At 66.8% G+C, this 226,148-nt stretch carries 199 protein-coding genes, 4 tRNA genes and 2 pseudogenes (1 of these 205 only partly in view); 110 read left to right on the top strand and 95 right to left on the bottom strand.

Going from position 1 to position 226,148, the window contains the following annotated elements; genetic code table 11:
* Positions 1 to 37: 37 nt before the first annotated feature.
* The 6 genes from ACTJI2_RS02530 to ACTJI2_RS02555 all read right to left on the bottom strand — a co-directional run bounded on the left by ACTJI2_RS02530 (position 38) and on the right by ACTJI2_RS02555 (position 6,003).
* Positions 38 to 1,291, bottom strand: a complete 1,254-nt coding sequence (locus tag ACTJI2_RS02530; protein WP_192197393.1) for a cysteine desulfurase — start codon at positions 1,289 to 1,291, stop codon at positions 38 to 40.
* Complete coding sequence (sufD, locus tag ACTJI2_RS02535; protein ID WP_440840983.1) at positions 1,288 to 2,550, bottom strand: Fe-S cluster assembly protein SufD; 1,263 nt, start codon at positions 2,548 to 2,550, stop codon at positions 1,288 to 1,290. The genes ACTJI2_RS02530 and sufD overlap by 4 nt, the downstream gene beginning before the upstream one ends.
* Positions 2,547 to 3,314 carry a Fe-S cluster assembly ATPase SufC gene (gene sufC, locus ACTJI2_RS02540; protein WP_141453729.1) on the bottom strand — a complete coding sequence of 256 codons (768 nt, stop codon included), beginning with the start codon at positions 3,312 to 3,314 and terminating at the stop codon, positions 2,547 to 2,549. The genes sufD and sufC overlap by 4 nt, the downstream gene beginning before the upstream one ends.
* A 110-nt stretch (positions 3,315 to 3,424) precedes the next feature.
* Complete coding sequence (sufB, locus tag ACTJI2_RS02545; protein WP_192197395.1) at positions 3,425 to 4,864, bottom strand: Fe-S cluster assembly protein SufB; 1,440 nt, start codon at positions 4,862 to 4,864, stop codon at positions 3,425 to 3,427.
* Between the two features lie 16 nt (positions 4,865 to 4,880).
* A complete protein-coding gene (locus ACTJI2_RS02550; RefSeq protein WP_183643652.1) occupies positions 4,881 to 5,339 on the bottom strand; it encodes an SUF system Fe-S cluster assembly regulator in 459 nt (152 codons plus the stop codon).
* 73 nt (positions 5,340 to 5,412) lie between these two features.
* Entirely contained in the window at positions 5,413 to 6,003 is a 591-nt protein-coding gene (locus tag ACTJI2_RS02555) for a cytochrome C (protein ID WP_440840985.1), read from the bottom strand.
* 223 nt (positions 6,004 to 6,226) lie between these two features.
* Here ACTJI2_RS02555 and ACTJI2_RS02560 point away from each other — a divergent pair, with 223 nt between their 5' ends.
* Positions 6,227 to 6,694, top strand: a complete 468-nt coding sequence (locus ACTJI2_RS02560; protein ID WP_183643644.1) for an SET domain-containing protein — start codon at positions 6,227 to 6,229, stop codon at positions 6,692 to 6,694.
* A 138-nt stretch (positions 6,695 to 6,832) separates the two neighbouring features.
* A complete protein-coding gene (locus tag ACTJI2_RS02565) occupies positions 6,833 to 9,058 on the top strand; it encodes a DUF5916 domain-containing protein (protein WP_440840986.1) in 2,226 nt (741 codons plus the stop codon).
* An 18-nt stretch (positions 9,059 to 9,076) separates the two neighbouring features.
* On the opposite strand, the gene ACTJI2_RS02570 is transcribed toward ACTJI2_RS02565, so the two are convergent.
* The 7 genes from ACTJI2_RS02570 to fusA all read right to left on the bottom strand — a co-directional run bounded on the left by ACTJI2_RS02570 (position 9,077) and on the right by fusA (position 14,858).
* Positions 9,077 to 9,682: a DUF1439 domain-containing protein gene (locus tag ACTJI2_RS02570; RefSeq protein WP_440840987.1), complete on the bottom strand. Its 606-nt coding sequence runs from the start codon at positions 9,680 to 9,682 to the stop codon at positions 9,077 to 9,079.
* Positions 9,672 to 10,247 (bottom strand): DUF1439 domain-containing protein, encoded by a 576-nt coding sequence (locus ACTJI2_RS02575; protein ID WP_203322626.1) that lies wholly within the window; start codon positions 10,245 to 10,247, stop codon positions 9,672 to 9,674. The genes ACTJI2_RS02570 and ACTJI2_RS02575 overlap by 11 nt, the downstream gene beginning before the upstream one ends.
* Positions 10,248 to 10,334: 87 nt before the next feature.
* Positions 10,335 to 10,640, bottom strand: a complete 306-nt coding sequence (locus ACTJI2_RS02580) for a DUF3861 domain-containing protein (protein WP_183643632.1) — start codon at positions 10,638 to 10,640, stop codon at positions 10,335 to 10,337.
* A 97-nt stretch (positions 10,641 to 10,737) separates the two neighbouring features.
* Positions 10,738 to 11,316 (bottom strand): M23 family metallopeptidase, encoded by a 579-nt coding sequence (locus tag ACTJI2_RS02585; RefSeq protein ID WP_440840988.1) that lies wholly within the window; start codon positions 11,314 to 11,316, stop codon positions 10,738 to 10,740.
* 1 nt (position 11,317) lies between these two features.
* Positions 11,318 to 11,944 (bottom strand): tellurite resistance TerB family protein, encoded by a 627-nt coding sequence (locus ACTJI2_RS02590; RefSeq protein WP_440840989.1) that lies wholly within the window; start codon positions 11,942 to 11,944, stop codon positions 11,318 to 11,320.
* 200 nt (positions 11,945 to 12,144) lie between these two features.
* Entirely contained in the window at positions 12,145 to 12,543 is a 399-nt protein-coding gene (locus tag ACTJI2_RS02595; protein WP_141453719.1) for an HU family DNA-binding protein, read from the bottom strand.
* Between the two features lie 254 nt (positions 12,544 to 12,797).
* Complete coding sequence (gene fusA / locus ACTJI2_RS02600) at positions 12,798 to 14,858, bottom strand: elongation factor G (RefSeq protein ID WP_183643623.1); 2,061 nt, start codon at positions 14,856 to 14,858, stop codon at positions 12,798 to 12,800.
* 204 nt (positions 14,859 to 15,062) lie between these two features.
* Here fusA and ACTJI2_RS02605 point away from each other — a divergent pair, with 204 nt between their 5' ends.
* From ACTJI2_RS02605 to ACTJI2_RS02620, 4 genes are all read left to right on the top strand, one after another.
* A complete protein-coding gene (locus tag ACTJI2_RS02605; protein ID WP_181444101.1) occupies positions 15,063 to 15,500 on the top strand; it encodes an OsmC family protein in 438 nt (145 codons plus the stop codon).
* Positions 15,493 to 16,197, top strand: a complete 705-nt coding sequence (locus tag ACTJI2_RS02610; RefSeq protein ID WP_203322629.1) for an alpha/beta fold hydrolase — start codon at positions 15,493 to 15,495, stop codon at positions 16,195 to 16,197. The genes ACTJI2_RS02605 and ACTJI2_RS02610 overlap by 8 nt, the downstream gene beginning before the upstream one ends.
* Before the next feature lie 67 nt (positions 16,198 to 16,264).
* Positions 16,265 to 16,939, top strand: a complete 675-nt coding sequence (locus ACTJI2_RS02615; protein WP_440840992.1) for a glycine zipper 2TM domain-containing protein — start codon at positions 16,265 to 16,267, stop codon at positions 16,937 to 16,939.
* 111 nt (positions 16,940 to 17,050) lie between these two features.
* Complete coding sequence (locus tag ACTJI2_RS02620) at positions 17,051 to 18,715, top strand: amidohydrolase (protein WP_440840994.1); 1,665 nt, start codon at positions 17,051 to 17,053, stop codon at positions 18,713 to 18,715.
* A gap of 93 nt (positions 18,716 to 18,808) precedes the next feature.
* Here the strand turns inward: ACTJI2_RS02620 and ACTJI2_RS02625 are convergent, their stop codons facing one another.
* Both ACTJI2_RS02625 and ACTJI2_RS02630 read right to left on the bottom strand, forming a co-directional pair.
* Entirely contained in the window at positions 18,809 to 19,690 is an 882-nt protein-coding gene (locus tag ACTJI2_RS02625) for a PhzF family phenazine biosynthesis protein (RefSeq protein WP_203322632.1), read from the bottom strand.
* 28 nt (positions 19,691 to 19,718) lie between these two features.
* Entirely contained in the window at positions 19,719 to 20,609 is an 891-nt protein-coding gene (locus tag ACTJI2_RS02630; RefSeq protein WP_318288668.1) for a PhzF family phenazine biosynthesis protein, read from the bottom strand.
* A gap of 106 nt (positions 20,610 to 20,715) precedes the next feature.
* On the opposite strand from ACTJI2_RS02630, the pseudogene ACTJI2_RS02635 reads away from it, so the two are divergent.
* From ACTJI2_RS02635 to ACTJI2_RS02655, 5 genes and pseudogenes are all read left to right on the top strand, one after another.
* Positions 20,716 to 23,339: pseudogene (locus ACTJI2_RS02635) on the top strand (bifunctional aspartate kinase/diaminopimelate decarboxylase).
* A complete protein-coding gene (locus tag ACTJI2_RS02640; protein ID WP_440840996.1) occupies positions 23,323 to 23,820 on the top strand; it encodes a hypothetical protein in 498 nt (165 codons plus the stop codon). Before ACTJI2_RS02635 ends, ACTJI2_RS02640 begins: the two are co-directional and overlap by 17 nt.
* Positions 23,817 to 25,175, top strand: a complete 1,359-nt coding sequence (gene murL / locus ACTJI2_RS02645) for a UDP-N-acetyl-alpha-D-muramoyl-L-alanyl-L-glutamate epimerase (protein ID WP_440840997.1) — start codon at positions 23,817 to 23,819, stop codon at positions 25,173 to 25,175. Before ACTJI2_RS02640 ends, murL begins: the two co-directional genes overlap by 4 nt.
* Positions 25,156 to 26,559: a UDP-N-acetylmuramoyl-L-alanine--D-glutamate ligase gene (gene murD / locus ACTJI2_RS02650; protein WP_318288671.1), complete on the top strand. Its 1,404-nt coding sequence runs from the start codon at positions 25,156 to 25,158 to the stop codon at positions 26,557 to 26,559. The genes murL and murD overlap by 20 nt, the downstream gene beginning before the upstream one ends.
* Positions 26,560 to 26,639: 80 nt before the next feature.
* Positions 26,640 to 27,425, top strand: coding sequence for a dienelactone hydrolase family protein (locus ACTJI2_RS02655; RefSeq protein WP_192197410.1), 786 nt, complete (start codon positions 26,640 to 26,642; stop codon positions 27,423 to 27,425).
* On the opposite strand, the gene ACTJI2_RS02660 is transcribed toward ACTJI2_RS02655, so the two are convergent.
* Complete coding sequence (locus ACTJI2_RS02660; RefSeq protein ID WP_440840998.1) at positions 27,380 to 27,652, bottom strand: helix-hairpin-helix domain-containing protein; 273 nt, start codon at positions 27,650 to 27,652, stop codon at positions 27,380 to 27,382. The two genes, ACTJI2_RS02655 and ACTJI2_RS02660, sit on opposite strands and share 46 nt — an antisense overlap.
* Positions 27,652 to 28,650 carry a polyprenyl synthetase family protein gene (locus ACTJI2_RS02665; RefSeq protein WP_440840999.1) on the bottom strand — a complete coding sequence of 333 codons (999 nt, stop codon included), beginning with the start codon at positions 28,648 to 28,650 and terminating at the stop codon, positions 27,652 to 27,654. Before ACTJI2_RS02665 ends, ACTJI2_RS02660 begins: the two co-directional genes overlap by 1 nt.
* Before the next feature lie 156 nt (positions 28,651 to 28,806).
* On the opposite strand from ACTJI2_RS02665, the gene ACTJI2_RS02670 reads away from it, so the two are divergent.
* From ACTJI2_RS02670 to ACTJI2_RS02695, 6 genes are all read left to right on the top strand, one after another.
* Positions 28,807 to 29,286, top strand: a complete 480-nt coding sequence (locus ACTJI2_RS02670; protein ID WP_192197413.1) for a single-stranded DNA-binding protein — start codon at positions 28,807 to 28,809, stop codon at positions 29,284 to 29,286.
* Between the two features lie 251 nt (positions 29,287 to 29,537).
* Positions 29,538 to 30,593 carry a dTDP-glucose 4,6-dehydratase gene (rfbB, locus tag ACTJI2_RS02675; protein WP_440841000.1) on the top strand — a complete coding sequence of 352 codons (1,056 nt, stop codon included), beginning with the start codon at positions 29,538 to 29,540 and terminating at the stop codon, positions 30,591 to 30,593.
* 13 nt (positions 30,594 to 30,606) lie between these two features.
* Entirely contained in the window at positions 30,607 to 31,494 is an 888-nt protein-coding gene (gene rfbA, locus ACTJI2_RS02680; protein ID WP_440841001.1) for a glucose-1-phosphate thymidylyltransferase RfbA, read from the top strand.
* The gene (gene rfbC, locus ACTJI2_RS02685) at positions 31,491 to 32,048 is read left to right on the top strand and encodes a dTDP-4-dehydrorhamnose 3,5-epimerase (protein WP_440841002.1); all 558 of its coding nucleotides are present in this window, start codon (positions 31,491 to 31,493) and stop codon (positions 32,046 to 32,048) included. The genes rfbA and rfbC overlap by 4 nt, the downstream gene beginning before the upstream one ends.
* A complete protein-coding gene (gene rfbD, locus ACTJI2_RS02690) occupies positions 32,045 to 32,965 on the top strand; it encodes a dTDP-4-dehydrorhamnose reductase (RefSeq protein WP_440841003.1) in 921 nt (306 codons plus the stop codon). Before rfbC ends, rfbD begins: the two co-directional genes overlap by 4 nt.
* Before the next feature lie 40 nt (positions 32,966 to 33,005).
* The gene (locus ACTJI2_RS02695; protein ID WP_440841004.1) at positions 33,006 to 34,988 is read left to right on the top strand and encodes a prolyl oligopeptidase family serine peptidase; all 1,983 of its coding nucleotides are present in this window, start codon (positions 33,006 to 33,008) and stop codon (positions 34,986 to 34,988) included.
* A 55-nt stretch (positions 34,989 to 35,043) separates the two neighbouring features.
* On the opposite strand, the gene ACTJI2_RS02700 is transcribed toward ACTJI2_RS02695, so the two are convergent.
* A complete protein-coding gene (locus tag ACTJI2_RS02700) occupies positions 35,044 to 36,864 on the bottom strand; it encodes a peptide MFS transporter (RefSeq protein ID WP_440841005.1) in 1,821 nt (606 codons plus the stop codon).
* A gap of 113 nt (positions 36,865 to 36,977) precedes the next feature.
* On the opposite strand from ACTJI2_RS02700, the gene ACTJI2_RS02705 reads away from it, so the two are divergent.
* The 3 genes from ACTJI2_RS02705 (at position 36,978) to ACTJI2_RS02715 (ending at position 42,481) form a co-directional block, all read left to right on the top strand.
* Positions 36,978 to 38,948 carry an OPT family oligopeptide transporter gene (locus ACTJI2_RS02705; protein WP_183643565.1) on the top strand — a complete coding sequence of 657 codons (1,971 nt, stop codon included), beginning with the start codon at positions 36,978 to 36,980 and terminating at the stop codon, positions 38,946 to 38,948.
* A gap of 110 nt (positions 38,949 to 39,058) precedes the next feature.
* Positions 39,059 to 41,125, top strand: a complete 2,067-nt coding sequence (locus ACTJI2_RS02710) for a prolyl oligopeptidase family serine peptidase (protein ID WP_440841006.1) — start codon at positions 39,059 to 39,061, stop codon at positions 41,123 to 41,125.
* 99 nt (positions 41,126 to 41,224) lie between these two features.
* On the top strand, positions 41,225 to 42,481 hold the full coding sequence (locus tag ACTJI2_RS02715; RefSeq protein ID WP_203322642.1) for a DUF819 family protein: 1,257 nt from the start codon (positions 41,225 to 41,227) through the stop codon (positions 42,479 to 42,481).
* A gap of 88 nt (positions 42,482 to 42,569) precedes the next feature.
* Here the strand turns inward: ACTJI2_RS02715 and ACTJI2_RS02720 are convergent, their stop codons facing one another.
* The 10 genes from ACTJI2_RS02720 to ACTJI2_RS02765 form a co-directional block, all read right to left on the bottom strand.
* Positions 42,570 to 43,436, bottom strand: coding sequence for a hypothetical protein (locus ACTJI2_RS02720; protein WP_203322643.1), 867 nt, complete (start codon positions 43,434 to 43,436; stop codon positions 42,570 to 42,572).
* Between the two features lie 182 nt (positions 43,437 to 43,618).
* Positions 43,619 to 43,843, bottom strand: coding sequence for a YbdD/YjiX family protein (locus ACTJI2_RS02725; RefSeq protein WP_141453696.1), 225 nt, complete (start codon positions 43,841 to 43,843; stop codon positions 43,619 to 43,621).
* On the bottom strand, positions 43,843 to 45,915 hold the full coding sequence (locus tag ACTJI2_RS02730; RefSeq protein ID WP_183643552.1) for a carbon starvation CstA family protein: 2,073 nt from the start codon (positions 45,913 to 45,915) through the stop codon (positions 43,843 to 43,845). The genes ACTJI2_RS02725 and ACTJI2_RS02730 overlap by 1 nt, the downstream gene beginning before the upstream one ends.
* Positions 45,916 to 46,032: 117 nt before the next feature.
* Complete coding sequence (locus ACTJI2_RS02735) at positions 46,033 to 47,049, bottom strand: magnesium and cobalt transport protein CorA (protein WP_183643549.1); 1,017 nt, start codon at positions 47,047 to 47,049, stop codon at positions 46,033 to 46,035.
* A 175-nt stretch (positions 47,050 to 47,224) separates the two neighbouring features.
* The gene (locus ACTJI2_RS02740) at positions 47,225 to 49,246 is read right to left on the bottom strand and encodes a glycoside hydrolase family 97 protein (RefSeq protein WP_440841007.1); all 2,022 of its coding nucleotides are present in this window, start codon (positions 49,244 to 49,246) and stop codon (positions 47,225 to 47,227) included.
* 40 nt (positions 49,247 to 49,286) lie between these two features.
* On the bottom strand, positions 49,287 to 50,462 hold the full coding sequence (locus tag ACTJI2_RS02745; RefSeq protein ID WP_440841219.1) for a lipoprotein N-acyltransferase Lnb domain-containing protein: 1,176 nt from the start codon (positions 50,460 to 50,462) through the stop codon (positions 49,287 to 49,289).
* A 1-nt stretch (position 50,463) separates the two neighbouring features.
* Positions 50,464 to 51,327 carry an HlyC/CorC family transporter gene (locus tag ACTJI2_RS02750; protein WP_183643540.1) on the bottom strand — a complete coding sequence of 288 codons (864 nt, stop codon included), beginning with the start codon at positions 51,325 to 51,327 and terminating at the stop codon, positions 50,464 to 50,466.
* A gap of 63 nt (positions 51,328 to 51,390) precedes the next feature.
* The gene (locus ACTJI2_RS02755; RefSeq protein ID WP_440841008.1) at positions 51,391 to 51,969 is read right to left on the bottom strand and encodes a hypothetical protein; all 579 of its coding nucleotides are present in this window, start codon (positions 51,967 to 51,969) and stop codon (positions 51,391 to 51,393) included.
* Positions 51,970 to 52,026: 57 nt separating this feature from the next.
* Positions 52,027 to 52,515 carry an rRNA maturation RNase YbeY gene (gene ybeY / locus ACTJI2_RS02760; RefSeq protein ID WP_183643534.1) on the bottom strand — a complete coding sequence of 163 codons (489 nt, stop codon included), beginning with the start codon at positions 52,513 to 52,515 and terminating at the stop codon, positions 52,027 to 52,029.
* On the bottom strand, positions 52,512 to 53,495 hold the full coding sequence (locus ACTJI2_RS02765; protein ID WP_440841010.1) for a PhoH family protein: 984 nt from the start codon (positions 53,493 to 53,495) through the stop codon (positions 52,512 to 52,514). Before ACTJI2_RS02765 ends, ybeY begins: the two co-directional genes overlap by 4 nt.
* A gap of 294 nt (positions 53,496 to 53,789) precedes the next feature.
* On the opposite strand from ACTJI2_RS02765, the gene ACTJI2_RS02770 reads away from it, so the two are divergent.
* The 4 genes from ACTJI2_RS02770 to ACTJI2_RS02785 are packed head-to-tail and all read left to right on the top strand — an operon-like array spanning position 53,790 to position 57,492.
* Positions 53,790 to 54,500 (top strand): TetR/AcrR family transcriptional regulator, encoded by a 711-nt coding sequence (locus ACTJI2_RS02770; RefSeq protein ID WP_440841011.1) that lies wholly within the window; start codon positions 53,790 to 53,792, stop codon positions 54,498 to 54,500.
* Positions 54,490 to 55,452: an HlyD family secretion protein gene (locus ACTJI2_RS02775; RefSeq protein WP_183644789.1), complete on the top strand. Its 963-nt coding sequence runs from the start codon at positions 54,490 to 54,492 to the stop codon at positions 55,450 to 55,452. The genes ACTJI2_RS02770 and ACTJI2_RS02775 overlap by 11 nt, the downstream gene beginning before the upstream one ends.
* A 16-nt stretch (positions 55,453 to 55,468) precedes the next feature.
* Complete coding sequence (locus tag ACTJI2_RS02780; RefSeq protein WP_440841220.1) at positions 55,469 to 56,404, top strand: ABC transporter ATP-binding protein; 936 nt, start codon at positions 55,469 to 55,471, stop codon at positions 56,402 to 56,404.
* A complete protein-coding gene (locus ACTJI2_RS02785) occupies positions 56,401 to 57,492 on the top strand; it encodes an ABC transporter permease (protein WP_440841012.1) in 1,092 nt (363 codons plus the stop codon). The genes ACTJI2_RS02780 and ACTJI2_RS02785 overlap by 4 nt, the downstream gene beginning before the upstream one ends.
* 75 nt (positions 57,493 to 57,567) lie before the next feature.
* Here the strand turns inward: ACTJI2_RS02785 and miaB are convergent, their stop codons facing one another.
* Complete coding sequence (miaB, locus tag ACTJI2_RS02790) at positions 57,568 to 58,992, bottom strand: tRNA (N6-isopentenyl adenosine(37)-C2)-methylthiotransferase MiaB (RefSeq protein WP_440841013.1); 1,425 nt, start codon at positions 58,990 to 58,992, stop codon at positions 57,568 to 57,570.
* A 226-nt stretch (positions 58,993 to 59,218) separates the two neighbouring features.
* On the opposite strand from miaB, the gene ACTJI2_RS02795 reads away from it, so the two are divergent.
* The 6 genes from ACTJI2_RS02795 to ACTJI2_RS02820 all read left to right on the top strand — a co-directional run bounded on the left by ACTJI2_RS02795 (position 59,219) and on the right by ACTJI2_RS02820 (position 64,368).
* Positions 59,219 to 60,178, top strand: coding sequence for a lytic transglycosylase domain-containing protein (locus ACTJI2_RS02795; protein ID WP_440841014.1), 960 nt, complete (start codon positions 59,219 to 59,221; stop codon positions 60,176 to 60,178).
* A gap of 175 nt (positions 60,179 to 60,353) precedes the next feature.
* A complete protein-coding gene (gene petA / locus ACTJI2_RS02800) occupies positions 60,354 to 60,965 on the top strand; it encodes a ubiquinol-cytochrome c reductase iron-sulfur subunit (RefSeq protein WP_141453682.1) in 612 nt (203 codons plus the stop codon).
* Between the two features lie 3 nt (positions 60,966 to 60,968).
* On the top strand, positions 60,969 to 62,231 hold the full coding sequence (locus ACTJI2_RS02805) for a cytochrome b (RefSeq protein WP_440841015.1): 1,263 nt from the start codon (positions 60,969 to 60,971) through the stop codon (positions 62,229 to 62,231).
* Positions 62,224 to 62,970 carry a cytochrome c1 gene (locus ACTJI2_RS02810; protein WP_440841016.1) on the top strand — a complete coding sequence of 249 codons (747 nt, stop codon included), beginning with the start codon at positions 62,224 to 62,226 and terminating at the stop codon, positions 62,968 to 62,970. Before ACTJI2_RS02805 ends, ACTJI2_RS02810 begins: the two co-directional genes overlap by 8 nt.
* A gap of 181 nt (positions 62,971 to 63,151) precedes the next feature.
* Complete coding sequence (locus ACTJI2_RS02815; protein WP_141453679.1) at positions 63,152 to 63,787, top strand: glutathione S-transferase N-terminal domain-containing protein; 636 nt, start codon at positions 63,152 to 63,154, stop codon at positions 63,785 to 63,787.
* A gap of 137 nt (positions 63,788 to 63,924) precedes the next feature.
* On the top strand, positions 63,925 to 64,368 hold the full coding sequence (locus ACTJI2_RS02820) for a ClpXP protease specificity-enhancing factor (RefSeq protein WP_183643511.1): 444 nt from the start codon (positions 63,925 to 63,927) through the stop codon (positions 64,366 to 64,368).
* 79 nt (positions 64,369 to 64,447) lie between these two features.
* On the opposite strand, the gene ACTJI2_RS02825 is transcribed toward ACTJI2_RS02820, so the two are convergent.
* From ACTJI2_RS02825 to ACTJI2_RS02835, 3 genes are read right to left on the bottom strand one after another with little or no spacing between them, the layout of a single operon-like run.
* Entirely contained in the window at positions 64,448 to 64,774 is a 327-nt protein-coding gene (locus ACTJI2_RS02825) for a DUF3301 domain-containing protein (protein ID WP_192197425.1), read from the bottom strand.
* A 23-nt stretch (positions 64,775 to 64,797) separates the two neighbouring features.
* A complete protein-coding gene (gene nadC / locus ACTJI2_RS02830) occupies positions 64,798 to 65,658 on the bottom strand; it encodes a carboxylating nicotinate-nucleotide diphosphorylase (RefSeq protein WP_440841018.1) in 861 nt (286 codons plus the stop codon).
* Positions 65,655 to 65,924 (bottom strand): Trm112 family protein, encoded by a 270-nt coding sequence (locus ACTJI2_RS02835; RefSeq protein WP_192197426.1) that lies wholly within the window; start codon positions 65,922 to 65,924, stop codon positions 65,655 to 65,657. The genes nadC and ACTJI2_RS02835 overlap by 4 nt, the downstream gene beginning before the upstream one ends.
* A gap of 57 nt (positions 65,925 to 65,981) precedes the next feature.
* Here ACTJI2_RS02835 and purE point away from each other — a divergent pair, with 57 nt between their 5' ends.
* Both purE and ACTJI2_RS02845 read left to right on the top strand, forming a co-directional pair.
* A complete protein-coding gene (gene purE, locus ACTJI2_RS02840; RefSeq protein WP_183643499.1) occupies positions 65,982 to 66,491 on the top strand; it encodes a 5-(carboxyamino)imidazole ribonucleotide mutase in 510 nt (169 codons plus the stop codon).
* Positions 66,488 to 67,630 carry a 5-(carboxyamino)imidazole ribonucleotide synthase gene (locus tag ACTJI2_RS02845; protein ID WP_318288692.1) on the top strand — a complete coding sequence of 381 codons (1,143 nt, stop codon included), beginning with the start codon at positions 66,488 to 66,490 and terminating at the stop codon, positions 67,628 to 67,630. Before purE ends, ACTJI2_RS02845 begins: the two co-directional genes overlap by 4 nt.
* Before the next feature lie 79 nt (positions 67,631 to 67,709).
* On the opposite strand, the gene sodB is transcribed toward ACTJI2_RS02845, so the two are convergent.
* Complete coding sequence (gene sodB, locus ACTJI2_RS02850; protein ID WP_141453672.1) at positions 67,710 to 68,288, bottom strand: superoxide dismutase [Fe]; 579 nt, start codon at positions 68,286 to 68,288, stop codon at positions 67,710 to 67,712.
* A 153-nt stretch (positions 68,289 to 68,441) separates the two neighbouring features.
* Between sodB and grxD the strand changes: the two genes are divergently transcribed.
* The 5 genes from grxD (at position 68,442) to ppnN (ending at position 75,109) form a co-directional block, all read left to right on the top strand.
* The gene (grxD, locus tag ACTJI2_RS02855; RefSeq protein WP_183643493.1) at positions 68,442 to 68,762 is read left to right on the top strand and encodes a Grx4 family monothiol glutaredoxin; all 321 of its coding nucleotides are present in this window, start codon (positions 68,442 to 68,444) and stop codon (positions 68,760 to 68,762) included.
* Positions 68,763 to 68,772: 10 nt separating this feature from the next.
* On the top strand, positions 68,773 to 69,519 hold the full coding sequence (locus ACTJI2_RS02860) for an SDR family NAD(P)-dependent oxidoreductase (protein WP_440841020.1): 747 nt from the start codon (positions 68,773 to 68,775) through the stop codon (positions 69,517 to 69,519).
* The gene (locus ACTJI2_RS02865; RefSeq protein WP_183643487.1) at positions 69,516 to 70,115 is read left to right on the top strand and encodes a YhgN family NAAT transporter; all 600 of its coding nucleotides are present in this window, start codon (positions 69,516 to 69,518) and stop codon (positions 70,113 to 70,115) included. The genes ACTJI2_RS02860 and ACTJI2_RS02865 overlap by 4 nt, the downstream gene beginning before the upstream one ends.
* A 246-nt stretch (positions 70,116 to 70,361) precedes the next feature.
* The gene (locus tag ACTJI2_RS02870; protein ID WP_440841022.1) at positions 70,362 to 73,598 is read left to right on the top strand and encodes a TonB-dependent receptor; all 3,237 of its coding nucleotides are present in this window, start codon (positions 70,362 to 70,364) and stop codon (positions 73,596 to 73,598) included.
* Between the two features lie 128 nt (positions 73,599 to 73,726).
* On the top strand, positions 73,727 to 75,109 hold the full coding sequence (ppnN, locus tag ACTJI2_RS02875; protein WP_183643480.1) for a nucleotide 5'-monophosphate nucleosidase PpnN: 1,383 nt from the start codon (positions 73,727 to 73,729) through the stop codon (positions 75,107 to 75,109).
* Here ppnN and ACTJI2_RS02880 read toward each other — a convergent pair.
* Complete coding sequence (locus ACTJI2_RS02880) at positions 75,091 to 76,176, bottom strand: sensor histidine kinase (RefSeq protein WP_203322655.1); 1,086 nt, start codon at positions 76,174 to 76,176, stop codon at positions 75,091 to 75,093. The two genes, ppnN and ACTJI2_RS02880, sit on opposite strands and share 19 nt — an antisense overlap.
* Before the next feature lie 161 nt (positions 76,177 to 76,337).
* On the opposite strand from ACTJI2_RS02880, the gene ACTJI2_RS02885 reads away from it, so the two are divergent.
* From ACTJI2_RS02885 to ACTJI2_RS02915, 7 genes are all read left to right on the top strand, one after another.
* Positions 76,338 to 76,895, top strand: a complete 558-nt coding sequence (locus tag ACTJI2_RS02885) for a GspH/FimT family pseudopilin (protein WP_183643473.1) — start codon at positions 76,338 to 76,340, stop codon at positions 76,893 to 76,895.
* A 4-nt stretch (positions 76,896 to 76,899) separates the two neighbouring features.
* Positions 76,900 to 77,376, top strand: a complete 477-nt coding sequence (pilV, locus tag ACTJI2_RS02890; protein ID WP_440841025.1) for a type IV pilus modification protein PilV — start codon at positions 76,900 to 76,902, stop codon at positions 77,374 to 77,376.
* Between the two features lie 56 nt (positions 77,377 to 77,432).
* The gene (locus tag ACTJI2_RS02895) at positions 77,433 to 78,380 is read left to right on the top strand and encodes a PilW family protein (protein ID WP_440841026.1); all 948 of its coding nucleotides are present in this window, start codon (positions 77,433 to 77,435) and stop codon (positions 78,378 to 78,380) included.
* Positions 78,377 to 78,919, top strand: a complete 543-nt coding sequence (locus ACTJI2_RS02900) for a pilus assembly PilX family protein (protein WP_203322657.1) — start codon at positions 78,377 to 78,379, stop codon at positions 78,917 to 78,919. The genes ACTJI2_RS02895 and ACTJI2_RS02900 overlap by 4 nt, the downstream gene beginning before the upstream one ends.
* An 11-nt stretch (positions 78,920 to 78,930) precedes the next feature.
* Positions 78,931 to 82,287, top strand: coding sequence for a pilus assembly protein (locus ACTJI2_RS02905; RefSeq protein WP_440841027.1), 3,357 nt, complete (start codon positions 78,931 to 78,933; stop codon positions 82,285 to 82,287).
* A 26-nt stretch (positions 82,288 to 82,313) separates the two neighbouring features.
* A complete protein-coding gene (locus ACTJI2_RS02910; protein ID WP_318288696.1) occupies positions 82,314 to 82,709 on the top strand; it encodes a type IV pilin protein in 396 nt (131 codons plus the stop codon).
* A gap of 156 nt (positions 82,710 to 82,865) precedes the next feature.
* The gene (locus ACTJI2_RS02915) at positions 82,866 to 83,117 is read left to right on the top strand and encodes a DUF1272 domain-containing protein (RefSeq protein WP_440841030.1); all 252 of its coding nucleotides are present in this window, start codon (positions 82,866 to 82,868) and stop codon (positions 83,115 to 83,117) included.
* An 83-nt stretch (positions 83,118 to 83,200) separates the two neighbouring features.
* Here ACTJI2_RS02915 and ACTJI2_RS02920 read toward each other — a convergent pair.
* Both ACTJI2_RS02920 and ACTJI2_RS02925 read right to left on the bottom strand, forming a co-directional pair.
* Positions 83,201 to 83,277, bottom strand: a tRNA-Asn gene (locus ACTJI2_RS02920).
* A 60-nt stretch (positions 83,278 to 83,337) separates the two neighbouring features.
* The gene (locus ACTJI2_RS02925; protein ID WP_440841032.1) at positions 83,338 to 83,907 is read right to left on the bottom strand and encodes a GspH/FimT family pseudopilin; all 570 of its coding nucleotides are present in this window, start codon (positions 83,905 to 83,907) and stop codon (positions 83,338 to 83,340) included.
* A 153-nt stretch (positions 83,908 to 84,060) separates the two neighbouring features.
* On the opposite strand from ACTJI2_RS02925, the gene uvrB reads away from it, so the two are divergent.
* The 4 genes from uvrB (at position 84,061) to infC (ending at position 89,061) form a co-directional block, all read left to right on the top strand.
* Positions 84,061 to 86,076 carry an excinuclease ABC subunit UvrB gene (gene uvrB / locus ACTJI2_RS02930; RefSeq protein WP_318288699.1) on the top strand — a complete coding sequence of 672 codons (2,016 nt, stop codon included), beginning with the start codon at positions 84,061 to 84,063 and terminating at the stop codon, positions 86,074 to 86,076.
* A 160-nt stretch (positions 86,077 to 86,236) separates the two neighbouring features.
* A tRNA-Val gene (locus ACTJI2_RS02935) sits at positions 86,237 to 86,311 on the top strand.
* A gap of 276 nt (positions 86,312 to 86,587) precedes the next feature.
* Positions 86,588 to 88,486 (top strand): threonine--tRNA ligase, encoded by a 1,899-nt coding sequence (gene thrS / locus ACTJI2_RS02940; protein WP_440841033.1) that lies wholly within the window; start codon positions 86,588 to 86,590, stop codon positions 88,484 to 88,486.
* 26 nt (positions 88,487 to 88,512) lie between these two features.
* Positions 88,513 to 89,061 (top strand): translation initiation factor IF-3, encoded by a 549-nt coding sequence (gene infC, locus ACTJI2_RS02945; protein WP_183643448.1) that lies wholly within the window; start codon positions 88,513 to 88,515, stop codon positions 89,059 to 89,061.
* 125 nt (positions 89,062 to 89,186) lie between these two features.
* On the opposite strand, the gene lepB is transcribed toward infC, so the two are convergent.
* On the bottom strand, positions 89,187 to 89,810 hold the full coding sequence (gene lepB / locus ACTJI2_RS02950) for a signal peptidase I (RefSeq protein ID WP_440841035.1): 624 nt from the start codon (positions 89,808 to 89,810) through the stop codon (positions 89,187 to 89,189).
* 288 nt (positions 89,811 to 90,098) lie between these two features.
* Between lepB and rpmI the strand changes: the two genes are divergently transcribed.
* The 9 genes from rpmI to ACTJI2_RS02995 all read left to right on the top strand — a co-directional run bounded on the left by rpmI (position 90,099) and on the right by ACTJI2_RS02995 (position 96,853).
* On the top strand, positions 90,099 to 90,296 hold the full coding sequence (rpmI, locus tag ACTJI2_RS02955) for a 50S ribosomal protein L35 (RefSeq protein WP_141453658.1): 198 nt from the start codon (positions 90,099 to 90,101) through the stop codon (positions 90,294 to 90,296).
* Positions 90,297 to 90,306: 10 nt separating this feature from the next.
* A complete protein-coding gene (gene rplT, locus ACTJI2_RS02960) occupies positions 90,307 to 90,666 on the top strand; it encodes a 50S ribosomal protein L20 (protein WP_183643442.1) in 360 nt (119 codons plus the stop codon).
* Between the two features lie 141 nt (positions 90,667 to 90,807).
* Positions 90,808 to 91,818 (top strand): phenylalanine--tRNA ligase subunit alpha, encoded by a 1,011-nt coding sequence (gene pheS, locus ACTJI2_RS02965; RefSeq protein ID WP_440841037.1) that lies wholly within the window; start codon positions 90,808 to 90,810, stop codon positions 91,816 to 91,818.
* A gap of 112 nt (positions 91,819 to 91,930) precedes the next feature.
* Complete coding sequence (gene pheT / locus ACTJI2_RS02970) at positions 91,931 to 94,324, top strand: phenylalanine--tRNA ligase subunit beta (protein WP_440841039.1); 2,394 nt, start codon at positions 91,931 to 91,933, stop codon at positions 94,322 to 94,324.
* A gap of 52 nt (positions 94,325 to 94,376) precedes the next feature.
* Positions 94,377 to 94,676 (top strand): integration host factor subunit alpha, encoded by a 300-nt coding sequence (locus ACTJI2_RS02975; RefSeq protein ID WP_097121753.1) that lies wholly within the window; start codon positions 94,377 to 94,379, stop codon positions 94,674 to 94,676.
* A complete protein-coding gene (locus ACTJI2_RS02980; protein WP_079723142.1) occupies positions 94,657 to 95,013 on the top strand; it encodes a MerR family transcriptional regulator in 357 nt (118 codons plus the stop codon). The genes ACTJI2_RS02975 and ACTJI2_RS02980 overlap by 20 nt, the downstream gene beginning before the upstream one ends.
* 85 nt (positions 95,014 to 95,098) lie before the next feature.
* Positions 95,099 to 95,175, top strand: a tRNA-Pro gene (locus ACTJI2_RS02985).
* A gap of 102 nt (positions 95,176 to 95,277) precedes the next feature.
* On the top strand, positions 95,278 to 95,748 hold the full coding sequence (locus ACTJI2_RS02990) for a cupin domain-containing protein (RefSeq protein ID WP_141453654.1): 471 nt from the start codon (positions 95,278 to 95,280) through the stop codon (positions 95,746 to 95,748).
* Between the two features lie 43 nt (positions 95,749 to 95,791).
* Complete coding sequence (locus ACTJI2_RS02995) at positions 95,792 to 96,853, top strand: TraB/GumN family protein (protein WP_440841042.1); 1,062 nt, start codon at positions 95,792 to 95,794, stop codon at positions 96,851 to 96,853.
* A gap of 107 nt (positions 96,854 to 96,960) precedes the next feature.
* Here the strand turns inward: ACTJI2_RS02995 and dxs are convergent, their stop codons facing one another.
* The 4 genes from dxs to ACTJI2_RS03015 form a co-directional block, all read right to left on the bottom strand.
* Positions 96,961 to 98,865 carry a 1-deoxy-D-xylulose-5-phosphate synthase gene (dxs, locus tag ACTJI2_RS03000; protein ID WP_440841043.1) on the bottom strand — a complete coding sequence of 635 codons (1,905 nt, stop codon included), beginning with the start codon at positions 98,863 to 98,865 and terminating at the stop codon, positions 96,961 to 96,963.
* A gap of 182 nt (positions 98,866 to 99,047) precedes the next feature.
* Entirely contained in the window at positions 99,048 to 99,698 is a 651-nt protein-coding gene (locus tag ACTJI2_RS03005) for an HNH endonuclease (protein WP_141453650.1), read from the bottom strand.
* 146 nt (positions 99,699 to 99,844) lie between these two features.
* Positions 99,845 to 101,635 carry an acyl-CoA dehydrogenase C-terminal domain-containing protein gene (locus ACTJI2_RS03010; RefSeq protein ID WP_203322664.1) on the bottom strand — a complete coding sequence of 597 codons (1,791 nt, stop codon included), beginning with the start codon at positions 101,633 to 101,635 and terminating at the stop codon, positions 99,845 to 99,847.
* A 159-nt stretch (positions 101,636 to 101,794) separates the two neighbouring features.
* A complete protein-coding gene (locus ACTJI2_RS03015; protein WP_141453648.1) occupies positions 101,795 to 102,271 on the bottom strand; it encodes an LEA type 2 family protein in 477 nt (158 codons plus the stop codon).
* A gap of 357 nt (positions 102,272 to 102,628) precedes the next feature.
* Here ACTJI2_RS03015 and ACTJI2_RS03020 point away from each other — a divergent pair, with 357 nt between their 5' ends.
* The 3 genes from ACTJI2_RS03020 to ACTJI2_RS03030 all read left to right on the top strand — a co-directional run bounded on the left by ACTJI2_RS03020 (position 102,629) and on the right by ACTJI2_RS03030 (position 108,064).
* Complete coding sequence (locus tag ACTJI2_RS03020; RefSeq protein ID WP_440841045.1) at positions 102,629 to 106,966, top strand: RHS repeat-associated core domain-containing protein; 4,338 nt, start codon at positions 102,629 to 102,631, stop codon at positions 106,964 to 106,966.
* On the top strand, positions 106,963 to 107,310 hold the full coding sequence (locus ACTJI2_RS03025; protein WP_440841047.1) for a hypothetical protein: 348 nt from the start codon (positions 106,963 to 106,965) through the stop codon (positions 107,308 to 107,310). Before ACTJI2_RS03020 ends, ACTJI2_RS03025 begins: the two co-directional genes overlap by 4 nt.
* A 184-nt stretch (positions 107,311 to 107,494) precedes the next feature.
* Complete coding sequence (locus ACTJI2_RS03030; protein ID WP_440841049.1) at positions 107,495 to 108,064, top strand: RHS repeat-associated core domain-containing protein; 570 nt, start codon at positions 107,495 to 107,497, stop codon at positions 108,062 to 108,064.
* A gap of 514 nt (positions 108,065 to 108,578) precedes the next feature.
* Here the strand turns inward: ACTJI2_RS03030 and ACTJI2_RS03035 are convergent.
* Positions 108,579 to 109,583, bottom strand: a complete 1,005-nt coding sequence (locus tag ACTJI2_RS03035; RefSeq protein WP_440841050.1) for a serine hydrolase domain-containing protein — start codon at positions 109,581 to 109,583, stop codon at positions 108,579 to 108,581.
* Between the two features lie 610 nt (positions 109,584 to 110,193).
* On the opposite strand from ACTJI2_RS03035, the gene ACTJI2_RS03040 reads away from it, so the two are divergent.
* From ACTJI2_RS03040 to ACTJI2_RS03050, 3 genes are all read left to right on the top strand, one after another.
* A complete protein-coding gene (locus ACTJI2_RS03040) occupies positions 110,194 to 110,862 on the top strand; it encodes a hypothetical protein (protein WP_318288709.1) in 669 nt (222 codons plus the stop codon).
* Between the two features lie 368 nt (positions 110,863 to 111,230).
* Positions 111,231 to 111,971: a hypothetical protein gene (locus ACTJI2_RS03045; protein ID WP_440841052.1), complete on the top strand. Its 741-nt coding sequence runs from the start codon at positions 111,231 to 111,233 to the stop codon at positions 111,969 to 111,971.
* A 180-nt stretch (positions 111,972 to 112,151) separates the two neighbouring features.
* Positions 112,152 to 112,640 carry a hypothetical protein gene (locus ACTJI2_RS03050; protein WP_318288711.1) on the top strand — a complete coding sequence of 163 codons (489 nt, stop codon included), beginning with the start codon at positions 112,152 to 112,154 and terminating at the stop codon, positions 112,638 to 112,640.
* 206 nt (positions 112,641 to 112,846) lie between these two features.
* On the opposite strand, the gene ACTJI2_RS03055 is transcribed toward ACTJI2_RS03050, so the two are convergent.
* A tRNA-Phe gene (locus ACTJI2_RS03055) sits at positions 112,847 to 112,922 on the bottom strand.
* 182 nt (positions 112,923 to 113,104) lie between these two features.
* Here ACTJI2_RS03055 and ACTJI2_RS03060 point away from each other — a divergent pair.
* Entirely contained in the window at positions 113,105 to 113,554 is a 450-nt protein-coding gene (locus ACTJI2_RS03060; protein ID WP_183643396.1) for a DUF6491 family protein, read from the top strand.
* Between the two features lie 50 nt (positions 113,555 to 113,604).
* Here the strand turns inward: ACTJI2_RS03060 and ACTJI2_RS03065 are convergent, their stop codons facing one another.
* The 4 genes from ACTJI2_RS03065 to ftsY all read right to left on the bottom strand — a co-directional run bounded on the left by ACTJI2_RS03065 (position 113,605) and on the right by ftsY (position 117,548).
* Positions 113,605 to 113,874, bottom strand: coding sequence for an oxidative damage protection protein (locus ACTJI2_RS03065; RefSeq protein ID WP_183643393.1), 270 nt, complete (start codon positions 113,872 to 113,874; stop codon positions 113,605 to 113,607).
* Positions 113,875 to 113,953: 79 nt separating this feature from the next.
* Complete coding sequence (gene mutY, locus ACTJI2_RS03070; protein ID WP_440841055.1) at positions 113,954 to 115,006, bottom strand: A/G-specific adenine glycosylase; 1,053 nt, start codon at positions 115,004 to 115,006, stop codon at positions 113,954 to 113,956.
* Positions 115,003 to 116,253: a hypothetical protein gene (locus ACTJI2_RS03075; protein WP_440841056.1), complete on the bottom strand. Its 1,251-nt coding sequence runs from the start codon at positions 116,251 to 116,253 to the stop codon at positions 115,003 to 115,005. The genes mutY and ACTJI2_RS03075 overlap by 4 nt, the downstream gene beginning before the upstream one ends.
* Positions 116,250 to 117,548 (bottom strand): signal recognition particle-docking protein FtsY, encoded by a 1,299-nt coding sequence (gene ftsY, locus ACTJI2_RS03080; protein ID WP_440841058.1) that lies wholly within the window; start codon positions 117,546 to 117,548, stop codon positions 116,250 to 116,252. Before ftsY ends, ACTJI2_RS03075 begins: the two co-directional genes overlap by 4 nt.
* Here ftsY and rsmD point away from each other — a divergent pair.
* The 7 genes from rsmD to ACTJI2_RS03115 all read left to right on the top strand — a co-directional run bounded on the left by rsmD (position 117,478) and on the right by ACTJI2_RS03115 (position 122,949).
* On the top strand, positions 117,478 to 118,128 hold the full coding sequence (gene rsmD, locus ACTJI2_RS03085; protein WP_440841059.1) for a 16S rRNA (guanine(966)-N(2))-methyltransferase RsmD: 651 nt from the start codon (positions 117,478 to 117,480) through the stop codon (positions 118,126 to 118,128). The genes ftsY and rsmD overlap by 71 nt on opposite strands.
* Positions 118,125 to 118,622 (top strand): pantetheine-phosphate adenylyltransferase, encoded by a 498-nt coding sequence (coaD, locus tag ACTJI2_RS03090; protein ID WP_183643378.1) that lies wholly within the window; start codon positions 118,125 to 118,127, stop codon positions 118,620 to 118,622. The genes rsmD and coaD overlap by 4 nt, the downstream gene beginning before the upstream one ends.
* A gap of 57 nt (positions 118,623 to 118,679) precedes the next feature.
* Positions 118,680 to 119,174 (top strand): hypothetical protein, encoded by a 495-nt coding sequence (locus ACTJI2_RS03095; RefSeq protein WP_183643375.1) that lies wholly within the window; start codon positions 118,680 to 118,682, stop codon positions 119,172 to 119,174.
* 84 nt (positions 119,175 to 119,258) lie between these two features.
* A complete protein-coding gene (locus tag ACTJI2_RS03100; protein WP_141453636.1) occupies positions 119,259 to 119,507 on the top strand; it encodes a YfhL family 4Fe-4S dicluster ferredoxin in 249 nt (82 codons plus the stop codon).
* 39 nt (positions 119,508 to 119,546) lie between these two features.
* Entirely contained in the window at positions 119,547 to 121,313 is a 1,767-nt protein-coding gene (ggt, locus tag ACTJI2_RS03105; protein ID WP_440841060.1) for a gamma-glutamyltransferase, read from the top strand.
* Positions 121,314 to 121,420: 107 nt separating this feature from the next.
* Entirely contained in the window at positions 121,421 to 122,311 is an 891-nt protein-coding gene (locus ACTJI2_RS03110; protein WP_440841062.1) for an MBL fold metallo-hydrolase, read from the top strand.
* A 41-nt stretch (positions 122,312 to 122,352) separates the two neighbouring features.
* Entirely contained in the window at positions 122,353 to 122,949 is a 597-nt protein-coding gene (locus ACTJI2_RS03115) for an REP-associated tyrosine transposase (protein WP_440841063.1), read from the top strand.
* Between the two features lie 460 nt (positions 122,950 to 123,409).
* On the opposite strand, the gene upp is transcribed toward ACTJI2_RS03115, so the two are convergent.
* Together upp and ACTJI2_RS03125 are read right to left on the bottom strand one after the other, a co-directional pair.
* Positions 123,410 to 124,042 (bottom strand): uracil phosphoribosyltransferase, encoded by a 633-nt coding sequence (upp, locus tag ACTJI2_RS03120; protein ID WP_183643367.1) that lies wholly within the window; start codon positions 124,040 to 124,042, stop codon positions 123,410 to 123,412.
* A gap of 108 nt (positions 124,043 to 124,150) precedes the next feature.
* Positions 124,151 to 126,493 (bottom strand): TonB-dependent receptor plug domain-containing protein, encoded by a 2,343-nt coding sequence (locus ACTJI2_RS03125; RefSeq protein WP_440841066.1) that lies wholly within the window; start codon positions 126,491 to 126,493, stop codon positions 124,151 to 124,153.
* Positions 126,494 to 126,665: 172 nt separating this feature from the next.
* Between ACTJI2_RS03125 and ACTJI2_RS03130 the strand changes: the two genes are divergently transcribed.
* A complete protein-coding gene (locus ACTJI2_RS03130; protein ID WP_440841067.1) occupies positions 126,666 to 127,796 on the top strand; it encodes a phytase in 1,131 nt (376 codons plus the stop codon).
* Positions 127,793 to 128,401 (top strand): inorganic diphosphatase, encoded by a 609-nt coding sequence (locus ACTJI2_RS03135; protein WP_183643361.1) that lies wholly within the window; start codon positions 127,793 to 127,795, stop codon positions 128,399 to 128,401. The genes ACTJI2_RS03130 and ACTJI2_RS03135 overlap by 4 nt, the downstream gene beginning before the upstream one ends.
* Before the next feature lie 133 nt (positions 128,402 to 128,534).
* On the opposite strand, the gene ACTJI2_RS03140 is transcribed toward ACTJI2_RS03135, so the two are convergent.
* Positions 128,535 to 130,031, bottom strand: a complete 1,497-nt coding sequence (locus tag ACTJI2_RS03140) for an aminotransferase class III-fold pyridoxal phosphate-dependent enzyme (protein ID WP_440841068.1) — start codon at positions 130,029 to 130,031, stop codon at positions 128,535 to 128,537.
* 118 nt (positions 130,032 to 130,149) lie between these two features.
* On the opposite strand from ACTJI2_RS03140, the gene ACTJI2_RS03145 reads away from it, so the two are divergent.
* The 6 genes from ACTJI2_RS03145 (at position 130,150) to secF (ending at position 136,580) form a co-directional block, all read left to right on the top strand.
* The gene (locus tag ACTJI2_RS03145) at positions 130,150 to 130,581 is read left to right on the top strand and encodes an Lrp/AsnC family transcriptional regulator (protein ID WP_141453627.1); all 432 of its coding nucleotides are present in this window, start codon (positions 130,150 to 130,152) and stop codon (positions 130,579 to 130,581) included.
* Positions 130,582 to 130,665: 84 nt separating this feature from the next.
* Positions 130,666 to 131,694, top strand: a complete 1,029-nt coding sequence (gene queA, locus ACTJI2_RS03150) for a tRNA preQ1(34) S-adenosylmethionine ribosyltransferase-isomerase QueA (protein WP_440841069.1) — start codon at positions 130,666 to 130,668, stop codon at positions 131,692 to 131,694.
* A gap of 123 nt (positions 131,695 to 131,817) precedes the next feature.
* The gene (gene tgt, locus ACTJI2_RS03155; protein WP_440841070.1) at positions 131,818 to 132,939 is read left to right on the top strand and encodes a tRNA guanosine(34) transglycosylase Tgt; all 1,122 of its coding nucleotides are present in this window, start codon (positions 131,818 to 131,820) and stop codon (positions 132,937 to 132,939) included.
* 353 nt (positions 132,940 to 133,292) lie between these two features.
* Positions 133,293 to 133,634, top strand: coding sequence for a preprotein translocase subunit YajC (gene yajC / locus ACTJI2_RS03160; RefSeq protein WP_183643346.1), 342 nt, complete (start codon positions 133,293 to 133,295; stop codon positions 133,632 to 133,634).
* Positions 133,635 to 133,693: 59 nt separating this feature from the next.
* Complete coding sequence (gene secD, locus ACTJI2_RS03165; RefSeq protein ID WP_192197501.1) at positions 133,694 to 135,598, top strand: protein translocase subunit SecD; 1,905 nt, start codon at positions 133,694 to 133,696, stop codon at positions 135,596 to 135,598.
* A gap of 16 nt (positions 135,599 to 135,614) precedes the next feature.
* Complete coding sequence (gene secF / locus ACTJI2_RS03170; protein ID WP_183643340.1) at positions 135,615 to 136,580, top strand: protein translocase subunit SecF; 966 nt, start codon at positions 135,615 to 135,617, stop codon at positions 136,578 to 136,580.
* Positions 136,581 to 136,742: 162 nt separating this feature from the next.
* Here secF and ACTJI2_RS03175 read toward each other — a convergent pair whose 3' ends face one another.
* Positions 136,743 to 137,573, bottom strand: a complete 831-nt coding sequence (locus tag ACTJI2_RS03175; RefSeq protein WP_183643337.1) for an inositol monophosphatase family protein — start codon at positions 137,571 to 137,573, stop codon at positions 136,743 to 136,745.
* Between the two features lie 95 nt (positions 137,574 to 137,668).
* On the opposite strand from ACTJI2_RS03175, the gene ACTJI2_RS03180 reads away from it, so the two are divergent.
* The 3 genes from ACTJI2_RS03180 to ACTJI2_RS03190 all read left to right on the top strand — a co-directional run bounded on the left by ACTJI2_RS03180 (position 137,669) and on the right by ACTJI2_RS03190 (position 141,558).
* Positions 137,669 to 138,442: an RNA methyltransferase gene (locus ACTJI2_RS03180; RefSeq protein ID WP_440841071.1), complete on the top strand. Its 774-nt coding sequence runs from the start codon at positions 137,669 to 137,671 to the stop codon at positions 138,440 to 138,442.
* A 63-nt stretch (positions 138,443 to 138,505) separates the two neighbouring features.
* Positions 138,506 to 139,438 carry a phosphate/phosphite/phosphonate ABC transporter substrate-binding protein gene (locus tag ACTJI2_RS03185; RefSeq protein WP_425504619.1) on the top strand — a complete coding sequence of 311 codons (933 nt, stop codon included), beginning with the start codon at positions 138,506 to 138,508 and terminating at the stop codon, positions 139,436 to 139,438.
* Positions 139,435 to 141,558: a putative bifunctional diguanylate cyclase/phosphodiesterase gene (locus ACTJI2_RS03190; protein ID WP_440841072.1), complete on the top strand. Its 2,124-nt coding sequence runs from the start codon at positions 139,435 to 139,437 to the stop codon at positions 141,556 to 141,558. The genes ACTJI2_RS03185 and ACTJI2_RS03190 overlap by 4 nt, the downstream gene beginning before the upstream one ends.
* 145 nt (positions 141,559 to 141,703) lie before the next feature.
* Here the strand turns inward: ACTJI2_RS03190 and ACTJI2_RS03195 are convergent, their stop codons facing one another.
* Positions 141,704 to 142,336, bottom strand: coding sequence for an exopolysaccharide biosynthesis protein (locus ACTJI2_RS03195; protein ID WP_183643327.1), 633 nt, complete (start codon positions 142,334 to 142,336; stop codon positions 141,704 to 141,706).
* Between the two features lie 3 nt (positions 142,337 to 142,339).
* Positions 142,340 to 143,644 (bottom strand): hemolysin family protein, encoded by a 1,305-nt coding sequence (locus ACTJI2_RS03200; protein ID WP_183643324.1) that lies wholly within the window; start codon positions 143,642 to 143,644, stop codon positions 142,340 to 142,342.
* Positions 143,645 to 143,897: 253 nt separating this feature from the next.
* Here ACTJI2_RS03200 and ACTJI2_RS03205 point away from each other — a divergent pair, with 253 nt between their 5' ends.
* Together ACTJI2_RS03205 and ACTJI2_RS03210 are read left to right on the top strand one after the other, a co-directional pair.
* Entirely contained in the window at positions 143,898 to 144,524 is a 627-nt protein-coding gene (locus ACTJI2_RS03205) for a DUF47 domain-containing protein (protein WP_183643321.1), read from the top strand.
* A 10-nt stretch (positions 144,525 to 144,534) separates the two neighbouring features.
* Positions 144,535 to 145,656, top strand: coding sequence for an inorganic phosphate transporter (locus ACTJI2_RS03210; protein ID WP_183643318.1), 1,122 nt, complete (start codon positions 144,535 to 144,537; stop codon positions 145,654 to 145,656).
* A gap of 97 nt (positions 145,657 to 145,753) precedes the next feature.
* On the opposite strand, the gene ACTJI2_RS03215 is transcribed toward ACTJI2_RS03210, so the two are convergent.
* On the bottom strand, positions 145,754 to 146,164 hold the full coding sequence (locus ACTJI2_RS03215; RefSeq protein ID WP_141453614.1) for a hypothetical protein: 411 nt from the start codon (positions 146,162 to 146,164) through the stop codon (positions 145,754 to 145,756).
* 118 nt (positions 146,165 to 146,282) lie between these two features.
* Between ACTJI2_RS03215 and ACTJI2_RS03220 the strand changes: the two genes are divergently transcribed.
* Together ACTJI2_RS03220 and ACTJI2_RS03225 are read left to right on the top strand one after the other, a co-directional pair.
* Positions 146,283 to 146,621: an MGMT family protein gene (locus tag ACTJI2_RS03220; RefSeq protein WP_183643315.1), complete on the top strand. Its 339-nt coding sequence runs from the start codon at positions 146,283 to 146,285 to the stop codon at positions 146,619 to 146,621.
* Positions 146,622 to 146,664: 43 nt separating this feature from the next.
* Complete coding sequence (locus tag ACTJI2_RS03225; RefSeq protein WP_440841076.1) at positions 146,665 to 147,333, top strand: rhomboid family intramembrane serine protease; 669 nt, start codon at positions 146,665 to 146,667, stop codon at positions 147,331 to 147,333.
* 101 nt (positions 147,334 to 147,434) lie between these two features.
* On the opposite strand, the gene ACTJI2_RS03230 is transcribed toward ACTJI2_RS03225, so the two are convergent.
* Together ACTJI2_RS03230 and ACTJI2_RS03235 are read right to left on the bottom strand one after the other, a co-directional pair.
* Positions 147,435 to 149,441 (bottom strand): M13 family metallopeptidase, encoded by a 2,007-nt coding sequence (locus tag ACTJI2_RS03230; protein WP_440841078.1) that lies wholly within the window; start codon positions 149,439 to 149,441, stop codon positions 147,435 to 147,437.
* A gap of 148 nt (positions 149,442 to 149,589) precedes the next feature.
* Positions 149,590 to 151,677, bottom strand: coding sequence for a M13 family metallopeptidase (locus tag ACTJI2_RS03235; RefSeq protein WP_183643307.1), 2,088 nt, complete (start codon positions 151,675 to 151,677; stop codon positions 149,590 to 149,592).
* 204 nt (positions 151,678 to 151,881) lie between these two features.
* Here ACTJI2_RS03235 and ACTJI2_RS03240 point away from each other — a divergent pair, with 204 nt between their 5' ends.
* Entirely contained in the window at positions 151,882 to 153,255 is a 1,374-nt protein-coding gene (locus ACTJI2_RS03240; RefSeq protein ID WP_318288724.1) for an MBL fold metallo-hydrolase RNA specificity domain-containing protein, read from the top strand.
* Between the two features lie 27 nt (positions 153,256 to 153,282).
* Here ACTJI2_RS03240 and ACTJI2_RS03245 read toward each other — a convergent pair whose 3' ends face one another.
* Together ACTJI2_RS03245 and ACTJI2_RS03250 are read right to left on the bottom strand one after the other, a co-directional pair.
* Positions 153,283 to 154,953 (bottom strand): CHASE2 domain-containing protein, encoded by a 1,671-nt coding sequence (locus ACTJI2_RS03245; RefSeq protein WP_192197511.1) that lies wholly within the window; start codon positions 154,951 to 154,953, stop codon positions 153,283 to 153,285.
* Positions 154,950 to 156,605: a FecR domain-containing protein gene (locus ACTJI2_RS03250; RefSeq protein WP_440841081.1), complete on the bottom strand. Its 1,656-nt coding sequence runs from the start codon at positions 156,603 to 156,605 to the stop codon at positions 154,950 to 154,952. The genes ACTJI2_RS03245 and ACTJI2_RS03250 overlap by 4 nt, the downstream gene beginning before the upstream one ends.
* A 117-nt stretch (positions 156,606 to 156,722) precedes the next feature.
* On the opposite strand from ACTJI2_RS03250, the gene ACTJI2_RS03255 reads away from it, so the two are divergent.
* Positions 156,723 to 158,318 (top strand): phytoene desaturase family protein, encoded by a 1,596-nt coding sequence (locus tag ACTJI2_RS03255; protein WP_192197513.1) that lies wholly within the window; start codon positions 156,723 to 156,725, stop codon positions 158,316 to 158,318.
* Positions 158,319 to 158,321: 3 nt separating this feature from the next.
* Here the strand turns inward: ACTJI2_RS03255 and ACTJI2_RS03260 are convergent, their stop codons facing one another.
* The 3 genes from ACTJI2_RS03260 to ACTJI2_RS03270 form a co-directional block, all read right to left on the bottom strand.
* Positions 158,322 to 159,353 (bottom strand): serine hydrolase domain-containing protein, encoded by a 1,032-nt coding sequence (locus tag ACTJI2_RS03260; RefSeq protein ID WP_192197850.1) that lies wholly within the window; start codon positions 159,351 to 159,353, stop codon positions 158,322 to 158,324.
* Positions 159,354 to 159,584: 231 nt separating this feature from the next.
* Positions 159,585 to 160,358 carry a queuosine precursor transporter gene (locus tag ACTJI2_RS03265; RefSeq protein ID WP_440841083.1) on the bottom strand — a complete coding sequence of 258 codons (774 nt, stop codon included), beginning with the start codon at positions 160,356 to 160,358 and terminating at the stop codon, positions 159,585 to 159,587.
* A 12-nt stretch (positions 160,359 to 160,370) separates the two neighbouring features.
* Positions 160,371 to 161,039 (bottom strand): DUF502 domain-containing protein, encoded by a 669-nt coding sequence (locus ACTJI2_RS03270; protein WP_141453604.1) that lies wholly within the window; start codon positions 161,037 to 161,039, stop codon positions 160,371 to 160,373.
* A 77-nt stretch (positions 161,040 to 161,116) separates the two neighbouring features.
* Between ACTJI2_RS03270 and ACTJI2_RS03275 the strand changes: the two genes are divergently transcribed.
* Positions 161,117 to 162,484 (top strand): hypothetical protein, encoded by a 1,368-nt coding sequence (locus ACTJI2_RS03275; RefSeq protein ID WP_440841085.1) that lies wholly within the window; start codon positions 161,117 to 161,119, stop codon positions 162,482 to 162,484.
* A 59-nt stretch (positions 162,485 to 162,543) separates the two neighbouring features.
* On the opposite strand, the gene ACTJI2_RS03280 is transcribed toward ACTJI2_RS03275, so the two are convergent.
* Positions 162,544 to 162,843, bottom strand: coding sequence for a chorismate mutase (locus ACTJI2_RS03280; RefSeq protein ID WP_249889963.1), 300 nt, complete (start codon positions 162,841 to 162,843; stop codon positions 162,544 to 162,546).
* Between the two features lie 153 nt (positions 162,844 to 162,996).
* Positions 162,997 to 163,452 carry a DUF4442 domain-containing protein gene (locus ACTJI2_RS03285; RefSeq protein WP_440841087.1) on the bottom strand — a complete coding sequence of 152 codons (456 nt, stop codon included), beginning with the start codon at positions 163,450 to 163,452 and terminating at the stop codon, positions 162,997 to 162,999.
* Between the two features lie 406 nt (positions 163,453 to 163,858).
* Between ACTJI2_RS03285 and ACTJI2_RS03290 the strand changes: the two genes are divergently transcribed.
* The 3 genes from ACTJI2_RS03290 to ACTJI2_RS03300 all read left to right on the top strand — a co-directional run bounded on the left by ACTJI2_RS03290 (position 163,859) and on the right by ACTJI2_RS03300 (position 170,862).
* Positions 163,859 to 166,018, top strand: a complete 2,160-nt coding sequence (locus tag ACTJI2_RS03290) for a TonB-dependent receptor (protein WP_440841089.1) — start codon at positions 163,859 to 163,861, stop codon at positions 166,016 to 166,018.
* Between the two features lie 513 nt (positions 166,019 to 166,531).
* Positions 166,532 to 169,621: a TonB-dependent receptor gene (locus ACTJI2_RS03295; RefSeq protein WP_440841090.1), complete on the top strand. Its 3,090-nt coding sequence runs from the start codon at positions 166,532 to 166,534 to the stop codon at positions 169,619 to 169,621.
* A gap of 173 nt (positions 169,622 to 169,794) precedes the next feature.
* Positions 169,795 to 170,862 (top strand): helix-turn-helix transcriptional regulator, encoded by a 1,068-nt coding sequence (locus tag ACTJI2_RS03300; protein WP_440841092.1) that lies wholly within the window; start codon positions 169,795 to 169,797, stop codon positions 170,860 to 170,862.
* Positions 170,863 to 171,102: 240 nt separating this feature from the next.
* Here the strand turns inward: ACTJI2_RS03300 and trxA are convergent, their stop codons facing one another.
* Entirely contained in the window at positions 171,103 to 171,960 is an 858-nt protein-coding gene (gene trxA, locus ACTJI2_RS03305; RefSeq protein ID WP_440841094.1) for a thioredoxin, read from the bottom strand.
* 115 nt (positions 171,961 to 172,075) lie between these two features.
* Between trxA and ACTJI2_RS03310 the strand changes: the two genes are divergently transcribed.
* The 4 genes from ACTJI2_RS03310 (at position 172,076) to ACTJI2_RS03325 (ending at position 174,213) form a co-directional block, all read left to right on the top strand.
* The gene (locus ACTJI2_RS03310; RefSeq protein ID WP_440841096.1) at positions 172,076 to 172,663 is read left to right on the top strand and encodes a hypothetical protein; all 588 of its coding nucleotides are present in this window, start codon (positions 172,076 to 172,078) and stop codon (positions 172,661 to 172,663) included.
* Between the two features lie 94 nt (positions 172,664 to 172,757).
* Entirely contained in the window at positions 172,758 to 173,396 is a 639-nt protein-coding gene (locus ACTJI2_RS03315; RefSeq protein ID WP_440841097.1) for a hypothetical protein, read from the top strand.
* Positions 173,393 to 173,608, top strand: a complete 216-nt coding sequence (locus tag ACTJI2_RS03320; protein ID WP_141453595.1) for a helix-turn-helix transcriptional regulator — start codon at positions 173,393 to 173,395, stop codon at positions 173,606 to 173,608. Before ACTJI2_RS03315 ends, ACTJI2_RS03320 begins: the two co-directional genes overlap by 4 nt.
* Positions 173,605 to 174,213: a DUF998 domain-containing protein gene (locus tag ACTJI2_RS03325; RefSeq protein ID WP_440841099.1), complete on the top strand. Its 609-nt coding sequence runs from the start codon at positions 173,605 to 173,607 to the stop codon at positions 174,211 to 174,213. Before ACTJI2_RS03320 ends, ACTJI2_RS03325 begins: the two co-directional genes overlap by 4 nt.
* A gap of 4 nt (positions 174,214 to 174,217) precedes the next feature.
* Here ACTJI2_RS03325 and ACTJI2_RS03330 read toward each other — a convergent pair whose 3' ends face one another.
* Entirely contained in the window at positions 174,218 to 175,507 is a 1,290-nt protein-coding gene (locus ACTJI2_RS03330) for an amidohydrolase family protein (protein ID WP_440841101.1), read from the bottom strand.
* 148 nt (positions 175,508 to 175,655) lie between these two features.
* Here ACTJI2_RS03330 and leuS point away from each other — a divergent pair, with 148 nt between their 5' ends.
* The 5 genes from leuS (at position 175,656) to rsfS (ending at position 181,416) form a co-directional block, all read left to right on the top strand.
* Positions 175,656 to 178,286: a leucine--tRNA ligase gene (gene leuS, locus ACTJI2_RS03335; protein ID WP_440841103.1), complete on the top strand. Its 2,631-nt coding sequence runs from the start codon at positions 175,656 to 175,658 to the stop codon at positions 178,284 to 178,286.
* A gap of 333 nt (positions 178,287 to 178,619) precedes the next feature.
* Positions 178,620 to 179,195 carry an LPS-assembly lipoprotein LptE gene (locus ACTJI2_RS03340; protein ID WP_183643253.1) on the top strand — a complete coding sequence of 192 codons (576 nt, stop codon included), beginning with the start codon at positions 178,620 to 178,622 and terminating at the stop codon, positions 179,193 to 179,195.
* Complete coding sequence (gene holA, locus ACTJI2_RS03345; RefSeq protein WP_440841106.1) at positions 179,185 to 180,216, top strand: DNA polymerase III subunit delta; 1,032 nt, start codon at positions 179,185 to 179,187, stop codon at positions 180,214 to 180,216. The genes ACTJI2_RS03340 and holA overlap by 11 nt, the downstream gene beginning before the upstream one ends.
* Before the next feature lie 68 nt (positions 180,217 to 180,284).
* On the top strand, positions 180,285 to 180,962 hold the full coding sequence (gene nadD, locus ACTJI2_RS03350) for a nicotinate-nucleotide adenylyltransferase (RefSeq protein ID WP_440841108.1): 678 nt from the start codon (positions 180,285 to 180,287) through the stop codon (positions 180,960 to 180,962).
* A gap of 31 nt (positions 180,963 to 180,993) precedes the next feature.
* A complete protein-coding gene (gene rsfS / locus ACTJI2_RS03355; protein WP_183643244.1) occupies positions 180,994 to 181,416 on the top strand; it encodes a ribosome silencing factor in 423 nt (140 codons plus the stop codon).
* 73 nt (positions 181,417 to 181,489) lie between these two features.
* On the opposite strand, the gene ACTJI2_RS03360 is transcribed toward rsfS, so the two are convergent.
* A complete protein-coding gene (locus ACTJI2_RS03360; protein ID WP_203321571.1) occupies positions 181,490 to 183,040 on the bottom strand; it encodes an alkaline phosphatase PhoX in 1,551 nt (516 codons plus the stop codon).
* Positions 183,041 to 183,159: 119 nt separating this feature from the next.
* Between ACTJI2_RS03360 and rlmH the strand changes: the two genes are divergently transcribed.
* The gene (gene rlmH / locus ACTJI2_RS03365; protein WP_440841111.1) at positions 183,160 to 183,630 is read left to right on the top strand and encodes a 23S rRNA (pseudouridine(1915)-N(3))-methyltransferase RlmH; all 471 of its coding nucleotides are present in this window, start codon (positions 183,160 to 183,162) and stop codon (positions 183,628 to 183,630) included.
* Between the two features lie 28 nt (positions 183,631 to 183,658).
* Here the strand turns inward: rlmH and ACTJI2_RS03370 are convergent, their stop codons facing one another.
* The 3 genes from ACTJI2_RS03370 to ACTJI2_RS03380 all read right to left on the bottom strand — a co-directional run bounded on the left by ACTJI2_RS03370 (position 183,659) and on the right by ACTJI2_RS03380 (position 186,235).
* Positions 183,659 to 184,435 carry a hypothetical protein gene (locus tag ACTJI2_RS03370; RefSeq protein ID WP_440841113.1) on the bottom strand — a complete coding sequence of 259 codons (777 nt, stop codon included), beginning with the start codon at positions 184,433 to 184,435 and terminating at the stop codon, positions 183,659 to 183,661.
* A gap of 188 nt (positions 184,436 to 184,623) precedes the next feature.
* Entirely contained in the window at positions 184,624 to 185,292 is a 669-nt protein-coding gene (locus ACTJI2_RS03375; RefSeq protein ID WP_440841114.1) for a TonB family protein, read from the bottom strand.
* Between the two features lie 202 nt (positions 185,293 to 185,494).
* Positions 185,495 to 186,235 carry an SIMPL domain-containing protein gene (locus ACTJI2_RS03380; protein ID WP_183643231.1) on the bottom strand — a complete coding sequence of 247 codons (741 nt, stop codon included), beginning with the start codon at positions 186,233 to 186,235 and terminating at the stop codon, positions 185,495 to 185,497.
* Between the two features lie 151 nt (positions 186,236 to 186,386).
* Between ACTJI2_RS03380 and ACTJI2_RS03385 the strand changes: the two genes are divergently transcribed.
* From ACTJI2_RS03385 to tldD, 4 genes are all read left to right on the top strand, one after another.
* Positions 186,387 to 186,956 (top strand): Maf family protein, encoded by a 570-nt coding sequence (locus tag ACTJI2_RS03385; RefSeq protein WP_183643229.1) that lies wholly within the window; start codon positions 186,387 to 186,389, stop codon positions 186,954 to 186,956.
* Between the two features lie 64 nt (positions 186,957 to 187,020).
* Positions 187,021 to 188,508: a ribonuclease G gene (gene rng, locus ACTJI2_RS03390; protein ID WP_183643226.1), complete on the top strand. Its 1,488-nt coding sequence runs from the start codon at positions 187,021 to 187,023 to the stop codon at positions 188,506 to 188,508.
* 144 nt (positions 188,509 to 188,652) lie between these two features.
* Positions 188,653 to 192,534 (top strand): YhdP family protein, encoded by a 3,882-nt coding sequence (locus ACTJI2_RS03395; protein WP_440841117.1) that lies wholly within the window; start codon positions 188,653 to 188,655, stop codon positions 192,532 to 192,534.
* A 55-nt stretch (positions 192,535 to 192,589) separates the two neighbouring features.
* A complete protein-coding gene (gene tldD, locus ACTJI2_RS03400) occupies positions 192,590 to 194,032 on the top strand; it encodes a metalloprotease TldD (protein ID WP_440841118.1) in 1,443 nt (480 codons plus the stop codon).
* A 44-nt stretch (positions 194,033 to 194,076) separates the two neighbouring features.
* Here the strand turns inward: tldD and yjgA are convergent, their stop codons facing one another.
* A complete protein-coding gene (gene yjgA / locus ACTJI2_RS03405; RefSeq protein WP_440841120.1) occupies positions 194,077 to 194,634 on the bottom strand; it encodes a ribosome biogenesis factor YjgA in 558 nt (185 codons plus the stop codon).
* Positions 194,635 to 194,743: 109 nt separating this feature from the next.
* Between yjgA and pmbA the strand changes: the two genes are divergently transcribed.
* Both pmbA and ACTJI2_RS03415 read left to right on the top strand, forming a co-directional pair.
* On the top strand, positions 194,744 to 196,102 hold the full coding sequence (gene pmbA, locus ACTJI2_RS03410) for a metalloprotease PmbA (RefSeq protein ID WP_440841121.1): 1,359 nt from the start codon (positions 194,744 to 194,746) through the stop codon (positions 196,100 to 196,102).
* A gap of 89 nt (positions 196,103 to 196,191) precedes the next feature.
* A complete protein-coding gene (locus ACTJI2_RS03415) occupies positions 196,192 to 196,620 on the top strand; it encodes a DUF4870 domain-containing protein (RefSeq protein WP_183643213.1) in 429 nt (142 codons plus the stop codon).
* A gap of 69 nt (positions 196,621 to 196,689) precedes the next feature.
* Here ACTJI2_RS03415 and ACTJI2_RS03420 read toward each other — a convergent pair whose 3' ends face one another.
* The 25 genes and pseudogenes from ACTJI2_RS03420 to rpsB all read right to left on the bottom strand — a co-directional run bounded on the left by ACTJI2_RS03420 (position 196,690) and on the right by rpsB (position 223,153).
* The gene (locus ACTJI2_RS03420; RefSeq protein ID WP_440841123.1) at positions 196,690 to 197,568 is read right to left on the bottom strand and encodes a polyprenyl synthetase family protein; all 879 of its coding nucleotides are present in this window, start codon (positions 197,566 to 197,568) and stop codon (positions 196,690 to 196,692) included.
* The gene (locus ACTJI2_RS03425) at positions 197,558 to 197,818 is read right to left on the bottom strand and encodes an exodeoxyribonuclease VII small subunit (RefSeq protein ID WP_183643207.1); all 261 of its coding nucleotides are present in this window, start codon (positions 197,816 to 197,818) and stop codon (positions 197,558 to 197,560) included. Before ACTJI2_RS03425 ends, ACTJI2_RS03420 begins: the two co-directional genes overlap by 11 nt.
* Before the next feature lie 32 nt (positions 197,819 to 197,850).
* A complete protein-coding gene (tilS, locus tag ACTJI2_RS03430) occupies positions 197,851 to 199,149 on the bottom strand; it encodes a tRNA lysidine(34) synthetase TilS (protein WP_440841125.1) in 1,299 nt (432 codons plus the stop codon).
* A 30-nt stretch (positions 199,150 to 199,179) separates the two neighbouring features.
* Positions 199,180 to 199,365, bottom strand: a complete 186-nt coding sequence (locus ACTJI2_RS03435) for a hypothetical protein (RefSeq protein WP_183643201.1) — start codon at positions 199,363 to 199,365, stop codon at positions 199,180 to 199,182.
* Positions 199,366 to 199,521: 156 nt separating this feature from the next.
* A complete protein-coding gene (locus ACTJI2_RS03440; RefSeq protein ID WP_183643198.1) occupies positions 199,522 to 199,665 on the bottom strand; it encodes a hypothetical protein in 144 nt (47 codons plus the stop codon).
* A gap of 164 nt (positions 199,666 to 199,829) precedes the next feature.
* The gene (locus ACTJI2_RS03445) at positions 199,830 to 200,582 is read right to left on the bottom strand and encodes a tetratricopeptide repeat protein (RefSeq protein ID WP_440841128.1); all 753 of its coding nucleotides are present in this window, start codon (positions 200,580 to 200,582) and stop codon (positions 199,830 to 199,832) included.
* 157 nt (positions 200,583 to 200,739) lie between these two features.
* Positions 200,740 to 201,699: an acetyl-CoA carboxylase carboxyltransferase subunit alpha gene (locus ACTJI2_RS03450; protein WP_141453570.1), complete on the bottom strand. Its 960-nt coding sequence runs from the start codon at positions 201,697 to 201,699 to the stop codon at positions 200,740 to 200,742.
* A gap of 93 nt (positions 201,700 to 201,792) precedes the next feature.
* Complete coding sequence (gene dnaE / locus ACTJI2_RS03455) at positions 201,793 to 205,356, bottom strand: DNA polymerase III subunit alpha (RefSeq protein WP_192197530.1); 3,564 nt, start codon at positions 205,354 to 205,356, stop codon at positions 201,793 to 201,795.
* A 131-nt stretch (positions 205,357 to 205,487) separates the two neighbouring features.
* Positions 205,488 to 206,003 (bottom strand): hypothetical protein, encoded by a 516-nt coding sequence (locus ACTJI2_RS03460; protein WP_440841130.1) that lies wholly within the window; start codon positions 206,001 to 206,003, stop codon positions 205,488 to 205,490.
* 194 nt (positions 206,004 to 206,197) lie between these two features.
* Positions 206,198 to 206,815 carry a ribonuclease HII gene (gene rnhB, locus ACTJI2_RS03465; RefSeq protein WP_183643185.1) on the bottom strand — a complete coding sequence of 206 codons (618 nt, stop codon included), beginning with the start codon at positions 206,813 to 206,815 and terminating at the stop codon, positions 206,198 to 206,200.
* A gap of 9 nt (positions 206,816 to 206,824) precedes the next feature.
* Positions 206,825 to 207,997, bottom strand: a pseudogene (lpxB, locus tag ACTJI2_RS03470) (lipid-A-disaccharide synthase); the annotation flags it as partial.
* Between the two features lie 8 nt (positions 207,998 to 208,005).
* A complete protein-coding gene (lpxA, locus tag ACTJI2_RS03475; RefSeq protein ID WP_192197533.1) occupies positions 208,006 to 208,788 on the bottom strand; it encodes an acyl-ACP--UDP-N-acetylglucosamine O-acyltransferase in 783 nt (260 codons plus the stop codon).
* Positions 208,785 to 209,243 carry a 3-hydroxyacyl-ACP dehydratase FabZ gene (fabZ, locus tag ACTJI2_RS03480; RefSeq protein ID WP_183643174.1) on the bottom strand — a complete coding sequence of 153 codons (459 nt, stop codon included), beginning with the start codon at positions 209,241 to 209,243 and terminating at the stop codon, positions 208,785 to 208,787. The genes lpxA and fabZ overlap by 4 nt, the downstream gene beginning before the upstream one ends.
* A 2-nt stretch (positions 209,244 to 209,245) precedes the next feature.
* Positions 209,246 to 210,262 (bottom strand): UDP-3-O-(3-hydroxymyristoyl)glucosamine N-acyltransferase, encoded by a 1,017-nt coding sequence (gene lpxD / locus ACTJI2_RS03485; RefSeq protein WP_183643171.1) that lies wholly within the window; start codon positions 210,260 to 210,262, stop codon positions 209,246 to 209,248.
* A 113-nt stretch (positions 210,263 to 210,375) separates the two neighbouring features.
* The gene (bamA, locus tag ACTJI2_RS03490) at positions 210,376 to 212,853 is read right to left on the bottom strand and encodes an outer membrane protein assembly factor BamA (protein ID WP_440841133.1); all 2,478 of its coding nucleotides are present in this window, start codon (positions 212,851 to 212,853) and stop codon (positions 210,376 to 210,378) included.
* 107 nt (positions 212,854 to 212,960) lie between these two features.
* Positions 212,961 to 214,322 carry an RIP metalloprotease RseP gene (rseP, locus tag ACTJI2_RS03495; RefSeq protein WP_203321582.1) on the bottom strand — a complete coding sequence of 454 codons (1,362 nt, stop codon included), beginning with the start codon at positions 214,320 to 214,322 and terminating at the stop codon, positions 212,961 to 212,963.
* 30 nt (positions 214,323 to 214,352) lie between these two features.
* Positions 214,353 to 215,546 carry a 1-deoxy-D-xylulose-5-phosphate reductoisomerase gene (locus tag ACTJI2_RS03500; RefSeq protein WP_440841136.1) on the bottom strand — a complete coding sequence of 398 codons (1,194 nt, stop codon included), beginning with the start codon at positions 215,544 to 215,546 and terminating at the stop codon, positions 214,353 to 214,355.
* A 1-nt stretch (position 215,547) separates the two neighbouring features.
* Complete coding sequence (locus ACTJI2_RS03505; RefSeq protein WP_183643159.1) at positions 215,548 to 216,405, bottom strand: phosphatidate cytidylyltransferase; 858 nt, start codon at positions 216,403 to 216,405, stop codon at positions 215,548 to 215,550.
* Positions 216,402 to 217,157, bottom strand: coding sequence for a polyprenyl diphosphate synthase (uppS, locus tag ACTJI2_RS03510; RefSeq protein ID WP_183643156.1), 756 nt, complete (start codon positions 217,155 to 217,157; stop codon positions 216,402 to 216,404). The genes ACTJI2_RS03505 and uppS overlap by 4 nt, the downstream gene beginning before the upstream one ends.
* An 8-nt stretch (positions 217,158 to 217,165) precedes the next feature.
* Positions 217,166 to 217,723: a ribosome recycling factor gene (frr, locus tag ACTJI2_RS03515; protein WP_183643153.1), complete on the bottom strand. Its 558-nt coding sequence runs from the start codon at positions 217,721 to 217,723 to the stop codon at positions 217,166 to 217,168.
* Positions 217,724 to 217,810: 87 nt separating this feature from the next.
* Positions 217,811 to 218,728 carry a cation diffusion facilitator family transporter gene (locus ACTJI2_RS03520; RefSeq protein ID WP_183643150.1) on the bottom strand — a complete coding sequence of 306 codons (918 nt, stop codon included), beginning with the start codon at positions 218,726 to 218,728 and terminating at the stop codon, positions 217,811 to 217,813.
* A 77-nt stretch (positions 218,729 to 218,805) separates the two neighbouring features.
* Positions 218,806 to 219,531, bottom strand: coding sequence for a UMP kinase (gene pyrH / locus ACTJI2_RS03525; protein WP_183643147.1), 726 nt, complete (start codon positions 219,529 to 219,531; stop codon positions 218,806 to 218,808).
* Positions 219,532 to 219,641: 110 nt separating this feature from the next.
* A complete protein-coding gene (locus ACTJI2_RS03530) occupies positions 219,642 to 221,132 on the bottom strand; it encodes a sensor domain-containing diguanylate cyclase (RefSeq protein ID WP_440841221.1) in 1,491 nt (496 codons plus the stop codon).
* Positions 221,133 to 221,338: 206 nt separating this feature from the next.
* Complete coding sequence (gene tsf, locus ACTJI2_RS03535; RefSeq protein ID WP_440841138.1) at positions 221,339 to 222,217, bottom strand: translation elongation factor Ts; 879 nt, start codon at positions 222,215 to 222,217, stop codon at positions 221,339 to 221,341.
* 132 nt (positions 222,218 to 222,349) lie between these two features.
* Entirely contained in the window at positions 222,350 to 223,153 is an 804-nt protein-coding gene (gene rpsB / locus ACTJI2_RS03540) for a 30S ribosomal protein S2 (protein WP_183643140.1), read from the bottom strand.
* Between the two features lie 318 nt (positions 223,154 to 223,471).
* Here rpsB and map point away from each other — a divergent pair, with 318 nt between their 5' ends.
* Together map and glnD are read left to right on the top strand one after the other, a co-directional pair.
* Positions 223,472 to 224,266, top strand: coding sequence for a type I methionyl aminopeptidase (gene map / locus ACTJI2_RS03545; protein ID WP_141453551.1), 795 nt, complete (start codon positions 223,472 to 223,474; stop codon positions 224,264 to 224,266).
* On the top strand, positions 224,188 to 226,148 hold the 5' portion of the coding sequence (gene glnD, locus ACTJI2_RS03550) for a [protein-PII] uridylyltransferase (protein ID WP_440841139.1). Its footprint extends 751 nt past the window's final position; the window shows 1,961 of its 2,712 coding nt (coding positions 1–1,961); its start codon is at positions 224,188 to 224,190; the stop codon falls past the right edge of the window. The genes map and glnD overlap by 79 nt, the downstream gene beginning before the upstream one ends.

Consider the following 226,148-nt stretch of genomic DNA (forward strand, 5'->3'; position numbering starts at 1 on the left):
GACTGACGTCGCTCCTGCAGGGGGATGCGCGCCGCAATCAGGCCAGCAGGCTGCGGGCTTTCTTCAGCGCGGCGGCGAAGGCTTCGATTTCGGCGTGGGTGTTGTAGAAGGCCAGCGAGGCCCGGCAGGTCGCGGCGACCCCGAAGAACTGCAGCAGCGGATGCGCGCAGTGCTGGCCGGAACGGATCGCCACGCCTTCCAGGTCCAGCAGGGTCGCCAGATCGTGCGCATGGGCGCCTTCGACCAGGAAGGAGATGACCGCGGCTTTCTCCGGCGCGGTGCCGAAGATGCGCAGGCCGTCGATCTTGCGCAGCTCTTCGGTCGCGTGGGCCAGCAGTTCGGTTTCGCGCGCCTCGATGTTGGCCATGCCGACCGACTCGAGGTAGTCCACCGCCGCGCCCAGGCCGATGAAACCGGCGATGTTGGGCGTGCCGGCCTCGAACTTGTGCGGCGGGTCGTTGAACACAGTGCCGTCGAAGCTGACCTCCTTGATCATCTCGCCGCCACCGATGAAGGGCGGCATGGCCTGCAGATGCTCGCGCCGGGCCCACAGCGCGCCGGTGCCGGTGGGCCCGCACATCTTGTGGCCGGTCAGGGCATAGAAATCGCAGCCGATCGCGGCCACGTCCACCGGGCGGTGCGGCGTGGCCTGCGAACCGTCCACCATCGTGACGATGCCGTGCTTGCGCGCTTCCCGGCAGATCTCGCGGACCGGATTGACCGTGCCCAGCACGTTGGACACGTGGGTAATCGCCAGCAGCTTCACATCCGGCGTCATCGCCGCGTACAGGCCGGGCAGGTCCAGCGAACCGTCCGGAAGAATCTCGGCCACGCGAAGGGTGGCGCCGGTGCGTTGGGCGACCAGCTGCCACGGCACGATGTTGGCGTGATGCTCCATCCGCGAAACCAGGATGACATCGCCCTTGCCCAGGCGCGGCAGCGCCCAGGAGTAGGCGACCAGGTTGATCGCGAAGGTGGTGCCGCTGCACAGCACCAGTTCGTCGGCGCGCACGTTGAGGAAGCGGGCCAGCTTGCGGCGCGCGCCTTCGTAAGCGTCGGTGGCCTCGGTGCCGAGCGTGTGCACCGCGCGGCTGACGTTGGCGTTGTGGCGGCGGTAGAACGCGTCCGTGGCGGCGATTACCGATGCCGGTTTCTGGCCGGTGTTGGCGCTGTCGAAATAGATCAGCGGCTTGCCGTGGACCTGGCGCTCCAGCAGCGGGAAGTCGGCGCGCACGCGCGCCCAGTCGGGCGTGCCGGCCGGATCGCGATGTGGCGCGGGACCGGCGTTCACGGCGCACCCAGCCCGGCCAGGGCCTGGTCGATGCGCTGCGACAACTGCTCACGCACCGCCGGGTTGGTGATGATGGACATCGGCTCGCGGCAGAACGCGGCGGTCAGCAACTGCTGCGCTTCCGTTTCCGGAAGGCCGCGCGAACGCAGGTAGAACAGCGCGTTGGCGTCCAGTCGGCCGACGGTCGCGCCGTGCGCGGCCTTCACTTCGTCGGCATGGATTTCCAGCACCGGCTGGGTGTCGATCTCGGCGTTGTCGGACAGCAGCAGGTTCTTGTTCGACAGCGCCGCGTCGGTACCGTCGGCACCCTCGCGGATCAAGATGCCGCCATGGAACACCGCGCGGCCGCGCCCGGCGCCCAGTCCGCGCCAAGTCAGTTCGCAGGTGGTGTCGCGGGCGATGTGGTCGATGCCCAGCCGGGTATCCAGGTGGCGGCGGCCGTCGGCGAGCAGCACGCCGTTGGCAATCAGGCGGGCCCGATCGCCTTCCAGCCGCACGTTGAACTCGTGCCGCGACAGCGCCGCGCCCAGTTCCAGATCGATGCGGCGGTATTCGGCATCGCTGGCCAGCACGGCATCCGTGCGCAACAGGTGGGTGGCTCGATCGCCGTCTTCCTGCACGCGCGCGTGGGCCAGGCGCGCACCGCGCCCGACATGGACATGGACCAGCGTGTTGGCCAGATGGGCGTGCGAGCCGGTGCCGAAATGATGTTCGAACACCTTGAGCGAGGCACCCGCGCGCAGTTCGACGAGATTGCGCAGATGCCAGGCATGGTCGGTGTCGTCGGGCGCGCCGATGAACACCAGGTGCAGCGGCGCCTCGACTTCGACGGACTCGGCTACCCGCAGCAGCACGCCTTCATTGGCGAGGGCCGCGTTGAGGCGGGCGAACACTTCATCGCTCCGTTCGAAACGGCGTTGCAGGAAGCGGGCGGATTCGCCGCCCTCGGCCAGCGCCTCGGACAACAGCTGCAGGCTGACGCCTTCCGGCAAGTCGCTGGTCAGCGAAAGCGCGACCGAATAGCGTCCATTGACGAACACCGCGCGCGGGCCCGGGATGTCGGCCAGCAGCATCGGATCCAGCGCGGGCAGGGCTTCGACTGGGGCGAAGCTGCGGCGTTCGAGCTGGCGCAGCGAGGTGTACTTCCACGCCTCGGCGCGCGGACCGGGCAGGCCGTCGCGCAGCGCCTCGTCCAGCACCGCGCGGCGCGCGGCGTCGCCGCTGAAGCCGGTGGCGAGGGAATCCAGCAGGGCGCTCATCCGGCGACCTTTTCGGGGGCCACCCGATCCTTGATCCAGGCGTAGCCGTGCTGCTCCAGTTCCAGCGCCAGTTCCGGACCGCCGGTTTCGACGATGCGGCCATCGGCCAGCACGTGCACCACGTCCGGCTTGATGTAATCGAGCAGGCGCTGGTAGTGGGTGATGACCAGGAAGGCGCGATCCGGTGAACGCAGTGCGTTGACGCCGTCGGCGACGTTCTTCAGCGCATCGATGTCCAGGCCGCTGTCGGTCTCGTCGAGGATCGCCAGCCGGGGTTCCAGCACGGCCAACTGGAAGATCTCGTTGCGCTTCTTCTCGCCGCCGGAGAAACCCTCGTTGACGCCCCGGTGCAGCAGGTCGTCGCGCAAGTGCAGCACGGCCAGCTTCTCGCGCACCAGCTTGAGGAACTGCATGGAATCCAGTTCGTCCTCGCCGCGCGCCTTGCGCTGGGCGTTGAGCGCCGCGCGCAGGAAGTAGGTGTTGTTCACGCCCGGGATTTCGACCGGGTACTGGAAGGCCAGGAACACGCCGGCGGCGGCGCGTTCTTCCGGCTCCAGCTCCAGCAGCGCCTTGCCGTCGAATTCGACCGAACCGGCGGTGACCTCATAGCCCTCGCGGCCGGCCAGGATGTTGCCCAGCGTGGACTTGCCGGCGCCGTTGGGGCCCATGATGGCGTGGACCTGGCCGGGCTTCACTTCCAGGGACAGGCCCTTGAGGATTTCCTTGCCGGCGACGCTGGCGTGGAGGTTTTCGATCTTGAGCATGGGATTGGGGATTCGAAATAGGGATTCGTTGAATGCAGGAGGGAAGCGGGGGAGCGGGTTTCGCTCTTGCGAACCCCCAATCTCCAATCCCGAATCCCGGGAAGAAAGCGTCAGCCGACGCTGCCTTCCAGCGACACTTCCAGCAGCTTCTTGGCTTCCACCGCGAACTCCATCGGCAGCTCGCGGAAGACCTGCTTGCAGAAGCCGTCGACGATCATCGACACCGCGTCCTCCTCGCTGATGCCGCGGGCGCGACAGTAGAACAGCTGGTCGTCGGAGATCTTGGAGGTGGTGGCCTCGTGCTCCAGGGTGGCGCTCGGATTCTTCACCTCGATGTAGGGGAAGGTGTGGGCGCCGCACTGCTTGCCGATCAGCAGGCTGTCGCACTGGGTGTAGTTGCGTGCGTTGGCGGCGTTGCGGTCCACCTTGACCAGGCCGCGGTAGGTGTTCTGGCCGCGGCCGGCGCTGATGCCCTTGCTGATGATCTTCGACTTGGTGTTCCTGCCGATGTGGATCATCTTGGTGCCGGTGTCGGCCTGCTGGCGGTGATGGGTCAGCGCCACCGAGTGGAATTCGCCGACCGAGTCGTCGCCCAGCAGCACGCAGGACGGGTACTTCCAGGTGATGGCCGAGCCGGTCTCCACCTGGGTCCAGGAAATCTTGCTGCGCGCACCGCGGCATTCGCCGCGCTTGGTCACGAAGTTGTAGATGCCGCCGCGGCCTTCCTCGTCGCCCGGGTACCAGTTCTGCACCGTGCTGTACTTGATCTCGGCGTCTTCCAGCGCCACCAGCTCGACCACCGCCGCATGCAGCTGGTTCTCGTCGCGCATCGGCGCCGTGCAGCCTTCCAGGTAGGACACGTAGCTCTTGTCCTCGGCGATGATCAGGGTGCGTTCGAACTGGCCCGTGTGGCCGGCGTTGATGCGGAAGTAGGTGCTCAGCTCCATCGGGCAGCGCACGCCCCTGGGGATGAACACGAAGCTGCCGTCGGAGAACACCGCCGAGTTCAGCGCGGCGAAGTAGTTGTCGCCGGTCGGCACCACGCTGCCCAGGTACTGGCGGACCAGTTCGGGGTGCTCGCGGATGGCCTCGCTCATCGAGCAGAAGATGATGCCCTTCTCGGCCAGTTCCTTGCGGAAGGTGGTGCCCACCGAGACCGAGTCGAACACCGCGTCGACCGCGACGCCGGCCAGCTTGGCGCGCTCGTGCAGCGGCACGCCCAGCTTGTCATAGGTGTCGAGCAGTTCCTGCGGCACCTCGTCCAGCGACTTGTACTTGGCCTTGGGCGCGCTGTAATAGCTGATGGCCTGGAAGTCGATGGGGGCGATCTTCAGCTTGGCCCAGTGCGGCACCGGCATGGTCAGCCAGTGGCGGTAGGCGGCCAGCCGCCATTCGGTCATCCACTCCGGTTCGTCCTTCTTGGCGGACAGCGCCCGCACCACGTCCTCGTTGAGGCCGGGCGGCAGCGAATCGGATTCGATGTCGGTGATGAAGCCGGCGTCATAGCGACGTCCCAGCTGTTCCAGGATTTCTGCGTTCTCGGTGGCCATTGGGCTGCCTGTGTACTCAACTGCTGGCGACGCGCACGGCGATCGGGCGCCGGCGGACGTCGTCGGGGGAAGCGGGAGGGTGGAGCATCTGCGCCAGGGTCACGCCGCGCAGGGCGTCGGCGACCACGTCGTTGATCAGGCGCCAGTTGGCGCGGGCGCCGCACTGGTGCGCGATCCCGCAGTGGCTGTCGGCCTGGCTGCATTCGGTCATCGCCAGCGGCCCTTCCATGGCCTCGACGATCTCGATCAGGCTGATGTCGGCGGCGGCCCGGCTCAGCCGGTAGCCGCCATGCACGCCGCGCAGGCCCTCGACCAGGCCGGCCTGGGCCAGCGGCTTGAGGACCTTGCTGACGGTGGGCGATTCCAGCCCGGAGTGATCGGCCAGATCGGTGGCGCTCAGCACCTCGCCCGGCCGTGCGGCGAGCACGGTCAGCACCACGGTGGCGTAGTCGGTGAGCTTGGTGACGCGGAGCATGGCGGGACGGGGGAATTAAAAACGTACCGAAATTGTACGCTTTAACCCGGCGCCCCGCCAAGCGTGAACTTGTTCAGTTTCGCGCCGGGGCCGTGGCGGTGGCTGGCGCGGCCGGAGCGCCCTGGGCCGGGGCTTCCGGCAGGACCAGGGAGAAGTAGGGAGCGGGCGGGGTCTGGCCGGGCGGCAGGTAGGCCGGCGCGGTTTCTCCGGCCGGGCCCAACGAGTGCACGAACCGGTAGATCGCGCGGCGGTCGGCTTCGCTCATGGCCCGCAGGGTGAAGTCCGGCATGATCGGCCGGGTACGCAGGTTGCCGCTGTAGGCCAACCACTGGGCTTCGCTCATCTCCTGCATGCGCAGGCGCAGGTTGCTGGCGTAGGTCGTGCCCCACGGGCCGTGGTAGCCCAGCGGCGAGCCGGTCAGCCACTGCGCGGTCGGCACCTCGCCCTGGCGCTCGGCGTAGCCCACCGTATGGCAATCGTTGCACCCGCCGATCCGGACCAGGTATTCGCCACGCGCCATGACGTCAGCGGCCGCGTCCGCCACGTGCGGGAGCGCGGCGGGGGAGGTTCCCGGCTTGCCGGCCTGCGCCTGGCAGCCTCCGAGCAGCACGATCGATGACAGCAGGCAGGACCGCAGTCCTGGCGAGGAAACGGGGTTGGGCATGGCGGCGGCTCGTGGTGGTTGCGGAGAAGGGTGGTTGGGAAGCAGGCGGTTTAACGCGCGGTTCCGGGGCGACCGGACAAGCGGTGCGCGCGGGATTCATGCGCCGGCCATGGACGTGCCGGCCCCGGTTTGCGGTTGGCGGGGATTCGCCGGAATCGCGGATGCTTGGGATCCCCGGCGGTCTGAGCGAGAATCCTCCTTCCCGCCCTCCACCGGAACCCGCATGCCCCGCAAGATTGAAGCCCGCAAGTCCGACATCCATGGCAATGGCGTATTCGCCATCGCGCCCCTCGAGAAGGGCGAACGCGTCGTCGAGTACAAGGGCAAGCGGCGCACCCACGAGGAAGTGGACGAGGACGACAGCGGCGACGTGGAATCCGGCCACACCTTCCTGTTCACCCTCAACGACGAATACGTCATCGACGCCAACCACAAGGGCAACAAGGCGCGCTGGATCAACCACAGCTGCGATCCCAACTGCGAAGCGGTCATCGAGGAACACGACGGCAAGAACCGCAAGAAGGACAAGGTGTTCATCGAGGCCATCCGTGACATCAAGCCCGGCGAGGAACTGACCTACAACTACGGCATCGTCCTGGACGAGCCGCACACCGCCCGCCTGAAGAAGGTCTGGGCCTGCCGGTGCGGCAGCAAGAAGTGCACGGGCACGATGCTGCAACCCAAATCGTAATCGCCGCTACACCGGGTGCCGCCTGTGACGGGATGCAGGCGGCGGCCAAATGGTTGACATGACCTACGCCAGTCGGTGACCGGTCACCGGAACGCTAGGGTGGCGTCCAACGGGCACGAGCCCAACGGAATTCCCGACATGCGCGCGGCAATCCTGAGTCTCTCCATCCTGATGGCGTTGTCCGCGCCGGCCCTGGCCATCGACGTGGACGGCCGCATCGATCCGGCCGAATGGCAGGGCGCGCGGCACATCACCGATTTCCGCAAGGTGCAGCCGCTGACCGGCACGCCGGCGACCCACCCGACCGAGGCGTGGGTGCTGGCCACGCCCGATGGGCTTGCCATCGGCTTCCGCAATATCCAGCCGGCCGCCAGTCGTACCCGCCAGCGCGTGCAGCGGGATTTCGAGGACCAGGTGGACCGGGTCAACCTGATGATCGATTTCGACGGTGACGGCCGCACCGGCTACAACTTCACCATTTCCTCGACCGATGGCGTCGCCGACGCGGTGATCACCAACGAGTCCGATTTCAACGACGACTGGGACGGCAACTGGAAGCACGCGGTCAGCGAGGATGCCGACGGCTGGTCGGCGGAAATGCTGATTCCCTGGTACATCGCACCGATGCGCGGTGGCGAGGGCGATGTCCGCCGGATGAAGATCTATCTGGATCGCGTGGTCGGCTCCACCGGGGAACGCGTGGCCTGGCCGGTGGCGAGCTTCGAGCGGTCACGGTTCCTGTCCGAGTTCACGCCTGTCGAGGTGCCGCGATACAGCCAGTCGCTGCTGGCGGTCACGCCGTACGCGTCGGGCCTGTACGACAACATCCGCGGCGACAGCGATTTCGATGGCGGCGTGGATCTGTTCTGGAAGCCGAACGGCCAGTTCCAGATGACCGCCACGCTGAATCCTGATTTCGGCCAGGTGGAAAGCGATGACCTGGTCGTCAACTTCAGCGCCACCGAAACCTTCATCAGCGACAAGCGGCCGTTCTTCACCGAGAACCAGGGCCTGTTCGAATACACCACGCCGTCGGATTTCAGCCAGTTGCTGTATACCCGCCGGGTCGGCGGGCCGGCCGACGATGGGCGTGGCGCGGGCGACATCACCGCCGCGGTCAAGCTAAACGGCTCGTTCGGGCAGACCAAGTACGGCGTGTTTGCCGCCGACGAGGCGGACGAGGTGGGGCGCTCGTTCTACGCGCTGCGGCTGGTGCGGGATTTCAAGGACCAGAACCTGGGCATGATGATGACCCGCGTGGATCGCCCGTACTTCGATCGCGAGGCGACCGTGTTCGGCATCGACCACAACTGGCGTCCGACCGCGCGCTGGAACGTGCGCACGCGCGTGTTCGGCAGCCAGATCGACGAGCATGGCGACACCACCCGCGATCTGGGCGCCACGGTCTGGGCCGACTACGAGATGGATCATGGCTGGCGCCAGCAGTGGATCGCCATGCATTTCGGCAACGACCTGCAGATCAACGACGCCGGCTACCTGTCGCGCAACAGCATGAACTACCTGCACTGGGAGGTGAAGCGGCGCTTCGCCGACCAGCCCGAAAGCTCGCGTTACTCATCGAAGGAATGGCGCTGGCGGGTCAGTTCGGTCTACAACAACCACGGCGAGCGGTTGAACAACCAGTTCCGGATGAGCCGGCAGGGACAACTGCGCAACGGTGCCAGCGAGTACGCCCAGATCAATATCAACACCTCGGGCGTCGAGGACCTGCTGACCCGCGGCCATGGTTCGGTGAACGTGCCGGCCCGCTTCAATGCGCACTACGAGTACGAACGTCCGCGCAAGGGACACTGGGCGCACGACGTCTATGCGGATCTGGTCAGCGGCGGCCTCGCCGGCAACGACGAGATCGGCTACGCCTTCGAATACCAGGCCACCTATTTCATCAACGACGCCTTCAGCCTGTACGGCGGCTTCTATGCCGATCGCACCCCGGACTGGCTGGTCTGGCAGTACGACAACCTGATCGGCAGCTTCGAGGGGCGCGAGTGGCATGTGAATGCCGGCCTCAACTGGACCATCAGCGACCGCCAGGAACTGCGCGTCAAGCTGCAGTCGATCGCGCTCGACGCCCGTGCCCGCCAGGCCTACCGGGTGATGGCCGGCGGCGATGCGCTGCGCAGCGACGACGAGATCAACGATTTCAGCCTGAGCAATCTGGGTTTCCAGATCCGCTATCGCTACGAGCTGGCGCCGCTGTCCTACCTGTATGTCGTCTACGGCCGTGGCGGACGCGAGAACAACCGCTTCGGGGATAGCGCAGGCGCGTTGCTGGGCGATGCGTTCGGGTTGCGCGACGACGAACAACTGCTGGTCAAGCTGAGCTATCGCTTCGAGCTGTGACCTTTTGGCCGGTCGCGTTCACTGGCCCAGACGCAGGTGGACCTGCCCGTCCTGGATGCGGATGGCGTCGGACGAGAGGGTGCCGGGGATTTGCGCCAGCGCCTCGGCGTCGAGCCGATAAATCGGTTCGTCCTGCGCGTATTGTTCCAGCAGGCCGTTGATCATCTCGCGGGTCTGCGCGTCCATCGGCTTGCCTTGGCCATCCGCCTGCAGATCCAGCAGTTCCGGGCGCTCCAGGTGCAGGCCCTGGGTGGCCGGGTCATAGCGCAGTCCGCTGGCGACCCGGAAGCGTCCCTGCCGGTTGCCGCTGCCGGCCAGTGAGGCGTCGTAGTCGAGATCCATCTGGATGCGATCCCCGCCGGCCGGAATGGCGATCACCGGCCGGCTGAGGGTCAGGCGCGCCAGTCCGCCCAGCCAGGTCTCCTTGCGTGGAAATGCCGGTTCGGCCGCGCTTTGCAACTGCGCGGGCGTGAGGGTCAGGCTGTCCGCCGCGACGGCGGCGGCCGGTTCGGCATGCGCGAGCCACGCGGGGAAGGGCAGTGCGGCCGTGCTGGCGGCGAGCGCGGCGGCCAGCAGGCGACGGGAGCGCCGCAGTCGGCGCAGGGTGCGGGTATCAGTTTCCATCCAGTTTCACCACGATTTTTCCGTTTTCGATGAGGGTCGCACCGATGTGCTTGCCGCGCGGCAAGCGATCCAGCACGTCGCTGTCGATGCGGTATATCGGTTCCTGGCGCGCGTATTCGGCCAGTACCGCGTTGATGAGTTCGCGCGTGCCGCCCTTCATGACGCTGCCGGAGCCGGGCAGATCCACGCTCAGCAGTTCCGGGTTGTCCAGATGCAGGCCCTGGGTGGCCGGGTCGTAACGCAGGCGGCTGGCGACGGCGAAGCGCCCGCGGGCGACGTCGCCCGCGCCAATCGCGCTGACGCCGATGTCGAAATCCAGCCGCAGGCGATCGTCGCCACCGGCCAGCGACAGGCGGGGATGGCTCAGCGTGGCCGACACCAGTCCGCCGAGCTTGTCGAACTCGCGCGGGAAGCTGCGGTCGAGCCGTTTTTGCAACTGGGGTTCGGTGAAGCTGATCTGATCGCCGAAGAAACCGGTGACGGCGTTCATGGTGCCGCAGCCGGCCAGCAGCAACAGCAGGCCGAGCAGGGCGGTCGACGCCAGCGGGCGGAAGCGTGGAGTCATGCGTTGCCGGGATCCATGAAAAAGGGAGTCATCGCACGATAACGCGGGGATTCTGTCCGCCGGCTAACCGGTGGCGGCAATCTTCAGTCAACCGGGCGCGCGCTGCTTCAGGTCCTGCAGGAACACCTCGACATGCGGCCGCAGGGAAGCGAACAGATCGTCCTGATCGTTGCGGTGGTCGGCCATCAGGCCACCGAGCAGCTTGGCGCCGATCACCAGCGCGGTGCGCTCGTCGCCGGTGAAGCCGCGGAGCCGCTGCACGTTCTCCAGCACCCGCATCCAGTCGTCGTGGCAGTGATGCTCGAATTCAATGGTGCACCGGCTGGTGCAGGGCAGCCCGTCCGCCTCCACGGGCGTGACGGTGATGCGATAGCGTTGGGGACGATTGGCCATGGAAGGGGCACCGCGGGGAGACAGGGGCAAGATAGGCGCGCCCCGGTGCCGGCACGAGGCCCGCCGCCGCGATGGAGTGTTCCGCCGGGCCGCGGATTCAGCGTCGTCCCGATACCGCGCCGGCGCGCAGCCTGGGCAGCGGATCCCGTGCGCCGTCGCGGGCATAGATGCCGAAATGCAGGTGTGGTGGCGTGCCCTTCGCGTTGCCGGTGGTGCCCACCGTGCCCAGCGGCGTCCCGGCCGCCACCACGTCGCCGCTGGCCAGGCCGGGGGCCCAGTCGTCCAGGTGGGCGTAGTAGTAGCGTTCCATTCCCGGCCCCAGCACCCAGACCTGGCGACCGCCCAGGCCGCCGTCGCGGATGGTAGTGATCACGCCGCGGGTGCTGCTGAGCACCGGCGTTCCGCGGCGCGCGAAGATGTCCACGCCGGCATGCTGGCGATCGTTGCCGCGCGGAGCGCCAAACGTGGCCGCGATGTCGCGCGCGGACACGCCATGCACCGGCACCGGCAACGAGGTGGACGCGGGCAGGCGCGACAGTTCCCACAGGGTGCGCAGCGGCAACAGGAAGGGTTGCCGCCATGACCACGCCGCCAGCCAGGCCAGCAGTGCCGCCACCGCCAGCACGACCAGGACGCGACGCGCGCGATGGCGGTGGGGCGAGGGCGGCATGTGCATGTCAGGCGCGTGCGGCCTGTTCCGTCAGTTGGCGCTCCAGGCGGGTCTTCAGGTCGGCATCCAGCTTCAGTTGCCGCGCCAGTTCGTCCAGGTAGGCGCGTTCCATGAAGTTCTGTTCGTCGACCACCATCAGGCTGGCCAGGTACATCTCCGACGCCACTTCCGGGGTCTCGCCGGCCTGCGCGACCTCGGCCGGATCCAGCGGCTTCTGCAGTTCCGCCTGCAGCCAGCGTTGCAGGTCGGCATCGTCGCCGATACGGCGGAACTCGCCTTCGATCACGGCGCGCTCGCGATCATCGACGTGGCCGTCGGCCTTGGCGGCGGCAATCAGCGCCCGCAGGATGGCCTGGCTGTGCTGCTCGGCCTGCGGCGGCGGCAGGCGATCGACGGTGCGTGGTTCGGTGGCGGTGGCCGCGGTCTGCTGCTGGTGGTCGCGGTAGGCCTGGTAGGCCATCACGCCGATCGCGGCCAGGCCGCCATAGGTGGCCAGCTTGCGGGTCTTGCGGTTCTTGCCGAGCAGCAGGCCCAACGCGCCGCCGGCCACCGCGCCCTTGCCGAAGTCGGCATTGAGCAGGCTGCCGCCGGTCTGGGATTTGAGCAACTGCTCCAGGAAGCCTTGAATCTTCATGCGGGTCGATCCTCGGTTGTGCGGAAAGGGAATGACTCCCCTGCAATGGGGATGATCGGCGCGCGGCGCAAGCATGACCGATGGCAGGGCGGAGCCGGCGTCAGCCCATCGCATGGGGGTGGCGACAATGGGACGCCACCGGGCAAAAAAAAACGGGACGGCTGGGCCGTCCCGTTTTCGATGCGGGTGTCGCGCCTGGATCAGGCCGCGGCGTCCTTCAGCTTCTTGAGCGGACGGACCTTCACCTTCACCGAGGCGGGCTTGGCGGCGAACCACTGCTCTTCCTTGGTGAACGGGTTGATGCCCTTGCGCTTCGGCTTGGCCGGCACGTTGATGGCGCTGATCTTCAGCAGGCCCGGCAGGGTGAAGGAGCCAGCGCCCTTCTTGCTGATGGAGGCGTGCACGGCGCTTTCCAGCGAAGCCAGCACGGCGCGCACGTCCTTCGCAGCCACGGCGGTGGCTTCAGCGATGTGGGCGACCAGGCCGGACTTGCTCAGCGCTTCCTTGATCGGCTTCGGGGCTGCCGGCTTGGCAGCGGCCTTCGGTGCGGCTTTCTTGGCGGCCTTTTTCGGCGCTGCCTTCTTGGTGCTCTTTGCCATAAGTGTCCTGTTTTTACAGTCTGTAGGTGGGTAATCGGGCCGACCGCGTCGGCAGGCGCAATGTAGGACAAAGAAAACGCGTCGCACAAGTAGCAAAGTGCAAATTCACCGCTTTTTTTTGCGGTTTCCGGCGGATGGCGCGATGGGAAGCGTGGAATCCGCCCTGGAAACAGCCAACGAACGTGGCGGTGGCGGTGCGGATGCGGGTGGACGGGCGGGCGGATCGTCGTTGGCGATCCGCCCCGCTGCGGCACTCAGTCGTCCTCGGGTTTGGGCTTGTAGGCCTCGGCCAGCTTCTGCTGGACGTTGGCCGGCACCGGTTCGTAGTGGCTGAAATCCAGGTTGTAGCGACCCCTGCCGGCGGTCACCGATTTCAGTTCCGCTGCGTAGCCGTCCAGTTCGGAGAGCGGCACCTGCGCCCGTACGACGATTTCCCCGCGCACCGTATCGGTGCCATTGATCCGCGCGCGCTTGCTGGAAAGCCCGCCGGTGATGTCGCCGACCTGGGCTTCCGGCGCGGCGACCTCCAGGTCCACCACCGGCTCCAGCACCTGCGGACGCGCCTTGCCGATGGCATCCAGGAAGGCCTTCTTGCCGGCGGCGACGAACGCGACCTCCTTGCTGTCCACCGGATGGTGCTTGCCATCCAGGATCACCACGCGCAGGTCCTGCAGGGGATAGCCGGCCACGGCGCCGCTGGCGAGCACCTGGCGCACGCCCTTTTCCACCGCGGGCATGAACTGGCCGGGGATGGTGCCGCCCTTGACCTCGTCCACGAACTCGAAGCCCTGGCCGCGCGCCAGCGGTTCAACCCGCAGAGACACCTCGCCGAACTGGCCGGCGCCACCGGTCTGCTTCTTGTGCCGGTAGTGGCCATCCGCCTTCGCGGAAATGGTTTCGCGGTAGGCGATGCGCGGCGGCCGGGTCTTCACCTCGACGCCATGGCGATCCTTGAGCCGCTCCAGCATCACCCGCAGATGCAGATCCGACAGGCCGCGGATGACCGTCTCGTTGAGCTCGGCCGAATGCTCGACCACGAAGGCCGGATCCTCCTCGGCCAGCTTCTGCAGGGCGGTGGACAGTTTCTGCTCCTGGCCCTTGCTGGCCGCTTCGATGGCCAGGCCGAACATCGGCCGGGGGAAATCCACCGGCGCCAGGTGGATGTGGTCCTCGTCGTGGCTGTCGTGGAGCACGGCGTCGAAATGCAGTTCCTCGATCTTGGGAACGGCGGCGATGTCGCCGGGAACGGCCTGGTCGATTTCGGCGTGGTCCTTGCCCTTGAGCTTGAACAGGTGCGCGACCTTGAACGCCTTCTTGCCGTCGTCGACGAACAGCGAGCCCTCTTTCTTCACCGTGCCCTGGTAGACCCGGAAGATGCCCAGCTTGCCGACGAAGGGATCGTTGACGATCTTGAACACGTCGGCGATGACATGCGCCTGCGGATCCGGCTGCGCCCGCACCGCTTCGGTGCCGGCGCCGTTGGTGCGCTGGAACGGCGGCGGATTGCCCTCGCCCGGATGCGGGAACAGGCGCTCGGCCACATCCAGCAGTTCGGGCACGCCGACCCCGGTGCGCGCGGACACGAAGCAGACCGGCACCAGATGCCCCTCGCGCAGGCACTGCTCGAACGCGTCGTGCAGTTCCGCGCCGGACAGACCGCCTTCGCCGGCATCCAGGAAGTGTTCCATCACGGTTTCGTTGATCTCCACCACCTGGTCGATGATCTTCTGGTGCCAGTCGGCCACCGGACCCAGATCGGAATCGCCCTGGGCATGGCCAAAGCAGTCCACCACCTTTTGGCCGGCGTCGGCCGGCAGATTGAGCGGCAGCACTTCCGGGCCGAAGGATTCGCGCAAATCGGCCAGCACGCGCGCGCAGTCGGCGCCTTCGTGGTCGATCTTGTTCACCACGATGGCCCGGCACAGATTGCGCTGGCGGGCGCGTTCCATCAGGCGGCGGGTGCCGTGGGCCACGCCGGTGTCGGCATCGACGACGATCAGCGCGGTTTCCACCGCCGACAGCGCCGACAGCGCCGGGCCGCGGAATTCCGGATAGCCGGGCGTGTCGATCAGGTTGAGATGGATGCGTTCGCCGGAGGCCGCGAGATGGTCGGTGCTGGCGATGGCGGTGTCGATGGAGTGGCCGCGGGCCTTTTCGATGGGATCGTGATCGGACACGGTGGTGCCGCGCTCGATGGTGCCTGCCGTCTGGAGGGTGCCGCCGGCATGCAGCAGGGCTTCGAAAAGCGTTGTTTTGCCGGCGCCAGGGTGGCCTGCCAGGGCCACGTTGCGGATTTGGGGTGTGCTGTACGACATGAGGCCGTTCCTCCCGGGAGTTGGGTCGAAGGGCCGTCATGGCTGTCCGGGCCGGCGCGACCCGTGAGCGTGCGCTCGGCGGGCGGTCATGGCGGGGAGCCAGCATCGGACGCACCGGCGGCGGGGTCAAGTCGCAACGCGCAACCGGCGCTACACGCGCGCGGGTGTAAGCTCCGGGCTCCCCCTGGACGAGGAGCGACAGCCATGGCTTTGAAACGTTACGCGGACGCGGTGTGGAAGGGCGACCTGCAGGCCGGCAAGGGCAACATCAGCACGCCGCAGAGCGGGCTTTTCGACGCCCAGAACTATTCGTTCAAGACCCGCTTCGGCGACGAGAAGGGCACCAATCCGGAAGAACTCCTGGCGGCGGCGCACGCGGGCTGTTTCAGCATGGCGCTGTCGGCGGTGCTGGGGAAGGCCGGATTCACCCCGGAGATCATCCAGACCCGCGCCGAGGCGACGATGGAGCCGGGCATGGATCCGGGACCGACCATCACCGGCATCAAGCTGATCGTGTCGGCCCGCGTACCCGGCATCAGCGGCGCCCAGTTCGATGACATCGCGAACCAGGCCAAGGCGGGTTGCCTGATCTCGCGCGCGCTGGCGGTGCCGGTGTCGATGGAAGCGACCCTGCTTGCCTGAGCGGGGCGCGTCGGCCTGGAGCGCGTTGTTCCTGCACGGCGCGGGCGGCGGTGGCTGGGAATGGAACCTCTGGAGCGGCATCTGGCGCGCGCAGGGCATCGCCGTGAACGCGCCGGATCTGCAGCCGGCGGATGCCGGACTCGAGGCGACGGAATGGGAAGACTATCGACGGCAGGCCGCGGCATGGCTGGCGGCATTGCCGCGCCCGCGCGTGCTGGTCGGGGCGAGCATGGGCGGCCTGCTCGCGTTGCAGGCGGCGGCGGAGGCCGACGCGCTTGTCGCGATCAATCCGTTGCCGCCGGCACCGTTGCACACGGCGTTGCCGGCCCGCGAATGGCCCGCGCGTGTGGCCTGGCGGCGGCACGCGCGGCTGGCTTCCACGCGTCGGGCGATGCCCGAATCCGATCCCGCCTCGATCCTGTACGCGCTGCGACGCTGGCGCGACGAATCCGGCGCGGTGCTGCGCGCGGCCCAGTCCGGCATCGAGATTCCGATGCCGGACTGCCCGGCGCTGTTCATGGCCTCGCGGCGGGACGGGGACGTTCCCGCGCAGGCGGTACGGCGATTGGCCGGGCAGGCCGGCGGCGCGTTCGTCGAACTGGCCGGCGACCATCTGGCGCCGCTGATGGGCCGGGACGCGCCGCGGGCCGCGCGGCAAGCTGTCGAATGGCTAAACGCCGCCGCCGCGACCGTTTGAGTTCAGTCTGTTTTCACCCGTCCGAATCGACGATGCGCGCACGCCATCCCGGCGTGGGGAGCTCCACATGAACCGCCTTTCCACATCCCTGCTGGCGTTCGGCCTGCTGGCTTCCGGCACCGCCTCGGCGCAGTCCTATTCCGGCGGCTACGGGGATCGCTATTCCACCGCCGAGTATGACTACGCCAGGGTCGTCCGGGTGGATCCGATCATCGAAGGCGATCGCTACGGCGGCCGCACCGTCAGCACCTCGCAGCGTTGCTATTACCGCGACGCGGACGACCAGTATGTCTATGACGACGGCGGCTACCGGAACGATGGTTACTACGGCGACGATGATCGTTATCGCGATGACCGCTATGGCGACGATCGCTACCGCGGCACCGACACCGGCCGCACCGTGGCCACCGTGATCGGCGGCATCGCCGGTGCCGTGCTCGGCAGCAAGATCGGCGACGGCAGCGGCCGCTACGTGGGTACCGCAGTGGGCTCGATGGTCGGCGGGATGGCCGGGCGTTCGATCTACGACAACACCCAGCGCAACCGCCAGGCACGGCGCGGCACGGTCCGGGTCTGCGATCCCGAGCCGGTCAATGGTGGTTACAACGGCGGCTACAGCGGCGATGGCCGGGTCACCGGTTACGACGTGACTTACGAATACGCCAATCGCACTTATCACACCCGCACCAGCTACCACCCCGGTGATCGGATCCGGGTCAGGGTGGACGTGCGGCCGGAGTAAGCCGGCGCATCACGCGAAGGGGCCCCGCGGGGCCCTTTCCGTTTTCCGGCGCTTGAACGCACCGGCCATCGAACGCATAGTCGCCCGGGTTCAAACACACGGGAGCGGGGAATGCGCAGATGCTTGCTGGCGATGGTGTTGGGTGCGATGTCCGGAGCGGGACTGGCGGCGGAGGTCACCGTGCTGACCGCCGATCGCATCCATACCTCCGATCCGCGGCGGCCGGAGGTCCAGGCCATGGCCTGGGATTCGGCGGGGCGGTTGCTGGCGTTGGGTGATGCGGCGGAACTGCGCGCGAAGTATCCACAGGCCGAGCGCGTCGAGGCCGCCGGCAAGACGGTGATTCCGGGACTCATCGATGCGCATGGCCACCTGATGGGGCTGGGCTTCGCGCTCATGCGCGCGGACCTGACCGGTACCCGCAGCAAGCAGGAAATCGTGGAACGCCTGCGCGCCTACGCGTCGCAATTGCCGAAGGACGCCTGGTTGCTGGGCGGTGGCTGGGATCAGAACGACTGGCCCGAGAAGCGGTTCCCGACCGCCGCGGATCTGGATGCCGCGTTCCCGGATCGCCCGGTTTGGCTGGAACGCGTGGACGGGCATGCCGGCTGGGCGAATTCGGCGGCATTGCGCGCGGTGGCGGCGAAATCCGCCAGGTCGCTGGAAGGGGATTGGCAACCGGATGGCGGCCGCATCGAGCGCGCCGGCGGCAAGCCGGACGGCGTATTCGTCGATGGCGCGATGGGACTGGTGTACGCGGTGATTCCTCCCGCCGATGACGCGACCCGCGAGCAGGCGGCCGCCAAGGCGTTCGATGCGGCGGTGCGGCATGGCCTGACTGGCGTGCACGACATGGGCGTGTCGCGCGAGGATCTGGCCCTGTTCAAGCGCTTCGCCGATCAGGGCCGCCTCCCGCTGAGGGTGGACGCCTATGCCGACGGTGACGGAAACGCGCTGGCGGATCTGTGCGCCAACGGACTCTACCGCCACTCCGGCGGACGTCTGGAAATGCGTGGAGTGAAGCTGTACATCGACGGTGCGCTGGGCAGCCGGGGCGCGGCCATGCTGGAGGAATACAGCGATGATCACGGCAATCGCGGCCTGCTGGTCACCGATCCCGCGAGCTACGAAACCGCGGTGCGCAAGGCGCGCGGATGCGACGTGCAGGTGGCGACCCACGCGATCGGCGATCGCGGCAACCGGATCGTGCTGGACACCTACCAGAAGGTGCTGGGAGATGGCGCCGGCTCGGATCACCGCTGGCGCATCGAACACTCGCAGATCGTCGCGCCGGAGGACATCCCGCGGTTCGCCAGGCTGGGCGTGATCGCCTCGATGCAGCCGACCCATGCGACCTCCGACATGCCCTGGGCGGAGGACCGGGTCGGCCCGCAGCGCATCCTCGGCGCCTACGCCTGGCAGCGATTCCTGCATAGCGGCGCGCGGCTCGCGCTGGGTTCGGATTTCCCGGTGGAATCGGTGGATCCGCGGCTGGGCCTGTATGCGGCGGTGACCCGCCAGGATCGCGACGGCCAGCCGCCCGGTGGATGGCAGCCGGATCAGCGGCTCAGCGCCGCCGAGGCGGTGCGTGGGTTCACCGCCGATGCCGCCTGGGCGGGACGCGACGAGAAGGAAGTGGGCCAATTGGCGCCGGGGTTGCGCGCGGATTTCGTGATCCTCGACGAGGATCCGCTGGCGGTGCCGGCCGCGCAGCTGGACGAGTTGCATATCCGTTCCACCTGGGTGGACGGCAAACCGGTTTACGAGGCGCGCTGAAACCGGCGGCAGCACGCGAGTGGCGCGTGCTGCCGTCTTTACTTTGCCGGACTCATCCCGTTTGCCGGAACGATGCGGTGCAGGGGGCTCCGATCACCAGTCCAGCGTGCCGCTGACCACCGTGCGGACGTGACCGCCGGACCAGACGTCGCCATGCTCGTCCACGTGCAGCTGCAGGCGGGCATCGTGGCCGACCTCGCGGCCCTGGCTGACGGTATAGCGGGTGCGTCCGGCGGGCAGCGCGCCACGTTCGGCCAGCCAGGCGGCCAGGGTCGCATTGGCGGCGCCGGACGCGGCGTCCTCGAACACCGCCGGCGCGCCGACGAAGGCGCGCACCACCAGGTCGTAGTCCTGGCCTGCGTCGGCGCGCGCGTAGGCGCACACGCCCATGCTGTCGGTGGCCTTGGCCAGCGTGGCGATCGCGTTCCAGTCGGGCGCGGCCGTGCGCAGCGTCTGTTCGTCGCGAACCTCGGCCAGCCACCAGCGGCGGCCGCCGTCGACCAGCGCGGGAGGCAAGGCACCGGCGGGCAAACTGGCGAGCGCCGCCTGCAATAACGGATCGTTGGCCGGTTCGCCGGTTTTCAGCACGCTGGCGCGCGGAGTGCGCACGGCGATGCTGCGCCCGTGGCCCTCGCCATCCACCCGCAGCGGCAGGCGGCCAGCGATGCCTTCCTGCACCAGCACGCCCTCGCGCGGCTCCGCCAGGCCCGCTTCCAGCACCACGTGTGCGGTACCCACGCTGGGGTGGCCGGCGAACGGCACCTCGCGGCGCGGACTGAAGATGCGCAGGCCGTAGCTGGCTTCCGCCGACGGGGCGGGAAACACGAAGGTGGTTTCCGGCAGGCGGGTCCAGCGGGCGATCGCCTGCATGGCGTCGTCGTCCAGGCCCTCGGCGTCCAGGACCACGGCGAGCGGATTGCCGGCGCCGGGGCGGTCGGCGAAAACGTCCAGTTGGACGTAGCGGCGAAGGGTCATCGGGGGAATCTCGGTGGGGGCGCGCAGCTTACCAAGTCGCGCTGCCGGCGATGACCGCCTGCACCTGCCCGCCGATCCAGATGTCGCCGGTGGCGTCGAGCTCCACCGTGACCCGCCCGTCGCGTCCCAGTTCGCGGCCCTGGCTGGCGATGTAGCGGCCGTGCAGGCCCGGAAAGCGGCCCGCGGCGTGCAGCAACGCGCCGATGGCGGCGTTCGCGCTGCCGGTCACCGGATCCTCCGGTATGTCGTCGGCCGGACAGAACGCACGCACGGCGAGCGCGTGCTTCTGATCCATTGGGGCCTGATTCGTCGCAGCCTGGCCGAACACTGCCAGGCCGATCGCGCCGCTGGCCCGGCTCAGTGCGTCGATGGCGGAAAGGTCGGGCACCAGCGCGCGGACCGCGGCGGCATCCTCCAGTTCCACCAGCCACCATGCCGGACCGTTGTTCCAGAGCGCGGCGGGCAGCGGGCCGAGCGGGAGCGGCGCGAGCACCGCGGCAAGCAGGTTGCGCGCCGGTGCGGATACCGGCTGCGGACGCGCCGCCGGCGCACGCAACCGCACCAGCCGGTCGGCGCCACGGCCTTCCACCGACACCGGCAGCAGGCCGGCCTCGCATTCCTGCACCAGCGCACCGGTTTCCGGCGCCAGCCCGGTCTCCAGCGCCGCCCAGGCCGCGCCGATGCTGGGATGGCCGGCGAACGGCAGTTCCCGGCGCGGGGTGAAGATGCGGATGCGGTAGTCGGCCTCGGCCGAGGTCGGCGGCAGGAAGAAGATGGTTTCGGACAGCCGGGTCCAGGCCGCGAACGCCTGCATGGCCGCGGTGTCCAGATCGGCCGCGTCCAGCACCACCCCCAGCGGATTGCCGGCGCCGGGGCGGTCGGCGAAGACGTCGAGCTGCAGGTAGCGGCGAGGGCGCATGGGTCGCTGTCCTTCGGTGCCGGTCCGGGCCAAATTCGGCGGGGCGTTCGGCTAGAATCGAGGGTTCACGCCCGAATGTTTCGGGCATTTCCCCGCCATTCTATCCATGCCCTCCGCCCCTATCGCGCCTGATCCCTGGATCGTCCTCAAGTTCGGTGGCACTTCGGTGTCCCGTCGTCATCGTTGGGACACGATTGGCCGGCTGGCGAAAAAACGGGCGGACGAGCAGGGCGCGCGCGTGCTGGTGGTGGTGTCGGCGCTGTCCGGCGTCACCAACGAGCTGACCGCGATTGCCGATGGCGCGGCCGACAGCGCCGAGCGTGTCGCGAAACTGGAGCAGCGCCACCGCGAATTCGCCGTCGAACTGGAACTGGACGCCGACGCGGTGCTCGGTACCCGGCTGGCGGCGTTGCGCGATTTGCTGGCCGATTCGCGCGTCGCGGCCCGCAGCCTCGACTGGCAGGCCGAGGTGATGGCGCAGGGCGAATTGCTGTCCTCCACGCTGGGCGCGGCCTACCTGAAATCGCAGGGACTGGACTTCGGCTGGATGGACGCACGCCACTGGTTGCAGGCCAGCATCCTGCCCAACCAGAGCGCGTGGGCGCAGCGCCTGTCGGTGTCCTGCGCGACCGCGCCGGACCAGGACTGGCGGCGCGCCTTTGCCGCCCAGGACTGCGCGATGCTGCTGACCCAGGGCTTCATCGCCCGTCACGGCGATGGCGGCACCGCGATCCTGGGCCGCGGCGGCTCGGATACCTCGGCGGCCTACTTCGGCGCGCTGCTGGGCGCGCGCCGGGTGGAAATCTGGACCGACGTGCCCGGCATGTTCAGCGCCAACCCGCGCGAAGTGCCGGATGCGCGCCTGCTGACCCGGCTGGATTATTACGAAGCGCAGGAAATCGCCACCACCGGCGCCAAGGTCCTGCATCCGCGCTCGATCAAGCCGTGCCGCAACGCCGGCGTGCCGATGGCGATCCTGGATACCGAGCGTCCGGATCTGCCGGGTACCAGCATCGACGACAAGGCCGCGACGGTTCCCGGCGTGAAGGCGGTGAGCCGGCGCAACGGCATCGTGCTGGTGTCGATGGAAGGCATCGGCATGTGGCAGCAGGTCGGCTTCCTGGCCGACGTGTTCGCGCGCTTCAAGAAGCATGGCCTGTCGGTGGACCTGATCGGTTCGTCGGAAACCAACGTCACCGTGTCGCTGGATCCCAGCGAGAACCTGGTCAGCACCGACGTGCTGGCGGCGCTGTCGGCGGATCTGGCCGAAGTGTGCCGGGTCAAGGTGATCGCGCCGTGCACCGCGATCACCCTGGTCGGCCGCGGCATGCGCTCGCTGCTGCACAAGCTGTCGGATGTGTGGGCGATGTTCGGCCGCGAACGCGTGCACCTGATTTCGCAGTCGTCCAACGACCTCAACCTGACCTTCGTCATCGACGAGGCCACCGCCGACGGCATGTTGCCGGTGCTGCACGCGGCGCTGATCGACAGCGGCGCGATGCCGACCGACGAGACCAGTGTGTTCGGTCCGAGCTGGCGCGAGATCAACGGCGCGATCCGCCGCCGCGGCATGCCGTGGTGGCAGGCGCCGAAGGAACGCGAACGCCTGCTGTCGCTCGCCGGCGTCGGCACCCCGCGCTACGTCTACCACCTGCCGACCGTGCGGGNCGCGCGCTGGCCGGCATCGCCGCCATCGATCGCCGCTTCTATGCGATCAAGGCCAACTCGCATCCGGCCGTACTGCGCGCGATCGCCGGCGAGGGCTTCGGCCTGGAATGCGTGTCGCAGGGCGAACTGGAGCGCGTGTTCGCGGAAGTGCCTTCGCTGGCGCCGCAGAACGTGCTGTTCACCCCCAGCTTCGCGCCGCGGGGAGAGTACGAATTCGCGCTGTCGCGCGGCGTCATCGTCACCCTCGACAACGTCGAGGCGCTGCGGAACTGGCCCGAGGTGTTCCGTGGTCGCAAGCTGTGGGTGCGCATTGATCTGGGACGTGGCGATGGCCATCACGACAAGGTCAAGACGGGCGGCAAGACCTCCAAGTTCGGCTTGCCGCTGGCGCGCCTGGACGAGTTCCTCGCCGCCGCGCGCGCGCTCGACATCCGCATCGTCGGCCTGCATGCGCACCTGGGCAGCGGAGTGGAGACGCCGTTGCACTGGAAGCAGGTCAGCGACGAGCTGGGCGGGCTGGCCGATCAGATCGGCACCATCGAAAGCATCGACATCGGCGGCGGATTGCCGATTCCTTACGCGGCCGAGGACGAGCCCTTCGATCTGGAGTCCTGGGCGACCGGGCTGGCCGAAATCAAGGCCGCGTATCCCGCCTATCAGCTGATCATCGAACCGGGCCGCTACCTGGTGGCCGAATCGGGGGCGCTGCTGACCCATGTCACCCAGGTGGTGGAGAAGCAGGGCATCCGCAGGGTTGGCGCGGACGCAGGCATGAACGCGCTGATCCGCCCGGCGCTGTACGACGCCTGGCACGACGTGGCCAATCTGAGCCGGCTGGGCGACACGCTGGAGGACAGCTTCGACGTGGTCGGCCCGATCTGCGAATCCAGCGACGTGTTCGGCAAGCGCCGGCGCCTGCCGGCGGCGACCGCCGAGGGCGACGTGCTGGTGTTCGCCGATGCCGGCGCCTACGGCTTCTCGATGGCCAACACCTACAACCTCCGCGATCTGCCGGCGGAGGAAGTGCTTGACGAGGCCGTGGGCGATGAAACCGCGCGCTGAGTTCGTGCTGACCACGGCGGTCATCGCGCTGGCGCTGGCGATCATCGCCTTCGTGGCGATGCTTCACCAGTGGAATGTCTCGCAATGGCCGGCCGGAGCACTGGAGGCGCTGAAATGGGCGCCAGCGGCGTTCTTCGCCGCGTTGCTGGGGGCGTTGGGCACCACGGCCTGGCATCGCCGCGCACTGGCGCGCCAGCGGCGCTGGTCGGCTGGGGGCATGACCCTGCGCACGCTGCTGTTGTCCTATCTGGCGTTCCCGCTTTTGCTGGGTGCGTGGGTCGCCGCCGTATCCGCCGGCGACCAGCTCTGGGCGGCCAGCCCGGCACCGGTGGAAGACAGCCTGTCCTGGCTGCCGCTGACCATGCTGCTGTTCACCGTGTTCGCCATCGTGCTGGGCGCGGTGCCCGCTTTCATCCTCGAATACTTCGTCAGCCGCCGTTACCTGCGCCGGCAGGCGGCCGTCACCACAGGTTCCGCATGAGCAATTTCGATCGTTCCTCCATCCGCTGTTTCCGGTTCGTCCGCTGTTCCCTCGATCCGGAAACCGGCGTCGCGCGCCTGGTCTACGCTTTCGACGACGGTCCCGAACTGATCGAGACCGTCACTTTCCCCGGCGCCCCCTTCACGTTGGACACGCAACGGGCGCAGGCCGCGCAGCAGGCGCTGCGGCTGCTGCACCTGCTGACCGGCGTGAGTTACTACAAGGCCGCGGTGCCGCCGGAAATCCGCATCGACGACTACGCCATCGACGCCGATACCGCGGCGATGATGGAAGAGATCTACGTCAATGGGCTGGGCGAGTTCGCCTACCGCAACGGCCTGGACCTGCATGGTCGGGTGCGCTTTCCGATCGGCAAGACCGAGCCGGATGCGCCCGCACCGGCGCTGGGCCTGCGCCGGCACGCGCTGGTCGCGATCGGCGGCGGCAAGGATTCGCTGGTCAGCATCGAGGCGTTGCGCGGCGCGGGCGTCGGGCAGACCGTCACCTGGGTGGGTGGTTCGCAGCTGATCGCCGCCTGCGCGGCGCGCACCGGTCTGCCGACCTTCAACCTGGGGCGCGCGCTGGCGCCGGAACTGTTCGAGTACAACCGGCAGGGCGCCTGGAACGGCCATATCCCGGTCACCGCGATCAATTCGGCGATCATGGTGCTGGCGGCGCTGCTGCAGGACGCCGACCAGGTGGTGTTCTCCAATGAGCGCTCGGCCAGCTACGGCAGCGTCATCCCCGGCACCGGCGAAGTGAACCACCAGTGGTCCAAGGGCTGGCGCTGCGAGCAGTTGCTGGGCGACTACGTGCAGCGGCACGTGGCCGCGGACCTGCACTACTACTCGCTGTTGCGGCCGCTGTCCGAACTGGCGGTGGCGCGGCAGTTCGCCCGCACCGATCATTACGACGCGCATTTCTCCAGTTGCAACCGCAACTTCCACATCCTCGGCGAGCGCCCGGTGAACCGCTGGTGCGGCGTCTGCCCGAAGTGCCACTTCGTGTTCCTGGCGCTGGCACCGTTCATGCCCAAGCCGCGCCTGGTCGGCATCTTCGGCCGCAACCTGCTGGATGACCCGGGCCAGATCGGCGGCTTCGACGCGCTGCTGGAATACCAGGACCACAAGCCGTTCGAATGCGTCGGCGAAGGCCAGGAATCGCGCGCGGCGATGGCCGCGCTGGGCGAACGCCCGGAATGGCGCGAGGACGCGCTGGTGGCGCGTTTCAACCGCGAAATCCGGCCGCAGCTGGATCCGGCCGAACTGGCGATCGCGCCGCTGCTGGAAGTGGGGGGCGAACACCGCATCCCCGCCGCGCTGTGGGAGCGACTGCGTGCGAATTTCGCAGCTTGAGGGACGCCGGGTCGCGTTGTGGGGCTGGGGCCGGGAAGGCCGCGCCGCGCATGACGCGATTCGCGCGCGACTGCCCGCGCTGCCACTGACGCTGTTCTGCGGCACGGGCGAGGCCGATGACGCCGCCGCGCTCGGCGACGGGCAACTGCGCATCGTCACCACGATCGATGCGGACGCGCTGTCCGCCTTCGAGATCGTGGTGAAGTCGCCGGGCATCAGCCCCAACAAGCCCGAGGCACTCGCCGCCGCCGCGCGAGGTACCCGCTTCATCGGCGGCACCGCGCTGTGGTTCGCCGAACATGCCGGCGCCGACGGTGTCGCCGCGCATACCCTCTGTGTGACCGGCACCAAGGGCAAGAGCACCACCACGTCATTGCTGGCCCACCTGTTGCGCGCGGCCGGACATCGCACCGCGCTGGCCGGCAACATCGGCTTGCCGCTGCTGGAAGTGCTGGAACCGCGGCCGGCGCCGGAGTACTGGGCCATCGAACTGTCCAGCTACCAGACCGGCGATGTCGCCGCCAGCGGCGCGCGCCCGGACGTGGCGGTGGTGCTGAACCTGTTTCCGGAGCATCTGGACTGGCATGGTAGCCAGGCGCGCTATGTCGAGGACAAGCTGGCCCTGGTGACCCGCGCGCATCCGCGCGTGGCTGTGCTCAACGCGACCGATCCGCAACTGGCCACGTTGTCGCTGCCGCACAGCGAGATCCACTGGTTCAACACGCCGCGGGGCTGGCACCTGCGCGGCGACGATCTGTACCGCGGCGAGCAGCGGGTGATGGATACCACCTCGGTGCCGGTGCCCGGCCGGCACAACCGCAGCAACCTGTGCGCGGTGCTGACCGCGCTGGAAGCGGTGGGCATCGATGGCGCCGGGGTCGCCGCGGCGGCGCGGGATTTCCGGCCGTTGCCCAATCGCCTGCAGACCCTGGGCGAACGGGATGGCTACACCTATGTCAACGACTCGATCAGCACCACGCCGCACGCGAGCCTGGCGGCGCTGGAATGCTTCGCCGGCAAGCCGATCGCGCTGTTGGTCGGTGGCCATGATCGCGGCCTGGAGTGGGAAGGATTCGCCGCCCGCATGGAGCACGACGCGCCACGGGTGATCGTCACCATGGGTGCCAACGGGCCACGCATCCACGCGTTGCTGGCGCCGCTCGCGGCGGCGGGCCGCTTCGTTCTGCTGGCGGCGGAAAGCCTGCCGGATGCGATGGCGCAGGCACGCGCGCATCTGTCCGCGCCCGGCGTCATCCTGCTGTCGCCGGGCGCCCCCAGCTACGGTCCGTATCGCGACTACGTGGCGCGCGGGCGTCATTTCGCCGAGCTGGCGGGGTTCGACCCGGCGCTGATTTCGGCGATTCCCGGCATCGGCATCGCCTGAGTACAACAGGTCCGCCACTGCACACTCGCGGCGCCCGGACCGGCGTACACTCCGCCGGTCTTTCCTTGCAAGGAACTGTCATGCGTCCGTTGTCCGTACTGGCGGCCCTGCTGGCCGCGTTGTGGGTATTCCCGCTGCTTGCCGCGCCGCAGGCCAAACCGCTGGAATGGAAAGTCGGCAAGCAGACCTTTTCCGGTTTCCTGGTCTACGACGACGCCAGCAAGGAACAGCGTCCTGGCCTGCTGATGGTGCCGGATTGGCTGGGCGTGACCGACGATGCGGTGGCCAAGGCCAAGCAGGTCGCCGGCGACGACTACGTGGTGCTGGTAGTCGACATGTACGGCAAGGGTGTGCGGCCGCAGAACCCGGACCAGGCATTGGCCCAGGTCAAGCCGCTGTACGCGGATCCGGCGACGATGCGCGCGCGCATGGACGCGGCGCTCGCGGCGCTGAAGGGGCAGGCCGGCAAGGCACCCGTGGATGCCGCGAAAATCGGTGCGTTCGGTTTCTGCTTCGGTGGCTCGTCGGTGCTGGAACTGGCTCGCGGTGGCGCCGCGGTCTCCGGCGTGGTGAGCTTCCACGGCGGCCTGGACACGCAATCGCCGGCAAAGGCGGGTATGGTGAAGTCGCCGATCCTGGTCCTGAATGGCGCCGAGGATCGTGGCACCGCACCGCACATCGCGGCGTTCGAGAAGGAAATGAACGAGGCGGGCGCCGACTGGCAGTTCGTCAACTTCAGCGGCGCGGTGCACTGCTTCGCGCTGGAGAATGCCAACCGGCCGCCGGGCTGTGTCTACAACGCGCGCGCGGCCAAGCGCGCCTACCGGATGATGGATGACTTCTTCGAGGAAGTGTTCGGCGACTGATCCTGTGCCACCGCGATCGCGTTGGCGATCGCGGTGCGCGCCTGCGGGCTGTTGCGCCAGCAGGTGGTGCCCAGCATCGCCGCAATCTGCGCGTTGATGTCCGCGGGCGTGGCCTGGGCCAGATCGGCGAGGGTGTGGTAGCCGATCTGTTCCAGTCGCGCGATCACGGTGGGACCCACGCCGTGCGCGGCCAGCAACCGTTCCCGCTCGTGCGTGGCGAACGGCATCAGTGGCTGCGTTCGACCGCGTAGCGGGCCAGTCCGCGCAATGCGGCGACGGCTTCGTTTTCGGCCAGGCCGTCCAGGCAGCGCTCGGCGGCATCGGCGTATTCGCGTGCGCGCCGCTGGCTGTATTCCAGCCCGCCGGTCGCGTGGATGGCCGCCAGCACTTCCGGCATCGCCGCGGCGTCGCCTTCCTGCACGATCATGCGCAGGCGGGCGGTGGTCGCGGCATCCGAATGACGGATGGCGTGGATCAGCGGCAGGGTCGCCTTGCCTTCGGCCAGATCGTCGCCCAGGTTCTTGCCCAGGTCGGTGGCGTCGGCGGTGTAGTCCAGCACGTCGTCGGCGATCTGGAAGGCATAGCCGAGGTTCATGCCGTAGTCGTAGAGACGCTGCTGGGTCGCGGCGTCGACCCGCGACGCCAGCGCGCCCAACTGGGTACCGGCGGCGAACAGCACCGCCGTCTTGCGCTCGATGACGCGCAGGTAGGCGGCTTCGTCGGTATCGGGGTTGTGCACATGCAGCAACTGCAGCACTTCGCCTTCGGCGATGCGGTTGGTGGTGTCGGCCAGGATCCGCATCACGTCCATGCGGTCCAGTTCCACCATCAGCTGGAAGCTGCGCGAATACAGGAAGTCGCCGACCAGCACGCTGGGCGCGTTGCCCCACAGCGCGTTGGCGGTACTGCGGCCACGGCGCAGGTCCGACTCGTCCACCACGTCGTCGTGGAGCAGGGTGGAGGTATGGATGAACTCGATGATGGCGGCCAACTGGTGGTGATCCGGCCCGATCGCGCCGGTGGCCCGTCCGGCCAGCGCCACCAGCATCGGGCGCAGGCGCTTGCCGCCGGCCGAGACGATGTGGTCCGCGATCTGGTTGATCAGCACGACGTCCGAGGCCAGCCGGCGCCGGATCAGGGCGTCGATGGCGGCCATGTCCGCCGCGGCGAGGGACTGGATCTGGGGCAGGGCCAGGGCGGAACGCGGGGATTCGACGACGGACATGGGAAATCGGGCAGGGAAGTGCCTGAATTATAAGGCGGGCGGGACGGGGAATTCCTACAGGACGTCACGGAGCCACCTGATGGTCAGGCCGGCATGGGTATACTTCACTGGTCCATGCCCGCGTCCGGCGGGCGATCACTAACGGAAATCAGCGCTATGGCCCGCGGCATCAACAAAGTCATCCTGGTCGGCAATCTCGGCAACGACCCCGAAACCAAGTACACCCAGGGAGGCATGGCCATCACCCGGATCAGCCTGGCCACCACCAGCGTCCGCAAGGACCGCGACGGCAACCAGCAGGAACGCACCGAATGGCACCGCGTGGTGTTCTTCGGCAAGCTGGGCGAAATCGCCGGCGAGTACCTGCGCAAGGGCAGCCAGGTGTATGTGGAAGGCTCGCTCCGCTATGACAAGTACACCGGCCAGGACGGCGTGGAGAAGTACTCCACCGACATCATCGCCGATGAAATGCAGATGCTGGGTGGACGCGGCGAAGGCGGCGGTGGCGGTGGCGGCATGGACCGCCCGCAGCGCCCGCAGCGGCAGGAATATTCCCAGCAGGCCCCGCGCCGGCAGGCCCCGGCCCAGCAGCCCGCGCCGATGGACGACTTCGCCGACGACGATATTCCGTTCTGAGACGGCCCCGGCGTTCAGGCGATGCTTCGGGAAACCCGCCAGCTGGCGGGTTTTCTATTTTCGGCGCTTCCCGGGCTACGTTTCCTCGTGATGCCCTTTTGGCGGCCCCGATCACTACAATCTTCATGTGTGCGCCAGGATGGCGTGCCGGCAGGGCTTTTTTTGCTGCGGCAGGGCCGTCGGAAAGGCATGCGAAGAAGATGCCGCCCGACCGATGTCCCGCGGAACAACAGAACTGGACGAGGTGAGAGATGACGACATGGCTGGTAACCGGCGGGGCCGGTTTCATCGGGGGCAACTTCGTGCTTCGTGCCGTTGCCGATGGCATCCGGGTGGTCAATCTCGATGCACTGACCTACGCCGGCAACCTGGACACGCTTTCCTCGCTGGCAGGCAATGCCAACCATGTCTTCGTCAAGGGCGACATCGGCGATTCGAGACTCGTTGCGTCCCTGCTGGCGGAACATCGGCCGGAAGCCGTCCTGAACTTTGCCGCCGAGAGCCACGTGGATCGTTCGATAGACGGACCCGGCGCCTTCATCCAGACCAACGTGGTCGGCACCCTGGGCCTGCTGGAAGCCGTCCGTGATCATTGGCGTTCGCTGCCCGACGGGGAGCGGGAGCGTTTCCGCTTCCTGCATGTGTCCACCGACGAGGTCTACGGTTCGCTGGGTGAAACGGGAAGGTTCACGGAAATCACGCCATATGCGCCGAATTCACCCTATTCGGCCTCGAAGGCCGCATCGGATCACCTGGTGCGCGCATTCCATCACACCTATGGATTGCCGACCCTCACCACCCACTGCTCCAACAACTATGGCCCTTACCATTTCCCCGAAAAACTGATCCCCCTGATCATCCAGCGTGCACTGGCGGGTGAACCCCTGCCGGTCTACGGTGATGGCCAGCATGTCCGGGATTGGCTGTTCGTCGGCGACCATTGCTCGGCCATCCGCGATGTCCTGTTGAGGGGACGGGCGGGCGAGGCCTACAACGTTGGCGGGAACGCGGAGCGCCGGAATCTCGACGTGGTGGAAACCATCTGCCGCCTGCTCGACGAGCGTCATCCACGGGCCGATGGCAAGCCGCGCAGCAGCCAGATCAGATTCGTGGCGGATCGCCCCGGGCACGACCGCCGCTACGCCATCGACGCATCCAAATTGCGCGACGAGCTGGGGTGGGAACCGCAGCACACCTTCGAACAGGGCATCGCCGAAACCGTGGACTGGTACCTGGCGAACCAGGATTGGGTGAATCGCGTGCTGGACGGGAGTTATCGTCTGGAACGCATCGGCACCGCAGCTTGAGCAGGAAACCCGCATGAGCACACGCAAGGGCATCATCCTGGCCGGTGGGACCGGCACGCGCCTGTATCCCATCACCCAGGCCATCAGCAAGCAGTTGTTGCCCGTCTATGACAAACCAATGATCTACTACCCGCTCAGCGTGCTGATGCTGGCGGGAATCCGCGAAGTCCTGATCATCAACACGCCGCACGAACAGATCCTGTTCCGCAACCTGATCGGGGATGGCTCGCAGTGGGGGATGCGGATCGAGTATGCCGTGCAGCCCAGTCCGGATGGATTGGCGCAGGCATTCCTCATCGGCAGTGATTTTCTCGCCGGCGGGCCCAGTTGCCTTGTCTTGGGCGACAACATTTTCCACGGGCACGGTTTCAGCCAGATTCTCAAGCGCGCCGACGCGAGGACGGAAGGCGCGACCGTGTTCGGTTACTGGGTGCGGGATCCGGAACGCTATGGCGTGGCGGAATTCAATGCCGATGGAACCGTTGTTGGAATCGAGGAAAAACCTACGAAACCCCGTTCGAATTATGCGGTCACCGGCCTTTACTTCTATGACGGCCGTGCCAGCGAATATTCCGCTTCATTGCGGCCGTCACCGCGTGGCGAACTGGAGATCACCGATCTCAACCGACGTTATCTGGAAGACGGCAGCTTGCACCTCGAACCGCTGGGACGCGGATACGCGTGGTTGGATACAGGTACCCACCAATCGCTGCTCGAAGCTTCCACGTTCATCGAAACCATCGAGGCCAGGCAGGGTCTGCGTGTGTGCTGTCCGGAGGAGATCGCCTACCGCAACGGCTGGATTGACGGCGAGCAATTGCGCCGCCTGGCGGCGCCGCTGGCGAAGAACGGTTACGGCGAATACCTGCTGGCGCTGCTGGAACGGGGGATTGTCCCTTGAAGATTGTCGAGACTCCGTTGCCGGGCTGCGTCGTGATCGAGCCCACCGTTTTCGGTGACGATCGCGGCTTCTTCTACGAAGCATGGAATGCCGAGCGGTTCGGCAAGCATGGCCTGCCCGCCAGATTCGTGCAGAGCAACATATCCTCGTCTTCCCGGGGCGTGCTGCGTGGCCTGCACTATCAATGGCCGAATCCGCAAGGGAAGTTGGTCAGCGTGCTGGAGGGCGAGGTATATGACGTCGCGGTGGACATCCGCAGGGGCTCGCCGCATTTCGGGCGTTGGACGGCAGTGATGCTGAGTGCGGAGAACAAGCGTGAATTCTGGATTCCGGAAGGATTTGCGCATGGCTTCGCCGTTCTTTCCGAGCGGGCGATCTTCAGCTACCTGTGCACGGCTACGTACGACAAGGCCAGCGACGCGGGCATCCGCTGGGACGATGCCAGCATCGGCATCGACTGGCCGATCCATGATCCCGTGCTTTCAGACAAGGATGCGCGCATGCCTTTCCTGGATGAGATGAAGCCTGAACAGCTGCCTCCGTTTGCTGCATGACGAGGATCCTGTTGCTAGGCGCCAACGGGCAGGTTGGCCATGAGCTGAAGCGCAGCTTGGCGCGGCTGGGAACGATCATTCCGACCACCCGCACGGGCGTGCTGCCGGGAGGCATGCCTTGCGAAGCTGTCGACTTTGATCGGCCAGCCTCTCTGCCTGGGCTGCTTGGGCGGCTGCGTCCCGGACTGGTTGTGAACGCGGCCGCCTATACGGCGGTGGACCGTGCCGAGGATGATGTCGACGCCGCCTGGCGCGCCAATGCGGAAGCGCCGGCGATGTTGGCGAGCTATTGCGCGAAGCATGGCGTTCCGCTGGTCCACTACTCCACGGATTATGTGTTCGACGGCACGCGTGAACGAGCGTATCGAGAAGAGGATCCAACGGCGCCGCTGGGCGTGTATGGCGCGTCCAAGCGTGCGGGGGAGGAAGCGATTCTCAGGTCCGGAGCACCGCACTTGATTTTCCGGACCGCATGGGTCTACGGGGAACGTGGTAGCAACTTCCTGTTGACGATGTTGCGGCTGGCCAGGGAGCACGACGAACTGCGGGTCGTGTCTGATCAGCGGGGCACACCCACGCCGGCAGGGATGATCGCCGACGTGACTTCCGAAGTCATCGCCAATCATCCACAGGAACGTGGACTGATACACCTGACCGCCGCCGGCGAAACCAGCTGGCACGGATTCGCCGAGGCCATCATGGCCGGTGCGCATCGCCGCGGACTGATTCCGCGCCTGCCGCGGGTGCTGCCGATTCCTTCTTCCGCCTATCCCACGCGGGCTTCGCGCCCGGCCTATTCGCGGCTGGATACCGGAAAACTGGAAGCGCTGCTGGGCCGGCCGATGCCCGCCTGGGAAACCGGATTGGAAGCGGTACTGGATCACATTTCCCCCGATTTGCCGTTAGACTCCCTGTAATCCGGCTTCTGCCGGATTCAACCATGGGGGAACAATGAAAATGGGGAAATGGAAGTGGGCCGGCGTCGCGGCCGCGATGGGGATGTCGTGCGCCGCGCAGGCGGTTGAATTGATCCCGGTGCAGGATTTCGTCAAGCATCCGACCTACAGCAGCGTGAAGATTTCGCCCAATGGCGAATATCTGGCGATGACCGTCGACCGGGGCGACCAGGATGTCCTGACCGTGCTGCGGACCAAGGACCTGAGCATCGTCAAGATCAACCAGCTGCCCGAAGAAAAGAGCGTCGGCAGTTTCTACTGGACATCGCCGGATCGCCTGCTGTTCAACTCGATCAAGAAGATCGGCAGCTATGCGCGGCCGTTCGGCACCGGTGAATGGTATGCCGTCAATGCCGACGGTTCGCAGCCGCGGCCGCTGATTTTCTACGGCACCCGCGATGCCACACAGCGCGGCAAGCAGGTAGGCAACGAAAGCTTCGACCTGCTGGACACGCTGAAGGATGATCCGGACAACGTCATGATGACCGCGATGTATGCAAGGTCCTCCACCGGCGCCGGAACCGAAATCGTGCTGATGGACACGTTGAGCGGACGTCGCAAGTCGCTGGCGCGCGCGCCGCGCGACGACTGCGGTATCGCGTTGGACGAGAAGAAGGAGCCGCGCTTCGCGGTCTGCTACGACCGCTATGACGAGGAAGGCAATTTCTCCGACGCGCACAACGAACTGTATCGGCGCGACGCAAGTGGCAAGTGGACGCTGATCAACAGTTCCAAGGCCAGTGGCAAGCGCATCGAAATCCTCGGCACCGCAGCGGACGGCACCGTCTACGCGACCCAGGGCGACGGCAAGAAACCGTCGGCGTTCGGCACCCTCAACACCAGCGATGGCAGCTTCACGGTGCTGCACCAGGATCCGGTGTCGGAAATCTCCACGCTGATCCAGGCCGCCGACGGCGACACCGTGATCGCGACGGTCACCGAGGCCGGCGCGCCGCAGGTCAAGCTGATCAACGAGGACCATCCGGACGCGGAGCTGTACGCCTCCCTGGCGGCGGCGTTCCCGGGCCAGTTCGTCGACTTCGCCAGCGCCACCCAGGATGGCAAGAAGATCGTCGTCTCGGTTCGCAGCGATGCCAACCCGGGCGAGCTCTACCTGTATGACCGCGACACCGGCAAAGCCCGGTTCCTGATGAAGAACCGCCAGTGGCTCGACGCCAGCAAGATGGCCTCGGTCAAACCGGTCAGCTTCAAGTCCCGCGATGGCCTGACCATCCATGGCTACCTGACCATCCCCAATGGGTCCGACGGCAAGAACCTGCCGATGATCGTCAACGTCCACGGTGGTCCGATGGGCCCGCGTGACGACTGGGGCTTCCAGTTCGAGAACCAGATGTTCGCCAACCGCGGCTACGCGGTGCTGCAGGTGAACTACCGCGGTTCCGGCGGCTTCGGCAAGGCGTTCGAGGAAATGGCCTACGGGCAGTGGGCCGAGGGCATCATGAACGATATCCTCGACGGCACCCACTGGGCCATCCAGCAGGGCTATGCCAACAAGGATCGCATCTGCATCTACGGCGGCAGCTTCGGCGGCTATGCCTCGATGATGGCGCCGGCACGCGAGCCGGGGCTGTACAAGTGCGCGTTCGGCTACGTGGGCAATTACAGCGCCGCGATCCAGATGAAGCTCAGCGACACCAGCAAGCGCGAGGACGGCATGAAGTACCTGATCCGCGCCTACGGCAGCACCAAGGCCGAGCAGGACGCGATGTCGCCGATCAACCACGTCGACAAGCTGAAGCTGCCGATCTACCTGGCCGCCGGTGCGCGCGACGCGCGCTGCCCGCCGGAACACACCGAGGCGATGGCCAAGGCGCTGACCGCGGCCGGCAATGCGCCGCAGGGCGTGATCATCCAGTCGGGCGAAGGACATGGCTTCTACAAGGAAGAGAACAACCTCAACCTGTACAGCAAGATGCTGGATTTCTTCGCCCAGCACATCGGAGGCAAGGGCGCGAGCCAGTAAGGTCGTTCGACTCGCGAGCAATACCAGGACGGCGCCTCGCGGCGCCGTTCTTTTTTCAGTGCACCCCGTGCATCATCCGCCGAAGCAGCGGCGAGAACAGGAGGGCGATCAGGCCGCAACCCACGCCGATTGCGGTCATCAGCCAGAACAGGTCGGCATAGCGTCCGGCCGCGTCGGCGACAACCAGGCTGCCGCCCTCGGGGACCTCGATCGCGGCGAGTTTGCCGAACTGTGCCGCCAAGGCTTCGGAGAAGGCGGTGGCGAGGAACCAGGTGCCCATCATCAGGCTGACCACGCGCGGGACCGACAACTGGGTCACCGCCGACAGGCTCACCGGCGACAGGCACATCTCGCCGATCTCCAGCACCAGGTAGGCCAGCACCAGCCACCATACGCTGGCCATCTGCCCGCTCTCGCCAACCAGATGGGCGGCCCAGGCCAGCGGAATGAAGGACAGCCCGGCGATGATCAGGCCCAGCGACAACTTGAACGGTTTCGACGGATCCCGCCCGCGTTGGCCCAGCCAGGCCCAGAGCGCGGCGAACATCGGCGCCAGCAGCACCAGGAACAGCGCGCCGAGATAGGTCAGCGAGCCGGCGGTCTGCGGCAGCACCACGCAATCGCGCAACAGGAAAACCAGCATCAACACCACCACCGCGATGAACACGGCACGCGGCGCGGAGGAGCCGGGATCGCGATCGGACAGCCGCGCGGCAATCACGAAACCCAGCGGCGCCAGCAGCAGCGACCAGGTCGACCAGGGCGCGCGCGCCAACAACGTGATCGCATCCGTACCCCAGTGTCCGCTCCAGTTCACCGCCAGGGGGGCCTGCACCAGTGCGGGGACGACATCCTTGGTCAACAGGCGATCCGTGAAGGTCACCCATGAACCGTAGGTCTGCTCGTAGAGGGTGAAGAAGATCAGCGCCATGAAGATCAGCGCCATCAGCGCGAGCATCTGTTGCCGCTGCACCGGCGTGCACTGGGTCGACAGGAACCAGCCGAACCACGCCAGCACGCAAGCCAGCACCGCCAGCATCAACAGCAGCGCCAGCGAGATTTCGCCGCCCAGCGAGAACGCGCCGTTGGCGGCGGCCCACATCAGCCATGCCACCGGTAGCACGCCCAGCAGCGCGCCGAGGTAGATCAACCACTCGCGCGGGATGCCGGCGACGCGCTCGCGCAGTCGTTCGGGTGCGGCTGGTTCGGCATGGCCGTGCAGGTACTTCTGGCCCCACAGGAACATGCACAGGCCCAGCAGCATGCCGATGCCGGCGGCGCCGAAGCCGTAGCGCCAGCCCAGGGTTTCGCCCAGGTAGCCGCAGACCAGCGAGGCGAACAGCGCGCCCAGGTTGATGCCGGCATAGAACAGGCTGAAGCCTGCGTCGCGGCGCGGATCGTTCTGCGTGTAGAGCCGGCCGACGATGGTAGAGATGTTGGGCTTGAGGAAGCCCACGCCCATGATGATCAGCGCCAGCGACAGATAGGTGATGCGCAGCGAGCCCTCGTCGCGAACGACGCCGCCGTCCACGTAGGTGGCGGCATGGCCCTCGAACGCCATGCCGACATGGCCGGCAACCAGCAGCAGGCCGCCGAACACCACTGCCTTGCGCATGCCCAGCCAGCGATCCGCCAGCACGCCGCCGATGACCGGGATGCAGTACACCAGTCCCCCGTAGGCACCCAGGAGATCCAGGCCGGCCTTGTCGCCGAACAGGTGGTACTTGGTCAGGTAGAGCAGCAGCAACGCCTTCATCCCGTAGAAGGAAAAGCGCTCCCACATCTCGGTGAAGAAGCAGATATAGACGCCCTTGGGATGGCCGAGGAAGTCCTCGCGGGCGGGCAGGGGCGTGGCGGAAACGGAGGCTTGGGCCATGGGCGGACGGGCGATGCGGAACCGGCCGAGTATAGCCACGCGGACCTTTCCGGCTGGACTTGCCGGGGCGTAGCCGATAGTTTGTCGGGCTTCTGTATCCCCGGAACCGCGTCATGAACCAGGCTGCGACGCCTCAACTTACCTTCCGTGCCGTGCTGCTGGCCGTCGTGCTGGCGGTCGTCCTGTCCGCCGCCAACGCCTACCTGGGCCTGTTCGCCGGCCTGACCATCGCCACCGCCATCCCGGCCGCGGTGGTGTCCATGGGCGTGCTGCGGGTGCTGGGAGGCGGCTCCATCCTGGAGAACAACATCGTCCAGACCGGCGCCTCGGCCGGCTCGTCGATCGCCGCCGGCGTCATCTTCACCATCCCGGCGCTGGTCATCATGGGCTACTGGCCGGACTTCAAGTACTGGTGGGTGCTGGGCATCGCCGGGCTGGGCGGATTGCTGGGCGTGCTGTTCTCGGTGCCGCTGCGCCGTTCGATGATCGTCGAGGATCCGCTGCCGTTCCCGGAAGGCAAGGCCGCTGCGGAAGTGCTCAAGGCCGGTGACAACCCCGGTCCGGGCCTGAAGATCCTGGCCCTGTCCGGCGTGATCGGCGCGGTGGTCAAGCTGGCCGCGGCCAGCGGCCTGCGGATGATTCCGGATACCTGGACCCAGTCGGCCTACGTCGGCAGCTCCAAGGTCACCGCCTTCCTTGGCACCAACCTGTCGCCGGCGCTGCTGGGTGTGGGCTACATCGTCGGCTTGAACGTCGGCATCGTGGTGCTGTCCGGCGCGGTGCTGTCCTGGCATATCGCCATCCCGCTGTACCAGGCGTTCTTCATCGGTTCGGATCCGGATCTGGCGGCCTCGATCGCCAACGCCGCCTCGGCCGATGCGGCGTTCGCCATCTGGGGCGCCAAGGTCCGATACCTGGGCGTGGGCGCGATGCTGGTCGGCGGCGTGTGGACGCTGTTCTCGCTGCGCAAGTCGCTGCTCAAGGGCATCAAGAGCGGCTTTGCCGCGGCGCGTAGCAGCGGTGCCGGTGGCCAGGCGCTGCTGGAGACCGAACGCGATCTGCCGATGAAGTGGATGCTGGTGGCCCTGGTGGTGTTCACCCTGCCGCTGCTGGGCCTGTACCAGGCCATCGTCGGCCAGTGGCACGTCAGCGTGCCGATGACCTTGATCATGATCGCGGCCGGCTTCCTGTTCGTGAGTGTGTCGGCTTACCTGGCCGGCTTGATCGGTTCCTCCAACAACCCGGTTTCGGGCATCACCATCTCCACCATCCTGTTCGCCTCGGCGGTACTGGTGCTGTTGCTGGGCAAGAGCGGCATGTCGCCGGTCGGAGCCGGCGGCGCCCCGCTGGGCGCGGTCGCGGCGATCATGATTGGCGCGGTGGTGTGCTGCGCCGCGGCAGTGGGCGGTGACAACCTGCAGGATCTCAAGGCCGGCTACCTGGTCGGCGCGACTCCGTGGAAGCAGCAGTTGATGCTGGGCATCGGCGCGTTCTCCTGCGCGCTTATCATGGCGCCGGTGCTGAACCTGCTGGCGCAGGCCTACGGCATCGGCGCGCCGACCCCGGAGCATCCCAATTCGCTGGCCGCGCCGCAGGCCAACCTGATGGCGTCGGTGGCGCGCGGCCTGTTCGGTGGCGAACTGCCGTGGGCAATGATCGGCATCGGTGCGGTGGTCGGTGCGCTGGTGATTGCGTTCGACGAATGGCTGAAGTCGCGCAAGGCCCGCTTCCGCGTGCCGGTGCTGGCCGCGGCGATCGGCATCTACCTGCCGCTGGAATTGATGGTGCCGATCTTCCTCGGTGGCCTGCTGGCGCACCTGGTGGAGCGTTTCCACAAGGTCCGCGCCGACGACGAGGAAGGGCGCGATCGCGTGCATCGCCCGGGCGTGCTGTTCTCGGCCGGCCTGATCACCGGCGAAGCGCTGATGGGCATCGCCATCGCGATTCCGATCGTCGCCTCGGCCCGCGCCGACGTGCTGGCGCTGCCGGAAGCCTGGCACTTCAGCCAGTGGATCGGCCTGGCCGTGCTGGCGGTGGTCGGCTGGCTGCTGTACCGGACCGGCCAGCGCGGCGAAAAGGCCTGAAACCGGCGCCTGGCCGCGCCACGGCGGCGCAGGGGCATGACCTCATGCCTTTGCGCCGGGCCGCCGTATCGGCCTAACATCGGGGTTTTCCTGTTTGCCCGGAGCCCCGGATGAAATTGCGTCTCGCCGTACTGCCCCTCTGCCTGCTGGCGACCCTGCCGGCACTTGCCGCCCAGCGGGGCCTGGACATCCGCGATCTGGCCGCGCTGGATCGCGTCTCCTCGCCGACGCTGTCGCCGGATGGCCGCGCGGTGGTGTTCGCCAAGCGCCAGATCGACAAGGAACTGACCAAGGCCGGCAGCGCGCTGTACGTGCGCAACCTGCTCACCCGCGACATGGCGCCGCCGAAGCGGCTGACCCCGGAAGGCTGGAACGTCAATTCCCCATCCTTCTCGGCCGATGGCCAGACGGTCTACTTCCTCAGCGGCAAGTCCGGCAGCCAGCAGCTGTACGCCATCCCGACCAGCGGCGGCGAGCCGCGCCAGCTGACCGGGTTCGCGCTGGACGTGGGCAGCTACAAGATCTCCCCGGACGGCGGCCGCGTCGCCTTCAGCGCAGACACCTTCGCCGACTGCAAGGCCGACTTCGCCTGCACCCAGAAGAAGCTTGAAGCCACTTCCGCGAAAAAGAACACCGGCGTGCTGTTCGACAACATGTTCGTGCGCCATTGGGATACCTGGGCCGATGGCCGTCGCAGCCGCCTGTTCGTGGCCGCCTTGCCGGCCACCGGCGCCCAGCCGGTCGCCAGCGCGACCTCGCTGACCGACAGCCTGGATGGCGACGTGCCTTCCAAACCCTTCGGCGGCGCCGATGAATACGCCTGGGCGCCGGATGGCAAGTCGCTGGTCGCCAGCCTGCGCGTGCAGTCCAAAGGCGAGCCGTGGTCGACCAACTTCGATCTGTATCGCTTGTCCGCCGACGGCCAGGGCATGCCGGCCAACCTGACCGCCGCCAACCCGGCCTGGGATACCGGCCCGGCATTCAGCGCCGATGGCAAGACTCTCTACTACCGCGCGATGAAGCGCCCCGGCTTCGAAGCCGATCGCTTCGCGCTGATGGCGATGGATGCCGCCGGCGGCGCGGCGCGCGAAATCGCCGCGGACTGGGATCGTTCCGCCGACGGCATCACCCTCTCGGCCGACGGCAAGCGGATCTACACCACCGCGCAGGACATGGGCGAGCATCCGCTGTTCGTCGTCGACATCGCCAGCGGCAAGGCGGAGAAGGTGATCGGCAACGGCAGCATCTCCGCGTTCGAGATCGCCGGCGACACCCTGGCCTTCACGCGCAATTCGCTCAAGAGCGGCGACCAGCTGTTCACCACTTCGCTGGCCGGCGCGCCGGAACGCGCGATCACGTCCAGCGCGCAGGACATGCTGAAGGACGTGTCGTTCGGCGACTTCGAGCAGTTCAGCTTTAAGGGCTGGAACGACGAGACCGTGCACGGTTACGTGGTCAAGCCGTACAACTACCAGGAAGGCAGGAAGTATCCGGTCGCGTTCCTGATCCACGGCGGCCCGCAGGGCAGCTTCGGCAACGGCTGGAGTTATCGCTGGAACCCGCAGACCTACGCCGGCCAGGGCTACGCGGTGGTGATGATCGACTTCCACGGCTCCACCGGTTACGGCCAGGCCTTCACCGACGCGATCAGCCAGCATTGGGGCGATCGCCCGCTGGAGGATCTGCAGAAGGGCTGGGCCGCGGCGCAACAGAAGTATTCCTTCCTCGACGGCAACAAGGCCTGTGCGCTGGGCGCCAGCTACGGCGGCTTCATGGTCAATTGGATAGCCGGCAACTGGAACCAGCCGTGGAAGTGCCTGGTCAACCACGACGGCGTGTTCGACCAGCGCATGATGGGCTACTCCACCGAGGAGCTGTGGTTCACCGAGTGGGAGCAGGGCGGCACGCCGTACGCGGTGCCGGCCAACTACGAGAAGTTCAATCCGGTCAACCACGTCAAGGACTGGAAGGTGCCGATGCTGGTCGTGCACGGCCAGCTCGATTACCGCATTCCGGTCGAGCAGGGCCTGGCGGCGTTCACCGCGCTGCAGCGCCAGGGCATCAAGTCGCAGTTCCTGTACTTCCCGGACGAGAACCACTGGGTGCTGAAGCCGCAGAACAGCGTGCAGTGGCATGACACCGTCAACGCCTGGCTGAAGCAGCACATCGGCCAGTGACGCACGCAGGGCGCGCCGCGATCGCGGCGTGCCCTTTTTTCGTGCCAGGGAAACGGCTGGGCCGGGGGCACGCTTTCATCACCAGGGGAGACATACCGGATGGCGGCAGCAGGCACCGGCGGCGCACTCATCACCAACGACATCATCGTGTTCGGCCTGATCGCGGCCACCCTCGGCGCGATCTTCTGGACCTCGAGCAGCGAGAACCGCTTCCTGCGCAAGTTCTACGGCTTCGTGCCGGCGCTGCTGCTGTGCTACTTCATTCCCGGCGTCTACAACACCATCGGCCTGATCGATGGCGAGAACACCAAGCTCTACAACCCGGTGGCGCGCGACGTGTTCCTGCCGGCCGCGCTGGTGCTGCTGACCCTGAGCATCGACCTGAAGGGCATCCTCGGCCTGGGCTGGAAGATGCTGGTGATGTACGTCGCCGCGGTGCTGAGCATCATGCTGGGCGCGGTGGTGGCCTTCAAGCTGATGGGCTGGTTCCATCCCGAAACCGTCGCCGGCGACACTTGGGCCGGCATGGCGGCGCTGGCCGGCAGCTGGATTGGCGGCGGTGCGAACATGCTGGCGATGAAGGAGATCTTCGAGGTCAACGCGACCACTTTCGGCCAGTTCGCCGTGGTCGATGTCGGCGTCGGCTACGTGTGGATGGCAGTGCTGATCTTCTTCGCCGCCCGTGCGCCCGCGCTGGATCGCCATAGCGGAGCAGACACATCGGCCATTGACGAGCTGCGCGAGCGCATCGCCAGCTACCAGGCACAGCATGCACGCATTCCCACGCTCACGGATCTGATGGTGCTGGGCGGCGTTGCCTTCGGCACCGTGGGCCTGGCACATGCGGTCGCCGCGCCGCTGGCGGACTGGTTCGCTGCCAACGTCGCATGGTCACCGATGGTGAGCCTGGACAAACCGTTCGTGTGGGTGGTGCTGCTGGCGACCTTCGCCGGTCTGCTATTGAGTTTCACCCGCATGCGCACGCTGGAAGGCGTGGGCGCGTCCAAGTGGGGCTCGCTGTTCCTGTATTTCCTGATCGCCTGCATCGGCATGCAGATGGATCTGCTGGCGCTACTGGAACGTCCGTGGCTTTTCCTGCTCGGCGTGATGTGGATCGCAGTGCATATCGTGCTGCTGTGGGGCGTTGGCAAGCTGCTGCGCACGCCGTTCTTCTATTTCGCGATCGCCTCGCAGAGCAATATCGGCGGTCCGGCTTCGGCACCGGTGCTGGCCACCGCGTTCCATCCGGCGCTGGCGCCCGTGGGCGTGCTGCTCGGCACGCTGGGCTACGCCACCGGTACCGGCGCGGCCTATCTGGTCGGCATCATCCTGCGCGCGATGGCGGGGCAGGGATAGCCGGAGGCCGCCGGCCATGCGGATACTGGACCCATGAAAAAACACGGCGGCCATCAGGCCGCCGTGTTTTTTTCAGGGGTATCGCGTTTCAGTTCAGCGGGCAACCCTGGTTGTTGTAGGCATCCAGGGTGGCGGACAGCGAGATCATCACGTCGCGATCGCCACTGTCCAGCGCGAAGGTGACCTGCTGGATCACCTGGGCGGTGGTCAGCGGGAAGTCCACGCCCGACGATGCCGCGTTCAACAACGATGCCACCGCCTGCTTCAGCAGGATGCGCTCGCCGCCATCCACGCCCGGGCCGCCCTGGAAATTGAGCGCGGTCAAGAAGGTCACGTCGGGCGCACTGCTGCCGAAGTAGCTCTGCAGTGACGTGTTGATGGTGAACGGTGCCGGCCAGGAATCGTGGTGCTTCTTGACCTTCCAGTAGCCCAGCGTGCAACCCTCGAAGCCGGTCTGATCCGGCGTGGAGTAGCAGAAGCTGGCGCGGCTGATGTGCGGATACGGATTGTTGGTGAGGATGGTGAATCCCGGCGCGGCGGGCAGGTGCAGTCCGGCGTCGCTGGTGACCGGCGGATCGTAGCTGTAGAGAACGCCGCCGTTGTCGTCGCTGATCGACACGCTGTGGATGGATTGCCCGGTGCTCAGCTGCTCCCAGTACAGCAGCCAGCCGCTGGTGGATTCGAAATGGATGGTATCCACGGTCAGGACACCGTCGGTGTGCGCCTGCACGCCGTCCGGCAGCGGATTGATGACCAGTTCGCTGAGGATGCCGGCGGTATCGAAGTCCTTGCAGCTCAGGCCGACGTCGACCGGCGTCGGCGTGCCGATGGTACCGGTGGCGTGGGCGGGCATTGACAGCACCAGGCCGAGCGCGGCGGTGGCGGTGACGGTGGACAGGAACCTGCGGAAGGATGTGAGCGTGCGCGCCGGTTTGCGGCGGGACGGTGCATTCATGGCGAACCCCTTTGGCGTCGAGTGAAACGGCGGCTACGCGGCGCGCAGTTCCGTTGGTGACTGGGGAAACGCCGGGCCGTCGGCGATACGGCCAGCGCATGTCGGTTCAGCCGATGAGCGGTCGATGGAAACAGAAAGGGCGGGACCTGATGGTCCCGCCCCGGCCGGGAACGGAAATGGCCTCAGCAGCAGCGGAAGCCGCTCCTGCCGCCGTAGCGCGCCTCCTGGCGCTCGCGGAAGAACGTCCGGTAATCCATGATCTCGCGATCCGGATGCTTCTCCAGCATGTGCCGGACATAGTTGTCGTAGTCCGGCACGCCACAGCACAGTCGCGCCGTCTGCACCAGCCGGCGCCACACCCGGCGGTGCATCTGGTAGTGGCTGACGGGAACGAGCGCGGTACCCATCACAGGTTCGCCAGTTGCTGCGGATCGACCTGCACGTAGGGCGTCTCGCGATCGGTGCGGACCGTGCTGCGGCGCGCGGCGAGGATGGTCTTGATCGAGTAGATCAGGATCGCCGCGACCACGAACAGGAACAGCGCGGTCAGGCCGGTGTTGACGTAGGCGTTGACCACGATCTTGTGCATCTCGCCCATGTTCTGCGCCGGCGCGGTGACAGTGTTGGTCGCGATGGCGGCCTGATACTTGTGCGCCTGCGCCAGGAAGCCCTGCGCCGGATTGCTGTCGAAGATCTTCAGCAGGCCGGCGGTGGTCGTGCACAGCAGCAGCCACACCGCCGGAACCGCGGTGACCCAGGCGTAGCGATCGCGCTTCATCTTGAACAGGACCACCGTGCCCAGCATCAGCGCGATGCCCGCCAGCATCTGGTTGGAGATGCCGAACAGCGGCCACAGGGTCTTGATGCCGCCGAACGGATCGGTGACGCCGGTGTACAGCAGGTAGCCCCACAACGCCACGCAGCCGCCGGTGGCGATGATGTTCGCGGTCCAGGACTCGGTGCGGCGCATCGCCGGGACGAAGTTGCCGAGCAGATCCTGCAGCATGAAGCGCCCGGCGCGGGTGCCGGCGTCGACCGCGGTCAGGATGAACAACGCCTCGAACAGGATCGCGAAGTGGTACCAGAACGCCATCGTGTCTTCGCCGGGAAGCACGCTGTGCAGGATCTGGGCAATGCCCACCGCCAGGGTCGGCGCGCCACCGGCACGGTTGAGGATGGTGCTTTCGCCGATGTCCCTGGCCGTGGCCGTGAGCACGTCCGGGCTGATCGCGAAGCCCCATTCGCTGACCTTGGCGGCCACCGCTATCACGTCCTTGCCGACCGCGGCCGGCGGCGCATTCATCGCGAAGTACACGCCCGGCTCGATGATCGAGGCCGCGACCAGCGCCATCACCGCGACGAAGGACTCCATCAGCATGCCGCCGTAGCCGATGTAGGGCATGTGGCGCTCGCTGGCCAGCAGCTTGGGCGTGGTGCCGGAGGAAATCAGCGCATGGAAGCCGGACACCGCGCCGCAGGCGATAGTGATGAACAGGAACGGGAACAGGCCGCCGGTCCAGACCGGGCCCATGCCGGTGCGGGCGTACTCGGTCACCGCCGGCATCTTCAGATCCGGCATCACGATCAGGATGCCGATCGCCAGCGCGACGATGGTGCCGATCTTGAGGAAGGTGGACAGATAGTCGCGCGGTGCCAGCAGCAGCCACACCGGCAGCACCGAGGCGATGAAGCCGTAGGCGACCATCATCCAGGTGATGGATTCCTTGGAGAAGGTGAACGCCGGCCCCCAGGTGGGATCCGCGGCGACCTTGCCGCCCAGCCAGATCGCGCCCAGCAGCAGGAGCAGGCCAACCACCGAAATCTCGCCGATCCGGCCGGGCCGGATGTAGCGCATGTAGATGCCCATCAGGATCGCGATCGGCATGGTCGCGGCGACGGTGAACATGCCCCACGGACTTTCGGCCAGTGCATTGACCACCACCATCGCCAGCACCGCCAGGATGATGATCATGATCAGGAAGGCGCCGAACAACGCGATGGTGCCGGGAATCGGCCCCATTTCCTCGCGCACCAGGTCACCCAGCGAGCGCGCGTCGCGGCGGCTGGAAATGAACAGCACCATGAAGTCCTGCACCGCGCCGGCCAGCACCACGCCGACCACCAGCCACAACAGGCCGGGCAGGTAGCCCATCTGCGCGGCCAGCACCGGGCCGACCAGCGGGCCGGCACCGGCGATGGCGGCGAAATGGTGGCCGAACAGCACGTGCTTGTTGGTGGGCACGTAATCCAGGCCGTCGTTGCGCAGCACCGCCGGCGTGGCCCGGGTGGGATCCAGTTGCATGACCCGGCTGGCGATGAACTGCGCGTAGAAGCGGTACGCGATCAGATAGATCGAGACCGCCGCGGTGACGATCCAGATCGCGTTGATGTGCTCGCCCCGGCGCAGCGCGACCGTGCCCAGCGCGAATGCACCGAGTACGGCCAGCGCCGCCCAGCCGAGTTTCGACAGACCTTTCATGAATCCACCCTCCACGGAGACTGCCGCTAGAGTCCTCCGATGCCGGGGGAGGGTCAATCCGTAAGCCGGATTCCCGCCTTCGACTTTGGTCGAAACCGGCCGGCGGTCACCGGATCGTCACAACCAGCGCACGCGCTTGAACAGGCGATACAGGCCGATGCAGACCGCCGCCACGCCGATCATCAGCAGCGGATAGGAGAACCGGCCCGCCAGTTCGGGCATGTGCTCGAAGTTCATGCCGTACCAACTGGTGATCAGGGTGGGCGCGGCGAGCAGCGCCGCCCAGGCGCCCAGGCGCTTGACCGTCTCGCCCTGGGCCAGGGTTACCAGCGACAGGTTGACGCTCAACGCGGTGGTCAGCATCTCGCGCAGGGTGTCGGTGGATTCGTTGACCCGCAGCACGTGGTCGTGGACATCGCGGAAATACAGCCGTACCTCTTCCGGGATCAGCGCGCTTTGCGTGCGCGACAGTTGCGCCAGCACATCCTGCAGCGGCGCCACCGCCAGCCGCATCTTGGTCAACTCGCGCTTGAGTTCGTACAGCTTGACCACGGTCACCCGCCGGTAGGTGTCGGCGAAGATGTCCTTCTCCAGCGTGTCCAGGGTCTGGCGGAACTCGTCGACGATCGGACGGTAGTTGTCGACGATGAAGTCGAGCACCGCGTACAACCCGTACGAAGGACCCAGTCCCAGCAGGTCCGGTTCGCGCTGCACGCGCTCGCGCACCGGCGCATACGACAGCGAGGCGCCATGGCGCACGGTGACCAGGTAGCGCGGCCCGAGGAAGGCGTGGGTTTCGCCGTAGCGAATCCGGTCGTCCACCACCTGCGCGGTCTGCATGACGATGAACAGGGAATTGCCATAGGCTTCCAGCTTGGGCCGCTGGTGCGCGTTCTGCGCATCCTCGACCGCCAGGTCGTGCAGGCAGAATTCCTCCTGCAGCTTCTCCAGCACCGAATCGGCCGGTTCGTACAGGCCTACCCAGATGAACGTGCCGTCGTCCACCGCCAGCACATCGCTGATTTCATCCAGGCCGATGTCCCGGCGCTTGCCGTGCTGGTCATAGACCACGCAGTTGATGACGCAGGAGGGCAGGGCGTTCTGGACGGGGTTCAGCGAAGGCGATTGGTTCATGTGCCGGATCGTGCGCCAGTTGACCTTGAGCGGCAAGCGGGCCGGGCACGCCGTGTAGGAGCGACGTGAGTCGCGACCGCCATCCCACCGTACAGGGGTTCACGGCCGCGCTGGCAACGTCTGGCGGTGGGAACCGCGGGTCGCGACTCACGTCGCTCCTACAGGGAGGCTGGCTTTACCGGGCCACGAAGCGGATCGCCTGGCCGCCGCCGGGTGCCAGTTTCAGTTCCAGTGTGTCGGTCGAGCCGATCTCGCGCTCCTCGATGACGATGTCCTCGCGCCGGTCCTTCCAGCCGGCCTTCGGGCCATCCCGGTAGATCTGCGCGGTGTAGCGGCGGCCGGGATCCAGGAACGACAGCGGCGCCTTCAGCGTGCGCGGCTCCTCGTCGGTGATGGCGCCCAGGTACCAGTTGTCGCCCCCGCGTTCCCTGCGCACGAGGGTCACGTAGTCGCCGACTTCGCCATTGAGCACGCGGGTCTCTTCCCAATCGACCGGCACGTCCTTGATGAACTGGAATGGGCCTGGATTGGCCTCGTAGTTTTCCAGCAGATCCGCGGCCATCTGGATCGGGCTGTAGATGACCACGTAGAGGGCGAGTTGCTTGGCCCAGGTGGTTGCCACGCCGTCCGGCGCGCGGGTCTTCATGCCGAAGACGCCGGGGGTGAAATCCATCGGCCCGGCCAGCAGGCGGGTGAACACCAGCATGGCTTCATGCTCGGGCGGATTGCCGGGGTTGCCCCAGGCGTTGTACTCCATGCCGCGCGCGCCCTCGCGCGAGATCCAGTTGGGATAGGTGCGGCGCAGGCCGGTGTCCTTGATCGGCTCGTGGGCGTTGATCGCGATGTGGCGCCTGGCCGCCTCGGTCACCACCTTCAGGTGATGGCGGGCCAGGTCCTGGCCTTCATGCCAGGCGTAGTGGACCTTGCCATCGGCACCGATCACCTTGGCCTGACCGGCGTCGGACACGTAGCCGGTCTTGACCGCCGGAACGCCGACCCGCTGGTACAGATCGAACGCGGCGCCCATCTGCGATTCGTAGTGGGCGGCGTTGGCGGAGGTCTCGTGATGGCCGATCAGTACGACACCCTTTGATTTCGCGTAGGCGCCCAGCTTCTCCAGATCGAAGTCGGGATACGAGCGGGTGAAGCTGAAATCCTCGCCGTTGCCGAACCAGTCGCCGTCCCAGCCGACGTTCCACCCCTCGACCAGCACGCCGCCGAAGCCGTGCTTCGCGGCGAAGTCGATGTGCTTCATCACGTTCTCGTTGGTCGCGCCGTGGCGCGGGCCGGAGGCCCAGGTCTTGGTGTCCAAGTGCATTTCCCACCACACGCCGACGTACTTCATCGGCCTGACCCACGACACGTCGCCCAGCACGTTCGGTTCGTTGAGGTTGAGGATAAGGCTGGAGGTCACCAGTCCACCCGCGTCATCGGCGATCTGCACGGTGCGCCAGGGCGTGTTGAACGGTGCCTCGCGCGTGACCTTGGCGCCGTCGATGCCGGGTGTCAGCGATGCCTTCAATCGCCGGCCTTCGACGCGGATGAGGTTCATGCCGGAATAGTCGACCAGCGCGGCTTCATGAATCGACAGATGGGTGCCGTCGGCCAGCCGGAAGGTAATCGGCGTCTGCGCGTCGCCGACGGCTTCCACCGGCGTGCGGTGGTACAGGTACTCCTCGCGGTTCCATTCGCCGGCCGGAATCCACCACGCGGTGGCATCGCCGGCGAGGGTGAACTCGGTGAGCTCCTCGCGGATCCTCACCGTCGACAAGCCCTCCTGGCGCGGGAACTCGTAACGGAAGCCGAGGCCATCGTCGTACACGCGGAACACCAGATCCAGGTGCCGGCGGGGCTTGGCGTTCTCGGCCAGGGTCACCCGCAGTTCGTTGTAATGATTGCGGATGCGGCGGCGCTCGCCCCAGGGCTGTTCCCAGGTCTCGTCGAAGCTGCGCGTGCGCGGCGCGGTCACCGCGATGGCGCGATCCAGCTTGGGCGTGTCGACCAGCAGGAAGCCCAGCCGCGATGGCGCCAGCAGCGGCTTGCCGTCGCGTTGCACCGCATAGGTCGGGCGGCCATCGGGATCGGAATCCAGTTCCACCACGATGCGGCCATCGGGCGAGCTGACGCGTACCGGCGGCGCGGCCAGCGCGGTGAGCGGAAGCGACAGGACGGTCAGGGCGAACAGTCGAATCAGCATGCGGACCCTGCGGATGCGGCGGGAAAGGCCGCATCCTGCGTCAGCCGGCGTGAGGCGACCGTCTGAATACGTATGCGAGCGCGAGGTGGACGGGCAGCAGCAACGCAATCCACGGCTGGTTGAACTGGTAGCCGAACGCGAAAGGCAGCCACTGCACGAACCACGCGAACAGCGCGCACAACGCGACCATCAGCAGGGTGGAACGGAACAGCCGGCCCGGATTGCGGCGGCGCAGCACGGCGATTGCGCCGGGCAGCAGCAACAGGCACAGCGGATTGAGCAGCAGCAGGTTGTGGTTGCGCCAGGCGGCCCAGTGCTCGCTGAAACCCCACAGGTACACCAGCAGGCCACCGGCGATCATGCACAGCAGCCAGAACGGCAGCGCGGCCGCGGCCACCGCGCGCGGATGCCGGCGACCTGCCAGGACCAGCAAGGCCGCGAGGGCCAGGCCGGCGATCAGCCATGGCCACCAGCGCCGCGGAGCCTCGGCCGGTTCCGGCGCGATCCGGTGCGGCAGCAGTTCTTCCTCGGCCTGTACCAGCGGACGGCCGGCGGCGTTCTTCGCCTCGCGCAGGCTGTCGGCCAGGCGCATCGGAATGAAGGCTTCCTCCCAGCGCGACATCGGCTGGTCCGCCGAAGGCCCCAGGCCCAGATCGAAGCCCAGCCACATCCAGGTCGCCGGCGAGGCCAGCCGCACGCTTTCGCTGCGGTAGGTATTGCCGCGCGAGCGGCCGGCCAGCTGCGGCTTCAGGGCGCCGCCCATCGCCGCGTCCAGCGCGTCGCGCACCTGGGTGGAGCAGTTGGCGGTGAAATAGTCGTAGCGGTAGCGCGCGTTCTCCGGCCGTGCCCGTACGGCCAGCGCCGCGGCCAGTGCCTGCGCCTGTTCCGGCGGCAGGTCCAGCCATTGCAGGCGCACCCCGCGGCCGCTGTCGCGGTACTGGGCCAGATCCTCGCCCAGCGGCAGATCGACCAGGTAGTACTGCATCACCCCGCGCGCGAAGTTGCCGACGAAGTCGGATTCGCCCGGATCGAAATAGCCGAAGTTGTAGGAAGTGGCCGCGCCGGTGGCGGGATCCACCACCACGATGGCGTTGTGGCCGAAGCGTTCGAAGAACACCTCGCCCGGCTGCATGGTCGCCACGCCGATGCGCGGCGCGGCGAAGGCCGACGCCGCCAGCAGCCAGAGCGCGGCGACGAGGATCAGGCGGCGCAGCATGTCAGGCGTCGGCCAGGATGCCGACATGGAACGCATGCACGCGGCGCGCATCGGCCTTGGCGACACGGAAGGCGAAACGGCCCAGTGTGAGTTCCTCGCCGGTTTCCGGCAGGTGACCGATGGCGGCGGTGACCAGGCCGCCGATGGTGTCGTATTCGTCATCCAGGAAATCCGCGCCGAAGCGTTCGTTGAAATCGGCGATGGGCGTCAGCGCATCCACCACGTACTGCCCGTCGGCCTGCACCGCGATCAGCGAGGCGCCGTCCTCGGCTTCGTCGTGCTCGTCGTCGATCTCGCCGACGATCTGCTCCAGCACGTCCTCGATGGTGACCACGCCGGCGACGCCGCCGTACTCGTCCACCACGATCGCCATGTGGTTGCGCGACAGCCGGAATTCCTTGAGCAGCAGGTTGAGCTTCTTGGACTCGGGGATCAGCACCGCCGGGCGCAGCAGTTCGCGGATGCTGCCCGGGCCGTTGTCGGCGACCACGCCGCGCAGCAGATCCTTGGCCAGCAGGATGCCGAGGATCTCGTCCTTGTTGTCGCCGTGCACCGGGAAGCGCGAATGGCCGGATTCGACCACCAGCTTCATCAGGTCCAGGAAGCGGCCGTCCACCGGCAGCGAGATCATCTGTGCGCGCGGCACCATCACGTCGCCCACGGTCAGCTCGGCGACCGTCAGCGCGCCTTCCATCATCCGCAGGGTGTCGCCGCCGATCAGGCCGTCGCTCTGCGCATCGCGCAGGATCGCGACCAGGTCTTCGCGGGAGGTGGGTTCGCCGGAAAACGCCGAACTCAGGCGTTCCAGCCAGCTGCGCCGTTTTTCGTGGTGCTCCGGCGCGGGGGTACTGTCGTCTTCTGACATCTCTCGGAAAGGGGCGCCCGCGGTGCGGGCGACGGGGCAGAGTCTAGCAGGCGCGGCGGACGCTCAGCCGGCGGCGGGCGCCTCGGCCGGCTCTTCCTCAAGCGGATCAATGCTGTAGGTGCAGCCGACCAGGGTCTTGCCGGGGTGGGAGGTGACGTTGGAGACGTTGAGTACCGCCGAGCGGACCAGGGCCGCGCCGGTGGCCGGATCGCGGACCTCCTCGCTGACCAGTTCCTTGCCGAACATGGCCTTGTCGGGTGTATCGACCGCCGTTTCCAGTTCCAGTTGCCGGGCCAGCGGGCGCGGGTCCGGCAGGTCCAGCACCGCCATCACGCTGGAACCGGCGAAGGCGATGCGACGGGTGGGATGGCCGAACACCGTCAGCGGCGCGGCCAGTTCGTATTCGCTGAGGAACATGTTGGCCTGGGGCAGCGGCCGCCAGCCCAGCGCGACCGCCTTCAGCGGATCCTGCTGCGCGACCGCCAGCGCCATGAATTCCTCCGGCTGGCCCTGGCAGGCGATCAGCCGGGCAAGGTCGACCTTGGCGGGATCCGGCCCCGCCGCCTGTTCCGATGCCTGCGCAGGCGCGCCGCCGGCCGCGGCCAGCAGCAGGAGGGCGAGAGCGGAACGGGCAGGACGCATGTGACGGATCCGGAACATCGGGAAAGCGCGAAGCGTAGCGGCTGCGCGCGGCCGGGACTACTGCTCGGCGTAGGGATCGTCGATGCCCAGTTCGGCCAGGATCTCGCGTTCCAACTGCTCCATGCACTCGGCTTCCTTGTCGTCCTCGTGATCCCAGCCCAGCAGGTGCAGGGTGCCATGCACGGTGAGATGGGCGTAGTGGGCGGCGAGGGGTTTCTTCTGCTCGCGCGCCTCGCGCGCCACCACTGGCGCACAGATCACCAAGTCGCCCAGCAAGGGCATCTTCACGCCCTTGGGCAGCTTGACGCCCTCGGCGACGTCGGCCGGGAAACTCAGCACGTTGGTGGCGTAGTCGCGGCCACGGTAGTGCCGGTTGAGCGCGCGGCCTTCCTTGCTGTCGACGATGCGGATGGCCAGGTCGGCCTCGCGGATGCGCCCGTGCAGCGCCGCCGCCACCCACTTGCGGAAGCTGACCGCCGCGGGCAGGCCCGCGCGCGGCAGCGCGTAGCTGACCGAAACCTCCAGCCGTGTCGGACCCTGCGTCATGCTGGACCTGTCTCCGAATCCTTGCCCTCGCGCGCATCGTAAGCCTGGACGATGCGCGCGACCAGCGGATGCCGGACCACGTCGCGGCTGCTGAAGAAGGTGAAGGAGATGCCGTCCACGTTGCGCAGCACGTCCAGCGCGTCCTTCAGGCCGGACTTCTGGTGGCGGGGCAGGTCGATCTGGGTCAGGTCGCCGGTGACCACGGCGGTGCTGCCGTAGCCGATACGGGTCAGGAACATTTTCATCTGCTCGATGCTGGTGTTCTGCGCCTCGTCGAGGATGACAAACGCGTCGTTAAGCGTCCGTCCGCGCATGTAGGCCAGCGGCGCGATCTCGATCACGTTCTTCTCGAGCAGCTTGACCACCTTTTCCACCCCGAGCATCTCGTACAGGGCGTCGTACAGCGGGCGCAGGTAGGGATCGACCTTCTGGGTGAGATCGCCGGGCAGGAAGCCCAGCTTCTCGCCGGCTTCCACCGCCGGGCGCACCAGGATCAGCCGCTGCACCCGCGATTCGTTCAGCGCCTCGACCGCGCTGGCCACGGCCAGGAAGGTCTTGCCGGTACCGGCTGGGCCGATGCCGAAGTTGATGTCGTGGGTGGCGATGGCGTGCAGGTAGTTGGCCTGGTTGGCACCGCGTCCGCGGACGGTGCCGCGCTTGACCTTGATCGCCACTTCCTGCGGTTCGAAGCCACCAGCGGCGACGTGGTCGACGTTGGCGTCGTTGAGGCGCAGGTGGATGGCCTCGCTGTCGAAGGTCTCGCTGGCGGTCTCCGCATAGAGGGAGCGCAGCAGTTTCTCGGCAGCGGCGACCGCCTTTTCCGGGCCGGTGACCCGGAAGATCGCGCCGCGGTTGGCGATCTCCACGCCAAGGCGCAGTTCGATCTGGCGCAGGTGGGCATCGAACGGGCCGGCCAGGTTGGCCAGGCGTTCGGCGGTTTCGGGTTCCAGGGTGAATTCGCGTTTGCTGGGTGCAGTCATGGGTAGCGGAGGAAATGGCCTTGCCGCGGCGGACGGACCGAAGGCGGCCGGCGGTGCCGGACGGGCAGGGCGGAATTGGAAATGGGGAACGGCCGCTTCGATGTGGAGCGGGCACGGCGGATTTGCAAGCGGCAGATCAGCGGAAGTGCGGGATCACGGCGGCGTTCCTCGACCGAGGTGTCTGGAGCGAAAGGTTAAACCGGCGCCCCCCTCCGCGCCACATGGAAGGCCGGACGGCGACCGTCCGTCGGCCCGGCCTTGCATTAATTAAACGATGAATTAAATAATGCGCGCATGCCGAAATCACCCACTCCCTCCCGTTCCCGCACGCCTGCCGCCGAAAGCGCGCGCGGCGCCGCCGGACGCCGCAAGCGCGCCCCCGGCCGGCCCGGTGCCGATCAGGCCGATCAACGCGAACGCCTGCTCGACGCCGCGCTGGCCTGCTTCGTCCGGCAGGGCATCGCCGCGACCTCGCTGCGCGACATCGCCGGCGAGGCGGGGGTGACCCCGGCGCTGGTGCATTACTACTTCGGCGACAAGCCGCAGTTGCAGCAGGCGGTGGTGGCCGAGCGGCTGTTGCCGGTGGTGGCGCAACTGCGCGAGCCGGTCAGCCAGGCGGGTGACGACGTGGCCGCCCTGATCGCCGCGTTCGTGCAAGGCGTTGGCGGGCTGGTCGCGCGCCATCCCTGGTTGCCCACGTTGTGGGTGCGCGAAGTGTTGTGCGAGGGCGGCGCGCTGCGCGACCTGCTGATCGAACAGGTGGGGCCGATGCTGCCGCGGATGATGTCAGGGCGCTTCGCCGAAGCGCAGCGGCAGGGGCGGTTGAACGCCGAGCTCGATCCCCGCCTGCTGATGGTCTCGCTGGTCGGCCTGACCTTCTTCCCGCTGGCCAGCGCGCCGATCTGGCGCGCGCTGTTCGGTGCCGGCGATGTCGATTTCGATGACCTGCGCCGGCACACGCTGGTGCTGCTGGATCGTGGACTGGAGCTTGATGATGCGAAGTGAGCGCAACCTGATCGCCGCCTGCGCGCTGCTGGCGCTGGCGGCCTGCAAGCCGGCCACGCCGCAGGCGCTGGGAACGCTGGAATGGGACCGGGTGACCCTGCCCGCGCCGGTGGCCGAGAGAATCGTGCGCATCGACGTGCGCGAAGGCCAGCAGGTCGCGGCCGGCGCGCCCCTGCTGCAGCTCGAACTGACCCGCACGCAGTCGCAACTGGAAGCGGCGCGCGCGCAGGCCAGGCAGAGTCGCGACGTGCTGTCGGAGCTGCAGGCGGGACCACGGGTCGAAGCCATCGCGCAGGCGCGCGCCGCGCTGGCCGCCGCGCAGGCGCAGGCCAGTGACACCCGCGCCTACTTCAACCGGCTGCAACCGCTGGGCAGGCAGCAACTGGTCGCGGCTTCCGAAGTGGATCGCGCCCGCGCCGCCGCCGACAACGCCGCCGCGCAGGTGCGTTCGGCGCAGGCGGCATTGCTGGAACTGGAGCGCGGCACCCGCCGCGAGCAGGTCGCGCAGGGCGAAGCGGCGCTTGCCGCCGCCGAGGCGCAGGCGGCGGTGCAGGCCGTCACCCTGGACAAGCTCAACGTGGTGGCGCCGCGCGCCGGGCGCGTGGACAGCTTGCCGTATCGCCTGGGCGATCAGGCGCCGATCGGCGCGCCACTGGCGGTGATGCTGGTCGGCGAGGCGCCGTATGCGCGCATCTACGTGCCGGAACCGCTGCGCGCGCGGGTCAAGGTCGGCGACGCGGTGCGCGTGCACGTGGACGGCCGCGAACAGGTGTATGCCGGCAAGGTCAGGATGATTCGCAGCGAGCCGGTGTTCACCCCGTACTACGCGCTGACCGGCAAGGACGCCGCGCGTCTGAGTTACCTGGCGGAAGTCAGCCTGGGCAAGGACGCGGCGGAACTGCCGGCGGGTTTCCCGGTGCGCGTGGAGTTCGGCGATGGCCACGGCAAGTGACGCCGACGGCCTGGCGATCCAGGCGCGCGGGCTGACCAAGCGCTTCGGCCCACTGGTCGCGGTGAACGCGGTGGACCTGAGCGTGCCGCGACGCCACGTGTATGGATTCCTCGGGCCCAACGGTTCCGGCAAATCGACCACCATCCGCATGCTGTGCGGCCTGCTGACGCCCAGCGCGGGCGACATCGAGGTGCTGGGCCTGCGGATTCCCGAACAGGCCGAGCAACTGCGCACCCGCATCGGCTACATGACCCAGAAGTTCTCGCTGTTCGAGGACCTGAGCGTGCGCGAGAACCTGGAATTCCTCGCCGCCGTGCAGAACCTGTCGAAAGCCGAGGCACGCAAGCGCATCGACGAACTGGTCGAGCAATACCACTTCCAGGATCGGCAGAAGCAACTGGCCGGCACCATGAGTGGCGGCCAGAAGCAGCGCCTGGCGCTGGCCGGCGCGGTGATCCACCAGCCGGAACTGCTGTTCCTGGACGAGCCCACCAGCGCGGTGGATCCGGAATCGCGCCGCGATTTCTGGGAGAAGCTGTTCGAACTGGCCGACGCCGGCACCACGATCCTCGTGTCCACCCACTACATGGACGAGGCCGAGCGCTGCCACCGCATCGCCATCCTCGATCGCGGCGTGCTGGTGGCCGATGGCACCCCGGCGGACCTGACCGGCGAACTGGCCGGACGCACGCTGGCGGTGGACGCGGAACAGCCGCGCCAGGCGCAGAAGGTCCTGCTGGGCCTGCCCGGCGTGATCAGCGTGGCCCAGATCGGCAATACCCTGCGCGTGCTGATGGCGGGCAATGGTGATGCCGCCGGGCGGGTCGCCGCGGGACTGCGCCAGGCGGGCATGGCGGCGGAAGTCACGCCTTCGCAGGCCAACCTGGAAGACGTGTTCGTCGCCGCGACCCGCGGCCGCCCCGATCAGGACGGGCAGGAGCGTGCGGCATGATCTGGCGCAGGCTGTCGGCGGTGATGCTGAAGGAAGTGCGGCAGATGCGCCGCGATCGGATCACCCTGGCGATGATTGTCGCCATCCCGGTCATGCAGTTGCTGCTGTTCGGCTACGCCATCAACACCAACCTGCGCGACCTGAAGGCGGGCGTGGCCGACCAGGCGAACACCACGGCCTCGCGCGCGATGGTCATGGATATCGTCGCAACCACGGTGATCAAGCCGACCCTGGCCGCAAGCACGCCGCAGGAACTGATGGAAGCCATCCGGCGCGGCGAGATCAGCCTGGGCATCGTGGTGCCGCCGGATTTCGAGCGCCGTCGCGCCGAGGGCCGCGAACAGGTGCAGATCCTGGTCGACGGCAGCGACAACGCGGTGCAGAGCGCGGCCGCCCAGTTGGCCCAGATGCCCGCCGATACCGCGGTCCGCGCGGTGGTTCCGGTCGAGCGCCCGATCAGCGTGGTGGCGTTCTACAACCCGGAACGACGCTCCGCGGTGAATATCGTGCCGGGCCTGATCGGCGTGATCCTGACCATGACCATGGTGCTGTTCACCGGAGTGGCCATCGTGCGCGAACGCGAACGCGGCAACATGGAACTGTTGATCGCCACGCCGGTGAGCAGCGCCGAGCTGATGATCGGCAAGGTGCTGCCCTACATCGCCATCGGCCTGATCCAGACCACGGTGGTGCTGGCGCTGGGCATGTGGCTGTTCGACGTGCCGCTCAACGGCAGCGTCTGGCACGTCTACGTGGCGGCGATCCTGCTGATCGCGGCCAACCTGACCCTGGGCCTGTTGATTTCGACCCGGGCGCAGTCGCAGTTCCAGGCGATGCAGATGACCTTCTTCGTGTTCCTGCCGTCGATCCTGCTGTCGGGCTTCATGTTCCCGTTCTCGGGCATGCCGCGGCCGGTGCAGTGGCTGGCGGAAGCACTGCCGCTGACCCATTTCCTGCGCCTGATCCGCGGCATCATGCTGCGTGGCGCCAGCCTGTGGGAGCTGTGGCCCGACGTGCTGGCCCTGCTGGCCTTCACCACGGTGATGATGTCCGCCGCCATCCTGCGCTTCCGCAAGCGGCTGGATTGAAGACGTGGCCCCTTGTAGGAGCGACGTAAGNTGTTTCCGGTCGCGACTTACGTCGCTCCTACAGGGGGAGTGGCATCAAGCCGCGTTCTCGTCCACCGTGGCCACCCGGCCGCGCAGCGAATTGGTCAGCGCCTCGGTGATCACCACGTCGACGAACTGGCCGATCATCCGCGCGTGGCCCGGGAAGTTCACCGAGCGCATGTTCTCGGTCTTGCCGGTCAGTTCGTTCGGATTCTTGCGCGAGGGACCTTCCACCAGCACCGACTGCACGCTGCCGACCATCCGTTGCGAGATGCCGGCGGCGTAGGCGTTGATATGCGCCTGCAACTGCTCCAGGCGGGCGTGCTTGGTCGACTCGGCGGTGTCGTCTTCCAGATCCGCCGCGGGCGTGCCGGGCCGGCGCGAGTAGATGAAGGAGAACGACTGGTCGAAGCCGACGTCCTCGATCAACTTCATGGTCTTCTCGAAATCCGCATCGGTCTCGCCGGGAAAGCCGACGATGAAGTCAGAGGAGATCGAGATGTCCGGCCGCACCGCGCGCAACTTGCGGATCTTCTGCTTGAACTCCAGCGTGGTGTAGCCGCGCTTCATCGCCGCCAGGATGCGATCGCTGCCGGCCTGCACCGGCAGGTGCAGGTAGTTCGCCAGTTGCGGAACGTCGCGGTAGGCCTCCACCAGCGAATCGCTGAACTCCAGCGGGTGCGAGGTGGTGAAGCGGATCCGGCCGACGCCCTCGATCTCGGCGATGGCGCGGATCAGCAGGCCCAGGTCGGCCACTTCGCCGTCGCCGTAGGGGCCGCGGTAGGCGTTGACGTTCTGGCCCAGCAGGTTGATCTCGCGCACGCCCTGGGCGGCCAGTTGCGCCACTTCCACCAGCACGTCCTCGAACGGCCGGCTGACTTCCTCGCCGCGGGTGTAGGGCACCACGCAGAACGAGCAATACTTGGAGCAGCCTTCCATGATCGAGACGAACGCGCTCGGGCCTTCGGCGCGCGGCTCGGGCAGGCGATCGAACTTCTCGATTTCCGGAAAGCTGATGTCCACCTGCGGCCGGCCTGACTGGCGGCGCTCGCGGATCAGCTCGGGCAGGCGATGCAGGGTCTGCGGACCGAACACCAGATCCACGTAGGGCGCGCGCTTGACGATGGCTTCGCCCTCCTGCGAGGCCACACAGCCGCCGACGCCGATCAGGACCGGCTTGCCGTCCTTCTTCAGCGACTTCCAGCGGCCGAGCTGGCTGAACACCTTTTCCTGCGCCTTCTCGCGGATGGAACAGGTGTTGACCAGCACCACGTCGGCTTCTTCGGGATTGTCGGTCAGTTCCAGGCCTTCGGCGGCGGCCAGCACGTCGGCCATCTTCGCCGAGTCGTACTCGTTCATCTGGCAACCGTGAGTCTTGATGAACAGCTTGCCGCGGGCCGGCGCGACGGCCGGACGGGCGGGGGAGGCGACGGGCGGATCGCCCGTCAGGGCGGTATCGGGGGCTTGCGTCCCGGTCATGGCGCTTATTCCAGTCGGGTGGGCGGGCGGAAACCGCATAGTTTACGCGGGGCGGTCCGGTTCGGCGCCGATTCGGCGTTGAAGGTGAGGAACACGCCCGTCGGGGCGGACGCACGGGCGGGATGCGGAGCGGATATCCGGATCCCGGACCCACTGCACAGATTCGAGGATTCCTTTCTTGGACAAGGACTTGGCAATCACTCCCGGATCCGGGACACTGCCCCGCATGAGGGGGACGCTACTGCCATTGGGGATGCTGGCCGCGCTTGCCTGCGCGGTGCCGGCCGCGAGTGCCGGCACGCTGTACAAGTGCACCGGCGCCGATGGTGTTCCCGCCTATGTCAGCAAGCGCGTCAGCGGTGCCCGCTGCGAGGTGATCAGCCAGTACACGCCCGAGCGTGGCGGCCGCCGGGTTTCGTCCGTGTCCCGCCCGGCCGATGCTTCCACCCTGTCCGCGCCGGCGGCCCCGCCGACCCGGCCCGGAACCGCGATGGGCGGCACGACCAGCGCGGCCGCTCCGGTCACGACCGCGGCATCGGCGGCGCCGACGGCGATCACCCCGGCACCGCTGCAGGCCGCCAATCCCGCGGGCGGAACCCGCCGGGTGGTCAGCGGACAGGTCTACTCCTACATCAAGGATGGCGTGCGCCATTACACCAGTGCCCGTCCGCGCGGCGGTGCCGGTGCGGTCGCCAGCCTGCGCACCATCAAGTACAGCTTCATCGAAACCTGCTTCGCCTGCGGCAACCCGGGACTCAACTTCGGGACCCTGCGCCTGAACACCGCGGCCTACCAGGCCGAGATCGCCGCGGCGTCCCGCGAATTCGGGGTCGACGAGGCGGTGATCCGCGCGATCATGCACGCCGAATCCTCGTACAACCCGATGGCTCTTTCCCACGCCGGAGCCCAGGGCCTGATGCAGCTGATGCCGGCCACCGCGCGCCGGTTCGGTGTCAGCGACGCCTTCAACGCCGGCCAGAACATCCGCGGCGGCGTGCAGTACCTGTCCTGGTTGCTCAAGCGCTTCAACGGCGACCTGCGCCTGGCCGCGGCCGGCTACAACGCCGGCGAGGGCGCGGTGGACCGCCACGGCGGGGTGCCGCCATACCGGGAAACCCAGCGCTACGTCGAGCGGGTGGCGGTCCTGGCGGATCGCTATCGCGGCAACATCGCTGCCGCGCGTTGACGCGGAATCCCGCCGCGCAGCGGGTTCGGACCGTCGCAAACCCTTGATCCACGGCAAAACGTTGTCGGTCGGTTAAGGCTTCCGCTACACTTTGCTGTCTTTGCGGCCCGCCCCGAGCTTCGGGCGCGGGTGCTGGCAGCCTTTTAGCTACCTGATTGTTTTGCGGAGTGCCGGAATGGCCAACGATGGGGTCAATGGGCCTGTGAATACAGGCCGACGCCGGTTTCTGACTGCGACCACGGCTGTGGTTGGTGCGGTCGGAGCCGGTTTCGCAGCAGTACCGTTTATCAAGTCGTGGAACCCGAGTGCGAGGGCCAAGCTGGCCGGCGCCCCGGTGACCGCCGACCTCACCGGCCTGCAGGAAGGGCAACGCCTGATCCTGGAATGGCGCGGCCAGCCGATCTGGATCGTCAAGCGCTCCAAGGCGATCCTGGACGCGCTGCCGACCTTGGACAGCCGCCTGCGGGATCCGGAGTCCAAGAACACGGACCAGCAGCCGGCCTACATCAAGGGCGAGACCCGCTCCCTGAAGCCGGAAATCTCCGTGCTGGTCGGCCTGTGCACCCACCTGGGCTGCTCGCCGGAAATGGTCGCGGAAATCCGTCCCGAGCCGTACGACCCGGACTGGAAGGGCGGCTACTTCTGCCCCTGCCACAAGTCGCGTTTCGACATGGCCGGCCGCGTGTTCCAGGGCGTTCCCGCCCCGACCAATCTGGTGGTGCCGCCGCACTACTACGAGAACGACACGACGATCGTGATCGGCGTCGATCCGAAGGGAGCTGCGTAAGCCATGTCGAACATCATTACCCGTACCGCCGATGGCGTGATGGATTGGTTCACTGCGCGTGCGCCGAGTTTCATGCCGTTCTACCGGAAGCACATGTCGGAGTACTACGCTCCGAAGAACTTCAACATCTGGTACATCTTCGGCGTCCTGTCCTCGATCGTGCTGGTCAACCAGATCCTGACCGGCATCTTCCTGACGATGCACTTCAAGCCGAGCGCCGCGGAAGCGTTCGCCTCGGTCGAGTACATCATGCGCGACGTGGAGTGGGGCTGGCTGATCCGGTACATGCACAGCACCGGCGCCTCGCTGTTCTTCATCGTCGTCTACCTGCACATGTTCCGCGGGTTGATGTACGGCAGCTACCAGAAGCCGCGCGAACTGGTGTGGATCCTGGGCATGCTGATCTACCTGGTGCTGATGGCCGAAGCCTTCATGGGCTACGTGTTGCCGTGGGGCCAGATGTCGTTCTGGGGCGCCAAGGTGATCATCTCGCTGTTCGGTGCCATCCCGGTGATCGGCAACGGCCTGACCGAGTGGATCATGGGCGACTACCTGCCCGGCGACGCCACCCTCAACCGCTTCTTCGCCCTGCACGTCATCGCGCTGCCGCTGGTACTGTTGCTGCTGGTGGTGCTGCACATCTTCGCCCTGCACGAAGTCGGCTCCAACAACCCCGACGGCGTGGAAATCAAGAAGGGCCCGAAGGGCAACCGCTGGTCGCCGACCGCGCCGGCCGACGGCATTCCGTTCCACCCGTACTACACGGTTGGCAAGGACCTGTTCTACGTGTGCATGCTGGTGATGGTCGCCGCGTTCATCATCTTCTTCGCGCCGGCCTTCGGTGGCTGGTTCCTGGAACATGACAACTTCACCGAGGCCAACCGCCTGGTGACGCCGGAACACATCAAGCCGGTGTGGTACTACACCCCGTACTACGCGATGCTGCGCGTGGTCCCGCACAAGCTGAGCGGCGTGCTGGTGATGTTCGGCGCCATCGCGATCCTGTTCCTGGTGCCGTGGCTGGACCGCGCCAAGGTCAAGTCCTACCGCTATCGCGGCAAGCTGTCGTGGGCCCTGCTGCTGGCCTTCGCCGTCAGCTTCCTGTGGCTGGGCAAGATCGGCGCCGGCCCGGGTACCGACATGGTCGAGACCTATATCGGCCGCGTGCTGACCGTTTACTACTTCCTTTTCTTCCTGACCATGCCGCTGTGGACCAAGTTCGACAAGACCAAGCCGGTGCCGGAACGGGTGACGACGCATGACTAAGACCTTGACTTCCCGGCTAGCCGTATTCGCCAGCGGGTTGCTGATCTCGTTCTCCGCGCTGGCCGCCGAGGGCGGCGACAAGCTCCAGGCCGGCAACGACCTGAGCGACCGCGCCTCGCTGCAGCGTGGCGCCCAGTTGTACATGAACTACTGCTCGGGCTGCCATTCGCTCAAGTACCTGCGCTACTCGCGCATGGCCGAGGATCTGGGCCTGACCGAAGAAGAGGTGATGAACAACCTCAACTTCACCGGCGCCAAGTTCGGCGAGCAGATCCAGGTGTCGATGCCGCACGACCCGGCAGGCAAGTGGTTCGGCAAGATGCCGCCGGATCTGAGCACCATCGCGCGTGTCCGCGGCAGCGACTGGATCTACACCTACCTCAAGTCGTTCTACCTGGACGAGTCGCGTCCGCTGGGTTGGAACAACAAGCTGTTCCCGAATGCCTCGATGCCGAACCCGTTCTGGGAACTGCAGGGCCTGCAGCACGCCGAATACGGCAAGCCCGACGCGGCCACCGGCGAACGCCACGTCGAATCGCTGAAGCTGACCCAGCCGGGTCGCCTGAGCACGCAGGAATTCGATCAGGTCGCGCGCGACGTGACCAACTTCCTCGAGTACGCCGGCGAGCCGGCGGCCCTCAAGCGCCAGAGCCTGGGCGTGTGGGTCGTGCTGTTCCTGGCGGCGCTGTCGTTCCTGGCCTATCTGCTCAAGCAGGAGTACTGGAAGGACGTGCACTGACACGTCCGGCGCTCCCTGGTGCCGTCCGGCCGCATACGCCGGGCGGCGGGGCAATGCCCGGTGGCATGGTAGCCGCTTGGCATTTTCCTGAAGGGATTGCACACTCGGGGACCGTGGCGACCGCCGGCAAGGGGCTGGCGGCGTCGGTGCGATCGGCGGATTCCGATCGTCGGAGAGCCTGATGGCTGCGAGTCCACGTATGCGCAATACACTGACTTTGTTTTCCTCCATCGATGACGTGCTGTGCCATCGGGTACGGCTGGTGCTGGCCGCCAAGGGCGTCAGCTACGACTTCGTGCCGGTGGATCCGCAGAACCCGCCCGAAGATCTCATCGATCTGAATCCCTACCATTCCGTGCCCACGCTGGTGGAACGGGATCTGGTGCTGTACGCCGCCTCGGTGGTCAGCGAATACCTGGACGAACGCTATCCGCATCCTCCGCTGATGCCGGTGGATCCGCTTTCGCGCGCGCGCTTGCGCCTGGCGATGCTGCGCATCGAGCACGACTGGGTGCCGCAGGTGCAGGCCATCCAGCTGGGCAACAAGCAGCAGGCCGAGGCCGGCCGCAAGCGCCTGAAGGAACTGCTGACCGCGTCGGTGCCGCTGTTCAAGGCGAGCAAGTTCTTCCTCAACCCCGAAATGAGCCTGGCCGATTGCGCCATGGCGCCGATCATCTGGCGGCTGCCGTCGCTGGACATCCCGCTGCCCAAGGATGGCAAGGCCATCGAGGACTACGGCAACCGCATCTTCCGCAACCCCGGCTTCATCCGCAGTCTCACCGATGCGGAGAAGAAGCTGCGCGACATCCCGAACTGAATCCGGGACGACGCGAGTGAAGTCGCTGCCGCGGCGCTGGCATGGAACCGCGGGACGGTCGTGACTTATCCTAGGTCGGTGGCGCATGCCGCCGGCTCCGACGTCCGTGCAGCGGACGACTTCACCAGGCAGTACCGATGAATGATGAAACCCCCCGCATGACCAGCCACCGCCCGTACCTGTTGCGGGCACTGGTGGAGTGGATCGCCGACAACGGCATGACCCCGCACCTGCTGGTCGACGCGACCCAGGCGGGCGTGCAGGTGCCGGCCAGCGCGGTGAAGGAAGGCAAGGTGGTGCTCAACATCGCCGAGCGCGCGGTCGTGCAGCTGCACATCGACAATCATTCGGTCAGCTTCACGGCGCGTTTCGGTGGCGTGAGTTTCCCGGTGATGGTGCCGATTTCCGCCGTGCTGGCGATCTATGCGCGCGAGACCGGACAGGGCATGGCCCTGCCCGACGATGGTCATTCGCCCGGACCGGACGATGACGGTGGCGATGACGGTGCCGGTCCCGACAGCCCGGGCGACGACGACACCCCCGCGCCGCCGAAGCGTCCGCACCTGCGGGTGGTCAAGTAGGCCAAGGCCACCACGCGGTAACGACTGTAGGAGCGACGTGNNNCACGTCGCTCCTACAGGAAGGGAGCCCGACCGGGACTCAGTGCTCGAACGGCACCACGCTGGGCCGCGCCGGGCCGACGAACGAGACCAGCGTTTCGCCGCGCAGCACCAGCCGGCCGGTATGCCGGTCCATGCCGTCGTAGGAGTACTCGAAGCGGAACGTGCGTTCCCAGCCCAGCCGGCCGTCCTCGTTGCGCCGCAGGCGCAGGCCGGCGGCGTGCACGGTCTGGTCCAGCCAGATGACGCCCGCGGCGGAACAGGCATTGCGGCCGAGCGCTTCGGCGCGCTCGGCGGCCGCGCGCGCGGCGTTCCAGTACGCGAAGGCGGCGGCGCCGGCGATCATCAGCAGGATCAGGCTGGGCATGGGATGGCGGAACCGGGCGGGGACTAGCCGCGCTCGCCCGGCGGCGGACCGAGCTTGAGTGACAGGTCGATGGCGTGGACGTGCTTGGTCAGCCCGCCGATGGAAATGCAGTCGACGCCATCCTCGGCGATGCCGCGCAGCGTGCCCATGTCCACGCCGCCGGAAACCTCCAGCGGAACGCGGCCGGCGGCGATGCGTACCGCTTCCCGTCGCGTCGGCGCGTCGAAATCGTCGATCAGGATGCGATCGCAACCTTCGCGCAGCGCTTCTTCCAGTTGCGCCAGCGTTTCCACTTCCACGATCAACGGCAGGCCGGGCCGGGCTTCCCGCGCCGCGCGGATGGCGCCGCCGAGCGAGCCGTAGGCACGGATGTGGTTCTCCTTCAGCATCACCGCGTCGTACAGGCCGATCCGGTGATTGTGTCCGCCCCCGCAGCGCACCGCGTACTTCTGCGCCAGGCGCAGGCCGGGCAGGGTCTTGCGGGTATCGAGGATCTTCGCGCGGGTTCCCGCCACCGCCTCGACATGGCGCGCGGTCGCGGTGGCGGTGCCGGACAGGGTCTGCAGGAAGTTCAGCGAGGTCCGCTCCGCGGTGACGAGCGCACGCGAATGACCCTGCAGGGTGGCGAGCACGGTGCCGGCGGTGATGCGATCGCCTTCGGCCACGCGCCAATCGATCCGCACCTGCGGGTCGAGCATCCGATGGGTCGCGTCGAACCACGGGCGTCCGGCGATGACGCCATCCTCCTTGCACAGCAGGTAGGCGCTGTCGGGACGGTCGGGCAGCAGCGCGGCGGTGACGTCGCCGTCGCCGATGTCCTCGGCCAATGCGCGGCGCACGTCGCCTTCGACGATCTCGGAGGGAGGCGGCTGCAACCCGCTCATCGCGCGGGGAAATCTGCCAACTGCGAAGTGGCGATGGCCTCCTCGGCCAGCAATACCGGAATGCCGTCGTCGACCCGGTAGAGCGTCCGTCGATCCTGGGTGACCAGCGCTTCGCGCAGCGCCTCGGCTTGGGGCGAACCGTCCGCGCGGGTCACCCCGCCCGCCGCGATCGCGCGGTTGGCCGCGTCCAGCCCACGGCCGTCGAGCAGCGACAGGGACTGGCGGGTGGTGGGGCAGCAGAGGATGTCCAGCAGTTTGCGGTCCATGGGTCCAACGTCGTTCGGCAAGGAGGGTAGAATACGTCTTTGCGACAGAGGACGGCCATGACCGCCACCGTTGACAGCCCCGTCGTGGGCATCGTGATGGGTTCCCGTTCGGATTGGGAAACCATGCAGAACGCCGCCCAGAAGCTCGACGCGCTGGGCGTGCCCTACGAGGTGAAGGTGGTGTCCGCGCACCGGACCCCGGACGTGCTGTTCTCCTATGCCGAGACCGCCGGTCCGCGCGGCCTGCGCGCGATCATCGCCGGAGCCGGCGGCGCCGCCCACCTGCCGGGCATGCTGGCATCCAAGACGGCGGTGCCGGTGCTCGGCGTGCCGGTGCAGTCCAAGGCGCTGAACGGCATGGATTCATTGCTGTCGATCGTGCAGATGCCGGCCGGCATCCCGGTCGCCACGTTCGCGATCGGCAATGCCGGCGCCGCCAACGCGGCGCTGTTCGCCGCGGCCCTGCTGTCTCCCGAATACCCCGCGATCGGCGCCGCGCTGGCGACGTTTCGCGCGCGCCAGACCGACGACGTGATGGCGCACGACGATCCGCGCCTGCCGGCATGACCACGGTCGGCATCCTCGGCGGCGGGCAACTGGCCCGCATGCTCGCCCTTTCCGGCGCTCCCCTGGGCCTGCGTTTCCTGGTGATGGACACCGAGGCCGACGCCTGCGCCGGCCAGTTCGCGCCGCTGCTGGTGGGCGACTACCGCGACGAGGCCGCACTGGCCGAGTTCGCCGGCAAGGTCGATGTCACCACCTTCGATTTCGAGAACGTGCCGGCCGAAAGTGCCGAATGGCTGTCCGCGCGGGTGCCGGTGTTCCCCAACCCGCGCGCGCTGGCGACCGCGCAGGATCGCCTGGCGGAGAAGACGCTGTTTCGCGAACTGGATATCCCGGTACCCGATTTCGCGCCGGTATCCAACCGCGCGGAACTGGACGCGGCGCTGGCCAGCGTCGGCGTGCCGTGCATCCTCAAGACCCGCCGCCTGGGTTACGACGGCAAGGGCCAGTTCCGCATCCGTGCACTGGCCGATGCCGACGCGGCATGGGACGCGCTGGGCGCGCAGGCGGCCAAGGTCGGCCTGATCGTGGAGGCCTTCGTGCCGTTCGAGCGCGAGCTTTCCGTGGTCGCCGTGCGGGGGCGCGACGGCGAGTTCCGCACCTGGCCGCTGACCGAGAACTGGCACGTCGACGGCGTGCTGTCGGCGAGCCTGGCGCCGGCGCGGGCCGATGACGCGGTCGCCAGGACCGCGATCGATTACGCGCGCCGCCTGGCCGAGCGCACCGACTACGTGGGCGTGTTCGCGCTGGAGCTGTTCTACCGCGACGGCCAACTGCTCGCCAACGAGATGGCGCCGCGCGTGCACAACTCCGGGCACTGGACCATCGAGGGCGCGGAAACCTCGCAGTTCCAGAACCACCTGCGCGCGGTGCTCGGCCTGCCGCTGGGCGATACGCGCGTGCTCGGGCATGCGTGCATGCTCAACTGGATCGGCCAGATGCCGGATGCGCTGGCACTGCTGGGCGAAGCGGGCGGACATTGGCACGATTACGGCAAGCTGCCGCGCGCGGGTCGCAAGGTCGGGCACGCCACCGTGCGCGCCGACGACGTGGCGGAACTGGCGCAGGCACTGGAACGCGCCGGCCGCGCGCTGGGCCGCGAGGCGCAGGTGGCGCCGGTCATCGAACGCCTGCGCGGCTGAGCGCGGGCGGGTTGCGTGAAAAGCAGAAGGCCGGGGCATGCCCCGGCCTTCCCTGGTTTGCGGCGTTGAAACTCTGGACTCAGCGCAGGTTGCCGGCCACGAAGTCCCAGTTCACCAGCGCCCAGAACGATTCCACGTACTTCGGACGCGCGTTGCGGTAGTCGATGTAGTAGGCGTGTTCCCACACGTCGATGGTCAGCAGCGGCTTGTCCTCGCCGGTCAGCGGTGTGGCGGCGTTGGAGGTGCTGGCCAGCGCCAGCGAACCGTCCGGACGCTGTACCAGCCAGCCCCAGCCGGAACCGAAGGTGCCGATGGCGGTCTTGGTGAACTCTTCCTTGAACTTGGCGAAATCGCCGAACGCCTTGTTGATCAGCTCGGCCAGCTTGCCGGTCGGCTCGCCGCCGCCATTGGGCTTCAGGCAGTTCCAGTAGAAGGTGTGGTTCCAGATCTGGGCCGCGTTGTTGAACATGCCGCCCTGGGACTTGCGCACGATCTCTTCCAGCGAAAGATCGGCGAACTCGGTGCCTTCGATCAGCTTGTTGAGGTTGTCCACATAGGTCTTGTGATGCTTGCCGTAGTGGTAGTCGATGGTTTCGCCGGAAATGTGCGGCTCGAGCGCCGTACGGTCGTAGGGCAGGGGGGGCAGTTCGATGGCCATGGCTGGGATCCTTGCGCTAGGCGGTGGAAGGGGGGCGTCGGCAGGGCGGCGCACGGGGGCTTACAATGGCGTTCCCGGCGGACGCGGTCCGTCGGGACGGGCGGAAGTGTACCCGACACCGGTTGGGTTACCGTAAAAGCAGGAGAAAACAGCATGCCGGTGATGGAACGCATCCAGGCCGAAGTCGAAAGCCATCCGATCGTCCTCTTCATGAAGGGCACGCCGGAATTTCCCATGTGCGGCTTTTCCAGCCGCGCCGTGCAGGCGTTGCGCGATGCCGGCGCCGAACAGCTGTACACCATCAACGTGCTGGAGGAGCCGGAAATCCGCGCCAACCTCCCGCGCTTTTCCAACTGGCCGACGTTCCCGCAACTGTTCATCCAGGGTGAACTGATCGGTGGCTGCGACATCACGCTGGAACTGCACGAGTCCGGCGAACTGCGGCGCATCGTCGCCGAAGCCCTGTCGCCGTGAGGCAAGGTCCGTGAGCCTCATCGATCTGCCTACCCGCGCGGCGCGCGCGCTGGACAACCGCGTGGTGCTGATCAGCGGCGCGCATGGTGGCCTTGGCGCCGCCGCCGCGCTGGCATGCGCCGAAGCGGGCGCGACCCTGGTGCTGCTGGGACGCAAGGTGCCCAAGTTGAACCGCATCTACGACGCGGTGGCGCAGGCGGGACAGGAGCCCCTGTTGTATCCGCTGGATCTGGAAGGCGCTTCGCCCGACGACTATGCCGAACTGGTCGACCGCCTGTACGCGGAACTGGGGAGGTTGGACGGCGTGCTGCACTGCGCCGCCGAGTTCCGTGGCCTGACCCCGTTGGAGCACACGGATCCGGCGGCGTTCGCGCGCGCGCTCCACGTCAACCTGACCGCGCCGTGGTGGCTGTCGCAGGCCTGCCTGCCGTTGCTCAAGCAGTCCGATGACGCCGCGCTGGTATTCGCCATGGACGACCTGTCCCGGGTGGGGCAGGCCTACTGGGGCGGTTACGGCGTGGCCCAGCATGGGCTGGCCGGCCTGGTGGACATGCTTGCGGCCGAACTGGCCGGTGGACCGGTCAGGGTCTCGGGCCTGCAGCCCGGGCCGATGAGCACCGGCCTGCGCTCGCGCGCCTATGCCGACGACAGCGACGGCCAGGCCTGTGATCCGGCCCGGTACGGGGCCGCCTGTGTCACATTGCTGTCATCCGCGGGCGCCGAACACCGGGGCCGCGTCTGGACCGTCCGGGCATGACCATCCTTTCGGCCGCACTGCTGTTGTTCCTGATCCTGGACCCGCTGGGCAACATCCCGGTGTTCCTGAGCGTGCTCAAACCACTGACGCCGCAGCGCCAGCGGGTCGTGCTGGCCCGCGAACTGCTGATCGCGCTGGCCGTGCTGATGATGTTCCTGTGGGGCGGCAAGTATTTCCTGGAAATGATGCACCTGCGGCAGGAGTCGGTGGCGATCGCCGGCGGCATCGTGCTGTTCCTGATCGGCATCCGCATGATCTTCCCGCGGCCGGAAGGCCTGATGGGGGAAATCCCCGGCGGCGAGCCCTTCATCGTGCCGCTGGCCATCCCGCTGGTGGCCGGCCCGTCCGGCATGGCGGCGGTGATGCTGATGGGCAGCAACGAGCCGGCCCGGCTGGCGGACTGGAGCCTGGCCCTCATCCTGGCCTGGGGCGCGACCTCGGCGATCCTTTTCTCCGCCACACTGCTCTACAAATGGCTTGGCCGGCGCGTCCTGACCGCGGTCGAACGCCTGATGGGCATGCTGCTGGTGGCCCTTTCCGTGCAGATGTTCCTGGACGGCATCGGGACCTACCTCAAGCTGCCGCCGAGCATCTGAGCCGGCGCCGGGAAAAAGTGCTGCAGCGCGGAATTTTTGTCACGCGGCGGTCACAAAATGGTCCTATCGTGTTAACCTGTTATTAACCAACGCGGCCGTTCCGCGTAGGCTCAGGGAACCCTAGAAATGCCCCCCACGACCCGCCGAGAGGTGGGCCGCCTGCGCGTCCGCATTCAGCCAGCCAGTTTCGCAACGCCAATTCCCGTACCGAGGCTCATACCCATGAATCAATCCCGTTGTCTCCGGATGTCCAAGCTCACCCTTGGCCTCGTCGCCGCGCTCGCGGCCGCCCCGGTCTTCGCCCAGAGCACCTCCGCCGGCGTCGGCGGCGTGGTCACCGGTGCCGATGGCCAGCCCGTCACCGGTGCCGAGGTGGTCATCACCCACGTCGAATCCGGCACGACCAGCCGCGTTACCACCGACGCCAGCGGCCGTTACAGCGCCCGCGGCCTGCGCGTGGGCGGCCCGTACCAGATCACCGTGACCAAGTCCGGCTCCGGTACCAAGACCGAAGACAACGTCTACCTGAACCTCAACCAGGTCAACACGGTCAATGCCGCGCTGACCGGCGATGCCACCACCACCCTCGAGACCGTCACCGCGGTCGGCGTGGCGGGCGGCTCGGAAGTGTTCAGCGCCACCAAGATGGGCACCGGTTCCAACATCAACCGCGAGAGCATCGAAGCGCTGCCGTCGGCGAACCGCAACATCCAGGACTACATCCGCCTGGATCCGCGCATCTCGCAGGTCAGCAAGGCGGACGGCGCGATCTCCGCCGGCGGCCAGAACACCCGCTACAACGCCATCCGCATCGACGGCGTCAGCGTCGCCGACCCGTTCGGCCTGGAATCCAACAACCTGCCGACCGAACGCCAGCCGGTCTCGATGGACGCCATCGAGGAAATCAACATCGATCTGGCCAACTACGACGTGACCATCGTCGGCGGCACCGGCGCGGTGATCAACGCGGTCACCAAGTCGGGTACCAATGAATTCCACGGCACCGTCTACGGCACCTATCGCGACAAGAGTTGGGTGCGCGAGGAACTGGAAGGCGTCAAGTTCAACGGCTTCGACGACGAAATGACCTACGGTGCCACCTTCGGCGGCCCGATCGTCAAGGACAAGCTGTTCTTCTTCGCCAACTACGAGAAGTACGAGCGCAGCGCGCCGGGCACCAGCCTGACCAACACCCCCTACGGCACCGGCAACATCACCGACGCCGACATCGCCGACCTCGTTTCGGCGGCCAACGGCCACGGCATCAGCGCGGGCGGCTTCTCGCTGCCGGGCACCAACAAGACCGAGATCGAAGAGTACGCGCTGAAGCTGGACTGGAACATCAACGAAAGCCATCGCGCCGCCCTGCGCTACAGCAAGCTGGAGCAGAGCGTCCTGCGCTTCCCGGAAATCGACAACAACAGCGTCTCGCTGAGCAGCTTCTGGTACGCGTTGCCGAAGACCTTCGAAAGCTACGTCGGTGAACTGTTCAGCGATTGGAACGAGAATTTCTCCACCGAGTTCAAGGTCGGCTACAAGGACTACTCGGCGGTGCGCAGCACGTTCTCGAACCTGCCGCAGATCGAAGTCCGCGGTTTTGGCTCCAACGGCCAGTCGTCGGTGTTCCTGGGCACCGAGATCAACAGCCACGTCAACATCATCGAGACCAAGGAAACGACCGCTTTCGGTGCGGCCAACTGGTACATCGGTGACCACACCGTGAAGTTCGGCTTCGACTACTCGAAGAACGACATCCTGAACTTCTACGGCCGCGCGGTGAATGGCGTCTACACCTTCGCCGATATCGATGCCTTCCGTGCCGGCACGCCGAACAACTACCAGATCCGCGCCCCGCGTCCGGGCGGCAGCATCAACGACATCCCGGCCGAGTACACCCTGAAGAACGTCGGCCTGTTCGCGCAGGACACCTGGGCGGTCAACTACAACCTGACCCTGACCTTCGGCCTGCGCGTCGACATCCCGGACTTCAGCGACCAGCGCCTGTACAACCCGCTGATCGAGCAGACCTACGGCTACGACAACACCCAGACCGTCGACGACAAGCTGGTGCAGCCGCGCTTCGGCTTCAACTACACCTTCGACAGCGACCGTCCGACCCAGCTGCGCGGTGGCGTGGGCCTGTTCGGTGGCGCCGCCCCGAACGTGTGGCTGGCCGGCACCTACCAGAACACCGGCCTGAACTACGTCGAATACAGCTGCTCCGGCGCCCAGGCCCCGGTGTTCTCGCCGAGCCCGGCGCCGAACATCCCCGACAACTGCCTGGCCGGCAACGCGCGCGCCAACGTCGACATCGTCGAGCCCGGCCTGAAGCTGCCGTCGGTGTGGAAGGCGAACATCGCCCTGGATCACGAACTGCCGTGGTACGGCATCGTCGCCTCGGCCGAGCTGCTGTTCACCAAGGTCAATGACGGTATCGTGGTGGACCGCCTGGACATGTACAACGCCGCCGGCCAGGGCCCGACCGCCTACGGTCAGGATGGTCGCCCGATTTTCTGGGACGCCAACGGTCTGAACCCGGCCAATGCCCATGCCACCCGCGGCATCGTGTACGGCACCAACAACGTCAACCCGAAGGCCAACCGCCCGGCCGGCATCGGCGACGTGATGCTCCTGCGCAATACCGACGAGGGCAAGAGCCGCCAGTACACCTTCGGCCTGAACAAGCCGATGCTCAACGACTGGTCCTGGTCGCTGGCGTACACCTACACCAAGGCGACCGAAGTCAGCCCGCTGACCAGCTCGCAGAACACCTCGAACTGGGGCAGCACCCTGATCGGTGCGGTCAACGGCGATACCGCGTGGGACTCGCGCTATGCCATCCGCGATCGCATCACCGGTACCGTGGAGTGGAAGCACCAGTTCTTCGGTGACTACGACACCCGCATCGGCCTGTTCTACGAAGGCCGCACCGGCCGTCCGTACAGCTACATCTACTACAACGATCTGAACGGCGACAGCAACCCGACCACCAGCACCAGCAACGCCGGTCTGTTCAACGACCTGTTCTACGTGCCGGCGGCCCCGGGCGACGTGCTGTTCACCGGCGGCGCCCAGATGGAGCAGGCGTTCTTCGACTGGTTGAGCCAGAACCCGGAACTGCAGAAGTATCGCGGCCAGATCGCGCCGGCCAATGCGTTCCGCGCCAAGTGGGTCAACAGCTTCGACGTGCGCTTCAGCCAGGAACTGCCGGGCTTCATGAAGGGCCACAAGACCGAGCTGTCGCTGGACATCATGAACATCGGCAACCTGCTGAACAAGAAGTGGGGCCTGATCGACGACTACGGTTTCAACTCGACCCGCCGCGTGGCCAGCTACGCCGGTATCGATCCGGCCACCGGCAAGTACGTCTACCACTTCAGCGGCAGCACCGACAGCTCGCAGATCCAGGAAAACAACAACGACAAGGGCAACACCGGCGTGTCGCGCTGGTCGGTCATGTTGGGCCTGAAGTACAAGTTCTAAGCCGCAAGGCCAGGGAACACCAGAAACGGCCGGGGCAACCCGGCCGTTTTTTTATGGGAATGCCTTGAGCGCGGGACTGCGCTAAAGTCATCGGGTCATGACACGAAAAAACGACGGGAAACAAACATATGAGTGAAGCGCCATCGAGGGCGTTGCCGGTACAGAACGCGCAGATCCACCCCCGCGGGGCGCTGGATGTGCTGTCCCGGGCCGAAGTGGCCCGCCTGCGTGACGCTTCGGCGGGCGGCATGCACGACCTGCTGCGCCGCTGCGCGCTGGCCGTCCTGACCAGCGGCAGCGCGTCGGACGACCCGCGCGCCGCCCGCGACCTGTACCCGGATTTCGACATCCAGGTGCTGCAGCAGGACCGCGGCGTCCGCATCGATCTGTTCAATGCGCCGGCGATGGCCTTCGTCGACGGCGAGATCATCCGGGGCGTGGCCGAACTGCTGTTCGCGGTGGTTCGCGACCTGGCCTACACCGCCATCGAGTTGGGGCCGGATTGCAAGGACGACCTGGATACCTCCTCGGGCATCACCAACGCGGTGTTCGGACTGCTGCGCAATGCGCGCATCCTGCGCCCGGCCGACCCGAACCTGGTGGTGTGCTGGGGCGGCCACTCGATCTCGCGCGACGAGTACCTGTACACCAAGCAGGTCGGCTACGAGCTGGGCCTGCGCGGGCTGGACATCTGCACCGGCTGCGGTCCGGGCGCGATGAAGGGGCCGATGAAGGGCGCCACCATCGCCCACGCCAAGCAGCGCCGCCGCACCACGCGCTACATCGGCATCACCGAGCCGGGCATCATCGCCGCGGAATCGCCGAATCCGATCGTCAACCACCTGGTGATCATGCCGGACATCGAGAAGCGCCTGGAGGCGTTCGTGCGCATCGGCCACGGCATCATCGTGTTCCCCGGCGGCGTCGGTACGGCGGAGGAAATCCTCTATCTGCTGGGCATCCTGCTGCGCGAGGAAAACGCCGAACTGCCGTTCCCGCTGATCCTGACCGGACCGACCATCGCCGCGCCGTACTTCGAGCAGATCGATCAATTCATCCGCCTGACCCTCGGCGAGGAAGCGACCCGGCGCTACGAGATCATCATCGGTGACCCGGTCGCGGTGGCGAAGAAGATGGGCGCCGGCATCCGCAAGGTGCGCGAGTACCGAATCCAGCAGAAGGACTCGTTCTTCTTCAACTGGGCGGTGGATATCCCGGGCGATTTCCAGCAGCCGTTCGTGCCCAGCCACGAAGCGATGGCCGCGCTGGATCTGCACCATGGCCGTCCCGCGCACGCGCTGGCGGCGGACCTGCGCCGCGCGTTCTCCGGCATCGTCGCCGGCAACGTCAAGGAAGACGGCATGCGCCGGATCGAGGAGTTCGGTCCGTTCGAGATCCATGGCGACGCCGATATGATGCAGGCGCTGGACGCGCTCCTGCGCGCCTTCGTCGAGCAGCGGCGCATGAAGATCGCCGGCGAGTACAAGCCCTGCTACCGGGTGCTGACCTGATCAGGCCCATCCGGGAAAGCGGAAAGCGCCGCTTTCCCGGCTTCATTCCCGTCGTCGCGCGGTAGGGTGATGACGGCCAGGTAATGGCCGTCTTCCTGGCGGGTTTCCAGTTGCCCCAGGCCCTGGGTCAGCGCATGGATGCGGGCGCGCACCGAGCTCTGGCCGACCTGGTGCCCGCGGGTCGGCATCGCCCGTTCCGGGATCGGATTGCGGATGGTGATGACGATGTCGCGCACCGATGCCGCCACGCCGATGTCGAGCGTGCCGCCGGACGGACTGGGTTCGATGCCGTGGCGGATGGCGTTCTCCACCAGCGGCTGGATGGACAGGGTAGGAACCCTCACCTCCGGCACGGTGTCGGGCAGGTCCCAGCGTGCGTGCAGGCGTTCGCCGAAGCGCAGGCCCTCGATCTCCAGGTAGCGCCGGGTCAGCGCCAACTCCTCGGCCAGCGGGATCTCGCGGGGACCGGCCAGGGCCGCGCGAAACAGATCCGACAGATCCAGCAGCATCCGTTCGGCATCCTGCGGTCGTTGATGGACCAGCGCGGTGGCGGTGTTGAGCGTGTTGAACAGGAAGTGCGGCCGTATCCGCGCCTGCAGCGCCTCGAGCTCCGCCTGCTTGGCCTTCACCGCCATCTGGCGCGCGCGCCAATGATTCTGGAAGGCGGCCAGACCGAGCAGGCCGACGGTGATGGCCACGCCGGTGAAGCGCAGGAACATGTCTTTCCAGTCGTCCTTCAGGCTTGACCACAGATCGCCCAGCAACAACCAGGTGGCTGCGCAGAACAGCCAGGTGGTCAGTACCAGCAGGCACAGCGCGGTATATGCGACATAGGGCGGACGCAGCCTGCCCAACGGGCGCCGCAGCAGATACAAGGCACCCAGGGTGGTCAGCGAGATCCATTGGACGACCAGCGAGGTGAGCCCGAAATAGACCCAGGGACTGACGCCTCCGCCCGGTGCCAGGGTCAGTACCGCTGCGACGCCTTCGCCCGCAAGCACGACCCAGATGATGGCCGGGGCCTGCCAGAGGGCATCGAGTGGCGCGTTCTGCTGGACTGCCTTCATGGACCGGCGAAAAAGGGGAGACCCGGCCGCATGATGCCCGAAGGACCGGCGATTGGCAGCGTCCGCCCGTTGATGCCTTCAACGCCGCCGCCCATCGGCTCCCGACTGGCGGTCGCGGCGCACCGGGTCTACGGTGCGCCTGCTCACCGGGGAAGCAACCTATGTCATCTGGATGCAAGCGTGAGGCCCGGAGATGGGCTGGCAGGGGTGCCGGCCAAGCGGGTTTCAGCCTGATTGAACTGCTCGTGACCGCGGCCGTGCTGGCCATCCTGGCGGCGGTGGCATCGCCGTACCTGCTGGCCGTGGTCAACAACAACCGGCTGGCCAGCGGGACCAACGAGATCATCGCGGCGTTCCAGCAGGCGCGCATGGAGGCCATCCGGCGCAATGGCAGCGTCTCGGTCTGCCGGACCACCGACGGCGCCACCTGCGCCAACGATGCCGGCAATTGGGGACGCTGGCTGGTGGTGGTGGCCAGCGACGGCGAGGTGCTTCGCTCGGGAACCGCGACCGCTCCGCTGCGCCTGAGCGGCGGGCAGGGAACGATCACCTTCCGTGCCGATGGTCTTGCCCGCACGGGGGGCGCCCTGGTTTCCGCCGACATCGTCACCGTCTGCATTCCCACCACGCAACCCGCGGAAAACCGTCGCGTCATCAACATGGGAAGCGGCAGCCGCATTTCCACCTCGTCGAACAATGGCAACGGAGTTTGTCCCTGAAACCATGGGCATTTCCATGAATCGATTGCGTCATGCTTTTCCCGCCAGAACGCAGCAGATCGGCGCGGGCCTGCTGGAAGTGCTGATCGCCGTGTTGATTCTCGGGGTCGGCCTGCTTGGCATCGCCGCGATGCAGGCAACCGCCCTGCGCAACAGCCAGAGTTCGCTCGAGCGCAGTCAGGCGATCATCCAGACCTACGCCATCCTGGATGCGATGCGGGCCAACATCGACATCGCGCGGATTGGGGGATACAACCTCACCGCGATGACCTGCAATGCCCCCGATGCGGGCGCGTCGCTGGCCGCCACCGACCTGCATAACTGGATCGAGTCCCTGCACGCCACGATCGGTGACAACACCTGCGGGCAGATCAACTGCGGTGGCGTGAGCTGCGAGATCACGGTGCAATGGGATGAATCGCGCAGTGCCCGCGGACAGGAAGAGACCACCCAGCAGGTCACCACGAGGACCCGGCTATGAGGCGCGTGCAACCCCAACGCCGGTTTTCCATCCGCGGACTTTCGCTGGTGGAGTTGATGATCTCCATGCTGCTGGGCATGCTGGTCGCGGGCGCGGCCATCACCATCTTCATGAGCAACCGCGAGACCTATCGCGCGACCGACAACCTGGGACGCGTCCAGGAGAATCTTCGCACCTCGTTCGAGCTGATGGCACGCGACGTGCGCGAAGCCGGCGGCAACCCATGCGCCAACGACCTGCCCATAGCCAATGTGCTGAACGACCCGGCGGCGTCGTGGTGGTCCAACTGGAACGGCGGGCTGATCGGTTACGACGGCGGAACCGCGGCCCAGGGACTGAATACCGGTGGTGGCACCGCAGAGCGCGTCGCGGGCACGGATGCGATTGAAATCAAGGCCAGCGTCGATAGCAGCATCCGGGTGGTGGTCAAGATGCCCGAACCCTCGGCGGACATCGAGGTCAACGCGACCACGGGCCTGCAGAACAACGACGTCATCATGATCTGCGATTTCAACCAGGCCTCGATCGTCCAGGTCACCCAGACCCCGGCCGGCCTCAAGATCCAGCACAACAGCGGTGCGGGCACACCGGGTAACTGCACCAAGCACCTGGGTTATCCGGTGGTCTGCACCAATGGTGCGGGCAACAGCCCCTACCTGTATGACCAGAACGCGGTCATCGCCGTGTATCGCGCCATGCAATGGTACGTCGGCAACAATGCGCGCGGGGGAAGATCGCTGTATCGCCGCACGCTGCGCTTCAACGGGGCCGCGCCCGAGGCCCAGGCCGAGGAAATCGCCGATGGCGTCACCGACATGCAACTGGAATACCTGGTGCGGGGGGACGATGAATATGTCGATGCGGACCCCAGTCCCGACTGGCCCAATGTGGTCGCGGTCAAGATCGTCCTGACCCTGCGAACCAACGAGAACGTCGGCACGGATGGCAACCCGATCAACCGCCGGCTCGAGCATACCGTGGCATTGAGGAACCGCGCGCCATGAATCGACAACATTCCACTCGAGGCCCGGGTGCCGGACGCCAGCGCGGCGCCACCCTGATCGTCGTGCTCATCCTGTTGCTGGTGATGACGTTGCTGGCGTTGGCGAGCATGCGCGGTACGCTGCTGGAGGAGCGCATGAGCGCCAACCAGCGCGATCGCAGCCTGTCTTTCCAGGCCGTCGAAGCCGCCCTGCGCGAAGGTGAGGCCATCGCCGCGCAGAAGCAGATATATGCGGCCGGATGCGCCAACGGACGCTGCGGCATCCCGGATCCCCAGGCAGCGCCGGTGTGGACCAGCGAGGACGTCTGGGCCGCGGCGCCGGTAGCGCAGACACAACTGGGCGACCAGACCGCGCAGCCGAAGTACATCATCGAGCTGCTGGCCACCAACGTGCCTCCCAAGGGCACCTGCACCACCACCGGCGACGTGTCGCTGACCAGCGGCTGCACGGGCACCGAGTACCGCTACCGCATCACCGCGCGCAGCCAGGCCAACGATCGTGCCGAAGTGCTGCTGCAATCCACCTACGCCGTGCCGTGACGGACATTCCTATGAACATCCCCAACAACAAACCGCGTGGAAACAGGAAGGGGAGCCATGGTGGCCGCCTGTTGCCGATGCTGCTGGCCTGCGCGGCCACGCTTGTTTCGCTGCCAGGCGGGGCGATCACGGTTCCGGACGTGCCTTTGCAGTCCGGCCGGCCGTACCCTCCGCCGAACATGATGTTCATCCTGGACGACTCCGGTTCGATGAATTTCATCGCCATGCCGCATGACGTGGCGGACCCCTGGGACCCGCAGCGCGACGATTACGGTGTGCGGATAGGGCTGCGCGACAACCTTGCCGACAAGTCCTATATCAACAACAGCATCTACTACAACCCGGCGGTGACGTACAACGCGTGGATGGGCGCCAATCGGTCCCGCTACACCGGCGGCACCACCTACGGTTCGGCCTACTGGAATCCCAGCGCGCTGACCGATGCCATCGACCTGGGGGAGCAGGTACAGACCTTCTTCGTGCCGAAGAATCCCGCCACGGCGACGACGGCCACCGGTCTCGGCGACTACTACCGTTTCCAGATCCTGACGGACGGGCGCATCATCCGCAGCGCCGTGGGCAATCGCAACGATGCGAACGGCGTGGCGGATTCGGGCTGCGGCAACAACCGGAATGGCGGCTACGACAGTACCAATGATGTCTATTGGCGAGCCTGCACGGTTGCGAACCCGACCACGGGGCGCGATGCGGCGGCCGAGAAGAGCAATTATGCGACGTGGTATTCCTATCACCGCACCCGCATGAAGGTCGCCAAGGCCGGCGCCAGCGAGGCATTTGCGCAGCTTGAAAGCAACATCCGCGTGGGCCTGGATACGCTCAACCGCAACATCAGCGGACTGCCGTACTACATTCCCGTCGATTCCAGCGGCGGCCGGTTCGAAGGCGCCAACAAGACGACCTGGTTCACCTATCTGCAGTCGGCGACGGGCGGTGGCAATACGCCATTGCGGCGCGCATTGCACCGGGCCGGACAGTATTTTTCGGGCCTGGCCACGGATGCGCCCGATCCGATGGGACCGGTGGTCGAGGGTTCCATGCTGAGCTGCCGCCAGAACTTCACCATTCTCACCACCGATGGCTACTGGAACAGCGATTCTGGCTTCAATGCCGTGGGCGATGCGGATGGCACAGCTGGGCCCACCGTCACCGGTCCCAACGACAAGAGCTATACCTACGCGGTGGCCTCGCCCTACCGGGACAATTACGCGACCTCGCCCAGCAGCCGGGCCAACACCCTGGCCGATATCGCCATGTACTACTGGAAGCGCGACTTGCGCGACCTGGAAAACGACGTCCCCGATTCGGACGACGATCCGGCGTTCTGGCAGCACATGGTCACCTTCGGCGTCTCCATCGGGCAGAAGGGCACCCTGAATCCCACCCAGGCCACCCTGGATGCGATCGCCAACGGCAGCACGCGCTGGCCGGATCCGATCAGCAACAGCGGCGCCCAGCGCATTGATGATCTCTGGCATGCGGCGGTCAACGGGCGTGGCGATTTCATCGTGGCCAACAATACCCAGAACTTCGTCCAGGGCCTGCAGGATGCCATCAACACCATGGCCAAGCGCCAGGGGTCGGCATCCAACGTGACCGCCAACAGCACCTCGTTCGTATCGGACACGCGCGTCTACCAGGCCAAGTACATGTCGGGCAGTTGGACCGGCGAGTTGTCCGCCTATGACGCCACCGCGGCGGGCGTGGCGCGAAACCCGGCCTGGGAGGCCTCGCGGCAGTTCCCGGTGTGGAGTTCCCGCAGCATCTTCACCTGGAACGGGACCCAGGGGGCGACCTTCCCGACCAGCGATCAGGTCACCCTGCTCAACCAGAGTTCGCGCCTGGTCGCTCCGGTCAATGGCACGGACAATGCCAACTACATCAAGGGCGACGCGTCGCGCGAGCGCAAGAACACCAATGGCACCCTGCGCAACCGGGATGTGCTGCTGGGCGACATCGTCAACTCGTCGCCGATGTACGTGAAGGACAGCGAGACGATCTTCGTGGGCGCCAACGACGGCATGCTGCACGCTTTCTCGGCCATCAGCGTGGGTAGCGGCAACAACGCGATTCCGGGAGGGCGGGAGCTGTTTGCCTACGTCCCGGCCGGGGTGAACTTCACCGACCTGGCTTCGCTGAGCAACCCGAACTACCAGCACAAGTACTTCGTGGATGGCCCGATCGTGGTATCCACCCGCGCGCAGACCGGCGGCCGCAACTACCTGGTTGGCGCGCTCGGGCGCGGCGGCAAGGGCCTGTTCGGGCTGGACGTCACCGATCCCGCGCGCTTCCGCGCGACCGACGTGAAGTGGGAACTCACCAGCGGTACCCATATGGGCAACGTCCTGGGCGAGCCGCTCATCGTCACGCTGAACGATACCAACCACACCAAGGCCATCGTGGTCGGCAATGGCATCAACAGCACCAGCGGCAATGCGGTCCTGTTCGTGATCAACATCGCTACCGGCGCCGTGATCCAGACCATCGATACCGGCGTGAGCGGCGACAACGGCATGGCCGCACCGCGTGGCTGGGACGAGAACGGCGACGGCACGGTCGACTACATCTATGCCGGCGACATGCGCGGCAACCTGTGGAAGTTCGACTTCACCGGTGCGACCGCTTCGATCGCCTTCAGCGGCCAACCGATGTTCACCACCGCTTCCGGCCAGCCGATCACGACGGGTCTCGCGCTCGCCCGCGAGCCGCAGTCGGGACGGCGCTGGGTATTCGTCGGCACCGGCAGCTTCATCAGCGAAGACGACGTGGACAACACGACGACCCAGTCCGTGTACGCGCTCATCGACAGTTCGAGCGAGCCGATTGGGCGTGACGACCTGATCAGCCGGGACATCGTGGTGACCGGCACGATGAATGGCTCCGTGGTGCGCGGCTTCGAAACCCATGGTGGCCTGGTGGACACCGCGAAGGGCTGGTACCTCAACCTGGGCACGCCGACCGCGGGCGAGCGGGTGGTGAGTCGACCCGCGATCCTGGGCAAGGTGCTGATCTTCAGCAGCATCATCCCGCCACAGGATGACAACCCCTGCGCCGCCGGCGGTTCCGGCTTCCTGAACGCGATCGATGCGTTCACCGGTACCAGTACCAGCAAGACGTTCTTCGATGCCAACAATGACGGCACCGTCAACAGCTCAGATCAGATCGCGAATGGCAATACACGCTTGCCGGTGGGATCGTTCGACCCGGGCGTTGGCATGCCGACACTGCCGACGGTGATCGACAAGCTGATGGTGGTCGGCGGCTCGAAGGGCACGCTGAACGATACCGCGATCGATCCCGACATGGGCGCACCCAGACGGGTCTCGTGGCGCGAGATTGTCCGTGACTAGCCAAGTTCGAACCTGAGGAAACCGGAATGAAGCAACGAGGATTCTCCCTGCTCGAACTGCTGATCGTGCTGGCTATCACCGCCATCCTGGCGACGATTGCCTACGCCAGTTATCGGGATCAGGTCATCAAGTCACGGCGATCGGCGGGCGCCGCCTGCCTGCAGGAACGGGCCCAGTACCTGGAGCGCTACTACACCACCAACATGAGCTATGTGGACGGCGAAGACGCCTTGGGGCAATGCGATGCGGAAGTGCAGCCGTTCTACACGATTAGCGAGGTAGCCGCGTTCGACGCCACGAGCTATGCCATCCAGGCGGAGCCCACGGAAGACCAGCCGGATCCCAAATGCGGCACGCTCACGCTGAACTCCAGAGGAGAAAAGGGCGAGAGCGGAACCGGGACGGTGGCGGATTGCTGGTGATGCGCGCTGCGGGGCACTGGCCCACCGTTGCGTCAAAGGGATGAAGCACGGACAGGATGTGGTCGCCGCGCTTTGCCGACAGGAGTCGACACGCGACCACCCATCCGTGCGCGGGCGGGATACGATTTCCCGGAGCGCCCGACCTCGGTACGAGCCATGCTTGAACTGCGCCCTTTTTGCGAATGCTGCGGAAAAGCGCTGCCGCCGGAATCGCCGGAAGCGGTCATCTGCACCTTCGAATGCACGTTCTGCAGGGAGTGCGCCCGCGAGGTGTTGAACGGGACATGCCCCAACTGTGGCGGCAACTTCAGCGCGCGTCCCATCCGGCCGGCGCACCTGCTTGACAGGTATCCGCCGTCGGAAAAACGCGTCGTCAAGGCAGGTGGTTGCCGGTCACGGCCGGAATAGGGCGGCGACTCCGCGGATGCGCCGCTTTGCGGCATATGCCGGCCCAACAAAAAAGCCCCGCATCGCTGCGAGGCTTTCGAATCTGGCGCCCGAAGTTGGACTCGAACCAACGACCCCCTGATTAACAGTCAAGTGCTCTAACCGGCTGAGCTATTCGGGCGGGGTCCGCTATTGTAATCAGGCCCGCGGGAGCGGGGCAAGTCTCCGGGGCCTGGCGGGCTCAGGGCGGGCAGGTCTCGCCACCGCCGTTGCGGCGGCTGCGCGCGCGGCCCGCGTTGTTGACGATCACTTCCGTCATCAGGCGTTCCTGCAGGCAGATCCGGACGGTCAGGTTGCTGCCGGTGCTCATGCCGTTCGCCAGGTAGCGCAGCTGCGGCCGCCCGGAAGAGGAGCGGATCCTGAAAGCGTCCGGAAGCGACACCGCCTCGTGACGCAGCAGGTCTTCCGGCAGGTTGGGCTGGCGGTCGCCATCCGGGTCGAAAAACATCAGCCAGCCGTGGCTCCAGTCGCCGTCCTGGCGGCAGCCACTGTCGGGACCATTCGAAGGACAGACGGCGGTGATCCTGCGGTGGCTGATGGCGGTCAGGCGGGCGCTGGCGAAGTGCGACAGCAGCAGGTCGCGGGTGGCATCGGCGCGCCATTGCTGGGTCATCTGCAGGTACGAGGGCAGGCCCAGGCCAAGGAGCAGGCAGGCGATGGCCATGGTGGTCGCCAGTTCCAGCAGGGTCACTCCTCGTTGCGAACGGCCGGTGTCGGGCGGGAAGGTGATATCGGCGCGCGTCCGGCGCATTGGGGTCTCCTGACATCCGTGCAAGGGTTGTTCAGGTTTGTCCAGGCACGGATCTCGTGCCATCGGACGGCGCCGTGGGGCCGGGTAGGAAATCTACCCGGCGTCGGTCATCGTCGGATGGCTATACTCAGCGATCGCTTTCGGGACGCCCCCATGACCGACCGCTTCCAGCTCGTTTCACCTTACTCTCCGGCCGGCGATCAGCCGCAGGCCATCCGGAAACTCGTGGAGAATTTCGAATCCGGCCTCGCCAAGCAGACCCTGCTGGGCGTGACCGGTTCCGGCAAGACCTACACCGTCGCCAACGTGGTCCAGGCGGTACAGAAACCGACCCTGGTGATGGCGCCGAACAAGACCCTGGCGGCGCAGTTGTACGGCGAGTTCAAGTCGTTCTTCCCGCACAACGCGGTGGAATACTTCGTCAGCTACTACGACTACTACCAGCCCGAAGCCTACGTGCCGTCGTCGGATACCTTCATCGAGAAGGACAGCTCGATCAACGAGCACATCGAACAGATGCGGCTGTCGGCGACCAAGGCGTTGCTGTCCCGTCCCGACGCGCTGGTGGTGGCCACGGTCTCGGCGATCTACGGCCTCGGCGCGCCCGAGGACTATTTGTCGCTGCGCCTGATCCTGTCGCTGGGCGAGCACATGGACCAGCGCCAGCTGATCAAGCACCTGACCGAGCTGCAATACACCCGCAACGAGTACGAACTGCAACGCGGCACCTTCCGGGTGCGGGGCGAGGTCATCGACGTGCATCCGGCCGAAAGCGACAGCGAGGCGCTGCGCATCGAATTGTTCGACGGCGACGTGGAGAACCTGACCCTGTTCGACCCGCTGACCGGCGAGACCCTGCGCAAGCTGCAACGCTATACGGTCTACCCGAAGACCCACTACGCGACCACCCGCGACCGCGTGCTGACCGCCATCGACACCATCAAGATCGAGTTGAAGGAGCGGCTGGAGCTCTTGTACGCGCAGAACAAGCTGGTCGAGGCGCAGCGCCTGGCCCAGCGCACCCAGTTCGACCTGGAGATGATGGCCGAGGTCGGCTACTGCTCGGGCATCGAAAACTACTCCCGCCACCTGACCGGCAAGGCGCCCGGCGAGCCGCCGCCGACGCTGTTCGACTACCTGCCGGCCGACGCGCTGCTGGTCATCGACGAATCGCACGTGACCATTCCCCAGATCGGCGCCATGTACAAGGGCGATCGCTCGCGCAAGGAGACCCTGGTCGAGTTCGGTTTCCGCCTGCCGTCGGCACTGGACAACCGGCCGCTGCGGTTCGAGGAGTGGGAAGAGCGCTCGCCGCGCAGCATCTACGTGTCGGCCACCCCGGGCCCCTACGAACTGCGCGAGTCCAATGGCGAAATCGTCGAACTGGTGGTCCGGCCGACCGGCCTGGTCGATCCGGAAGTGGAAATCCGCCCGGTCGGCACCCAGGTCGACGACCTGCTGTCGGAGATCAACCTGCGCGTCTCCTGGGGTGACCGGGTGCTGGTCACCACCCTGACCAAGCGCATGGCCGAGAACCTCACCGAATATCTCGGCGAGCATGGCGTGAAGGTGCGCTACCTGCACTCGGACGTGGACACGGTGGAGCGGGTGGAAATCATCCGCGACCTGCGCCTGGGCAAGTTCGACGTGCTGGTTGGCATCAACCTGCTGCGCGAGGGCCTGGACATGCCCGAGGTGTCGCTGGTGGCGATCCTGGATGCCGACAAGGAGGGCTTCCTGCGCTCGACCGGCTCGCTGATCCAGACCATCGGCCGCGCCGCCCGCAACCTGCGCGGCAAGGCCATCCTGTACGCGGACAAGATGACCCGTTCGATGCAGGCGGCGATCGACGAAACCAGCCGCCGCCGGGAAAAGCAGCTGGAGTACAACGTCGAGCACGGCATCACCCCCAAATCGGTGGCCAAGCCGATCGTCGACATCCTGGAGGGTGCGCGCAGCGACGCGGGCGAGGCCAAAGCCGGACGCGGCAAGCGCAAGGTCGCCGAGGAGCGCGCCGAGTACGCCGTCCTGGACCCGGCCCAGGCAGTGGCCCGGATCAAGACGCTGGAGCAGCAGATGTACCAGCACGCCCGCGATCTGGAGTTCGAGGACGCCGCCCGCCTGCGCGACGAGATCCGCAAGCTCAAGGAGGCCAGCCTGGCCGGGTGAGCGGGGTTTTGTGCCCGCGAGCCGCGCATTGCCGCCGGCCTGCCCCCGTCGCCACCGGGCCGCGCCGAAGCGGGGCGGGCGTTTCGCGCGCCCCGTGAAGACATGGTTGTCGGCGCACCGGTTTCCGGGCTAGAATTCGCGCCCCTGCAAAGGGCAGACCGGGCGGTTAGCTCAGCGGTAGAGCACTACCTTGACATGGTAGGGGTCACAGGTTCGAACCCTGTACCGCCCACCACGCTTCCAGAGCGTGGATTCGAAGTCCTCCTTTGTACGCCACTCCGATATCACGAGGTGGCCCGCGGAAACGCTGGCCGAGCGTGCGACATGAGCACTACCACCGCCTGAATCCGGTACTGCCCGAGGCACTGCATCCCGTAGGCGCCCTCGTGGCGCTTTTTTGTTGGCCGCGAAGCGGCCACGGGATTCGGGAATCGAGATTGGGGATTCGCTGTGTCAGTTCCCGCTCGCTTCTGCGAATCCCGATTCCCCATTCCCGAATCCCGGCCTTCCAATGATCACGATCACGCTTCCCGACGGCAGCAGCCGCCAGTTCGAACAACCCGTTTCCGTCATGCAGGTGGCCCAGTCCATCGGCGCGGGCCTGGCCAAGGCCACCCTGGCCGGCGCGGTCGATGGCCGCCTGGTCGATGCCAGCGACGTCATCGATCACGATGCCAGCCTGCGCATCATCACGCCCAAGGACGAGGAGGGCCTGGAAATCATCCGCCACTCCTGCGCGCACCTGGTCGGCCACGCGGTCAAGCAGCTGTATCCGGAAGTGAAGATGGTCATCGGCCCGGTCATCGCCGAGGGTTTCTACTACGACATCTACAGCGAGCGCCCGTTCACGCCGGAGGACATGGCCGCGATCGAGCAGCGCATGCAGGAGCTGATCGCGCAGGACTACGACGTCATCAAGAAGATGACGCCGCGCGAGGACGTCATCCAGGTCTTCAAGTCCCGCGGCGAGGACTACAAGCTGCGCCTGATCGACGACATGCCGGAAGAAAAGGCGATGGGCCTGTACTACCACCAGGAGTACGTGGACATGTGCCGCGGCCCGCACGTGCCCAACACGCGCTTCCTGAAGGCGTTCAAGTTGACGCGCATTTCCGGCGCCTACTGGCGCGGCGACGCCAAGAACGAGCAGTTGCAGCGCATCTACGGCACGGCCTGGGCCGACAAGAAGCAGCTCGACGCCTACATCACCCGGATGGAGGAAGCCGAGAAGCGCGATCATCGCCGCATCGGCAAGCAGCAGAACCTGTTCCACCTGCAGGAAGAGGCGCCCGGCCTGGTGTTCTGGCACCCGAAGGGCTGGGCCATCTGGCAGGTGGTCGAGCAGTACATGCGCAAGGTCTACCGCGACAGCGGCTACGGCGAAGTGCGCTGCCCGCAGATCCTGGACGTGTCGCTGTGGCAGAAGTCCGGCCACTGGGACAACTACCAGGAAAACATGTTCTTCACCGAGTCGGAGAAGCGCACGTACGCGGTCAAGCCGATGAACTGCCCGGGCCATGTCCAGGTGTTCAACCAGGGCCTGCACAGCTACCGCGACCTGCCGATCCGCTATGGCGAGTTCGGCTCCTGCCACCGCAACGAGCCATCCGGCGCCCTGCACGGCATCCTGCGCGTGCGCGGCTTCACCCAGGACGATGGCCACGTCTTCTGCACGGAAGAGCAGATCGAGTCCGAAGTGACCGCCTTCCACCAGCAGGCGCTGGCGGTCTACCGGCATTTCGGCTTCGACGAGATCCAGATCAAGATCGCCCTGCGGCCGGAGAAGCGCCTGGGCGACGACGCCACCTGGGACAAGGCCGAGGACGCCTTGCGGGCGGCCCTGCGCAATTGCGGGGTGGAGTGGAAGGAACTGCCCGGCGAGGGCGCCTTCTATGGCCCCAAGATCGAGTACCACCTGAAGGACGCCATCGGCCGGACCTGGCAGCTGGGCACGATGCAGGTGGATTTCATGATGCCGGGCAGGCTGGGCGCCGAGTACGTGGACGAGAGCAGCCAGCGCCGCCATCCGGTCATGCTGCACCGCGCCATCGTGGGGTCCATGGAGCGCTTCATCGGCATCCTGATCGAGCACCATGCCGGGGCCTTCCCGGCCTGGCTGTCCCCCCAGCAGGCCGTCGTAATGAACATTACCGACGCCCAGGCCGATTATGTGGACGAGGTCCGGAAAACCCTTGCAAATCAAGGCTTCCGGGTGACGGCCGATTTGCGGAACGAAAAGATCGGCTTTAAGATCCGCGAGCACACGCTGCAGCGGGTCCCGTACCTGCTCGTGGTCGGAGACCGCGAGAAGGAAAATGGCGCCGTTGCCGTGCGCACGCGTTCAGGTGAGGATTTGGGCACAATGTCCGTGGCCGACTTCGCCGAGCGCCTGCGCAGCGAGGGCGCGTAAAGGGTCCGGCCCCGGTTGGGGCCGGCATGATTCTCTCTGGAGACCGCAACATCAGCACCCCTGACAACAAGCAAAACCGCAAGAACCACGAAATCCGCGTGCCGCGCGTACGCGTGATCGGTTCCGATGGCGAAATGATCGGCGTGCTCACGCGCGACGAGGCATTGTCGATGGCCGAGGACGAAGGCCTGGATCTGGTCGAGATCCAGCCCAACGCCGAACCGCCGGTCTGCAAGATCATGGACTTCGGCAAGTTCAAGTTCGAGCAGCAGAAGAAGGCGAACGAGGCCAAGAAGAAGCAGAAGCAGGTCGAGATCAAGGAACTCAAGTTCCGGCCGGTCACCGACGAAGGCGACTACCAGATCAAGATGCGCAACATCCGCCGCTTCCTGGAAGAAGGCGACAAGGTCAAGGTCAACATCCGCTTCCGTGGCCGTGAGATGAGCCATCAGGAACTGGGTCGCGAAATGGCCGCACGCATCGAGGCCGAACTGGGCGACGAGATCGTCATCGAATCGCGTCCGCGCCTGGAAGGCCGGCAGATGGTGATGATGATCGCTCCCAAGAAGAAGTGACCTTCCGCGCCATGGGCGCGAAGGCCATGTCGTTGTTTCCTTCTACCCTCCGGGAAGAAGGGGAAAAGAGCGCCGCAAGGCGCTCTTCTCGTTTCGGTGGCGGGAGTGCGGCGGAGGCGCGTTGCTTACAGCCGCTGCCAGCCGAATCCGTCACCGCGGCGGTAATACACCGCCACCGCGCGGCCATAGACCTTGTCGGCGTCGACGAAGCCGAAGAAGCGGCCATCGAAACTGTTGCCGCGGTGATCGCCAAGCACCAGCAGCTTGCCGGCCGGCACCACCATGCCGCGGATGTCGGGGCCGCCGCCAAGATCGAGATCGAGGCGGGCGGCGCGGGTGCCGAAATCCTCGCGGGGCATGGCGCCGTCGAGCCGCAGCGGGCGGCCGTTGATGCTCAGATGGCCATCCCGCAGGTCCACGCGGTCGCCGGCCACCGCCGCCACGCGCTTGATCAGGCGCGTGCCGTCCGCCGGGGAGTCGAACACGGCCACGTCGCCGCGCTGCGGGGCACCCGCGGCCAGCAGGGTGTGCGAGGTGAACGGCAGGCGCAGGCCATAGGCGCGCATGTCCACCACCACCCGGTCGCCTGGTTGCAGGGTCGGCTGCATCGACCCGCTGGGTACGCGGTAGTGGTTGGCCAGGGTGTCGCGGGCGGCAAGGAGCAGGCCGAGCATGGCCAGCAGGGGCAGGGCTTCTTTCTTCAGCCAGGCCAGGGCGCGCGGCCCCGGCGTTCGGGATACGGTCTGCAAGCTTGCAGCTCCATGGGACGAGGCCGGCTTGGACCGGTCGCCGGGCGGCGAGTTCCTGTACGCCGGCGCGGGGCCGAAGGCGCGGCCGAACCCGCTGATTTGCAAGGGAAACCAAGTCCCGGCATAATGTGCGGCCCGGTTCTCCGGGATTGGCTGCTCGCAGCCCAGGACCCGCTGTTTATTCCATTTGGAATCAATGGCTTACAAGCCGACTGGGGCATGGATGGAAAGCGTGGCACGAAGTGCCGCCGCCCAGGTCAGTGACATAAACCCATCAAGGACATCGCAATGCCCAAGATCAAGACCCACCGGGCGGCGGCCAAGCGTTTCCGCAAGACCGCCTCCGGCAAGTACAAGGCTGGCCACGCCAACCGCAGCCACATCCTCACCAAGAAAGCGACCAAGCGTAAGCGCGGCCTGCGTGCGACGAACATTGTTCGCGCCGAGGACAGCAGCCGTCTGGACCGCATGCTTCCCTACCTCTGAGGACTGAACCATGGCACGAGTTAAGCGTGGCGTGACGGCGCGTCGCCGTCACAAGAAAGTTCTCCACCTGGCCAAGGGCTACTACAACGCCCGTCGCAAGGTTTTCCGCGTCGCCAAGCAGGCGGTCATCAAGGCGCAGCAGTACGCCTACATCGGTCGCAAGCAGAAGAAGCGCAACTTCCGTTCGCTGTGGATCACCCGTATCAACGCGGCGGCCCGCATCAACGGCCTGAGCTACAGCCGCTTCATGAACGGCCTGCAGAAGGCCGGCATCACCCTGGACCGCAAGGTGCTGGCGGACATCGCCGTGCATGATGCGACGGGTTTTGCGGCCCTGGCTGAAAAGGCGAAGGGCGCACTCGCAGCCTAAGCTGCGATCTCCACCGTAAACGCAGTACCGGCAGTTCACCGCCGAACACGTGGGGAAGGGCGCGAGTCCTTCCCCATTGTTTTTTGTGGTCCCGGATTCGATTCCGGGCCACGGACAAGCCGAACCTCATCTGGACGATCCATGAGCGACATCGAATCCCTGTCCACCCAGGCGCTGGCCGACATTGCCGCCGCGCAGACGCCGGACGCGCTGGAACACCTGCGTGTCGCGCTGCTGGGCAAGAGCGGCAGCGTCACCGCGCAACTGAAGCAACTGGGCACCCTGCCGGCCGAACAGCGCAAGAGCGCCGGTGAAGCCATCAACCGCGTCCGCGACGCCATCGGCGATGCCCTGGCGGCCCGCAAGGCGGTACTGGAAGACGCGGTACTGGATGCGCGCCTGTCCAGCGAAACCATCGACGTCAGCCTGCCGGGCCGCAACGGTTTCCGCGGTGGCCTGCATCCGATCAGCCGGACGCTGGAACGCATCGCCGAGATCTTCGGGCGGCTGGGCTATGAGCTGGCCGACGGTCCGGAGATCGAGGACGACTGGCACAACTTCGAGGCGCTCAACTTCCCGCCGCACCACCCGGCGCGCGCCATGCACGACACCTTCTATTTCGGTGACGGTCGCCTGTTGCGCACCCATACCTCGGGCGTGCAGGTCCGCTACATGGACAACCTGCTGAAAGCAGGCCACCAGCCGCCGCTGCGCATGATCGCCGCCGGCAAGGTCTATCGCAGCGACAGCGACCAGACCCACTCGCCGATGTTCCACCAGGTGGAAGGCCTGCTGGTGGACGAGCATTCGACCTTCGCCGATCTGAAGGGCACCCTGGCCGAATTCGTGCGCGCATTCTTCGAGCGCGATTTCCAGATGCGCTTCCGTCCGAGCTACTTCCCGTTCGTGGAACCGGGCGCGGAGGTCGACATCGCGTGGCAGCAGCCCGACGGCAGTGTCCGCTGGCTGGAAGTGCTGGGCTGCGGCATGGTGCATCCGAACGTGCTGCGCAACTGCGGCATCGATCCTGAGCGCTATACCGGCTTTGCCTTCGGCATGGGCGTGGAGCGTTTCGCGATGCTGCGGCACGGCGTCAACGACCTGCGCGCGTTCTTCGACAATGACGTCAGGTTCCTGCGGCAGTTTGCGTAGGGTGGGCCTCGGCCCACCGGTGTGGAAGCGATGATGCGGCGATGCTTCGGCACACGTCGACGACAATGGACAGATGGCAACGGTGGGCCAAGGCCCACCCTACGGTGACACGATGAAATTCAGCGAAAACTGGCTGCGCAGCCATGTTCCCACCCAGGCCACCCGCGACGAACTGTCGGCGGTGCTGACCGCGATCGGACTGGAGGTCGAGGAAGTAACGGCGCTGGGCGACGGCCTGGCCGGCGTCGTGGTGGCTCGCATCGTCGAATGCGCGCGGCATCCGGAGGCGGATCGCCTGCAGATCTGCCAGGTGGACGTCGGGCAGGGCGCGCTCCTGCAGATCGTGTGCGGTGCGCCGAATGCGCGCCCGGGACTGGTCGCTCCGCTGGCCATGATCGGCGCCAACCTCGGCGGCATCGCCATCAAGGCCGCCAAACTGCGTGGCGTCGAATCCAACGGCATGCTCTGCTCGGCCAAGGAACTGGGTATCGACGCCGATGCTTCCGGCCTGCTGGAACTGCCGGATGACGCGCCCGTCGGTACGCCCATCGGCGATTACCTGGGCCTGCCGGACGCCAGCATCGAAATCAAGTTGACGCCCAATCGTGCGGATTGTTTCAGCGTTCGCGGCATCGCCTACGACGTGGCCGCCGCGGTCGGCAGCCAGGTCAAGCCGCTGGATGCCGATCCCGTTCCCGCCCGGGACGATGCGGCGCGGGTGGTTGAACTGGAAGCCGGCGAGCGGGTGCCGCGTTTCGCTGGCCGGGTGATATCCGGTGTCGACGCCACCGCGCCCACGCCGGTCTGGATGGCCGAGCGCCTGCGCCGCGCCGGTGTGCGCCCGATCAGCCTGCTGGTGGATGTCACCCAGTACGTGATGCTGGAGCTGGGCCAGCCCATGCACGCCTTCGATCAGGATCTGCTGGACGGCACGGTCGTCGTGCGGCCGGCGCGTGCGGGAGAACAGATCAAGTTGCTCGATGGCCGCACCGTGACGGTGGACGAAGAGTTCCTGGTCGTTTCCGACAGCCAGGGCGGCAAGGCCATGCGTGCCGTGGCACTCGGCGGCATCATGGGCGGGTACGACACCCGCGTCACCGACGCCACCCGCAACGTGTTCCTGGAAGCGGCGCACTGGATTCCGTCGGCCATCATCGGCCGCAGCCGCCGCCTGGGCATGCACACCGACGCTGGCCACCGTTTCGAGCGGGGCGTCGATCCGGAACTGCCGCGCATCGCCGTGGAATACGCGACCCGGCTGATCCTGGCCGTCGCCGGCGGCGTGCCGGGGCCGGTGACCGAGACCGTGCTGCCGGAACACCTGTCGGCGCCGAAGGCCATCGGCCTGCGCCGCGCGCGCGTCGCGCGCGTGCTGGGCATCGAAATCGCCGATGCCGAGATCGAACGCATCCTGCAGGCGCTGGGCATGCAGGTCTCGCGCGATGGCGAAGGCTGGCGGGTGATACCGCCGAGCCGTCGCTTCGATATCGCGATCGAGGAGGACCTGATCGAGGAACTGGCGCGCATCCATGGCTACGAGCGCATCCCGACCACGCTGCCCGGCGGCGCCACGCGCGTAGCCGTGCAGACCGAAACCCGGGTCGAACCGTCGACCGTGCGCCACCAGCTGGCCGCGCGCGAATATCTGGAAACGATCAACTATGCCTTCGTCGATGCATCGTGGTTGGCGCATTGGCAGGTTTCCGACGGGGCGGTGCCGCTCGCCAATCCCCTCAGCGCCGAACTGGGCGTGATGCGGACGCAGTTGCTGCCGGGCCTGGTGGCCGCCCTCGGCCGCAACGTGGCGCGCCAGGCCGGGCGCGTGCGCCTGTTCGAGCTGGGCAACGTCTTCAGCGCCTCCGGCGAAGGCAAGGCACCGTTGGAAACCCTGCGCATCGCCGCCGCGGCCTGCGGCGACGCACGCGCCGAACAGTGGGGCGAAAAGCCCGCGCGCAAGGTCGACTTCCACGACCTCAAGGGTGATCTGGAAAGCCTGGCGGCCACGGCTGGCGCGGTGCTGGAATACCGGCCGTCCACCCGGTCGTTCGGTCATCCGGGACGTTCGGCGGACATCTACCGCGACGGACGGCCCGTGGGCTGGATCGGCCAGTTGCATCCGCGCCTGCAGCGACAGCTGGACCTGGATGCGGACGTGGTGGCCTTCGAAGTGGATCTCGCGCCGCTGGCTGAACGCGCGGTCGCGCGCGCATCGGAGCTGTCCAGGTTCCCGTCCGTCCGCCGGGATCTCGCGTTCGTCGTCGCGGATCAGGTGCCCTGGGATGCCCTGCGCCAGACCGCGCGAGAGGCCGCGGGCCCGCTGTTGCGGGACGTCCAGCTGTTCGACCGCTATGTCGGGCAGGGCGTCGAATCAGGTCAAAAGAGTCTCGCTATGGGCTTGATTTTGCAGGACAACTCACGCACTCTGACCGACCGCGACGTGGAAACCGTGGTCGCAGGCATCGTGACCGCCATCGAGGCGGCCCATGGAGCGAAGATCCGCGGATGAACGGCGTGAAGGCAATGGCAGGACTGGGAATAGAAACAGGGGACAGGCAGAAATGGCGCTGACCAAGGCCGAGATGGCCGAACGGCTGTTCGACGAGGTGGGTCTCAACAAGCGCGAGGCCAAGGAGTTCGTGGACGCCTATTTCGACGTGCTGCGCGATGCGCTGGAGCAGGGGCGGCAGGTCAAGCTGTCCGGTTTCGGCAACTTCGACCTGCGCCGCAAGAACCAGCGGCCGGGCCGCAACCCCAAGACCGGGGAAGAGATTCCCATTTCGGCGCGGACCGTGGTGACGTTCCGGCCGGGGCAGAAACTCAAGGAGCGTGTGGAAGCCTATGCTGGATCCGGGCAGTAATCGCGAGCTACCGCCGATTCCGGCGAAGCGCTACTTCACCATCGGTGAGGTCAGTGAACTGTGCGACGTCAAACCGCACGTGCTGCGCTACTGGGAAACGGAATTCCCCAGTCTCGAACCCGCCAAGCGCCGAGGCAACCGTCGCTACTACCAGCGCCACGACGTGCTGATGGTGCGACAGATCCGCAGCCTGCTGTACGAACAGGGCTACACCATCGGCGGCGCGCGCCTGCGGCTGGAAGGCGAAGGCGCCAAGCAGGAATCGGCGCTCAGCAACCAGATCGTCCGCCAGGTGCGGATGGAGCTGGAAGAAATCCTGCAGCTGCTTCGCCGCTGAGCCCTTCCGTGGACGCGCCTAGGAAAGCCGGGCGCGTTGCCGCTATAATCAGCGACCGACCGCAAGGCGGACGTTTTCCAGGATTCGGGGTATAGCGCAGCCTGGTAGCGCACCAGTCTGGGGGACTGGTGGTCGTCGGTTCGAATCCGGCTACCCCGACCAACTCGCAAGAGACGAAAAAGCCCGCCGAGAGCGGGCTTTTTCGTGCCCGCCTGTTGCGGGCCACCTTGCGGGGAACCCCATGCTCATGTTTAGTATTCCTTCATGCACCCGCGCGCCGAAGAGTTGATCCAGTCGCTGGACCTGGCTCCCCACCCGGAGGGCGGGTACTACCGTCGCATCTTCGAATCGACCAAGCGCACCGAGGTCAATGGCATCGAGCGGCCGACGCTCACCGCCATCAAGTACCTGCTGGTCGCCGGCGTCACCAGCCGCTGGCACCGGGTGGACGCCACCGAGATCTGGGACTGGTCGGAAGGCAGCCCGCTGGAGCTGTCGATGTTCGATCCGGAAAACCGCACCCTCAGCCGTGCCCAGCTCGACACGTCCGCGCGCGGTGGACAGCAGGTCCAGGTGGTGAAGGCCGGCATCTGGCAGAGCGCGCGCAGCCTGGGCGACTACAGCCTGATGGATTGCTCGGTGTCGCCGGGCTTCGTCTGGAAGGGTTTCCAGCTGCTGGAGCACGACAGCGAAACCGCACGGCACCTGCGCGAGGCCGGCGGCAAGGTCGCCTGAGTCACGGGAACCGGCGGCCTGGGAAACGGGTCTGAGCGCCGGCATGGCGCCAGCGGCGTCGATCCCGGGAGAATGCGGAATGCTGAGGCTTTGTGTCGGCGCGCTGTTGTGGGTGGCCTTATCCGGAAGTGCTTCGGCGCAACAGGCTCCGGGCCAATCGCCTGTCGTCCGCGAGGCTGACGCGCCGATCATCGACATGGACACCGTCGTGGTCAGCGGCGTGCAGCCAGGCCCCGGATTGTGGCGGGTGCGCCAGGGCGAACATGTGCTGTACATCCTGGGCACGCAATCGCCTTTGCCGAAGAACATCACCTGGCGTTCCGACGAAGTGGCCCAGGTCCTGCAGGTCGCCGATCAGGTGCTGGGGTCGCCGGGCGTTCGGGTCGACGCCGATATCGGTTTTTTTCGCGGCATGCTGCTGTTGCCGTCCGCGCTGAAGGCCGCCAGGAACCCGGACGGCGCCACCCTGCAGGACCTGCTGTCCGGGGCCGACTACGCCCGATGGAGTGCGCTGAAGCAGCGCTACCTGGGCAGGGACAAGGGAATCGAGAAGAAGCGCCCGCTGATTGCCGCGTTCCAGTTGTACCAGGAAGCCGCGTCGCGTTCCGGATTGAAGAGTAACGGCGTCATCGAACCGGTCATCGATGCCGTGCTCAAGCGACGTGGGATAAAGCGTACCCCCACGACGCTGAAACTGACCATCGCCGATCCGCGCGCGGCGATCGCCGATTTTCGCAAGGAACCGATGAAGCCACAGGATCTGGAATGTTTCCGCAAGACACTGGACCGGATCGAGTACGACATGCCGCGGATGGCGGAGCGTGCCAATGCCTGGGCGGTCGGTGACGTGGATGCTCTGAGGTCTGGCGCGGTCGACGAGCAGCAGTTTGCCTGTCTGGCAGCCTGGTTCGATACCGATTTGGCACGCAAGCGTGGGCTGACCGATATCGATGCGCGTGTGCGCGCCAAATGGATGGAAGCCGTGGGTACGGCGCTGGACACCCATGCGGTTACTTTCGCGACTGTGCCGGTTGACGAGTTGCTGAAGCCGGGAGGCTATCTGGCGCTACTGGAGGCCAGGGGCTACCTGATCGAGTCGCCGTAGGCGTTGCGCGGCGAACCCGCAGCCGGGTGGGCGTGTCGGCATCGACAAGCTCCCGGTCGCGATTGACGTCGCTCCTACGTGGGATGGCAAGAAGGTGAGGGTTTGCCTCAGCCCGCCGCGCTGAGCGGCGCACTGGCCGCCAGCTGGGGCCAACGGCGCAGCACCGAGGCGCGGATGCCTGCCGCATCGATGCCCGCTTCGGCCAGCAGATCCTCGCGGCTGGCGTGGTGCTGGAATTCGTCGGGCAGACCGAGATGCAGCACGGGCAGGGCGATGCCCTCGGCATTGAGCAGTTCGGCCACGCCGGAACCCGCACCGCCCATCACCACGTTGTCCTCCACGGTGACGAAACCCTGGTGGCTGGCGGCAAGCTCCAATACCAATGCGCGATCCAGTGGTTTGACGAAGCGCATGTTGACCACGGTCAGGCCCAGTTCGCGACCAACCTGCTCGGCGGCGGCAACCGTGGATCCGAACGCCAGCAGCGCCACGCGATTGCCGCGCGTGCGCAGTTCGGCCTTGCCGATCGGCAGGGTGTCCAGATCCGTCTGCACGGCCACGCCGGGGCCGGTGCCCCGCGGATAGCGAACCGCGGCCGGGCCGGCGTGGTGATAGCCGGTGCTGAGCATGCGCCGGCATTCGTTCTCGTCCGCCGGCGCCATCACCACCATGTTCGGCACGCAGCGCAGATAGCTCAGGTCCAGGTTGCCGGCATGGGTGGCGCCATCCGGGCCGACAACGCCGCCGCGATCAATGGCGAACAGGACGTCGAGATCCTGGATCGCCACGTCATGCACGAGCTGGTCGTAGCCGCGCTGCAGGAAGGTGGAGTAGATCGCCACCACCGGCTTGCCGCCTTCGCAGGCCATGCCGGCGGCGAGCGTCACCGCGTGCTGCTCGGCGATGGCGACGTCGAAATAGCGCTCGGGGTATTCCTTGCTGAAACGCACCAGTCCCGAGCCTTCGCGCATCGCGGGCGTGATGCCCAGCAGCCTGGGTTCGGCCGCGGCCATGTCGCAAAGCCAGTCGCCGAAGATGTCGGTATAGGTCGGCTTCTTGGCGCCGCTCTTGCTGACCAGACCCTTTTCCGGATCGAACGGGCCGACCGCGTGATATCCGATCTGATCGCCCTCGGCCAACTCGTAACCCTTGCCCTTGGTGGTCAGGATGTGCAGCAGCTGCGGACCCTTGAGGGTCTTGAGCGTCTTCAGCGCGCCGACCAGCGCTTCCACGTCGTGGCCGTCAATCGGGCCGGTGTAATGGAAGCCCATCTGTTCGAATAGGGTGGATGGCACGAACATGCCCTTCCAGTGCTCCTCCCAGCGGCGCATGAAGCGCGCCGGCGGCTTCTTCTTGTCGCCCAGCAGTTTCTTGCCACCCTCGCGCAGTGCGTTGAGGGTGCGGCTGCTGCTCAGCCGCCCCAGCATCTTGGTCAGCCCGCCGACGTTCTCCGAAATCGACATCTGGTTGTCGTTGAGGATGACCAGCAGGTTCGGTTCGGGCTCCATGCCGCCGGCATGGTTGAGCGCTTCGAAGGCCATGCCCGCGGTCATCGCGCCATCGCCGATCACGGCGACCACCTTGCGGTCGTCGCCCTTCTGCGCGAGTGCGACGGCCATGCCCAGGGCAGCGGAGATCGAGGTGGAAGAGTGGCCAACCCCGAACGTGTCGTATTCGCTTTCCTCGCGCTTGGGGAACGGCGCGACGCCGTCCTTCTGCTTGACCGTGTGGATCTGGTCGCGGCGGCCGGTGAGGATCTTGTGCGGATAGCACTGATGGCCGACGTCCCAGACCAGGCGGTCGACGGGCGTCTCATACAGATAATGCAGGGCGACGGTGAGTTCGATCACGCCCAGGCCTGCGCCGAAATGGCCGCCGCTCTTACCGACCGATTCGATCAGGTAGCCGCGCAGCTCCTCGGCGATGGCCGGCAGTTCGGACTCCTCGAACCGACGCAGGTCGGCGGGGGTCTCGATGCGGGAAAGGCGGGGGTAGCGGGCGGGATCGATCATGGGCTTGATTTCATCTGGCCCGCTATTTTCCCCCCCTTGTGTGAGGCGGGGCAAGCGAACGGGTGAAGCCGGGGCGAAGCGACGCGGCCCGGGCGGGCGAAACTCACGACCTGTTCATTTGCCGGCCGTGGCGTTCGGGTGCTTTCGGGCATAAGGGGCCGGGCAAGCCGGAACGGCCGGGCTCAGGCCGACAGCTTGGACTTCTTGGGCAGGTGGGCCTTCAGGAAGGCCATCTGGTCGGCCAGGATGTTGCGGTTGGACAGGATCAGGTGCTCGATCCAGCTGGGCCGGTAGGGCACCGCCAGCAACGGCATGTGGGCCTGCTGCGGGGTGCGGTTGCTCTTGCGCGAGTTGCAGTGGAAGCACGCGGTGACCACGTTCTCCCAGGTGTCGCGCCCGCCCTTGGACAGCGGCAGCACGTGATCGCGGGTCAAATGCTGGCGGCTGAAATCCTGGCCGCAGTACAGGCACAGATAGGCATCGCGCGCGAACAACGCGGTATTGGTCAGTGTCGGCGTGGGCGAGAGCGCGTGTGCACGGGCATGCCCGCGGGAAGCGACGATGGGGTGCAGCTCGATGACGCTCTGTTCGCCGGTCATGCGGCTGGTGCCGCCATGCACCCGCAGGCAGGGCTCGCCGAGCGTCCAGGCCACCGCGCCTCGCGCGTACAGGCAGGTCGCGTCCTGCCAGTTGATCCAGTCCAGCACGCGGCCATGCGCGTCGAGCGACAGCAGGCGCGGAGTGAAGCGGGAGGGGGATTGCGGAGCAATGACCGCCGGGCCGGATGCGCTGCCGGTGTCGACCAGGTGAAGCTGAGCTGTGTCTGCTTCCATGGGGAATCAGGTTATACCTGATTGATGACAATTTGGATAGCGCCGCTTTGGCAATGCCGGTGGCTATCGACCGGCAACCGCCGCCGGCACCGCGAATGCACGGGCATTCCCACCCTTGGTCCGGGTGGGAATGCCGTTGTCGAGTCTCATTCGCCGAACCGTTCCGCGGCCATTGCCATCAGCGGCGAAGCACCGGAGCCGATCGCGGCGGCGTGGGCGAGGGTACGCGGCAGGATGCGGGCGAAATAGAACCGCGCCGTTTCCCGCTTGGATTGCTTGAACGCCTCGGACTGGGACGACGCTTCCGCGGTCGCCACGCTGCGCGCCCACCAGTAAGCCAGGGTGACGTAGCCGGAATAGAACAGGTAGTCATGGCTGGCGGCGCCGATCTCTTCCGGATCCTGGCTGGCGCGCTGCAGGATGTCGCGGGTCAGCACGGCCCATTCGCTGGTCTTTTCGCGAAGCGGCGCGATGAATTCGGCGATGGCCGCGTTGCCTTCGTGCTCGCGCAGGAACGCCTCGATCTCGGCCAGGAAGATCTTCAGTCCGGCCGCCTGGGTGGACGCGGTCTTGCGCCCCATCAGATCCAGCGCCTGGATGCCGGTGGTGCCTTCATACAGCGTGGTGATACGCGCATCGCGCGCAAGTTGTTCCATGCCGTGTTCGTGGATATAGCCGTGGCCGCCGAAGCACTGCAGTGCGTGGTAGGTGTTCTCGATGCCCCACTCGGTCTGGCAGGCCTTGGAAATCGGGGTCAGGAAACTCACCAGCGTGTCGGCGCGTTCGCGCTCTGCCGGATCCGGCGAATGGCTGGCGACGTCGATCAGCGTGCCGGCGTGCAGCGCAAGCAGCCGGCTGCCTTCCACCAGCGACTTCACCGTCAGCAGCATGCGGCGCACATCGGGATGGACGATGATCGGATCGGCCGGCTTGTCGGGAAACTTCGGGCCGCTCAGTGCGCGCGTCTGCAACCGCTCGCGCGAGTAGCGCAGCGCGTTCTGGTAGGCGCGCTCGCTCAGTGCGATGCCCTGCAGGCCGACGCCCAGGCGCGCGGTGTTCATCATGGTGAACATCGCCTGCAGGCCCTTGTGTGGCTGGCCGACCAGGTAACCCTGCGCACCGTCGAAGTTCATCACGCAGGTAACCGAACCCTTGATGCCCATCTTGTGTTCGATGGACCCGCAATGCAGCGCATTGCGCTCGCCAACCTTGCCGTCGCGATCGACCTTGAACTTCGGCGTCACGAACAGCGAGATGCCCTTCGCGCCCGCCGGTGCGTCGGGCAGTTTGGCCAGCACGAGGTGCACGATGTTGTCAGTTAGATCGTGTTCGCCGGCGGTGATGAAGATCTTGGTACCGGTGATCGCGTAACTGCCGTCGGCGTTGGGTTCGGCGCGGGTCTTCAGCAGACCCAGATCAGTGCCGCAATGGGGTTCGGTCAGGCACATGGTGCCGGTCCAGCGGCCTTCCACCAGCGGCTTGAGGAAGACCTCCTGCTGCCAGGATTCGCCATGCTGCTTGAGCGCCTCGACCGCGCCGTGCGACAGCAACGGGAAATTGCCCCAGGCCAGGTTGGCGGCATTGACCATTTCGTTGAGCGGTACGCCCATCACGTGCGGAAGGCCCTGCCCACCGAAGTCCGGCGACGCGGTCAGGCCGGTCCAGCCGCCCTCGATGAACTGCTCGTACGCAGCCTTGAAACCAGGCGGCGTGGTCACCGCCTGGGTGGCCTGGTCGTAGGTCGAGCCGATTTCGTCGCCGACGCTGTTCAGCGGCGCCAGCACGGTTTCCGAAAAGCGGGCAGCTTCCTCCAGCACCGCGTCCAGGACGTCGCGGGTGGCGTCGGCGTAGCCGAGCCGGGCGAACAGGGCTTCGGCGCCCAGCACGTCGTAAAGGGCGAAGCGGATGTCATTCAGGGGGGCGCGATAGGCACTCATGGGGGATGTCGGGACGGCGGCCCGGGGGCCGGAAGCCTTCAGCATACTACGGCGTATGGCGGTGGCGGATGGCGCGCCGCAGCATGCCGCTGCCAGGGGCGGGGCCGGAAACGACAACGGCCCCATGCGGGGCCGTTGCTGCAAACCGGAAGGCGAGGATCAGCGCATGACGCCGTCCAGCCCGGGCACCGGATTGAGGGTGCTGCGGCCGGTGATCTGGAAATCGCGCGGCTTGGCTTCCTCCGGCGTGGCGTTGGCCGTGCCCTTCAGGCTGTAGGGCAGCGAACGCCGGCCAGCCAGCGCGTCGGCCAGCACCATCTTGGCTTCCGCACTGGGCGTGAATGGCACCGTGACCACGTCCGCGGACTCCGGCCCGACCGACAACGCGGGGCTGGCTTCCAGGGTGCCGGCGGTATGACCGTCCACTTCCACCGCCAGGCTGACCCGATCAAAACGCATCGGGATGCTGCTGTAGTTCTGCAGGCGCAGGTCCACCGACCAACTGCCGTTGGCCTTGACCGTCAACTGCTGGATGCTGGCCGCCGGTTCCGACACGCGCCGAACCGGACCGCCGCTGCACGCGGCCAGCAACGCCGTCGCCAGGAACACCACCGCCAAAAGACCACGCCGAATCATCCCGTCACTCCATGCCGAGTAGATGCGGATAGTACGCGTCGAGGGGCGGGGCTTCCAAGGGAACAGGGGTACGCGCTTTTCCGTGGTTGACCCGCGGATGGCGGAAGTTGCGAAAGAACAGCCGGGCCCCGTTCCGCCGCAAGCGGCAGATTCAGACGAATCCTATTCATTCACGCCCCTTGGCGACGCCATCGTCGGGCTGCTGGTGATCGAGCGAAGTCTGTTCGGCCTTTCGTATCCCGCCCCCGGTGCCTGCCTGCGAGCCGGCTCCTGTCGCATGGAAGCGCATGGCCTCACCCGGCAGGTCCAATGGAGGGATAGGGAATGCGTGCAATACGAAGTGTGGGGATTGCGTCGATGCTGCTGCTTGCCTCGCTGTGGTCGACCGGTGCGGGCGCCATCATGATGGCGGACAGGAGCAGGTGTCCAAATGGCGTGCAGGGACCGAACGGCTGCCAGTCCGAGGCGCCCACGCCCAACACCCTGGAAACAATTTCCGTAAGCGGAGTACGACCTCCGGCCTGGGAAGCCATCTACGATCGGTACATCTACGACAGTCTGTTCCGTGGGCAAACCGGTCCCCACAGGCGCGATGATCTCCCGGAAACCCAGATGCCCGGAGAGCCTGTCGAGGCCGAGGCAAAAGCGTCTCCCGGCCCCTGCGACGAAGCCGCCAAGGGAGCGGTCACCCTGGCGGGGGATCCGATCGACTATTCCAATGGCAACCTGCTCGAATTCGCCTATGACTTCACCACGGCGGGAGAAGTGCCGCTGTACCTGCAGCGCTCTTACAACCGCTATTGGACCCACAAGGGGCTTTTTGGCTACAACTGGGTGAGCAACTTTGATCTGCAGTTGTCCAGGAGTGCCGACGGCAAGCGGATCACGCTGTCCAGGAACGACGCCACGATGCTTGGCTTTGCATACGCCGACAAGCCAATGGCAGGTTGGCATGCGGCCGGAACAAGCGCGTACATCCGCGCTGACGGCCGCGGCGGCTACATCTATCACGCGTCGGACAACAGCATCGAGACGTACAACAGCATCGGCCAGATCACCAGCCAGAAGAACTCGCGTGGTGTCGGCATCACCTTCGGCTACGTGGGCGGGTTGCTGACCACCGCGACACACACCTCCGGCCGCGTCGTTCGATTCGGCTGGTCCAACGGACTGCTGACCAGCGTCATCGATCCGGCAGGGAACGTGTACCGCTACGGCTATCAGCGAAAGGCCGCCCAGGTCCAGCTCCTGAGCACCGCGACGTTGCCCGGAACGCCCGCCACGGTGATCGGCTATCACTATGAACAACCGGGAACGGGCCTTACCGGAAAATCGGTCAATGGCGAGCGCTTTGCGAACTTCACCTATGACAGCTACAGCCGCGCCACCAGTTCGATGCACGCCAATGGTGCGGAAAAGTACACGTTCTCGTACAGCTTCCCAGGGGCAGGGCAACTGAAGTCGGTGGTGACCAATCCCTTGGGCAAGAAGACGACTTACCTCTTCAGGAACGGCAAGCTGCTATCCGCCACTGGACACCCTTCCGCGCACTGTCCTGGCACCTACCGCGAGATTACCTACGACAAATACGGGAACCGCGATCTGGTCACCGATTCCGCGGACGGAATCACCGACTACGACCACGACGAGAAAGGGCGCCTGACCCGCAAGGTCGTCGGTGCGGGAACACCACTGGCACAGGAGACCCGCTACAGCTGGGATGCCAACAACCGGAACACGCGTGTAGTGGTGAGTGGAGTATCCCAGACCGACTACGTGTATCGTCCGGACGGCCTGATAGCGTCGATCTCGGTCCGTAATCTCTCCAGGCATGGCATTGCCGGCCAGACCCTGGTCACGCGATATGGCTATACGTTCCACCCCAATCGCATGTTGCACACGGTGGTGGAGGACGGGCCCGTGGCAGGTGCGGGTGATGCGATCACGCGGACGTTCGACCAATTCGGGAACCTCACCGGCATCGCCAACAGCCTCGGACACCGGACGACCTACGCAGCGCACAACGGGTTGGGGAAGCCGGGCCGCATCACCGGCGTGAATGGAGAGGTCACCGAGTACACCTACGACGCCCGTGGGCGGGTACTTGCGGTTAGGCAAACCACGGGCGGAATCATTCGTATCAGCCAACATACGTATGATCAGCGAGGCCGTCTCATCCGGACGCTGGATCCGGAAGGAACGGACACGACGTATCAGTACGATTCGTCCGATCGCCTCATCAAGGTTTCCCGGCCCACCGCGAATCCCGAATACCGGGCGCTGGGCCGAAACGCCAGGGAGTATCGCCTGCACGTCCACGACGCCGCCGGCAATATCGTCCGTACCGACGTCGGGATTGAATACAACGCGCCCAGACAGGGGACAGGTCGGGCAATCACGATTGTCTGTCGGCCCCGACGGCTGGATTGCGGCCCCGAACTGCCGGAACCATTGCCGCCGTCGAGGCCCGCCGTCCCTTCCACGCTGTTGCTGGCTCGCGAGCATACGGACTATGACGAACTGGGGCGGATTCGCGCCCGTCGGGGCAACAATGGGCAGATTGTCCGCTATGCCTACGACGCCAACGGCAAGCTGCGGACCATGACCGACGCGCTGGGGAGGACCACCACGCTGGCACATGACGTACTGGGGCGGGTCGTCGCCGTGCGAGACGCGGCAGGTCACTGGACGCGCTTCGAGTACGACGGGGGCGGCCGCTTGAGCAGGATTGTCGATCCCAACCGGAACGCGACGACCTACGTGCATGACGGCTTGGGACAGTTGTGGGCGCAGCGCAGCCCGGATACCGGACTCAGCACGTTCGAGTACAACCCGAGCGGCCAACGTGTCCGGATGACCCGCAATGACGGTACGGTGACGACCTACGGTTACGACGCCCTCGGACGTACCAGCCAGATAGCGGCAGGCGGGAGCATCCATCGGTTCGGTTATGACTGGTGCACACATGGCAAGGCCAGGCTCTGCAATGCAGACAGTCCCGAAAGCAGTGTTCATTTCTCCTATGCCGTGGATGGCCAAGTGGCCGCGCGTCGCGAGCGATTGATCGCCAATGGCCGGTTCGATTCGGATGACCGGACACGCTACCGTCATGACCGCATGGGCCGACTGGATGCCGTGGTTTATCCCAATGGCATGGCGGTGGGATATGGCTATTCGGGTGGCCGTCTGGTGGCGATGACGCTCAATATCGGCGGGAAAGTGCAGCACATCGTCACCGATGCGCGATATCGCGGTCCTGGCCCGATGGCCGAATGGAATCATGGCAATGGCCTGAAAAGAACACTCGGCTATGACCAGGGACAGGTGACGGGCGATGGCCGCCTGACCGGAATACGCACGCTGAATGGCAACCGTGCACTGCAGGCACTGGATATGAGTTACGACGTATCGGATGCCATTGTGGGCATCGCCAATCCAGCCAACCCCCGTGTGAGCCAGCGGTTCCGCTACGACCGCCTGGAACGGCTCACCGAGATAGATTCACCGGCGGGCAACCAGCGCTTCTCCTACGACCCCAATGGCAACAAGTTGCGGCACGTCTGGAGTTTCGATGAGGCACTGACCCTCGAGCGCGGCAGCAACCGGATTGGCGCGATGACGTCGCATGCCTATACGCATGACCGACTGGGAAACCGCGCAAGCCACGCATGGGGAGGTTCAACGGCCACCTACGCCTACGATGCCTTCAATCGGATGACCAGCGTGTCCAGGAACAGATCCATCCGATCAGCCGAGCCCAACCACGCAACCGTCAGCCTGCCTGCCGGTACCGCAACCTATGCCTACAACACCTTCAACGAACGCGTGCGCAAGCGCGCGCCCGGGCAAGGTGGCCATCGATACGTGTATGGACCGGGCAGCCGGTTGCTGGCCGAGCAGGCTGACGGGACCGGCGTCTGGACCAACTACCTGTGGTTTGGCGACCAGTTGGTCGGGATGGTGCGCGGCACCCAGGTCTACCACGTGCATACCGATCATCTTGGACGCCCCGAACTCGCGACGAACAGCGCGCGAGCCGTGGTCTGGCGCGCGGACAACCACGCCTTCGACCGACGGGTGACCCTGGACGCGATAGGTGGACTCAACCTGGGCTTCCCGGGGCAGTACTACGATGCAGAAACCAACCTCTGGTACAACATCAATCGCTATTACGACGCACGTTTGGGGCGGTATACGCAGTCTGATCCGATTGGCGTCAGGGCCGGCTTAAACACTTATGCATATGTCGGAGGAAATCCAACTATGGCGATTGATTCGCTCGGATTGGAAACATGTCTCCTGACAACGGTAGGGCCCGCAGGTATCCGAGACCATGCAGCAATTTTCACATCACGGGGCGATGGAACTGGTGGGGGTGCGATCTACGATCCAGCCGGGGCGTTCGGTGCATCGAACGGAGGTGGGAGTGGTGGGGTTGTTACTGGAGAGGCTGCAAGCATCAAAAAATTCAAGGAATTTCACGCGAGTCAGACGGTTGAGTCAACTTGCAAAAATACTTCGCAGAAAGAGGAGGAAGATATAATTGAAAAGAGTTTTTTAATGCCGTCAGCAGGAAAATTTCAGTGCGCGGCTATGTCTTCGTCAGTGCTGCATGGGCAGCCTTCATTTCCATACGTGGAGGCAGGAACCTTTTGGCCGGGAAGTTTGCTTAGACAAGTGAGGAAGCACCCGTGAGTAGCCTGATTTTAGCCTGGACCATTCACGGCCTCGGATTTGTTGGTCTTGCTGCTGTCGGGTTGTTGCCGCTGCGAGTTTTCCATGAGCTAAGGAATGGTTTTAAGAAGGGGTTTTGTCGCGCAAGGAACAAGCCTTTAGCGGGAATTATGATCCTGGCATCAGTTGGCTCTTTATTTAGTGATGTATGGATTGTGATGCTTGTAAGGGAATGTCTTGTTGGTAATTATTGTGGGCCAAATCTGGCAAGTGGATGGGCCTATCTTGCAATCATGGGGGTTGTGTATCTCATTTATGAGGCCATGTTTCTTGTTCTGAGACGGCCTGTCTGGGGTAATGGTTGATTGATCATCTGCGTATACATTTTTCGCTTTCACGGTAAGGCAAACTGCACCATTGAGGGGCGCGCGTAGCAATCCGAATAAACCACGGCTTCCATTGTCCTGTTCATCAGAACGGCAGCCAATAGTGAAGTTTTATCTGTCAAATTATGAGTGGCTTCGGCACCCGGCGTATTGCGCAAGAGGAATGAACAGGCATGCGACGGGTGACGCTGGACGCATAGGTGGACTCAATCCGGGCTTCCCGGGGCAGTACTACGATGCAGAAACCAACCTCTGGTACAACATCAATCGCTATTACGACGCACGTTTGGGACGGTATACGCAGTCTGACCCGATTGGGCTGAGGGGAGGGGTAAATACATATTTATATGCCGGGGCAAATCCCGTTGTAAGAACTGATCTGCTTGGTTTAGTGGACGAAAATCCAATTGCAAGATTCAATCCTAGGTATGGGCCCATCATTCTAAGGACGCCAACAACGCCCATTCATTGGGGGGAGAAATTGGTCTCCGGTTACATTGTTGGAAAGCTTTCGTTCGGCTCTACCACTGTGAACAAATTTGGTCAGTTGGTGCCGTGCCCCTCAAGCCTCACTGGCAGAGTCTCCGTATACATCGCTCTCATGCAGCCGTTAGAAATGGGGTGCGCTGAGCTCGATTGCAATGAGGATGGGGTGGCGGATTATTTGCAGAGGGAAGGGCCTGATAGGTGCTTTGTTTCAGGAGCTGGTATTTCGCCCCTCTTTCCAGAATAGGGAGTATTAATATGTTAAAAAAATATTTGTTTCAACAATTTTCTTGTCAATTTTCTTCTCTGGAGTGTTTGTACTGTGGGGATTTCCGGCGGCTTATTCGTGGTTGGCTTTGCCTTCTTGTTTTATCTGGTTCTTTGTGTCTGGAAAAATAACTTTGTTTTGTTTCGATTGGCTGGGGCGCAGATAAAAAGCAGTCGATGTTCATTGCTTGTGTTGGCTGCTTGGGTTTCGTTTTTCAGTGAATAACGTGCCACAGGACGGATCTGGTGGAACATTGGCTTATCGCAGTCGTAGCCCCGTTTGTTGAGCTAAATCCAGTGAAGTATGCCTTTAAGGAGGCGTATCGAATCTCAGCTGACGTCAGGCTTGGAAGAAGGGCTCGGAGGATTTTCTTTTATCAGATATTCGTCTTGATTCTTGCGATTCTGATCATCGTTTTCTGGGGCATGGTAGGGCTTGATGGCGGGTAGTAGGATCGGTAAGGGTGGCACCTGGCCGCCGCCTGTTCTTTGCGTCACATGTTGCCTGTAGTCGGCCCGTCGATCTTGCCTTTGCATGGGCGCGAACCCAGGTCCAGCCGCTCGGCGATGCCCTGCGGGCCGATATCTCCGGCACGATTGATGAGCACCACGACAGTTCGCCGCAGGGCGGGGACGTGACGCAGGTATCCCGTGAAGCCAGCCGTTCCCCCGCCATGCCCCACCACCTGGCCGCCGTCAGCCAATTCCCAGCCAGCGCCCCAGCCGGCCGTAGTACCGTCGGCAAGCGGCGTGTTGCGCCACATCTCGCGCAGAAGGTCGTCGGGCAATAGCTCGCCTTGGTCCAGTGCGACGGCGAAACGAGTCATGTCGTCGATGCTGGCGAGCAGCCCTCCGGCGGCCCAGGCAGAGCCGGGGGCGGTGGTGGGCGGGTCGAGCCAGCGGCCATCCTGGTAGAGGTGTCCTTGGGCAATGATGCGACGGTCGTCGGCGCGACGCGGTCCGGCGTCGCGCATATCCAACGGGTCCAGGATTTCGTCCCGCAGGAACTGCCAGTAGTCCGCGCCAGTCACCCGCTCAATGGCGAGCCCGAGCAGGATGTAGTTGGTGTTGGAATAGGCGTGTCGGGTTCCCGGTGCAAAGTCCAGAGGCGCCTGCGCGACCATCGCCAATAATTCCCTGGGCGTGGGATCCGTCGGCATCAATTCGAGAAAGTTTCCCTCGTTGAGGTAGTTCGGGACGCCGGACGTATGGCTGAGCAGCCGGGACAGGGAAATCGGCTCCCATGCCGTCGGCAGGGCATCCACGTAGCGGCCGATGGGAGCCTGTATATCAAGCAGCCCACGACGCCGAAGCCGGAATACCAGCAGGGCAGTAAATACCTTGGTGATGGAACCTATTTCGAACACCGTGTTGCGCTCGACCCGCGCACCGCTGGCATCGTTGCGCAGTCCTGCCGTGGCCATTTCGGTTATCCGCCCCCGGTCCACCACGACCGCGGCCATTCCCGGCTGGCGCTCGGCCTCGAGAAGGAGGGCCAAGGATTTGCAGTTCTCCGGTTGTCGGCCGCCTCCACGGGCACCAGGCACGATAAGTCCGGCACCTGCGGCGAGCAGCGCGGTACACAAGTGGCGTCGTGTCGGATCGTTCTGCATCGGCGGTGTGCTGTTGGTTCCGTAGTCGGCGATGGTAGAGCGGCAAAGGAGGCTTCGGCTACCCGAAGGACCGGAAAATCAATGTCCGGTACTCCGGCGACGGCGACCACAACTTCTCCAACTGGCGTGAGTTGGTGTCGCTGGAGCGGGTCAGCACGTAGGCCGCGTGCCGCCCATCCGTCGCCTGGGTTCGGGCCGCAGTTTCATGCTGGATACCGAATGCATGTCGTCGCTCGTGGTTGACATCATGGGAGCTGTCATCTCCTCCGACGAGGCGGGCTGACCAGCCAGGGCGAAAGTCGCACAGCCGACACCCGACCGGTACTCGCGTGCGGCGAACCGGGATGACGGACACTGGCCAGGTCCGGGAATCCGCTGGGCATCCGCGTGGCGACCGGCTACGCTTCCCGCATCGTCGGCGGCACCCGCGGACCATCCCGGCACGCACCACGACGAAGCGGACGGTCGGCAGACGTTCGCTAAGGAAGAGACGCGGATGGATTTCCTCAAGCTGCTCAAATCGCTGGAAGAGTTCCTCTACGAGGTAATCGCCTGGCTGGTGTTCTTCCCGCTCACGCTGTGGAGGGTGGCGCGCCACCCGCAACGGATGGCGCGCTACGCGGAGACCGAGTTGAGGGACAAGCTGGAGAAGCAGTTCGACGACGCACTGAGTCCGCCGCTGTTCCTGATGCTGGCCATCCTGGCCGCGCATGTGCTCGAACTCATTCTGCATCAGCGAGTGCAGGCGACTAGCGAACTGTCCCGCCAGGTAGTGGGCAACGAACAGGGCCTGTTGCTGTTCCGCACCCTGACTTTCGCACTGTGGCCCTTGCTGATGGCCATCCACTGCCAGCGGCGGCGTGGGCAGCGACTGGACCGCGAAAGCCTGCGGCGTCCGTTCTACGCGCAGTGCTACCTGGCGGCGCCCTTCGCCATAACCGTGTCGATGGCGATGCAATTGGTAATCAAGCCGGGCGTGACGTCCACCCGGATCGGCTGGGCGTTGGCTGCCGTTGCGGCGGTCTGGTACCTGTGCGTGCAGGCGCGCTGGCTGCGCGACACTCTGCGGGCAAACTGGTGGAGCAGTGGGCTATCGGCGCTTGGGGTGCTGGTGCTGGGCGGCATCATCAACCTGACTATCGGCGCAGTGCTAGTCCTGAATTGAGTCCTTCACCCCGCGTGGACGCGCGCGGGGAGTTCCCGGATGGCTGATAAACGATCAAAGGAAATCAGGCCTTCCGAGGGTTTCTAAAGCAGAGCGATCCAGTGCTCCCGGTCACCCTGCGTCCGATCAGAGTTGGCTGGCCATAGCTGGCTGGAGGTCACGGAAGGCGAGCAGGACGCCCCACTAGTCCCTAGGATCAGTGCCACGTTTGGCCAATGCACTCGTCGGCCGATGGCCGCCAGCAAGGCACCACTGCCTCCAGCACCAATCTGTGACGCCAGAACCATCTTGCGAAGTGTTGTGTCTGGGCGAACTCGATATCATCCTGTCACGCTGTACGGCCTACTATCCAACCGGAGGGATTAATCATGCGCGTCAGCCTGCTTGCAGTGTGTCTTGTTGCCACCATGCCTTTCTCGGCACTCGCGCAGACTGCACCCCCGGACGTGGCGGACCTGGTAGGAGCTCGAGCTGCCGGCGGTGAGACCCAACTGCTGTCCCGCGGCTATGAGCTGCGTGATTCGAGTACTGTGCGTGACCAGCGTTTTACTTTCTGGTGGAGCGCGAAGCGCAGCCAGTGCATCTCGGTATCCACCTCCGAAGGACGCTATGCCTCCATTCAAGCGGTTCCAGGTGCGAACTGCGGAGGTACAGGGTCGGCAGAGCCGGCAGATGTATCCGCCCAACAGGACCCGAACTCCCTGGTTCTGGTCTGCTACGGGGCGGGAACCCGGCCCGTCGCCAAGACAGAGCAAACCTATAGCTGGGACCACAAGGACAACAAGTGGAAGGAAGGGAATTCGGTGGTCAGCAGCGCGCAAGGCTTCAATAGCGACGTTCAAATCGAACTGTATGGCGACCATGGTCGAATCCACTTGGGACAAGGACTTGTGCCTCCGATTAATTCGGGGGGCGACCATGGCTGGTGGGAACTGGACAACCTGCAAGTTGGCGAAGACCGGATTACGGCGGGCTACCGTTTGAATGGTATGAACAAGCCGCGCGTGACCGTGAACCGGAATTCGGGGCAAATCATCATCGAAGGCGGAACGAAGTTCTCTGGTCAGTGCGATATCGGGAACTTCGGAAAAGGCCAGCGGCGTTTCTAGTCGCGGTCGTTCTGCTTTAGTGGAGGCCGGCCGTTCTCTAGAGCGCGGCTCGCTGCTAGCCAAGTGACGCAGATCCGTTTCTAGCGTGATCTGCTGATCAATCTAGCAACTTGCTAGATCACTAACCAACCAGATGACGAATATGCTCCGCGTACCTTCTTGTCGAAGAGCAAGCGGTGGATGCATCAGTTCGATGCTTTCGTAGAAGCAAGACGCGGCGACCTCCGTAGGATTGCTTATGCAACCCAGGGCGAAATGGAGGCAGATGACCTCATCCAAGAGGCATGGGTGGTGGCAATCGAAATCGGCGATGGCATGGAGGAGCCGTTCGACTTCTCCAACCTGGAGCACCAGGAACATCTCATCGCCAAGATGTACGTCCGGTTCGTAAAGTACGCGGACAAGACGGTCCGGTACGCCATGAAGTTGGACCGTGGCTGGGACCAGCCTGAAGAAGAGTCCGCGGGCGGTGCCCTCTCCAAAGTCCTCTCGGGGCCGGAATCCGACGACCCCTTGGTGGCCCCAAACCCCACTGATAGGGTGGGACTGGGCCTCCACACGAGGGGTAGGCAAGGTCTGCAATGGAACCCATCCGCCTCTCCTCGTGGACTTCCTTTAGTGGGATTGGGTCCAGTCCCACACAAAGTAGATAGGTGGGGCGAAGCATAGGCTTGGCGCCAGAGGCTACCTCGGCAACGTCACATGGCCATGCTCCGTGGTTCAAGCGCGGTCAGACGCGCCGCGATGACCGAATGTCGAAGGTGGGGCACCGAAACAGGGTGTCTGTTTGGGCAGAGGCAAGGAATTTTCCTATGGCAACCAAAGCCATGCCGCGACCAAAGAAAAAGGGCCTGCATTTCTGCAGGCCCCTGAAATGGTGGCCGGGGAGGGAATCGAACCCCCGACACAGGGATTTTCAATCCCTTGCTCTACCAACTGAGCTACCCGGCCAGGTTTTATCGCTTTGCGGCTACGTGGCCGGTGCGAGCCGCGCATAATACGGGAAGGGCGGGCGGACTGGCAAGCCGGACGATGGCTGAACGTGCCAGGGACGCGCCCGCGCCGGCGGTCGGCGGCTGGTGCATGATGCTGCCGGGAAGAGAAAAAACGTCGACCCGACCGGGAGTTACGCCATGAAACGTCTGTTCCTGCTGTGTGCCCTGGCCGCGCTCAGCGCGTGCGCCACCACCAAGATGAGTTCCACCGAACGCCTTGCCCTGTACCGCGAGCATGCCGCCGCGCCGGTCAAGGATTTCAGTTATTTCGGCAGCCTCAACGGCTGGCAGCCGCTGGGTGATTCCGCGCTGGCCGTCTGGACCAAACCCAATGAAGCCTACCTGCTGGATCTGGCCGGCCCCTGTCCGGATCTGGAGTTCGCGCCGGCCATCAGCATCAGCAGCATGATGGGGCGGGTGACCAACTTCGACCGCGTGCGCCCGCTGGGCGGTGGCAGCGGGATGATGCGGATGTCCTGCCGGATCAAGACCATCAGCCCGCTGGACCTGAAGTCGCTGAAGGCGGCAGAGAAGGAAATGCGCGAGGCGAAGATCGAGGCGCGCCAGGAAGGCGAGCCGGCCAACTAGTCGGCCATTGGTCCGGTCCACGAAAAAGGCGGGGATATCCCCGCCTTTTTTCATGCTTCCGGCACGTAGCCGGCCGGTTTGTCGGCGCCGCCGCCGAACAGGAACTTCTCCAGTTCCGCTTCCAGGAAGGCGCGGTGTTTCGGGTCGCGCGGCGACAACCGGTTCTCGTTGATCAGCATGGTCTGGTGGGCGAGCCAGGCCGCCCAGGCCGCCTTGCCGATGTGGGCGAACACGCGCTTGCCGAGTTCGCCGGGGTAGGGCACGAAATCCAGGCCCTCGGTTTCGCGCTTTTCGTATTCGCAGTAAACGGTGCGTGCCATGTAGGTGTGTGGATGTATCTTCGTCGTCGTGGGCGACAGGATAGCCGGTTCCCGCCGTAATGACGGTCGGAACGCGGGTTCAGACCGTGGTCAGCAGCTTGCGGATCGGTGCCGGCAGGCCGATCCGGGCCAATTCGTCACGTGCCACCCAGCGCAGATCGGCACCGTCGCGTACCGGCGCCCGTGGTGCGAGTCCGCGCCAGCGCAGCGGATGCATGCGCAGGCGATAGTGGCTGAACACATGCGGCAGTTCCGGCAGAGCCTCGGCGCGGTCGTAGTCGCCCTGCAGATGGGCATCGAACCAGTGCCGCGCTGCATCGTGATCGTCGGCCTCGGGCAGTGACCACAGCGAAGCCCAGATGCCGGTCGGGGGGCGCCGTTGCAGCAATACCTGGCCGTCGTCGTTTTCGGCCAGCAGCATGATCGCGATGCGTTCGGGCAGCGGCTTGCCGGGTTTGGAGGTCGGCAGTTCGTCGACCTGTCCGTCGCGCAGTGCCACGCAGTCCACGTGCACCGGGCAGAGCATGCAGGCGGGATCGTGGCGCGTGCACAGGGTGGCGCCCAGATCCATCTGTGCCTGGGTGTAGTCGGCCATGCGGCCTGCCGGCAGATGGGCGGCGGCGAATTGCCACAGCTGCTTTTCCACCGCGGGGGTCCCCGGCCAGCCGGTGACGCCGTGGTAGCGCGAGAGCACGCGTTTGACGTTGCCGTCCAGGATCGGGAAGCGGTCGCCCCAGGCCTGCGAGAGGATCGCGCCGGCGGTGCTGCGGCCGATGCCGGGCAGCGCGAGCAGGGCGTCGAAATCGCGCGGCAGGTCGCCGCCGTGCTGCTCCACACAGATGCGCGCGGCCGCGTGCAGGTTGCGGGCGCGGGCGTAGTAGCCCAGGCCGGACCACTGCGCCAGCACTTCATCGAGCGTGGCGGTGCCCAGATCCTTCAGGGTCGGAAAGGCTTCCAGGAAGCGGGCGAAGTAGGGAATCACCGTCTTCACCTGGGTTTGCTGGAGCATGATTTCCGACAGCCATACGCGGTAGGGCGTCCGTGGATGCAACCAGGGCAGGTCGTGGCGGCCGGACTGGTCGAACCAGGCCAGCAGGTGGTCGGCGAAACGGTCTTCGGTGGTGCTGGTCATGGCGCGGATTCGGGGGCGGGCAGGGCCGGATCGTCCAGCTGCAGATCCACGCCCTCCAGGGTGGCGCCGGACACTTCCAGGCGGGGGGCGGTGAAGCGGCCGCTCAGCGGCGGCAGCGGCGAGCCACCACCGGCCTGCAGCGCATGCAGCCAGTCCATGACTTCGAACAGCCGGAAGCGGGCGTCGAAGCGGGCGTCTTCGCGTTGCAGGCGCAGGTGCGCGATGTCCGCCAGGTCGGTGGTGCCGCGATAGGCCAGCGCGAAGGGAAGCGCGGAGGTCGAGCGTCCCAGCGGCGGCGGCAACGCCGGCCATGCGTCCGGCCAGCCCGCCAATCGTCCGCGCCAGTCGAGCAGCAGGCCGTCTTCCAGGCCGAGTTCACCGGCGGCGTCCAGCGAGGGCATGGCCCCTTGCCCGCGCAGGGCGAACGCGGCCGGGCGCAGGCGCAGACCATCGGCGAACTCCAGTGGTCCGGCCACGCCGAGCGCGAACGACTGCCGGGTCGCGCCCGCGAGGTAGTGCGCGCTGGCGCCGAGCACGGCGCGTTCCAGGCGCGATTCGGCCTGGCGCAGGTAGGCGGACAGGCGCAGCCTGGCCGGCAGCCGCCAATCCTTGCCCGCCGGCGTGGCCTGCCCGGCGACGCCCAGTCCGCCATCCTCGCCCAGCCGGCGCAGATGGAAGGCCAGATCCAGCGGTGCTTGCAGTTCGCCGCCCCGATAGTGCGCCTGCACCTGGCCGCGCAGGGGCTGTCCGGCTTCCAGGCGGGGAATGCGCAGGTCGATGCGTTCTAGCGACCAGTCATCGCCGCGGATCCGACCGCCGTCGACGCGTACGCCATCGGTGAGCGTGGGGATGCGCGTCTCACCCGCAGGGCGTCGCGACAGCCATGACTGCAGCGCAGCCAGATCGAGGACCGGCGCGTCCAGCTCCAGCCGCACCGCGGTCAGCTCGCGGCCACGCGCGCGCAGCGTTGACCAGGGCACCGAGATGAAGACGCGGTCCGCGGTCAGCAGGGGCGTGGCGGCGCCCGGTTCCCGCACGGTCACGCCGCGGACGATCAACTGCGGCGTGCCACGCAGGCGGTATTCGCCAACGCCGGATGCGGAAATTTCCAGGCCCAGCGCATTGCCGGCCATGCCCAGCAGCGCCGGCGCCAGCCGCTGCGGTTGCAACAGCCAGTGCAGCAGGCCGATGCCTGCGAGCAGCAGGACCGCCAGCGACAGCAGCGCCAGCCTGCGGCGCCGGCTCACGCGCCCAGCGTTTCCGGCAGCAGCGCGTCAACGAAGGCTTCGGCGTCGAACACCCGCAGATCCTCGGAACGTTCGCCGATGCCGGCGAACCGGATCGGGATGCCGAACTCGCGTGCGAGCGCGAACACCACGCCTCCCTTGGCGGTGCCGTCCAGCTTGGTCACCACCAGCCCGGTGATGTTCACCGCGGCGTGGAACTGGCGCAGCTGCGACAGCGCGTTCTGGCCGGTGGTGCCGTCGATGACCAGCAGCACTTCGTGCGGCGCGGCCGGATCCAGTTTCTGCAGCACGCGCTTGATCTTGCCCAGTTCCGCCATCAGGCCCTGCTGGGTGTGCAGGCGTCCGGCGGTATCGGCGATCAGCACTTCGGTACCGCGCGCCTGCGCGGCCTGCAGGGCGTCGAACGCGACCGAGGCCGCGTCCGCGTTCTGTCCCTGCGCCACCACCGGCACGCCGTTGCGTTCGCCCCAGGTCTGCAACTGCGCCACAGCGGCGGCGCGGAAGGTATCGCCGGCGGCCAGCATCAGGTTGCGGCCTTCGTCCTTGAAGCGGCGCGCCAGCTTGCCGATGGTGGTGGTCTTGCCGACGCCGTTGACGCCGACCGTGAGCAACACGAAGGGCCGAATGTTCCGCGGGATCTCCAGCGGTTTGGCCACCGGCGCCAGCATCGCGATCAGGTCCGTCCGCAGCGCGGCCAGCAGTGCGCGGGCGTCGGCGAACTCGCGCGCCTTCATGCGCTTGCGCAGGCCCTCGACCAGCGCGGTGGTGGCGGGCACGCCGACGTCGGCGGTCAGCAGCGCGGTCTCGATTTCATCCAGCAGGTCGTCGTCCAGGCGCGGGTTGCGCGAGAACAGGCCGCCCAGGCCACGGGCAAAGCTGGTGTTGCGCAGGCGCTCGCGCCAGCCCGGCTTGCCGGCGGGGGCGGCGGGGGCAGCGGGGGCGGCGGGCGGCTCGGTTCCGGATGCGACGGTAGCGGCGGGGGCGACGACCGTCGGGGCGGAAGCCGGCACGGGTGCCTCGAACACGGCCGGTGCGGGCGATGCGGCGGCATCGTCCTGCGAAACGGGGTGGGAAGTGTCGGAAACGGGATTTTGGGGCGCCGGGCGCTGCGTCTCGGGCAGGCTCGCGGGCGCGTCAGGCTTCTTGCGTCGGAACCAGCTGACCATGACACGGGCAATCGCGGAGAATGGGCGCCATGGTATCACCCGCCCCCTTTCCGCCCCGATGAAACCCGGCCGCACGCCGCCCGCGCGCGGTCCACGCGCCGCGCCCCCGGCCGGCAGCGTCCGCATCATCGGCGGACGCTGGCGCAATACCCGCCTGGCGGTGCCGGATCGGCCCGGGCTGCGTCCGTCTTCCGATCGCGTCCGCGAGACCCTGTTCAACTGGCTGATGCCGAAACTCGCCGGCGCCCGCGTGCTGGATGCGTTCGCCGGCAGCGGCGCGCTCGGGCTGGAAGCGGTTTCGCGAGGTGCGGCGCAGGCGGTGCTGGTCGAGCGTGACGCCGGCCTGGCCGAGGCGTTGCGGCAGGCGGTGGAGCGGCTGGGGGCCGCGTCGCAGGTGCGGGTGGAGGGCGCCGACGCCCTGGCGTGGCTGGCGAACGCGCCCGGAGAGCCGTTCGACATCGTGTTCCTGGATCCGCCCTTCGCCGATGGCCTGTGGGACGCTGCGTTGCGGGCACTGCCGCGGCACCTTTCCGGTGACGCCTGGGTATACGTGGAATCCCCGCGGGAACAGGCACTCGCGGTACCGCCGGACTGGCGACCGCACCGCGATGGCCAGACCCGCGACGTCCGCTACGCGCTCTATCGGGTTCCCGGCGGGCAGGGCGCTGCTACACTGCGCGGCGACTCCCATCGACCCGATTCCGAATGAGCGTGTCCCGTACCCGTACCGCGGTTTATCCCGGCACGTTCGACCCGATCACCAACGGGCACATCGACCTGATCGATCGCGCCGCGCCGCTGTTCGAGCGCCTGATCATCGGCGTGGCGGAAAGCCCCGGGAAGGGGCCGGCGTTGCCGCTGGAGCTGAGGGTGGAACTGGCCCGCAAGGCGGTGGCCCACCATCCGCATGTGGAAGTGCGCGGATTCGATGGATTGCTTGCCCACTTCGTCAAGGAAATCGGCGGCGGCGTGCTGTTGCGCGGCCTGCGCGCGGTCTCGGACTTCGAATACGAATTCCAGCTGGCCAGCATGAACCGCCATCTGATTCCCGAGGTGGAAACCCTGTTCCTCACCCCCGCCGAGCAGTACGGCTTCATCTCGTCCTCGCTGGTGCGCGAAATCTCGCGTCTGGGCGGGGATGTGTCCGGTTTCGTCACCGCCGACGTGGCCGCCGCCATGAAGGCCCAGTGGCGGCGCACCTGAACCGCGTGCTTTTGTGGCACGATCCTTCCTACATCGACTTATTGAGGGGACAGAACCATGACCAACATCGCCACACGACTGCTGCTGATTGCCTGCCTGGTCGTGCCGTTCGCCGCGTGCAAGAAGGAAGAGGCCAAGCCGGTCGAGGCCGCCGAGGCACCGCTGGTCGTTCCCGCCAAGGACGATGACGCCGGCTGGCGCACCTATCTGTCCGAGGTGGTGACCCGCAACATGGGCACCATCACCAACACCCCGTTCCTGTACTACCTCCCGCCGGAATCGGATCCGGAGTTCCAGGCCAAGTACGATCGTTCGCTGGAACAGGCCAAGAACGCGATCGCGCGCGGCATCGTCGGCGGCAACCTGCTGGCGTTCGGTTCCTCCGCTTCCACCCGCATGGCGGATCTGGTGGTCGCTTCGTTCCAGGGCGTCGAACCCGACACCATGAAGGGCGTGCGCGTGGTCTTCATCGGCGAAGCCGCCGACGGCGAGCGCGTCAAGGCGGCCGTGGCCCCGGCCGGCGTGGACTACGTCTTCGTCGAAGCCAAGTAACAGGCTCCGCGCGTGGNCCACGCCTTTGCGGGGGCATCGCGCCCCCGCGAAAGCGGGGCTCCCGGAATCGAGAAGTCCCCCGCAATGTCACTCAAGATCAACGAACTCTGCGTCAACTGCGATGTCTGCGAGCCCGCCTGTCCCAACCAGGCCATCTCGATGGGCGAGACGATCTACGTGATCGATCCGGCGCGCTGCACCGAGTGCGTCGGCCATCATGACGAACCGCAATGTGTCGTCGTCTGCCCGGTGGAGTGCATCGACCCCGATCCGGCGTATCCTGAGACCCAGGAGCAGCTGCTGGCCAAGTTGCGCCGGCTGCAAGGCGGCTGACGCGGGAGGGCCGCCAACAGGTACCCGTCAGGAGATGTCGTGAAAGCACGTCGAGTCACCGCGCTACTGTTTGCGCTTTCCCTTTTCGTTCCCGCGCTGCATGCCGCCGATGCCGGCGACGCCGGCCAGCGCGTCGCCAACGCGGCGACCCATCCGCCCGGATCGGCCATTGCCAGCGCGCATGCGCTGGCGACTGAAGCCGGCTTCGAAATCCTGCACGCCGGCGGCAACGCCTTCGACGCGGCGGTCGCGGTATCGTCGGTGCTGTCCGTGGTCGAACCGATCAGCTCGGGCATCGGCGGTGGCGGCTTCTTCCTGCTGCACGATGCGCGGACCGGCAAGGACGTGTTCGTCGATGCGCGCGAGACCGCGCCGGCCGCCGCCACGCCGGAGGCCTATCTGCTGGCGAACGGCGAGTTCAATCGCGATCGCGCCGAGAACGGTCCCTGGGCCGCCGGCATTCCCGGCCTGCCCGCCGCGCTGGTCCACCTGGCGAAGAACTACGGCAAGCTGCCGCTTGAGACCTCGCTCGGCCCCGCCATCCGCATCGCCAGCGATGGCTTTCCTGTCTATGGCCGGCTGGCGCGTGGCTATGCCTCGCGCCGCGAGGTGATGGAACGTTTCCCGGGTACCCGCGCGGTGTTCCTGGCCGATGGTGATCCGCCCAAGGAAGGCGAAATCCTCAAGCAGCCCGACCTGGCCCGCACGCTGCAATTGCTGGCCGAGCGCGGCCACGACGGTTTCTACAAGGGCGAGATCGCGGGCAAGCTGATCAAGGGCGTGAAGGCCGAAGGCGGTCGCTGGACCGCCGGCGAACTGGCCGCCTACCAGGTGCGCGAGCGCGAACCGCTGAAGTTCAAGTATCGCGACTGGCAGATCACCACCGCGCCACCGCCATCCTCCGGTGGCGTGGCGGTGGCGCAGATGCTGCAGATCCTGGAAGGCTGGGACCTGGCGAAGCTCGATGAAACGCACCGCACCCACCTGACGGTGGAGGCGATGCGCCGTGCCTTCCGCGATCGCACCTTCTACCTGGGCGATCCCGATTTCGTCGAGATTCCGTTGAAGACGCTGACCAGCCGCGACTACGCCGCCGGTCTGCGCGCGACCATCAATCCGGACAAGGCCACGCCGAGCAACCTGTTTTCGGGCCAACCCACGCCACTGGAAGACGAGGAAACCACCCATTTCTCGATCATCGACGCCGAGGGCAACCGGGTCGCGGCCACCCAGACGGTCAACCTGCTGTTCGGCTCGGGCCTGATTCCGCCCGGCACCGGCGTGCTGCTCAACAACGAGATGGACGATTTCGCGCTCAAGCCCGGCACGCCGAATGCCTTCGGCGTGATGGGCTTCGATGCCAACGCGCCCAAGCCGGGCAAGCGCATGCTCAGTTCGATGACGCCCAGTTTCATGGAGTCGCCGGATCGCATCGCCGTGCTGGGCACGCCCGGCGGCAGCCGCATCATCACAATGGTCCTGCTGGGCATGCTCGGCTACGACCAGGGGCTGGGCGCGCAACAGGTCGCCGCGCTGCCGCGCTTCCATCACCAATGGCTGCCGGACGTGATTTCCGCCGAAAGCGGCGCGTTCAGCCCGCAGGTGGCCGAGGCACTGCGGGCAATGGGCCACCAGGTCGATCTGCCCGGCGACACCGCCGCCGGCGGTCGCGGTTCCAGCCACGTCTGGGGCAACTTGCAGACCGTGCTGTGGGATCGCAAGGCCAACACCCTCACCGGTGGCGCGGATCCACGCAATCCGGTGGGCAAGGCGGAAGTCGAACCGGGCGAAGCCTCCACGCGCTGAGAAGGATCCCGTCCGTAGAGCGGAGCTTGCTCCGCTGCTGGGCGGGCTGGAGACCACCCAGCCGAGCAAGCTCGGCTCTACACGCGCACCGGCGTACAATCGGTGCCATGAAACTCTGGTCCATTCTCGGCAATTCCCAGAAGCTCGACGGCGGCGCGATGTTCGGCAACGCGCCGCGCGCGATGTGGTCCAAATGGCTGGCGCCCGACGAACAGAACCGGGTGCCGCTGGCCTGCCGCGCGCTGCTAGCGAGTCCGCTCAATGGCAAGACGGTGTTGTTCGAAACCGGCATCGGCGCGTTCTTCGATCCGAAGATGCGCGAGCGTTTCGGCGTACAGGAGGAGCGGCATGTCCTGCTGGACTCGCTGCGCGAAGCCGGCTTCGGCCACGACGACATCGACGTGGTGGTGCTGAGCCATCTGCATTTCGACCACGCCGGTGGACTGTTGGCGCCGTGGAGCGAAGGCCAGGCACCGGAACTGTTGTTTCCCAACGCCACCTTCGTGGTCGGCAAGGCGCACTGGCAGCGGGCGCTGAAGCCGCATCCGCGCGATCGCGCGAGCTTCATTCCCGAGTTGCAGGGATTGCTGGAGGCCAGCGGCCGGCTCGAGCTCGTGGACGGCGAACATTCGCGCGCACTGGGCGACAGCGTGCGCTTCAGTTTCAGCGACGGCCACACGCCGGGGCTGATGCTGGCCGAGATCGTGGGGCCGGAACGGGTGGAGGGCGTTCCGCATGGCGGCGTCGTGTTCTGCGCGGACCTCATCCCGGGACGCTCGTGGGTGCACGTGCCGATCACGATGGGCTACGACCGCAACGCGGAATTGCTGATCGACGAGAAGCGCGTATTCCTGGAAGACAAACTCGCACGCAACGTGCACCTGTTTTTCACCCACGATCCGGACTGCGCGCTGGCCCAGGTCACTCGCGACGAACGCGGCAAGTTCGGTGTGGCGCACGAATTGCCGGAGTTGCGCGCCCGCCCGTTGGCCGCATGACGTAGAGCGGAGCTTGCTCCGCTTCGCGCGAGAAGCAGGTCATGAAGGAGCCGGGCAAGCCCGGCTCTACGTGGTTGACGTCATCCGTAGGGATCCCGCTACAACGCGCAACGTTTGAATCCGACACGTCGATGGAGCTTGTTCCGACGGCGGCGATGAGGCGACCACGCCATGCTTCGGTCATGGCAAGTCCAGCATTGAACAAGGGAAGATGGTCGGAGAAGGGCGCGTACTACGTCGTCACCGTGGTGACGGCCAGCCGGACGCCCTGGTTCCGCGAGCCTCGGCCGGCGCATTGCATTGCAGGCGAATTGAAGCGTTGCGAGGACGAAGAGCGGCTCAGGTCGTTGGCCTGGGTGGTGATGCCCGATCATGTGCACTGGTTGTTCGAGCTTGGTGACGGCTCCATCAGTCAATGTCTGCAGGCATTCAAATCACGCAGTGCACGCGCGGTCAACGAAATCGTCGGGCGCGCGGGACCTGTCTGGCAGGCGGGTTTCCATGATCACCGGGTGCGCAGTCATGAAGACTTGCGTTCGCAGGCGCGCTACATCGTTCGCAACCCATTGCGCCGTGGTTTGGTGGAACGACTGGATCACTATCCGCACTGGTATTGCGAATGGCCCGTTGACGCGTAGAGCGGAGCTCGCTCCGCTTCGGGCTTGGTGGAGATCTCGAGGAGCCGAGCAAGCTCGGCTCTACACGGGCTGTAGAGCGGAGCTTGCTCCGCTTCGGGCTTGGTGGAGATCTCGAGGAGCCGAGCAAGCTCGGCTCTACGCGGGTTGTGGAGCGGAGCTTGCTCCGCTCCGGGCGTGCCAGACATCCTGAGCAGCCGAGCAAGCTCGGCTCTACGCGGGTTGTAGAGCGGAGCTTGCTCCGCTTCGGACGTGCCAGGCATCCGGAGCAGCCGAGCAAGCTCGGCTCTACGCGGGTTGTAGAGCGGAGCTTGCTCCGCTTCGGACGTGGTGGAGATCTCGAGCAGCCGAGCAAGCTCGGCTCTACGCGGGCTGTAGAGCGGAGCTTGCTCCGCTCCGGACGTGCCGGAAATCCGGGGCACGATGCAAATCCGGGAAAATCCGCCGCAGCCTGGGCTTCGGCTCAGCCCACGCGGGTGCCGAAGATCCGATCACCGGCGTCGCCTAGGCCAGGCAGGATGTAACCCTTGTCGTTCAGATGGTTGTCGATGGCGGCGGTATAGACCTCGACGTCGGGGTGGGCCGCTTCCAGCGCGGCCAGCCCCTCGGGCGCGGCAACCAGGAAGATGCCCTTGATGCGTTTGGCGCCGGCGCGCTTGAGCATGTCGATGGTGGCGATGAGGGTGCCGCCGGTGGCCAGCATCGGATCCAGGATGAGCGCGTCACGCTCGTCCAGGCGACCGGTCAGGCGTTCGAAGTAGGGCACCGGTTGCAGGGTCTCCTCGTCGCGCTGCAGGCCGACCACGCTGACCTTGGCGGCGGGAATCAGCGCCAGTACGCCGGGCAGCATGCCCAGGCCGGCGCGCAGGATGGGCACCAGGGTGATCTTGGCGCCGGCGATCTTGCGTACCTGGACCGGTCCGGCCCAGCCCGGCATGGTCGCTTCCTCGGTTTCCAGATCCGCGGTGGCCTCGTAGGCCAGCAGGGTGCCCAGTTCGGTCACCAGTTCGCGGAAGCCCTTGGTACTGAGCGAGGCGTCGCGCAGCAGGCCGATCTTGTGCTGGACGAGGGGGTGGCGGACTTCGACGGTCTTCATGGCGGCCTGCGGCGATGACGGGTGGCGAAAGTCTGCATCAAACCCGCCCGTCCCACAAAAAAGAAGCCGGCTTGCGCCGGCTTCCACGGGACGCGGGGAGGGCCGCGCTCAGAACGCCCAGCGCATGACCAACTGATAGCTCGGGCCGGCCTCCTCGGTTTCCAGCTCGTACTCGTCGTAGTCGCGATCGATCTGGTCGGCCTGGTTGTCGAACTTGTGGAAGAACTCGTCCTTGGAGGCGTCCAGCAGGTTGGCGGCGGTCAGGCGCATCGACATGGTCTTGCCGAAGCGCTTCTCCACGAACACTTCCAGATCGTCGCCGTACTTGACGGTCACTTCCTCGGCCAGGATGCGGCTGAAGGCGTCGCCCTGCTTGCGATAGGTGGCGCCGAAGCTGGCACCGAGCGACGGCAGGTCCTGGATGAAGCCGACGTTGTAGACACTCTTGGCCTGGTCGTTGAAGCGGCGCTCGCCGATGAAATCGGTGACCTTGCTGTTGAGGTAGGAGTAGTTGAGGAACACGCCGGTGTTCGGCATGCCCAGCGCGGTCAACGGGGTCGACAGATCGAACTCGACGCCATAGACCTTGCCGTCGCCGACGTTGGCCGAGGTGAACAGCCAGCTTTCGGCGTCGAACTGGAAATCGTCCTCGGTCGCGCCGGGATTCTCCGCCAGGAATTCCTCCAGGTCCTCGGCGTACTTGTCCTGCGCGTCCTCGCTCAGTTCGCCGGTGTTGACCAGTTCGATCAGGTTCTTCACATCGCGGTAGAAGAAGTTCAAGCCCACCACGCCATGCTTGCCGAGGCGACGCTCGAAGCCAAGGTCGATGCCGTTGGCGGTTTCCGGGTCGAGTTCCGGATTGCCGATGTAATCGTTGTCGCCGTACTCGCCGTCCAGCAGGGCGGGAATCAGCTCGTTGAAGTTCGGGCGCTTCACGCTCTTGGCCAGCGACAGGCTGATGCGGGTGGCTTCATCCAGATCCCACTTCAGGTGCAGCGAGGGCAACAGTTCGTTGTAGTCCTTGCTGGCGGATCCGGCGACGTCGCCGTCCTCCTGGTAGCGGATGTCCGAACGGGTGGTTTCGTAGCGCAGGCCGGCTTCCCAGGAGAACGCCTGGCCCTTGCCCGAAAGCATCAGGTAGGGGTCGACACGGGTTTCCTCGATCAGCGAGCCGATGACGCCGTCTGGTTCATAGGCCACCGGGTCGCCTTCATTCTCTGCTTCCCAGGCGTAGTTGGTGTAGGTGACGTCGCGTTTCTTGCGCCGCCAGTCCACGCCGAATTCGAGTTCGGCGCCGCCCGCCGGGCGCTTGTGCGCGATCTTGAAGCTGGTCTCGGTGTCCTTGGCGTCCACGGCCTGGGATTCGGCTTCGGAAGCGTCCCATTCGCCGTTCACGTACTCGTGCTTTTCCTCGCTGACGGCGCTGTCGTCCTCGAAGCGCGCGTAATCGAGGTCGAACTCGGTGGTGCCGCCGGCCATGTCGAACCTGTACCCGGTGCCGATACCCCAGTTGCGCTGGTCGATCGGATTCAAGCCGGGCACGCGGGAGTCGATGACGTCTTCGTCGTCGTACTCCACTTCATGGGAGACCTCGGTGACGTCGCGGTCGGTCTTGACGTAGAAGCCGTCGATGCTGATGCGACCGGTCTCGCCGACGTCGGCGGTGTACGACACGTTGGCCGAGTAGTCGCGGCCGTCCTTGACCTCGGTCTGGTCTTCCCAGCTCACCAGTTCCTGCCGGGACGGGTCGGCGAAGCGGTCCGAGCGCTTGACCTTGGAGCGGTAGCGGTCCTGCACGTTGATGCCGGCGAGCAGGCGGCCGCCCAGCGCGTCGACGCTGGTCACCGCGCCGAAGGTCGGGTTCACCTCGCCGTCGTACCAGCGATTGACGCCGATGCGCAGGTAGCTGCCGTCGAACACGTAGGCGTCGCGCAGGACGATGTTGATGGTGCCGGCGATGGCGTCGCCGCTGCGGTTGGCGCTGTTGCTGCGCAGGATTTCGATGTGGTCGACCATTTCCGCCGGGATGCGGTCCACCCAGAACGAGCGATCGTCACCGGCGCCGGGCACCTTCTTGCCGTTGATCAACACCTGGGTGTAGCCGGCGGCCATGCCACGCATCATCGCGCCGTCGAATTCCATGATGTCCGAGCCGACGAAGGTCACGCCGGGCACGCGCTTGAGCATGTCGCCCACGGTGTTCGGCTCGAAACGCTGGAAGTACTCCAGGTCGTAGGACAGGGTGGGGGAGATGTCGTCGGTGCGGTTGCGGTAGGCGATTTCGCCCTGGACGACGATGGTGTCCAGTTGCTTGGGGTCCTCCGCCGGCACGGCGGACGCGCCGCCACCGCCATCGGGCATGGCCTGCGCTCGCGCCAGCGGGATGGCACTGATCATGCCGGCGCAGAGCAATGCCTGTGACAGGCCGATGGCCAGGGCGGTGCGTTTCATCGTCGTGTTTTCCCCGTGTGAAGATAAACGGCGATTTCTACGGGGCTTAGATGGCGGCAATATGACCATCAGATGGCACGTCGGCGAACCTTCGACGATGCAACCAAAACGTCATAATCGATGCGTAGAACATTGCGGTTTGTTGACCGTCAACCGCTCCAGGGGATAACGCATGTCGCACCGCTTGAACGCAATGGCCAGCCTGCTGGCGATCCTGTCCATGGCCGGCTGCGCCGGCGTCGCGCCGACGGTGGCCGACCGCGAGCCGGACGAGAACGTGGAAAAGGATCCGCTGCTGAGCGAAGCGAAGATCCCGCACGTGGTGGTGCCCGAGGCTTTCCTGACCGCCGACACGCCGGCCGACAACGTCGACTCGCCGGCCAGTTGGCGCTCGCCGGACGGCAAGCGCTGGCTGATCGCCACCGCCAAGGCGACGGATCAGCTGATCGTCTATGACGGTGTCAGCGGCGAACGCCTGCGCACGGTCGGGGGGCCGGGCACGGGTGCCGGCCAGCTCCAGCGTCCCAACGGCATCGCCGTGATTGACGATCTGGTGCTGGTGGTCGAGCGCGACAACCATCGCGTGCAACTGTTCCAGCTGCCGGGATTCCAGCCGCTGCTCAGTTTCGGCGCCGAGGACCTGAAGCAGCCCTATGGCCTGTGGGTTCGCCCGCAGAAGGACAGCTACGAGGTCATCGTCAGCGACAACTACATGTCGCCGCAGAACGAGGACCTGCCGCCGCCGCTGGCGGAGCTGGATCGCCGGTTCAAGCGCTACCAGCTGCGGCGCGTGCCGCAGGGCTGGGCGGCGACATTGACGGGCACCTTCGGCGACACCTCCGAAGCCGGCGCGATCCGGATCGCCGAGTCGGTGTTCGGCGATATCGCCAACGATCGCCTGCTGCTGGCGGAAGAGGACGTCGCCACCGGCACCCGCCTGCGCGAGTACGGCCTGGACGGTCGCTATCGCGGCCGCGACATCGGCGCCGACCTGTTCAGGGCGCAGGCCGAGGGCATGGCGCTGGCGCAGTGCGCGGGTGGCACGGGCTTCTGGATCGCCACCGATCAGTTCAAGGACCGCAGCGTGTTCCATGTGTTCGATCGCCTCAGCCTGGAACACCTGGGTGCCTTCACCGGCGAGCGCACCGCCAACACCGACGGCGTGTGGCTCGATCAGACCGTCGACAAGCGCTTCCCGGAAGGCGTGTTCTACGCGGTGGATGACGACAAGGCCGTCGCCGCGTTCGACTGGCAGGCGATTGCGCGGGCGCTGAAGCTGCCCGCCTGCAAGCCGGCGCAATGAGCCGCGCGGTCGTCCTGCTTGCGGGATTGATGGCCGCATCGCTGGCGCAGGCCGGCGATACGGTGGTCCACCCGTTCCTGGCCGCGCAATCGCCGAAGGTGCCGGAAGAAGCGGTGCTGGCGGTGGAAATACCGGCCGGCAGTTTCACCAAGTACGAGATCAACGAAGAAGGATTGCTGTTCGTCGATCGTTTCCAGTCTATGCCGGTGGCCTATCCGGCCAACTACGGTTCGATGCCGCGCACCCTGGCAGGGGATGGGGATCCCCTGGATGCGCTGGTGTTGACCCGCGAGCCGCTGCATCCCGGCGTGCTGATCCGGTTCCGGCCGATTGGCGTGCTGCGGATGGTCGATGACGGCAAGACCGACGAGAAGATCATCGGCGTGCCGACGGACAAGGTGGATCCCACCTACGCCGGCATCCGTGATCTCGCCGACCTGCCCGCCATCGAGCGCGATCGCATCGAGGCGTTCTTCCGTGTGTACAAGGATTTGCCCAGGGGGCGCAATCCGGTCCGGTTGAACGGCTATGGCGACGCCGCCGAGGCCAGGGCGTTGATCCAGGCGGTGATGGTGCGGTTCAACGAGGCGAAGCGCACGCCGTAGCGCCGGACTTGCCGGCGCGGGATGGTGGGGAGCCCGGGCAGTGGAGCAAGCTCCGCTCTACGCGAACCGCGCGCAAAAAAGGCGGACACCGCCAGGGGTGTCCGCCCACGAGGAAAAACGCGATCCGGGAGGATCAGGCCGCCGCGGCCTGGGTGTTGCGCGGACCTTCCTGCAGCGCGCGGCCGACCATCGACACCAGCAGTTCCAGTTCCTCGGCACCCATCGCGAAATGCGGGGTGAAGCGCAGCGAGTTGGCGCCGCCGTGGATGACGTTGATGCCGTGCTGGCGCAGCCATTCCTCGGTGGAGTTGGCGCCGTAGCACTTGAATTGCGGGGCCAGTTCGCAGGAGAACAGCAGACCGGTGCCCTGCACCTTGGTGATCAGGCCGCCCAGTTCGTCCTTCAGTTTCTCGAGGCGGGCGACCGCGTCGACGCCGCGGGCGCGGATGTTCTCGCGGACCTGCGGGGTCAGCTGTTCCAGGGTGGCGCAGGCCACGTCGAGCGCGCGTGGATTGGTGGTCATGGTGTTGCCGTAGACGCCTTTGCGGTACAGGCCGGCGGCGCGTTCGCTGACCGCCAGCACCGACAGCGGGTACTGCGCGGCGTTGAGCGCCTTGGAGTAGGTCTCCATGTCCGGCGCGTCCAGGCCTTCGAAACCGGGGTAGTCGACGATCGACAGTACGCCGTGGGCGCGCAGGCCGGCCTGGATGGAGTCGACCAGGAACAGGCTGCCGTGCTGGCGGGTCAGCTCGCGCGCGGCGGCGTAGAACGCCGGCGGCACCGAGCGGCCCGGATCGCCTTCGCCCATCACCGGCTCCAGGAACACCGCCTCGATGAACCAGCCCTTGGTTTCGGCGTCGGCGAACGCCCGCTTGAGCGCCTCGACGTCGTAGGGCTCGATGGCGATCAGCGAATCCTCGCCACGGTAGCTGGCCAGGTGCTGCTGGTAGGTCTTTCGCGAAGAGTCCGAATACAGGGCCGGACGCTCGGTGCGGCCATGGAAGCTGCCCTTCACGACCACGCGCTTGACCGCGCGACCTTCGTGGCGGGCGCCCGGGTCGGTCTGCAGCTTGGTGTTGATGTCGGCGATGCGGGCGGCCAGGCCGACCGACTCGGAGCCCGAGTTCAGGCACAGGAACTTCGCGTACGGACAACCGCCGCGGGTCTGGCCGATTTCCTTGCGCAGGGCGCGGTCGAAGCGCAACTGCGACAGGCTCGGGGTCATGATGTTGGCCATCACCTGCGGCCGCGCCATCGCCGCCAGGATCGGCTCGGGGGTATGGCCGAAGCCGAGCATGCCATAGCCGCCGGCGTCGTACAGCACCGCGCCGTTGAGGGTCACCACCCACGGACCGCGCGCGGCCAGCGCCACGTACGGGTTGACCGCGTCGTCCGGATAGAAGTTGACGTAGCCGGCCTGGACGGCGCGCAGCTGCGCTTCCTCGTCCAGATCCAGCAGCTCGGCGAATTCGTCCTTCAGGCGGGCGTGTTCGGCGGCGGCGGCCTCGATGGCCGCGACCAGGGCCGGCTGGCTGGCGGCGAAACGCTCGAGGGTGGCGTCGTCCAGTCCGGTGGTCAGGCGCTTGCCCGCATGGGCGCGGAGGGGGGCGAGCAGGTCGAGGAGGGCCATGGTGTTCTCCGGAAAGGATGGCAAACCTCTATTATGTGGATAAATTCGTCGTTTGACAGTTATGATTTGCACGAATTTTCTGTAGATTTCGTCGAATCGACGAGGCGAGTGCCCTGAAATGAAGATCTCCGCGACCGACCAGTTGCTGCTCAGCCTGTTGCGCGACAACGCGCGCGCCTCGACCGCCCAGATCGCGCGCCGGCTCAATCTGTCGCGAACGACGGTGCAGAGCCGGATCGAGCGGCTGGAACGCGAGGGCGTCATCAGCGGCTATACCGTGCGGGTGCACGATGACTACGAGCGCGGGCACATCCGCGCGCACATCATGATCACCGTGCATCCCAAGCAGATGACCTCGGTGGTCGCCTCCCTGCGCGCGATGCCCGAGGTGCGCCTGCTGCAGTCGGTCAGCGGCGCCTACGATCTGATCGCGGTGGGCGTGGTGCCATCGGTGGACGGCATGGATCTGCTGACCGATCGGATCGGCGCGATTGACGGCGTCGAGCGCACCACCTCGTCGATCGTGCTGTCGACCAAGTTCGAGCGCTGAACGGCGGCGCGGGCCGGGCAGGGGACGCAAACGCCCGTGGCGACCGGCTCCCTTACAATGGCGGGCTTCCCGAGCCGTCCCCCTGTGAAGAAATCCGATTTCCATTTCGACCTGCCCGAGGCCTTGATCGCCCAGGCGCCGCTGCCGGAGCGTTCGGCCAGCCGCCTGCTGGTGGTGCCACCGGGCGACGCCGCCTTCGCCGATCGCCAGGTCCGCGATCTGCCGGAATGGCTGGCGCCGGGCGATCTGCTGGTGTTCAACGACACCCGGGTGATTCCGGCCCGGCTATTCGGCCAGAAGGAGACCGGCGGGCGGGTCGAAATCCTGATCGAGCGCCTGTTGCCTGACAACGAGGCGCGGGCGCAGGTGGGTGCCAGCAAGTCGCCCAAGCCCGGTAGCAGGATTGCCCTGGACGCCGGCGGCGAGGCCGAGGTGCTGGGCCGGGACGGCGAGTTCTACCGCCTGCGCTTCCACGTGACCGCGGCGCTGGAAAGCTGGCTGCTGCAGGCTGGCCGCCTGCCGCTGCCGCCGTACATCCAGCGCGAAGCGGGGAAGGACGACGACGAGCGCTACCAGACCGTGTTCGCGCGCGAGCCGGGCGCGGTCGCCGCACCGACCGCCGGCCTGCATTTCGACGAGCCGCTGCTGGCGGCGCTGCACGAACGCGGCGTCGAATTCGGCCACGTCACCCTGCACGTGGGCGCCGGCACCTTCCAGCCGGTGCGGGTGGATGACGTCCGCCAGCACCAGATGCACAGCGAATGGCTGAACGTCGGTGCGGCGCTGATCGAACGCATCCAGGCCACCCGCGCCCGCGGCGGGCGGGTGATCGCGGTGGGCACCACCGTGGTGCGCGCGCTGGAATCGGCGATGCGCGATGGTCAACTGCAACCGTTCGCCGGCGAGACCCGCATCTTCATCTTCCCCGGTTATCGCATCCGCAGCGTGGACGCGATGATCACCAATTTCCACCTGCCGGAGAGCACCCTGCTGATGCTGGTTTCGGCGTTCGCCGGCAAGGAACGCGTGTTCGCCGCCTATGAGCACGCGGTGCGCGAACGCTATCGCTTCTTTTCCTACGGCGACGCGATGCTGCTGTTTCCGTCCATATGATTCCTGCAGGAGCGACGTCAGTCGCGACGATGATGTTTCCGATGTGCTCAAGCCATCGCGACTGACGTCGCTCCCACACCAAAGATTGCAATCCGGCTTTCCTTCTTCCAGTCCCGCCCTCCCATGTCCCGACTCCAGTTCCAGCTCGACACCACCGACGGCAACGCCCGCCGCGGCCGCCTGACCTTTCCGCGCGGCACGGTGGAGACACCGGCCTTCATGCCGGTGGGAACGTATGGCTCGGTCAAGGGCATCCTGCCGGACCAGATCGAGGCGCTGGGCGCGGAGATCATCCTCGGCAATACCTTCCACCTCTACCTGCGCCCGGGCCTGGAGGTCATCGCCCAGCACGGCGGCCTGCACGGCTTCGCGCGCTGGAGCCGGCCCATCCTCACCGACTCCGGCGGCTTCCAGGTGTTCTCGCTGGCGCACCGCCGCAAGATCACCGAACAGGGCGTGACCTTCGCCTCGCCGGTGGATGGCAGCAAGGTGTTCCTCGGTCCCGAGGAGAGCATGCGCATCCAGAAGGTGCTGGACTCGGACATCGTGATGATCTTCGACGAGTGCACCCCGTATCCGGCGACCGAGGAAGTCGCGCGCAAGTCGATGGAACTGAGCCTGCGCTGGGCCGAGCGCAGCAAGCGCGCGCACGAGGGCAACGACGCGGCGCTGTTCGGCATCGTCCAGGGCGGCGTGCACGAGCTGTTGCGCGAGCGTTCCGCGGCGGGGCTGCAGGCGATTGGTTTCGATGGTTACGCCATCGGCGGGCTGGCGGTCGGCGAGCCGGAGGAGGAGCGCAACCGCATCCTCGAACACATGCATCCGATCCTGCCGCAGGACCGCCCGCGCTACCTGATGGGCGTGGGCCGGCCGGAGGACCTGGTGGAGGGCGTGGCGCGCGGGGTGGACATGTTCGATTGCGTGATGCCGACCCGCAACGCCCGCAACGGCCATTATTTCACCTCGTTCGGCACCGTGCGCATCCGCAACGCCAAGTACGAGAAGGACATGCAGCCGATCGAGCCGGGCTGCGGCTGCCATGCCTGCCGCAACGGCTTCACCCGCTCGTACCTGCGCCACCTGGACCGCTGCAACGAGATGCTGGCGCCGATGCTCGGTACCCTGCACAACCTCTGGTACTACGAAAAACTGATGGCCGACATCCGCGCCGCCATCGAACAGGGCCGCTTCGGCGACTTCCGCCAGGCGTTCTATGCCGCCCGCGGGGCGGAAGCCCCCCGATAACCGCGATCGCGTAGAGCCGAGCTTGCTCGGCTTGGCGGGATGCCTGGATGAGGAGGAAGAGCAGCGGAGCAAGCTCCGCTCTACGCGGGGCGAGCGGCGCTTGCCTATCAGCAACTGCGCTCCGGTAACCCCAATCTTGTAGAGTCGAGCTTGCTCGGCTTGGCGGGAAGCCCGGGTGAGGGGAAGAGCAGCGGGGCAAGCTCCGCTCTACAGGGTGATGCGGAACCTTTCCGGGCCGGGACGGTCTTCACACCGTCCCGGCGAAGCCCGCCGGGTCCGGCGCGGCGCCGGGACGGGGATGCCTGCCGCGTGGCATAATTCCCGGCTGCTTTCGCATAAGAACGGATAACTCCATGAATCTGCTCGATTTTCTGATCGCCCCGGCGCATGCACAGGCCGCCGGCGCTCCCCAGGGTGGCCTGGGTGGTTTCGGCCTGCTGATGCCGATCATCCTGATTGCCATCATGTACTTCCTGATGATCCGCCCGCAGATGAAGCGTGCGAAGGAACATCGGGCCATGCTGGAAAAGCTCTCGCGCGGCGACGAGGTCATCACCACCGGTGGCATCGCCGGCACCATCACCGACATCGGCGACAACTTCATCACCATCGAAGTGGCCGACAACGTGCGGGTGCGCGTGCAGAAGGCCGCCGTGGGCAATGTCCTGCCCAAGGGCACCCTGAAGTCCGCCTGATTTTCCCTTCCGACCATCGTTGAGCGCGCACCCGGGACGGGTGTGCGCGGGTTGCCGCAATGCTTGAATTCCCTCGCTGGAAATACGTCGTCATCCTGCTGGTCGTTGCGCTGAGCGTGTTCTACGCCCTGCCCAACATCTACCCGCAGGATCCCTCGGTACAGATCACCCCGAACCGCGGATACGCGGTGGACGCGGCGTTGCGGCAGAAGGTCGAGGCCAGCCTCAAGGAGGCCGGCGTGGCCACCAAGGCGCTGGACGACCAGGATGGCAAGAGCCTGCTGGTCCGCCTGCCGGGCCTGGATGCGCAGACCAAGGCCAACGACGTCCTGCGCGGCGCGTTGGGCGAGAACTACGTGGTGGCGCTGAACCTGGCCTCGACGGTCCCGGACTGGCTCAGCCGGTTCGGCGCCCGCCCGATGGTGCAGGGCCTGGATTTGCAGGGCGGCGTGCACTTCGAGTTGCAGGTCGACCAGAAGGCCGCGCTGGACAAGCGCGTCGACGCCTACGTCGAGGACGCCCGCCTGACCCTGCGCGACAACCGCATCAAGTACCAGTCGGTCGAACGCCGTCCGGACAACAGCATCGCCATCGCCCTGGCCCCGGGCGAGGATGCCAACAAGGCGCGCGACCTGCTGGCCAAGACCCTGGTCGCCTCGTCCAATGCCGGCGGCACCGGGCTGGCGGGTGGCGGCGCCCTGACCTATGACGTGGAAGGCGAGCGCATCACCATCGTCCTGCCGGAGAGCGAACTGAACCAGATCGCCGGCAGCGCCATCGAGCAGAACATCACCACCCTGCGCAACCGCGTGAACGAGCTGGGCGTGGCCGAGCCGATCATCCAGCGCCAGGGCAACGATCGCGTGGTCGTGCAGCTGCCGGGCGTGCAGGACACCGCCGAGGCCAAGCGCATGATCGGCGCGACCGCCACCCTGGAGTACCGCGCAGCGGTCGACGGCAACGCCTACGACGCGGTCGCCAGCGGCAACGTGCCGCCGGAGGCGCGGGTGTACTACCGCCGCGAGCTGGGCCCCGATGGCAAGCCGATCCCGATCCTGCTGAACAAGCGCGTGATCGTGTCCGGCGACCAGATGGTCGGCGCGCAGACCTCGACCGACCAGAACGGCCTGCCGGCGGTCAACGTCACGCTGAACAACATCGGCGGCCAGCGCATGTTCGACTTCACCAGCGCCAACGTGAACAAGCCGATGGCGGTGGTCTACATCGAGCGCATCCCGCAGGTGGATATCGTCAACGGCGAGGAAGTGCGCAGCACCCGGATCAAGGAAGAAGTGATCTCGGTGGCCAACATCAATGGCGTGTTCGGCAAGAACTTCATCACCACCGGCCTGGAAAAGACCGAGGCCGACGGCCTGGCCAAGCTGCTGCGCGCCGGCTCGCTGGCCGCGCCGATGGACTTCATCAACGAGCGTGTGGTCGGTCCCAGCCTCGGCAAGGAGAACGTCGAGCGCGGCACCAAGGCGGTGATGTTCTCGTTCCTGTTCGCACTGGCTTTCTTCCTTGTCTATTACCGGGTGTTCGGTCTGCTGACCTGCATCGCGCTGCTGCTCAACCTGGTGATGGTGGTGGCGGTGATGTCGCTGTTCGGCGCCACCATGACCCTGCCGGGCTTCGCCGGCCTGGCGCTGTCGATCGGCATGTCGGTGGACGCGAACGTGCTGATCAACGAACGCATACGCGAGGAATTGAGGGCGGGGGTGCCACCGCTGGCGTCCATCGCCACCGGCTACGACAAGGCCTCCGGCACCATCTTCGACTCGAACATGACCGCGCTGCTGGCCGGCGTGGCGCTGTTCGCCTTTGGCACCGGCCCGCTGAAGGGCTTCGCCGTCACCATGATCGTCGGCATCCTGACCTCCGTGTTCACCGCCGTGACCGTGTCGCGCGCGCTGGCCACGCTGATCTACGGCCGCCGCCGCAAGCTGAAGTCGCTGGCCATCTGACGAGAGCAACCGAACCATGAAACTCTTTCCGCTGCATCTCGTTCCCAACGACACCAACATCGACTTCATGCGCCTGCGCTGGGTGTCGCTGGCGGTCGCCCTGATTCTCGCGGTGGTCGCCGTCGGCGCCATGGCGTTCAAGGGCTTCAACTACGCGCTCGATTTCACCGGCGGCATCATGGTGGAACTGCGCTTCGACAACCCGCCGGACGTGGATGGCGTGCGTGAGCGCCTGGAAACCTCCGGTTACCAGGGCGCGCAGGTCCAGACCTTCGGCAGCGGCCGGGATCTGCTGGTCCGCCTGCAGCCTCGCGAAGGCCAGACCGATTCGGAAGCCGCCAACCGCACCGCCACCGAGGTGGTGAAGCTGGCGTCCTCGGCGGAGAACCCGGCGACCAAGCTGCGCAGCGAAATCGTCAGTCCGCAGGTCGGCAAGGAACTGGCCATGAACGGCCTGTACGCGCTGATCTTCGTGGTGGTTGGCTTCCTGATCTACATCGCATTCCGGTTCGAATGGAAATTCGCGCTGGCGGCGATCTTCACCACCCTGCACGACGTGCTGATCTGCGCCGGCTTCTTCGCCCTGACCGGGCGGGAGTTCGACCTGACCGTGCTGGCGGGCCTGCTGTCGGTGATGGGTTTCTCGATCAACGACACCATCGTGGTGTTCGACCGCGTGCGCGAGAATTTCCGCTCGCTGCGCGTGGATCCGGTCGAGGTGCTGAATCGTTCGGTCAACCAGACCCTGTCGCGCACCATCATCACCTCGTTCGTGGCGTTCCTGACCGTGCTGGCGCTGTACATCTACGGCGGCGGTTCGCTGGAAGGCATGGCGATCTCGCAGATGATCGGCATCGTGATCGGCACCATCTCCTCGATCTTCATCGCTTGCCCGCTGCTGACGATGGGCTTCATGAAGGTCACCAAGCAGGATCTGATGCCCAAGGCCAAGGACGAGGCGGCGCTGGCGCGGAGGCCCTGAGGGCCGAGATTCGGGAGTGGGGATTCGGGATTCGATAGTTTCCCTGTCCAGCTACAAGAACAAGGCCGCGCATCGCGCGGCCTTTTTTTGTAGAGCGGAGCTTGCTCCGCTGATGTTCATCCGGACAAGGCGGAGCCGAGCGAGCTCGGCTCTACGGTGGGCTCAGCCCTTGGGCGGGTCGAAGCTGGCGGCGTAGCCGGAGCTGACGATGGTCTTCTGCAGGGCTTCGGCCACCTTGATGTTGCCGGCGACGATCTGGCGGGAGGCCGGGCCACGCCCGTCCATGCGCGGGGTGGCCGCGCCGCGGAAGTCGCAGATGCGGCCGCCGGCCTCGCGCACCAGCAGCACGCCGGCGGCGATGTCCCAGTCCTTCACGCCGGCTTCGAAGTAGGCGTCCAGGCGGCCACAGGCCACGTAGGCCAGATCCAGCGCGGCCGAACCGGTGCGGCGGACGTCCTCGGCCTGGACCAGCAGTTCGCGCACGCATTCGAGCTGGGCGCCGGCACGGGCGCGCTCACGCGGCGGGAAGCCGGTGCTGATGACGGTGCCGGCCAGATCCTTGCGATCGGCCACCCGGATCTTGCGCTCGTTGAGCTGGGCGCCGGCGCCGCGGCTGGCGGTGAACAGGTCGTTGCGCAAGGGATCGAAGATCACCGCGTCGGTGGGCTCGCCGTTTTCGACCAGCGCGATCGATACGCAGTAGTGCGGGAAGCCGCGCAGGTAGTTGCTGGTGCCGTCGAGCGGGTCGATGACCCAGGTGTAGCGGCTCTGGCCCTGGATGCCGCCTTCCTCGCCGACCACGGCGTAATCGGGATAGGCGCGGCGGAGTTCCTTGACGATGACCTTCTCGGCATCGGCGTCCACTTCGCTGGCGTAGTCCATCCGGTCCTTCTGCACCACGTTCAGCGCGTCCAGCTTGTTGATGCTGCGCAACAGGACGTTGCCTGCCAGTCGGGCGGCTTTGACCATGACGGTGACGGCGGGTTTCTGCATGGCTTCGGACCTCGGAACAGGCAGGGGGCGGTATGGACGGTGGAAAAGAACGGCGCGGCGCAGGGGCCGGCGCGCACAGTTTAACATCTGCGCCCATGAACACTCCCGAATTCCCGCTTTCCGCGGCCGACCGGCTGCGCATCGTGCTGGTCGGCACCCAGCATCCCGGCAACATCGGCGCCGCCGCGCGCGCCCTCAAGACCATGGGGCTGGCCCGGCTGGTATTGGTCGCCCCCGAACAGTTCCCGGCCGAGGAGGCCAGCCGCCGCGCCGCCGGGGCCGACGATCTGCTGGCCGACGCCCGGGTGGTCGCCACCCTGGCCGAAGGGGTGGCCGACTGCCGCTACGTGCTGGGCTGCACCGCCCGCAGCCGCCGGGTGCAACTGGAGGAATTCGAGCCGCGCCAGGCCGCCGCCCAGGCGGTGACGATGGCCGCGCAAGGCGAGGTGGCGCTGGTGTTCGGCCGCGAACGCACCGGCCTGACCAACGAGGAACTGCAGCTGTGCCACGCTGCCGTCCACATTCCGGCCAATCCCGAGTACAGCTCCCTGAACCTGGCCGCCGCCGTGCAGGTGCTGGCGTATGAGCTGCGCCTGGCATTGCGCGGGCAGGCCTCGTCGCCGGCGCCGGAAAGCCGCCACCCCGACGACGCGCCGGCCAGCCACGCGCAACTGGAAGGCTTCTTCGCCCAGTTGGGGCAGACCCTGGATGAGATCGATTTCCACAAGGGCCGCACGCCGGATTCGGCGATGCGCAAACTGCGTCGCCTGTTCCTGCGCGCGGACCTGAGCGAACAAGAGGTGAGGCTGTTGCGGGGCGTGCTGGCGGACGCCCAGCGGATGGCCCGCTTGGCCGACGGGCGCACGTAATCTACTGTCCCAAAGTCACAATTTCGGCTAGGCTCCCACCACCTTTTCGAAGGATTCTCCTCGTTGCCTACGTCCCGGTTCGCATTCGTCCTGACGCTGATCGGGGCGTTCCTCCTGCCGGGTGCCGTGGCGCCGGCCGATGCCGCCGGTGGCGATGATCACGTGCTTGTCCTGGGCCGCATCAGCGACGATCCCAAGGCCCACTACGAACAGCTCAAGCCGCTGCTGGACTACGTGATCCCGCGCATGCGCGATGTCGGCATCACCGAGGGCCGCATCCTAATGGCGCGCGACACCCAGCAGATGATCAGCTACCTGCGCCGGGGCCGGGTGGACTGGGTGACCGAAACCGCCGGCACCGCGATGCGGTTGCAGGACCGGGCCGGCGCAAAGCCGCTGGTGCTGACCGAGCGTGGCGGGGTGGGACGCTACCACGGCGTGTTCTTCGTGCGCCGCGACAGCGGCCTGGAGAACCTGCAGGACCTGAAGGGCAAGGCGATCGCGTTCCAGAACACCGCTTCCACCAGCGCCTATTTCGCGCCGGCGGTGGAATTGCTGGATGCCGGCCAGCGGCTGGAGATCCTGCTGTCGCCGATGGATCGGCCGGCCCCGGATTCGGTCGGCTATGTGTTCGCCCGCACCGAACTGAACATCGCGGCCTGGGTCCACAAGCGCTTGGTCGATGCCGGCGTGGTAAGCAGCCTGGACTGGAACGACGCCCGCCGCATCCCGCCCTCGTTCCGCAACGACTTCCGCATCATCCACGAAACCCCCGAGTATCCGCGCGCGCTGGAGATGGTGCGTGGCGATCTGGAGCCGGCGGTCGAGGCGCGCCTGCGCGAGGTGCTGCTGCAGGCCGCCGAAGATCCGCAGGCGCGCGAGGCGATGCGGCTGTTCTTCCGCACCACCGCCTTCCTGCCGGTGGATCCCGACTCGCGGCGTGCGCTGGAGCACCTGCGGCAGGGCGTGGGCCGCGTGCGCGAGCAGGTCGAATGAAGAACAACCTACGTTTTGGCCTGGAAGCGCGCTTCCTCACCGCCATGACCATCATGCTGGCGGTGGTCATCGGGTTGCTGGCGACCCTGCTGCACCGGCAGAAGGCGATGCAGCAGGAAGTGGCGGGCGTGGCCCGCGAGGCCATGCACGGCATGGCCGAGGACAGCCTGCGCCGGCATGGCGGCGCCACCGTCGAGCAACTGGCCGACGCCCTGGCCAATCCGCTGTACTACTTCGATCTGGACACCATCGGCACGCTGGTCCGTTCCGCGCAGAAAGAGCCGGACGTCAGCTATGTGCTGGTCTACGACCCGCAGGGGCGGATCATCCACGACGGTTCCGAGGAAATCGCGGTCTACGGGCAGCAGATGAGCGACCCGCTGGCCTACGAGGCGATCAGCACGCCGGAACTGCATACCCAGTGGTCGCCGCAGATCGTCGATATCTCGGAGCCGATCATGATCGGCAACCAGCGCATCGGCGGGGTACGGGTGGGCTACTCGCTGGATTCGGTGCGCGGACACGAGGATCGCGCCGTCGCCGCGGCGCGTACACGGCTGGAGGAACTGGGACACCGCCACCTGATCTGGGTTTGGGCGCTGTTGGCCGCGCTGGTGGTGGCCTGCGTGGCCATCATGGTCTACGCCCAGCGCACCCTGGTGCGTCCGATCCGGCAACTGGCCGAAGCTGCGCACGCCATCGAGGTGGGCAACTACAACGGCGAACGCCCGGTCAGCCACCGCAACGACGAGGTCGGCGAACTGGTGCGTGCCTTCAGCAGCATGAGCGACAGCATCGCCCGCCACGATCGCGACGTGCGGCGCATGGCCTACACCGATTCGCTGACCGGCCTGACCAACCGGCTGGCGTTCCGCGAGAGCCTGGATCACCGGCTGATGATGCTGCGCGGCGCCGGCCGCCAGTTGGCGCTGCTGTTCGCCGACATCGACGACTTCAAGAGGGTCAACGATACCCTCGGCCACGAGGCCGGTGACGAGGTGCTGCAGCAGTTCGCCAACCGCATCCGCGAGGCGGTCGAGCAACTGGGCGGCGACGACGCGATGCTGGCACGCTTCGGCGGCGACGAGTTCGTCATCCTGATCCAGGACGGCGACGTGCGTTCGGTGGCGACCCGGCTGGCCGAACAGTTGGTGACCGAGCTGGGCCGGCCGCTGGTGATCCAGGATCGACAGGTATTCCTGGGCACGTCGATCGGCATCACCCTGTTCCCCGAGGACGCCTCCGGCGCCACCGCGCTGATGAAGAACGGCGACATCGCCATGTACCAGGCCAAGGTGGCCGGCAAGAACTGCTACCGCTTCTACAGCCGGGCGATGGATCAGGCGGTGGAGCGGCGGGTGCGGATGGAGCAGGAACTGCGCGGCGCCTGGGAGCGCGGCGAACTCAGCCTGCTGTACCAGCCGGTGTTCCGGCTGTCCGACAGCCGCATCGTCGGCGCCGAGGCGCTGCTGCGCTGGCAGCACCCGGAGCTGGGGATGGTGGCGCCCTCGGTGTTCATCGACGTGGCCGAGCAGAGCGGCCTGATCGAGAGCATCGGCCCGCGCGTTCTGCGTGCGGCGTGCACGGCGGCCGCGCGCTGGAGCGCGGATCGGGATCCGATGGATCAGCTGTTCGTGTCGGTCAACGTCTCGCCGCGCCAGTTGCGCAGTGGCGATCTGCCGGAGGTCGTGGCCGAATGCCTGCGCGAAACCGGGCTGGCTTCCTCGCGGCTGCACCTGGAACTGACCGAGACCGCGGTGATCGCCGACGAGGCGCACGCCAGTGCGCTGCTGGCGACCCTGCACCGCACCGGGGTGAAGGTCTGGCTGGACGATTTCGGCACCGGCTTCTCCGGACTGAGCCACCTGCGCCGGGTACCGGTCGACGGCGTGAAGATCGATCGCAGCTTCATCGCCGACATGCTGCGCGATCCGGACGATCTGGCCCTGACCAGCGCGATCATCGCCATGGCCCATTCGCTGGGCATCACGGTGGTGGCCGAAGGCGTGGAGAAGGAAGGCCAGTTCAACATCCTGCGCGAACGCGGCTGCGATCTGGCCCAGGGCTATTGGCTGGGTTACCCGGTCACGGCTGCCGAGTTCGCCCAGCTCATTGCTTGAGCAACCCGGATCGATTCTCCTGTAGGAGCGACGTGGGTCGCGACCGTGCGCTTGCACCTGTCCGTATGGAACGGTATCCGGCTTTCATGGCCGAATCGGGTTGACGGTCGCGACTGACGTCGCTCCTACAACAGGCTCACGCGGATCAGGAAAACCAGCGGCCGAGGAATTCGGTGGTGGCGGCGACCAGGTGTCCGGACAGGAAGCCGAACACGATCACCGCGGTCCCGCCCGCCACCCAGGCCACCAGCATCAACGCGCCATCGCGTTCCAGCAGGGCCAGCGCGAACAGCAGCAACAGCACGCCGAACACGTAGTTGGTGAACGGAATCGGCAGGGCCAGCAGCAACCCCAGCAGGATCAGCAGCAGGCCGGTGAAGGAGAGCGCCAGCTTGTGATCGAGCACCGCGTGCAGGCGCGGGCGGATCAGTTTTTCCAGCCGTGCCAGCCACGGCGAGAGCAGGCTGCGGAAGGTGATCAGCGCGCTGCGGTGCGGACCGCGCCGGGCGATGAAGCCGGGCAGCCACAGCCGGGAGAGGCCGACCAGCAACTGCACGCCGACCAGGATCACCAGCGGACCGCCGATGGCACCGCCGACGCCCGGGATGGGAATGAACGCGGGCAGCACGCCGATGAACAGCAGCAGGCCGAACGCGCTCTGGCCGAAACCGGACAGCAGATCGCCCAGTTGCAGGACCTGGTTGGGATCGCCGAGCGCGAAATCGTCCAGCAGGGCGCGGGTCCCCGCGTGGGGCGGGTGGGATGAGGTGGAATCCATGGGTCAGGCCGCCGCGTCTTCGCCGGTTTCCTCCGGCAAGCGCTGCAGCAGCAGCTTGTCGACGCGCGCGCCGTCCAGGTCCACGACCTCGAAACGCCAGCCGTCCAGCTGGAAGGATTCGCCCACGTGCGGGATGCGGCCGAAGCGTTCGATCACCAGGCCGGCGATGGTGTTGTACTCGTCATCGTCGGGCAGGGTCACGCCCAGCAGTTCGCGCAGGTCATCGTTGGGCAGCGAGCCGTCCACCAGCAGCGAACCGTCGTCGCGCACGACCACCAGCGCGGCGTCCTCGTTGTTCTCCGCGGACTGCAGGCGTCCCACCACCGCGCCCATCAGGTCGCTGATGGTCACCAGGCCCTGGATTTCGCCGTATTCGTCCACCACCAGCGCCAGCGACTGCTGTTCCTCGCGGAAAATCTCCAGCAGCTTCATCGCATGGGTCGATTCGGACACGAACAGCGGCTCGCGCAGGTTGCGGAAAATCTCGGGCGATTTGTCGGCGAAGCGGTCCAGCAGCGACTTGACCTCCAGCACGCCGACCACGTCCTGGTCGCCGGCGCGATAGACCGGGAAGCGCGAGAACTGGGATTCGCGCATGACCTCGAGGTTTTCCTGGTAGTCGGCGGCGGTATCCAGCCAGACGATCTTCTTGCGCGGGGTCATCAGGCTGTCGGCGGTGCGATCGCCCAGGCGCATGACCCGGTTCATCATGTTGCGCTCGTCGACGTCGATCACGCCCTGCTCGTGGCTCTCGGTCACCAGCAGGCGGATTTCCTCCTCGGTCACCGCACCGCGGTTGTCGTCGCGGATGCCGAGCATGCGTAGCACGGCGCGGTTGATCGCGCCCAGCACGAACACCACCGGACGGGCGATGCGCGACAGCCAGTCCAGCGGGATGGCCACCATCGACGCGATGGCCTCGGCATTGGTCAGCGCCAGCCGCTTGGGAATCAGTTCGCCGAAGATGACCGAGCCGGCGGTGATCAGGGTGACCGCGGTACCGATGCCGATCGGGCGGGCGTACTGCTGGACGCCCGGCACCAGCTCGGCCAGCCAGCCGGCGATGATCGCGCCGATGGCGTCGCCGCCGAACACGCCGGCCAGGATGCCGATCAGGGTGATGCCGATCTGGACCGTGGACAGCAGGTTGTCCGGGTGCTCGGCCAGGTGCAGGGCCACGCGTGCCCCGCGGCTTTCCTGGGCCATCTGCTTGAGCTTGAGCTTGCGCGAGGTCATCAGCGCCATCTCCGACAGGGCGAAGAAGGCGTTCAGGATGATCAGGGCGATGACGATCAGCAGTTCAAGCACGGCGGCCCTCCGTCATGGCCGGAGAGGGCGCCGCCGGGGATGCGTATCGCGGGCGACAGTGCGAGGGGGAGGTAGGGTCGTCTTCCATAGGGTGCACCCTCGGGTGCCGGAGGAGTGTACCAAACCCGGACCGGAGGGCCGCAGAGGGGGCTTTCCAGGGTCGGGATGGGGCCTGGCCGTCGCCAGGACGGTCACTAAACGGTCATAATTCCGCCCCTAAAGCCGTCCGCCCCGTGACGGCGGGATTTCCCCGATGTTCTCGCTGCAGACCATTTTCGGCTCCGGCCAGCAGTTCTACACCCTGCTCGAAGAGGCTTCCCAGGCCGCCCTGGACAGCGCCAAGGCCCTCCACGCCATGATGAAGGAAAGCGACCGCCAGCCGGCGCTGGACGCCTTCAAGCTGGCCCGCCTGCGCGAGCGCGCCACCTCGGACAAGATCAGCCAGGCGCTGGTGGACAGTTTCATCACCCCGATCGAGCGCGAGGACATCGAGGCGCTGGGTTCGGCCCTGTACAAGATTCCCAAGCAGATCGAGAAGTTCGCCGATCGCTACTCGCTGGCCCTGCAGCACCTGGAAGGCATCGACTTCGCGCCGCGCGCGGCGATGCTGGAGCAGGCCGCCGCGGTGGTGGTGGAGATGGTCCACGAACTGAAGAAGATGAACATCGATCGCATGACCGCGCTCAACGAGAAGCTGCGCGCGATCGAGAACGAGGCCGACCGGCTGATGCTGGAGCTGTACCGCGACATCTATTCCGGTCGCCTGGACCACCTGCAGATGTTCCTGCTCAAGGAGTTCTTCGAGATCCTGGAAAAGGCCATCGACCGCTGCCGCGAAGCCGGCGTGGTGGCCTACCAGATCGTGCTGAAGAACAGCTGAGGACCGGCCCATGCTGACCCTGGTCCTGGTGGTGATCCTGGCCGCGCTCGTGTTCGAGTTCATCAACGGCTTCCACGACACCGCCAATTCCATCGCCACCGTGGTCGCCACCAAGGTGCTCTCGCCCGGACAGGCGGTGATGCTGGCGGCAATCATGAACCTGGTGGGCGCGTTGACCGGCACCGCGGTCGCCAAGACGATTGCCTCCGGCCTGATCGACACCGGCGTGGTCGAGGTCACCTCGCAGGTGATCCTGTGCGCGCTGCTGGGCGGCATCGTCTGGAACCTCATCACCTGGTGGAAGGGCCTGCCGTCCTCCTCCTCGCATGCGCTGATCGGCGGCCTGTGCGGCGCCGCGCTGGCCGCTGCCCACAACGACTGGGGCGCGCTGATCTGGTCCGAAGCGGTTGGCGACTGGACCAAGAACAAGGGCATCCTGTGGAAGGTGGTGGTGCCGATGATCAGCTCGCCGATCGCCGGCTTCCTGCTCGGCATCGGCGTTATGCTGCTGCTGTGGGGCCTGATCGCGCTGCTCTCGCGGGCGACGGGCTGGCTGCGGCGGCTGGCCCGTCCGAACTTCGTCAACAAGTTCTTCGGCAAGGCGCAGATCATTTCCGCGGCCTACATGGGCTACGCGCACGGCCACAACGACGCGCAGAAGACCATGGGCATCATCGCGCTGACCCTGTTCGGCGCCGAGGCCTCGGGCGCGCTGAACGACCTGCCGGACTGGCTGGCGTTCCTGCATCCGGGCAGCGCCGGCGAGCAGGACATCGCGACCTGGATCGTGCTGACCTGCGCGGTGGTAATGGCACTGGGCACCGCCTCGGGCGGCTGGAAGATCATCAAGACCCTCGGCCACAAGATGGTCAAGCTGCATCCGATCAACGGCTTCGCCGCGGAAACCAGCTCGGCCACCATCCTGACCGTGGCCGCGCATTTCGGCATGCCGGTCTCCACCACCCACAGCATCTCCACCGCCATCATGGGCGTTGGCTTCGCCAAGAACCCGCGCGCGCTGAAGTTCAGCGTGGTCGAGCGGATCATCTGGGCCTGGATCCTGACCATCCCCGCCGCCGGCGGCATCGCCTATGGCCTGTTGAAGTTGCTGCAGGCGATTGGGTGGGCCTGATACGGGAATGGGGAATGGAGAATCGGGAATCGTAAAGGCGCGGCTGACACAGCTTTTGCTTTGACGATTCCCTATTCCCAATTCTCGATTCCCGCCTTCAGAGCAAATCCCCTTCGGCGGAAAGCGCGCGTTCCATGCGGTCGCCCAGGCCGCCGATTTCCAGCACCAGGCGGTCGACTTCGGCCGGGGTCAGGCCGTCGTAGGGGCGGTTTTCGCATAGTTGCAGGTACGGCACGCCGTCGAGTTCGCCGATGGCGAGGTAGCCGACGCTGCTGTGCCAGTTGAAGCCGAGCGCGCGGCGGGCGTCGACGCCGGTGATCGGCGCGATGACCGTGCTGACCCGCAGGTAGCTGCGCTCGTCGTCGTTGCTCAGTTCGGACAGGAAGATGGCCTGGTGCCGGCTACCGCTGTCCAGCGACAGTTCCACGCAGGCCACATAGGGTTCCTGCACCGACACCCGGTAGCCGGAGGTGGTCAGGTGGCTGCGGATCTGTTCGAAATTCTTCATGGCGTGGCGGACTCGGGAAATTCCAGAACCGTATGGTAGGCCGGTTTGCGGTGGCCGGGGTAGCCAGCGGGCGGGGCACGCGCCACACTTCCGGCATTCACCGACCGGAACGCCCCGCATGGCGGAAGCCACGCCTGAAGCGAAGATCCTCGCGGCCATCCGCGCGATTCCACGCGGCCAGGTGGCCGGTTATGGCGAGGTCGCGCGTCGCGCGGGGCTGCCGGGCCGGGCGCGGCTGGTGGCGCGCATTCTCAGCAACAACGACGACGCGCGGCTGCCCTGGCACCGGGTCCTGCGTTCGGACGGCCGCATCGCGTTTCCCGAGGGTTCGAAGGGCTACCGCGAACAGAGCCAGCGGCTGCGTGCCGAAGGCGTGAGGGTCGAGCAGGGGCGGGTGCGCGGGGTGAAAGCTGCACGCACGCTGGACGAGGCGCTGTGGGGACCGCCGGGCGGCTGAAACTCCGCGGTTATCATGGGCCCGTTCCCGAAGGATGCGAGCCATGTTCCCTCCCGTGCTGCCGGTTACCCGCGCGCTGCTCATCGCCAATGTGGTGGTGTTCCTGCTCCAGAGTTTCCTGGGCGATGCCGTCACTGCTCCATTCATGCAGTGGCCGATCGATTTCACTGGCAACGCAAGCGACTTCGGCCGCTATGCGTTCATGCCCTGGCAGCCGCTGACCAGCGGTTTCATGCATGCCAGCCTGCCCCACCTGCTGTTCAACATGCTGGCCTTGTGGATGTTCGGCTCTCCGCTGGAAGCAACCTGGGGCGAGAAGCGCTTCACCACCTACTACTTTGTCTGCCTCATCGGTGCCAACCTGTGCCAGTTGCTGGTGAGTTCGTGGGTATTCTCTGGCGGTGGCCCCGCGGTTCCCTCACTGGGCGCCTCGGGTGCGGTGTTCGGCCTGTTGCTGGGTTACGGCATGCTGTTCCCGAACCAGCGCATGATCGTGTTTCCGATTCCGATGGAGATCCGCGCCCGCACGCTGGTGATCATCTACGGCGCGCTGACGCTGCTGTTCGGCATCACCGGCATGCAGTCAGGCGTGGCCCACTTCGCCCATCTCGGCGGCATGATTTTCGGCTGGCTGATGATCCGCTACTGGCGCGGGCAGCCGCCGTTCGGCAAGCGCCGGCCGCCGGGGCCGAGGATGCGGATCGTCAAGTAATCGATCCGAACGGACGGCACTCCTCCCGGGGAGGAAGCCGCACAAAGAAAAACGACGCGTTTTCCGCGCCGTTTTTTTGTTGGCTTTTCCGGCCCGCCGTTTCAGCGCCACTTGCCGATCAGATCCGCGTCCTTGCGCTGCATCGGCTGGCCCGGCTTGCAGCTGAAGGCCTGGCCGAATGTCGCCTGGTTGGACAGCGGCGCGTTGGTGCGCCAGACGCCCGGCGCACGCACGTCGGTGGCGGCGCGCTGGGCGGCCTCGGCGGCGTCCATGCGTTGCGCCCACAACTGCGCCCAGGCGGTGTAGAACGACTGCTTGGCGGGGACGGCGGCCTGCGGCTCGGCGGTGATGAAGGCATCCCACGCCAGTTCGACACCGGCCAGGTCGGCCAATGCCTCGTCCTGGACCAGCCTGCCGTTGACCTTGACGTTCTTCAGTTCGGGATAGGCGAACGCGTCGTACTGCGCCGCGATCTTCGCGCCGATGGCGTTCCAGGCGGTCAGCTCGGAGGCGGTCCACCAGTCGCGCAGTTCGCCCTTGGCGTCGACCATGCGGCCCTTGTTGTCGAAGCCGCGGCTGAGCTCGTGGCCCACCAGCGCGCCGTAGGCGCCGTACTGGCCGGCGGCATCGCGCTGCGGATCGAACACCGGTGCCTGCAGCACCGCGGCGGTGACGATCAGGCGGTTCTGTGCCAGGTCGTAGGCCAGCGCGGGCTGCTGCGGCAGCACGTCCCAGCGGCGATCCGCATTGCCCTTGCCGATCCGCTTCATCTCCTCGCGATGGCGCCAGGTCGAGGCGATCAGCATGTTGCCGCCGAAGCTGCCGCGGCCCATCGGCTGCACGCTGTAATCGACGTCGCGGTGCGGCGTGCCGACTTCGATCTTGAGCTTGCCCAGCTTGGCCTTGGCTTCGGCCTTGGCGCCATCGCTGAGCCAGGTGGCGCGTTCGACCGCGCGGCCCAGCGCGTCGCGGACCTGGGCGGCGATCGCCTCGGCCTGCTGGTCGCTGGACCTGGGCAGGTAACGCTCGGCGTACTCCTTGCCCAGCATCGGGCCGGCGGCCAGGTTGATTGCGCCCAGCACCTGCTGCCAGCGGGCCGGCGGCATGGTCTCTCCGCGCAGGACCTTGCCGCGGAACTCGAATTCGGCGTCGCGGAACGACTTGGCCAGGTACGGGGCCATGGCATCGCCGACGCGCCAGCGCAGGTAGGCCTTCCACTGGTCCGGCTTGAGGCTGGCGACCAGCGTGTCGATCTGCTTGAACAGCGCCGGATCGGCGATCGACACGGTGTCGTCGCTGACGCCCTGGGCCTTGAGGAAGGCATCGATCTGCAGGTTGCGGTATTGCTTGCCCAGTTCCTTGGTGGTGACCGGGGCGAAGTTGGACAGCGGATTGCGCAGGTCCAGCAGCGGCTTGGAAACCTGCGCCAGGCGGGTTTCCAGATCCAGCACCGCCTGCGTGTCGGCGTCCAGGCGATTCTGCGCGGTGCCGGTGAGGGCGAGGATCTGCTTCACGTAGGCGCGATAGCGATCCATCACCTGTTTGGTGTCGGCGTCATTGCGGGTGTAGTAGGCGGGATCCGGCAGGCCCAGGCCACCTTGCATGAAGTAGCCGATGTGGCGATCCAGCGCACGCAGGTCCACGTCGGGGCTGAAATTGAAGGCGACCGGAATGCCGACCTGGTGCAGCGCCGCGATCGCCGGCGCGACGTCCTTGGCCTTCTTGATGGCGTTGATGCGATCCAGCAGCGGCGCGATCGGCTTGGCGCCGTCGGCTTCCACCGCGGCTTCGTCCAGGCCACTGGCCCAGAAGTCGCCGAGCAGCTTCTGCACGTGTCCCTGCGGCGACTGCATCGCCGCCTGCAGCAGGTCGCGCTGCTGCTGTTCCGCGCGCTCGCGCAGCTGGCCCAACGCGCTGGTGCCCGGCGTGGCGTTGGCCTTCAGCCAGTCGGCATTGGCATGGGCATAGAAATCGCTGCAGGCGGGGCTGACGGCGGGAGCGCGCGGCGCCTTCTTCTTGGCGGCTTCGGCCTGCGGGATGCCCAGCGCGGCGATCAGGGCGAAGGCGAGCAGGGAGGGATGGCCAAGGGCGGCGCGGGTCTTCGACATCAGGGAATCCGGGGTGTTGGAGTTGGCGGATTCTAGCAAGCAGGGCTGGCACTCCCTGAACGCGGCGCACACTTCCAGGGCAGGTCCGGAAACGAGGAAGGCCCGGGAATTCCCGGGCCTTCGAGGGTACCGCCGGACGTAGTCCGGATTACCAGATCACCACCTGCTTGTCGCCGTCGCGGACCATGGCGTCGCCGGCCTTGCACTGGAACGCCGCGGCGAACGCCGGCAGGTTGGACGGGGCACCGATGGCGCGGAAGTTGGCCGGCGCGTGCGGGTCGGTCTTCAGGCGCACGGTCAGTTCTTCCGGGGTGAAATTGCGACGCCACACCGTGGCCCAGTTCAGGAAGAAGCGCTGGTCGCGGGTCAGCCCGTCGGTCTTCGGATCCGGGGTGGCCTCGGTGGCCTTCTTCATCGCTTCGTACGCGGTCGCCAGGCCGCCCAGGTCGGCGATGTTCTCGCCCAGGGTCAGGCTGCCGTTGACCTTGCCGCCGCCTTCGGTGGTGTAGCCGTTGAACTGGTTGACCAGCTTGCCGGTGAGGCCGGAGAACGCCTTGGCGTCGCCGTCGGTCCACCACACTTCCATGTTGCCGGTCGGCCCGAAGCGCGAGCCCTGATCGTCGTAGCCGTGGATCATCTCGTGGCCGATCACCGCGCCGATGCCGCCGTAGTTCATTTCATCCGAGGCGTTGGGATCGAAGAACGGCGGCTGCAGGATGGCGGCCGGGAACACGATCTCGTTCTGCAGCGGGTTGTAGTAGGCGTTGACCATCTGCGGCGGCATGCCCCATTCGGTCTTGTCCACGGGCTTGCCGATCTTGCCGAGGTTCCACTTGTAGTTGAATTCCTGCGCGGCCAGCACGTTGCCGATGTAGCTGTCGCGGCTGGTGGCCAGGCCGGTCCACTCGCGCCACTTGTCGGGATAGCCGATCTTCGGGGTGAAGGTTTCCCACTTGGCGATGGCCTTCTGCTTGGTCTCCGCGCTCATCCACGGCAGGTTTTCCAGGCGGGTCTTCAGCGCGGTGCGCAGGTTGCCGACCAGGGTTTCCATCTTGGCCTTGGACTCGGCCGGGAAGGCGACCTTCACGTACATCTGGCCCAGCGCTTCGCCGGCCTCGCCTTCCACGGTGTCGAGCACGCGCTTCCAGCGCGGCTTGATTTCCTTCTGCCCGCGCAGGGTCTTGGCGTAGAAGTTGAAGTTCTCGTTGACGAAGGCGTCGCTCAGGTACGGCGAGGCGCCGTCGACGGTGTGGAAGCGCAGGTAGGCGCGCCAGATCGCCGGGTCGGTGTCGCCCAGCATCTTGCTCACTTCCTGGTGGAAGCCCGGCATCGCCAGCGAGAACTTGTCCGCCTTCACGCCCTGCGATTCGAAGAACCGGGTCCAGGAGAAATTCGGGGTCAGCTTGTCGGCGTCGGCCAGGGTGACCGGGTTGTAGTACAGCGAGACGTCGCGCGAGAGTTCCTCGCTGGTCTTGGATGCTTTCGCCAGGCGGGTTTCGAACGCGACCACGTCCTTGGCCTGCTTGGCGGCGTCGGCGACGGCCACGCCGGACAGTTCCAGCACCTTGGCGATGTGGGCCTCGTAGGCCTGCAGCTTTTCCTTGTTCTCGGCCTTGGTGTAGTACTCCGGATCCGGCAGGCCCAGGCCGCCCTGGGAGGCGTAGGCCAGCACCATCGAGGAATCCTTGAAATCGGCTTCGCCGCCGAAGCCGAACAGGAAGTTGCGGCCCTTGGCGGCATTGGCGCTCAGGTATTCGACAATCGCTTCCTTGCCGGCCAGGCCGTCGATCGCGGCCAGATCGGCCTTGATCGGCTCGATGCCCTGGGCGTTGACCTTGGCTTCGTCCATGCCGGTGGCCCACAGGTCGCCGACGATCTTCTCCACGCCGGTGGCGTTGGCATGCGCGGCGGCCTGTTCGGCCAGCTGACGCTGCACGGCGGTGGAACGCTCATCCAGCATTTCGAACGCGCCCCAGCTGGTGCGATCGCCCGGGATGGCGTTGGCGGCCAGCCACTTGCCGTTGGCGTAGCCGGTGAAATCGGCGCAGGCGTTCTTGCTGGTGTCCAGATCCGAGACCAGGAAGCGGTTCACCGGCGGCAACTTGCTCTCGTCCAGCTTCAGCTGCAGTTCGCCGCTGTCGGCGCCGGCCTTGGCGGCGGCGTCGGGGGAGGCGGCTTCGTTGGGCTTGGAACAGCCGGCGAGGGCCGCGGTGACGGCCAGGGACAAGAGAAGCATCTGCGGTTTACGGAAGGTCACTTTCAACTCCGGCCCGGGTGGGCATTGGGATAGGTCTGTCCAGACGGACGTGCGCGGACTCTACTCCCCGCCCGGAAAGGCGGGGGGTGTCGAAGGTCATGGTACGGGGCCGGCCATTGCCGGGGCGTCATGGCCACGGTGGCCGGTCATGCTAGGGTTGGGCGGACATTGCGAGAGCCGAGAATGCGGATCGAATTCCATGGCGCGGCCGGCGAGGTGACCGGCTCGATGCATCTGCTGCACGCGGGCGGCAGGCGGATCCTGCTGGACTGCGGGATGCTCCAGGGCAGCCGCGAGGCCGAGGCCCGCAATGCCGATCCGTTCCCGTTCGAACCGTCGTCGCTGGACGCGCTGGTGGTAAGCCATGCCCACATCGATCACATCGGTCGGATTCCGCTGCTGGTGCGGCGCGGATTCCGGGGGCCGATCCATGCGCAGGCGGCCACCGCCGAACTGATGCCGGTGATGCTGATGGACTCGGCCTCGTTGGCCGAAGCGGACGCCGAACGCGCCAACCGGCGCCGCCGCGACGGCGAGCCCGAGATCCAGCCGCTGTACGGACGCGAGGACGTGCAGGCGGCGATGGCACAGGTACGGCCGCTTGCATACGACCAGCGACAGCCGATCCTGGCGGGCGTGGACATCGCCTTCCGCGATGCCGGCCATATCCTCGGTTCCAGCATCGTCGAGATCTGGGCCGATGATCGCAAGCTGGTGTTCTCCGGCGATCTGGGCCAGAAGGGCACGCCGATCCTGCGCGATCCTTCGCCGGTGCGCGACGCGGACCTGGTGCTGATGGAGTCCACCTATGGCGATCGCAACCATCGCGATCGTCCGGCCACGGTACGCGAGCTGGGCGATGTCCTCGAGCAGGCCTGGGCCGATCGCGGCAATGTGCTGATACCCGCGTTCGCGGTCGGCCGCAGCCAGGAACTGCTGTACTGGTTCGCGCGCCATTGGGACGAGTGGAACCTGTCGCGCTGGCGCGTGTTCCTGGACAGTCCGATGGCGGGCAAGGTCGTGCAGATATACGGGCGCCACCACGAACTGTTCGACATGGAAGCGCAGGAAGTCTGGCGCGGCTCGCCCAATCCGTTCCGGCTGCCCAACCTGCACATCACCGAAAGCACCGCCGAATCGATGGCGATCAACCAGATCACCAATGGCGCGATCATCATCGCCGGCTCGGGCATGGCCAACGGCGGTCGCATCCAGCACCACCTGGCCCACAACCTGGATCGGCAGCGCACGCACGTGGTGTTTGTCGGTTACCAGGCCGAGGGCACGCTGGGACGGCGGCTGGTCGATGGCGCGCGCTGGGTACGCATCCACGGTCGCGACCACCGGGTCAATGCGCGGTGCCACACCATCGGCGGCCTGTCCGCGCATGCGGATCAGGCCGGATTGCTGGCGTGGTACGGCGGCTTCGAACCTTCGCCTCCGGTGGTGCTGGTGCATGGCGAGGACCGCGCGCGCGAGGCGCTGGCCGGCGAAATCGGCGAACGCTTCGGAGTGACCGCGGAACTGGCGCGGCCGGGCATGCAACTGGACGTCTGAAAACACTCGCGACCGGTGCGCCGGTCGTCAGGGCGTCGCGGCGGCGTGGCTCACACTGCGGTTGCGACCGGCCTGCTTGGCCTGGTACAGCGCCGCGTCGGCGCGTTCGAACACTTCCGCCGAATCCAGGTTGTCGCCGGCCTGGGTGGTGTGGATGCCGATGCTGGCGGTGAATGGCGGCGCATCGAGGGCACGCTCGGTGCGGGCGGCCAGATTGGCCAGATCGACATGGATGGTGGTGGCGATGGTGGCGGCCGCCTGCGCGGAGGTTTCCGGCAGCAGCACCGCGAATTCGTCGCCGCCCAATCGCGCGATCACGTCGCGCGGGCGGCGCGCGCGTCCGCGCAGCACGCGCGCCAGCAGCCGCAGCACCGCGTCGCCGCTGGCGTGTCCCTGGCTGTCATTGAGCTGCTTGAAGTGATCGATGTCCAGCAGCAGCAGCGACATCGGCAGGTGGGTGCGCTGGATCGCGCGCAGTTCCTGTTCCAGCGCATGGTTGAACTTGTTGCGGTTGGCCAGCCCGGTCAACGGGTCGGTCTGGGCGGCGCGCTGGGTGCGGCGAATCAGGCGGTATACCCATACCGACGCGCCGGTCGCCAGCACCAGCAGGGTGGCCGAGGCGGGGAACCACAGCCGCGCGAACTGCAGCAGCAACAGGGACAGCAGCAGGGTCAGGGCAATCGTGGCCAGCGCCGGCCGCCAGATCTGGCGGAACGCCGGGAAGCCGCACAACACCATCGGCAGCGATACCAGCAGGATCGACAGCAGCAATTGCGCGCCCAGCGACATCGGGGTGATGGCGGTGCCCTGGATCAGCATGTTGAGCACGTTGGCCTCGTACTCAACGCCGGTCAGTCCGCGTCCGCCGCGCTGGCCCGGCACGTTGACGGTGTCGCCCATTCCCATCGCGGTGGTGCCCACCAGCACCCAGCGTCCCTGCAACAGCGAGGCCGGCACGCGCTGGTGGATGACGTCGGTGTAGGAAACCTGGGCGAATCCGCCCGGAGGACTGGCGTAGGGAACCAGCACGCGGTGATCGCGCACCCAGCGCTGCGGCGAGGCCTGGTCCTGATCCGACAGGCGTTCGCCGGGCAGATCATCGTTCTGGGCCAGCGGCTGATCCAACTGGCTCAGCGCCAGCGCCAGGGCCGGCCAGCGCGGAGAACCCTGGCCGGCGCGCAGATAGGCGCTGCGCACCACGCCATCGTCGTCCGCCGCCAGGTCCACGTGACCCAGTGAAGCGACCGATGCGGAGAATTCCGGGATTGGCAGCAGTTCCACCAACGGCCCGTTGGCCTGGGTCGCCTCGGCCAGCACCGGCAACACCACCTTGCCGTGGCGACTCATGGCACGCGCCAGCAACGCATCGCCCTCGGGGTCGAACAGCGCCGGTTCGGACAGCAGCAGATCCAGGCCGATGCCACGCACGCCGATGCGTCCGAGTTCGTCGATCAGGCGCGCATGCTGGCGCCGCGACCACGGCCAGCGACCCAGTTCGCCCAGGCTCTTTTCGTCGATGGCGACGACGACGATGCGATTGTCCGCTTCCTGCGAGACCAGCGGGCCGAGCCGGTCGTACAGCCATTGATCCATCCGCGCGACCAGGCCGGTCAGGATCAGGCAGGCCACGATCGCCGATGCGCCGAGCGCGATCAGCAGGCGGCTCCTGGGCTTGGAGGTCGAGGGCGGGGGGATCATAGGCTCAGCAGGAGCAGGACCGCGCCCGCTCCGGCACCGATCCGGCACAGCCGACAGGGCAGCTTGACCTTCTGCGCCGGCGCGAACTCGCCGGTTTCCCCGTCGGTGTCGATGGCCTGCGCGCGCAGGTACCAGGTTCCGCCGGCCAGCTTGGACACGGTGATTTCGGGCTGTTCGACGACCTCGTCGACGCGCAGCTTGTCAAACGACGGCGAACGCGACATCTGGAAGCGGTAGCGCTGGCCCGGCTGGCCCGCGCGCCAGTGGAAACTGATGCCTCCGGCGCGTGCGCCATCCTTGTCCAGATCGATGTCGTCGATCGGATCCAGCGGGCGGACCGTGAACTCGATGGCGTCTCCAAATGGCCCCTTCTTCCCCTGGGCATCGATGCTGCCCACCCGCCAATAGTACGCGCCGGGCGGCAACGGCTCTGCGACGGTGATCGCTTCTCCGCGCACCTCGTCCCCTCGCGCGACCGGGGCGCGGAACTCGGGGTTGTCCGCCACTTCGTAGCGGTAGCGGTGGGCTTCCGGCGCCTGGGTCCAGCGCAATGCCGGACGGTTCTGGCGGACCAGGCCGCCGGCCGAGGGAGTGATGGCATACGGCGGCACGGGCCGGCCTTCGATGGCGAACGCGGCGTCGGCATCGCGGCCTTCCAGGCCGCCGCCATCAATCGCGCTGACCCGAAGGTGGTACTGGCCCGGCTCCAGCACCGGGGCGGTGACCGACGGCGTGCCGCTGGCGAGATCGGCGACGAGCGCCGCAAAATCCGGGTGCGGGCTGATCAGGACACGATAGCCCGCGGCGCCGGCGACCGCGGGCCAGGCGAACTGCGGGCGCACACTGTCCTGGTGCGCGGCGATCGACGAAAGGTCCGGCGCGGGCAGCAGCGCGATCGGCTGCAGCGAATCGCCTCCCCCGGTTTGCGCGTGCGTGCCGAAGCCGGGCTTGAGCAAGGTCGCATGCCGGCCGACGGTCACCGCGACGCGTCCGTCCAGCACCTCTGCCTGGGTACCCTGGTCACCGCTGTGGATGCGGAAACGGGTGCCGCGCACGGCGGAGGAAGCGGTGGGCGTGTCGACGATGAAGCGGGAACCCGGACCACGCAGATGGCGGACTTCGTTGTGGACGTGGCCGCGCTGCAGGCGCAGGCGGGTGTCGACCATGCCGGTGCGGCCGTAGCGGGTCAGCCGGTCCAGCACCAGTTCGCTGCCCTCGCGCAGGCGCAGGCGGGAGCCATCGGCGAACTGCAGGCTCAGCGATGCGCCCGCGGCGGTCAGCAGGCGGCTGCCTGCTCCCAGTTCCATGCCTTCGTTCACCGCTTGCGAGGTGCCGGCGCTGGTCACGGTGGTGGCCTTGCCGATCAACGCCACCACCCGCGCCCGCGCCGGCTGCTGGCGCAGCCAGGTCAGGGGAATGCGCAGGCGGGTGCCCGGCGCCAGCCGGTAGGGATCGGCGATGCGGTTATGCTGTTGAAGCCGATGCCAGTCGACTCCGGGTTTGAGATAGGCGCCGCCCAGATCCCACAGGGTGTCGCCCGGGCGGACCCGGTAGACCCAGTCTTCGGCGAACGCGGGGACGCAGGCCAACGCCAGGACCAGCAAGAGCCCCGCGCGGAATCCCATTCCCCGGACCAACGTCGTGATCGCCAAGCCTGTTCCCTGCCATCCAGTTTGCATGCTGAATCACAATTATAGGCGAGCCGGCCTCCCGGCTGTGGCCGCTGCGGGCCCCGGCTTCCGTTTAGGCGTTCCGGCCGGAGCGGGGGCATGAGCGACTCCTCCCGGGACGTCCTGCTGGTCGGTGGAGGCCACAATGGCCTGGTCTGCGCGACCTATCTGGCCAGGGCGGGCCTGGGGGTGACCGTGCTGGAACGCCGCGCGGTGCTGGGTGGCGCCGCGGTCACGGAGGAGTTCCACCCCGGTTTCCGCAATTCGGTGGCTTCTTATACGGTCTCGCTGCTGCAGCCCCGGGTCATCGCCGAGCTGGAGCTTGCCCGCCATGGCCTGCGTGTGGTCGAGCGCCGACGCAACAACTTCCTGCCGCTGCCGGACGGCGGCTACCTGCTGACCGGCGGCGGCCAGACCCGGGCCGAGTTCGCCAAGTTCTCCGCCCGCGACGCCGAGCGGCTGCCGGCCTACGAGGCCCGCCTGGACGCGATCGCCGACGTGCTGCGCGCGCTGGCGCTGGAGCCGCCGCCCAACCTGACCGATGGCGGCTGGTGGAAAGCATTGCCGGAACTGCTGCGCACCGCGCGCCTGGGCCGGAAGCTGCATGCGCTGGACGAGACCCTGCGGCAGGAACTGCTGGATCTGTTCACCATCTCCGCCGGCGAATACCTGGACCGCTGGTTCGAGAGCGAACCGGTCAAGGCGCTGTTCGGTTTCGACGGCGTGGTCGGCAACTACGCCAGTCCGTACACGCCCGGTTCGGCGTACGTGCTGCTGCACCATGTGTTCGGCGAGGTGAACGGGGTCAAGGGCGCGTGGGGCCACGCCATAGGCGGCATGGGCGCGATCACCCAGGCGATGGCCGGCGCCGCGCGCGCGGCCGGGGTGGAACTGCGCACCGGTGCCGGCGTGCGCGAGGTGCTGGTGGAACGGGGCCGCGCGGTCGGCGTGGTGACCTCCGACGGCGAGACGCTGCGCGCCCGCGCGGTGGTCGCCAACGTCAATCCCAAGCTGTTGTACGAACAACTGATGCGCGCGGACGACGTACCCGCGCCCACCCGCGAGCGGATGGCGAACTGGCGCTGCGGCTCCGGCACCTTCCGCATGAACGTGGCGCTGTCGCGGCTGCCGGATTTCACAGCGCTGCCGGGCGAGGGCGATCACCTGACCGCCGGCATCATCCTGGCGCCGAGCCTGGATTACATGGATCGCGCCTATCGCGACGCGCTGGCGCACGGCTGGTCGCGCGAGCCGATCGTGGAGATGCTGATTCCCTCCACGCTGGACGATTCACTCGCGCCGCCGGGCCAGCACGTCGCCAGCCTGTTCTGCCAGCACGTGGCGCCGGTGTTGCCGGGGGGACGCAGCTGGGACGATCACCGCGAGGAAGTCGCCGATCTCATGATCGCCACGGTGGATCGCTTCGCGCCCGGGTTCGCCGCTTCGGTGCTGGGCCGGCAGGTTTTGAGCCCGCTGGACCTGGAACGCACCTTCGGGCTGATCGGCGGCGACATCTTCCACGGTGCGCTCTCGCTCAACCAGTTGTTCAGTGCCCGGCCGATGCTGGGGCAGGCTGGCTATCGCGGTGCGATTCCCGGCCTGTACCTGTGCGGTGCGGGCACCCATCCGGGCGGCGGCGTCACCGGCGCGCCCGGGCACAACGCGGCGCAGGTGATCCTGGCCGATCTGAAGTGAGGCTCAACGCTGGCGGAACAGATCCGCGATGGCGACGGCGGTGCGATAGGGCTCCGGATCGTTGCGGTTGCTCAGCAGGATGACGGTGAGCTTCTCCTTCGGATAGCGCACGATCACGTTGCGGAAGCCGATGCTCTCGCCGGAATGCCAGACCGCGTCGCCGTTGATGCGCCAGCCGAAGCCGTAGTACGGCACGTCCGGTTCCGGCGTGGGCGTGGCGTGGCTGAAGGCCAGGTCCAGCGATGTCTTCTTCAACAGGCGCTCGTCGTAGAGCGCCGCGTCCCAACGCGCCAGATCCCGGATCGAGGAATAGATGCCGCCGTCGCCCAGCACCGCGCTGGTCGGGCTCTGGTCGGTACGCTCCCAGCGGCCATCGGTTTCGCTGTAGCCGTAGGCGCGGTTGACCACGGTGGAGACGCCTTCCTCCAGCGCCAACGTGTCGGCCATGCCCAGCGGCAGGAAGATGCGCTGGCGCAGGAAGCTGGCGAAATCCTGCCCCGAGGCCTTGCCGACGATCAGCGCCAGCAACGCGTAGCCGCTGTTGCTGTAGCGGTACGAACTGCCGGGCGCGAAATAGGTGCGGTCCTGTCCTTCCAGGATGTGCAGTACGTCGATGTCGTGCAGCTGGCCCTTCAGATCGGCGGGCATCACGTCTTCGTAGTCGATCAGTCCGGAGGTATGGCTGAGCAGCTGGCGGATGGTGATGGCGTCGGCGGCGGCCGGCAGGGAAGGCAGCCAGCGCTTGACCGGATCGTCCAGCCGCAGCTTGCCGTCCTCGGCCAGCAGCAGGATGCTGGCGGCGGTGAACTGCTTGCTGATCGAGGCCAGTCGGTAGTTGGTCTCCGGCGCGGCGGGCACGCGATCTTCCAGGTTGGCCAGGCCGAAGCCGCGATCGACCACCGGCTGGCCGTCCTTCAGGACCAGCAGGGAGGCGCCCGGCACCTGGCCGTCGTAACGCTGCATCAAGCTGGCGATGGCGGCATCACGGCGGGCCTTTGCGTCACCGGCCGCGTCCGCCTGCGCATGCACGGTCATCGACGGGAACAGCGCCGCCACCAGCAACAGGGGCAGCACGCACGCGGTCCGCGACAGATTCATCCAGCCTCTCCCCGGTTTGAATGGAAGCCGGAGCATAGCGGGTTGGGGTGGCGCGCGCAGCGCGAGGTCCGGATGGCGAAGCGGAGCAAGCTCCGCTCCACGCGATACGGCATCCGGCTCCACGTAGAGCGGAGCTTGCTCCGCTGGCACCGCCCGCGTTCGAGCCGCTCAGTCCGCCGCCGCTTCCTGCCGCAGCTGCCGTTCTCGGTCCTCGCCCAGGTAGCGGCGGATGGCGTACCGCATCAGGTACAGCAACGGGATCAGGGCGATCGCGGCGAGCATCTTGTAGACGTAGTTGACCGAACTGACCGCCAGGAACAGCGACGTCGGCCACTTCTGCGGGCCCAGCACGAACGCGATCCAGATGACCACGAAGCTGTCGACCAGCTGCGAGATCGCGGTCGAGCCGGTCGCGCGCAGCCAGACCATGCGCTCGCCGGTGGCGACCCGGATCCGATGGAACACCGCCACGTCGATCAGCTGCCCGATCAGGAAGGCGATGATCGAGCCGACGATCGACCACATGCCCTGGCCGAAGATGGCCGCGAATGCGGCCTGGTAGTCCGGCACGCCCTGCTGCTCGGCCGCCTTGACCCACCAGCCCGCCGGCGCGGTGGCGATCGCGAGGAAGGCGAACACGAAGCCGTAGACGATCAACGCCACCGCCATCCACGAGATGAAACGCACGCCGCGGCGGCCGAAGAACTCGTTGATGGTGTCGGTGAGGATGAACACGAACGGCCACAGCAAGGTACCGACCGTGAAATTGAGCGAGCCGGTCTGGCCGAACAGGTTCCATTCCAGCGGCGCGATGCCCAGGGTGTCCTCGAGGGCGAAGATCTTGACCCCGATGAACTCGGCCAGCACCGCGTTGACGCAGAAGAACGCCGCCAATGCGATGAACAGCCGTACCGCGCGATCGTCGAGGGTACGGCCATTCATCACTGCCATCGGTCAGCGCTCTCCCGCGCGGGTGAAGGGCATGGATTCCGGCGAAACCGCGCCGCCGGAGATGATGAAGCTCATCGCCTGATCGACCGTCCAGTCGGTCGGGGTCAGCAGTTCCACCGGCACGATTTCCAGATAGCCGGAGGTGGGATTGGGCGTGGTCGGCACGTATACCGCCGCCAGTTCGCGGCCGGTGCCTTCCTCGCGGATCACCCGGGTCACCAGGCCCACCGATTTCATGTCGCGATGCGGGAAGTCGATCAGCACAACGCGCTGGGTGCTGCCGGGCTTGGTCTGCAGGATGTCGAGCAACTGGCGCGCGCTGGTGTAGATGGTGCTGGCCAGCGGGATGCGCAGCACCAGCAGTTCGAACCAGCGCAGCAACTGCTGGCCGATCACGCGGCGGGCGAGGATGCCGACCGCGAGGATCGCCAGCAGGGTGGCGGCCAGCGCGATCGTGTTCTGCACCCACTGCGCGTTGAACCAGCCCAGCGCCTGCGGGAACGAAGCGGCGATCTGGTGCGAGACGGGGCCGACGAAGGGCTTGCTGATGTCGGACAGCAGCACGAAAACGAACTTGACCACCACCCAGGTCAGCCAGATCGGCAGCAGGGTGAGCAGTCCGGTCAGGAACAGGCGCTGCAGGGAAGGGCGGGAGGAGGCATCGGGGGGCATGGCGGCTATTGTAGGACCAGCCCGGGCCGGCGTGCGGGCTTTGCTACGCTGGGCGGGGGAACGCTGTGGGGAGCGATATGAAACGGATGTTGCGGACGTTGTCGGGGATCGTGCTGGCGCTGGGAATCCTGGCGGGAGCCTTGTACGCCGCGTCGTGGCTGTTGTGGCCGACCCGGGCACAGGAACAGGCGCTGGCGGAGATGACCGCCCCCTTGCCGGTGCCCGCGGGACGCAACGCGTTCGCCGACGTGTGGCTGCTGCGCTATGACCTGACGCCTGCCGAGCGCGCCCGCATCACCGCCGGCGATGTGGAGCGGTTCAATCGACGTGGAGCGCCGGCGTTCGGAGCCGACGGCACCGTTGCGGCGGAAACGCCGGGATTCGCCTCCGCGGCGGAAGGACGATACCCGGCGGAGAGATTGCAGGACCCGGATCGTGTGTTGTGCGAAAGCACCGACGTCGATTGCCTCGACAAGGTGCGCGCGAAGCCGGAACAGGTGCGCGCATTGCTGGATGTGCATGCGGGTTTGCTGCAGCGGACCCGGGACGCGCTGGAAAACAGCGACTACCTGAGGATGCCGTTTCGCCTGACCTACGAAACGCCTTTCGCGATCACTGCGATGAGCGACGGAATGCGCCTGATGCGGACGGACGCCGCGCGGTTGTTCGTACAGGGTGATCATGACGCTGGATTGACCCGGGCATGCCGGGCAGCGGACGCGTGGCGGCGCTGGATGCGCGAGCCCGATCTGCTGATCGATTTGATGATGGGCGACTCGGCGCTGACGGGCTGGCTGGCCTTGCAGGGACAGATGCTGGCATCGCTGCCCGCCGATGCTCCCTTGCCGGCGGCATGCGCCTCGCTGCGCGATCCGCCGTCGCTGGACGAACGTTCGTTCTGCCGGGTGGTCCAGCGGGAGTTCGAGTTCACCCGCTCGCTGATCGAACTGGCCGGCGATGGGGCGGTGATGCAGCCGGGTGAACCGGGATGGCTCACGTCGCTGGCTTATCGAAAGGACGCGACGCTGGCGATGATGGCGGAGACGCGGGCCTGGTATTGCGGCGCGGTCGTGCGGCGCGAATTGCTCGCGGACCAGCGGGTAAGCGAGCGCGCATCGCCCGGCCCCTGGCGGCTGGAATGCGCGTCGAACTGGTTCGGTTGCCAACTGGTTGCGATGGAATACCCCGGCATGACGGGCTATCTGCATCGCCTGCAGGACCAGCGCGCACGCCTGAACCTGATGGCGACGTTGCTGTGGCTGCGGGAGCAGCCAGTCGATGGACGCACGCTGGCTCAGCGTGTGGCGGCCAGACCCGTGGCGTTGCGGCAGGGGCGGGACATCGAAGTCGTGGAGAACCGCCTGCGCGTCCCGCTGTTCGATGCAGGAGAAAAAACCCATTGGGAGCTTGAGGTACCCGAGGCGGTGCGCCAAGACTTGGGATGACCAGGGCTTTTCCGGGAGAGGCCGCGACCTTGCGGGCCCGCTTGCGCGCAACGAGGCGATCAGCGCGTATGCAACCGCGCGTGCTCAGCCGACTCCGCCTCGATGAAGGCCGCGATCATGGCGCGATAGGTGGCCTCCACCACTTCGGGATTGCCGCCCCGCGCGATGGCCAGTGCGCGTACGCGCTCGATGATGGCCGCCACCCGTTGCGGGGCTTGAACCTCGTCGGTGTTCCGCTTGAAACGTGCCGCCTGTTGCACATAGGCGCCGCGTTCGGCCAGCAGCCCGACAATCCGCTGATCCAGCGAATCGATGTGGGCGCGGACTTCGTCCAGAGTGGTGCAGTCGATGATGTCCATGCGTCGGATACGGGGAGGGAAACCGCATCATCCAGGGTCCTGACGGGCGGCGCCAGCTTCCGGAATCGAAGTTGATGAACTCACATTTCCAGGCGCGGCGGTATCGCCTGGCAGGTCATCGCCCGGCCCGCACTCGCGATAGACCTGCCACGCTCACGTACGCGCCCTCGGCTTCAACCGCACGTAGATCTGCTTGCGGACCCGCGCGACCACGTTGCCTTGCGCGTCGATCACGTCCACCGGCAGCCAGCGCAGGTGCTTCTCGCCGTTGGCGGCTTCGGCGCGGATGTCATCGAGCATGGCTTCGTCCACGCGGAACTCGGCATGCACGGTGCCCTTGCCGGGTTTGACGAATTCGATTTCGCCGGCCTTGTCCCAGACGAAGTAATCGGCGCCCAGACATTCCTTCACCAGGATCATCCAGAACGGATCGGTCATCGAGAACAGGCTGCCGCCGAAGTGGGTGCCGACGTAGTTGCGGTTCCAGGGCCGCATCCGCATCTCCACCCGCGCGCTGCGCCAGTCGTCGGCCATGCGGGTGACGTGGATGCCGCTGAAAAGGAATGGCGGCCAGACATTGAAGATGTGGCGGAGCGTGGAGGCTTTCATGCGGGGGCGGCGGGGGGAAACCGGCGGACAGCCTACCATACGCACTGGTATGGTTTTGTTGTTGGCCAGAAATGACGGTTGTCGCTTGCTGGGCCGGGTCATTCGCAGGCACCGCAGCGGTGGCGGGCCGGGACGCGGCGTGGAACGACGACATCTCCAAGACGCCAGGTGATCAACCCGCGACCCGCAGCGCCAATGCAGCGCGCCGGATGGCGACCCGCACCGCTCACACAGGGCGGTGGAGGCGTCGTCTCCGGAAATCCCACAGGCGGTTGCAGAAACGACGTGCGACGCGTCGCAACGCGCGCCAATCCGCGACGACTCATATTTGGTAATGATTATCATTTCCATTGGCGTGCAGCTCCGGATGGGGTTCACGACGTTCCCCACACCGATGGAGCAGTTCATGTTCGCGCAGTTCCGCTTTACTTCCGATCGTCTCCCGCTTCTTGCCGGCATCGCGCTGTTCGGCGTGTTTCCTGCTCGCGCCGCCGAGGATGTGCCCGGCGCGACCACGCTGGACACGATCAAGGTCACCGCCGACGCCATCGATCCCGATGACAGTAGGGCGAAAACCGTCAGCAGCGCAACCCGCATCGCGATGGATCCCCGCGATGTCCCGCAGACGGTCAACGTACTGGAGATGAGCAAGTTCAAGGTGTATGGCCTCAATGACCTGAACGTCCTGCTGGACGGCACCCCGGGCGTGGACACCTCCTACGACATGCGCGGCGACGGCATCATGATTCGCGGGTTTGCGGCGGACTCCAACGACATATATCGCGACGGCATCCGCAACGCCGGGCAGATTCGGCGCGGTACCGCGAACGTGGAGCGTATCGAGATCGTCAAGGGGCCCGCATCGGTGCTGTACGGGCGCGGCCTGGGCGGCGGCGTGGTCAATCTGATCAGCAAGCAGGCCAGCTTCGATGCCGTCAGCAGCGTCAATACGCGCGCCGGATCCTGGGACAGCCGGGGCGCGACCGTCGACGTCAACCGGGTGCTGTCACCGAGGTTCGCCGTGCGCCTGACCGCCGATCACGAACACGCGGACAGCTTCCGTCGCGGCATCTCCAGCCACAGCCGGATGCTGTCGCCCAGTGTCCTGTTCGACAACGGCGACGGCCTGGACTGGCTGCTTCAGTACACCGACGAACGGATCTGGCGCCGGCCGGATCGCGCGCCGGCCCACGACAGGTTGCCGGCCGGCGTATCCACCCGCACGGCGTATGCGCATCCGGACGATTTCGTCGTGGACAGGACGCGCACCTTGCGGACCGTGCTGAACCAGCGCCTGTCCGATGACTGGACGGCGCGCGTCACCGCCGCCTGGAACCGGTCGAGCCAGGATTTCGATCACCTCTACGCCGGAAGCTATTGCCGGCCGGACGGTACCCTCCTGGCCAACGGCCGGCCTTGCCCGATGCCGGCCGCCATGACCTTCACCCGCGCCTGGCAGGAGACCGACAACACCACCGCGACCAGCATGATCGACGTGATCGGAAAATTCTCCACCGGCAGGATTGCCCACGACCTGCTGGTGGGCGTGGAATACAGCCGCGAACAACGCAACCCGGATCTGGCGATGTCGACGCCGCGTTCGGACCCGTCACTGCGCTATCCGCATGGCGTGGATCCGTTTCATCCGGTCTGGCCGGGGCCGAAGACGCCGCGCGGACGGGCCACCACGTCCAATCGGCATGCCGCCGAGGCGCGGGCCCTCTACGTGCAGGATCTCGTGGCCCTGGCGCCGCAGTGGAAGATGATGGCCGGGCTCCGGTTCGATCGCTTCATGTTCCGGTCGCACAATCGCATCAATGGCAAGCAGCGGCGCTATGAAGGTTCGACCACCAGCCCGCGGTTGGGCGTGATCTGGCAGCCCACCGACGCGCACAGCCTGTACGCCTCCTACAGCCGCAACTTCGCGCCCTATGGCGGGCGCGGATTGATGGGCGTGGCCGTCAGCGAAGAGGCGGTGTTCGACGCCAGGCCGCAGTATTCACGCCAGTACGAAGTCGGAAGCCGCAATGACTGGTCGCAGGGACGCCTGTCCTCGCACTGGTCGATCTACGAACTCGAGCTCTACAACGTTCGTTATCAGCCCGACCCCGAGAACGATCCCTTCCATTGGGCGGTACGGGGACGCGAACGTTCGCGCGGTATCGAAGGCAGCCTCACCGGGCGTTTGGGCCAGGCGTGGTACGTGCGTGGCGGCGTTGGTCTGCAGGAAGTGCGGATCGTGCAGGACCGGGCCAACCCCGCCAACGAAGGCCGTCATCGCCAGGGCTCGGCGCAAAAGACCGGGAACCTGTTCATGCGCTACGCGCCGGCCAGCGCCTGGTACGGCGAAACGGGCGTGACCTTCCGCGGTCCGATCTACAACGACCTTGCCAACACCAGCAGGCGTCCGGGATATGCGCGCTGGGACGCTTCGGTGGGCTGGCGGGCGCAGCCGTGGACGATCACGCTGGCGGCCACCAATCTCGCCAACAGCCGGTACTGGCGTTCCACCAGCATGCCGGGAACGCCGCGCAGCCTGCTGCTGAGCGTGAACTACCTGTTCTGAGCGAGCCGTTGATCGCCGGAGCGGACGGTGGATCGCGCCACCACCGGATCTTGCCGGTGGTGGACTTGCCGATGGCCGCGGTGGGAAGGCATCGCCGCCATCCAGAAATTTTCCAAAAAAAGAGCCCGGCGTGGCCGGGCAGCCCCTCTTGCGGACGCTTGTGGCGTTGCGTCCGTCAGGTACATGGGTGACCGAGAGAGAGTGGTCGGGGTGGAGATACTTTGCCCCCGGAATAACGATCCGGCTGTGCATGATTTGCGTGTTGGGTTATCCGCGAAGGGGAATTCGCAGCGCATGCCCTTCTTTCCGCCACCGTATCCGTCTCCATTCCCCCGCAGGGATTCCCGCACGAAGTTCCTGACGGAATCTGCCGTGCCAATTCGTTTTTCTTGCACAACGTCAATGTAAAGTTCCCGTTAGTTTTCTCGGCAGGACGCCGGGCCGTCGCATGCCTGTCCGCAGCGCGGTCCGACAACGTCCATCTCATCCACCGATTCACTGCCGAGAGCGCCAATGACCAACCAACGGAACCCGAAACATCTCTCCAAAGGACTGCGCCGTACCGCCCTGTGTGCCGCGCTTGGCCTGTGCTTCGCCGGCGGCGTGCACGCGCAGTCCAATTCGTCCGGCGCGATCGTGGGTCGCGCCGCCGCCGGCGAAACGATCACCATCACCAATCCTGCCACCGGCTTCAGCCGCGCGATCACTGCCGGCAGCGATGGCAGCTACCGGTTCTCCGCGCTGCCCACCGGGCAATACACCATCACCTCCAGCAGCGGCGGCAACCGCACGGTGAACGTCAGCGTCGGCACCGCCTCCACCGTCGACTTCGCCGCGCGCGACGCCTCGACCCTGGACACCATCACGGTGGTCGGTGGCTCGTCGATCAATCCGATCGACGTGTCCTCGGTCGAGTCCACCACCATCCTGACCGCCGAGCAGATCGCCAAGGTGCCGGTGGCGCGCGACGCGACCAGCGTCGCCTTGCTGGCGCCGGGTACCGTGCGCGGTGACGTGGCGTTCGGCAACCTGGCTTCGTTCGGCGGATCGTCGGTGGCCGAGAACCAGTACTTCGTCAACGGCTTCAACATCACCAATTCGTTCCGCAGCCTCAACTTCTCGCAGGTGCCGTTCGAGGCCATCGCCGAGCAGCAGGTCAAGACCGGTGGTTACGGCGCGGAGTTCGGGCGTTCGCTGGGCGGCGTGATCAACCAGGTGACCAAGCGCGGCAGCAACGACTTCCATGCGGGCGCGAGCATCTACTACACGCCCGATTCGCTGCGCGAGAAGACCCGCAACACCTATCTTGCCAACCCGCTGGCCTGCGGCCCGGCGCCCTACACCGCGTGCACGAAAGGCCAGTTGCGCCAGGACAGCAGCCGCGACAGCACCTGGGACGTCGAAGGTTCGGTCTGGGCCAGCGGCGCGCTGATCCAGGATCGCCTGTTCGCCTACGGCCTGATCGGCTACAAGCGGCAGGAACAGGAGCTGTGGGGCAACGTGCTGTCCAGCACCAACGTCGACAACTCGGTCAAGACGCCGACCTGGCTGCTGAAGATGGACTGGCAGATCAGCGACAACCATCTGCTGGAGTTCACCGGTTTCTCCGACAAGGCCGATACCGAGACGGCGGTCTACGGCAACACCATCGGCGTGCTGGATAGGCAGGCCCTGATTGGTACCTCGTACGGCGAGCAGGGTGGCGAGAACTACGTGCTGAAGTACACCGGCTACCTGACCGACAACTTCACCTTGTCCGCACTGTACGGGCATGGCGAGTTCTCGCGCGGCCAGTACCTGCGCACGGCCTCGGGCGTGGACGTGCGTTACAACGGCGATCTGCACACGCCGGCCACCGGCTGCCCGATCATCGTCGATGCGCGGCCGTCCTCGCGCCAGCAGGCCACCGGTGTGTACGCCAGCAAGTGCAACCTCACCGGCGGCGCGATCCCGCGTTCGGATTCCGGCGACACCCGCGATCAGTTCCGCCTCGATGCGGAATGGCTGCTGGGCAGCCATCGCCTGCAGTTCGGCGTGGACATCGACAACTTCGAGTCGGTGTCGGGCACTTCCACCGAGGGCGGGCGCGTGTGGCGCTATTCGACCCTGGCCGACGGCACCGACATCGTGCGCGAGCAGATCGTCAACCAGGGATCGGTGAACGAGGTCAAGCAGCGCGCCCTCTATGTCCAGGACAGCTGGAACGTCACCGAGAATTTCATCGCCTACCTGGGCGGTCGCTGGGACACCTTCGACAACCGCGATGGTTTCGGCAACACCTTCGTAAAGGTGAGCAACCAGTTCGGCCCGCGCCTGGGCTTCGCCTGGGATGTGAATGGCGATTCGAGCTTCAAGCTGTTCGGCAACGCGGGCCGCTATGCGCTGCCGCTGACCTCGGACGTGGCGACCCGCGGCGCGTCGGCTTCGATCTTCACCCGTCAGCAGTTCACCTTCACCGGCGTGAATCCGGACACCGGCGCGCCGACCGGGCTGGTGCCCCGCCAAGGTCCCCCGGGCCAACTGCAATACATCAATGGCGAGTTCGGCGAGCCCAAGAATCCGTTGACGGTGGCCGCCAAGGATCTGGACCCGATGTACCAGGACGAATTCATCCTGGGCTTCCAGGCCGCACTCAGCGATCACCTGTCGCTGGGCGTGCGCGGCATCTACCGCAAGTTGAAGGCCGCGATCGACGACAACTGCGACTACACGGCGATCCTGGAGGCGGCGGGCTTCCACCTGGACGAGGACGACGGCTGGCTGGACGGGCAGGGTCGCAGCCCGGCGCTGCCGAGCGCCGGCTTCCCGTACTGCCGCATGTTCAACCCGGGCAAGGACGCGGTGTTTCTGACCGATTTGTACGGCGACGGCAATCTGACCGAAGTGAAGGTCAAGGGCGATCGCCTTGCGCCGAAGGCCAAGCGCTCGTACCAGGCGGTCGAGATCTTCCTCGACGGCAACTGGGACAAGGTGTTCCTGCAGGGTTCGTACACCTACGCCAAGAGCAAGGGCAACACCGAAGGCGGCGTCAAGTCGGATATCGGCCAGGTCAACACCAGCGTCACCCAGGACTTCGACTACATCGAACTGACCGCCGATACCTTTGGCTATCTGCCCAATGATCGGCGGCACAGCCTGAAGCTGTTCGGCAACTACGAGATCAGCGACGAATGGTCGGTGGGCGGCAATCTGCTGGTGCAGTCGGGCCGACCGATCAACTGCCTGGGCGTGCTCTATCCCTATCACGGCGACTTCCATGTCTACGGATCGTCGTTCATGCGTTGCGGCACGACGTCCGCGGGACAGTCGGTCAACCCCGACACCGGTGAACTGAACGGTCCGGTCGAGGCGGTGCCGCGCGGCACCAAAGGCCGCCTGCCTTGGACCTATTCGCTGGATCTGAACCTGCGTTACGCGCCCGCCTGGGCCAAGGGACTGTCGTTCAAGGTGGATGTGTTCAACGTGCTCAACAAGCAACGGGTCGTGTCGGTGGTCGAGCAGGCAGAGGATCCGGACACCGGCCTGCCGTCGGACGCCTACCTGCTGCCCACCGCCTACCAGCCGCCGCGCTCGGTGCGCTTCATGGTGCAGTACGACTTCTGACCCGCGTCCGGTTTGCATTCCATGCCGTTTCGATGGCCGCCTTCCCGGCGGCCATCGTCGTTTCCGCCCATGTCGGGATGACGTTCATCACCTGCGAACGGCGATTCGTCACGACCGGGTTGAGGGGGGACGGGGCGGGGGACAGCATGGTCCCGTCTTGAAGGGGATGCGTCATGCGCGACGACACGGTGTCAGCCGGCAAGCAGGACTGGGAAACGGGAGTGTTGCCCCCGCGGGTAGACGACGGGGAACGGGAGTTTCCCGGCCACGCATGCGACGTCGTACTGATGGACGCGGAAGGCGCCGACATCCACCTGCCGCGCGCTGGCGTCGGCAATAGCACGTTGTATCTGATCCACGCGGCCCGGCCCGGCGCCTTCGTCGAACTGCCGGCGGGCTGGTGGTCGGTGCTGGTGCCGCTTGCGGGTACGGTCAGCGCCGCCGGCGAGCGGTTGCGCTGGGACATCGACGCGGGCCGATGCCTGCTCTGGGATCGCCCCTTGCGGATGAAGGGAGGTCGGTCGGACGGCCGCTGGCTGTGCCTGTGCGGCCCGATGGAAGCCTGGATCCGGGGAGGCTGCGAATCGTGGGTGATGGCGGATTTGCTGGCGGATGAAATGGCGTGCCCCCCGGATCTGGTGACGCGGCTCGTGGCGCTCAGGGCGATGTTGACCGCGCCGGAACACACGCGGGATGTCGCGCGAGGACAGGGCATGGGACATCGCGGGAAAGCGGCGATCGTCCGCAGCGTGTTCGGTGTCGCGGAAAGCATGCACGCGCAGCAGCAGGGACTGCGTGCGCTGATTGATCGTTGCCCGGGACGCAGCCATCGCCGCAAGCGCTGGTCGATGCAGCGCCTGCTGCGCATCCGTCACGCGATCGTCAGCGGTCATCACGACGGGCGGATGAGCCTGGATCGGCTGTCCCGCCAGGTCAGCTATTCCCGCGGACATCTGGCGCGGGTCTACCACAGCGTCTTCAGCGAGACTCCCAGCGAATGCGCAATCCGGATGCGCTTGCAGCGTGCGTTATGGCTGGTGGAGCAGACCGGGCTGGCTTTCTGCGATATCGCCGAATACACCGGCTTCGACAGCCAGAGCTCCTTCAGTCGCGCCTTCAAGGGCCGTCATGGCGTAACGCCCACGCAGGCGCGTGCGCGCAGTCGCGACGCGGGCTGTGGCGCCGAGCTTGCTCGGCGGGGCGGTGTCCGGGCAGCGGAGCAAGCTCCGCTCCACGTGTAGCGCCGAGCTTGCTCGGCGGAGGTGTCCGGGGCCAGCGGAGCAAGCTCCGCTCTACATGTAGCGCCGAGCTTGCTCGGCGGGAGGATGGTCGGTAGCGGAGCAAGCTCCGCTCTACATGTAGCGCCGAGCTTGCTCGGCGGAGGTGTCCGGGCCAGCGGAGCAAGCTCCGCTCTACGTGTAGCGCCGAGCTTGCTCGGCGGGAGGATGACCGGCAGCGGAGCAAGCTCCGCTCTACGTGGTTCAGAACAGCAGCGACGACATCCGGCGGCGGTAGCGGCCGACCAGGTCCTCGTCCTCGATGACGCGGAAGGCATCGATCAGCGTCTTCTTGGGCAGGCCTTCCTGGTAGCCGCGATCGCGGGCGAGCATTTCGATGAACTGCGTCAGCGCGGCTTCGTCGTCGCCAGAGATCAGGCGGTGCACGCCCAGCAGATGGCGCGCGCGCAGATTGTCCGGACTGGCGGCGACCGCGGCTTCCAGCACCTCCACTGGCGGCGCATCCTTGAGCGCCGACACGAATCCCAGCCGGGCGCGGGCGCGCACGGCGCGATCGTCGGTGGCGAGATTGGCGGGCAGGGCGTCCAGCAACTGCTCGGCCTCGTGGGCGGCGCCGGTCTTCAGCAGCGCCAGCGCCAGGTCCAGCTTCAATTCGTCCTTGTCCGGCTCGGCTTCCACCGCATGGCGCAGAGCGACCACCGCGGCATGCGGGTCCACCGCGATCTCGGTGGCGGCCTCCGCTTCGTCGGCGGCCGCCGGTTCGATGCCGTGCTGCTTGAGGAATTCACGCAGCTGGCCCTCGGGCAGGGCGCCGGGGAAACCGTCGACCAGTTGCCCGTCCTTGACCAGGAACACGGTCGGTACCGAGCGGATCTGGAAGGCCGCGGCGATCTGCTGCTCCTTGTCGACGTCGACCTTGGCCAGCAGGAATGCGCCGTTGTACTCGCCGGCCAGCTTTTCCAGGATCGGGCCCAGGGTCTTGCAGGGACCGCACCAGGTCGCCCAGAAGTCGACCAGCACCGGAACTTCCAGCGATTTGCGCAGGACGTCGGTTTCGAAGGTTTCGGCAGTGGCGTCGAATACGTGGGGCAGGTCGGTCATGGGGAAGAGGGCGGTCGTGGACGGATGCGGCCTGAGATGGCGGCGATTGCCGTTGCTTTCAAGCACGGGCAGCGGGTCGTCGCTGCCGCCCCCCTTCCGCCTGGAGATTCACCGCATGAACCCGCTGTCCCGCGTGGCCGCCGCCGGCCTGCTGCTGTTCGCGTTCCGTCCATCCTGGGCGGGCGAGGAAATCCGGCCCTCGGTCGAGCGCAATGCCGCACCGTCCGTGCAACTGGACCATTACGCCCGCTTCGAACTCAAGCCGGTGCGGATGGATGCGCCCTATGCGGGCCAGGAGACCAACGAGAAGGCCCGCAACGCGGTGCAGGAAAACCTCCGGCAGGGGCTGGGCCAATGGGTGGCGCAGCGCAACGCCGAAGCGGTGAAGGCCGAGCCGGCGCAGACGCTGGTGATCGAGCCGGTGATCGAGAAAGTACGTTTCATCAGCGGTGGCAAGCGATTCTTCGCCGGCGCCTTCGCCGGCAGCTCGCGCATCCTCCTGCGACTGCGCCTGACCGACGCGGCATCCGGCGAGGTGGTGGCCCAGCCCGAGTTCTACCAGCATGCGCGTGGCATGGCCGGCGCCTGGACCGTGGGCGGCGCCGACAACGCCATGCCGGCGCGGGTCGCCAGCCTCGCCGGGGACTACGTGACGGCCAACTACACCGCTCAGGCGGGAGGACCGACGGGGTGGGAAGAGTAGGGTCGCCATCCCCGGGTCGCCCTGATGTAAAAAAGACTTGACATGCCGGTCGGTCGATGTAAGGTTAACTTTACATTCGGTCGGGGCGTCATCAATGAAGGGATATCCGGGGAACAGGGCGGTCCGCTACGGATTGCTGGCGGCGGCGGGACTGGCGCTATGGCTGCTGCTGGCCGGGCCGGGCCGGGTGCTGGGCTTGGATCCCGACCAGGTCGGCATGGCGCTGCTGGTCGCCACGGCATGGATCGCGTTGTACTTCGTACGCCACGCGCCCCGCGACGAGCGCGGACAGACGGCTTCGCCGGGCGAATGGCGCGCCTGGATCGGTGTCGGGTTCATGGCGGTGGCGGTGGCCTATTTCCTGACCAGGCTGGACCTGTTCACCGGACCGGAAGGCATGGGCAGCGCACACGCCCGCGCGGTCGCCCGCAACCTGGTGATGCTGGGCATCGCCTGGGCGGTACTGGGACAGGTGCTGGCGGCACGTTGGCGGGGCCAGGTCCAGGAAGACGAACGGGATCGCGAGATCGCGCGCCGGGCGGGTCATTGGGGATACGGTGCGCTGGGGTTCTGCGTGATCGCGCTGGCCGTCACGCTGGGCTTTTCACCCGCGCACCGGCTGCAATGGGCCAGCCACTTCCTGCTCGCCAACCTGCTGGTACTGGTCCTGATGCTGGGGTGGCTGTGCGAGTACGCCGCCACCGCCGTCTACTACTGGCGCGATCGCCGGTGAGCGGAACGCCGATCGCCAACGACATCCGCCGGCTGCGGACCGAACGCGGCGACATGACCCAGCAGGCGCTGGCCGATGCCTGCGGGGTCACCCGGCAAACTATCATTGCGCTGGAGGCGGGGCGCTATGCGCCGTCGCTGGAACTCGCGTTCCGCATCGCGCGGACGTTTGGCATGGGCGTTGAAGAGGTGTTCCGTTGGGAAATGCAATGAATCGCTGGCTGCCGCTGGCCGGCATCGCCGGCGCGGTCGTGTTCGCCGCCGCCGCGGTGGGTTTCGGATGGGCCCTGCCGGGGTATTCGCACGTGACCCATCCGATCGCGGTGCTGGGCGCCAAGGGCATCCCGCACGCCAATGCCTTCAACCTGCTGGGCCTGACGCTGCCGGGACTGCTGGCCTCGGCGGCGATGCTGGCGCTGCGCCAGCGGCTGCCGCGAGACGCCGGTTGGCCGGTGCGGATCGGCGCGCAGTTGCTGTTCCTGTCCACGCTGGGCGTGGTCGCGCTGGGACTGCTGCCGCTGGATCCGGAGGATCTGCACAACGCCAGCAGCAGTTACCACGCCACCGCGTGGATGCTGTGGTGGGTCGCCTTCGTGCCCGGCGCGCTGCTGCTGGCGATGGGCCTGCGCGGCCGCGCGGGCTGGTGGGGCGTCGGCCGCGCCAGCGTGCTGGCGGCGGTGGGAATGCTGTACGCGGTGCTGTTCGCGGTCGATACGCTGCCGGCCGGCGTCGCCCAGCGGCTGGGCTTCGGGATCTGGTGGATCTGGGTCGCCTGGGCGGGCTGGGCCGCGTGGCGCGCCGCCGCCAGGGGCGCCTGACCCCTCAGGGCTGCTTGAACAGCACGCCGTCCTTCATCACCAGCGCGACTTCGAGCACGCGCTGGATGTCGGCGACCGGATCCCCGGGCACGGCCACGATGTCGGCGCGCTTGCCGGCCTCGATCACGCCCTGATCGTCCACCCCCAGCACTTCCGCCGCGCGTACCGTCGCCGCCTGCAGTGCCTCGGCGGCGGGAATGCCGGCTTCCACCATGTAAACGAACTCGCGCGCGTTGTCGCCGTGCGGCCCCACGCCCATGTCGGTGCCGAAGGCGATCTTCACTCCGCTGCGATACGCCTTGGCGGCGGTGTCCTGGATCTGCGCGCCGATGCGGGCGGCCTTGGGGCGCACGACTTCCGGGAAGTAGCCGTCCACCTTGGCCTTCTCGGCGACGAAGCGGCCGGCGTAGAGGGTCGGCACGTACCAGGTGCCGTGCTGCTTCATCAGCCGCATCACCTCGTCGCTCATGTAGGTACCGTGCTCGATGCTGGTCACCCCGCCGAGCACGGCGCGCTTCATGCCTTCGGTGCCGTGCGCGTGCGCGGCGACCTTGTAACCGTAGTCGCGCGCGGTCTCGACGATCGCCTTGACCTCGTCCACGGTGAACTGCGGCGCGTCGCCGGATTTGGCGTAACTGAGCACGCCGCCGGTGGCGGTGATCTTGATGACATCGCTGCCGTCCTTGTAGCGCTGCCGCACCGCCTGGCGCGCGTCGTCGACGGAGTTGATCACGCCTTCGGTGGGGCCCGGCGGGCCGATCAGGTGCGACAGGTGATCGTTGTAGCCGTTGCTGGGATCGGCGTGGCCGCCGGTGGTGGCGATGGATTTGCCGGCCGCGAAGATGCGCGGCCCCTTCACCAGGCCCTGGTTGATCGCATCGCGCAGGTGCGGGGCGATTTCGCCGCCCAGGTCGCGCACGCTGGTGAAGCCGGCCAGCAGGGTCTTTTCGGCGAAACCCACCGAGCGGTAGGCGAAATCCACCGGATCCAGGCGGAATCCCTCCGAATAGCTCTGCGGATTGGACTGGCTGCCCAGATGGACGTGCAGATCGGTCCAGCCGGGCAGGCAGGTGTGACCGGCCAGGTCCACCGTGCGGGTGCCGGGCACTTCGACCCGGCCTTCCAGCACCTCGGCGACGCGGCCGTCGCGGACCACCACCGTACGCGCCGGGAGCAGCTTGCCGCTGCGTGACTCGAACAGCCGTTCGCATTGGAGCGCCAGCGGTTCCGCGGCACGGGCGGACAGCGGGACAAGCAGAACGGCCAGGGCCAGCGGCAGGGCGGGACGGGACATGCGGGTCTCCGGAGCGGGTCCGGGCCATGGTAGCCGAGCGTCCCGGCGTGGATCCGGCAGTCGGCCCGTGACCTTCCGGAGTGGAGCCCTCTGCTGCACTGCGGTACCCTTGCCGACTTTGCCGTCGCCTTTCCCGCCTACGCCTGCCATGTCCGCTGCCGAACCCGTCGCCTACGAGCCGAAATCCGTCGAATCCGCCGCCCAATCGTTCTGGGAGACGCGCCGGGCCTTCGAGGTCGACGAACAGTCCGACAAGCCCAAGTACTACTGCCTGTCGATGCTGCCGTATCCGTCCGGCGCGCTGCACATGGGCCATGTGCGCAACTACACCATCGGCGACGTGATCAGCCGCTACAAGCGCATGACCGGCCACAACGTGCTGCAGCCCATGGGCTGGGACGCGTTCGGCCTGCCGGCCGAGAACGCGGCGATCAAGAACCGCACCGCGCCGGCCAAGTGGACCTACGCCAACATCGACCACATGCGCAGCCAGCTGAAACTGCTGGGTTACGCCATCGACTGGTCGCGCGAGTTCGCCACCTGCCGTCCGGACTATTACGTCCACGAACAGCGCATGTTCACCCGCCTGCTGCGCAAGGGCCTGGCCTACCGCAAGAATTCGGTCGTGAACTGGGATCCGGTCGACCAGACCGTGCTGGCCAACGAGCAGGTCATCGACGGCCGCGGCTGGCGCTCGGGCGCCGTGGTCGAGAAGCGCGAGATTCCGCAGTGGTTCCTGCGCATCACCGACTACGCCCAGGAGCTGCTGGATGGCCTGGACGAACTGCCGGGCTGGCCCGACGCGGTCAAGACCATGCAGCGCAACTGGATTGGCCGTTCGGAGGGCCTGGAGATCCAGTTCGCGGTCGAAGGCAATGATCCGCTGACCGTATTCACCACCCGTCCCGACACGCTGATGGGCGTGACCTTCGTGTCGATCGCCGGCGAGCACCCGCTGGCGCTGAAGGCCGCCGCGTCCAATCCCGCGCTGGCCGCGTTCCTGGCCGAACTGAAGCAGGGCGGCGTCTCCGAGGCCGAGCTGGAAACCCAGGAAAAGCGCGGCATGGACACCGGCCTGCGCGCCGTGCATCCGATCACCGGCGAAAAGCTGCCGGTGTGGGTGGCCAACTTCGTGCTGATGGGCTACGGCACCGGCGCGGTGATGGCGGTGCCCGGCCACGACCAGCGCGATTTCGAGTTCGCCACCAAGTACCAGTTGCCGATCCAGCAGGTCATCGCGCTGAAGTCGCCGCGCAATGACGAGGAAGCCTGCTACGACCCGACGATCTGGCGCGATTGGTATGGCGACAAGACCCGCGAGGACCTGGAACTGGTCAACTCGGGCGAGTTCGACGGCCTGGGCTACCAGGGCGCCTTCGAGGCGCTGGCCGAGCGCTTCGAACGCCAGGGCCGCGGCCAGCGCCGGGTCAACTACCGCCTGCGTGACTGGGGCGTCAGCCGCCAGCGCTACTGGGGCTGTCCGATTCCGGTGATCTACTGCGACAAGTGCGGCGCGGTGCCGGTGCCGGATTCGCAACTGCCGGTGGTGCTGCCGGAAGACGTCACCCTGGACGGGGTGAAATCGCCGATCAAGGCGGATCCGGAATGGCGCAAGACCACCTGCCCGGAATGCGGCGGCGCGGCCGAGCGCGAGACCGACACCTTCGACACCTTCATGGAGTCGAGCTGGTACTACGCGCGCTACACCTCGCCGGGCGCCAGGGACATGGTCGACAAGCGCGGCAACTACTGGCTGCCGGTGGACCAGTACATCGGCGGCATCGAGCACGCGATCCTGCACCTGATGTATTTCCGCTTCTACCACAAGCTGCTGCGCGACGCGCGGCTGGTGGACAGTGACGAACCGGCGACCAACCTGCTGACCCAGGGCATGGTCATCGCCGAGACCTTCTATCGCGACAATCCGGATGGCTCCAAGGACTGGATCAACCCGGCCGACGTGGACGTGCAGCGCGACGAGCGCGGTCGCATCACCGGCGCGACCCTGCGCGCGGACGGCGCGCCGGTGCAGATTGGCGCGGTCGAGAAGATGTCCAAGTCGAAGAACAACGGCGTGGACCCGCAGGCGATGGTGGAGCGGTTCGGCGCCGACACCGTACGCCTGTTCTCGATGTTCGCCGCGCCGCCGGAGCAGTCGCTGGAATGGAACGAGGCCGGCGTGGAAGGCATGGCGCGGTTCCTGCGCCGCCTGTGGACGCAGGTGCAGAAGCATGCGGCTGACGGTCCGGCGCCCGCGGTGGATCCGGCCGCGTTGAGCGCCGGGCAGAAGGCGCTGCGCCGCAAGACCCACGAGACCATCGACAAGGTCGGCAACGACTATGGCAAGCGCCACAGTTTCAACACCGCGATCGCCGCAGTGATGGAACTGTCCAACGCGGTGTCGAAATTCGACGACGCCAGCGACAGTGGCCGCGCGGTGCGCCAGGAAGCGCTGGAAGCGGCAGTGCTGCTGCTCAACCCGATCACGCCGCATGCCAGCCACGCGCTGTGGCAGGCGCTGGGCCATCCGGAAACGCTGCTGGAAGACGTCGCCTTCCCGCAGGTCGACCCGGCCGCGCTGGTGCGCGATTCGGTGACCCTGGCGGTGCAGGTCAACGGCAAGCTGCGCGGCACCATCGAGGTCGCCGCCGACGCCGCCCGCGAGCACATCGAGGGGCTGGCCCGGGCCGAACCGAACACCGCCAAGTTCCTGGAAGGCGCGACCATCCGCAAGGTGATCATCGTGCCGGGCAAGATCGTCAATATCGTGGCCGGCTGAGCCGGCTTGGACGCGTGGGCGACCCGCGTCGTCCAACCCCCCGCGATCGCCGCCGTTCGCGGGGGGACCGTTCCAGACATACGCGGCGTCATCTCCTTTTCGCCGTCATCCCGGCGAAGGCCGGGATCCGTTTCCCCGGAAGGGTGAATGCCACGCGCCACCTGATTCCGGCTTGGCCCGCCATCTGGCCATCGAAGGCCGCTGGATGAAGATGCGCATGACGGTGGAAGCCGCGCATTGCCGCATCGGCATCCCCAATCCCGAATCCCCCATATTCACCTGCGGGCCGGCTAGGCTATTGCCGCCTTTCGCGGCCTCGTCCAGACTTCGCCCATGATCCGAACCCGATTCCTTGCCGCCGCCGCCTTGGCCCTGTTGCTGGCCGGCTGCGGATTCCACCTGCGCAGCCGCATCGCGCTTCCTTCCGATCTGGGACCGGTCCTGGTCCGCTCTGCCGCGACCTACAGCGACCTGGCTTACAAGCTGGTGCGCGGGTTGCAGGCGGCCGGTGCCGACGCGCATACGCCCACGACGGCGGACCTGGAGGCGGCGAAGGCCGCCGCCGCCAGCGGCGACATGGTCCCCAGGAAGGCGGAACTGGTCATCGTCTCCGAGCGATGGGGTGATCTGCCGATCGCGGTGGACGCACTGGGCCGCGCCCAGGAATACAGCCTGCGCTACGCCGTCGTGTTCGTGTTCCGCAAGGCCGACGGCACCGATCTGGTGCCGCAGCAGGTGGTGGAGCTTTCGCGCGACTACGTGTCGCCGCCGGAGAACGCCACCGGTACCACGACCGAGCGCGAGATCCTGGCCGACGAACTGCGGCGCGAGATGTCCGCCTCGATCCTGCGCCGGGTCGATGGCGTGGTGCGCGCCGGCCAGATGGTCAAGCCGGCCGATGGAACTTAAGCCCGAACAGATCGCCGCACGCGCCGATGAGCCGCTGCTCCCGGCGTACCTGATCGCCGGGCCGGAAATGCTGCGGGTGCTGGAAGCCGCCGATGCGGTGCGCGCGCAGGCGCGTGCGCAGGGCATCGGCGAGCGCGAGGTATTCGACGCCGACGGGCGCGATTTCGACTGGAACGAGCTCGACGCCAGCTTCCACGCCCCGAGCCTGTTCAGCGCGCGGCGCCTGGTCGAGGTACGCCTGCCAAGCGGCAAGCCGGGCAAGGAGGGCGCCGAGGTCATCAGCCGTTTCTGCGCGAATCCGCCGCCCGACGTGGTCCTGCTGATCACCGCCGGTGAATGGTCGAAGGCCCATCAAGGCAAATGGGCCGACGCCGTCGCGCAGATCGGCGTCCTCGCCGTCGCCTGGGCCATCAAGCCGCACGAACTGCCTGGCTGGATCGAGAGCCGGCTGCGCGCGCGCGGGCTGCGGGCCGACCGCGACGCGGTGCAGGCGCTGGCCGAGCGGGTGGAAGGCAACCTGCTGGCCGCGGCGCAGGAGATCGACAAGCTGGCGCTGCTGGCGCAGGGCGGAAGCCTGTCGGCGGAAACCATGCAATCGCTGGTGGCCGACGCCGCGCGCTACGACGTGTTCCGCCTGACCGACGCCATGCTGGCCGGGCAGGGGCCGCAGGTGTCGCGGATGCTGGCCGGTCTGCGCGCCGAGGGCGACGTGGTCGCCGGCCTGATGCCGATGGTGGTCAAGGAATTGTTGCGCACCGCCCATCTGGCGAGGGTGCAGGCGTCCGGCGGCAACCTGGCCGCGGAAATGAAATCGCAGGGCATCTGGGAATCCAAACAGGCGCCGTTCAAGCGGGCCTTGCAGCGGCACGCCGCACCGCAGCGCTGGGAGCGTTTCGTCGCCGAGGCCTCGCGCATCGACCGCATCGCCAAGGGCCGCGCGCCCGGCGACGCCTGGGTGGCGATGGAACGGCTGCTGCTGGCCGTGGCCGAGGCGCGCGCGGTGCGCTTGCTGGTGGCCTGAGGCGGATCTTTTCCCGCGCCGGCAATCCCCGCACACTGCCACGGTCTCCGCGACGGCCCTGACACCGCATGCTCCACCTTTTCTACGGCGGCACCTTCGATCCCGTCCACAACGGGCATCTGGCCATTGCGCGGGCGGCCCGCGACGAACTCGACACCCTGGTCGCGCTCACGCCCGCGGCGGATCCGCCGCATCGCGCCCCGCCGGGCGCCAACGCGGCGCAGCGCGCGCGCATGCTGGAACTGGCCATCGACGGCGAGGCCGGACTGCATGTCGAACGGCGCGAACTGCGCCGCGCGCTGCGCCAGCCGGAACGTCGCTCTTACACAGTGGACACCCTGCGCGAATTGCGTGGCGAGCTCGGCGCGCGTACCCCGATTGCCTGGCTGGTGGGAGCCGACAGCCTGGTCGGACTGCCCACCTGGCACGAATGGCGGGAACTGTTCGAACTGGCGCACTTCGTGGTCGCCGAACGCCCGGGCAGTCCGCTGGACGGCGAATTGCCGGTTGAACTCGCCGCCACGATTGCCGAACGCTGGACCGCCGATGCCGGCGACCTGCGTGCGTCTCCCGCGGGGCGGATACACCGGCTGCACCAGCCGTTGCAGCCGGAGTCGGCCAGCGACGTACGCCGGCGGATCGCCGAAGGCTGGCCCTGGGAGGGACTGGTCCCGCCCGCCGTGGCCGCCTATATCGCGGACGAACGGCTCTACTTCACGTCGGCGGCGGCGGACGGTCCGGTATAATCGGTGCCGAGTTCCCGGAGTCACCAGACCTTTGTCCAGCCAAGCGCAAGTCATCAAGACCCGTCTTCCCAGCCCCCCGCCGGCCGTGCCGGTCCTGCTCGCCAACGTGCACGCGGCGGTGGAAGAACTGAAAGCCAAGGATGTCGTTGAAATCGATGTGCGCGGCAAGTCCAGCGTCGCCGATTTCCTGGTGATTGCGTCCGGCACCTCCACCCGCCACGTCAAGTCGATCGCCGACGAAGTGGTCAAGTTCGCCAAGAAGCTCGACGTCATGCCGCTGGGCGTGGAAGGCGAGCGCGAGGCCGAGTGGGTGCTGGTGGACCTGGGCGACGTGATCGTCCACATCATGCTGCCGCGCGTGCGCGAGTTCTACGCGCTGGAGCGGCTGTGGACGGTGGGCGACCAGCCGCCGGAGCAGGACGAAGTCGAAACCGGTGCGGAAGATCGCCTGTAAGCGGCTTTCGGTTCCGCGATGAAACAACGGCGCCGAAAGGCGCCGTTGTCGTTTACGTGGTGTGCGTCGCGCCTCAAAGCGGCCCGCGCTCCCACGGCCCGGTAATCGCGAAGGTGATGCCCGGGGTCTGGATGTTGACGAACAGCGTGCGTGACAGCGGATCCCAGCAGGCGCCGCAGAACTCGCTTTCGCGGTAGTCGCCTTCCTCGATCGTCTTGCCGGCGTTGGCGATCTGGGTCGAAGTCACCTGTATGTTGTTCTTGCACAGGTAGAACGATTCACCGGCCCGGGTCAGGCCGATCAGGCGCGCGCCGGGGCCGTACTCGTCCGGACTCTCGCCGCCGTCCTCGCACAGCACCACGCCGCCGCGCGCGCTCACGGTGATGTTGTCCGGATTGTGCGCGGCCAGCTGGTGGCCACTGACGAACAGCGCCTTGATCTGCTGGGTGAACAGATCCAGCACCCATACCGCGCCGTTGCCACGTCCCTTGCGGCCCTGCGCATCGACGCCGGTGCTGGTGTCGACGATGAACATCTTGCCGTAGCTGTACCAGATGCCCTCGCCGCGGCTCATGCGCAGCGCGCCCTCGCTCCAGGCCTGGGCGAACGGACCGCTGAGGGTCTCGCCGGCGGAGATGTCGGGGAAGCCGGCCGGGGCGGCGATGGTGTCCAGGTCCGGTTCCGGCACGTCGACCCATTCCAACTGGTAGCGGTCGCCGATGCTGGCCACGGTGAGGTCGGCGTTGCGCTTGCCGCGCACGCGCGCGGCCTGCAGGCGGCCGCCATTTTCCAGCGAGCCGTTGCGGCCTCGCCGATCGTTGGGGACGAAACGGTACAGCCCGGCCTTGTTGCGGTCGTCTTCGGTCAGGTAGACGATGCCGGTGCGCGGATCCACCGCGACCGCCTCGTGGCTGAAACGGCCCAGGCCGACCAGCGGCCGGCCGGTGGTGCGCTCGTTGTCCGGATCCACCTCGAACACGTAGCCGTGTTTGCGGCCGGCGCTGGAGGTGGCATCGGTCTTGATTTCCTCGCAGCTCAGCCAGGTGCCCCAAGGGGTCAGGCCGCCGGCGCAATTCACCAGGGTGCCGCCCAGGCTGGGCTCCAGCGCGTTCCAGCCGGTACCGGCACGGTAGGTGAGGGTGGTGGTGCCGCCACCGGCCACCTGGCTGCCGTCGACGAGGCCGGTGTCGTACATGCCAGGCGCCTGGATGGGGGCGCCCGCGCCACGTTCGTGGTTGCGGATCAGCACGTATTCCAGCCCACCGTGGCCATGGCCACGTCCGTATCCGTGCCCGCGGCCCGGGCGCGCGATCCGGGTGGCGACCACGGCCATGCCGTCATGGCGATCCGGGCAGGGCTGGCCGTCGTCCATGCGATCGCCGGTCCAGCCGAACGAGCGATAGCTGAAACCGCGCGGCAATTGCAGCAGCGGCAGGCCGGTGGTGCGGTCGGCGACGGGCGCGATGGGCCCGTAGCGACTGGGAACGGGGGACAGCCGCACCGATTCGGTGGCGGCGAGGGCCTGGCGCGAATACAGCGCGCCCAGGCTGCCCATGGCGCCCATGGCCATGGCGGCGGCACTGCCCTTGAGGACGTTGCGGCGGGCAGGATCGAAGACGGTCATCATGCGACTCCAGCTGGCGGGGAGCCGGTGACGCTAGGCACTGCGTGTAACCGCTGGATGACAAAGGCATGACGCTTGCATGCGGTCCGACGAAAGCGTGGCGCCGGTATCATTGCGGGATGAAGAGCAGGTTGATCGCCACCGGCGAACGCGCCCCGGCCTGGGTGGCGCAGGGCTTCGCCGAATACCAGAAGCGCCTTTCGCACTGGCTGCCGTTCGAACTGGTGGAAATCGAGCCCGGCCTGCGCGGCAAGGGCCGGGACCCGCAGCGCGCCATCGAGGACGAGGGCAAGCGTGTGTTGGCAGCAATCCCGAAGAACGCCCACATCGTGGCGCTGGAAGTCACCGGAAAACCGTATTCCTCAGAACAACTGGCGCAACGCATGGAACACTGGCGCGGACAGGGGCGGGATCTCGCCTTCCTGATCGGGGGCCCGGAAGGCCACGCCGCCGACGTGCTGGCCGCCGCGCACGAGAAGTGGTCACTGAGCCCGCTGACCCTGCCGCACATGCTGGTGCGGCTGGTGGTGGCAGAGCAGATCTACCGCGCCGCGGCGATGCTGGCGAATCATCCGTATCACCGCGCCTGAGCTGGACCACCGGACGTGCCGGCCGCCGTCAATGCTCCAGTTCCGCGATCGGCCTGCGGACGGGAGGAGGAGGATTCGCGCCATGCTTTTGCCGGTACAGGCGATCCAGTTGGTGATTCATGCGAATCGCCTCGGCTTCCGCCTGCATGCGTTCGATGTCGTCCAGCCTTCGCCTCATCATGACCTCGCGCGCCATCGCAACACGGGAATCACCCCGCATTTCCGCTACCCGTGAAATGGAATAGGCGGCCTGCAGATCGCCATCCTTGCTCCCCGCCAGGTAGGCGGCCAGGCTGTTGAGCGCGAAGAGATTGCCTTCCGCGCCGGCATGGAACAGTCGAGTCCTGGCCTGGGGATCCACCGGGAGCAGGCGCATGTCCAGGATGGTCCTTGCCACAGGATCCCCGGAACCCGCGACCTGCTCCAGCAATGCATCCGATGCGGTGAGGTAGGTTTCCCATTGCCCCACATTGGGAAATCCGTGATCGTCCAGCCATCTCTGCTCTGCATGGCTGGTGGGGCCAAAGGGATCGGTCTCGAAATCGAGTCCGTCCCGACGTCGAGGCACGTCGGGGAATGGATTCCTGGGCAGTGCAGCCACGTTGGGATGGACAACTGGCGCGGCGATACTTCTGGCCAGCGTGGTCGTATCGACGGAATCCGGCGATACGCCATCGATTGCGAGCGGAGTCGTGAGCAGGGGTACTCCATCGTCGTGCACTTTGTCGCCGTCGCGCCTGCACGCACCCATGCCCAGCACGAGGACAGCGGAAAGCAGTAGGAGAGAGAGGGTGTTTGTTCTCACGAGTCCCTTGATTCAGCAATGAAAGACGGGCTAGGCCGCAAGCCGATTTCTATGCGGCGCCCGAGCTCCGGTCAACTGACATTGAAATGCGGCCAGCTGCGAGGCTTTTCTGGCAGATCCGATGGCAAACGAGCGCGAACAAGAAAAAGGCCCGCCGAAGCGGGCCTTTGTGCGCATTGTGCTTGGGGCTACTGCAACGTGAAAGCAATCGGAACGATGCCGTAGGCCTGCACCGCGACGCCGTTCTGAAGCGCGGGTTTGAAGCGCCATTTTTTCAGCACGTGCTGGCTGGCTTCGCGATCCAGCTTGCGGTTGCCGCTGCTGCTTTCGATGGTGACCTCCAGCGGTGTGCCATCCACGTCCACCAGTACGCGCAGCATCACGGTGCCGGTGAAACCGATGCGGACCAGTTCCGGCGGATAACGTGGTGCGGGTGCACTGATGTATTCCAGGTGGCTGGCGGCGATCGGGCCACTGGGAACCACCGGTCCCACCGCGTCCGTCAGGCTATCGCTGGCCTGCGTGACGATCGCCGGTTCGGTACCGCCATCGACGATGACCGGTGTATCGGTGATGGGCGTGGTGTCTTTCGGTTGCACCCGGGGAGACGGCTGCGGCTTGGTTTCGATTACCTGCTGCTTCTTGGTGATCTCGACCGGAATCGGTTCTATCGGTTTCTCTCGTTCGATCCAGCGGATGACGGGCTTGGGAGCCACGGTGGGCGCCAGTTGCGGCGCCGCCATCGGCATCAGCAGCAGGAGGAGGGCGAACACGTGCAGGGCGATGGCCGCGGCGATGGCCAGGATGCGGCCGATGTCCAGACGGGTCGGGGTGCGGAAGGGTAGTGCGCGAACCATGGTCCACCTCCTGAAGGGCTGTGACAGGAACAACGCTTGGCCGCGAGGAGTGGGGTTGCAACGCCCCCGCGCCGCAGTTCCAGACTGTACTCCGCCGTGTGGTGGCCGCAAGAGGGGGGCGACCAAGGTCGAATGCCGTTCCGGACGCCGAAAACGGCAACGGCGCCAGGAGGCGCCGTTGCGTGGAGCGGGGTGGCGGGGCTCAGCGGCCCAGTTCGAACACCACGTCCAGGTTCACCGACAAGGTGGTCTCGCCCGGGGACACCGGGGTGGACTCCATCCGGCCGGCCTTGGCGTCCATCGCCATCGCCATCATCGGCACCGGGCGGAAACCGCCGCCACCCTCGGAGATGCTGACGATGCGGCGGACCCGCAGGCCCAACGCCTTGGCATAGGTCTCGGCGCGGGCCTGGGCCTTCTTCAGCGCGGCCAGGCGGGCTTCGTCGTAGACCGGCTCGGGCTGGTCGATTTCGAAGCTGGGGCCGTTGATCTGGTTGGCGCCCACCGCGGCCAGCGCGTCCAGCACCTTGCCCAGCTTGGCGATGTCGCGGACCTTCAGGCTGACCGTGTTGCTGGCCTGGTAGCCGGTGATCTTCGGCGGTTCGTTCTCGGCGTAGCGGTACTGCGGGTTGAGGCTGATGCCGCTGGTCTGGACGTCCTTCTCGGGGATGCCCGCGGCCTTGATGGCGGCGACCACCTTGGCCATCTGCTCGGCGTTCTGGCGCATGGCGGCGTTGCCGTCGGCGGCCTGGGTGACCACGCCGGCGGACAGGGTCGCCACGTCGGGCACGCGCGACGCCTCGGCCTGCGCCGACACGTTCAGCAGGGTGCCGTCGGCGGGCACGGTGTAAGCGGGGGCGGTCTGGGCTTGGGCGGTCATCGTGACGGTTCCTAGGGCCAGGGACAGGGCGAGCAGCAGCGGGCGGAACGGGTGGTGGCGCATGGGATCTCCTTGTATGCGTCGGTGGCCGGGGGCCAGTGGGAGTGAAGCGTGTTCAGTACACGATGAACGCGTTGTGAGTCGAATCGGGTTTCGCCGTCCACGGGAACACTCAACCGGCGTTCAGTCAGTCGCCTCAGGTTATTCTTTCCCGATGCTGCATCTGGCCTCCCAATCCCCCCGCCGCGCCGAACTCCTGACCCGCCTGGGGCTGACCTTCGGGCGCATTGATCTGGATATCCCCGAACACCGCCAGCCGGGCGAGTCCGCCGAAGATTACGTGCGCCGGGTGGCGCGCGAAAAGGCCGGGGCCGGACTGCTGAAGGTGATGACCGTGCCGGGCGCGGTGGTGCTGGGGGCGGACACCGAGGTGATCCTGGACGACGAGGTGTTCGGCAAGCCGGCCGATGCCGATGACGCGGCCGCCATGCTGCGCCGGCTGTCGGGCCGGACCCACCAGGTGATCTCGGCGGTCTCGGTGGTCGACGCCGGCCGCGAGGAGCAGGCGGTGTCCATTTCCGAAGTGAGCTTCGCCGAGCTTTCGGACGCGGACATCGCCGCCTATGTCGGCAGCGGCGAGGCGATGGGCAAGGCCGGGGCCTACGGCATCCAGGGCCGCGCCGAACAGTACGTGACCCGACTCTCGGGCAGCTTCTCGGGCGTGATGGGGCTGCCCCTGCACGAGACCGCCCGCCTGCTGCGCGCGTTCGGAGTGCTGGCATGACGGCAGGCGCGGCGCTGGCCGCCCGCCGTCGCTCCCCTTCTTTATCCTTCCAACGGACGGTGACATGAGCGAAGAAATCCTGGTCAATGTCACCCCCCGCGAAACCCGCGTGGCCGTCATCGAGAACGGCATGCTGCAGGAACTGCACATCGAGCGCGGCTGGCGCCGGGGCGTGGTCGGCAACCTGTACAAGGGCAAGGTGCAGCGGGTGATGCCGGGCATGCAGGCGGCGTTCGTCGAGGTCGGCCTGGATCGCGCGGCGTTCCTGCACGCCAACGACATCGTGCGCCCGGCGCCGGTCGCCAACGGCGAGGCGGTGGAGACGCCGCTGCCGCCGCCGCCGTCGGTGCCGATCATGGACCTGCTGCGCGACGGCCAGGACGTGGTGGTGCAGGTGGTCAAGGATCCCATCGGCAGCAAGGGCGCGCGCCTGACCACCCAGATCAGCATTCCCTCGCGCTACCTGGTGCTGCTGCCCCAGTCGAAGGTGGTCGGGGTGTCGGCACGCATCGAGGACGAGGCCGAACGCCAGCGCCTGAAATCGCTGGTGAGCGATCTTGCGGCGGCGCATGGCGGTCATGGCTACATCATCCGCACCAATGCCGAGGGCCAGCCGGCCGAGGCGCTGGCCGAGGACATTTCCTACCTGGCGCGGGTCTGGGCGCTGGTGGAACAGCGCAGCCGCGATGCCGCGGTGGGTACCTGCATCTACGAGGACCTGACCCTGCCGCTGCGCGCGGTGCGCGACCTGATGCGGCGCGATGTCGAGAAGGTACGGGTGGATTCACGCGAGACCAGCGAGCGGCTGCAGGCGTTCGCGGCCAAGTACATGCCGGTCCTGGCCGAGCGCATCGAGCATTACAGCGGCGAACGTCCCATCTTCGATCTGTATGGGGTGGAAGACGAAATCGGCCGCGCGCTGGACAAGGAAGTGCCGCTGAAATCCGGTGGCTACCTGGTCATCGACCAGACCGAGGCGATGACCACCATCGACGTGAACACCGGTTCCTTCCTCGGCCAGCGCAACCTGGAGGAAACCGTCTACCGCACCAACCTGGAGGCGGCGCAGGCGGTGGCGCGGCAACTGCGCCTGCGCAATCTCGGCGGCATCATCATCATCGATTTCATCGACATGGACGATCCCGAGCATCGCCGCCAGGTGCTGCGTACGCTGGAGAAGGCGCTCTCGCGCGATCACGCCAAGACCACGGTGTACGAGTTCTCGCCGCTGGGCCTGGTCGAAATGACCCGCAAGCGCACGGTCGAAAGCCTGGAACGGCAGCTGTCCGAGCCATGCCCGGAGTGCGGTGGCCGCGGCAGCATCAAGACCGCCGAAACCGTCACCTACGAAATCTTCCGCGAGATCACCCGCGCCGTGCGCCAGTTCGAGGCCGCCCGCCTGCTGGTGATCGCCTCGCCCAAGGTGGTGGCACGCATTACCGACGAGGAATCGCAATCCGTGGCGGAACTGGAGGAATTCCTAGGCAAGTCGATCCGCTTCCAGGCCGACGAGCAATACCTGCAGGAGCAGTTCGATGTTGTGCTGCTTTGACGGGAATCGGGAATGGGGAATCGGGAATCGTGAGAGCGCATCGCGCTTGAACGGCAACGATTTCCATGCGCGGAAGACAACAGCGGTGCGGAGTCCGCTTTGCCGATTCTCAATTCCCGATTCCCCACTCCCGGCAAAAGCCTGATGCCCACCCCGATGCGCCGCCGCTTGCGCCTGGCCCGACGTGGTGCCGTCTATGGCATCGCGATCGTGCTGGTGTGCATGGCGGTGGTGCTGGGCATCGCCAGCCAGGTGCTGCCGCTGGCCGAACGTCATCCCGAGCGTGTCGCCGCGTGGTTGAGCGAGCGGGCCGGGCGAACGGTGGCATTCGATCGGGTGCAGACCCAGTGGACCCGGCGCGGACCGCTGCTGCAACTGGACGGGCTGCGGATCGGCGAGGGTGAGGGTGGCGTCCGTATCGGCCAGGCCGAGGTGCTGGTGTCGATGTACGGTGGCCTGCTGCCGGGCCGGTCGTTCACCGAACTGCGCCTGCGCGGCCTGTCGCTGACCCTGCAGCGCGCCGACGACGGCACCTGGTCGGTGCGCGGCTTGCCTGGGCAGCAACAGCCGGGCGGGGATCCGCTGTCCAGCCTGGAGGGGTTGGGCGAACTGCAGATCATCGACGGCCGCCTGGACATCGACGCGCCATCCATTGGCTGGCAACTGCGGGTGCCCGATATCGACATGCGCTTGCGGGTGAACGGCGATCGCGTGCGGGTCGGTGCGCGTGCGCGCATCCGCGCCGATAGCGCGCCGCTCAACGTTGCTGTCGATTTCAATCGTCGCAAGGGCGACGGCCAGGCCTACGCCGAGGTGACCGCCGCCGACATCGGCGTGTGGTCGCCGCTGCTGCGCTACGCGGGTGTGGTGGCCGATTCCGGCAGCGGGCGGCTGCAAGGCTGGATATCCCTGTACCGGCATCGCGTGGTGATGGTCACCGCCGAGGCGCACGTGCAGAAGCTGGGCTTGCGCGGTGCGCCGCTGGTGGGGGGCGGGGCGCTGCCGCGCGCGGCCTTCGAACAACTGGACGGCAGGTTGCGTTGGCGCCTGATCCGGAGCGGCTGGCGACTGGATGCGCCGCTGCTGCGGGTCGGCAGTGGCGAAAGCACGCAGACGCTGGACGGCCTGCTGCTGGCCGGTGGTCGCGAGACCGCGCTGGTCGCGCGCCAACTGGATGCGGCGCCGCTGTTCGCGGTGCTGGGGTTGAGCGACCGGGTCGGCGACGACATGCGCCGCTGGCTGGGCCAGGCACGTCCGACCGCGCGGCTGGCACGGGTGGAGGTCGCCGGCAATCGCCAGGGCGGCCTGCGCGCCAGCGGCGAACTGCTGGAAGTCGGCTTCGCGCCGGTCGGCCGCGCGCCGGGAATGAGCGGGCTGGCGGGCGATTTCGAGGGCGACGCCGAAGGCCTGCGCCTGCGCCTGAAACCGGCATCGCGCCTGCAGTTCAATTGGCCCAGCGGCTTCGGCGTGGTGCATGACGTCACCCTCGATGGCGAAATCGTCGGTTGGCGCGAAGGCGCCGGCTGGCGCGTCGGCACTCCGGCGTTGCGCGTGCGTGGCAAGGATTACGGCGCGCAGGTGCGCGGCGGCCTGTGGTTCCAGAACGACGGCACCCGGCCGTGGATCGATCTGGCCGCCGATCTCGATCAGGCGCCGGTGCCCGCAGCGCAGCGCTTCTGGGTTCACCACCAGATGCCCAAGGCGGCGGTGGACTGGCTCAACGCGGCGCTGGTCGGCGGCCAGGTGAACAATGGCCGCGCCATCGTCTCGGGCGATCTCGACGATTGGCCCTTCGTCCGCAACAACGGCCGCTTCGAGGCGGTCGCGCGCATCAACGGCGGGCAGTTCAGGTTCCAGCGCGACTGGCCGGCGCTGGAGCAGGTGGACGCGGATGTCGCCTTCATCGGCAACGGATTCTCGCTGGACGGGCACGGCAGCCTGGCCGGCGTGGCGGTCGAGCATTTCAGCGCCGGCATCGCGGACTTCCGCGAATCCAACCTGCGTGTCGACGCCGACACGCACACCGATGCGGGGAAACTGCTGGCGATGCTGCGGCAGAGTCCGTTGCAGAAAACCCATGCCGACACCTTCGCCAATCTGGAAGCCTCCGGCGCCACCCGTGCCAGCTTCCATCTGCTGCAGCCGCTGAAGAAGGATTCGCCCACCCGTCAGCGGATGGAAGGCGAGGTGGAACTGACCGCGGCGAAGCTGGCCGAAAAGCGCTGGAACCTCGCCTTCACCGACGTCACCGGCAAGGCGCGCTACGACAACGGCGGATTCGCTTCCGAACCGATGAAGGTGATGTTGCAGGGCCAGCCCGGCGTGCTGTCGCTGCGCGCGGGCAGCGGCGCGCGGGATCCGCAGCAGGCGTTCGAGGCCGAGCTCGCTGCGCGCCTGGATGCGAAGGAACTGCTGGATCGCGCGCCGGAAATGGCCTGGTTGAAGCCGTACATCGAAGGGCGTTCGGACTGGAACGTCGCGGTCACCATTCCCAAGGGCGCGGCCAGCAACGCGCCCAGCCAGCTGCAGCTGCGTTCGCAGCTGGTCGGCACCGCCCTGAGCCTGCCGGCACCGCTGGAAAAACCGGCATTCGCCGCGCTGCCGACGGTGGTACGCACCTCGATGCCGCTGGGCAGCGGGCAGATCGAAGTCGCGTTCGGCCAGCGCCTGGCGTTGCGCGCGCNCAACGGCCAGCAGACCGGCGTGCGGGTGGTGCTGGGGAGCGACAATGTCGCCGAGGCTCCGCCCGCGTCCGGGTTGATCGTCAGCGGCCGCACGCGGCAACTGGATGCGATGGACTGGATCGCGCTGTTCAAGGGTGGCGAGGACGAGGGTGACGACGATGGCCTGAAGTTGCGCCATGTCGATGTCACCGCTACGCGCCTGCTGATGATCGGATCGGTGTTCCCCGATACGCGCCTGCAACTGGCGCCGGCCCCCAATGCACTGGCGGTGACCCTGGAAGGTCCCGCGCTGTCCGGTGGCCTGCTGGTGCCGGAGACGCGGGGCGCCGCGATCGTCGGGCGGCTCTCGCGCCTGTATTGGCAGAACGCGTCGCCCGCCGGCACCGCCACCGCGGCGGCCACGGTCCCGACCAGGGCGGTCGCGGGCGCGCCGATCGGCATGCCCGGCGCGCCGCCGGTACCCGCCGACGATGGCCTGGATCCGTCGGCGATTCCGCCGCTGTCGCTGGACGTCGATGAACTGCGCGTCGGCAGCGCGAAACTCGGCAACGCCCGCCTGCGTACGCGCCAGTTGCCCGCCGGCATGCAGATCGAACAGCTGCAGTTGCGTTCCCCGCAGCACGACATCGACGTGGCAGGTACCTGGCTGGGGAAGGGCGCGCATGCGCGGACCCAACTGCAGGCCAAGGTGGTGAGCCGCGATTTCGGCGCGCTGCTGGCCGATGCCGGCTACGGTGGCCGCATTCGCGGCGGCCACGGCACCGTCCAGGCCACCGCGGGCTGGCGTGGCAGTCCCGGCGCGTTCCGGCTGAGCGAACTGGAAGGCAAGGTCGGCGTGGATGCGCGCGATGGCCATCTGCTGGAACTGGAGCCCGGTGCGGGCCGCGTGCTCGGTCTGTTGAGCGTGGCCGAATTGCGTCGCCGGCTGACCCTGGATTTCAGCGACTTCTTTTCCAAGGGATTCGCGTTCAACCGGATGGAAGGCGAGGTGGCCCTGGGCAACGGCCTGGCCCGTACCGACGCGCTGGTGATCGACGGTCCCGCCGCCGAGATCCGGATCGGCGGCACGACCGATCTGCGCGCCGAACAATTCGACCAGGTGGTGGATGTGCTGCCCAAGTCGGCCAACGTGCTGACCGCGGTCGGCGCGGTGGCCGCCGGACCGTTGGGCGCGGCGGTCGGCGCGGTCGCCAACGCGGTGCTCAAGCGCCCGCTGGGCGAAATGGGTGCCAAGACCTATCGGGTGACTGGTCCTTGGAAGGAACCCAAGGTGGAGGCCATTTCGCGCGAGCAATCACGCGAACAGGCGCCATCCTCGGCCGCGCGCGCCGGACTGCCCTGAACCGCGGCGCCCGCACCGCCTTGCGCTGGCCCGTCCCAACCCCCACCTTGCTGCCATGACTGCTTCCCTGACGCTCGCCGAAACCCGCCTTCTGCTGCCTGCCGGCCTCGACCAGCACGGCCTGGACCGCACCTTCGGGGCGCTGCTGGGACCGGGTATCGATTTCGGCGATCTCTATTTCCAGCATGCCCGGCGCGAGAGCTGGACGGTGGAGGACGGCATCGTCAAGGACGGTGCGCACTCGATCGAGCAGGGTGTCGGCGTGCGGGCGATTTCGGGCGAGAAGACCGGCTTCGCCTATTCCGACGATATCAATTCGGTCGCCTTGCTGGACGCCGCGCGCTCGGCGCGCGCGATCGCCCGTGACGGCGCGGCGCATGCGCCACGCGCGCTGGTGCGGGGCGGTGGACGCGCGCTCTACGGCGCGGACGATCCCATCGACGCGATGGACAATGCCGCCAAGGTCGAGGCGCTGCGCACGGTGGACCGTTTCCTGCGCGCGGCCGATCCGCGCGTGCAGCAGGTGACCGTGAGCCTGTCAGGCGGCCTGGATACCGTGCTGGTGGCGCGCAGCGACGGCGTGCTGGCCGCCGACGTGCGTCCGCTGGTGCGCCTGAACGTACAGGTGCTGGTGGAGCAGAACGGCCGTCGCGAGTCCGGTTACGCCGGCATGGGCGGTCGCTATTCCTATGCCGAACTGCTGGGTGGCGGCCGCCCCGAGGAACTGGCGCGCGAGGCATTGCGGCAGGCGCTGGTGAACCTGGACGCCATCGATGCGCCGGCCGGCGTCATGCCGGTGGTGCTGGCGTCCGGCTGGCCTGGCGTGCTGCTGCACGAAGCCGTCGGCCACGGCCTGGAAGGCGATTTCAACCGCAAGGGCACCAGCGTCTACGCCGGCCGCATGGGCCAGCGGGTCGCCTCGCCCGGCGTGACCATCGTCGACGACGGCACCCTGCCGGGCCGGCGCGGATCGCTCAACATCGACGACGAAGGCACGCCCACCAACTGCACCACGCTGATCGAAGATGGCGTGCTGGTTGGTTACATGCAGGACACGCTCAACGCGCGCCTGATGGGCATGGCGCCGACCGGCAACGGTCGCCGCGAATCGTTCGCGCACCTGCCGATGCCGCGCATGACCAACACCTACATGCTCGCCGGACAGCACGATCCGGAAGAGATGATCCGCTCGGTGAAGAAGGGCCTGTATGCGGTCAATTTCGGCGGCGGGCAGGTCGACATCACCAGCGGCAAGTACGTGTTCTCGGCCACCGAGGCCTACCTGATCGAGGACGGCAAGGTCACCGCGCCGGTCAAGGGCGCCACCCTGATCGGCAACGGACCGGAAACCATGCAGAAGGTCAGCATGGTCGGCCACGATCTCGCGCTGGATGCCGGAGTGGGCGTGTGCGGCAAGGACGGACAGAGCGTGCCGGTGGGCGTCGGCCAGCCATCGTTGCTGATCGAGGGCCTGACGGTGGGCGGCACCCGCACGTGAACCGCGGGCGGGTGGGCGGCGCCGCGCGGGCGCCGGCACGCGGCTCAGTCTTCGTCGGTGTCCGTATCGCCGGGAGCGTCGTCACCGTCGGCGAGCAGTTCGCGGATCTCGCGGAACAGTTCGCGGAAAGCATGCGGCGGCTTGTTCTTCGCGCGTTCCTCGCCGGCGTTGCGAATCAGCTGGCGCAGGCGCTGGCGATCGGCCTGCGGGAACTCCTCCAGCAGCTCGCCCAGCGCACTGTCGCCGTCGGCGAGCAGGCGTTCGCGCCACTGCTCGGCACGGTGCAGTTGCGCCGCCTCGCGCCGGGCCGCGTCGCCGCCTTCGTCCATCGCGTCGCGGATCGCGGCCAGGACTTCGTCGTCCTCGCGGCGCATCTGCTTGGCCAGGTACTGCAACTGGCGCTTGTGCGCGATATGCGAGGTGATGCGCTGGGTTTCCAGGATATGCGGCATCAGGTCTTCGGGAATCGGCAGCTTCGCCAGGCGGGCCGGCGTCAGCGCCACCAGTTGTTCGGCCAGGCTGCGCACCTCCAGCGCTTCCTCGCGCTGCTGGGTACGGCTGGGGCTAAAAAATTCGCCGGTTTCGGGGTCGCGTCCGCGCATGGTCGATCTCGGTTGCCGGTCACGCGGCGGTGCCTGCACGGCGCGCCGGGACATCTTTCACGGGGGAGGCCGGGACGTCCGGCTTCCTGCATTGCATAAGGATAAGCCATTGAACGCCATCACCGTTTCCGCCGACGACAGTCTGGCCCGGCTGGATACCCTCGCCGAGCTGTCGCAGCGCCTGCTGGCAGCCGCCCGCGCGCGTGGCGCCAGCCAGGCCGAGGTCAGTTGCAGCGAGGAGCGCGGGCTGAACGTCAACGTGCGCCTGGGCGAGGTCGAGACGGTCGAATCGACCCGTGATCGCGGCATCGGCGTGACCGTCTACTTCGGCCGGCGCAAGGGCAGCGCCAGCACCGCGGATCTGCGCGAGGAAAGCCTGGAGGCCACGGTCGAGCAGGCCTGCGCCATCGCCCGCTACACCGAGGACGACGAAGCCGCAGGGCTGGCCGACGTGGACCGGATGGCGGCGGACTTCCCCGATTTCGACCTCTGGCATCCCTGGCCGGTGCAGGCCGACGAGGCGCTGGATCTGGCCCTGGCCTGCGAGAACGCCGGGCGCGAGGCGGATTCGCGCATCGGCAATTCCGACGGCGCCTCGGTGGGCAGTTCGGAGAGTCTTTCGGTATATGCGAATTCGCACGGGTTCGTCGGACGTGAACGCAGCACCCAGCACACCCTGGGCTGCGCGCTGATCGCCGGCGAGGGCGATGGCATGCAGCGCGACGGCTGGTACACGACGGCGCTGGCGGCGTCCGCGCTGGAAGCGGCGCAGGTGGTCGGACGCAAGGCGGCCGAGCGCACCGTCGCCCGGCTGGAACCGCGCACGGTCGCCACCGGCCAGTACCCGGTCCTGTTCGCCGCCGAGGTGGCGCGATCGCTGGTGGGCCACCTGCTGGGCGCGGTGGCCGGTTCGGCGCTGTACCGGCGGGCCAGCTTCCTGCTGGATCACGCCGGCCAGCGGGTTTTCCCGGAGTGGTTCTCGATCGAGGAGCGTCCGTTCCTGCGCCATGGCTGGCGCTCGGCCGCCTTCGACGCCGAGGGCGTCGCCACCCGCGATGCGCCACTGGTGCGCGACGGCGTGCTGGAGCGCTACCTGCTGGGCAGCTATTCGGCGCGCAAGCTGGGGTTGCAGAGCACCGGCAACGCCGGTGGCGTGCACAACCTGCAGGTCTCGGCCAATGCCGGCGGCTTCGAGGAACTGGTGCGCGGTATGGGACGCGGCCTGGTCATCACAGAGCTGATGGGGCAGGGCGTCAATCCGGTGACCGGCGACTATTCCCGCGGCGCGGCCGGATTCTGGGTGGAGAACGGCGAACTCGCCCATCCGGTCGACGGCATCACCATCGCCGGCAACCTCAAGCAGATGTTCGCGGGTGTGGAGGCGGTCGGAAACGACGTCGATCCGCGTTCGCACGTGGCCTGCGGTTCCATCCTGCTCGGACGCATGACCGTTGCCGGATCCGATTGACGTGTCTTGACAGGATCCCCCGGGGCCCCGAAAGTGGCCGCCGGGATTGTTCCATACCATCAACGTCAACAAGGAATGGGGATACACGCATGAGCGAGTTCGAGAACGTCACCGCACCGCCGCCGCCGCCGACTTCGGGAAGCCCGAGTGCGGAAGAGCGTCAATGGGCCCTGTTCGCACACCTGTCCGCGCTGGTCGGCGGCATCCTCACCTCGGGTTGGGCCGGCAGCCTCGGCTGCTTCATCGGTCCGCTGATCATCTGGCTGGTCAAGAAGGACACCATGCCCTTCGTCAATGACCAGGGCAAGGAAGCGCTGAACTTCAACATCACGGTCGGCATCATCTTCCTGGCGCTGTTCCTGCTGACGATCGTGACCCTGGGCATCGGCGCGCTGATCACGCTGCCGCTGATGGTGATCGTCGGCATCGCCTGGCTGGTGTTCACCATCATCGCCGCGATCAAGGCCAACAACGGCGAAGCCTATCGCTATCCGCTGACGCTGCGCCTGATCAAGTAAGCGAAGTTCGCGAGTCAATGAAAAAGGCCCGGTAAAACCGGGCCTTTTTTTGTGCGCGGATTGCCGCGTTCAATGATCGCGGCGGACCGCCAGTTCGCCCAACGCGCGCAGCGCATCGGCGGCCTCGCCGAATGGCGACAGCGCTTCGCGCATCGACGCGTCGAGTTCGTTCAATCGCGCCTTGGCGCCGTCCATGCCGAGCAGGGCCGGATAGGTGGACTTGGACTGGGCCGCATCCTTGCCGGCGGTCTTGCCGAGCTGTTCGGAGCTGCCTTCCACGTCCAGGATGTCGTCGCGGATCTGGAAAGCCAGGCCCAGCGAGGAGGCGAATCCGTCCAGGCGTTCCACGACATCCGGCGCGGCACGGCCGGCCAGGGCTCCGAGGCGGACCGCCGCGCGAATGAGCGCGCCGGTTTTCCAGGCGTGCATGCGGGCCAGTTCTTCCAGGCTCTGCTGGCGCCCGGTGGCGTCGATGTCCAGGGCCTGCCCGCCGCACATGCCGGCCACGCCGGAGGCGCCGGCCAGCGCCTGCACCCAGGCCAGCCGGATATCGGCGTCGGCGGGTGCCTGCGCCAGCACTTCGAAAGCACGCGTCTGCAAGGCGTCGCCGGCGAGGATGGCGGTGGCCTCGTCGAAGGCGACGTGCACCGTCGGCCGGCCCCGGCGCAGATCGTCGTCATCCATGGCCGGCAGATCGTCGTGGACCAGCGAATAGGCGTGGATCAGTTCGACCGCGGCGGCGGGCGCGTCCAGCATGGCTTCCTGCACGCCGGAAACGGCGCCGGCGGCATAGACCAGCAGGGGGCGCATGCGTTTGCCGCCGCCGAGCACGGCGTGGCGCATGGCCGCGTGGAGGCGTCCGGGTGCCTGGTCGGGGGACGGAAGGGCCTGATCGAGGGTGGCTTCGGTACGCGCGGCCCAGGCCGCGAAGCGGGCCTCAGTTGCCATCGGGCAGCGGCGCGAACGGCTCGGCGCTTTCCGGATTGGCGGGATCGCTGAGCAGCCGGACCCGCAGTTCCGCCTGTTCCAGCGCGGCCTGGCACTGGCGGTACAGGCCGACGCCGCGCTCATAGGCGGCCAGCGAGTCTTCCAGGCTGAGGTCGCCGTGTTCCATGCGGTCGACCAGGCGTTCGAGTTCTTCCAGCGACTGTTCGAAGTTCGCCACCGGGGACGCGTCGGGGGTGTTTTTCTTGGCCATGCGGGAAAGTGTGCGGAGCCGCCGCGTGAAGGTCAACGCGCGGCGGTCAGGGTGGCTGCCCGTTCCCAGCGTAGGCTCGCCCCATGCCGGCGCAGCCAATCGTCCAGGCGCGCATCCAGCAACAGGTCGCCGGCCGCGAGCAGTTCGCCGTCGGCGTCCCGCAGCAGCGGCAGCAGGCGGCGTTCCCACGGGGGAATGCCGTCGGCCTGCAGCAGCTTCTTCAGCGCCTGGCTGTGCGCGCGACCGGGCTGGCGCAGGCGCTCGCCGCCCAAGCGCGCGCCGACCCGCAGCGGCGTCGGCCAGGCCGCGCCTTCCAGGACCAGCCGGTCGCCGGTTGGCAGCCGCAGGGGCTGGTGCGTGTCCCATTCGACTTGCCAGTCGGCCGGCAGTGGAGGTCGCATCGACTCGGCATGCAACAGATCGCGCCAGCGGCGTACGACCGCGCCCTGCCAGCTGAATTCGGCTTCGTCGTCCGCCGTCGCGGCCAGCAGATCCCGCTCGATGTGGCGCACACCTTCGGCGGGGAGGGGCGGCAGCTCCAGCTGGCACAGCCAGTGGCGCAGCACGCGGGCGCGCCGCGCGGGCGGGAGCGCAAGCAGGGCGGTCACCGACAAGGCCGCCGGATCCAGCGTGCGGATTGTCGCCAGCGCCAGCGCGTCGTCGCGATCGAGCAGGTCGGCAGTTTCCCGCGCCAACGAAGCGCTGCGCGCGAATGCGGCCGCGGCATGCGGCCAACGCTGTTCCAGCAGCGGCATGACCTGCCGGCGCAGGAAGTTGCGGTCGTGGGTGGTGTGCAGGTTGCTCGGATCATCGATCCACGCCAGACCATGCTGGCTGGCATGGCTTTCAAGCACGGCACGCGAGGTGTCCAGCAGCGGGCGCCAATGCCATCCACCGGCAAAGGCGCGCCAGTCGCGCATCGCCACCAGCCCGTCCACGCCCGAAGCCCGCAGGGCACGCAGCAGGAAGGTTTCCGCCTGGTCCTGCAGGTGATGCGCGGTCACCAGCACCTCGCCGGACGACATCGCCTCGGCGAACGCCGCATAGCGCGCGTGGCGGGCGGCCGCCTCCATACCCTGGCCGGCGTCGGCGGAAACCCGCACATGCACGATCCGCAACGGAACTTCCCAGGCATCGCAGGTGCGTTGGCAGTGCGCGGCCCAGTCGTCGGCCGCCGGCTGCAGGCCGTGATGGACGTGGATGGCGCGAAGGACGCCCTGGAATGCCGGTTCCGCATGGAGGCGGTGCAGCAGGACCGTCGAATCCAGGCCACCGCTGAAGCCGATCAGCAGGGACGGCACGACGGCGGGCGCGGGCGGCAGGGCGAACATGCCGCCCAGTCTAGCCGGCAGGCCCGCGACTCAGCGCAGCTTGTTCAGGATGACGATGATGGCGGCCAGCCAGCAGACACCGACGAACAGGCCCAGAACCCAGTTCTGGTTGACGCCGTTCCGGTGCCAGCGCAGGCGGTTGTAGAACAGGCCCACCACCATCGGCAGGACGAACAGGATGAGCGGAACCAGCCACCATGGATGCAACAGGTCCATCACGTTTTCCCCCGTGAGCCGGCCGGTGCCGGCGATCTCATCCTAGCGCCGTCGGCGCGTCCGCGCCTGCGGCGAATCGTCGCGGGAGGAGGAAGACAAGGCTTAGATCCGGGACGCCGCCATGTGCGCCGCCGGAAGTGAAGCGGCGGGCATGGCTCAGGAATTTGTCCAGAATGCCACCGCGCACAAGATTGAAATCAACAGGAGCAATCCGACCATGATCGGCCATGCGCGGCGGCTGCCCGCCTGACCGAACAAGTCAAGCCAATGTGCCAGAAGTTGGGCGATGGCTTCGAACATGGGTGTATCCACGTCGTTGAGGGGCAACGATCATTGAACACCCGGCAGCTCTGAGCGGAAATGACTCCCTTTGTTGGTTCGGCCCGAACGCCAGGGCATTCCAACGCAGTGCTTGCTAGCAGTATTCGCGGTAAGACAGCCAGGACTGCCGTTCTTTACTTGAATCAGGACGAGGGCAGGTTGGCCAGTTCGTTGCGGGCCAACGCGATCCACTCGCGCTGATCGCGCTGGTAGTACTTCGGCAGGGCGTCGGAGCGGGTCAGGATTTCCTGGAATACCGCGCGGGCGCGAACCAGATCGCCCTGGCGCTTGAGCAGCAGGCCATAGCGGGCACGCGCCTCCTCGCCGGGATGGCCCTGCACGACGGCTTCGTATTCGTGCAGGGCGGCGGTCGCATCGCCCAGGTCTTCCACGGCGCGCGCATACAACAGGTGCCCGTCTGAGGACCGGAAGTTCGGATTGGCGGCGATGAGCGCGTCCAGGGTCGTGCGCGTCTCGCGTGCCTTGCCCTGTCCGTACTGGGCCTTGGCCAGGCCGAGCATCAGGTCCGGATCCGTGCGGTACAGGCCCTTGAGCGCGTTGCCGAACAGATCCTCGGCGCGGGCGAAATCCCCGCTGCGCAGGCATTCCTCGGCCAGTTGGCGACGGGTTTCCGGTGTATCGGAAAGCCCCAGCTTGCGATCCGCCTTGCGCTTCTCGTGCTCGGGATCGATGCGCGAGCGCACGCTGCGCGCGGCCCGGCGCGCCGACGGGTTGTGGCGCAGATCCGGCAGCACTTCGGCGATGAAGTACACCAGCACCGCGATGTACGAAAACAGCAGCAGGATGAAGATCCAGTACAGCGGCCGTCCGGTGCGCACGACGTGCACGCAGCAGGCGACCTGGAGAATCAGCGACAGGATGATGAACGGGCTCATGCGGCTTGGCGTATGGCGGGAATGAAAGGCGCATCAGTGAACCGAGCGCATGTTTTCGCGCTCGGAAGGCAGAAACGCATACACGACAATACGCGACCGACCACCGGCACCAGCAGCAGGGCAGATATCCATTTCTGCCAGCTCATCGCGTTTGCCCTCAGGCGGCCTCGTAGGCCCCGTAGCTGCGCAGGCGCTCGTAACGGCGCTGCAGCAGTTGTTCGACCGGAATCTGTTCCAGCGCGTCCAGTTCGTTGAGCAGGACCGCCTTCAGCCGGGTCGCCATCTGGCGCGGATTGCGGTGGGCGCCGCCGATGGGTTCGCGCACCACCTTGTCCACCAGGCCGAGCGAATGCAGGCGCTTGGCGGTCAGGCCGAGCTGCTCGGCGGCGTCCTTGGCCTTGTCGGCCGACTTCCACAGGATCGAGGCGCAGCCTTCCGGGGTGATCACCGAGTAGGTGCTGTATTCCAGCATCAGGGTGCGATCACCCACGCCGATGGCGAGCGCGCCGCCGGAGCCGCCTTCGCCGATCACGGTGCAGATCACCGGGACTTTCAGTTCCGACATCTCCAGCAGGTTGCGCGCGATCGCCTCGGACTGACCGCGTTCCTCGGCATCGATGCCCGGCCAGGCGCCGGCGGTGTCGATGAAGGTCAGCACCGGCAGGCGGAAGCGTTCGGCCAGCTTCATCAGCCGCAGTGCCTTGCGGTAACCCTCCGGCTTGGGCATGCCGAAGTTGCGCTTGATCTTTTCTTTGGTATCGCGGCCTTTCTGGTGGCCGATGATCACCAGCGAGCGCCCATTGATGCGGGCCAGGCCGCCAACGATCGCCTTGTCGTCGGCGAAGGCGCGATCGCCGGCCAGTTCCTGGAACTCGTCGCAGATCACGCGCGCGTAATCCAGGGTGTAGGGGCGGGCCGGATGGCGGGCCAGCTGCGATACCTGCCACGGGGTCAGGTCGCGGAAGATCTGGGCGGTGCGGACGCGCAGCTTGTCCTGCAGGGCATGGACTTCGGCATCGACATTCACCGCCGGTCCCGCGCTGGCGTTGCGCAGCTCCTGGATCTTGGCTTCCAGATCGGCGATGGGTTGTTCGAAATCGAGGTAGTTCGGGTTCATCAAGCGGGCCGTGGGCCGGAAAGGGGGGAGTTTATCCCAGCCGGGGCCTCCATACCGAGCCGTGCAGTACGGTCCGGAGCCCGGAACCGGGCCTCAGTGGTTCTGCGCCCAGGGGCGGCCCACCGCCAGCTTGACCGCGCGCACGCCAGGGGTGGCCCGCAGCGCGTCGACCAGTTCGGTATCGACCCGCACCGACAGGCTGCCATTGACGTCAAGCATGCCGGCGGTGGCCGACTTGCCGGAGGGCAGCACCAGATCCAGGCGCAGGGGCGTGTTGCCGGGGCGGTGGCGGGCGAGCAGGGCTTCCACCCGCGACCACAGCCCCGGTTCGCGCAGGTCCAGCCGCAGCGACAGCCGCTGCGCCTGCTGCGCGCACAGCTGCGAGTAGTCCCAGCACTGGCGGATGCGCAGGCTGAAGCCGCCGTTGAACTCGTCCTCGCGCAGGCCGCCCTTCATGATCAGGATGCGGTCGCGGGTCAGCAGCGGGCCGAACTCGGCCATCGCGTCGGAGAACGCACTGCATTCGATGCGGCCGCGGCCGTCCTCCAGTTGCACGAACACCTGGCTGTCGCCCTTGCGGCGCACGCCGACCACCTGGCCGGCGATCAGCGCGCTGACTTCCGGGCGCCAGCCCTTCTTTTCGCCCGGCGACTGGTTGCTCCAGAGTTTTTCCAGATCACCCAGGTCGCTGCCGACCAGGGCGCGCAGATCCTCGCGATAGGGATCCATCGGATGCCCGCTGAGGTAGTGCCCCAGTGTCTCGCGCTCGCCATTGAGCAATTGGCTCAGCGGCCACTCGTCCGATTCGGTCAGCACCACTTCCAGCGCGGGCGCGGCATCGCCGCCGCCGAACAGCGAGCTTTGTCCGGCCGCGCGCTCCTTGGCCAGTTGATCGGTGGCCTTCAGCACTTCGGGCAACTGCAGCATCAGCGAGGCGCGATTGCGGCCCAGTGCGTCAAGCGCGCCGGCATTCACCATCGCTTCCAGCGCGCGCCGGTTGAGCTTGGAGGAATCGACCCGTTTGCAGAAATCCAGCAGGTCGCGGAATTCGCCGCCCTGCCGGCGTTCGGCGACGATCGTCTCGCACAGGCCCTGGCCGACGCCCTTGATGGCGCCGATGCCGTAGCGGATGGTGCGCGGATCGGTCGCCTCGAACATGTAGTCCGAGTGGTTGATCTCCGGCGGCAGCACGGTCAGCGACAGCCCGCGCGCCTCGTCCAGGAAACCGACCACCTTGTCGGTGTTGTCCATGTCCGAGGACAGCACCGCGGCCATGAACTCGGCCGGATAGTGGCACTTCAGCCACGCGGTCTGGTACGACACCAGCGCGTAGGCCGCGGCGTGCGACTTGTTGAAACCGTAGCCGGCGAACTTCTCCATCAGGTCGAAGATTTCGTCGGCCTTCTTCTCGTCGACGCCGCCCTTGCCGGCGCCCTCGCGGAAGATCTCGCGGTGCTTGGCCATTTCGGCCGGCACCTTCTTGCCCATCGCGCGACGCAGCAGGTCGGCGCCGCCGAGCGAGTAGGCGCCGACGATCTGCGCCATCTGCATCACCTGCTCCTGGTACACCATGATGCCGTAGGTGTCCTTCAGGATTGCTTCGGTGCGCGGATCGGGATACTCGACTTCCTCGCGCCCGTGCTTGCGGTCGACGAAGCTGGGAATCAGGTCCATCGGGCCGGGTCGGTACAGCGATACCAGCGCGATCAGATCCTCGAAGCGGTCGGGCTTGGCGTCCTTCAGCAGCCGGCGCATGCCGGAGGATTCGAACTGGAACACCGCGCCGGTGTTGCCGGAAGCGAAAACCTGGCGATAGGTGGCGGCGTCGTCCAGCGGAATCGTCGCGATGTCGATCGGCGGCACGCCCGCGCGTTCGTGGCGGCGGTTGATGGCCTTGACCGCCCAGTCGATGATGGTCAGCGTGCGCAGGCCCAGGAAGTCGAACTTCACCAGGCCGACTTCCTCGACGTCGTTCTTGTCGAACTGGGTGACCGGGTTCCGGCCCAGCATGCCCTCGTCGTGTTCGGCGAACAGCGGGCAGAAGTCCGACAGCGGCGACGGCGCGATGACCACGCCGCCGGCGTGCTTGCCGGCGTTGCGGGTCAGGTCTTCCAACTGGCGCGCCAGGTCGATCAGATCGCGGACATCGTCCTCGCTGTTGTAGCGTTCGATCAGCTCCTGCGAGGCCATTTCGCTGTTGCCTTCGCCCATCGCATCCTTCAGCGTCACGCCGAGGATGTTCGGGATCAGCTTGGCGACGCCATCGACCAGACCGTAGGGAAAGCCCAGCACGCGGCCGGCGTCGCGCACCACCGCCTTCGCCGCCATGGTGCCGTAGGTGATGATCTGGCTGACCCGGTCGCGGCCGTACTTGCGCGCGACGTAGTCGATCACCTCGTCGCGCCGGTCCATGCAGAAGTCGATGTCGAAGTCGGGCATCGACACGCGTTCCGGGTTGAGGAAGCGCTCGAACAGCAGGTTGTAGGGCAGCGGATCCAGATCGGTGATCTTCAGCGCCCACGCCACCAGCGAACCGGCGCCCGAACCGCGGCCCGGGCCGATCGGGATGCCGTGGTTCTTGCCCCACTGGATGAAGTCGCCCACGATCAGGAAGTAGCCGGGGAAGCCCATCTTGATGATGGTGTCCAGCTCGAACTCCAGCCGTTCGAAGTAATCCTCGCGGGACTTGCCGGGGGCGAGCGGGTTCTTCTCCAGCCGTTCTTCCAGGCCGGTCCGGGCCTGGCTGCGGATCCAGCTGTCCAGGGTCTCGTTTTCCGGCACCGGATAGGCGGGCAGGAAGTAGGTGCCCAGCCGCATCTCGATGTTGCAGCGCTGCGCCAGCGCCAGCGTGTTGTCGATGGCGTCGGGCACGTCGGCGAACAGCGCGGCCATTTCCTCGGCCGACTTCATGTACTGCTCGGGGCTGTACTCGCGGGGCCGCTTCGGGTCGTCCAGCACGCGGCCGGAGGCGATGCACACGCGCGCCTCGTGCGCGTCGAATCCGTCCGGCGACAGGAACCGCACGTCGTTGCTGGCGATGACCGGCAGGCCGCGCTTGGCCGAAGCGTGCAGCGCGAACGCGTTGAACGCCTCCTCGCCATCGCGCTGGGTGCGGGTCAGTTCGAGATGCAGATCCTCGCCGAAACTGCGCTGCCATTCGGCCAGGTGCTGCTCGGCCAGTTCATGCCGTCCGCTCAGCGCCAGCCGGCCGGCCTGGCTCTGGCGGCCCATCAACGCGAACAGGCCCTGGCGATCCTCATGCAACCACTGCGGATCGATGGCGACGCCGTCGTTGCGGTGACCTTCCATCCACGCGCGGGTGAGCAGGCGCGACAACGACAGGTAGCCCTCGCGATCCCGGCACAGCAGGGTCACCGGCCACGGCGTCTCGTTGCCCTCGGCCACCAGCACGTCGGCGCCGGCGATCGGCTTGATGCCGACGCTTTCGGCGGCCTTGTAGAACTTGACCAGGGCGAACAGGTTGTTGCGATCGGTGACCGCCAGCGCCGGCATGCGCAGTTCCACCGCGCGGCTGAGCAGGTTGGCCTGCTTGGCTTTCTTGGGGTCGGCCTGATCCGGCTTCTCGGGCACGCGGATGATCGAATCCGCCATCGAGAACTCGGTGTGCAGGTGGAGATGAACGAAGCGGGAGGACATGCCGGCTCGGAAGACTGTCCGGGCAGGTTACCGGCGGGGGTGGGGAGGGGCAAGGCTTGACATCGGCGCCCGGGCCGGCGAGCCCGGGCTGCCTGGGCGCATGGCGGGCGCGAAGCGTCCCGGCGGCCGGCTCAATGCACCCGGAACACCGCCGGTTGCGCGGGCGCGTAGCTGGTTTCACGGACCTGCCGATGGTGTTCGCGCAGGGCGCATTCCTCCTCGCGCGCGTGTTCCCAGTCGTGCCGATCGAACGGGAAGGCGCCAACCTCCGCATGTCGCAGGTTCGACTCGACATCGCGCAGACGCAGGAAATCATCGTGCGCCTCGACCTCCCGCCACAGGCGGGGCCAGGACAGGTCCGATGGCAGGGCGTCCATCGGCTGTCCGGCAGGCTGGGCGAGTCGCGCCAGCACGGCGGCCAGGCCAGCCCTGATCGCGGGCTCGCAGTTCCAGGCGGTGTCTTCCAGCAGCGCCGCGATGCGTTGCGGACCGTCGATGCCCGGCGACGGTGCATCCGGACAGATCCCGCGTACCAGCGCGGCCAGGTGTTGATAGGAGGCGGGGCCGTTGCCGGTGGGGGAGCCGCAACGGGATTCGGGGGACGGCGCTCCGGGTTCCGGAGCGGCATGGTCGGGATGCAGGTTCATGGCAGTTCTCGCGAGACCGTCGGGGGCCGGGGCGTGTCACCGTGATCCTTGGAAGACGGCATTCCTCATGGAGGAGATGCGATAACAGCCTGCAGGGTTGCGAGGATTGTTTCGACTGCTGGAAGTCGGCGTGACCAAGGACAGGGCGTCCTGTTCATCCGACCGGCGGCGGGGAGGCGCGGGAACTCCGCGCTTTAGGCCATGCCGTGCGCTTCCAGCGCGACGCGAACGGGCGCGAAACTGCGGCGGTGCAGCGGGCAGGGGCCATGCAGGGTGAGCGCGGCCAGGTGTTCGGGCGTGGAATAGCCTTTGTGGTTGGCGAAACCGTACTGCGGGAACTGCGCATGCAATGCCACCATCGCGCGGTCGCGGGTGACCTTGGCGAGGATGGATGCGGCCATGATCGCGGCATCGAGCCGATCGCCGCCCACCAGCGCCTCGGCCGGACACGGCAGGCGGGTGGGAATCCGGTTGCCATCGATGCGCGCGAGTTCGGCCGCCGGCTGCAACGCGCGGACCGCGCGCCGCATGCCTTCCATCGTGGCCTGCAGGATGTTGAGCGTGTCGATTTCCTCGCGCTGCACCAACTCGACCCGCCAGGCGAGCGCGCGTTCGATGATCAACGGATACAGCGCCTCGCGCTGGACTTCGGTCAGCTGCTTGGAATCGTTGAGGCCGTCGATGGGGCGATCCGGATCCAGGATCACCGCGGCCACCGATACCGGTCCGGCCAGCGGGCCGCGGCCGGCTTCGTCCACGCCGGCGATCAGGCGGAAGACGGGGGCGGGAAACAGCGAACCGTTCGGAAGCATGGCGCGATTCTAGCGGATGCCCACGGGCGCGGCGGGTTCCAGCAGCTCGGACACCGCGTCGGCGGCGCGCGCGGAAGCATCCTGGCGCAATTGCTCGTGCAGGTGCAGGTACTTCGGCTGCAGGGCGGCGGCTTCCTGCGGCGCGCGGAACCAGTGCAGCACGGCATCGGCCAGTTTGTCGGGCGTGCAGTCGTCCTGCATCAGTTCCGGCGCCAGGTCTTCGCCTGCCAGTACATTGGGCAGGGCGTAGCGCTCCACCTTCAGCAGGCCCAGCGCCTTGACGATGCGATAGGTCATCGGCGCGACCTTGTAGCCCACCACCATCGGGCGCTTGGCGAGCATGGTTTCCAGGGTCGCCGTGCCGGAAGCCAGCAGGACCACATCGGCCGCGTACAGCGCGGTGCGGGCATGGCCGTCGAGCAGATGCAGGTTCGTCACGGCCAGTTGCGGATCGGCGAGCAGGGTTTCGAGTTGTTCGCGGCAGGCGGCGTTGGCGGCCGGAACGCACACGCGCAGTGCCGGTATCTCGCGGGCGACGCGCTGTGCCGCTTCCAGGAAGGGTGGCGCGAGCCGCTGGATTTCACCCAGCCGACTACCGGGCAGCAGGGCCAGCACCGGCGCGTCGGCCGGCAGGTCCAGCGCCCGCCGGGCGGCGGCGCGGTCCGGTTGCAGCGGCATGTCGTCCGCCATGGGGTGGCCGACGAAGCGCGCATCGACGCCATGGCGGGCGTAGATGGGCGGTTCCATCGGGAACAGGCACAGCACACGGTCGGCGCTGGCGCCGATCTTCTGCGCGCGCTTCTCGCGCCAGGCCCAGACGGAGGGGCTGACGTAGTGCACGGTGCGGATCCCGCGCTGCTTGAGCCAGCGCTCCACGCCCAGGTTGAAGTCGGGGGCATCGATGCCGATGAACACATCCGGCCGCCAGGCCAGCACGCGTTCGCGGAACGCACGCCGCAGCTTCAGCAGGCGGGGCAGGTGGCGCAGTACCTCGGACAGGCCCATCACCGCCAGTTCGCCCGCGTCGAACCAGGTCTGGCAGCCTTCGCGGCGCATGCCATCGCCGCCGATGCCGGCGAATTCGGCGTCGGGCCAGCGTTCGCGCAATGCGGCGATGAGGCCGGCCCCCAGCCCGTCGCCGGAAGCCTCGCCGGCCACCAGCGCGATGCGCGGGCGGCGCGCGGGGGAATTCATCTCAGCAGCGGCCTCTCGCCGCGTTCGATGAAATCGAGCAGGGCACGAACGTCTTCGCTGGACTGGGCCTGTTCCGCCAGTTGCTGCTTGGCCTCGGCCAGCGGCAGGCCGGCGACGTACAACGTACGGTAGGCACGCTTGATCGCGGAGATGCGTTCGCTGTCGAAGCCGCGCCGCTTCAGTCCCTCGCTGTTGATGCCACGCGGCCGGCCCAGCGAATCGCTGCCGACCATCGTGTACGGCGGGACGTCGCCATTGACCAGCGCGCCCATGCCGATGAAGGCGTGTGCGCCGATGCGGCAGAACTGGTGGGCGCCGGAGAAGCCGCTCATGATCACCCAGTCCTCGACGGTGACGTGCCCGGCCAGGGTCGAGTTGTTGGAGAACACGCAGTGGTTGCCGATCACGCAGTCGTGCGCGACGTGCGTATAGGCCAGCAGCAGGTTGTCGTCGCCGATGCGTGTGATGCCGCCGCCGCTGCCGGTGCCGCGGTTGAGGGTGACGAACTCGCGGATGATGTTGCGGTCGCCGATGACCAGTTCGGTGCGTTCGCCGGCGAACTTCTTGTCCTGCGGATCCCCGCCCGCGGCGACATGGCCGACCAGGTGGTTGTCGCGGCCGATCCGGGTGGGACCGGTCACGCTGCAATGCGGGCCGATGACGGTGCCGTCGCCGATTTCAACGCCGTCGCCGATCAGGCTGAACGGACCGACGCGCACGTTCGCGCCCAGGCGCGCGCCCGGATCGATGACCGCGCTCGGATGGATATCGGTACTCATGCCGGGGTCTCGGCGCACAGCACCTCGGCGCTGGCGACCTCGTTGCCGGCGACCTTGGCCACGCAGGTATACAGGGTCATGTTGCGGATGACCCGCTTGATTTCCACGTGCAGTTCCAGCACGTCGCCGGGCACCACCATGCGCGAGAAGCGGACGTTGTCGACCTTGACCAGGTAGAACAGCCGGTCGCCACCGCACAGCCCGCGCGAAATCTGGGTCAGCACGCCACCGGCCTGGGCCAGGGCCTCAATTACCAGCACACCGGGCATCACGGGATGGCCGGGGAAGTGGCCCTGGAAGAACGGTTCGTTGATGGTCACGTTCTTGATGCCGACGATGCGCTTGTGCGCTTCGAACTCCACCACCTTGTCCACCAGCAGGAACGGATAGCGGTGCGGCAGCAGTTTCTGGATGGTGACGACGTCGATGGGGAGCTTCACTTCGGGTTCGGTCATGTTCATTCCTTGTCCGCGGCCAGCACGCGGCGTGCCAGTGCGTCGAGTTGCTTGAACCGGGCGGCGTTCTTGCGCCAGGTCCGGTTGTCGGTAAGCGGGGTGCCGGACGAGTATTCGCCCGGCTCATGGATGGAACTGGTCACCAGCGACATCGCGGTGATGACCACGCGATCGCAGATTTCCAGATGGCCGAGGACGCCGGCGGCGCCACCAATGAGGCAGTAGCGGCCGATCTTCGCGCTGCCGGCAGCGGCGCTGCAGCCGGCCATCGCGGTATGCGCGCCGATGCGCACGTTGTGGCCGATCTGGATCTGGTTGTCCAGGCGAACGTCCTCTTCCAGCACGGTATCGTCGAGTGCGCCGCGATCGATGGTGGTGTTGGCGCCAATCTCGCAGTCGTCGCCGACCACCACGCCACCCTGCTGCGGTACCTTGATCCAGTGGCCGGCATCCATCGCCAGCCCGAAACCGTCGGCGCCCAGCACAGCGCCCGGGTGGATCAGCACGCGTTGGCCCAGGCGCACGCGGACGACCAGGGTGACCCGCGCGATCAGCTCGCTGCCGGCCCCGACGACGCAATCGTCGCCGATGACGCAGTGCGGGCCGATGATGCAACCCTCGCCGATTTCGGCACGGGCGCCGATGCTGACGAAGGGACCGACATGCGCGCCGGGCGATACCCGGGCCGAGGGATCGATCACCGCGCTGGGATGGATGCCCGCTGGGCGGGCGGGGCGTTGTTCGAACAGCGCCGCGATCTTGGCGAAGGCCGTGTATGGGTCCTTGGCGATGAGTGCCGTGCCCGGCGCCGCCTCCGCGTCATCGGCACGCAGCACGACAATGCCCGCGGCCGATTCGGCCAGCTGCGAGCGGTAGCGGGAATTGGCAAGGAAGGCGAGCTGGTGGCGGCCGGCGCGGGCGAGGGTCGCCACGCCGTCGACGGCCACGGTGCCGTCGCCATGCAGGCCCAGCGAGAAGCGCTCGGCGAGCGCGGCGGCGGAAAGGGGGGAAACGGTCATGGGGCGCAATTGTAGCGCCTCGCCCAGTTTCGTCGCCGTACCCCCGGACACGCCGGAAATACGGGCTACACCATACGGGGGGCGATGGAGCCCCCCGCACGCGGCGCCTTCGATCAGAAGCCGCCGCCGAAGGTGAACTGCAGGCGCTCGATTTCGTCGCCGTCCTTCTTCTTCAGCGGGAACGCATAGCTGATCGAGATCGGACCGACCGGCGCGCGCCACAGCAGCGCCACGCCCGCGGAAGCACGCAGTTCACCGGCGTCGAAGTTGTCGTATCCGTCGAACACGTTGCCGAAGTCGAAGAACGCAGAAATGCGCGCGGCGTTGGAATCGAACAGGCGCGGGAAATACATTTCCAGCGAACCGACCGTCTTCAGCGACCCGCCGAGCGGTTGGCCGCGCCAGTAGTAGCCGTTGGCTTCCGAACGTGGACCCAGCGTGTTGTCGCTGAAGCCACGCACCGAACGCACGCCGCCGGCATAGAAGTTCTCGAAGAACGGCAGGCCGGTGGCGGTCAGCGTTTGATGAAGTACCGAACCTGGCGCACACGGACCGGTACTGTCGGTGGTTGCCGCCGCATTGGCTTCGCCCGGAATGGCCGGATCAGTAGGCAGCATGCGGCAGAGATTCCGCGTCGTGTCCTTGCCCCAGCTGTCGCCGTAGCCGAAGTCGAAGCGGGTATTCAGGACCAGCGACGGGGTGAGCGGCCAGTACTTGGAGAATTCGTAATTGAGCTTGTAGTACTCGACGGTCGAGCCGGGCAGGGTGATTTCAGCCGACACGCGCTGATAGGTACCGGCGGTGGGCATGAAGTAGTCGTTGCGGGTATCGCGCGCCCAGCCGATTTCCGAGCGCCAGGCGTGGAACGTGCGCTGGCCGATCGCGTTGATGTAATCCACGATCGAACTCGGAGTCGCACTGTTGTAGTTGATCTGGTTGCGATCGATGCCGAACAGCAGCGACACGCTGTCGGTTTCGGTCAACGGCAGGCCCAGGACGGCCTGCGCCGCGGCACTCGTGCTGGAGTACTGTGCGGTGTTGAAGTCGGAATAGTCATACTCGCGCCACCACAGGTTGTAGCCGAGCGACATGCCCTCGTCGGTGAAGAACGGATTCAGGAACGAGAACGAGTAGCGCTGCAGGTAGTCGCTGCGCTGCGCCTCGACCGATACGCGGTTGCCGCTGCCGAGGAAGTTGTTCTGCGACAGCTGGATCGAAGTGGTCATGCCGGACAGCTGCGAGTAGCCCAGGCCGAACACGAAGCTGCCCGAGGTGGTTTCCTTGACCGTATAGACGACGTCGACCTGGTCGTTGGTGCCGGGAACCGCGGGCGTCTCTACGTCGACGGTCTCGAAGTAGCCCAGGCGCTGCAGGCGGATCTTCGAACGGTCGATCGCCGCCTGCGAGTACCAGGAGCCTTCGAACTGGCGCATCTCGCGACGCATCACTTCGTCGGAGGTACGCGCGTTGCCCTTGAAGACGATGCGGCGGACGTTGACGCGTGGGCCGGGCACGACCTGGAAGTTCAGGGCGACGGTGCGCTTCTCGCGGTCCACCGACGGAATCGGGTTGACCTGGGCAAATGCGTAGCCGATGTTGCTGAGGGTGGCGGTGATGCCGTCGGAAGTGATTTCCAGCAGCCGGCGCGAGAAAATCTGGCCCGGCTTGACGATCACCATGCGCTCGACGTTCTCCTGCGGCAGCACGGTATCGCCGGTGACCTTGACCTCGGAGACCTTGTACTGCTCGCCCTCGGTGATGCCCGCGGTGAGGAACATGTCGCGCTTGTCGGGGCTGATCGACACCTGGGTGGAATCGATGCTGAAGTCGACATAGCCACGATCCAGGTACCAGGAATTCAGCTTCTCCATGTCGCCGGAGAGCTTTTCCTTGGAGTACTGATCGTCGCGGCGGTACCAGGACAGCCAGTTGTGTTCCTTGGATTCCCAGGTCTTGAGGATGTCCTCGTTCTGGAACTTCTCGGTGCCGACCAGGTTGACGTGGCGGATCTTGGCGGCCTTGCCTTCCTTGATGGCGATGGTGATGTCGACGCGGTTGCGGTCCAGCGGGCTGACCGTCGGGGTGATTTCGACGTTGTACTTGCCGCGATTGTTGTACTGCTTGATCAGCTCCTGGGTGACGCGGTCCAGGCTCAGGCGATCGAAGGTGTCGCCCTCGGACAGGCCGATGTCCTTCAGGCCGGTCATCAGCTGTTCGGTCTTGATGTCCTTGTTGCCGGTCACGGTCAGCTTGTTGATGGCGGGCCGTTCGACCACGGTGACCACCAGGATGTTGTCCTGGCGGTCCAGGCGCACATCCTGGAAGAAGCCGGTCTTGTACAGCGCACGGATGGCGTCGCCCACGCGCGAGGAGGTGACGGTATCGCCACGTTCGATCGGCAGGTAGGTCAGCACGGTACCGGCGGAGATGCGCTGCAGGCCATCGATGCGGATGTCGCTGGCGGTGAAGCTGCCGGCCTCCGCTTCGGCGGGGGCGACGATGGGGGGCAGGGCCGTCTGCGCCCAGGCGGGGGCGGTAAGGGCCGAGGCCAGGGCCAGGGCGAGCAGGCGGCGGGTGGGCTGTCGCGTCATCATCACATCCGGTAGGTGGCGGGCCTGCAGGGCAGGCGTTTGCCGGGAAAAGTCATGCTGGGGGCTGGCGGGCTTTGAGCAGACCGGCACAAAAAAGTTCAAAAGCATCAAGTCACCAGACGGAGGATGTCGTTGTAGAACGCCAGACCCATCAGGCCCGCCAGCAGGGCCAGGCCGATGTACTGCCCGGTCACCATGCTGCGTTCGCTCAACGGACTGCCCTTGACCAACTCAATAAGGTAATACAGCAGGTGTCCGCCGTCCAAGACGGGGATGGGCAGCAGGTTAAGGATGGCCAGGCTCAGCGACACCAGCGCCAGGAAATAGAGAAACCAGGCCACGCCCCGCTTGGCGGTGTTGTTGGCGACCCGGGCGATGGTGATGGGGCCGGACACGTTCTTGACCGAGGCGTGCCCGGTCAGCATGCGCCGGATCATCCCCAGCGAATCGGCGGTCATCTTGCCGGTCTCGCGCAGGGCCGCCGGGACGGCGGCGAGGGGGCCGAACTGCTGGAGGGCGTCGTACTCGGCCGGTGGCAGCGACTTGGGGGGCTCCAGGCCCAGCGCCCAGGTCACCTTGCCGGTTTCCGGATCCCGGATTTGCCGGGGTTGCAGTTCGAAGGCATGCCGCGCACCCTCGCGGTCGACCTCGATCATGGCCGCGCCGCCGCGCTGGCCCAACTGGTCGACCAGCGGATAAAGGTCGCCAAACTGGTGCACGGGTTGACCATCCACCGCGGTGATGGTGTCGCCAGGCTTGAGCACGCCGTCCGCGGCGCTGCCGGGCTTGATCGCGGTGACGGTCGCCGGCAGCAGCAGGTGGCGCCAGGAGAGTCCGGCGGCGCCTCCCACGTTTTCCTGATTGAAGCCGACCGGCAGTCTGGACAGGGCCAGGGTCCGGTCCTGCTCGTTGCCATCGGCGTCGATGACCCGCAACCGCGCATCGCGGCCGTCCATCGCCGCCATGGTCAGGGTCTGCAGCGCTTCCATCCACGTGTTGATGGTCCGGTCGTCGACCGCCTCGATCCGGTCGCCGCCGTGCAGGCCGGCTTCGGCGGCAATACCGGTGGTCGGTCCCAGGGTGGCGGAATAGTCCGGACGGCCGATGACGAACATCGCCCAGAGCAGGGCCACGCACAGCACCAGGTTGGCGATCGGACCGGCCGCGACGATGGCGATCCGTTGCAGGACCGGCTTGCGGTTGAAGGCCTGGGGCTGTTCGGCGATGGAGACGTCGCCTTCAGCCTCGTCCAGCATCTTCACGTAACCGCCCAGCGGGATGGCGGCGATCGCGAACTCGGTGCCGTGGCGGTTCCGGCGCGACCATAGCGGGCGGCCGAAACCGACCGAAAAGCGCAGTACCTTGACCCCACAACGACGGGCCACCCAGTAGTGGCCGAACTCATGGAACGTGACCAGCACGCCGATGGCGACGATCATCCACAGCAGGGAACCCAGCACCTCGCTCATCGGAACCGCTCACGGGTTGTGAAAGGGCACTCAAGCACGGGCGGCACGACCTGCGATGGTGGTTTCGGTGATGCGTCGGGCCCGTGCATCGGCTTCCAGCAGCGCCTCCAGTGAATCCGCGGGCGCGGCAGGCAGCGCGGCGAGGGCTTCCTCGACCAGCGCGGGAATGGATAGGAAACGGATTTTGCCCTGAAGAAAGGCTGAAACGGCCACTTCGTTGGCCGCGTTCAGGACCGCGGGTGCGGTGCCGCCGGCATCCAGCGCTTCGCAGGCCAGCCGCAGGCAAGGGAAGGCGTCGGTATCCGGGGCCTCGAAGTCCAGCCGTCCGTGGGCCAGCAAATCCAGGCCGGCGACGCCCGAGTCGATCCGATCCGGCCAGCCCAGGCCCACCGCCAGCGCGGTCCGCATGTCCGGCAGGCCCAGTTGCGCGAGGGTGGAACCGTCCACGAATTCCACCAGCGAGTGCACCAGGCTCTGCGGATGGACCAGCACGCCCAGCCGGTCCCCGGACAGGCCGAACAGGTGATGCGCCTCGATCAGTTCCAGGCCCTTGTTCATCAGGGTCGCCGAGTCGACCGAGATTTTCGGTCCCATCGACCACTTCGGGTGCGCGACCGCCTGCGCCGGCGTGACCCCGGCCAGCTCGGCACGGCCACGGCCGCGGAACGGCCCGCCGGAAGCGGTCAGTACGATGCGGCGAACGTCGTCCTTAGCCTGGCGTGAACGCAGGCACTGGAAGATGGCGTTGTGCTCGCTGTCGATGGGAATGATTTCGGCGCCGGCGGCGTCGCAGGCGCGGGTCATCAGTTCGCCGGCCAGGACCAGCGACTCCTTGTTCGCCAGCAGCAGGCGCTTGCCCGCGCGCGCGGCGGCCAGGGTCGAGGAAAGGCCGGCCGCGCCGACGATGGCGGCCACCACGGTGTCGCATTCCCCGTCGGCAGCCAGGCGATCCAGCGCCACCATGCCGGCGTGGGCCTCGGTGGCCAGCCCGCGTTCGCGCAGGCCGTCGCGCAGGGCGGGATATAGATCATCGCGGGCGATGACCGCATGGCGCGGCTGGTGGCGCTGGCACAGTTCGAGCAGCGCTTCCACCTGGCTGCCGGCGGCCAGCACCGTCGCCTGCAGGCGCTGAGGGTGGCGCGCGATCACGTCCAGCGCCGAGGCGCCGATGGAACCGGTGGCGCCCAACACCGCCACCCGCTGGAGCGTGCTGCCGGTTGCCATGTCAGAACCCGAACAGTTCCTTGCCCAGCGCGAAAATCGGCAGCGCGGCCAGCACGCCGTCGACACGGTCGAGCACGCCGCCATGGCCCGGGATGACGTCGCCGGAGTCCTTGGCGCCGACGTGGCGCTTGAGCAGGCTTTCGAACAGGTCGCCCACCACCGAGAACAGCACGGTCGCCACCGAGACGATCAGCACGTAGGGCAGCTCGACCAGGCCGGCACCGGCAAAGAACGTGCCGGCCGCGGCGACCAGCAGGCCGGCCACGATGCCGCCGAACACGCCCTCGATGGTCTTGTTGGGACTGATGCGGGGCGCCAGCTTGCGGCTGAACAGGCGGCCGCCGAAATGGCGGCCGGCGAAGTAGGCGCCGCTGTCGGCGGCCCAGACGATCGCCAGGGCCACGAACAGCCAGCGATGGCCGTAGGGCTGGCCGGCATGGATCAGGCAGAGCGCGCACCAGGCCGGCACGATCGCCAGGGTTCCGGCGGCCAGCTTGAAACCGCGGGCCCAGGTCTCGTGATCCGAGGCGAAATCGAAGAAGCGCAACCACAGCAGCGCCAGCACCCACCAGAACACGCCCAGCAGGGAGACCAGCCGCAACGGGACCAGGTCCGGCGAGCCGGCCGAAGCCCAGACCAGCAGCACCATCAGCAGCAGGTTGGCGAGCAGCAGCAGCGTGCGCGGCAGGGTGTCGTCGATTTCCGCCAGCTTGAACCATTCCCACAGGCCGACCAGGAACACCAGCGCGGCCAGCGCCGACAGCCAGGGCGTGGACAGCAGTAGGATCGCCGCGATGGCGATCGGCGCCATCGTCAATGCCGCGATCACGCGGACCTTGGTGCCGCCGGGATTGCTCATGCGGAAGTGTTCTCCGTCGCGCTCTGCGCGATCTGGGCGCTGGTCAGGCCGAAGCGGCGCTCGCGGCCGGCATAGTCGTCCAGCGCGCGTTGCAGGGTCGCCGCGTCCATGTCCGGCCACAGCTGTTCGGTGAACCAGAGTTCGGTATAGGCCAGTTGCCACAGCAGGAAGTTGCTGACCCGATGGTCGCCGCCGGTGCGGATGAACAGATCCGGCGGCGGCAGATCGGCCAGCGCGACGCAGCGGCCCATCGCCGCCTCGTCGATATCCTCGGGCCGCAGCCGGCCGGCCGCAACCTCGGTGGCCAGCGCGCGTGCGGCCTGGGCGATGTCCTGGCGGCCGCCGTAGCTGGCGGCGATGACCAGGGTCAGCCGGGCATTGGCGCCAGTTTGCGCCTCGGCGGCTTCCATGCGTTGCCGGATCGCCGGCGGGAAGCGTCCGCGCTCGCCGATGAAACGCACCCGCACGCCGCGCCGGTCGAGTTCGTCGACTTCGCGGTCCAGCGCGTTGAGGAACAGCTTCATCAGCGCGCCGACCTCTTCCTCCGGCCGGCCCCAGTTCTCGCTGGAGAAGGCGAACAGGGTCAGCGCCTCGATCCCGCGCTCCAGGCAGAAGTCGATGCACACGTTCACCGCGCGGGCGCCGGCGCGATGGCCGATCACGCGCGGACGCCGGCGGCGTTCCGCCCAGCGTCCGTTGCCGTCCATGATGACGGCCAGATGACGTGGAATACCGGGTCTGGCGGTGGACATGGCAGTCCTCAGACCGCCATCAATTCCTGTTCCTTGGCCTTGACCACGTCGTCCACGTCCTTGATCGACTTGTCGGTCAGCTTCTGGATCTCTTCTTCCGCGCGACGCTCCTCGTCCTCGGTGATCTGCTTGTCCTTCAGCAAATCCTTGACCTGCTGGTTGGCGTCACGGCGGATGTTGCGGATCGCGACCTTGGTGTCCTCGCCTTCGCCATGCACGACCTTGGACAGTTCGCGGCGGCGCTCCTCGGTGAGCGCGGGCAGGTTGAGGCGGATGGTGGTGCCGGCGGTGTTCGGGGTCAGGCCCAGGTCGGAGGCCAGGATGGCCTTCTCGACCGCGCCGACGATCTGCTTTTCCCACGGGGTGATGGTCAGCGAGCGCGCGTCGGAGACGGCGACGGTGGCGACCTGGCTCAGCGGCACATCGGAACCGTAGTAGTTGACCTTCAGGTGTTCGACCAGGGCGGTGGAGGCGCGGCCGGTACGCACCTTGACCAGGGTGTGACGCAAGGCGTCGATGCTCTTGGTCATGCGCGCCTGCGCGTCTTTCTTGATGTCGTTGAGCATCAGCGGTTCCGTGGCAATTCTTAAACGCCCGATTATAGGCGTTCCTGGCACCTTTGCGGACGTTCCGGCCCCGGGGCCGGGCTGGGCTCAATGCGAATGGTGCGGCGCGGCATCGTGCAGGTCGTGCCCGCACTGGCTGCCGCGCTCGATCTGCAGGGTCGCGTGGTTGATGCCGAACCGGTGGTCCAGCGCGTGCAGGGTGGCATCGATGAAGGCGTCGTGATCCTCGCCCTCCGGCCGCACCAGGTGCGCGGTGAGGGCGATTTCGCCGGCACCCAGCGGCCAGATGTGCAGGTGATGGACCGCCTGCACGCCGGGCTGGCCGGCCAGGAAGGCCTGGACCTGGGCCTGGTCGATGCTGGGCGGGACCGCGTCCATGGCCGCATTGAAGCTGTCGCGCAGCAGGCCGAAGGTGCCGATTGCGATGACCACGCCGATCAGCAGGGCGGTCAGCGGGTCGAGCCAGGCCCAGCCGAACGCCAGCATGCCCAGGCCGGCGACCACCGCCGCGAGCGAGACCGCCGCGTCCGCCATCAGGTGCAGGAAGGCGCCACGCTTGTTCAGGTCATGCGCGTGGCCATCCCGGACCAGCCAGGCGGCGCCCAAATTGATGGCGATGCCGATGGCGGCGACCACGATCACCGGGGTGGCGGGAATCGCCGGAGGCGCGCTGAAGCGGCGGATCGCCTCCCAGCCCAGCGCGCCGGAGAACACCATCAGCAGGACCGAGTTGGCGAGCGGGGAAAGCAGGGTGGCGCGGCGCCATCCGTAGGTGTGGCTGCTGGTCGGGGGACGGCGCGCCAGCGCCGCCGCCGCCCAGGCCAGGCCGAGTCCGAGGACATCGCCCAGGTTGTGCAGGGCGTCGGACAGGAGCGCCAGCGAATTGGTGTAGAAGCCGTAGCCCGCCTCCAAGGCGGTGTAGGCCAGGTTGATCAGGGTGACCAGCGCGAAGGTGCGGGTGGCCGAACCGTGCGAGTGGCCGTGCGAGCCGTGTGAATGTCCCATGCCGCACAGGGTGCCGCGTGGATGCCGCGGACACTATTACAGCAAGGGGATTCGGGATTCGGGATGGGACGGGCAGCTCAGCCCCGGCCCTTCACCAGGGTGCCGATGTTTTCGCCGCGCAGGATGCGCATCAGGTTGCCGGGGACCGACAGGTCGTAGATGCGCAGCGGCACATCGCTGTCGCGGCAGAGCGCGAACGCGGCGGTATCCATCACCTGCAGATCGCGGGCGATGACCTCGTCGTAGGTCAGCTGTTCGTAGCGCTGGGCGTCGGCGTGCTTGCTCGGATCCTTGTCGTAGACGCCATCGACCTTGGTGGCCTTCAGCAGCAGATCCGCGCCGATCTCGATCGCGCGCAGCGCGGCGCCGGAATCGGTGGTGAAGAACGGATTGCCGGTGCCGGCGGCGAAGATCGCGATGCGGCCCTTTTCCAGGTGGCGGACGGCGCGGCGGCGGATGTAGTCCTCGCACACGTCGTTGATCTTGATCGCGCTCATCACCCGGACCTTGGCGCCCAGTTTTTCCAGGGCGTCCTGCATCGCCAGCGCGTTGATCACGGTGGCCAGCATGCCCATCTGGTCGCCGGTCACCCGATCCATGCCGCCGGCGGCCAGGCCGGCGCCGCGGAAGATGTTGCCGCCGCCGATGACCAGGCCGATTTCGGCGCCCGCGTCGCGGGCCTCGATGATTTCACGTGCGATCCGCCCGATCACGACCGGGTCGATGCCGTAGTCCTCGGACCCCATCAGCGCCTCGCCGGAAAGTTTGAGCAGGATGCGGCGATAGGCGAGGGGTGCGGTCATGGGGGCTCTCGGCGAAGGGGCAAACGCCGCAATTCTAGCCGAGCCGAGCGGGGCCGTCAGGCGCAATCGCGCGATCGCGCGTGCCGGGAGCCGGCACGGTCGCGCGCGGTTCAGTCCTCGACGAGCCCGGCCACGACCCGGTTGCGCCCCTCGCGCTTGGCGCCATACAGGGCCTCGTCGGCGGCCTGCAGCAGCTGATCGACGTGGGCGAACTGTTCCAGCGCGCCATGCGTGGCCAGTCCGGCGGAGAAGGTCACGTGCAGGGGACGTCCATCCACCCGGGTCATCGGCGCCTGCCCGACCTCGGCCAGGATCCGGCGCATCACGCCCAGCGCCGCGCGCTCGTCGGTGCCGGGCAGGACAATCAGGAATTCCTCGCCGCCATAGCGGGCGACGATGTCGCTGCCGCGCAGATGCTGCTGCAGGGTGGAGGCGAAGCTGCGCAGCACCTGGTCGCCGACCAGGTGGCCCCAGCCGTCGTTGATCTTCTTGAAATCGTCCAGGTCGACGAAGGCGATGGACAGGGGCCAGCCGTGCCGCGAGGAGGTTTCGAATTCCTTCTCCAGCACGCTTTCCAACTGGGCGCGGTTGTAGACGCCGGTAAGCGGATCCCGCCGCGCCTCCTCGGCCAGGCGCCGGGCACGATGTTCGAATTCGTCCGCGTCCTTGCGCGCGCGCGCGGCGTCCTGGATCTCGCGCAGGTTCCGCAGCACCAGCAGTTCGCGCGCCTCCTGCAGGAGCGCGGCGATGCGGCGTGGCTGGGTGATGCGCACTTCGAACAGGGTGGCGATTTCGGGCAGCATCTTGCCAATCTGCTCGATGACGCCATCCACGGCGACCACGTCCAGCGACAGGTGGCTGTGCGCGGCATCGATGGCGCGCAGGCGAGCGGCGTCGGCGTCCTCCTCGATCCACAGATCCGCGAGGAAGCCTGAAACGGCCACGCAGGCGTCGAAAGGCGAGGGGACGTGTTTCGACTCGCTGGATCCGATGGCGTCCTGCAGCAGCGGGGGCAGGTTCCAGTGGCGCGCCATCCAGTGCCCGACTTCGGCGTGATCGCAGCCGAACTGTTCGCGCTCGCGTTCCAGCAGGCTGGCGTTGTCCGGGCTGGCCGCCAGCAGCGGCGCATAGGTTTTGCGATCCAGTTGCAGCAGGCCGAGGATGCCGATGTCTTGCAGCAACCCCGCGAGCATCAGCTCTTCGAGCCGGCGCTGGCCGGTCCGTTCGCCCAGCAGGCGGCTGGCGAGCGCGGCGATCACGCTGCGCCGCCAGACCTTCTCTTCGCATTGCGCGTCGGCATGGTGGCGCGAGCGCATTCCCGAAGCGAGCGAGAAACCGAGCGCGAGGGTCAGGGTGGCATTGAGGCCCAGCAGGGTGAGTGCCTGGCTCAGGTTCTCCACCCGCCGGCGGCTGGCGTAGAGCGGCGAGTTGGCGATGCGCAGCATGCGGGCGGTCAGCGCCGCGTCCAGGCCGATGGTGTCGGCCGCGGTGGCCATCACGACGTCGGGATCCCGCGCAAGCGCGAGGATCCGCAGTGCCACCCCCGGCGGAGAGGGCAGATCGCGGCAGCAAGATAGCTTGGCTTCGAATTCGGCTCGCATCGCGCGCGGCTGGACCTTGTCGTATGGCGGTGGCGTTCCTGCCACCCTCGCCTCGCTATCGGCCGGTGCGCGCGGAAGTTTAGTGGTCCGCGGAATCCCGCCGACGAACGGCGAGAACGTGGCTGGAAGCGGTCTCGACCGTAATCCGGAAAAACGAAAAAAGCCGCGGTTTCCCGCGGCTTTTCCGATTCCTTCCGAGAAGGAAATCAGGCCAGGCCGGCCTGCTTCATCACTTCGGCGGCGTAGTCTTCGACCACCTTCTCGATGCCTTCGCCCACGGCCAGGCGCTGGCTGCTGACGACTTCGGCGCCGGCGGCCTTCAGCACCGCCTCGACGGTCTGGTTGGTGTCCAGCACGTACGGCTGGCCGTACAGGGTGACCTCGTTGACGATCTTGGCGATCTTGCCGCTGATGATCTTCTCCAGGATCTCGGCCGGCTTGGCCTTGTCCTTGTCGGACATCTTGGCCAGCTCGATTTCCTTTTCCTTGGCGACGAAGTCGGCCGGCACGTCGGACGCCTTGATGTACGGCGGGTTCATCGCCGCCACGTGCATCGCCAGGCCGCGGGCCAGTTCGGCGTCGCCGCCCTTGACCTCGATCAGCACGCCGATGCGGCCGCCGTGCACGTAGGCCGCGACGTTGTTGCTGCTGTCGGCGCGGACCAGGCGACGGACCTGCACGTTCTCGCCGACCTTGGAGATGACGGCGGCGCGGGCTTCCTCGACGGTTTCACCGGACGGGAACTTGGCGGTCTTCAAGGCTTCGACATCGGCGGCGCCGGAGGCCAGGGCGACCTGGGCGACGGTGTCGGTGAAGCCGACGAAGTTACCGTCCTTGGCGACGAAGTCGGTTTCGGAGTTGATTTCCACCAGCACGGCCCTGCCGCCGTCCTGGGCGACCGCGATGCGGCCTTCGGCGGCCACACGGCCGGCCTTCTTGTCGGCCTTGGCCAGGCCGGACTTGCGCAGCCATTCGGCGGCCACGTCGATGTCGCCGTTGTTCTCGGTGAGCGCCTTCTTGCACTCCATCATGCCGGCGCCGGTGCGCTCGCGCAGTTCCTTGACCAGGGAAGCGGTGATTTCCACGGGATTACCTCAGATTTCGGATTTCGTTGGGCGGGCAGGGAGCCCGCCGACGGATTGAACAAGGCGGGCCATGGCCCGCCTGCAGGCATCGGATGCCGCCGCGCACTGTGGCGCGGCGGCATTGCAGCGCGATTACTCGGCAGCGGCGGCTTCGTCGGCCTTCTTGCCAGCCTTCTTGGCCGGGGCGCGGCGGCCCTTGCCTTCCTCGTCCGATTCCACGAACTCTTCCTCGCGGACGGTCGCGGCGTTCGGCGAAGCGGCCTTGCCTTCCAGCACGGCGTCGGCGGCGGCGCGGGCGTACAGCTGCACGGCGCGGATGGCGTCGTCGTTGCCGGGGATGGCGTAGTCGACCAGGGCCGGGTCGTAGTTCGAGTCGACCACCGCGATCACCGGAATGCCGAGCTTCTTGGCTTCCTTGATGGCGATGTCTTCATGGCCGATGTCGATGACGAACAGGGCGTCCGGCAGGCGGTTCATGTCCTTGATGCCGCCCAGCGAGGCTTCCAGCTTGTCGCGCTCGCGGCGCAGGCCCAGCACTTCGTGCTTGACCAGCTTCTCGAAGGTGCCATCGGTTTCGGCGGCTTCCAGTTCCTTCAGGCGGGCGACCGACTTCTTCACGGTGGCGAAGTTGGTCAGGGTGCCGCCCAGCCAGCGCTGGGTCATGTACGGCATGCCGCAACGCTCGGCTTCTTCCTTGATGGCTTCGCGCGCGCTGCGCTTGGTGCCGACGAACAGCACGGTGCCGCGCTTCTGGGCCACGCCCGAGAGGAAGTTCATCGCGTCGTTGAACAGCGGAACGGTCTTCTCGAGGTTGATGATGTGGATCTTGCCGCGGGCACCGAAGATGTACGGCGCCATCTTGGGATTCCAATAGCGGGTCTGGTGGCCGAAATGGACGCCGGCTTCCAGCATCTGGCGCATGGTGACTTGGGGCATTGCTTAAACTCCATGAACGTGGAACCGGCCGCCGGGAATGGGATGGCGGTTGCCCGCGAGGGCAGGGTTCCGGGGTTGGGCCTCCCTGCGGCTTCCGTGTCCGAACCTTCGACCCTAAGGGAATGATCCCAAAGGAGTTTTCAGGCACCCCGGCACGGAGGTTGGCAGCAGGTGTGGATTCGCCGGTGACGCCCGGCGTGGGCAGCCTGGACGGACGGGTCCGGCCAAGCTGCGGAAGTATAGCGGGAACAATGAGTTGCCGGCAACAAACCCCCTGCCGGGCGCTCAAAGGGGGGCGAAATCGGCGATAATCCGGCCATGGCCATCACCCTCAAGACCCCCGAAGAACTCGAGCAGATGCGCGTCGCCGGCCGGCTGGCCGCCGAGGTCCTGCAAATCGTCGCGCCGCATGTGAAGCCGGGCGTGACCACCGCCGAACTGGACCGCATCTGCCACGATCATATCGTCAACGTGCAGAAAGCCATCCCGGCCAACATCGGCTACGGCGGCGGCCACGGGCGGATTCCGTTCCCGTCCACGGTGTGCACCTCGGTCAACAACGTCATCTGCCACGGCATGCCCAGCGAGGGCAAGGTGCTGAAGGACGGCGACATCCTGAACATCGACGTGACCGTCATCAAGGATGGCTGGCATGGCGACACCAGCCGCATGTACTTCGTCGGCACCCCTTCGGTGATGGCGAAGCGGCTGGTGGACACCACCCGCGAGGCGATGTTCCGCGGCATCAGGGCGGTCCGTCCGGGCGCGACCCTGGGCGACATCGGCCACGCCATCCAGCAGTTCGCCGAGGCAGAGCGCTTCAGCGTGGTACGCGAGTACTGCGGCCATGGCATCGGCAAGGTCTACCACGACGAGCCGCAGGTGCTGCATTACGGCCGCCCGGGTGATGGCGTGGTGCTGAAGCCGGGCATGACCTTCACCATCGAGCCGATGATCAACGAGGGCACCCGCTTCTCCAAGGTGCTGCCCGATGGCTGGACCGTGGTCACCAAGGACCGCAAGCTCTCGGCGCAATGGGAGCACACCGTGGCGGTGACCGAGGACGGCGTCGAGATCCTGACCCGCCTGCCGGGCGACGACAACGACCTGTGAGCAGTCCCCAGGCCGCGACTGATTCATTGCCGCGGCTGACCGGGATCGGCCCGGGAATCGCGGATGACGCGGCCTGGTCGGCCGCCGCCCGAGCCGCGCTCGGCCACAACGACGCGCGGCTGGGCAAGCGCTTCGACCACGGCGACGGCATGGACCGGATCCTCGCGCTGCGCGCGCGCGGCGTGGATCACCTGCTGCGGGACGCCTGGCAGCGCTGCGTCCCCGCCGACAGCCTGATGGCGTTGTTCGCGGTAGGCGGCTACGGCCGTGGTGAACTGTTCCCGCAGTCGGACGTGGACCTGCTGGTGCTGGCCGAAGCGCCGGCGCAGGCGCGATACCACGAGGCGCTGGCGCGTTTCTTCGCGCTGCTGTGGGATGCCGGCCTGCCGATCAGCCATGCGGTGCGTTCGGCCGTCGAGTGCACCGAGGCCGCCGCCGACCAGACCGTGCTGACCGCGCTCATCGAGGCGCGGCCGGTGGTGGCCGAACCGGTCGACGAGGCGCGCCTGATCGATGCGGTGTCGGCGGCAAGGGTCTGGCCCGCGCGCGATTTCTTCCTCGCCAAGCGCGAGGAAATGAGTGCCCGCCATGCGCGTTTCGGCGACACCTCCGAAAACCTGGAACCGAACATCAAGGATGGCCCGGGTGGTCTGCGCGATCTGCACACGCTGGGCTGGATGGCGCTGCGTACCTTCGGCGTGCGGGATCTGGAACCGCTGGTCGGCATGGGCCAGTTGGGACCCGACGAGGCGGCCGCGCTGGCACGCGAGCGCCGCGCGCTGGGCCGCCTGCGCTACGGCCTGCACCTGATCGCCGGTCGTCCCGAGGAACGCCTGCGCTTCGATTTCCAGAAAGCGCTTGCGCAGCGCCTGGGCTTCGTCGACGACGCCGAGAACCTGGGCGTCGAGAAGATGATGCAGGGCTTCTACCGCAGCGCCGCGATTGTCCGTCGCATCAGCGATCGGCTGCTGCAGCGGTTCGAGGAACAGTTCGACGGCGAGGCGTTGCCGGAGCCGCTGGACGACGCGTTCGCGCTGCGCCGCGGCTACCTGGCCGCGCGGGATCCGGCCTGGCCACAGGATGACGTGTCGCAGGTATTTGCCCTGTTCGCGATGTGGGCCGCGCAGCCGCAGGTGCGCGGACTGCATTCGCTCACCGCGCGCGCGCTGGCCGAGTCATTGCCGAAATTGACCGCGTATCCGGCTGCGACGGGCACCCAGCGCGCTGCCTTCATGGGCCTGCTGCGCGGGCCGCGCGCAGTGGAAACGTTGACCCGGATGGCGCGGTTGGGCGTGCTGGGCCAGTGGCTGCCCGCGTTCGCCCGGGTGTCCGGGCGCATGCAGTTCGATCTGTTCCATGTCTACACCGTGGACCAGCACACCCTGATGGTGTTGAAGAACCTGGCCACGTTCTCTTCCGGCCGCGCGGACGAACGCTTCTCCATCGCCCATGAGGTCTGGCCGCGCCTGCGCAAGCCGGAACTGCTGCTGCTGGGCGGCCTGTTCCACGACATCGCCAAGGGCCGCGGCGGCGATCATTCCGAACTCGGGGCGGTCGATGCGCGGGAGTTCTGCGCCGCGCATGGCCTGAGCGCCTCCGACACCGATCTGGTGGCCTGGCTGGTGGAACAGCACCTGCGCATGTCGGTGACCGCGCAGAAGCAGGACATTTCCGATCCGGACGTCATCCACGCGTTCGCCCGCCTGATTGGCGATCGCGAGCGGCTCGATTACCTGTACCTGCTGACCTGCGCCGACATCGCCGGCACCAGCCCCAAGCTGTGGAATGCCTGGAAGGATCGGCTGCTGGCGGATCTCTACTTCGCCACCCGCCGGGTGCTGCGCGAGGGTCTGGAACATCCGGTCGACGTCGACGCGCGGCT

The organism is Pseudoxanthomonas sp. 22568 (assembly GCF_052044485.1).
Classification (GTDB): Bacteria; Pseudomonadota; Gammaproteobacteria; order Xanthomonadales; family Xanthomonadaceae; genus Pseudoxanthomonas_A; species Pseudoxanthomonas_A beigongshangi.

Bases quoted from the DNA above. Each gene is read 5' to 3' on its own strand.
- sufD (WP_440840983.1), bottom strand. From the start codon at position 2,550: ATGAGCGCCCTGCTGGATTCCCTCGCCACCGGCTTCAGCGGCGACGCC.
- sufC (WP_141453729.1), bottom strand. From the start codon at position 3,314: ATGCTCAAGATCGAAAACCTCCACGCCAGCGTCGCCGGCAAGGAAATC.
- sufB (WP_192197395.1), bottom strand. From the start codon at position 4,864: ATGGCCACCGAGAACGCAGAAATCCTGGAACAGCTGGGACGTCGCTAT.
- ACTJI2_RS02550 (WP_183643652.1), bottom strand. From the start codon at position 5,339: ATGCTCCGCGTCACCAAGCTCACCGACTACGCCACCGTGGTGCTGACC.
- ACTJI2_RS02555 (WP_440840985.1), bottom strand. From the start codon at position 6,003: ATGCCCAACCCCGTTTCCTCGCCAGGACTGCGGTCCTGCCTGCTGTCA.
- ACTJI2_RS02560 (WP_183643644.1), top strand. From the start codon at position 6,227: ATGCCCCGCAAGATTGAAGCCCGCAAGTCCGACATCCATGGCAATGGC.
- ACTJI2_RS02565 (WP_440840986.1), top strand. From the start codon at position 6,833: ATGCGCGCGGCAATCCTGAGTCTCTCCATCCTGATGGCGTTGTCCGCG.
- ACTJI2_RS02570 (WP_440840987.1), bottom strand. From the start codon at position 9,682: ATGGAAACTGATACCCGCACCCTGCGCCGACTGCGGCGCTCCCGTCGC.
- ACTJI2_RS02575 (WP_203322626.1), bottom strand. From the start codon at position 10,247: ATGACTCCACGCTTCCGCCCGCTGGCGTCGACCGCCCTGCTCGGCCTG.
- ACTJI2_RS02580 (WP_183643632.1), bottom strand. From the start codon at position 10,640: ATGGCCAATCGTCCCCAACGCTATCGCATCACCGTCACGCCCGTGGAG.
- ACTJI2_RS02585 (WP_440840988.1), bottom strand. From the start codon at position 11,316: ATGCACATGCCGCCCTCGCCCCACCGCCATCGCGCGCGTCGCGTCCTG.
- ACTJI2_RS02590 (WP_440840989.1), bottom strand. From the start codon at position 11,944: ATGAAGATTCAAGGCTTCCTGGAGCAGTTGCTCAAATCCCAGACCGGC.
- ACTJI2_RS02595 (WP_141453719.1), bottom strand. From the start codon at position 12,543: ATGGCAAAGAGCACCAAGAAGGCAGCGCCGAAAAAGGCCGCCAAGAAA.
- fusA (WP_183643623.1), bottom strand. From the start codon at position 14,858: ATGTCGTACAGCACACCCCAAATCCGCAACGTGGCCCTGGCAGGCCAC.
- ACTJI2_RS02605 (WP_181444101.1), top strand. From the start codon at position 15,063: ATGGCTTTGAAACGTTACGCGGACGCGGTGTGGAAGGGCGACCTGCAG.
- ACTJI2_RS02615 (WP_440840992.1), top strand. From the start codon at position 16,265: ATGAACCGCCTTTCCACATCCCTGCTGGCGTTCGGCCTGCTGGCTTCC.
- ACTJI2_RS02620 (WP_440840994.1), top strand. From the start codon at position 17,051: ATGCGCAGATGCTTGCTGGCGATGGTGTTGGGTGCGATGTCCGGAGCG.
- ACTJI2_RS02625 (WP_203322632.1), bottom strand. From the start codon at position 19,690: ATGACCCTTCGCCGCTACGTCCAACTGGACGTTTTCGCCGACCGCCCC.
- ACTJI2_RS02630 (WP_318288668.1), bottom strand. From the start codon at position 20,609: ATGCGCCCTCGCCGCTACCTGCAGCTCGACGTCTTCGCCGACCGCCCC.
- ACTJI2_RS02640 (WP_440840996.1), top strand. From the start codon at position 23,323: ATGAAACCGCGCGCTGAGTTCGTGCTGACCACGGCGGTCATCGCGCTG.
- murL (WP_440840997.1), top strand. From the start codon at position 23,817: ATGAGCAATTTCGATCGTTCCTCCATCCGCTGTTTCCGGTTCGTCCGC.
- ACTJI2_RS02655 (WP_192197410.1), top strand. From the start codon at position 26,640: ATGCGTCCGTTGTCCGTACTGGCGGCCCTGCTGGCCGCGTTGTGGGTA.
- ACTJI2_RS02660 (WP_440840998.1), bottom strand. From the start codon at position 27,652: ATGCCGTTCGCCACGCACGAGCGGGAACGGTTGCTGGCCGCGCACGGC.
- ACTJI2_RS02665 (WP_440840999.1), bottom strand. From the start codon at position 28,650: ATGTCCGTCGTCGAATCCCCGCGTTCCGCCCTGGCCCTGCCCCAGATC.
- ACTJI2_RS02670 (WP_192197413.1), top strand. From the start codon at position 28,807: ATGGCCCGCGGCATCAACAAAGTCATCCTGGTCGGCAATCTCGGCAAC.
- rfbB (WP_440841000.1), top strand. From the start codon at position 29,538: ATGACGACATGGCTGGTAACCGGCGGGGCCGGTTTCATCGGGGGCAAC.
- rfbA (WP_440841001.1), top strand. From the start codon at position 30,607: ATGAGCACACGCAAGGGCATCATCCTGGCCGGTGGGACCGGCACGCGC.
- rfbD (WP_440841003.1), top strand. From the start codon at position 32,045: ATGACGAGGATCCTGTTGCTAGGCGCCAACGGGCAGGTTGGCCATGAG.
- ACTJI2_RS02695 (WP_440841004.1), top strand. From the start codon at position 33,006: ATGGGGAAATGGAAGTGGGCCGGCGTCGCGGCCGCGATGGGGATGTCG.
- ACTJI2_RS02700 (WP_440841005.1), bottom strand. From the start codon at position 36,864: ATGGCCCAAGCCTCCGTTTCCGCCACGCCCCTGCCCGCCCGCGAGGAC.
- ACTJI2_RS02705 (WP_183643565.1), top strand. From the start codon at position 36,978: ATGAACCAGGCTGCGACGCCTCAACTTACCTTCCGTGCCGTGCTGCTG.
- ACTJI2_RS02710 (WP_440841006.1), top strand. From the start codon at position 39,059: ATGAAATTGCGTCTCGCCGTACTGCCCCTCTGCCTGCTGGCGACCCTG.
- ACTJI2_RS02715 (WP_203322642.1), top strand. From the start codon at position 41,225: ATGGCGGCAGCAGGCACCGGCGGCGCACTCATCACCAACGACATCATC.
- ACTJI2_RS02720 (WP_203322643.1), bottom strand. From the start codon at position 43,436: ATGAATGCACCGTCCCGCCGCAAACCGGCGCGCACGCTCACATCCTTC.
- ACTJI2_RS02725 (WP_141453696.1), bottom strand. From the start codon at position 43,843: ATGGGTACCGCGCTCGTTCCCGTCAGCCACTACCAGATGCACCGCCGG.
- ACTJI2_RS02730 (WP_183643552.1), bottom strand. From the start codon at position 45,915: ATGAAAGGTCTGTCGAAACTCGGCTGGGCGGCGCTGGCCGTACTCGGT.
- ACTJI2_RS02735 (WP_183643549.1), bottom strand. From the start codon at position 47,049: ATGAACCAATCGCCTTCGCTGAACCCCGTCCAGAACGCCCTGCCCTCC.
- ACTJI2_RS02740 (WP_440841007.1), bottom strand. From the start codon at position 49,246: ATGCTGATTCGACTGTTCGCCCTGACCGTCCTGTCGCTTCCGCTCACC.
- ACTJI2_RS02745 (WP_440841219.1), bottom strand. From the start codon at position 50,462: ATGCTGCGCCGCCTGATCCTCGTCGCCGCGCTCTGGCTGCTGGCGGCG.
- ACTJI2_RS02750 (WP_183643540.1), bottom strand. From the start codon at position 51,327: ATGTCAGAAGACGACAGTACCCCCGCGCCGGAGCACCACGAAAAACGG.
- ACTJI2_RS02755 (WP_440841008.1), bottom strand. From the start codon at position 51,969: ATGCGTCCTGCCCGTTCCGCTCTCGCCCTCCTGCTGCTGGCCGCGGCC.
- ybeY (WP_183643534.1), bottom strand. From the start codon at position 52,515: ATGACGCAGGGTCCGACACGGCTGGAGGTTTCGGTCAGCTACGCGCTG.
- ACTJI2_RS02765 (WP_440841010.1), bottom strand. From the start codon at position 53,495: ATGACTGCACCCAGCAAACGCGAATTCACCCTGGAACCCGAAACCGCC.
- ACTJI2_RS02770 (WP_440841011.1), top strand. From the start codon at position 53,790: ATGCCGAAATCACCCACTCCCTCCCGTTCCCGCACGCCTGCCGCCGAA.
- ACTJI2_RS02775 (WP_183644789.1), top strand. From the start codon at position 54,490: ATGCGAAGTGAGCGCAACCTGATCGCCGCCTGCGCGCTGCTGGCGCTG.
- ACTJI2_RS02785 (WP_440841012.1), top strand. From the start codon at position 56,401: ATGATCTGGCGCAGGCTGTCGGCGGTGATGCTGAAGGAAGTGCGGCAG.
- miaB (WP_440841013.1), bottom strand. From the start codon at position 58,992: ATGACCGGGACGCAAGCCCCCGATACCGCCCTGACGGGCGATCCGCCC.
- ACTJI2_RS02795 (WP_440841014.1), top strand. From the start codon at position 59,219: ATGAGGGGGACGCTACTGCCATTGGGGATGCTGGCCGCGCTTGCCTGC.
- petA (WP_141453682.1), top strand. From the start codon at position 60,354: ATGGCCAACGATGGGGTCAATGGGCCTGTGAATACAGGCCGACGCCGG.
- ACTJI2_RS02805 (WP_440841015.1), top strand. From the start codon at position 60,969: ATGTCGAACATCATTACCCGTACCGCCGATGGCGTGATGGATTGGTTC.
- ACTJI2_RS02810 (WP_440841016.1), top strand. From the start codon at position 62,224: ATGACTAAGACCTTGACTTCCCGGCTAGCCGTATTCGCCAGCGGGTTG.
- ACTJI2_RS02815 (WP_141453679.1), top strand. From the start codon at position 63,152: ATGGCTGCGAGTCCACGTATGCGCAATACACTGACTTTGTTTTCCTCC.
- ACTJI2_RS02820 (WP_183643511.1), top strand. From the start codon at position 63,925: ATGAATGATGAAACCCCCCGCATGACCAGCCACCGCCCGTACCTGTTG.
- ACTJI2_RS02825 (WP_192197425.1), bottom strand. From the start codon at position 64,774: ATGCCCAGCCTGATCCTGCTGATGATCGCCGGCGCCGCCGCCTTCGCG.
- nadC (WP_440841018.1), bottom strand. From the start codon at position 65,658: ATGAGCGGGTTGCAGCCGCCTCCCTCCGAGATCGTCGAAGGCGACGTG.
- ACTJI2_RS02835 (WP_192197426.1), bottom strand. From the start codon at position 65,924: ATGGACCGCAAACTGCTGGACATCCTCTGCTGCCCCACCACCCGCCAG.
- purE (WP_183643499.1), top strand. From the start codon at position 65,982: ATGACCGCCACCGTTGACAGCCCCGTCGTGGGCATCGTGATGGGTTCC.
- ACTJI2_RS02845 (WP_318288692.1), top strand. From the start codon at position 66,488: ATGACCACGGTCGGCATCCTCGGCGGCGGGCAACTGGCCCGCATGCTC.
- sodB (WP_141453672.1), bottom strand. From the start codon at position 68,288: ATGGCCATCGAACTGCCCCCCCTGCCCTACGACCGTACGGCGCTCGAG.
- grxD (WP_183643493.1), top strand. From the start codon at position 68,442: ATGCCGGTGATGGAACGCATCCAGGCCGAAGTCGAAAGCCATCCGATC.
- ACTJI2_RS02865 (WP_183643487.1), top strand. From the start codon at position 69,516: ATGACCATCCTTTCGGCCGCACTGCTGTTGTTCCTGATCCTGGACCCG.
- ACTJI2_RS02870 (WP_440841022.1), top strand. From the start codon at position 70,362: ATGTCCAAGCTCACCCTTGGCCTCGTCGCCGCGCTCGCGGCCGCCCCG.
- ppnN (WP_183643480.1), top strand. From the start codon at position 73,727: ATGAGTGAAGCGCCATCGAGGGCGTTGCCGGTACAGAACGCGCAGATC.
- ACTJI2_RS02880 (WP_203322655.1), bottom strand. From the start codon at position 76,176: ATGAAGGCAGTCCAGCAGAACGCGCCACTCGATGCCCTCTGGCAGGCC.
- ACTJI2_RS02885 (WP_183643473.1), top strand. From the start codon at position 76,338: ATGTCATCTGGATGCAAGCGTGAGGCCCGGAGATGGGCTGGCAGGGGT.
- pilV (WP_440841025.1), top strand. From the start codon at position 76,900: ATGGGCATTTCCATGAATCGATTGCGTCATGCTTTTCCCGCCAGAACG.
- ACTJI2_RS02895 (WP_440841026.1), top strand. From the start codon at position 77,433: ATGATCTCCATGCTGCTGGGCATGCTGGTCGCGGGCGCGGCCATCACC.
- ACTJI2_RS02900 (WP_203322657.1), top strand. From the start codon at position 78,377: ATGAATCGACAACATTCCACTCGAGGCCCGGGTGCCGGACGCCAGCGC.
- ACTJI2_RS02905 (WP_440841027.1), top strand. From the start codon at position 78,931: ATGAACATCCCCAACAACAAACCGCGTGGAAACAGGAAGGGGAGCCAT.
- ACTJI2_RS02910 (WP_318288696.1), top strand. From the start codon at position 82,314: ATGAAGCAACGAGGATTCTCCCTGCTCGAACTGCTGATCGTGCTGGCT.
- ACTJI2_RS02915 (WP_440841030.1), top strand. From the start codon at position 82,866: ATGCTTGAACTGCGCCCTTTTTGCGAATGCTGCGGAAAAGCGCTGCCG.
- ACTJI2_RS02925 (WP_440841032.1), bottom strand. From the start codon at position 83,907: ATGCGCCGGACGCGCGCCGATATCACCTTCCCGCCCGACACCGGCCGT.
- uvrB (WP_318288699.1), top strand. From the start codon at position 84,061: ATGACCGACCGCTTCCAGCTCGTTTCACCTTACTCTCCGGCCGGCGAT.
- thrS (WP_440841033.1), top strand. From the start codon at position 86,588: ATGATCACGATCACGCTTCCCGACGGCAGCAGCCGCCAGTTCGAACAA.
- infC (WP_183643448.1), top strand. From the start codon at position 88,513: ATGATTCTCTCTGGAGACCGCAACATCAGCACCCCTGACAACAAGCAA.
- rpmI (WP_141453658.1), top strand. From the start codon at position 90,099: ATGCCCAAGATCAAGACCCACCGGGCGGCGGCCAAGCGTTTCCGCAAG.
- rplT (WP_183643442.1), top strand. From the start codon at position 90,307: ATGGCACGAGTTAAGCGTGGCGTGACGGCGCGTCGCCGTCACAAGAAA.
- pheS (WP_440841037.1), top strand. From the start codon at position 90,808: ATGAGCGACATCGAATCCCTGTCCACCCAGGCGCTGGCCGACATTGCC.
- pheT (WP_440841039.1), top strand. From the start codon at position 91,931: ATGAAATTCAGCGAAAACTGGCTGCGCAGCCATGTTCCCACCCAGGCC.
- ACTJI2_RS02975 (WP_097121753.1), top strand. From the start codon at position 94,377: ATGGCGCTGACCAAGGCCGAGATGGCCGAACGGCTGTTCGACGAGGTG.
- ACTJI2_RS02980 (WP_079723142.1), top strand. From the start codon at position 94,657: ATGCTGGATCCGGGCAGTAATCGCGAGCTACCGCCGATTCCGGCGAAG.
- ACTJI2_RS02990 (WP_141453654.1), top strand. From the start codon at position 95,278: ATGCACCCGCGCGCCGAAGAGTTGATCCAGTCGCTGGACCTGGCTCCC.
- ACTJI2_RS02995 (WP_440841042.1), top strand. From the start codon at position 95,792: ATGGCGCCAGCGGCGTCGATCCCGGGAGAATGCGGAATGCTGAGGCTT.
- dxs (WP_440841043.1), bottom strand. From the start codon at position 98,865: ATGATCGATCCCGCCCGCTACCCCCGCCTTTCCCGCATCGAGACCCCC.
- ACTJI2_RS03005 (WP_141453650.1), bottom strand. From the start codon at position 99,698: ATGGAAGCAGACACAGCTCAGCTTCACCTGGTCGACACCGGCAGCGCA.
- ACTJI2_RS03010 (WP_203322664.1), bottom strand. From the start codon at position 101,635: ATGAGTGCCTATCGCGCCCCCCTGAATGACATCCGCTTCGCCCTTTAC.
- ACTJI2_RS03015 (WP_141453648.1), bottom strand. From the start codon at position 102,271: ATGATTCGGCGTGGTCTTTTGGCGGTGGTGTTCCTGGCGACGGCGTTG.
- ACTJI2_RS03020 (WP_440841045.1), top strand. From the start codon at position 102,629: ATGCTGCTGCTTGCCTCGCTGTGGTCGACCGGTGCGGGCGCCATCATG.
- ACTJI2_RS03030 (WP_440841049.1), top strand. From the start codon at position 107,495: ATGAACAGGCATGCGACGGGTGACGCTGGACGCATAGGTGGACTCAAT.
- ACTJI2_RS03040 (WP_318288709.1), top strand. From the start codon at position 110,194: ATGGATTTCCTCAAGCTGCTCAAATCGCTGGAAGAGTTCCTCTACGAG.
- ACTJI2_RS03045 (WP_440841052.1), top strand. From the start codon at position 111,231: ATGCGCGTCAGCCTGCTTGCAGTGTGTCTTGTTGCCACCATGCCTTTC.
- ACTJI2_RS03050 (WP_318288711.1), top strand. From the start codon at position 112,152: ATGCATCAGTTCGATGCTTTCGTAGAAGCAAGACGCGGCGACCTCCGT.
- ACTJI2_RS03060 (WP_183643396.1), top strand. From the start codon at position 113,105: ATGAAACGTCTGTTCCTGCTGTGTGCCCTGGCCGCGCTCAGCGCGTGC.
- ACTJI2_RS03065 (WP_183643393.1), bottom strand. From the start codon at position 113,874: ATGGCACGCACCGTTTACTGCGAATACGAAAAGCGCGAAACCGAGGGC.
- mutY (WP_440841055.1), bottom strand. From the start codon at position 115,006: ATGACCAGCACCACCGAAGACCGTTTCGCCGACCACCTGCTGGCCTGG.
- rsmD (WP_440841059.1), top strand. From the start codon at position 117,478: ATGAAACCCGGCCGCACGCCGCCCGCGCGCGGTCCACGCGCCGCGCCC.
- ftsY (WP_440841058.1), bottom strand. From the start codon at position 117,548: ATGATGCGGACGCTGCCGGCCGGGGGCGCGGCGCGTGGACCGCGCGCG.
- coaD (WP_183643378.1), top strand. From the start codon at position 118,125: ATGAGCGTGTCCCGTACCCGTACCGCGGTTTATCCCGGCACGTTCGAC.
- ACTJI2_RS03095 (WP_183643375.1), top strand. From the start codon at position 118,680: ATGACCAACATCGCCACACGACTGCTGCTGATTGCCTGCCTGGTCGTG.
- ACTJI2_RS03100 (WP_141453636.1), top strand. From the start codon at position 119,259: ATGTCACTCAAGATCAACGAACTCTGCGTCAACTGCGATGTCTGCGAG.
- ACTJI2_RS03110 (WP_440841062.1), top strand. From the start codon at position 121,421: ATGAAACTCTGGTCCATTCTCGGCAATTCCCAGAAGCTCGACGGCGGC.
- ACTJI2_RS03115 (WP_440841063.1), top strand. From the start codon at position 122,353: ATGAAGGAGCCGGGCAAGCCCGGCTCTACGTGGTTGACGTCATCCGTA.
- upp (WP_183643367.1), bottom strand. From the start codon at position 124,042: ATGAAGACCGTCGAAGTCCGCCACCCCCTCGTCCAGCACAAGATCGGC.
- ACTJI2_RS03125 (WP_440841066.1), bottom strand. From the start codon at position 126,493: ATGAAACGCACCGCCCTGGCCATCGGCCTGTCACAGGCATTGCTCTGC.
- ACTJI2_RS03130 (WP_440841067.1), top strand. From the start codon at position 126,666: ATGTCGCACCGCTTGAACGCAATGGCCAGCCTGCTGGCGATCCTGTCC.
- ACTJI2_RS03135 (WP_183643361.1), top strand. From the start codon at position 127,793: ATGAGCCGCGCGGTCGTCCTGCTTGCGGGATTGATGGCCGCATCGCTG.
- ACTJI2_RS03140 (WP_440841068.1), bottom strand. From the start codon at position 130,031: ATGGCCCTCCTCGACCTGCTCGCCCCCCTCCGCGCCCATGCGGGCAAG.
- ACTJI2_RS03145 (WP_141453627.1), top strand. From the start codon at position 130,150: ATGAAGATCTCCGCGACCGACCAGTTGCTGCTCAGCCTGTTGCGCGAC.
- tgt (WP_440841070.1), top strand. From the start codon at position 131,818: ATGTCCCGACTCCAGTTCCAGCTCGACACCACCGACGGCAACGCCCGC.
- yajC (WP_183643346.1), top strand. From the start codon at position 133,293: ATGAATCTGCTCGATTTTCTGATCGCCCCGGCGCATGCACAGGCCGCC.
- secD (WP_192197501.1), top strand. From the start codon at position 133,694: ATGCTTGAATTCCCTCGCTGGAAATACGTCGTCATCCTGCTGGTCGTT.
- secF (WP_183643340.1), top strand. From the start codon at position 135,615: ATGAAACTCTTTCCGCTGCATCTCGTTCCCAACGACACCAACATCGAC.
- ACTJI2_RS03175 (WP_183643337.1), bottom strand. From the start codon at position 137,573: ATGCAGAAACCCGCCGTCACCGTCATGGTCAAAGCCGCCCGACTGGCA.
- ACTJI2_RS03180 (WP_440841071.1), top strand. From the start codon at position 137,669: ATGAACACTCCCGAATTCCCGCTTTCCGCGGCCGACCGGCTGCGCATC.
- ACTJI2_RS03190 (WP_440841072.1), top strand. From the start codon at position 139,435: ATGAAGAACAACCTACGTTTTGGCCTGGAAGCGCGCTTCCTCACCGCC.
- ACTJI2_RS03195 (WP_183643327.1), bottom strand. From the start codon at position 142,336: ATGGATTCCACCTCATCCCACCCGCCCCACGCGGGGACCCGCGCCCTG.
- ACTJI2_RS03205 (WP_183643321.1), top strand. From the start codon at position 143,898: ATGTTCTCGCTGCAGACCATTTTCGGCTCCGGCCAGCAGTTCTACACC.
- ACTJI2_RS03210 (WP_183643318.1), top strand. From the start codon at position 144,535: ATGCTGACCCTGGTCCTGGTGGTGATCCTGGCCGCGCTCGTGTTCGAG.
- ACTJI2_RS03215 (WP_141453614.1), bottom strand. From the start codon at position 146,164: ATGAAGAATTTCGAACAGATCCGCAGCCACCTGACCACCTCCGGCTAC.
- ACTJI2_RS03220 (WP_183643315.1), top strand. From the start codon at position 146,283: ATGGCGGAAGCCACGCCTGAAGCGAAGATCCTCGCGGCCATCCGCGCG.
- ACTJI2_RS03225 (WP_440841076.1), top strand. From the start codon at position 146,665: ATGTTCCCTCCCGTGCTGCCGGTTACCCGCGCGCTGCTCATCGCCAAT.
- ACTJI2_RS03230 (WP_440841078.1), bottom strand. From the start codon at position 149,441: ATGTCGAAGACCCGCGCCGCCCTTGGCCATCCCTCCCTGCTCGCCTTC.
- ACTJI2_RS03235 (WP_183643307.1), bottom strand. From the start codon at position 151,677: ATGCTTCTCTTGTCCCTGGCCGTCACCGCGGCCCTCGCCGGCTGTTCC.
- ACTJI2_RS03240 (WP_318288724.1), top strand. From the start codon at position 151,882: ATGCGGATCGAATTCCATGGCGCGGCCGGCGAGGTGACCGGCTCGATG.
- ACTJI2_RS03245 (WP_192197511.1), bottom strand. From the start codon at position 154,953: ATGATCCCCCCGCCCTCGACCTCCAAGCCCAGGAGCCGCCTGCTGATC.
- ACTJI2_RS03255 (WP_192197513.1), top strand. From the start codon at position 156,723: ATGAGCGACTCCTCCCGGGACGTCCTGCTGGTCGGTGGAGGCCACAAT.
- ACTJI2_RS03260 (WP_192197850.1), bottom strand. From the start codon at position 159,353: ATGACCGTGCATGCGCAGGCGGACGCGGCCGGTGACGCAAAGGCCCGC.
- ACTJI2_RS03265 (WP_440841083.1), bottom strand. From the start codon at position 160,358: ATGAATGGCCGTACCCTCGACGATCGCGCGGTACGGCTGTTCATCGCA.
- ACTJI2_RS03270 (WP_141453604.1), bottom strand. From the start codon at position 161,039: ATGCCCCCCGATGCCTCCTCCCGCCCTTCCCTGCAGCGCCTGTTCCTG.
- ACTJI2_RS03275 (WP_440841085.1), top strand. From the start codon at position 161,117: ATGAAACGGATGTTGCGGACGTTGTCGGGGATCGTGCTGGCGCTGGGA.
- ACTJI2_RS03280 (WP_249889963.1), bottom strand. From the start codon at position 162,843: ATGGACATCATCGACTGCACCACTCTGGACGAAGTCCGCGCCCACATC.
- ACTJI2_RS03285 (WP_440841087.1), bottom strand. From the start codon at position 163,452: ATGAAAGCCTCCACGCTCCGCCACATCTTCAATGTCTGGCCGCCATTC.
- ACTJI2_RS03290 (WP_440841089.1), top strand. From the start codon at position 163,859: ATGTTCGCGCAGTTCCGCTTTACTTCCGATCGTCTCCCGCTTCTTGCC.
- ACTJI2_RS03295 (WP_440841090.1), top strand. From the start codon at position 166,532: ATGACCAACCAACGGAACCCGAAACATCTCTCCAAAGGACTGCGCCGT.
- ACTJI2_RS03300 (WP_440841092.1), top strand. From the start codon at position 169,795: ATGCGCGACGACACGGTGTCAGCCGGCAAGCAGGACTGGGAAACGGGA.
- trxA (WP_440841094.1), bottom strand. From the start codon at position 171,960: ATGACCGACCTGCCCCACGTATTCGACGCCACTGCCGAAACCTTCGAA.
- ACTJI2_RS03310 (WP_440841096.1), top strand. From the start codon at position 172,076: ATGAACCCGCTGTCCCGCGTGGCCGCCGCCGGCCTGCTGCTGTTCGCG.
- ACTJI2_RS03315 (WP_440841097.1), top strand. From the start codon at position 172,758: ATGAAGGGATATCCGGGGAACAGGGCGGTCCGCTACGGATTGCTGGCG.
- ACTJI2_RS03325 (WP_440841099.1), top strand. From the start codon at position 173,605: ATGAATCGCTGGCTGCCGCTGGCCGGCATCGCCGGCGCGGTCGTGTTC.
- ACTJI2_RS03330 (WP_440841101.1), bottom strand. From the start codon at position 175,507: ATGTCCCGTCCCGCCCTGCCGCTGGCCCTGGCCGTTCTGCTTGTCCCG.
- leuS (WP_440841103.1), top strand. From the start codon at position 175,656: ATGTCCGCTGCCGAACCCGTCGCCTACGAGCCGAAATCCGTCGAATCC.
- ACTJI2_RS03340 (WP_183643253.1), top strand. From the start codon at position 178,620: ATGATCCGAACCCGATTCCTTGCCGCCGCCGCCTTGGCCCTGTTGCTG.
- holA (WP_440841106.1), top strand. From the start codon at position 179,185: ATGGAACTTAAGCCCGAACAGATCGCCGCACGCGCCGATGAGCCGCTG.
- nadD (WP_440841108.1), top strand. From the start codon at position 180,285: ATGCTCCACCTTTTCTACGGCGGCACCTTCGATCCCGTCCACAACGGG.
- ACTJI2_RS03360 (WP_203321571.1), bottom strand. From the start codon at position 183,040: ATGACCGTCTTCGATCCTGCCCGCCGCAACGTCCTCAAGGGCAGTGCC.
- rlmH (WP_440841111.1), top strand. From the start codon at position 183,160: ATGAAGAGCAGGTTGATCGCCACCGGCGAACGCGCCCCGGCCTGGGTG.
- ACTJI2_RS03375 (WP_440841114.1), bottom strand. From the start codon at position 185,292: ATGGTTCGCGCACTACCCTTCCGCACCCCGACCCGTCTGGACATCGGC.
- ACTJI2_RS03380 (WP_183643231.1), bottom strand. From the start codon at position 186,235: ATGCGCCACCACCCGTTCCGCCCGCTGCTGCTCGCCCTGTCCCTGGCC.
- ACTJI2_RS03385 (WP_183643229.1), top strand. From the start codon at position 186,387: ATGCTGCATCTGGCCTCCCAATCCCCCCGCCGCGCCGAACTCCTGACC.
- rng (WP_183643226.1), top strand. From the start codon at position 187,021: ATGAGCGAAGAAATCCTGGTCAATGTCACCCCCCGCGAAACCCGCGTG.
- tldD (WP_440841118.1), top strand. From the start codon at position 192,590: ATGACTGCTTCCCTGACGCTCGCCGAAACCCGCCTTCTGCTGCCTGCC.
- yjgA (WP_440841120.1), bottom strand. From the start codon at position 194,634: ATGCGCGGACGCGACCCCGAAACCGGCGAATTTTTTAGCCCCAGCCGT.
- ACTJI2_RS03415 (WP_183643213.1), top strand. From the start codon at position 196,192: ATGAGCGAGTTCGAGAACGTCACCGCACCGCCGCCGCCGCCGACTTCG.
- ACTJI2_RS03420 (WP_440841123.1), bottom strand. From the start codon at position 197,568: ATGGCAACTGAGGCCCGCTTCGCGGCCTGGGCCGCGCGTACCGAAGCC.
- ACTJI2_RS03425 (WP_183643207.1), bottom strand. From the start codon at position 197,818: ATGGCCAAGAAAAACACCCCCGACGCGTCCCCGGTGGCGAACTTCGAA.
- tilS (WP_440841125.1), bottom strand. From the start codon at position 199,149: ATGTTCGCCCTGCCGCCCGCGCCCGCCGTCGTGCCGTCCCTGCTGATC.
- ACTJI2_RS03435 (WP_183643201.1), bottom strand. From the start codon at position 199,365: ATGGACCTGTTGCATCCATGGTGGCTGGTTCCGCTCATCCTGTTCGTC.
- ACTJI2_RS03440 (WP_183643198.1), bottom strand. From the start codon at position 199,665: ATGTTCGAAGCCATCGCCCAACTTCTGGCACATTGGCTTGACTTGTTC.
- ACTJI2_RS03445 (WP_440841128.1), bottom strand. From the start codon at position 200,582: ATGAGCCCGTTCATCATCCTGTCGCTGATTCTCCAGGTCGCCTGCTGC.
- ACTJI2_RS03450 (WP_141453570.1), bottom strand. From the start codon at position 201,699: ATGAACCCGAACTACCTCGATTTCGAACAACCCATCGCCGATCTGGAA.
- dnaE (WP_192197530.1), bottom strand. From the start codon at position 205,356: ATGTCCTCCCGCTTCGTTCATCTCCACCTGCACACCGAGTTCTCGATG.
- ACTJI2_RS03460 (WP_440841130.1), bottom strand. From the start codon at position 206,003: ATGAACCTGCATCCCGACCATGCCGCTCCGGAACCCGGAGCGCCGTCC.
- rnhB (WP_183643185.1), bottom strand. From the start codon at position 206,815: ATGCTTCCGAACGGTTCGCTGTTTCCCGCCCCCGTCTTCCGCCTGATC.
- lpxA (WP_192197533.1), bottom strand. From the start codon at position 208,788: ATGAGTACCGATATCCATCCGAGCGCGGTCATCGATCCGGGCGCGCGC.
- fabZ (WP_183643174.1), bottom strand. From the start codon at position 209,243: ATGACCGAACCCGAAGTGAAGCTCCCCATCGACGTCGTCACCATCCAG.
- lpxD (WP_183643171.1), bottom strand. From the start codon at position 210,262: ATGACCGTTTCCCCCCTTTCCGCCGCCGCGCTCGCCGAGCGCTTCTCG.
- bamA (WP_440841133.1), bottom strand. From the start codon at position 212,853: ATGACGCGACAGCCCACCCGCCGCCTGCTCGCCCTGGCCCTGGCCTCG.
- rseP (WP_203321582.1), bottom strand. From the start codon at position 214,322: ATGAGCGAGGTGCTGGGTTCCCTGCTGTGGATGATCGTCGCCATCGGC.
- ACTJI2_RS03500 (WP_440841136.1), bottom strand. From the start codon at position 215,546: ATGGCAACCGGCAGCACGCTCCAGCGGGTGGCGGTGTTGGGCGCCACC.
- ACTJI2_RS03505 (WP_183643159.1), bottom strand. From the start codon at position 216,405: ATGAGCAATCCCGGCGGCACCAAGGTCCGCGTGATCGCGGCATTGACG.
- uppS (WP_183643156.1), bottom strand. From the start codon at position 217,157: ATGTCCACCGCCAGACCCGGTATTCCACGTCATCTGGCCGTCATCATG.
- frr (WP_183643153.1), bottom strand. From the start codon at position 217,723: ATGCTCAACGACATCAAGAAAGACGCGCAGGCGCGCATGACCAAGAGC.
- ACTJI2_RS03520 (WP_183643150.1), bottom strand. From the start codon at position 218,728: ATGGGACATTCACACGGCTCGCACGGCCACTCGCACGGTTCGGCCACC.
- pyrH (WP_183643147.1), bottom strand. From the start codon at position 219,531: ATGACCGCACCCCTCGCCTATCGCCGCATCCTGCTCAAACTTTCCGGC.
- ACTJI2_RS03530 (WP_440841221.1), bottom strand. From the start codon at position 221,132: ATGCGAGCCGAATTCGAAGCCAAGCTATCTTGCTGCCGCGATCTGCCC.
- rpsB (WP_183643140.1), bottom strand. From the start codon at position 223,153: ATGCCCCAAGTCACCATGCGCCAGATGCTGGAAGCCGGCGTCCATTTC.
- map (WP_141453551.1), top strand. From the start codon at position 223,472: ATGGCCATCACCCTCAAGACCCCCGAAGAACTCGAGCAGATGCGCGTC.